General features: G+C 65.9%; 208 protein-coding genes, 2 pseudogenes and 2 riboswitches (2 of these 212 cut by a window edge). Of the genes and pseudogenes, 94 read left to right on the top strand and 116 right to left on the bottom strand.

Going from position 1 to position 224,124, the window contains the following annotated elements; all coding sequences use genetic code 11:
* Window positions 1-181, top strand: the 3' portion of a protein-coding gene (gene maiA, locus J5837_RS01850) for a maleylacetoacetate isomerase (RefSeq protein ID WP_210535016.1). Its footprint begins 488 nt before the window's first position; the window shows 181 of its 669 coding nt (coding positions 489-669); its start codon lies beyond the left edge, outside the window; it ends in the stop codon at window positions 179-181.
* Window positions 182-276: 95 nt separating this feature from the next.
* On the opposite strand, the gene J5837_RS01845 is transcribed toward maiA, so the two are convergent.
* Entirely contained in the window at window positions 277-1,401 is a 1,125-nt protein-coding gene (locus tag J5837_RS01845; RefSeq protein ID WP_210535015.1) for a PilT/PilU family type 4a pilus ATPase, read from the bottom strand.
* Between the two features lie 96 nt (window positions 1,402-1,497).
* Here J5837_RS01845 and J5837_RS01840 point away from each other — a divergent pair.
* From J5837_RS01840 to J5837_RS01790, 11 genes and pseudogenes are all read left to right on the top strand, one after another.
* Window positions 1,498-1,872: pseudogene (locus tag J5837_RS01840) on the top strand (DUF4398 domain-containing protein); the annotation flags it as partial.
* 98 nt (window positions 1,873-1,970) lie between these two features.
* Window positions 1,971-2,867 (top strand): OmpA family protein, encoded by an 897-nt coding sequence (locus J5837_RS01835; RefSeq protein WP_210535013.1) that lies wholly within the window; start codon window positions 1,971-1,973, stop codon window positions 2,865-2,867.
* A 360-nt stretch (window positions 2,868-3,227) separates the two neighbouring features.
* Window positions 3,228-3,446, top strand: coding sequence for an HP1242/YdcH family protein (locus tag J5837_RS01830; protein ID WP_210535012.1), 219 nt, complete (start codon window positions 3,228-3,230; stop codon window positions 3,444-3,446).
* 146 nt (window positions 3,447-3,592) lie between these two features.
* Window positions 3,593-4,963: a pyridoxal-phosphate dependent enzyme gene (locus J5837_RS01825; protein ID WP_210535011.1), complete on the top strand. Its 1,371-nt coding sequence runs from the start codon at window positions 3,593-3,595 to the stop codon at window positions 4,961-4,963.
* A gap of 59 nt (window positions 4,964-5,022) precedes the next feature.
* The gene (locus J5837_RS01820) at window positions 5,023-6,228 is read left to right on the top strand and encodes a cystathionine gamma-synthase (protein ID WP_425504810.1); all 1,206 of its coding nucleotides are present in this window, start codon (window positions 5,023-5,025) and stop codon (window positions 6,226-6,228) included.
* 13 nt (window positions 6,229-6,241) lie between these two features.
* Entirely contained in the window at window positions 6,242-7,066 is an 825-nt protein-coding gene (locus tag J5837_RS01815; protein WP_244755519.1) for an ABC transporter permease, read from the top strand.
* Window positions 7,056-8,402, top strand: a complete 1,347-nt coding sequence (locus J5837_RS01810) for an ABC transporter ATP-binding protein (RefSeq protein ID WP_244755517.1) — start codon at window positions 7,056-7,058, stop codon at window positions 8,400-8,402. Before J5837_RS01815 ends, J5837_RS01810 begins: the two co-directional genes overlap by 11 nt.
* Window positions 8,390-10,126 (top strand): hypothetical protein, encoded by a 1,737-nt coding sequence (locus J5837_RS01805; RefSeq protein WP_210535010.1) that lies wholly within the window; start codon window positions 8,390-8,392, stop codon window positions 10,124-10,126. Before J5837_RS01810 ends, J5837_RS01805 begins: the two co-directional genes overlap by 13 nt.
* Window positions 10,123-11,283 (top strand): glycosyltransferase family protein, encoded by a 1,161-nt coding sequence (locus J5837_RS01800; RefSeq protein ID WP_210535009.1) that lies wholly within the window; start codon window positions 10,123-10,125, stop codon window positions 11,281-11,283. Before J5837_RS01805 ends, J5837_RS01800 begins: the two co-directional genes overlap by 4 nt.
* Window positions 11,284-11,294: 11 nt before the next feature.
* Window positions 11,295-12,143, top strand: coding sequence for a glycosyltransferase family 2 protein (locus J5837_RS01795; protein ID WP_210535008.1), 849 nt, complete (start codon window positions 11,295-11,297; stop codon window positions 12,141-12,143).
* Window positions 12,089-12,757 carry a hypothetical protein gene (locus J5837_RS01790; RefSeq protein WP_210535007.1) on the top strand — a complete coding sequence of 223 codons (669 nt, stop codon included), beginning with the start codon at window positions 12,089-12,091 and terminating at the stop codon, window positions 12,755-12,757. The genes J5837_RS01795 and J5837_RS01790 overlap by 55 nt, the downstream gene beginning before the upstream one ends.
* A 59-nt stretch (window positions 12,758-12,816) precedes the next feature.
* Here the strand turns inward: J5837_RS01790 and J5837_RS01785 are convergent, their stop codons facing one another.
* Window positions 12,817-14,262 (bottom strand): DUF6056 family protein, encoded by a 1,446-nt coding sequence (locus J5837_RS01785; protein ID WP_210535006.1) that lies wholly within the window; start codon window positions 14,260-14,262, stop codon window positions 12,817-12,819.
* Between the two features lie 219 nt (window positions 14,263-14,481).
* On the opposite strand from J5837_RS01785, the gene J5837_RS01780 reads away from it, so the two are divergent.
* A complete protein-coding gene (locus J5837_RS01780) occupies window positions 14,482-15,444 on the top strand; it encodes a glycosyltransferase family 2 protein (RefSeq protein WP_210535005.1) in 963 nt (320 codons plus the stop codon).
* Complete coding sequence (locus J5837_RS16590; protein WP_210535004.1) at window positions 15,441-15,800, top strand: GtrA family protein; 360 nt, start codon at window positions 15,441-15,443, stop codon at window positions 15,798-15,800. Before J5837_RS01780 ends, J5837_RS16590 begins: the two co-directional genes overlap by 4 nt.
* On the opposite strand, the gene J5837_RS01770 is transcribed toward J5837_RS16590, so the two are convergent.
* From J5837_RS01770 to J5837_RS01760, 3 genes are all read right to left on the bottom strand, one after another.
* The gene (locus J5837_RS01770; protein WP_210535003.1) at window positions 15,769-16,476 is read right to left on the bottom strand and encodes an NAD-dependent epimerase/dehydratase family protein; all 708 of its coding nucleotides are present in this window, start codon (window positions 16,474-16,476) and stop codon (window positions 15,769-15,771) included. The two genes, J5837_RS16590 and J5837_RS01770, sit on opposite strands and share 32 nt — an antisense overlap.
* A gap of 214 nt (window positions 16,477-16,690) precedes the next feature.
* A complete protein-coding gene (locus J5837_RS01765; RefSeq protein WP_210535002.1) occupies window positions 16,691-17,629 on the bottom strand; it encodes an electron transfer flavoprotein subunit alpha/FixB family protein in 939 nt (312 codons plus the stop codon).
* Window positions 17,629-18,375 (bottom strand): electron transfer flavoprotein subunit beta/FixA family protein, encoded by a 747-nt coding sequence (locus J5837_RS01760; RefSeq protein WP_210535001.1) that lies wholly within the window; start codon window positions 18,373-18,375, stop codon window positions 17,629-17,631. Before J5837_RS01760 ends, J5837_RS01765 begins: the two co-directional genes overlap by 1 nt.
* A 196-nt stretch (window positions 18,376-18,571) precedes the next feature.
* Between J5837_RS01760 and J5837_RS01755 the strand changes: the two genes are divergently transcribed.
* The 3 genes from J5837_RS01755 to J5837_RS01745 all read left to right on the top strand — a co-directional run bounded on the left by J5837_RS01755 (window position 18,572) and on the right by J5837_RS01745 (window position 21,394).
* On the top strand, window positions 18,572-19,282 hold the full coding sequence (locus J5837_RS01755) for a CoA transferase subunit A (protein WP_210535000.1): 711 nt from the start codon (window positions 18,572-18,574) through the stop codon (window positions 19,280-19,282).
* A complete protein-coding gene (locus J5837_RS01750) occupies window positions 19,282-19,917 on the top strand; it encodes a CoA transferase subunit B (RefSeq protein WP_210534999.1) in 636 nt (211 codons plus the stop codon). Before J5837_RS01755 ends, J5837_RS01750 begins: the two co-directional genes overlap by 1 nt.
* A 64-nt stretch (window positions 19,918-19,981) precedes the next feature.
* Entirely contained in the window at window positions 19,982-21,394 is a 1,413-nt protein-coding gene (locus J5837_RS01745; protein WP_210534998.1) for a mannose-1-phosphate guanylyltransferase/mannose-6-phosphate isomerase, read from the top strand.
* Window positions 21,395-21,491: 97 nt separating this feature from the next.
* Here the strand turns inward: J5837_RS01745 and J5837_RS01740 are convergent, their stop codons facing one another.
* The 6 genes from J5837_RS01740 to J5837_RS01715 form a co-directional block, all read right to left on the bottom strand.
* Window positions 21,492-23,162: an electron transfer flavoprotein-ubiquinone oxidoreductase gene (locus J5837_RS01740; protein WP_210534997.1), complete on the bottom strand. Its 1,671-nt coding sequence runs from the start codon at window positions 23,160-23,162 to the stop codon at window positions 21,492-21,494.
* A 164-nt stretch (window positions 23,163-23,326) separates the two neighbouring features.
* Window positions 23,327-24,865: a hypothetical protein gene (locus J5837_RS01735; RefSeq protein ID WP_210534996.1), complete on the bottom strand. Its 1,539-nt coding sequence runs from the start codon at window positions 24,863-24,865 to the stop codon at window positions 23,327-23,329.
* 154 nt (window positions 24,866-25,019) lie between these two features.
* Window positions 25,020-25,670 carry an ABC-type transport auxiliary lipoprotein family protein gene (locus tag J5837_RS01730; RefSeq protein WP_210534995.1) on the bottom strand — a complete coding sequence of 217 codons (651 nt, stop codon included), beginning with the start codon at window positions 25,668-25,670 and terminating at the stop codon, window positions 25,020-25,022.
* Entirely contained in the window at window positions 25,667-26,593 is a 927-nt protein-coding gene (locus J5837_RS01725) for an MlaD family protein (protein WP_210534994.1), read from the bottom strand. Before J5837_RS01725 ends, J5837_RS01730 begins: the two co-directional genes overlap by 4 nt.
* Window positions 26,594-27,406, bottom strand: coding sequence for an ABC transporter ATP-binding protein (locus tag J5837_RS01720; RefSeq protein WP_210534993.1), 813 nt, complete (start codon window positions 27,404-27,406; stop codon window positions 26,594-26,596).
* A gap of 5 nt (window positions 27,407-27,411) precedes the next feature.
* Window positions 27,412-28,536 carry an ABC transporter permease gene (locus J5837_RS01715; RefSeq protein ID WP_210534992.1) on the bottom strand — a complete coding sequence of 375 codons (1,125 nt, stop codon included), beginning with the start codon at window positions 28,534-28,536 and terminating at the stop codon, window positions 27,412-27,414.
* Window positions 28,537-28,649: 113 nt separating this feature from the next.
* On the opposite strand from J5837_RS01715, the gene J5837_RS01710 reads away from it, so the two are divergent.
* Window positions 28,650-29,894 carry a threonine/serine exporter family protein gene (locus J5837_RS01710; protein ID WP_210534991.1) on the top strand — a complete coding sequence of 415 codons (1,245 nt, stop codon included), beginning with the start codon at window positions 28,650-28,652 and terminating at the stop codon, window positions 29,892-29,894.
* Between the two features lie 109 nt (window positions 29,895-30,003).
* Here the strand turns inward: J5837_RS01710 and J5837_RS16585 are convergent.
* From J5837_RS16585 to J5837_RS01690, 4 genes and pseudogenes are all read right to left on the bottom strand, one after another.
* Window positions 30,004-30,138, bottom strand: a pseudogene (locus tag J5837_RS16585) (H-NS histone family protein); the annotation flags it as partial.
* Between the two features lie 323 nt (window positions 30,139-30,461).
* A complete protein-coding gene (locus J5837_RS01700; RefSeq protein WP_210534989.1) occupies window positions 30,462-32,156 on the bottom strand; it encodes a proline--tRNA ligase in 1,695 nt (564 codons plus the stop codon).
* A gap of 76 nt (window positions 32,157-32,232) precedes the next feature.
* The gene (locus J5837_RS01695) at window positions 32,233-32,505 is read right to left on the bottom strand and encodes a DUF4124 domain-containing protein (protein ID WP_210534988.1); all 273 of its coding nucleotides are present in this window, start codon (window positions 32,503-32,505) and stop codon (window positions 32,233-32,235) included.
* A gap of 3 nt (window positions 32,506-32,508) precedes the next feature.
* Window positions 32,509-32,901, bottom strand: coding sequence for a DUF4124 domain-containing protein (locus J5837_RS01690; protein WP_210534987.1), 393 nt, complete (start codon window positions 32,899-32,901; stop codon window positions 32,509-32,511).
* Between the two features lie 130 nt (window positions 32,902-33,031).
* Here J5837_RS01690 and pssA point away from each other — a divergent pair, with 130 nt between their 5' ends.
* Genes pssA through rimI form a run of 3 tightly spaced genes read left to right on the top strand, consistent with a single transcriptional unit; the run spans window position 33,032 to window position 34,715 of the window.
* Window positions 33,032-33,811, top strand: a complete 780-nt coding sequence (pssA, locus tag J5837_RS01685) for a CDP-diacylglycerol--serine O-phosphatidyltransferase (protein WP_210534986.1) — start codon at window positions 33,032-33,034, stop codon at window positions 33,809-33,811.
* Window positions 33,808-34,221: an alanine acetyltransferase gene (locus J5837_RS01680; protein WP_210534985.1), complete on the top strand. Its 414-nt coding sequence runs from the start codon at window positions 33,808-33,810 to the stop codon at window positions 34,219-34,221. Before pssA ends, J5837_RS01680 begins: the two co-directional genes overlap by 4 nt.
* Entirely contained in the window at window positions 34,218-34,715 is a 498-nt protein-coding gene (rimI, locus tag J5837_RS01675) for a ribosomal protein S18-alanine N-acetyltransferase (RefSeq protein ID WP_210534984.1), read from the top strand. Before J5837_RS01680 ends, rimI begins: the two co-directional genes overlap by 4 nt.
* Window positions 34,716-34,823: 108 nt before the next feature.
* Here the strand turns inward: rimI and J5837_RS01670 are convergent, their stop codons facing one another.
* The 3 genes from J5837_RS01670 to J5837_RS01660 all read right to left on the bottom strand — a co-directional run bounded on the left by J5837_RS01670 (window position 34,824) and on the right by J5837_RS01660 (window position 39,699).
* Window positions 34,824-37,670 (bottom strand): valine--tRNA ligase, encoded by a 2,847-nt coding sequence (locus J5837_RS01670; protein WP_210534983.1) that lies wholly within the window; start codon window positions 37,668-37,670, stop codon window positions 34,824-34,826.
* A 114-nt stretch (window positions 37,671-37,784) separates the two neighbouring features.
* Window positions 37,785-38,210: a DNA polymerase III subunit chi gene (locus J5837_RS01665; RefSeq protein WP_210534982.1), complete on the bottom strand. Its 426-nt coding sequence runs from the start codon at window positions 38,208-38,210 to the stop codon at window positions 37,785-37,787.
* A gap of 13 nt (window positions 38,211-38,223) precedes the next feature.
* The gene (locus J5837_RS01660) at window positions 38,224-39,699 is read right to left on the bottom strand and encodes a leucyl aminopeptidase (RefSeq protein ID WP_210534981.1); all 1,476 of its coding nucleotides are present in this window, start codon (window positions 39,697-39,699) and stop codon (window positions 38,224-38,226) included.
* A 107-nt stretch (window positions 39,700-39,806) separates the two neighbouring features.
* On the opposite strand from J5837_RS01660, the gene lptF reads away from it, so the two are divergent.
* The 5 genes from lptF to J5837_RS01635 all read left to right on the top strand — a co-directional run bounded on the left by lptF (window position 39,807) and on the right by J5837_RS01635 (window position 45,691).
* On the top strand, window positions 39,807-40,889 hold the full coding sequence (gene lptF, locus J5837_RS01655; protein ID WP_210534980.1) for an LPS export ABC transporter permease LptF: 1,083 nt from the start codon (window positions 39,807-39,809) through the stop codon (window positions 40,887-40,889).
* Window positions 40,835-41,992, top strand: a complete 1,158-nt coding sequence (lptG, locus tag J5837_RS01650; RefSeq protein WP_425504825.1) for an LPS export ABC transporter permease LptG — start codon at window positions 40,835-40,837, stop codon at window positions 41,990-41,992. Before lptF ends, lptG begins: the two co-directional genes overlap by 55 nt.
* 394 nt (window positions 41,993-42,386) lie before the next feature.
* A complete protein-coding gene (rimK, locus tag J5837_RS01645; RefSeq protein ID WP_210534978.1) occupies window positions 42,387-43,271 on the top strand; it encodes a 30S ribosomal protein S6--L-glutamate ligase in 885 nt (294 codons plus the stop codon).
* Window positions 43,272-43,689: 418 nt separating this feature from the next.
* On the top strand, window positions 43,690-44,373 hold the full coding sequence (locus J5837_RS01640; RefSeq protein ID WP_210534977.1) for a response regulator transcription factor: 684 nt from the start codon (window positions 43,690-43,692) through the stop codon (window positions 44,371-44,373).
* Window positions 44,360-45,691, top strand: coding sequence for a sensor histidine kinase (locus J5837_RS01635; RefSeq protein ID WP_210534976.1), 1,332 nt, complete (start codon window positions 44,360-44,362; stop codon window positions 45,689-45,691). Before J5837_RS01640 ends, J5837_RS01635 begins: the two co-directional genes overlap by 14 nt.
* A 90-nt stretch (window positions 45,692-45,781) precedes the next feature.
* Here J5837_RS01635 and J5837_RS01630 read toward each other — a convergent pair whose 3' ends face one another.
* From J5837_RS01630 to ahcY, 3 genes are all read right to left on the bottom strand, one after another.
* On the bottom strand, window positions 45,782-46,378 hold the full coding sequence (locus J5837_RS01630; RefSeq protein ID WP_210534975.1) for a hypothetical protein: 597 nt from the start codon (window positions 46,376-46,378) through the stop codon (window positions 45,782-45,784).
* Window positions 46,379-46,410: 32 nt separating this feature from the next.
* Window positions 46,411-47,238 (bottom strand): methylenetetrahydrofolate reductase [NAD(P)H], encoded by an 828-nt coding sequence (metF, locus tag J5837_RS01625; protein WP_210534974.1) that lies wholly within the window; start codon window positions 47,236-47,238, stop codon window positions 46,411-46,413.
* A 170-nt stretch (window positions 47,239-47,408) separates the two neighbouring features.
* Entirely contained in the window at window positions 47,409-48,839 is a 1,431-nt protein-coding gene (gene ahcY / locus J5837_RS01620) for an adenosylhomocysteinase (RefSeq protein ID WP_210534973.1), read from the bottom strand.
* Between the two features lie 38 nt (window positions 48,840-48,877).
* Window positions 48,878-48,996: riboswitch (S-adenosyl-L-homocysteine riboswitch) on the bottom strand.
* A gap of 146 nt (window positions 48,997-49,142) precedes the next feature.
* Between ahcY and ppc the strand changes: the two genes are divergently transcribed.
* Window positions 49,143-51,851 (top strand): phosphoenolpyruvate carboxylase, encoded by a 2,709-nt coding sequence (ppc, locus tag J5837_RS01615; RefSeq protein ID WP_210534972.1) that lies wholly within the window; start codon window positions 49,143-49,145, stop codon window positions 51,849-51,851.
* A gap of 102 nt (window positions 51,852-51,953) precedes the next feature.
* Here the strand turns inward: ppc and J5837_RS01610 are convergent, their stop codons facing one another.
* Both J5837_RS01610 and metK read right to left on the bottom strand, forming a co-directional pair.
* Complete coding sequence (locus J5837_RS01610; RefSeq protein WP_210534971.1) at window positions 51,954-53,864, bottom strand: ATP-binding cassette domain-containing protein; 1,911 nt, start codon at window positions 53,862-53,864, stop codon at window positions 51,954-51,956.
* 76 nt (window positions 53,865-53,940) lie between these two features.
* On the bottom strand, window positions 53,941-55,152 hold the full coding sequence (gene metK / locus J5837_RS01605) for a methionine adenosyltransferase (RefSeq protein WP_210534970.1): 1,212 nt from the start codon (window positions 55,150-55,152) through the stop codon (window positions 53,941-53,943).
* Between the two features lie 226 nt (window positions 55,153-55,378).
* Between metK and olsF the strand changes: the two genes are divergently transcribed.
* Window positions 55,379-57,091, top strand: coding sequence for a bifunctional ornithine lipid synthase OlsF (gene olsF / locus J5837_RS01600; RefSeq protein ID WP_210534969.1), 1,713 nt, complete (start codon window positions 55,379-55,381; stop codon window positions 57,089-57,091).
* A complete protein-coding gene (locus J5837_RS01595; protein ID WP_210534968.1) occupies window positions 57,088-57,912 on the top strand; it encodes a UDP-2,3-diacylglucosamine diphosphatase in 825 nt (274 codons plus the stop codon). Before olsF ends, J5837_RS01595 begins: the two co-directional genes overlap by 4 nt.
* Window positions 57,913-57,922: 10 nt before the next feature.
* Here J5837_RS01595 and J5837_RS01590 read toward each other — a convergent pair whose 3' ends face one another.
* From J5837_RS01590 to J5837_RS01580, 3 genes are all read right to left on the bottom strand, one after another.
* Window positions 57,923-62,158: a WD40 repeat domain-containing serine/threonine protein kinase gene (locus J5837_RS01590; protein ID WP_280518209.1), complete on the bottom strand. Its 4,236-nt coding sequence runs from the start codon at window positions 62,156-62,158 to the stop codon at window positions 57,923-57,925.
* Window positions 62,155-62,976, bottom strand: coding sequence for an RNA polymerase sigma factor (locus tag J5837_RS01585; RefSeq protein WP_210534967.1), 822 nt, complete (start codon window positions 62,974-62,976; stop codon window positions 62,155-62,157). Before J5837_RS01585 ends, J5837_RS01590 begins: the two co-directional genes overlap by 4 nt.
* Window positions 62,977-63,050: 74 nt before the next feature.
* Entirely contained in the window at window positions 63,051-64,397 is a 1,347-nt protein-coding gene (locus tag J5837_RS01580) for a vanadium-dependent haloperoxidase (protein WP_210534966.1), read from the bottom strand.
* A 117-nt stretch (window positions 64,398-64,514) separates the two neighbouring features.
* Here J5837_RS01580 and J5837_RS01575 point away from each other — a divergent pair, with 117 nt between their 5' ends.
* Window positions 64,515-65,576: a metal-dependent hydrolase gene (locus J5837_RS01575; protein ID WP_210534965.1), complete on the top strand. Its 1,062-nt coding sequence runs from the start codon at window positions 64,515-64,517 to the stop codon at window positions 65,574-65,576.
* 68 nt (window positions 65,577-65,644) lie between these two features.
* Here the strand turns inward: J5837_RS01575 and J5837_RS01570 are convergent, their stop codons facing one another.
* From J5837_RS01570 to J5837_RS01550, 5 genes are all read right to left on the bottom strand, one after another.
* On the bottom strand, window positions 65,645-66,088 hold the full coding sequence (locus tag J5837_RS01570) for a hypothetical protein (RefSeq protein ID WP_210534964.1): 444 nt from the start codon (window positions 66,086-66,088) through the stop codon (window positions 65,645-65,647).
* Between the two features lie 179 nt (window positions 66,089-66,267).
* Entirely contained in the window at window positions 66,268-67,266 is a 999-nt protein-coding gene (gene dusB, locus J5837_RS01565; protein ID WP_210534963.1) for a tRNA dihydrouridine synthase DusB, read from the bottom strand.
* Window positions 67,267-67,419: 153 nt separating this feature from the next.
* On the bottom strand, window positions 67,420-68,673 hold the full coding sequence (locus J5837_RS01560) for a nucleoside permease (protein ID WP_210534962.1): 1,254 nt from the start codon (window positions 68,671-68,673) through the stop codon (window positions 67,420-67,422).
* Between the two features lie 87 nt (window positions 68,674-68,760).
* A complete protein-coding gene (locus tag J5837_RS01555) occupies window positions 68,761-69,888 on the bottom strand; it encodes a GGDEF domain-containing protein (RefSeq protein ID WP_210534961.1) in 1,128 nt (375 codons plus the stop codon).
* Window positions 69,889-69,951: 63 nt separating this feature from the next.
* On the bottom strand, window positions 69,952-70,524 hold the full coding sequence (locus tag J5837_RS01550; RefSeq protein WP_210534960.1) for a TMEM165/GDT1 family protein: 573 nt from the start codon (window positions 70,522-70,524) through the stop codon (window positions 69,952-69,954).
* 336 nt (window positions 70,525-70,860) lie between these two features.
* Here J5837_RS01550 and hemP point away from each other — a divergent pair, with 336 nt between their 5' ends.
* The gene (hemP, locus tag J5837_RS01545) at window positions 70,861-71,055 is read left to right on the top strand and encodes a hemin uptake protein HemP (RefSeq protein ID WP_210534959.1); all 195 of its coding nucleotides are present in this window, start codon (window positions 70,861-70,863) and stop codon (window positions 71,053-71,055) included.
* Window positions 71,056-71,181: 126 nt separating this feature from the next.
* On the opposite strand, the gene J5837_RS01540 is transcribed toward hemP, so the two are convergent.
* The 3 genes from J5837_RS01540 to J5837_RS01530 are packed head-to-tail and all read right to left on the bottom strand — an operon-like array spanning window position 71,182 to window position 73,902.
* A complete protein-coding gene (locus J5837_RS01540; protein WP_210534958.1) occupies window positions 71,182-72,516 on the bottom strand; it encodes a PDZ domain-containing protein in 1,335 nt (444 codons plus the stop codon).
* Between the two features lie 44 nt (window positions 72,517-72,560).
* Complete coding sequence (locus J5837_RS01535; protein ID WP_210534957.1) at window positions 72,561-73,319, bottom strand: hypothetical protein; 759 nt, start codon at window positions 73,317-73,319, stop codon at window positions 72,561-72,563.
* On the bottom strand, window positions 73,312-73,902 hold the full coding sequence (locus tag J5837_RS01530) for an RNA polymerase sigma factor (RefSeq protein WP_210534956.1): 591 nt from the start codon (window positions 73,900-73,902) through the stop codon (window positions 73,312-73,314). The genes J5837_RS01535 and J5837_RS01530 overlap by 8 nt, the downstream gene beginning before the upstream one ends.
* Window positions 73,903-74,002: 100 nt before the next feature.
* Here J5837_RS01530 and J5837_RS01525 point away from each other — a divergent pair, with 100 nt between their 5' ends.
* The gene (locus tag J5837_RS01525) at window positions 74,003-74,968 is read left to right on the top strand and encodes an SPFH domain-containing protein (protein WP_210534955.1); all 966 of its coding nucleotides are present in this window, start codon (window positions 74,003-74,005) and stop codon (window positions 74,966-74,968) included.
* A 161-nt stretch (window positions 74,969-75,129) separates the two neighbouring features.
* On the top strand, window positions 75,130-75,561 hold the full coding sequence (locus J5837_RS01520) for an NfeD family protein (RefSeq protein WP_210534954.1): 432 nt from the start codon (window positions 75,130-75,132) through the stop codon (window positions 75,559-75,561).
* A gap of 46 nt (window positions 75,562-75,607) precedes the next feature.
* On the opposite strand, the gene J5837_RS01515 is transcribed toward J5837_RS01520, so the two are convergent.
* Window positions 75,608-75,814 (bottom strand): hypothetical protein, encoded by a 207-nt coding sequence (locus tag J5837_RS01515; protein WP_210534953.1) that lies wholly within the window; start codon window positions 75,812-75,814, stop codon window positions 75,608-75,610.
* Window positions 75,815-76,001: 187 nt separating this feature from the next.
* On the opposite strand from J5837_RS01515, the gene gcvT reads away from it, so the two are divergent.
* The 4 genes from gcvT to J5837_RS01495 all read left to right on the top strand — a co-directional run bounded on the left by gcvT (window position 76,002) and on the right by J5837_RS01495 (window position 79,506).
* A complete protein-coding gene (gene gcvT / locus J5837_RS01510) occupies window positions 76,002-77,108 on the top strand; it encodes a glycine cleavage system aminomethyltransferase GcvT (RefSeq protein ID WP_210534952.1) in 1,107 nt (368 codons plus the stop codon).
* A gap of 69 nt (window positions 77,109-77,177) precedes the next feature.
* Window positions 77,178-77,573 (top strand): glycine cleavage system protein GcvH, encoded by a 396-nt coding sequence (gene gcvH, locus J5837_RS01505; RefSeq protein WP_210534951.1) that lies wholly within the window; start codon window positions 77,178-77,180, stop codon window positions 77,571-77,573.
* An 892-nt stretch (window positions 77,574-78,465) separates the two neighbouring features.
* On the top strand, window positions 78,466-78,828 hold the full coding sequence (locus J5837_RS01500) for a hypothetical protein (RefSeq protein WP_210534950.1): 363 nt from the start codon (window positions 78,466-78,468) through the stop codon (window positions 78,826-78,828).
* 126 nt (window positions 78,829-78,954) lie between these two features.
* Window positions 78,955-79,506, top strand: a complete 552-nt coding sequence (locus J5837_RS01495) for an SRPBCC family protein (protein WP_210534949.1) — start codon at window positions 78,955-78,957, stop codon at window positions 79,504-79,506.
* A 17-nt stretch (window positions 79,507-79,523) separates the two neighbouring features.
* Here the strand turns inward: J5837_RS01495 and J5837_RS01490 are convergent, their stop codons facing one another.
* On the bottom strand, window positions 79,524-80,924 hold the full coding sequence (locus J5837_RS01490; protein WP_210534948.1) for a serine hydrolase domain-containing protein: 1,401 nt from the start codon (window positions 80,922-80,924) through the stop codon (window positions 79,524-79,526).
* Window positions 80,925-81,080: 156 nt separating this feature from the next.
* A complete protein-coding gene (locus J5837_RS01485; RefSeq protein ID WP_210534947.1) occupies window positions 81,081-82,667 on the bottom strand; it encodes a GMC family oxidoreductase in 1,587 nt (528 codons plus the stop codon).
* A gap of 197 nt (window positions 82,668-82,864) precedes the next feature.
* Here J5837_RS01485 and J5837_RS01480 point away from each other — a divergent pair, with 197 nt between their 5' ends.
* Both J5837_RS01480 and J5837_RS01475 read left to right on the top strand, forming a co-directional pair.
* On the top strand, window positions 82,865-84,181 hold the full coding sequence (locus J5837_RS01480) for an NTP/NDP exchange transporter (protein ID WP_244755515.1): 1,317 nt from the start codon (window positions 82,865-82,867) through the stop codon (window positions 84,179-84,181).
* A gap of 19 nt (window positions 84,182-84,200) precedes the next feature.
* The gene (locus J5837_RS01475) at window positions 84,201-84,563 is read left to right on the top strand and encodes a DUF1304 domain-containing protein (protein WP_210534946.1); all 363 of its coding nucleotides are present in this window, start codon (window positions 84,201-84,203) and stop codon (window positions 84,561-84,563) included.
* An 84-nt stretch (window positions 84,564-84,647) separates the two neighbouring features.
* On the opposite strand, the gene J5837_RS01470 is transcribed toward J5837_RS01475, so the two are convergent.
* From J5837_RS01470 to J5837_RS01460, 3 genes are read right to left on the bottom strand one after another with little or no spacing between them, the layout of a single operon-like run.
* Window positions 84,648-85,127 (bottom strand): hotdog fold domain-containing protein, encoded by a 480-nt coding sequence (locus tag J5837_RS01470; RefSeq protein WP_210534945.1) that lies wholly within the window; start codon window positions 85,125-85,127, stop codon window positions 84,648-84,650.
* A 58-nt stretch (window positions 85,128-85,185) separates the two neighbouring features.
* On the bottom strand, window positions 85,186-87,663 hold the full coding sequence (locus J5837_RS01465) for an acyl-CoA dehydrogenase (protein WP_210534944.1): 2,478 nt from the start codon (window positions 87,661-87,663) through the stop codon (window positions 85,186-85,188).
* Entirely contained in the window at window positions 87,660-88,589 is a 930-nt protein-coding gene (locus J5837_RS01460; RefSeq protein ID WP_210534943.1) for an alpha/beta fold hydrolase, read from the bottom strand. The genes J5837_RS01465 and J5837_RS01460 overlap by 4 nt, the downstream gene beginning before the upstream one ends.
* Window positions 88,590-88,735: 146 nt before the next feature.
* On the opposite strand from J5837_RS01460, the gene J5837_RS01455 reads away from it, so the two are divergent.
* The 9 genes from J5837_RS01455 (at window position 88,736) to J5837_RS01415 (ending at window position 103,150) form a co-directional block, all read left to right on the top strand.
* Window positions 88,736-89,335 carry a TetR/AcrR family transcriptional regulator gene (locus J5837_RS01455; protein WP_425504809.1) on the top strand — a complete coding sequence of 200 codons (600 nt, stop codon included), beginning with the start codon at window positions 88,736-88,738 and terminating at the stop codon, window positions 89,333-89,335.
* 76 nt (window positions 89,336-89,411) lie between these two features.
* On the top strand, window positions 89,412-90,002 hold the full coding sequence (locus J5837_RS01450; protein ID WP_210534941.1) for an RNA polymerase sigma factor: 591 nt from the start codon (window positions 89,412-89,414) through the stop codon (window positions 90,000-90,002).
* Window positions 89,999-90,487 (top strand): hypothetical protein, encoded by a 489-nt coding sequence (locus J5837_RS01445; RefSeq protein ID WP_210534940.1) that lies wholly within the window; start codon window positions 89,999-90,001, stop codon window positions 90,485-90,487. Before J5837_RS01450 ends, J5837_RS01445 begins: the two co-directional genes overlap by 4 nt.
* A gap of 11 nt (window positions 90,488-90,498) precedes the next feature.
* Window positions 90,499-91,413, top strand: a complete 915-nt coding sequence (locus tag J5837_RS01440) for a DUF4097 family beta strand repeat-containing protein (protein ID WP_210534939.1) — start codon at window positions 90,499-90,501, stop codon at window positions 91,411-91,413.
* A 403-nt stretch (window positions 91,414-91,816) separates the two neighbouring features.
* A complete protein-coding gene (locus J5837_RS01435; protein WP_210534938.1) occupies window positions 91,817-94,939 on the top strand; it encodes a TonB-dependent receptor in 3,123 nt (1,040 codons plus the stop codon).
* An 89-nt stretch (window positions 94,940-95,028) separates the two neighbouring features.
* Entirely contained in the window at window positions 95,029-96,615 is a 1,587-nt protein-coding gene (locus tag J5837_RS01430) for a tetratricopeptide repeat-containing sulfotransferase family protein (RefSeq protein ID WP_210534937.1), read from the top strand.
* Window positions 96,612-98,180: a tetratricopeptide repeat-containing sulfotransferase family protein gene (locus J5837_RS01425; protein ID WP_210534936.1), complete on the top strand. Its 1,569-nt coding sequence runs from the start codon at window positions 96,612-96,614 to the stop codon at window positions 98,178-98,180. The genes J5837_RS01430 and J5837_RS01425 overlap by 4 nt, the downstream gene beginning before the upstream one ends.
* 324 nt (window positions 98,181-98,504) lie before the next feature.
* A complete protein-coding gene (locus J5837_RS01420) occupies window positions 98,505-101,477 on the top strand; it encodes a TonB-dependent receptor (protein WP_244755513.1) in 2,973 nt (990 codons plus the stop codon).
* 92 nt (window positions 101,478-101,569) lie between these two features.
* A complete protein-coding gene (locus J5837_RS01415; RefSeq protein WP_210534935.1) occupies window positions 101,570-103,150 on the top strand; it encodes a tetratricopeptide repeat-containing sulfotransferase family protein in 1,581 nt (526 codons plus the stop codon).
* 73 nt (window positions 103,151-103,223) lie between these two features.
* On the opposite strand, the gene J5837_RS01410 is transcribed toward J5837_RS01415, so the two are convergent.
* Window positions 103,224-104,033: an XOO1806 family protein gene (locus J5837_RS01410; RefSeq protein WP_210536102.1), complete on the bottom strand. Its 810-nt coding sequence runs from the start codon at window positions 104,031-104,033 to the stop codon at window positions 103,224-103,226.
* A gap of 141 nt (window positions 104,034-104,174) precedes the next feature.
* Window positions 104,175-105,068 carry an Hsp33 family molecular chaperone HslO gene (hslO, locus tag J5837_RS01405; protein WP_210534934.1) on the bottom strand — a complete coding sequence of 298 codons (894 nt, stop codon included), beginning with the start codon at window positions 105,066-105,068 and terminating at the stop codon, window positions 104,175-104,177.
* Between the two features lie 54 nt (window positions 105,069-105,122).
* Here hslO and mtgA point away from each other — a divergent pair, with 54 nt between their 5' ends.
* Genes mtgA through J5837_RS01390 form a run of 3 tightly spaced genes read left to right on the top strand, consistent with a single transcriptional unit; the run spans window position 105,123 to window position 107,382 of the window.
* Window positions 105,123-105,935, top strand: a complete 813-nt coding sequence (mtgA, locus tag J5837_RS01400; protein WP_210534933.1) for a monofunctional biosynthetic peptidoglycan transglycosylase — start codon at window positions 105,123-105,125, stop codon at window positions 105,933-105,935.
* Between the two features lie 39 nt (window positions 105,936-105,974).
* Window positions 105,975-106,994: a glycosyltransferase family 2 protein gene (locus J5837_RS01395; protein ID WP_210534932.1), complete on the top strand. Its 1,020-nt coding sequence runs from the start codon at window positions 105,975-105,977 to the stop codon at window positions 106,992-106,994.
* Window positions 106,954-107,382, top strand: a complete 429-nt coding sequence (locus J5837_RS01390; RefSeq protein WP_210534931.1) for a CBS domain-containing protein — start codon at window positions 106,954-106,956, stop codon at window positions 107,380-107,382. Before J5837_RS01395 ends, J5837_RS01390 begins: the two co-directional genes overlap by 41 nt.
* Before the next feature lie 56 nt (window positions 107,383-107,438).
* Here J5837_RS01390 and J5837_RS01385 read toward each other — a convergent pair whose 3' ends face one another.
* The 5 genes from J5837_RS01385 to J5837_RS01365 form a co-directional block, all read right to left on the bottom strand.
* Entirely contained in the window at window positions 107,439-109,388 is a 1,950-nt protein-coding gene (locus tag J5837_RS01385; protein WP_210534930.1) for an AsmA family protein, read from the bottom strand.
* A gap of 93 nt (window positions 109,389-109,481) precedes the next feature.
* Complete coding sequence (trhA, locus tag J5837_RS01380; RefSeq protein WP_210534929.1) at window positions 109,482-110,138, bottom strand: PAQR family membrane homeostasis protein TrhA; 657 nt, start codon at window positions 110,136-110,138, stop codon at window positions 109,482-109,484.
* 242 nt (window positions 110,139-110,380) lie between these two features.
* A complete protein-coding gene (locus J5837_RS01375; RefSeq protein WP_210534928.1) occupies window positions 110,381-111,997 on the bottom strand; it encodes a peptide chain release factor 3 in 1,617 nt (538 codons plus the stop codon).
* 204 nt (window positions 111,998-112,201) lie between these two features.
* On the bottom strand, window positions 112,202-113,137 hold the full coding sequence (locus J5837_RS01370; RefSeq protein ID WP_210534927.1) for a peptidoglycan DD-metalloendopeptidase family protein: 936 nt from the start codon (window positions 113,135-113,137) through the stop codon (window positions 112,202-112,204).
* Window positions 113,134-114,237: a phytase gene (locus J5837_RS01365; protein WP_425504808.1), complete on the bottom strand. Its 1,104-nt coding sequence runs from the start codon at window positions 114,235-114,237 to the stop codon at window positions 113,134-113,136. Before J5837_RS01365 ends, J5837_RS01370 begins: the two co-directional genes overlap by 4 nt.
* Before the next feature lie 125 nt (window positions 114,238-114,362).
* Window positions 114,363-114,491, top strand: a riboswitch (SAM riboswitch).
* Window positions 114,492-114,565: 74 nt separating this feature from the next.
* Between J5837_RS01365 and metX the strand changes: the two genes are divergently transcribed.
* The 4 genes from metX (at window position 114,566) to J5837_RS01345 (ending at window position 118,546) form a co-directional block, all read left to right on the top strand.
* A complete protein-coding gene (gene metX / locus J5837_RS01360; protein WP_210534925.1) occupies window positions 114,566-115,645 on the top strand; it encodes a homoserine O-succinyltransferase MetX in 1,080 nt (359 codons plus the stop codon).
* Between the two features lie 19 nt (window positions 115,646-115,664).
* On the top strand, window positions 115,665-116,879 hold the full coding sequence (locus J5837_RS01355; protein ID WP_210534924.1) for an O-succinylhomoserine (thiol)-lyase: 1,215 nt from the start codon (window positions 115,665-115,667) through the stop codon (window positions 116,877-116,879).
* On the top strand, window positions 116,876-118,021 hold the full coding sequence (locus J5837_RS01350; RefSeq protein WP_210534923.1) for a homoserine dehydrogenase family protein: 1,146 nt from the start codon (window positions 116,876-116,878) through the stop codon (window positions 118,019-118,021). Before J5837_RS01355 ends, J5837_RS01350 begins: the two co-directional genes overlap by 4 nt.
* A 108-nt stretch (window positions 118,022-118,129) precedes the next feature.
* Window positions 118,130-118,546: a helix-turn-helix domain-containing protein gene (locus tag J5837_RS01345; protein WP_210534922.1), complete on the top strand. Its 417-nt coding sequence runs from the start codon at window positions 118,130-118,132 to the stop codon at window positions 118,544-118,546.
* 58 nt (window positions 118,547-118,604) lie between these two features.
* Here J5837_RS01345 and J5837_RS01340 read toward each other — a convergent pair whose 3' ends face one another.
* Complete coding sequence (locus J5837_RS01340; RefSeq protein ID WP_210534921.1) at window positions 118,605-120,074, bottom strand: sulfatase family protein; 1,470 nt, start codon at window positions 120,072-120,074, stop codon at window positions 118,605-118,607.
* Between the two features lie 174 nt (window positions 120,075-120,248).
* Window positions 120,249-121,631 carry an L-serine ammonia-lyase gene (locus tag J5837_RS01335; protein ID WP_210534920.1) on the bottom strand — a complete coding sequence of 461 codons (1,383 nt, stop codon included), beginning with the start codon at window positions 121,629-121,631 and terminating at the stop codon, window positions 120,249-120,251.
* 63 nt (window positions 121,632-121,694) lie between these two features.
* Here J5837_RS01335 and J5837_RS01330 point away from each other — a divergent pair, with 63 nt between their 5' ends.
* On the top strand, window positions 121,695-121,928 hold the full coding sequence (locus J5837_RS01330; RefSeq protein ID WP_210534919.1) for a glutaredoxin family protein: 234 nt from the start codon (window positions 121,695-121,697) through the stop codon (window positions 121,926-121,928).
* On the opposite strand, the gene J5837_RS01325 is transcribed toward J5837_RS01330, so the two are convergent.
* From J5837_RS01325 to J5837_RS01310, 4 genes are all read right to left on the bottom strand, one after another.
* Window positions 121,912-122,379, bottom strand: a complete 468-nt coding sequence (locus J5837_RS01325) for a nuclear transport factor 2 family protein (protein ID WP_210534918.1) — start codon at window positions 122,377-122,379, stop codon at window positions 121,912-121,914. The two genes, J5837_RS01330 and J5837_RS01325, sit on opposite strands and share 17 nt — an antisense overlap.
* Before the next feature lie 112 nt (window positions 122,380-122,491).
* Window positions 122,492-123,055, bottom strand: a complete 564-nt coding sequence (locus tag J5837_RS01320) for a YceI family protein (RefSeq protein WP_210534917.1) — start codon at window positions 123,053-123,055, stop codon at window positions 122,492-122,494.
* On the bottom strand, window positions 123,045-123,650 hold the full coding sequence (locus J5837_RS01315; protein ID WP_210534916.1) for a cytochrome b: 606 nt from the start codon (window positions 123,648-123,650) through the stop codon (window positions 123,045-123,047). Before J5837_RS01315 ends, J5837_RS01320 begins: the two co-directional genes overlap by 11 nt.
* Window positions 123,647-124,294: a YceI family protein gene (locus tag J5837_RS01310; RefSeq protein WP_210534915.1), complete on the bottom strand. Its 648-nt coding sequence runs from the start codon at window positions 124,292-124,294 to the stop codon at window positions 123,647-123,649. Before J5837_RS01310 ends, J5837_RS01315 begins: the two co-directional genes overlap by 4 nt.
* Window positions 124,295-124,415: 121 nt before the next feature.
* On the opposite strand from J5837_RS01310, the gene J5837_RS01305 reads away from it, so the two are divergent.
* Entirely contained in the window at window positions 124,416-127,946 is a 3,531-nt protein-coding gene (locus J5837_RS01305; protein WP_342345488.1) for a ligand-binding sensor domain-containing protein, read from the top strand.
* A gap of 136 nt (window positions 127,947-128,082) precedes the next feature.
* Here the strand turns inward: J5837_RS01305 and hemE are convergent, their stop codons facing one another.
* From hemE to J5837_RS01285, 4 genes are all read right to left on the bottom strand, one after another.
* Complete coding sequence (hemE, locus tag J5837_RS01300) at window positions 128,083-129,159, bottom strand: uroporphyrinogen decarboxylase (protein ID WP_210534914.1); 1,077 nt, start codon at window positions 129,157-129,159, stop codon at window positions 128,083-128,085.
* Between the two features lie 114 nt (window positions 129,160-129,273).
* Window positions 129,274-129,531: a WGR domain-containing protein gene (locus J5837_RS01295; protein ID WP_210534913.1), complete on the bottom strand. Its 258-nt coding sequence runs from the start codon at window positions 129,529-129,531 to the stop codon at window positions 129,274-129,276.
* A gap of 200 nt (window positions 129,532-129,731) precedes the next feature.
* Window positions 129,732-130,859, bottom strand: coding sequence for a 3-dehydroquinate synthase (gene aroB, locus J5837_RS01290; protein ID WP_210534912.1), 1,128 nt, complete (start codon window positions 130,857-130,859; stop codon window positions 129,732-129,734).
* On the bottom strand, window positions 130,856-131,410 hold the full coding sequence (locus J5837_RS01285; RefSeq protein WP_210534911.1) for a shikimate kinase: 555 nt from the start codon (window positions 131,408-131,410) through the stop codon (window positions 130,856-130,858). The genes aroB and J5837_RS01285 overlap by 4 nt, the downstream gene beginning before the upstream one ends.
* A gap of 99 nt (window positions 131,411-131,509) precedes the next feature.
* Here J5837_RS01285 and J5837_RS01280 point away from each other — a divergent pair, with 99 nt between their 5' ends.
* Window positions 131,510-131,713, top strand: coding sequence for a dodecin family protein (locus tag J5837_RS01280; RefSeq protein ID WP_210534910.1), 204 nt, complete (start codon window positions 131,510-131,512; stop codon window positions 131,711-131,713).
* 90 nt (window positions 131,714-131,803) lie between these two features.
* Here J5837_RS01280 and J5837_RS01275 read toward each other — a convergent pair whose 3' ends face one another.
* A complete protein-coding gene (locus J5837_RS01275; RefSeq protein WP_244755499.1) occupies window positions 131,804-132,631 on the bottom strand; it encodes a kinase in 828 nt (275 codons plus the stop codon).
* 20 nt (window positions 132,632-132,651) lie between these two features.
* Between J5837_RS01275 and pdxH the strand changes: the two genes are divergently transcribed.
* Genes pdxH through J5837_RS01260 form a run of 3 tightly spaced genes read left to right on the top strand, consistent with a single transcriptional unit; the run spans window position 132,652 to window position 134,398 of the window.
* On the top strand, window positions 132,652-133,251 hold the full coding sequence (pdxH, locus tag J5837_RS01270) for a pyridoxamine 5'-phosphate oxidase (RefSeq protein WP_244755496.1): 600 nt from the start codon (window positions 132,652-132,654) through the stop codon (window positions 133,249-133,251).
* Between the two features lie 8 nt (window positions 133,252-133,259).
* Window positions 133,260-133,604 (top strand): YqfO family protein, encoded by a 345-nt coding sequence (locus tag J5837_RS01265; RefSeq protein WP_210534908.1) that lies wholly within the window; start codon window positions 133,260-133,262, stop codon window positions 133,602-133,604.
* Window positions 133,601-134,398 (top strand): cobalamin-binding protein, encoded by a 798-nt coding sequence (locus J5837_RS01260; protein ID WP_210534907.1) that lies wholly within the window; start codon window positions 133,601-133,603, stop codon window positions 134,396-134,398. Before J5837_RS01265 ends, J5837_RS01260 begins: the two co-directional genes overlap by 4 nt.
* A 12-nt stretch (window positions 134,399-134,410) precedes the next feature.
* Here the strand turns inward: J5837_RS01260 and J5837_RS01255 are convergent, their stop codons facing one another.
* The 3 genes from J5837_RS01255 to J5837_RS01245 are packed head-to-tail and all read right to left on the bottom strand — an operon-like array spanning window position 134,411 to window position 136,396.
* Complete coding sequence (locus J5837_RS01255; RefSeq protein WP_210534906.1) at window positions 134,411-134,866, bottom strand: DUF4426 domain-containing protein; 456 nt, start codon at window positions 134,864-134,866, stop codon at window positions 134,411-134,413.
* 8 nt (window positions 134,867-134,874) lie between these two features.
* The gene (gene proC / locus J5837_RS01250; RefSeq protein WP_210534905.1) at window positions 134,875-135,696 is read right to left on the bottom strand and encodes a pyrroline-5-carboxylate reductase; all 822 of its coding nucleotides are present in this window, start codon (window positions 135,694-135,696) and stop codon (window positions 134,875-134,877) included.
* 10 nt (window positions 135,697-135,706) lie between these two features.
* A complete protein-coding gene (locus J5837_RS01245; protein ID WP_210534904.1) occupies window positions 135,707-136,396 on the bottom strand; it encodes a YggS family pyridoxal phosphate-dependent enzyme in 690 nt (229 codons plus the stop codon).
* A gap of 78 nt (window positions 136,397-136,474) precedes the next feature.
* Here J5837_RS01245 and J5837_RS01240 point away from each other — a divergent pair, with 78 nt between their 5' ends.
* The 5 genes from J5837_RS01240 (at window position 136,475) to J5837_RS01220 (ending at window position 140,872) form a co-directional block, all read left to right on the top strand.
* Complete coding sequence (locus tag J5837_RS01240; RefSeq protein WP_210534903.1) at window positions 136,475-137,512, top strand: type IV pilus twitching motility protein PilT; 1,038 nt, start codon at window positions 136,475-136,477, stop codon at window positions 137,510-137,512.
* A 71-nt stretch (window positions 137,513-137,583) separates the two neighbouring features.
* Window positions 137,584-138,714 carry a PilT/PilU family type 4a pilus ATPase gene (locus tag J5837_RS01235; RefSeq protein ID WP_210534902.1) on the top strand — a complete coding sequence of 377 codons (1,131 nt, stop codon included), beginning with the start codon at window positions 137,584-137,586 and terminating at the stop codon, window positions 138,712-138,714.
* A gap of 144 nt (window positions 138,715-138,858) precedes the next feature.
* Window positions 138,859-139,416, top strand: coding sequence for a YqgE/AlgH family protein (locus J5837_RS01230; protein ID WP_210534901.1), 558 nt, complete (start codon window positions 138,859-138,861; stop codon window positions 139,414-139,416).
* Entirely contained in the window at window positions 139,409-139,873 is a 465-nt protein-coding gene (ruvX, locus tag J5837_RS01225) for a Holliday junction resolvase RuvX (RefSeq protein ID WP_210534900.1), read from the top strand. The genes J5837_RS01230 and ruvX overlap by 8 nt, the downstream gene beginning before the upstream one ends.
* A 54-nt stretch (window positions 139,874-139,927) precedes the next feature.
* Window positions 139,928-140,872, top strand: a complete 945-nt coding sequence (locus J5837_RS01220; RefSeq protein ID WP_210534899.1) for an aspartate carbamoyltransferase catalytic subunit — start codon at window positions 139,928-139,930, stop codon at window positions 140,870-140,872.
* A 119-nt stretch (window positions 140,873-140,991) separates the two neighbouring features.
* Here J5837_RS01220 and J5837_RS01215 read toward each other — a convergent pair whose 3' ends face one another.
* The 16 genes from J5837_RS01215 to J5837_RS01140 all read right to left on the bottom strand — a co-directional run bounded on the left by J5837_RS01215 (window position 140,992) and on the right by J5837_RS01140 (window position 154,483).
* Entirely contained in the window at window positions 140,992-141,714 is a 723-nt protein-coding gene (locus tag J5837_RS01215; RefSeq protein ID WP_210534898.1) for a tetratricopeptide repeat protein, read from the bottom strand.
* A gap of 35 nt (window positions 141,715-141,749) precedes the next feature.
* Window positions 141,750-142,538, bottom strand: a complete 789-nt coding sequence (locus J5837_RS01210; protein ID WP_210534897.1) for a carboxylesterase family protein — start codon at window positions 142,536-142,538, stop codon at window positions 141,750-141,752.
* A 69-nt stretch (window positions 142,539-142,607) separates the two neighbouring features.
* A complete protein-coding gene (locus J5837_RS01205; protein ID WP_210534896.1) occupies window positions 142,608-142,847 on the bottom strand; it encodes a hypothetical protein in 240 nt (79 codons plus the stop codon).
* A gap of 104 nt (window positions 142,848-142,951) precedes the next feature.
* A complete protein-coding gene (gene mgtE / locus J5837_RS01200; protein WP_210534895.1) occupies window positions 142,952-144,313 on the bottom strand; it encodes a magnesium transporter in 1,362 nt (453 codons plus the stop codon).
* A 183-nt stretch (window positions 144,314-144,496) separates the two neighbouring features.
* The gene (gene ptsP / locus J5837_RS01195; RefSeq protein ID WP_210534894.1) at window positions 144,497-146,209 is read right to left on the bottom strand and encodes a phosphoenolpyruvate--protein phosphotransferase; all 1,713 of its coding nucleotides are present in this window, start codon (window positions 146,207-146,209) and stop codon (window positions 144,497-144,499) included.
* Window positions 146,209-146,478, bottom strand: a complete 270-nt coding sequence (locus tag J5837_RS01190; RefSeq protein WP_210534893.1) for an HPr family phosphocarrier protein — start codon at window positions 146,476-146,478, stop codon at window positions 146,209-146,211. The genes ptsP and J5837_RS01190 overlap by 1 nt, the downstream gene beginning before the upstream one ends.
* Complete coding sequence (locus J5837_RS01185; RefSeq protein WP_210534892.1) at window positions 146,471-146,863, bottom strand: PTS sugar transporter subunit IIA; 393 nt, start codon at window positions 146,861-146,863, stop codon at window positions 146,471-146,473. Before J5837_RS01185 ends, J5837_RS01190 begins: the two co-directional genes overlap by 8 nt.
* Window positions 146,864-146,919: 56 nt before the next feature.
* Complete coding sequence (gene rapZ / locus J5837_RS01180; protein WP_210534891.1) at window positions 146,920-147,810, bottom strand: RNase adapter RapZ; 891 nt, start codon at window positions 147,808-147,810, stop codon at window positions 146,920-146,922.
* The gene (gene hprK / locus J5837_RS01175) at window positions 147,807-148,757 is read right to left on the bottom strand and encodes an HPr(Ser) kinase/phosphatase (protein ID WP_210534890.1); all 951 of its coding nucleotides are present in this window, start codon (window positions 148,755-148,757) and stop codon (window positions 147,807-147,809) included. Before hprK ends, rapZ begins: the two co-directional genes overlap by 4 nt.
* Before the next feature lie 131 nt (window positions 148,758-148,888).
* Window positions 148,889-149,206: a ribosome hibernation-promoting factor, HPF/YfiA family gene (gene hpf, locus J5837_RS01170; RefSeq protein ID WP_210534889.1), complete on the bottom strand. Its 318-nt coding sequence runs from the start codon at window positions 149,204-149,206 to the stop codon at window positions 148,889-148,891.
* A 405-nt stretch (window positions 149,207-149,611) separates the two neighbouring features.
* Window positions 149,612-151,048 (bottom strand): RNA polymerase factor sigma-54, encoded by a 1,437-nt coding sequence (locus tag J5837_RS01165; protein ID WP_210534888.1) that lies wholly within the window; start codon window positions 151,046-151,048, stop codon window positions 149,612-149,614.
* A gap of 51 nt (window positions 151,049-151,099) precedes the next feature.
* On the bottom strand, window positions 151,100-151,819 hold the full coding sequence (lptB, locus tag J5837_RS01160; RefSeq protein WP_210534887.1) for an LPS export ABC transporter ATP-binding protein: 720 nt from the start codon (window positions 151,817-151,819) through the stop codon (window positions 151,100-151,102).
* On the bottom strand, window positions 151,819-152,334 hold the full coding sequence (gene lptA, locus J5837_RS01155; RefSeq protein WP_210534886.1) for a lipopolysaccharide transport periplasmic protein LptA: 516 nt from the start codon (window positions 152,332-152,334) through the stop codon (window positions 151,819-151,821). The genes lptB and lptA overlap by 1 nt, the downstream gene beginning before the upstream one ends.
* Window positions 152,312-152,875 carry an LPS export ABC transporter periplasmic protein LptC gene (gene lptC, locus J5837_RS01150; RefSeq protein ID WP_210534885.1) on the bottom strand — a complete coding sequence of 188 codons (564 nt, stop codon included), beginning with the start codon at window positions 152,873-152,875 and terminating at the stop codon, window positions 152,312-152,314. The genes lptA and lptC overlap by 23 nt, the downstream gene beginning before the upstream one ends.
* On the bottom strand, window positions 152,872-153,420 hold the full coding sequence (locus J5837_RS01145; protein ID WP_210534884.1) for a KdsC family phosphatase: 549 nt from the start codon (window positions 153,418-153,420) through the stop codon (window positions 152,872-152,874). The genes lptC and J5837_RS01145 overlap by 4 nt, the downstream gene beginning before the upstream one ends.
* A gap of 58 nt (window positions 153,421-153,478) precedes the next feature.
* Complete coding sequence (locus J5837_RS01140) at window positions 153,479-154,483, bottom strand: KpsF/GutQ family sugar-phosphate isomerase (protein ID WP_210534883.1); 1,005 nt, start codon at window positions 154,481-154,483, stop codon at window positions 153,479-153,481.
* Between the two features lie 52 nt (window positions 154,484-154,535).
* Here J5837_RS01140 and J5837_RS01135 point away from each other — a divergent pair, with 52 nt between their 5' ends.
* Genes J5837_RS01135 through J5837_RS01120 form a run of 4 tightly spaced genes read left to right on the top strand, consistent with a single transcriptional unit; the run spans window position 154,536 to window position 156,772 of the window.
* Entirely contained in the window at window positions 154,536-154,760 is a 225-nt protein-coding gene (locus J5837_RS01135) for a BolA family protein (RefSeq protein WP_210534882.1), read from the top strand.
* Window positions 154,757-155,158, top strand: a complete 402-nt coding sequence (locus tag J5837_RS01130; protein WP_210534881.1) for a GFA family protein — start codon at window positions 154,757-154,759, stop codon at window positions 155,156-155,158. The genes J5837_RS01135 and J5837_RS01130 overlap by 4 nt, the downstream gene beginning before the upstream one ends.
* 40 nt (window positions 155,159-155,198) lie before the next feature.
* Window positions 155,199-156,455, top strand: coding sequence for a UDP-N-acetylglucosamine 1-carboxyvinyltransferase (gene murA, locus J5837_RS01125; RefSeq protein ID WP_210534880.1), 1,257 nt, complete (start codon window positions 155,199-155,201; stop codon window positions 156,453-156,455).
* On the top strand, window positions 156,455-156,772 hold the full coding sequence (locus J5837_RS01120; RefSeq protein ID WP_210536099.1) for a hypothetical protein: 318 nt from the start codon (window positions 156,455-156,457) through the stop codon (window positions 156,770-156,772). The genes murA and J5837_RS01120 overlap by 1 nt, the downstream gene beginning before the upstream one ends.
* Before the next feature lie 77 nt (window positions 156,773-156,849).
* Here J5837_RS01120 and J5837_RS01115 read toward each other — a convergent pair whose 3' ends face one another.
* Genes J5837_RS01115 through purM form a run of 5 tightly spaced genes read right to left on the bottom strand, consistent with a single transcriptional unit; the run spans window position 156,850 to window position 160,674 of the window.
* Window positions 156,850-157,530: a DUF3108 domain-containing protein gene (locus J5837_RS01115; RefSeq protein WP_210534879.1), complete on the bottom strand. Its 681-nt coding sequence runs from the start codon at window positions 157,528-157,530 to the stop codon at window positions 156,850-156,852.
* Window positions 157,531-157,538: 8 nt separating this feature from the next.
* A complete protein-coding gene (locus J5837_RS01110) occupies window positions 157,539-158,324 on the bottom strand; it encodes a DUF3108 domain-containing protein (protein WP_210534878.1) in 786 nt (261 codons plus the stop codon).
* Between the two features lie 35 nt (window positions 158,325-158,359).
* Window positions 158,360-159,016, bottom strand: a complete 657-nt coding sequence (gene purN, locus J5837_RS01105) for a phosphoribosylglycinamide formyltransferase (protein WP_342345487.1) — start codon at window positions 159,014-159,016, stop codon at window positions 158,360-158,362.
* Window positions 159,013-159,633, bottom strand: a complete 621-nt coding sequence (locus tag J5837_RS01100) for a DUF2238 domain-containing protein (RefSeq protein WP_244755491.1) — start codon at window positions 159,631-159,633, stop codon at window positions 159,013-159,015. Before J5837_RS01100 ends, purN begins: the two co-directional genes overlap by 4 nt.
* 6 nt (window positions 159,634-159,639) lie before the next feature.
* Window positions 159,640-160,674 carry a phosphoribosylformylglycinamidine cyclo-ligase gene (gene purM, locus J5837_RS01095; RefSeq protein WP_210534876.1) on the bottom strand — a complete coding sequence of 345 codons (1,035 nt, stop codon included), beginning with the start codon at window positions 160,672-160,674 and terminating at the stop codon, window positions 159,640-159,642.
* Between the two features lie 249 nt (window positions 160,675-160,923).
* On the opposite strand from purM, the gene J5837_RS01090 reads away from it, so the two are divergent.
* The 3 genes from J5837_RS01090 to hda are packed head-to-tail and all read left to right on the top strand — an operon-like array spanning window position 160,924 to window position 163,875.
* Entirely contained in the window at window positions 160,924-161,994 is a 1,071-nt protein-coding gene (locus tag J5837_RS01090) for a DUF2066 domain-containing protein (RefSeq protein WP_210534875.1), read from the top strand.
* A 16-nt stretch (window positions 161,995-162,010) separates the two neighbouring features.
* Complete coding sequence (locus J5837_RS01085) at window positions 162,011-163,177, top strand: AI-2E family transporter (RefSeq protein WP_210534874.1); 1,167 nt, start codon at window positions 162,011-162,013, stop codon at window positions 163,175-163,177.
* A 14-nt stretch (window positions 163,178-163,191) separates the two neighbouring features.
* A complete protein-coding gene (gene hda, locus J5837_RS01080; protein WP_210536098.1) occupies window positions 163,192-163,875 on the top strand; it encodes a DnaA regulatory inactivator Hda in 684 nt (227 codons plus the stop codon).
* Between the two features lie 78 nt (window positions 163,876-163,953).
* On the opposite strand, the gene murU is transcribed toward hda, so the two are convergent.
* The 4 genes from murU to J5837_RS01060 form a co-directional block, all read right to left on the bottom strand.
* On the bottom strand, window positions 163,954-164,667 hold the full coding sequence (gene murU, locus J5837_RS01075; protein ID WP_210534873.1) for an N-acetylmuramate alpha-1-phosphate uridylyltransferase MurU: 714 nt from the start codon (window positions 164,665-164,667) through the stop codon (window positions 163,954-163,956).
* On the bottom strand, window positions 164,664-165,662 hold the full coding sequence (locus J5837_RS01070; RefSeq protein ID WP_210534872.1) for an aminoglycoside phosphotransferase family protein: 999 nt from the start codon (window positions 165,660-165,662) through the stop codon (window positions 164,664-164,666). The genes murU and J5837_RS01070 overlap by 4 nt, the downstream gene beginning before the upstream one ends.
* A gap of 75 nt (window positions 165,663-165,737) precedes the next feature.
* Complete coding sequence (locus tag J5837_RS01065) at window positions 165,738-165,998, bottom strand: GlsB/YeaQ/YmgE family stress response membrane protein (RefSeq protein ID WP_210534871.1); 261 nt, start codon at window positions 165,996-165,998, stop codon at window positions 165,738-165,740.
* A gap of 39 nt (window positions 165,999-166,037) precedes the next feature.
* Entirely contained in the window at window positions 166,038-167,528 is a 1,491-nt protein-coding gene (locus J5837_RS01060) for a M20 family metallopeptidase (RefSeq protein WP_210534870.1), read from the bottom strand.
* A gap of 207 nt (window positions 167,529-167,735) precedes the next feature.
* Between J5837_RS01060 and J5837_RS01055 the strand changes: the two genes are divergently transcribed.
* Window positions 167,736-168,086, top strand: a complete 351-nt coding sequence (locus tag J5837_RS01055) for a ComEA family DNA-binding protein (protein ID WP_210534869.1) — start codon at window positions 167,736-167,738, stop codon at window positions 168,084-168,086.
* A 235-nt stretch (window positions 168,087-168,321) separates the two neighbouring features.
* Complete coding sequence (locus J5837_RS01050; RefSeq protein ID WP_210534868.1) at window positions 168,322-168,909, top strand: HutD/Ves family protein; 588 nt, start codon at window positions 168,322-168,324, stop codon at window positions 168,907-168,909.
* Between the two features lie 100 nt (window positions 168,910-169,009).
* Here the strand turns inward: J5837_RS01050 and J5837_RS01045 are convergent, their stop codons facing one another.
* The 11 genes from J5837_RS01045 to J5837_RS00995 all read right to left on the bottom strand — a co-directional run bounded on the left by J5837_RS01045 (window position 169,010) and on the right by J5837_RS00995 (window position 179,958).
* Window positions 169,010-169,726, bottom strand: coding sequence for a PepSY-associated TM helix domain-containing protein (locus J5837_RS01045; protein ID WP_210534867.1), 717 nt, complete (start codon window positions 169,724-169,726; stop codon window positions 169,010-169,012).
* Between the two features lie 67 nt (window positions 169,727-169,793).
* A complete protein-coding gene (locus J5837_RS01040) occupies window positions 169,794-170,471 on the bottom strand; it encodes a Fe2+-dependent dioxygenase (RefSeq protein ID WP_210534866.1) in 678 nt (225 codons plus the stop codon).
* Window positions 170,472-170,520: 49 nt separating this feature from the next.
* On the bottom strand, window positions 170,521-172,833 hold the full coding sequence (locus J5837_RS01035; RefSeq protein WP_210534865.1) for a catecholate siderophore receptor Fiu: 2,313 nt from the start codon (window positions 172,831-172,833) through the stop codon (window positions 170,521-170,523).
* 206 nt (window positions 172,834-173,039) lie between these two features.
* Window positions 173,040-173,375 carry a non-heme iron oxygenase ferredoxin subunit gene (locus tag J5837_RS01030; RefSeq protein ID WP_210534864.1) on the bottom strand — a complete coding sequence of 112 codons (336 nt, stop codon included), beginning with the start codon at window positions 173,373-173,375 and terminating at the stop codon, window positions 173,040-173,042.
* Window positions 173,372-173,896, bottom strand: a complete 525-nt coding sequence (locus J5837_RS01025) for a GNAT family N-acetyltransferase (protein WP_210534863.1) — start codon at window positions 173,894-173,896, stop codon at window positions 173,372-173,374. Before J5837_RS01025 ends, J5837_RS01030 begins: the two co-directional genes overlap by 4 nt.
* A gap of 128 nt (window positions 173,897-174,024) precedes the next feature.
* Window positions 174,025-175,275 carry a cysteine desulfurase gene (locus J5837_RS01020; RefSeq protein WP_210534862.1) on the bottom strand — a complete coding sequence of 417 codons (1,251 nt, stop codon included), beginning with the start codon at window positions 175,273-175,275 and terminating at the stop codon, window positions 174,025-174,027.
* Window positions 175,272-176,534 (bottom strand): Fe-S cluster assembly protein SufD, encoded by a 1,263-nt coding sequence (gene sufD, locus J5837_RS01015; protein ID WP_210534861.1) that lies wholly within the window; start codon window positions 176,532-176,534, stop codon window positions 175,272-175,274. The genes J5837_RS01020 and sufD overlap by 4 nt, the downstream gene beginning before the upstream one ends.
* Window positions 176,534-177,298, bottom strand: coding sequence for a Fe-S cluster assembly ATPase SufC (sufC, locus tag J5837_RS01010; RefSeq protein WP_210534860.1), 765 nt, complete (start codon window positions 177,296-177,298; stop codon window positions 176,534-176,536). The genes sufD and sufC overlap by 1 nt, the downstream gene beginning before the upstream one ends.
* 76 nt (window positions 177,299-177,374) lie before the next feature.
* A complete protein-coding gene (sufB, locus tag J5837_RS01005) occupies window positions 177,375-178,862 on the bottom strand; it encodes a Fe-S cluster assembly protein SufB (protein ID WP_210534859.1) in 1,488 nt (495 codons plus the stop codon).
* 16 nt (window positions 178,863-178,878) lie between these two features.
* Complete coding sequence (locus J5837_RS01000; RefSeq protein WP_210534858.1) at window positions 178,879-179,334, bottom strand: SUF system Fe-S cluster assembly regulator; 456 nt, start codon at window positions 179,332-179,334, stop codon at window positions 178,879-178,881.
* 69 nt (window positions 179,335-179,403) lie between these two features.
* Window positions 179,404-179,958, bottom strand: coding sequence for a cytochrome C (locus tag J5837_RS00995; protein ID WP_210534857.1), 555 nt, complete (start codon window positions 179,956-179,958; stop codon window positions 179,404-179,406).
* Window positions 179,959-180,112: 154 nt separating this feature from the next.
* On the opposite strand from J5837_RS00995, the gene J5837_RS00990 reads away from it, so the two are divergent.
* The 4 genes from J5837_RS00990 to J5837_RS00975 all read left to right on the top strand — a co-directional run bounded on the left by J5837_RS00990 (window position 180,113) and on the right by J5837_RS00975 (window position 185,425).
* On the top strand, window positions 180,113-180,583 hold the full coding sequence (locus J5837_RS00990; protein WP_210534856.1) for an SET domain-containing protein: 471 nt from the start codon (window positions 180,113-180,115) through the stop codon (window positions 180,581-180,583).
* Window positions 180,584-180,803: 220 nt separating this feature from the next.
* A complete protein-coding gene (locus tag J5837_RS00985; RefSeq protein WP_210534855.1) occupies window positions 180,804-181,592 on the top strand; it encodes a 3-hydroxybutyrate dehydrogenase in 789 nt (262 codons plus the stop codon).
* 293 nt (window positions 181,593-181,885) lie between these two features.
* Window positions 181,886-183,067 (top strand): DUF3734 domain-containing protein, encoded by a 1,182-nt coding sequence (locus J5837_RS00980; protein ID WP_210534854.1) that lies wholly within the window; start codon window positions 181,886-181,888, stop codon window positions 183,065-183,067.
* A 117-nt stretch (window positions 183,068-183,184) separates the two neighbouring features.
* On the top strand, window positions 183,185-185,425 hold the full coding sequence (locus tag J5837_RS00975; protein ID WP_210534853.1) for a DUF5916 domain-containing protein: 2,241 nt from the start codon (window positions 183,185-183,187) through the stop codon (window positions 185,423-185,425).
* A 7-nt stretch (window positions 185,426-185,432) separates the two neighbouring features.
* Here the strand turns inward: J5837_RS00975 and J5837_RS00970 are convergent, their stop codons facing one another.
* From J5837_RS00970 to fusA, 5 genes are all read right to left on the bottom strand, one after another.
* A complete protein-coding gene (locus J5837_RS00970; RefSeq protein WP_210534852.1) occupies window positions 185,433-185,996 on the bottom strand; it encodes a hypothetical protein in 564 nt (187 codons plus the stop codon).
* 25 nt (window positions 185,997-186,021) lie between these two features.
* On the bottom strand, window positions 186,022-186,591 hold the full coding sequence (locus J5837_RS00965; protein WP_210534851.1) for a DUF1439 domain-containing protein: 570 nt from the start codon (window positions 186,589-186,591) through the stop codon (window positions 186,022-186,024).
* A gap of 303 nt (window positions 186,592-186,894) precedes the next feature.
* Window positions 186,895-187,191, bottom strand: coding sequence for a DUF3861 family protein (locus tag J5837_RS00960; protein ID WP_244755489.1), 297 nt, complete (start codon window positions 187,189-187,191; stop codon window positions 186,895-186,897).
* Between the two features lie 215 nt (window positions 187,192-187,406).
* Window positions 187,407-187,784 carry an HU family DNA-binding protein gene (locus tag J5837_RS00955; protein ID WP_210534850.1) on the bottom strand — a complete coding sequence of 126 codons (378 nt, stop codon included), beginning with the start codon at window positions 187,782-187,784 and terminating at the stop codon, window positions 187,407-187,409.
* A 190-nt stretch (window positions 187,785-187,974) separates the two neighbouring features.
* Complete coding sequence (fusA, locus tag J5837_RS00950; protein ID WP_210534849.1) at window positions 187,975-190,008, bottom strand: elongation factor G; 2,034 nt, start codon at window positions 190,006-190,008, stop codon at window positions 187,975-187,977.
* Window positions 190,009-190,341: 333 nt separating this feature from the next.
* On the opposite strand from fusA, the gene J5837_RS00945 reads away from it, so the two are divergent.
* Both J5837_RS00945 and J5837_RS00940 read left to right on the top strand, forming a co-directional pair.
* Window positions 190,342-190,779 (top strand): OsmC family protein, encoded by a 438-nt coding sequence (locus J5837_RS00945; protein WP_210534848.1) that lies wholly within the window; start codon window positions 190,342-190,344, stop codon window positions 190,777-190,779.
* Window positions 190,772-191,464, top strand: coding sequence for an alpha/beta fold hydrolase (locus J5837_RS00940; protein WP_210534847.1), 693 nt, complete (start codon window positions 190,772-190,774; stop codon window positions 191,462-191,464). The genes J5837_RS00945 and J5837_RS00940 overlap by 8 nt, the downstream gene beginning before the upstream one ends.
* Here the strand turns inward: J5837_RS00940 and J5837_RS00935 are convergent.
* A complete protein-coding gene (locus J5837_RS00935) occupies window positions 191,461-192,780 on the bottom strand; it encodes an aminotransferase class V-fold PLP-dependent enzyme (protein ID WP_210534846.1) in 1,320 nt (439 codons plus the stop codon). The genes J5837_RS00940 and J5837_RS00935 overlap by 4 nt on opposite strands.
* Window positions 192,781-192,970: 190 nt before the next feature.
* Between J5837_RS00935 and J5837_RS00930 the strand changes: the two genes are divergently transcribed.
* The gene (locus J5837_RS00930; RefSeq protein WP_210534845.1) at window positions 192,971-193,657 is read left to right on the top strand and encodes a glycine zipper 2TM domain-containing protein; all 687 of its coding nucleotides are present in this window, start codon (window positions 192,971-192,973) and stop codon (window positions 193,655-193,657) included.
* 79 nt (window positions 193,658-193,736) lie between these two features.
* Here J5837_RS00930 and J5837_RS00925 read toward each other — a convergent pair whose 3' ends face one another.
* Both J5837_RS00925 and J5837_RS00920 read right to left on the bottom strand, forming a co-directional pair.
* On the bottom strand, window positions 193,737-194,615 hold the full coding sequence (locus J5837_RS00925; RefSeq protein WP_210534844.1) for a PhzF family phenazine biosynthesis protein: 879 nt from the start codon (window positions 194,613-194,615) through the stop codon (window positions 193,737-193,739).
* Window positions 194,616-194,638: 23 nt separating this feature from the next.
* On the bottom strand, window positions 194,639-195,499 hold the full coding sequence (locus tag J5837_RS00920) for a PhzF family phenazine biosynthesis protein (protein WP_210534843.1): 861 nt from the start codon (window positions 195,497-195,499) through the stop codon (window positions 194,639-194,641).
* Window positions 195,500-195,681: 182 nt separating this feature from the next.
* On the opposite strand from J5837_RS00920, the gene J5837_RS00915 reads away from it, so the two are divergent.
* The 4 genes from J5837_RS00915 to J5837_RS00900 all read left to right on the top strand — a co-directional run bounded on the left by J5837_RS00915 (window position 195,682) and on the right by J5837_RS00900 (window position 202,018).
* On the top strand, window positions 195,682-198,297 hold the full coding sequence (locus tag J5837_RS00915) for a bifunctional aspartate kinase/diaminopimelate decarboxylase (protein ID WP_210534842.1): 2,616 nt from the start codon (window positions 195,682-195,684) through the stop codon (window positions 198,295-198,297).
* A complete protein-coding gene (gene murL, locus J5837_RS00910; protein WP_210534841.1) occupies window positions 198,290-199,654 on the top strand; it encodes a UDP-N-acetyl-alpha-D-muramoyl-L-alanyl-L-glutamate epimerase in 1,365 nt (454 codons plus the stop codon). Before J5837_RS00915 ends, murL begins: the two co-directional genes overlap by 8 nt.
* The gene (gene murD, locus J5837_RS00905) at window positions 199,635-201,068 is read left to right on the top strand and encodes a UDP-N-acetylmuramoyl-L-alanine--D-glutamate ligase (RefSeq protein WP_425504807.1); all 1,434 of its coding nucleotides are present in this window, start codon (window positions 199,635-199,637) and stop codon (window positions 201,066-201,068) included. Before murL ends, murD begins: the two co-directional genes overlap by 20 nt.
* Before the next feature lie 161 nt (window positions 201,069-201,229).
* Window positions 201,230-202,018 carry a dienelactone hydrolase family protein gene (locus J5837_RS00900; RefSeq protein ID WP_210534840.1) on the top strand — a complete coding sequence of 263 codons (789 nt, stop codon included), beginning with the start codon at window positions 201,230-201,232 and terminating at the stop codon, window positions 202,016-202,018.
* Between the two features lie 54 nt (window positions 202,019-202,072).
* Here J5837_RS00900 and J5837_RS00895 read toward each other — a convergent pair whose 3' ends face one another.
* Window positions 202,073-202,669, bottom strand: a complete 597-nt coding sequence (locus tag J5837_RS00895; RefSeq protein WP_210534839.1) for a uracil-DNA glycosylase family protein — start codon at window positions 202,667-202,669, stop codon at window positions 202,073-202,075.
* A 20-nt stretch (window positions 202,670-202,689) separates the two neighbouring features.
* On the bottom strand, window positions 202,690-203,688 hold the full coding sequence (locus J5837_RS00890; RefSeq protein WP_210534838.1) for a polyprenyl synthetase family protein: 999 nt from the start codon (window positions 203,686-203,688) through the stop codon (window positions 202,690-202,692).
* 154 nt (window positions 203,689-203,842) lie between these two features.
* Between J5837_RS00890 and ssb the strand changes: the two genes are divergently transcribed.
* The 5 genes from ssb to rfbD all read left to right on the top strand — a co-directional run bounded on the left by ssb (window position 203,843) and on the right by rfbD (window position 207,801).
* Window positions 203,843-204,313 (top strand): single-stranded DNA-binding protein, encoded by a 471-nt coding sequence (gene ssb / locus J5837_RS00885; protein WP_210534837.1) that lies wholly within the window; start codon window positions 203,843-203,845, stop codon window positions 204,311-204,313.
* Window positions 204,314-204,392: 79 nt separating this feature from the next.
* Window positions 204,393-205,448, top strand: a complete 1,056-nt coding sequence (rfbB, locus tag J5837_RS00880) for a dTDP-glucose 4,6-dehydratase (protein WP_210534836.1) — start codon at window positions 204,393-204,395, stop codon at window positions 205,446-205,448.
* Between the two features lie 18 nt (window positions 205,449-205,466).
* Window positions 205,467-206,354: a glucose-1-phosphate thymidylyltransferase RfbA gene (rfbA, locus tag J5837_RS00875; protein WP_210534835.1), complete on the top strand. Its 888-nt coding sequence runs from the start codon at window positions 205,467-205,469 to the stop codon at window positions 206,352-206,354.
* The gene (gene rfbC / locus J5837_RS00870) at window positions 206,351-206,908 is read left to right on the top strand and encodes a dTDP-4-dehydrorhamnose 3,5-epimerase (protein WP_210534834.1); all 558 of its coding nucleotides are present in this window, start codon (window positions 206,351-206,353) and stop codon (window positions 206,906-206,908) included. Before rfbA ends, rfbC begins: the two co-directional genes overlap by 4 nt.
* Window positions 206,905-207,801, top strand: coding sequence for a dTDP-4-dehydrorhamnose reductase (rfbD, locus tag J5837_RS00865; protein ID WP_210534833.1), 897 nt, complete (start codon window positions 206,905-206,907; stop codon window positions 207,799-207,801). The genes rfbC and rfbD overlap by 4 nt, the downstream gene beginning before the upstream one ends.
* 4 nt (window positions 207,802-207,805) lie before the next feature.
* Here the strand turns inward: rfbD and J5837_RS00860 are convergent, their stop codons facing one another.
* Complete coding sequence (locus J5837_RS00860) at window positions 207,806-209,515, bottom strand: peptide MFS transporter (protein WP_244755487.1); 1,710 nt, start codon at window positions 209,513-209,515, stop codon at window positions 207,806-207,808.
* Between the two features lie 140 nt (window positions 209,516-209,655).
* On the opposite strand from J5837_RS00860, the gene J5837_RS00855 reads away from it, so the two are divergent.
* From J5837_RS00855 to J5837_RS00845, 3 genes are all read left to right on the top strand, one after another.
* Window positions 209,656-211,596 (top strand): OPT family oligopeptide transporter, encoded by a 1,941-nt coding sequence (locus J5837_RS00855; protein WP_210534831.1) that lies wholly within the window; start codon window positions 209,656-209,658, stop codon window positions 211,594-211,596.
* A 238-nt stretch (window positions 211,597-211,834) separates the two neighbouring features.
* Window positions 211,835-213,913 carry a S9 family peptidase gene (locus J5837_RS00850; protein ID WP_210534830.1) on the top strand — a complete coding sequence of 693 codons (2,079 nt, stop codon included), beginning with the start codon at window positions 211,835-211,837 and terminating at the stop codon, window positions 213,911-213,913.
* A 57-nt stretch (window positions 213,914-213,970) separates the two neighbouring features.
* Window positions 213,971-215,233 carry a DUF819 family protein gene (locus tag J5837_RS00845; protein ID WP_210534829.1) on the top strand — a complete coding sequence of 421 codons (1,263 nt, stop codon included), beginning with the start codon at window positions 213,971-213,973 and terminating at the stop codon, window positions 215,231-215,233.
* 262 nt (window positions 215,234-215,495) lie between these two features.
* Here the strand turns inward: J5837_RS00845 and J5837_RS00840 are convergent, their stop codons facing one another.
* The 8 genes from J5837_RS00840 to corA form a co-directional block, all read right to left on the bottom strand.
* Window positions 215,496-216,362 (bottom strand): hypothetical protein, encoded by an 867-nt coding sequence (locus tag J5837_RS00840; RefSeq protein ID WP_210534828.1) that lies wholly within the window; start codon window positions 216,360-216,362, stop codon window positions 215,496-215,498.
* Window positions 216,363-216,532: 170 nt separating this feature from the next.
* Complete coding sequence (locus tag J5837_RS00835) at window positions 216,533-218,317, bottom strand: phosphoenolpyruvate carboxykinase (GTP) (RefSeq protein WP_210534827.1); 1,785 nt, start codon at window positions 218,315-218,317, stop codon at window positions 216,533-216,535.
* 165 nt (window positions 218,318-218,482) lie between these two features.
* Window positions 218,483-219,127, bottom strand: a complete 645-nt coding sequence (locus J5837_RS00830) for a glutathione S-transferase family protein (protein ID WP_210534826.1) — start codon at window positions 219,125-219,127, stop codon at window positions 218,483-218,485.
* Between the two features lie 88 nt (window positions 219,128-219,215).
* Complete coding sequence (locus tag J5837_RS00825; protein ID WP_210534825.1) at window positions 219,216-219,440, bottom strand: YbdD/YjiX family protein; 225 nt, start codon at window positions 219,438-219,440, stop codon at window positions 219,216-219,218.
* Window positions 219,440-221,512, bottom strand: a complete 2,073-nt coding sequence (locus J5837_RS00820) for a carbon starvation CstA family protein (RefSeq protein WP_210534824.1) — start codon at window positions 221,510-221,512, stop codon at window positions 219,440-219,442. Before J5837_RS00820 ends, J5837_RS00825 begins: the two co-directional genes overlap by 1 nt.
* Before the next feature lie 93 nt (window positions 221,513-221,605).
* Window positions 221,606-222,760, bottom strand: a complete 1,155-nt coding sequence (locus tag J5837_RS00815; protein WP_210534823.1) for a serine hydrolase domain-containing protein — start codon at window positions 222,758-222,760, stop codon at window positions 221,606-221,608.
* A 95-nt stretch (window positions 222,761-222,855) separates the two neighbouring features.
* Window positions 222,856-223,296 (bottom strand): GNAT family N-acetyltransferase, encoded by a 441-nt coding sequence (locus J5837_RS00810; protein WP_244755484.1) that lies wholly within the window; start codon window positions 223,294-223,296, stop codon window positions 222,856-222,858.
* A gap of 80 nt (window positions 223,297-223,376) precedes the next feature.
* On the bottom strand, window positions 223,377-224,124 hold the 3' portion of the coding sequence (corA, locus tag J5837_RS00805; RefSeq protein ID WP_210534822.1) for a magnesium/cobalt transporter CorA. Its footprint extends 257 nt past the window's final position; only the last 748 of its 1,005 coding nucleotides appear in the window; the start codon falls outside the window, past its right edge; the stop codon is at window positions 223,377-223,379.

Genomic DNA, 224,124 nt, shown 5'->3' with positions numbered 1-224,124 from the left:
CGACGTGCCGAGCATCGCCGATTGCTGCCTGGTGCCGCAGGTCTACAACGCGCGCCGCTTCGGCGTGGACGTCGCGGCATTCCCGCACATCGCCCGCATCGAAGCGACGTGCCTGGCGCTGCCGGCATTCGCCGATGCGCGTCCCGAACTGCAGCCGGACGCACCGCAAGGACAGGCATGACCTGCGTTGGCGCAGGCTTGGTGGAAGCGGCTATAGCCGCAATGGGTTTTTCGGGAAAGGCATCGTGGCTATAGCCGCTCCCGCAAGCCTCTCTCTCAGCCCAGGCCCTGGGTGATCCGCGGCGGGGTCGGCAGCGCGTACGGGTCGTGTTCGCCGCTGTGGCCTTCGGACAGGCGGAACTTCAGCGCCAGGCCGTCGCGCGAGTCGGCGGCGCGCAGCGCTTCCTCCATCTCGATCTTGCCCTGCTTGACCATGCGGAACAGGCACTGGTCGAAGCTTTCCATGCCTTCCTCCAGCGATTCTTCCATCGCCCGCTTGATCTCGTGCACCTGGCCGCGGCGCAACAGGTCGCGGATCATCGGCGTATTGATCAGCACCTCGGCGGCGGGGATGCGGCTGCCGTCGACGCTGCTCACCAGGCGCTGCGATACCACCGCGCGCAGGTTAAGGGCCACGTTCATCAGGATGTTCTTGTGCGCCGCCTCGGGGAAGAAATTGAGGATGCGCTCGATGGCCTGGTCGGCGTTGTTGGAGTGCAGGGTGGCCAGGCACAGATGGCCGGTTTCGGCGAAGGCGATCGCCGCTTCCATGGTCGTCGCGTCGAGGATCTCGCCGATCAGGATCACGTCGGGCGCTTCGCGCATGGCGTTGCGCAGCGCGGTGTGGAAGGCGTGGGTGTCCAGCCCGACCTCGCGCTGGTTGACCAGCGACATGCGGTGCTGGTGCATGTATTCGATCGGGTCCTCGATGGTGAGGATGTGGCCGCTGGCATTGCGGTTGCGGTGGTCGATCATCGACGCCAGCGTGGTCGACTTGCCCGAGCCGGTGGAGCCGACCAGCAGCACCAACCCGCGCGGGGTCATGATGATGTCCTTCAGCACCTGCGGCAGGTGCAGTTCCTCGATGCTGGGGATCACGTGGCGGATGGCACGGATCACCATCGCCACTTCGCCGCGCTGCCTGAACACGTTGACGCGGAAGCGGCCGACGTTGGGCAGCGCCACCGCCATGTTCAGCTCCAGTTCGCGCTCGAACGTCTCGACCTGGCCCGCGTCCATCAGCGAATACGCGATCTTCTGCACGGTGCCGGGCGGCAACGGGGTGTTGCCGAGCGGGAAATGCTTGCCTTCGATCTTGATGTAGACGGGCGCGCCCGTGCTCAGGAACAGGTCGGAAGCGGATTTTTCCGCCATCAGCTTCAGGAAATAGCCGATATCCATGCGCAATGATCCCCTTCGTGGCCGGCGACGTTGCAAGCGCGCCGGCGGCTTCGGACAATAACCGCGCGCCCACCCCTACGGACACGGGTTTCGATAATGCATTTCAGCTTCGCACAAAACGCCGGTTCGCGGTATGCAGCGGCCATGGCAATCCTGCTCGGCGTCACATTCGCCGGCTCCGCCGTGGCCCAGGTCGTGCCGGAAGTGCAGGCCGCGCAGCAGGCGGTGGATCGCGCCGACCAGGCCGATGCCGACCAGTACGCACCCGACCTGCTCGCCTCCGCGCGGCAAGGCTTGGCCGCGGCGCAGACGGCCAGCCAGGGTGGACGCAGCGAACGCCGCCAGGCCGCCGTGTTGGCGCAGCGCGCCGCCGCCGATGCCGACCTGGCCCGCGCGCGCAGCCAGGAAGCGGTCGCTCGGGCCCAGCTCGAACAGCGTCGCGCCGAGATTGCGGAACTGCAGCAACGGCTCGAGCAGCCGCCATCGCCGCCGCCTGCGCTGCCTTCGACCACGTTGCCGGATACGCCCCTGTCCGAACCGCTTCCGGCAGCGCCGGCCGGAGACGGAACATGAGGAACACAAAACGCTTCCGATTCCCCACCCTGGCTTTGCTTGGTCTTGCGCTGGCTGCCGCCTCGGCGTCGGCCGCCGAGAATCCGGACGTATCGCGCCTAGGCCAGCGCCTGCAGGCATTGCAGGTCGATCCGCGTTATGCCGATGTCGCTGCGTTCGAGCGCCTGCAGGCACAGCAGGCCATCGCCGCACTGGCGCAGGCCAAGCGCAAGCAGCAGCCCGATGCGCTGTACGTGGCCGAACGCCGCGTGGAAATCGCCGAAACCACCGCGCGCACCGCGCTGGCGCGACGCGAGCTGGACCAGGCCGAACGCAACCTGGGCGAACTGCGCATCGAAGTCAGCCGCCGCGACGCGGAAGCCGCGCGCGCCGAGGCCGAGCGCCTGCGCATGCAGATGCAGATCCAGGCCGAGGAAGCCGAGCGGCTGCGCGCCGCTGCCGACGCCGAAGCCCAGGCCCGCGTGCAGGCCGAGGATTCGTTGAACCTGCTGGCCGGAGAACAGACCGCCAAGCTCAGCGCCGCCCAGCGCAAGGAGGCGCAACTGGCGCGGCAGGAGGCCGAACTGGTCTCGGGCCTGAAGCTGCCGGCATCGAAGTTCGACAACCGTGGCGAGGTGTTCACCCTCGGCGGCGCCAGTTTCGAATCGGGGCTGGCCAAGCTGTCGAAGGCCGGCCAGGACAGCGTCGCCGCCCTGGCCGCCTACCTGCAGGCCGTGCCCAAGGCCAAGGCCCGCATCGGTGGCTACGGCGACGCGCAGACCTCCGGCCAGCGCCGCGCCGAGGCCGTGCGCAGCGCCTTGGCCGCGGCAGGGATTCCCAAGTCCCGCCTGCAGGCAGCGGATCAGGGCAAGGGCAGCAAGGCGCGTGCCGTGGAGATCGTGGTCTCTCCTTAAAAAACCTTTGTATTCAATGATTTGAACGGAAATTTAGCGCTTCCCGGCGACGCCGGTCACGTTCCGGAGATCGCGCAATGCCGGGCCGACGAGGTACTTGAGACAGCGCTTGCCGGGGGCGGATTGGAGGAGTAGGGTCATATCCCCAAGCGGGTCTTTTCCGCTTGGTGAACGGAGAGTCGAGACGATGACGCCGACGCCAGTTCCGCAGGAGCCCCGCCCCGGTCCCCGGGTCCGCGCGGGCGCATGCGGGCAACCCGTCCATCGCGCCTTGGTTCTTCCCCCCGACCAACGCCCCGTGCCGTAGAGGCCGGGGCGTTCGTATTCGCGCCTGAATAAATCCTGCGGAAGGAGGTCAACATGTTCGAAGGGCAACCCCAGACCGAAATCGACGCCTTGATCAAGGCCGACCCCGAATTCAAGCAGCTTTACCAGCGACACCGGGAGCTCGACAAGAAGGTCATGGACGCCGAATTGGGCGTACTGCCCATCGACGACAACCTGCTGGGACAGATGAAGCGCGAGAAGCTGGTCGCCAAGCAGCGCCTGCTGCGCATCTACGAATCCAAGCCGCACTGAGTCCCATCGTCGCGGGCGGCGGGGCTTCCTCGTTGGCCCTGCCGTCCGCGTCATCCCTGCCAGCCCGCGCCATGTGCGCGGGCTTTTTTTACCGGCGTTCCGGCGCAATGCGATAATCGCGCACCCCGCCACCGAACATGAACTGCATGGCCATCCACGCTTCCGTACTCGAACTGATCGGCGATACGCCCATCGTGCAGGCCCAGCGCCTGGACGCGGGCCCGTGCAAGGTGTTCCTGAAGCTGGAGAACACCAATCCCGGCGGCTCGATCAAGGACCGCATCGGCCTGAACATGATCGAGGCGGCGGAAAAGCGCGGCGACCTGAAGCCGGGCGCCACCCTGGTGGAGGGCACTGCCGGCAACACCGGCCTGGGCCTGGCCCTGGTTGCGCAGCAGAAGGGCTACCGGCTGATCCTCGTCGTACCGGACAAGATGAGCCGCGAGAAGATCTTCAACCTGAAGGCTATGGGCGCCGAAGTCGTGCTGACCCGTTCCGACGTGGCCAAGGGCCATCCCGAGTACTACCAGGACCTCGCCGCGAAGATCGCCGCCGAAACCCCCGGCGCGTACTTCATCAACCAGTTCGGCAATCCCGACAATCCGGCCACGCACGAATTCGGCACCGGCCCGGAAATCCTGCGGCAGATGGACGGCAAGGTCGACGCCATCGTGTTCGGTTGCGGCAGCTCCGGCACGATGACCGGCCTGTCGCGCTGCTTCGCCGAAAAATCGCCGCATACCGAACTGGTGCTGGCCGACCCGGTCGGTTCGATCCTCGCCCAGTACATCAACGAAGGCACGCTCAGCGAGAAGTCCGGCACCTGGCTGGTCGAAGGCATCGGCGAGGATTTCCTGCCATCGATCTCGGACTTCTCGCGGGTCAGGAGGGCCTACGCCATCGGCGATGCGGAAAGCTTCCACACCGCGCGAGAACTGCTGGCGAAAGAGGGCATCCTCGGCGGTTCATCCACCGGAACGCTGCTGGCCGCGGCGTTGAAGTATTGCCGCGAGCAGACCGAAGCGAAGAACGTGGTCGTGCTGGTGCCCGACACCGGCAACAAGTACCTGTCGAAGCAATACAACGACTACTGGATGCTCGACAACGGCTTCCTCGAACGCACGCAATACGGCGACCTGCGCGACCTGATCCTGCGCCCTTACAGCCAGCGCGACACCGTGGTCGTGGGGCCGAACGACCTGCTGACCACCGCCTACCAGCGTATGAAGCTTTACGACGTGTCGCAGCTGCCGGTGATGGAAGGGCAGAAGCTTGTCGGCATCGTCGACGAAAGCGACGTGCTGCTGCACGTGTACGGCGACGAGGCGCGTTTCCGCGACCCGGTGTCCACCGCGATGGTCAGCAAGCTGGACCGGCTGGACGTGAAATCGCCGATCGAGGCGCTGCTGCCGGTGTTCGACCGCGGCCAGGTGGCTATCGTCACCGACGGCGACGCCTTCCTCGGCCTGATCACCCGCATCGACCTGTTGAATTACCTGCGCCGCCGGGTGCAATGACGGCCCGCCGGGCCTGCGAAAACCCGTTCAGCCCGGATCGGTAGAATCCACCAGTTTTCATGGAAACCCTTATGTCGGATCCGAATTCGAGCGCCAAGGCAGGCGAACTCGCGCTGGGCACCCTCGCCATCCACGGCGGGCAGTCGCCCGACCCCAGCACCGGCGCGGTGATGCCGCCGATCTACGCGACATCGACCTACGCGCAAAGCAGTCCCGGCGTGCATCAGGGCTTCGAGTACTCGCGCACCCACAACCCCACGCGCTTCGCCTACGAGCGTTGCGTCGCCGCGCTGGAAGGCGGCACGCGCGGCTTCGCCTTCGCCTCGGGCATGGCCGCCACTTCGACCGTGCTGGAACTGCTGGACAGCGGCAGCCACGTCGTCGCGATGGACGACATCTACGGCGGCAGCTACCGTCTGTTCGAACGCGTACGCAAGCGCAGCGCCGCACTGGACTTCAGCTTCGTCGACCTGACCGACCTGGCCGCATTCGAAGCCGCGATCACCCCGAAGACGAAACTGGTCTGGATCGAAACCCCGACCAACCCGATGCTGAAGATCGTCGACATCGCCGCGGTCGCCGAAATCGCGCACAGGCACGGCCTGATCGTCGTCGTCGACAACACCTTCGCCTCGCCGATCCTGCAGCGCCCGCTGCAACTCGGCGCCGACGTCGTCGTGCACTCCGCGACCAAGTACCTCAACGGACACTCCGACATGGTGGGTGGCATCGCCGTGGTCGGCGATAACGCGGAATTGGCTGAGCAGATGGTGTTCCTGCAGAACTCGATTGGTGCCGTGCAAGGGCCGTTCGATAGTTTCCTCGCCCTTCGCGGGCTGAAGACCCTGCACTTGCGTATGAAAGCCCACTGCGAGAATGCGCTGGCGCTGGCGCAGTGGCTGGAGACCCATCCGGCTATCGAGAAGGTCATCTACCCCGGCCTGAAATCGCACTCGCAGCACGAACTCGCCAGCCGCCAGATGCAAGGCTACGGCGGCATCGTCTCGATCGTGCTGAAGGGCGGCTTCGGCGCGGCCAAGAAACTGTGCGAGAACATCAAGTTGTTCACTTTGGCCGAATCGCTCGGTGGCGTAGAGAGCCTGATCAACCACCCGGCGGTGATGACGCATGCGTCGATTCCGTCCGAACGACGAGCGCGGCTTGGTATCGGTGATTCGTTGGTGCGATTGAGTGTGGGTGTCGAGGATGAATCGGATTTGCGTGGGGATTTGCAACACGGATTGAGTGTTGCCAAGAGCGCATGATATGGCGGGTTCTATGGGTTTCGACAATCGTATGCTTTTTCCACTAGCGCCTTTGCGTGAGTTATGGAGTCATCGCGCATTGGTGGCTGAATTGACAAAGCGCGAGATCAGTGGGCGTTATCGTGGCGCCAGCCTGGGTATTTTCTGGTCACTGGCGAATCCGCTCTTGTTGTCGTGGATATACACCTTCGCATTCGGTACTGTCATGAATGGACGATGGCCCGAGCCACAGGCAGCGAACAGTCATTTTGCGGTGGTATTGTTCTCAGGACTGGTGGTGTATTTCCTTTTGTCCGAGTGCATGATGCGCGCGCCCGACTTGATCGTGGGAAATCCAGCCTTCGTCAAGCGGGTGGTGTTTCCATTGGGCATCCTGCCATGGCCCATGCTGCTGTCTGCACTGTTTCATTGTTTGATGAATGTGCTCGTATTCATTGGTCTTCGCTTGCTGTTAGATCACGCGTTCGATTGGACCATCGTGCTGTTGCCGTTGGTTCTTCTGCCGTTGGCAATAGTGGCGCTTGGCTTGTCTTGGTTGTTGGCGGCACTCGCCGTCTATCTGCGAGATATACAGCAGGTGATAGGCATGATTAGCATGGCGCTGCTGTTCCTGTCCTCCGCAATGGTTCCCGCTGCTTCGGTGCCCGAGAAGTATCGCTTGGTATTTCTGCTCAATCCGTTGTCATTCATTGTGGATCAGGCGCGTGCAGTCATGGTTTGGGGAGCGCTGCCCGACTGGCGAGGGCTGGCCCTGTACGCGCTGGTCGCAGCATGCTTTGCATGGCTTTCTTACGCGTGGTTCGCATATGTTCGCAAAGGGTTCGCCGATGTCCTCTAATCCGGCGATCCGTATTTCGGGTGTACACAAGATGTTCCCGATTTACGATAAGCCGCACCATCGGCTACTTGAGTTGTTCGATCCCCGTCAAGGCTTGCACTGGCGGCGTGAGTTTCACGCGCTTCGAGGTATTGACCTTGAAATCGGTCGAGGTCAGTGCGTCGGCATTGTGGGGCGCAATGGCTCGGGTAAGTCCACGTTATTGCAGATCATCTGCGGGACTTTGGCGCCGAGCAGCGGGGCGGTACAGGTGAATGGGCGCATTGCCGCGCTGCTGGAGCTGGGCGCTGGCTTCAATCCGGAATTCACGGGGCGCGAGAATGTGTATCTCAATGCCTCCATTTTAGGTCTGGGGCGCGACGAGATCGACGTGCGATTGGGGGACATCCTCGCTTTTGCAGATATCGGCGAATTCATCGATCAGCCAGTAAAGAGCTACTCCAGTGGCATGTACGTGCGTCTGGCTTTTGCGGTTGCGATCAATGTCACTCCGGAAATTTTGGTGGTAGACGAGGCGCTGTCGGTAGGCGACGAGGCCTTTCAACGCAAATGTTTTTCCCGTATCGAGCAAATACGCGAATCCGGGGCGACAGTGCTGTTCGTATCCCATTCTGCCGGGACCGTCGTGGATCTTTGCGACGAAGCGATTCTTATCGATCATGGCGAGGTGCTTTTTCGGGGGGCGCCGCGCAGGGTAGTGGCCCAGTACCAGAAAATGATCTACGCACCCCCAGGTCGTCAGCCTGCAATTCGCGAAGCCATTCGCAATGATCGCGAGGGCGATGTCGACGTGAATCAGATGCGTTCCGTGATTCAGGAACATGCGAAGCCGCAACAGGATGCGCAACTGGCCTGGTTCGATCCTGAAATGCGGCCTGTCAGCACCGTTTCCTATGCCGATCGTGGCGCCAAGATCGACGATCCGCGATTGCTGGATGTCAGCGGTCAGCGCGTGAATGTGCTGGTGCATGGCGAGGAATACATCTACACCTATCGCGTAATGGTTGGGCGCAGTTTGGCCCGGGTGCGTTGTGGAATGATGATTCGCACCATCACGGGAGTGGAGATCGGTGGCCACGCCACCGATCGCGATGATCAGCACATGTCACTCGTGCCAGCAGGCGCAACAATCGAAGTGTCTTTCCGTTTCCGTTGTCTACTTAATCCGGGGATGTACTTTCTCAATGCTGGCTGTTTGGCCAGTGATGGAGATATGGAGGACTATATCGATCGCCACATCGATGTGGCGATGTTTCGCGTACAACCGACTGGCGTGTTGCGCTCCACCGCGCTGGTGGACCTAGTGGTTGAGGATAGCGCGGAGTGGCGCAGCTGATGGACGGCGTGCGCGACCGGAGAGTCGGCCTTCTGGTTGCGGGTATGCACCGCAGCGGGACTTCGGCAGTAACCGGCAGCCTCGAGAGGCTGGGCATTCCGTTGGGGAGCTCGTTGCTGGAGCCCGGCGAAGACAATCCGAAAGGATATTTCGAACATGCGCGTGCGGTCGCTATCGACGATAAGCTGCTCGATGCGCTTGACAGGCGCTGGGATGATATTCGTGCCTTGCCGCAGGGGTGGCAGCAGACGGAGGCCGCGAAGGTAGCCGGTATGGCCATCGCCGAAATGGTGCGGGAGGAGTTCGCGACTACGCCTGTATTCGCAATCAAGGATCCACGATTGTGTAGATTGCTGCCGGCGTGGCGGAATGGCTTGGCGAAAGCAGGAGCCGAGCCGCGCGTGTTGCTGGTTGCCAGGCATCCACGGGAAGTCGCGGCATCGATCCATCGGCGCAATGATTGGCCAGCACTGGTGTCCGAAGTGCTGTGGTTGAGATACATGCTGGCCGCAGAGCGTGATTCACGTCGTCTGCGCCGTTTCGTTCTGACCTACGATCAACTGATGCGTGCACCCTTGGCCGCCATGCGGACGGCACTGCAATCGCTGGGCGTGAGTATCGATGGAGGGGCAGGGCAAGCGGCGTTGGATAGCTTTGTCGCCTGCGAAGATCGGCATTTCGGCGCAAGCGAGGGCCTGGAATCGGCGACGCCGGTGGCGAAGATCGCCGGAGAGGCCTACGCACGATTCATTGACTTGGCCGAAGGCAGGTCGGTAAGACCAAGCGTATTTGACGAGTTGGCCCAGCGGTTGGAACAGTCGCTGGAGGGTTCAAGGGTACTGATCGAATCGCTATCGCATATGTGCCTGCATTTTCGTCGTGACGCGGAAGCGGCACGTAATGAAGTTTACGCAGTGCGCTCGGAGTTTCATGCGCAGCTGGCTTGGACCGAATCGGCGGTGGCCGAGCGTGAGCGGCTGCAGGCGGAACTGGCGGAGACGCATTCGAAGCTGGCCGCACAACTGGCCTGGTCGGATGCGGCGGTGGCGAAGCAGGAGGAGTTGCAGGCCGAACTGGCGGAGACGCATTCGAAGCTGGCCGCACAATTGGCTTGGTCGGATGCGGCGGTGGCGAAGCAGGAGGAGCTGCAGGCGGAATTGGCGGAAACGCATTCGAAGCTGGCCGCACAATTGGCCTGGTCGGATGCAGCGGTGGCGAAGCAGGAGGGGTTGCAGGCCGAGCTGGCGGAGACGCATTCGAAGCTGGCCGCACAATTGGCCTGGTCGGATGCGGCAGTGGCGAAGCAGGAGGAGCTGCAGGCGGCATCGGCGCAGGCGCACTCGGAACTGACCGAACAGCTGGTCCGGGCCGAATTGGAGGCAGCTCAGCTCGACCGCCTGCAGGCGGAACTGGCGGAGACTAATTTGAAGCTGGTCGCACAGTTGACTTGGTCGGATGCGGCGGTGGCGAAGCAAGAGGAGCTGCAGGCGGCATTGGCGCAGGTGCGCTTGGAGCTGGCAGAGACCGAACTGGGGCTGGCTAGGCAGATCGCGTGGTCCGAGGAGGCCATGCGCATCCGTGAGGGTCTGCTCGATCAGTTGCAGGCTGCTTCGAGCAGGGGCGATGCCCTACAATCACGACTTGACCAGTACGAAGCGACCTTGGTTGGCCGCCAGCTTCGGAAATGGATGGACAGGAAGGCCGCCAAAGGAAGCGCACCATGATTTATTTCACCTCGATTTGCTCCAACTATCTGCCAAAGGCCATGGCGTTGGCCGAATCGGTCAAACGCAACTGCCGCGACGCTGTATTTGTCCTGTGCCTGGTCGAACGCGAGGCGCCGCAGGTGGCTCTCGATTTTCCGCATTTCGATCACGTGGTTCTGGCCAAGGACGCCGATTGGGGCAATTTCGACCAGTTTATGTTCCGGCATTCGATTGTCGAAGCATCGACTGCGGTGAAGGGGCAATTCATGCGCAACTTGCTCGACCGATTCCCGGAAGCCGACAAATTTGTCTACCTTGATCCGGATGTTCTGGTCTACAGCGATTTTATCGAATTGGAAAACAAACTGGATGAAGCCACGGTCGTGGTGTGCCCGCATTTGCTGCGACCCGGAAATATCGACATGGAAATCAGTTCGCTGGCACACGGCACCTTCAACCTCGGCTTCCTTGCGGTAAGCCGCAGCGATAACGCCATCCAGTTCCTCGAATGGTGGGCAGAGCGGCTTTTCTGGTTCTGTTACGACGATATCCCGCGCGGGATATTCACTGATCAGAAGTGGATCGACCTGGCGCCGAGCTTTTTCGACGTTCATATCCTCAAGCATCATGGCTATGACTTCGCCACATGGTCGTTGCTGGGCAGCGATCTGAGGGAAGAGGGCGGACGCTACGTGGTGAATGGGGATCCGCTGCGCTTCATCCATTTTTCCGGCTTCGATTCGGGGATGATCGAACGCGCAATGGGATGGTGGCTAACTCCCGAGAATCGGCCAACGTTTGAAAAGCTGTACCGGCAGTACGTTTCGCTGCTCGAGGCCAATGGGCAGGTCGAACTTGGCAAACTGCCGTGGAGTTACGCTGCTTACGCGGATGGCAGGAAGATATCCAACGAGGCCAGAGCGGCGTACCGGGAGCCAGGCCTGTCTGAGCAGATTCCCGATCCATTCGGAGCGAGTGATGCGCAAATCTTAGCGGTCAAGCCCAAGAAGGGTTCCGGCGACGCTACGGACGCGTTGACGGCTCAGCAGTGGCCGACTCTGCGCATGTCTGCGAATCCTGGTCTACTCGACAAGCTGATGTGGTCTAGTCTTGAAATTGGAGTAGTGCCGACATTAGCGAAGGCGTTCAGGAAGCTGGCTGGCACAAAAAACTGACAGGGAACGTCATGTCCAATTTGGTTTCGGTGGTCATTCCGTGTTTTAACGCCGGGATGACGTTGGGAGAGGCAATAGAGTCTGTATTGAGGCAGACTTACGCCGATATTGAAATAATCGTGGTCGACGATGGTTCGACCGACCTCGGTACGCGGGAAATTATCGCTAGTGCCCATTGGCCGAAGACTCGAGTCATTCATCAGGAAAATGCAGGCCCCGCGGCAGCAAGGAACAGGGCGATCGAAGCAAGCTCGGGAGAATTCATACTCCCCCTTGATGCGGATGACACGATCGAGCCCACTTATGTCGAAAAGGCCGTCGCAGCGATGCGAGCCGATGCAAATGTGGGAATCGTATACTGCAAAGCCCTCAAGTTTGGCGCAGAAAGCGGACCTTGGGGTCTACCCGCCTATAGCCTACGCGAGCTTGTCATCGACAACGTAATTTTTGTCACGAGCTTGTTTCGGCGGGCTGATTGGGAATTGGTGAACGGCTTCAACCAATCTTTGCGGCGAGGAGTCGAAGATTACGAATTTTGGGTCAAAATTGTCGCCCTTGGGCGAGATGTAATCCAATTGGACGAGTATTTGTTCAACTATCGAATTCAGCAAACGTCGCGTACGACCAATTTCTCCTCGGACCGCGCCGCGGTAGTGGCAACTTACGCACATATCTTCCGTGATAATGTCCAGTTTTTTGCAAAGAATGCAGAGTATTTGTTTGAGCATCGATTTGGTCTGTACGATGAATTACTTGCTTACAGAGCTAGGTATGGTTGGATTAACGGTTTGATCGAACGTCATCCATGGCTGAAATCTTTTGCGCGAGCCTGCCATCGTCTTTTGTTCCGGCTGCAATGAACGAATCGCCAAGCATTTATTTAGCGGATCATACGGAGAAGAATATGAAAGTTCGAAATGCACTGATGGTAATTGCGGTCGCTTTGACGGGCTGCAGTCAATCGGCTAGTGAACAGGTGGAAGGCCAATCGGCGGAAACTTTACCTGCAGTCACTACGAACCCGGCAGACGTGCAGAAGCCGGCAACTTCTCCTCTGTTGATTGATGGTGCTCAGGTTAAACTCCAGGAGCCATCTGTTTTGGCCGGCGCAACGTGGACTACGAAGCAGTGTTCGCTGACGACACCGGATGACGGTAAAGATCTGTCGGCTCAGGCGAATAGTCCGACGCGTCTTGAGGGTTTCTTTATCGATCCGCAGGACGCTCCGGCGGGGGAGTTCGAGATCGTCCTCAAGGGCGATGGGGCGAATTATGGAATACCGGCAAAGACCGGCTGGGAGCGCGCAGATGTAGCTACCTTTTTTAAGGTCCCTGCATTGGCGACGGCAGGTTATGACGTCCTCGTCACGCTCGACAGCTCTGTCCCGAAGGGTGAATATGATGTCGATTTGATGCTGGAGCGCGGTGGGGTCAAGTATTTCTGCGAGAGCGGAAAGCGGTTGCTAGTCAAGTAGGGCCCAAGCAGGGCATTGAAGAAAGGCGCCAAAGGGGGCGCCTTTCTTTCTTGTGCTGGCTAGTACTGGGTCCGTCGCATCAGTATCACCGAATTTGCCTCGTAGTAGTCCGCCACGCAGCGATTAATCCAATTCTCTGGCGAAGAAGTTACGTCCGCGCCGGCGAAGACAGGAGGGCTGGAATCTCCCAAAGAATAAGGTCGTACGTACGCAGGCTGAGAGATGGGCCTGGGCAGTGAGCCGAACCCTCGGTGACGTTCCAACTGTTGCGCGTGCCATCGGGGCGCAAATTCATGAGCGACCCTAGCAAAGCTGCGGAAACTTGGGCTGGCTATCAAGAATATCCCCGCAAGTCCGAGCAAAGCCGCCGCCCAAGAAGTCGGGTTGTGTTCGGAAAGAGCGGACAACCGCGAGCCAATGGCTGCAGCCACCAAACAGCCCGCCGCCGTCACATGCATAAATGCTTGGTTAAGGACACGACCGGGCGCAGCTTCGCCAGTCAGAAATGAATATACCCAGAGATGCATCGGAAGAGAGCACAGCAGGATAAGGGCGACTGGCGCCCAATCGCGAATCTTTGATCTGCCTCGTGCAACCATTGCGCCGACCGCCGCAGACCCGACTAGCGCGGCGAATATAGGTAATGTCTGCTGTTCCGACATTCCATGCGCGAATTGCCACAGGCTCTTGATTGCCAGCGCAGTTGCATTACCGATCTCGTGTCGTGCGGTGACGCTTGTGGAGTCGCGAGCGAAGTTGCCGGGCGCGAGGATGGTTGTAGCGAACGCTGCAGCGAATATTGTCAGACGCAGTATCGCTTGGTGCCAGTTCTTCTTTTCTGCTCGAATGTCGCGGAATCCAAACCAGAGCACGCATGCTCCGGTGACGATAGCGAGGAATTCGTTGAAACCTGTTATCAAAGCTATCAAAGCTCCGATCAGAACCTCTCTCGGTATCGCTCTAGTTCGGTCAGCACGAGGCGCCGACATGACAAGGATTAATACAAATAGCAGAGATGTGCCGATGAAGTAGACGGCGGCGCCGGTCAGCCAGAGATATTGCTCCAGCTTGGATGGCATTGCTATCAAAGTAGAAGCGAACAGGATGGCTGCAAAAGGGACGCTGACGCGACGATTCGTATCTATCAGCGGTGAGATCGCCAGGCACGCCAAGGCGAAGAGGATAAGGAAGCAAGCAAGAGACAAGCTGTAGGCTAATCCGACTGGCACGAATAAGCTGATCGTGGCAACGAGTGATACCGTAAACATAGCGGAGTAGCGCCCCGACCAGTTCTGATACATGTATGCAGCGTCGGCGAAGGGGTTTCCGTGTTCGCGATGAATTACCCTGGCGAAAGTACAAAAATCGTCGGTCTGAAGGAATGTGTAGAAGGGCGCCACAAGGGCCAAGATTGCCGCGATCAGGAAAGGGAACAGTGCCAGCGAGAGTTGCCAGGATGGTCGACGGAAGAAGGGGGAAGTATGCATGCCAAGCAGACCGTTCATATAGTCATATAGGGTATTCAATCATATAGCGTCCGAAGGCATGATATGGCGGACCGAAGGAGCGCGCCCTCGCCTTCGCGCGGGGAGGTAGAGCGCTGGTTTGCGGTTGTACGCATAGATGCCGTGTCTTGTGAGAAACTTTGGAAAGCTTTTTTGGGCTTGGGGAGCGGCTTGGCCTTCCCGAGGGAGCGAAATGACGTGGCGGAAAGGATGACGGACTTGGATAACCCTCTTGATGTTTCGGTCGTCGTACCGGTGTATGCGGGCGCGGCAATGTTGCCTGAGTTGCATGCGCGAATAACAAACGTGCTGGAATCTACGGGCTATTCATTTGAGTTGATACTGGTTGACGATCGTGGGCATGAAAACAATTGGCTCGCAATTACATCGCTGTCCGAAAGCGACGGCAGGATCGTGGGAATCAGGCTGACCAGAAACTACGGGCAGCATGCGGCCACATTGTGCGGATTGGCGCATGCAACCGGTCGGTGGGTGATAACCATGGATGAGGATCTAGAGCACCCTCCCGAAGCGATGCCCGCGATGCTTCTTGCGTGTAAGGAGCGAGCGCCGCTCGTTTATGGGGTTTTCCCTAAGCGCAAGCACGCCTGGTATAGGAATCTGACATCAGAACTGATGCGGCTAACGTTAAAGCGTGCATTCCCGGATCTGAATGAGGACTACACGTCCTTTCGGGCCATGCATGCGACCTTGGCTCATCGGCTGGCTCAGTTCGACTTGAGTCGCCCGTACATTGACGGGATGCTTTCATGGATAACCAACAGCGTCGCGACCGTGCAAGTCCAGCACGGCGAAAGATTGTCTGGTGAGAGCGCCTACACCTTGCGTAAGTTGATATCACATGCGCTAAACATATTCATCACCTTCTCCCAGCTGCCGCTGCGTTTGGCTAGTTATGCTGGAGTTGTTATCGCTTGCTCCAGCTTCATCTATATGATCTATGTTCTTGTGGCTAGACTGATGGGATGGGTGACGAGTCCGGGGTACGCTTCGATCATGTCAGTTGTCTTGTTTGCGTGCGGAATCCAGTTAACCATTCTCGGCGTCGTCGGCGAATATATCGGCCGTTTGATGGCGGCTGCATATCGTAAGCCTGTATATGTCGTTGAAGCCACGGCCCGCATTCTGTCGCGCCGTGGAGGTGGCGGGTTCGAAATATGAAAGTGCTTGCGGGCTTTACGTTGATGCGCATCTTGTGCACGGGCGCGACATATGTGATCTATCTATTGCTTCTACAGCGGATGTCTTACGAGCTGGCCTATGTCATCTCGTATGCGGCAGGCATCATCATGGCCTATGTGACAAGCTCGTTGTTGGTCTTTAATAGGCCGATGAACAGAAAGTCGGCTGCACTTTTCCCGCTGACCTATTTGGTCCAGTTTGTACTCAGTTGGATAATCCTAAAGATATGCGTTGAGGTTGTCGGAGTACCTCAATGGCTTGCGTGGGGAGTGAGTGTAGTGGCGCTGCTTCCACTTGCATTTGTCATGTCGAAATGGGCATTATTCCGGGAGTAACCGAATATTGTGAATAGTATTTTCGAATAACTCGTTCGGCGTAATTTCCGCCCAGATCCATGCCAAGCGCATGGGCAACGCGCAGTGCTTCGGACGCGTCTATCTGTAATGGGTCGCCTTTTGGCAGAGACTCAAACCGGGCCGAGACACCAAGGGTGCGTTCAAATATGCGGACGATTTCGATCATGCGGAGGGATTTCTCCGAGGCGATCGAATAGGTGCGGTCTCCCGGGATATCGTCTTTTTCGAGAAATGCGCGAGCGATTGCGGCAACGTCCTCGATATCAATGAGGTTGCGCTCTGCTTCGCTCCATACCTGAAATGGTTCTTTCTTGAGAATTCTGTCGCGAAGAAAGTTGGTGAGCGTATGGGAGTTTCGAGTATTTCCTACGACCTGTGGCAGTCGGAAGACAATGCCCTCGGGTCTCGAAATTACGATCCTTTCCATTTCCAGCTTGTGAAGCAAATAGAGAGACAGTGCAGCTGGGTCATTTGCAACGCCGCAGCTTCCGAAATATACGAAGCGATTACCATGAAAGCTTTCGAAGCAAGACAACAATAGGTCTCGCTCTCGTTGGAATTCCTCTGGGCGAGTTTCCTGTGAGTTGGACACGCCGGCGGCGAAGACGGTTATCCCGGGGTCGGCCCTGAACGCGCCGAAAGCCTGGGCCAACATTCCATTTCCTACGATCATGATCCCGTGCCTATTGCAGCTATGCGTAAAGAGAGAAGAAGGTGCGACCGCATAGGAGTATTCGACTCTGCATATGCGCGAGTAACATGTTGAGCCCCACGCGGTAATTGGCCGAGGAGCTATTCTGGTGGGTTAGCGAGGAGGCGAAGTCCCAAAGAATCACAACGCTTCGCACGGGTGCGTCGAACCTTCCAGGCTACAGCGCGTTTTCCAGTTCCGACAACAGGTGGAACAGATCGCCCACCAACCCGATATCCGCAATCTCGAAAATCGGCGCTTCCCCATCCTTGTTGATCGCCACGATAGTGCCGGCGTCCTTGATGCCGGTCAAATGCTGGATTGCGCCGGAGATGCCGACGGCGATGTACAGCTCGGGCGCGATGATCTTGCCGGTCTGGCCGACCTGCAGGTCACTGGGCACGTAGCCGGCGTCGACCGCGGCGCGCGAGGCGCCGACGGCGGCGCCGAGCTTGTCGGCGAGGGCGTAGATGACCTTGAAGTTCTCGGCCGAGCCGACGCCGCGGCCGCCGGAGACGACGCGCTTGGCGCTTTGCAGGTCGGGGCGATCCGACTTGCCGGCGGCGAGGCCGACGTAGCGGGTATGGCCGGGCAGGGCGGCGTTGGTCGAAACCGTTTCGACCGCGGCGTTGCCGCCCTTGGCCGCTTCCGGCCACGAGGCGGTGCGCACGGTGGCGACGACGGTGCGGTCGGCTGGGGCTTCGACGCTGATGATCGCGTTGCCGGCGTAGATCGGGCGCTTGAACGTATGCGGACCGTCCACGGCCATCAGGTCGGACACCTGGGCCACGCCCAGCAGGGCAGCGACGACCGGCATCAGGTCCTTGCCGAAGGTGGTGCTGGGGCCGAACACGTGGCTGTAGCCCTTGGCCAGTTCCGCGATCTGCGGGCCCAACACCTGTGCCAGCGCATGTTCGTTGGCCGGGTTGGCCACGGCCAGCACCTTGGCCACGCCGGCGATCTGCGCGGCTTCGGCGGCGATGGCGGCCGGATCGGCGGCCAGCACGACGATGTCGATGGCCTCAGGATTCAGCGCGGCCGCGGCGCTGACGGTCTTGGCGGTGGAGGCGTTGAGTTTGCCGTCCAGGTGTTCGGCGACAACGAGGACCTTGGTCATTACAGCAACCCCTTCTGCTTGAGTGCGGCGACCAGTTCGGCCGCGTCCTTGACCATCACGCCCTTGCTGCGCTTGGCCGGCGGGGCGTAGTGGGTGGTGTTGAGGAAATCGGCGGATTCGACGCCCAAGTCGGCGAAGGGCAGGGTTTCCAGCGGCTTGCTCTTGGCCTTCATGATGTCCGGCAGCTTGATGAAGCGCGGTTCGTTCAGGCGCAGGTCGGTGGTGACCACGGCCGGCAGATCGACTTCCAGCGTTTCCAGGCCGGCATCGACTTCGCGGGTCACGGTGGCCTTGCCGTCCGCGATGTCCAGCTTCGAAGCGAAGGTCGCCTGCGGGCGGCCCCACAGCGTGGCCAGCATCTGGCCGGTCTGGTTGGCGTCGTCGTCGATGGCCTGCTTGCCGAGGATGACCAGGTCCGGCTGTTCCTTCTCGACCAGCTTCAGCAGGGCGCGCGCGGCGGTCAGCGGCTGGATGGCCTGGTCGGAAACCACGTGGATGGCGCGGTTGGCGCCCATGGCCAGGCCGTTGCGCAGGTGGGCCTGGGCATCGGCCGGGGCGATCGTGGCGACCACGACCTCGGTGGCGATGCCCTTGTCGCGCAGGCGCAGGGCCTCTTCCAGCGCGATTTCGTCGAACGGGTTCGGCGACAGCTTCACGCCGTCGGTGACCACGCCGGAACCGTCCGGCTTGACCTGGATGCGGACGTTGAAGTCCACCACCCGCTTGTAGGCGACGAGGATTTTCATCGGGTTTGGGGATCCTTGGATTTGCGCGGGCCCGGCGAGCGGCGGCTGGCGGGCGGAAGGCCGATTTTACCGGCGTGGGGACGACCGTGCGAGCGCGTAGGGTCGGCTGGCGTTCACGGCCATTGCCCGAAAGGGCATGCCGGCGTACCGGGGCGGCGTACTAAACTAGCGCATACACCCCACACGGAACGGGCCCATGGCCAAAAACAAGCTTTATTCCAGCGCCGACGAGGCCCTGAAGGGCATAGTCGCCGACGGCCAGACCATCGCGGTCGGCGGATTCGGCCTGTGCGGCATCCCCGAGGCGCTGATCGCCGCGTTACGCGACAGCGGTGCGACCGGGCTGACGGCGATTTCCAACAACGCTGGCGTGGACGGCTTCGGCCTGGGCCAACTGCTCTCGACGCGGCAGATCAAGAAGATGATTTCGTCGTACGTGGGCGAGAACAAGGAATTCGAGCGCCAGTACCTGTCCGGCGAACTGGAGCTGGAATTCAACCCGCAGGGCACGCTGGCCGAGCGCCTACGTGCCGGCGGCGCGGGCATTCCGGCCTTCTACACGCGCACCGGCTACGGCACGGTGGTGGCGGAGGGCAAGGAAACCCGCCAGTTCGGCGAACACCACTACGTGATGGAGACCGCGCTGGTCGCCGACGTGTCGCTGGTCAAGGCGTGGAAGGCCGACAAGGCCGGCAACCTGGTGTTCCGCAAGACCGCGCGCAATTTCAATCCCGCCGCCGCGATGGCCGGCAAGGTCTGCGTAGCCGAAGTCGAGGAACTGGTCGAGATAGGCGCGCTGGATCCCGACCACGTGCACCTGCCCGGCATCTACGTGGATCGCATCGTGGTCAACCCGAATCCCGAGAAGCGCATCGAGAACCGCACGGTTCGCCAAGGAGACAAGTGATGGCCTGGACCCGCGATGAAATGGCGCAGCGCGCCGCCCGTGAATTGACCGACGGCGCCTACGTGAACCTCGGCATCGGCCTGCCGACGCTGGTGGCGAATTACATTCCCGAAGGCGTCGATGTCTGGCTGCAGTCGGAAAACGGATTGCTCGGCATCGGTCCCTTCCCGACCGAGGACGAAGTCGACGCCGACCTGATCAACGCCGGGAAGCAGACCGTGACCGCGCGCGCCGGGGCCAGCTATTTCGGCAGCCACGACTCGTTCGCGATGATCCGAGGCGGCCACATCGACCTGGCCGTGCTCGGCGCGATGCAGGTCACCGACAAGGGCGACCTGGCCAACTGGATGGTGCCCGGCAAGATGGTCAAGGGCATGGGCGGCGCGATGGACTTGGTCGCCGGCGTCAAGCGCATCGTCGTGCTGATGGAGCACACCGCGAAGAACGGCGAACACAAGATCCTGCCCGAGTGCAATCTGCCGCTGACCGGCGTCGGCGTGGTCGACCGCATCATCACCGACCTGGCGATCTTCGACGTGACGGCCGAAGGCTTGGTGCTGGTCGAAACCGCGCCGGGCGTCAGCGACGAGGAACTGCAGCAGAAAACCGGCGTCGCCTACCGCAAGGCGGCCTGAACCTCACGCCCGGACCCCGGTGCGCGATTGCTATGATGCGTGCAACCCATTGCAGGCACGCACCATGCTTCATCCGGTCATCCTCAGCGGCGGTAGCGGCTCGCGCCTGTGGCCGCTGTCGCGGCAGAACCTGCCCAAGCAATTCCTCGCCCTGGTTGGCGAGCATTCGCTGTACCAGGAAACCGTACTGCGGGCCAGCCGCCTGCCCGGCGCGCAGGCGCCGGTGACGGTATGCAGCGACGACCATCGCTTCATGGTCGGCGAGCAGTTGCAGGGCATCGGCATTCCCAGCGGCGGCATCCTGTTGGAACCGCTCGCGCGCAACACCGCACCGGCGATCGCGCTGGCCGCCTTGCACCTGATCGCCGCATCGCCCGAAGCGATGATGCTGGTATTGCCGGCGGACCACCTGATCGAAGACGAGGCCGCGTTCCGCGATGCGGTAGAACGCGCGTTGGCGCTGGCCGAAGCGGGTTGGCTGGTGACCTTCGGCATCCAGCCCGATTATCCGGAAACCGGCTACGGCTACATCGCCCGCGGCGAAGCACTGGGCGAAGATGGCTTCAAGGTTGCGCGCTTCGTCGAGAAACCGGATTTGGCCACCGCCGAGGCCTATCTGGCCGATGGCGGCTACGCCTGGAATTCGGGCATGTTCCTGTTCAAGGCGCAGCGCTACCTCGATGAGCTGGCTGCGCATGCGCCGGCGATGCTCGACGCCGTGCGCAAGGCCCATGTCGCCGCACGTGGGGATCTCGACTTCATTCGCGTCGATGCCGATGCTTTCGCGGCCAGCCCCAACGATTCCATCGACTATGCGGTGATGGAGAAGACCGCGCGTGCCGCGGTCGTTCCGGTCAGTTGCGGCTGGAGCGACATCGGCTCGTGGTCGTCGCTGTGGTCGGTCGCCGAGCGCGACGGCGACGGCAACCGTACCGAGGGCGACGTGATCGCGGTGGATACGCGCGACAGCCTGGTGCGCGCGTCGGAGCGACGCCTGATCGCGACGCTCGGCGTCGAAGACCTGGTCATCGTCGATACGCCCGATGCGACCCTGGTAGCGCGCAAGGACCGCGTGCAGGACGTCAAGATCATCGTCGATAAGCTGAAACAGGCCGGCCGGCAGGAACACCTCTTCCACCGCAAGGTCTACCGGCCGTGGGGCAGCTACGATTCCATCGACATGGGCGAGCGCTTCCAGGTCAAGCGCATCGTGGTCAATCCGGGCGCGGCGTTGAGCTTGCAGAAGCACCACAAGCGCGCCGAGCATTGGATCGTGGTTTCGGGTACCGCGGAAGTGACCTGCGACGACAAGGTGTTCGATCTGCACGAGAACCAGAGCACCTACATCCCGCTGGGCAGCGTGCACCGCTTGCGCAACACCGGCGACGCGCCGGTGGAATTGATCGAAGTGCAGTCCGGTAGCTATCTGGGCGAAGACGATATCGTTCGCTTGGACGACGTCTACGGGCGTAGGTAAGGCTTCGTAGGAGCGGGCCCTGCCCGCGATGCTTTTATCGACGGGTTATCCGGCGAAAATCATCGCGGGCAGGGCCCGCTCCCGCGGATTTACGCGGTTACAGGTTCTGGTAATTCGGCCCGCCGCCGCCCTGCGGGGCTACCCAGACGATGTTCTGGGTCGGGTCCTTGATGTCGCAGGTCTTGCAGTGCACGCAGTTGGCAGCGTTGATCTGCAGGCGTTCGTTTCCTGCTTCGCCGACGAATTCGTACACGGCCGCGGGGCAGTAGCGTGCTTCGGGACCCGCATATTCGCGCAGGTTCACTTCGACCGGGACCGACTGATCCTTCAGCGTCAGGTGCGCCGGCTGGTTCTCGTCGTGGTAGGTACTGGATAGGAACACCGAGCTGAGGCGGTCGAAGGTCAGCACGCCGTCGGGCTTCGGGTACTCGATCTTCGGTTGCGTCGCCGCCGGTTCCAGGCAAGCGTAGTCGGGTTTCTGCCGATGGATCGTCCATGGCGGGTTGCGGATACCCAGCTTCGGCAGCAGCCATTGCTCGATGCCGGTCATCAACGTGGCGAAGGTGCGGCCCTTCTTGAACCACTGCTTGAAGTTCTTGGACTGCAGCAGTTCGGCATGCAACCAGCTCTTCTCGAACGCGGCGGGATAGGCCGACAGTTCGTCGCGCTGGCGGCCTTCGCCCAGCGCCGCGAATGCCGCCTCGGCGGCGAGCATGCCGGTCTTGATCGCGGCATGGCTGCCCTTGATCCGGCTGGCGTTGAGGTAGCCGGCTTCGCAGCCGACCAGCGCGCCGCCGGGGAATACGGTCTTCGGCAGGCTCAGCAGGCCGCCGGCGGTGATCGCGCGCGCGCCGTAGCCGATGCGCTTGCCGCCTTCCAGATGCTTGCGGATCGCCGGATGCGTCTTGAAGCGCTGGAATTCGTTGAACGGGCTCAGCCACGGGTTCTTATAGTCGAGGCCGACCACGAAGCCGATCGAAATCTTGCCGTCGTCGGCGTGGTACAGGAACGAGCCGCCATAGGTGTCGCCGTCCAGCGGCCAGCCGGCGGTGTGTACGACCAGGCCAGGCTGGTGCTTCGCGGGATCCGCCTGCCACAGCTCCTTGATGCCGATGCCGTAGCTCTGCGGATCCTTGCCCTCCTCCAGTTTGTATTTCGCGATCAACTGGCGCCCCAACTGGCCGCGCGAGCCCTCGGCGAAGATCGTATATTTCGCATGCAGTTCCATGCCGCGCTGGTACTGGTCGGTCGGCTGGCCATCCTTGCCGATGCCCATGTCGCCGGTGGCCACGCCCTTGACCGCGCCCGCCTCGTCGTACAGCACCTCCGCCGCGGCGAAGCCAGGGAAGATTTCCACGCCGAGAGCTTCCGCCTGTTGCGCCAGCCAGCGGGTAACTGCGCCCAGGCTGACGATGTAGTTGCCTTCGTTGTGGAAGCACTCGGGCAGCAGCCAGTTTGGGGTGGCCTTCGCGCCGGTTTCATCGAGGAACAGGAACTCGTCCTTCGTCACCGCCTGTTTCAGCGGCGCACCACGTTCCTTCCAATCGGGGAACAGCTCGTTCAGCGCCTTCGGGTCCATGATCGCGCCCGACAGGATGTGCGCGCCCGGCTCGGAGCCTTTTTCCAGCACGCAGATCGAGACTTCGCGGCCCGCTTCCGCCGCCAGTTGCTTGAGCCGGATCGCGAACGCCAGACCGGCCGGCCCCGCGCCGACGGTGACGACGTCGTACTCCATCACGTCGCGTTCGATGGCTGGATCCTGGTTCATTGGTGGGCTCCGTCTGCGCTTACCTGGTTGCGAAGGATCATTGTCGTGGCTTTGGCGTGGGGACGGCAAATGCGGTTCTGGCGAAATCGACGAGGCGGCTTGGCCGGATGGTCCGAGTTCTTGCCGTTGCCCTGTCGCAATTGGGGAGGCACTTGCCAGCGGGATTAGTCCGCTGTTTGGGTGGCAGGCGGGATGAGGATGCGTACCGAAGGCAAGGAGGGGTCTGCGGGAAGGCTGGCGTATTCAGTGACTAGGTACTGATAGAGAAGCGGCTGATTCGCGGCCAATCGCCGCTGCGGCATTCCGTCGATCTCATAATCTTGCAGCAGGATCAGGGCTGGATGAGCGGAGCGGATGCGCTGGATTTCGGCTAACTGAAACGTAGGACCATGGGGTACAAGTGAGTAGATTTCCCACATTGGCGACTTCCGGCGCATCAGGGCATACGCCCCCGGCCAGTAGGGTGTCGCCACGAAAGGGTTGCTCGAGCCGGCGTAATGCTCGACTGTTTTTTGGAGGGCGCCGATCTCCATCGCGGTGCTGGGGGGCAGCACCAATTGCTCTCCGCCGACGATGCGGATTTCCTTCCACGACTCTTTGCGTGCTTGCCAGCCCGGATGCATCGGAAGCATTACGACCAATGCATTGAGTAGCAGGACGGCTCCCACTGCCCACGTCGACTTTCTCGATGGCCAGTTCCATGTTGCGGCTGCGATTATGGCAGGGATGGCCCCTTGTGCCAGATGCGACACATCCGCCCTGGAGATTGCGAAATGTGCATAGGGCAATGCGACTAGGACGGCAGCAATCGTGATTGACGCATGTGGGCGCAGGCCTTGGCGGCTCTTCCACAGATACACCAGTGCCAATAGCGGAAACGCCAGCAAGAAGACGAAGTTCAGGCCGATAGCGACATCACGAAGCAGCACGCCCGGGCCGCTGTCGATCCTGACTAGCCATGGCCACGGCACGGAAATGGGAAGATTGGTCGCCCCAATCTCGAAGAGCATGCGGATGCTTTCGAAAAACGATGAAGCAAAGCCGGGGGAAAATGCCATGGCAAGCAGCATAGGCGAATATCCAAGCGTGCCGCCAACAGCCAGTACGGCGAAAGATTTCCATTTCTGGGAGATGGGCGCTTGCGGTACGACCAGTAATGCGAGGGCGGCCGCAACAGCGGCATACAGTCCGTGGTTGCGGCCCATGCATGCAGCCAAGCCGACCATTGCGCCAAGCAGCAGGGTCCTTCGTGAGTCAGGTTGCCGAATCCAGGCCGCCAGCGCGGCGACTACCATGATGGTGGTCGATACATCGAAAAGCTTGTGGCGAGGGAACATCCACAGCAGTACCAGGATCAGTACGAGAAGGGTGTTCCATTGTGAAATGTGCGTGTGGTCGCGTTTGAGGGCGATCAGAAGGGTCCAGATGCCAAGGGCCTGGAATGCGTAGGAGGCTATTCGAACTGCAATGATCCCGTCGCTATGCAAGCCGCGCATGACTGCGGCGGTTATGTAATAGCGAGCCGGGTCATAGGCGTAGAAATCGCGCATGGGCATTTCGCCGAGCACCACTCGCTGCGATCCGTACCAAAGGTATCCCTCGTCCCAAAGGTTGAGCCCTGCGTGCCCTTCAAAAAAGTAGATTGCGAGCGCGGCGAGGCTCGCCAAAGCAAACGTCCATGCATGCGTCTTCAGAAAATGCATCGATTGTCTCGGCTCGACATGTTTGCATTCTAGCAAATGGTCGCACCGCAACCTGCCGCTCGATGAGAGACAAATGTTGGGTCAGCTGGCCGAATCCGTTGGCGACTCGATGTGTAGTATTGGCTGCAACGCACCTGTGTTCGCTTATGCTTGTTCATCGGGCAGACGCATCGGCCTGGCCGCTTTGCAACGACCAGCCGGCGAGATCGCGGGTGATCGCGGACAGCGCCTGCTCGAACGCGGTGGCGACCTGCGGCACCTCGACGTCGGCGGCAGGCTGGGCCTGCAGGAAGGTGCGGGTGGCGACGATGCGCTGGTCGCGCATGCGCATCAGCTTGGCGTTGACCTCGATGGTCGCGCTGGGCACGGCTCGCCCCGCGTAGTCGGCCTCGAAGCGGCGCAGGTCCATCAGCAAGCGGTAGTCCGCGCGGGCGCCGGCGCCGATGCGCGCGACCGAGGCGATGCGCCCGGAATCCTCCAGCGTGCGCAGCAGCGCGTCTTCGAGCAGGCCGGTGGCCGGCTGTGCCCACACCGCGCCCTTGTACACCTGCAGTTCGTCGGGAGTGGGGCGTACCGCTATGCGGGCGCCATCGACGATGCGCGCGGCGCTGGGCGGAGCGAGCGCCAGCGACCAGTCGACCGTGGGCCACGACGCGTCGGCGGCGACGCGCACGTTCGGCGCATAGATCGTCGCCGGACCGCTTTTCGGGCCGCTACCGAGGATCGAGCAACCGGCCAGCAGCGACAGGCTCGCGGCGGCGAAGGCGATGTGCAGGGTTTTCCGCGTCAGGGATGCCGGCTTCATTTCGGTTCGAACTCCTTCGGTGCGTCGCGGCCGAGCAGGTAACGTGCGGGATTGCCTTCCAGGCGGTCGCTGATCCGGCGCAGGTCGCGCACCAGCGAACGCAATTCGGTCAGGGTCGGACCCAACTGGCCCAGCCCGTCGTTGGCGAAACTGTTGATCGCGGTGCGGTTCTCGCCGAGGATCGCGTCGGCGTTATCCGCGGCGGAATCGAGTTTCGCCAGCGTGCCGTCCAGCTTGTTCACCAGTTGCGGCAGCTGCTGGACCAGGTTGCGGTCCAGCCGTTCCATCGTGCCGTTGGTGGTGGCCAGCGTGGTGTCGAGCTTGGCCGCGGCTTCGCGCGCGTTGACGATCAATGCGCGCAGGTCGTCCTTCTGCGCAGCCAGCGAACTGCTGATGTCGTCGAGATTCTGCAAGGTATTGCCGATGCTGGCGACGTTCTTGTCGCTGAACACCGTGTCCAGCCTCTCGACGATGCGGTTGGCCGTATCGGAGATGTTCTGCAGCGCCGAAGGCGTGGTCTGGATCAGCGGCGCTTCGCTGCGGTCCACTGCGGTCAGCGCGGGCGACTGCGGCGTGCCGCCGGTCAGCTGGATGATGGTCGGGCCGGTCAGGCTGGTGATCGCCAGCTTGGCGCGGGTGTCGGCCTTGATCGGCGTGGATGCGTCGACCCGCAGGCGGGCGACGACCTGGCCGGGGTCGTTCGGCGACAGCGACAGCTTGGTGATCGAACCGACCGCGATGCCGTTGTACTGCACGGGGCTGCCGACGCTTAGGCCGGTGACCGCTTCGCGGAACACCACGTGGTAGTCCTGCCAGGTGCGGTCGCTCGAATACTTCGCCGCCCAAAGCCCGAACAGCAGCATGCCGATCCCGGTCAGCAGGGTAAAGGCGCCGATCAGCACGTAATTGGCCTTGGTTTCCATTCAAGCTCCTCGCAAAGCGGACAACTGCCGCTCGGTCTGCGCGCGCGCGGCGCGCGCCCGCGGCCCGTGGAAATACTCGCGTACCCACGGATGGTCCAGCCGTTCGATCTCGGGCAGCGTGCCGACCGCGATCACCTTCTTCTCGGCCAGCACCGCGACCCGGTCGCAGATAGCGTACAGGGTGTCTAGGTCGTGGGTGATCAGGAACACGGTCAGGCCCAGCGCGCGCTGTAGGGTACGGATCAGTTCGTCGAAAGCCGATGCGCCGATCGGATCCAGCCCCGCGGTGGGCTCGTCGAGGAACAGCAGGCCCGGGTCCAGCGCCAGCGCGCGGGCCAGGCCGGCGCGCTTGCGCATGCCGCCGGACAATTGCGAAGGCAGCTTGTCGATGGCGTCGGCCGGCAACCCGGCCAGCTTCACCTTCAGCAGCGCCAGTTCGTAGCGCCAGCTGTCCGGCAGTTCGGGGTGGTGTTCCTTCAGCGGTACTTCCACGTTCTCGCCGACGGTCAGCGATGAAAACAGCGCGCCGTCCTGGAACAGCACGCCGGTGTTGCGCTCGATGCGCTGGCGGTCGCGGGGGTCGGACGACAGCGCATCGATGCCGAACACGCGGATCTGCCCGGCTTCGGGCCGGCGCAGGCCGAGGATCGAGCGCATCAGCACCGATTTGCCGGTGCCCGAGCCGCCGACCACGCCGAGGATCTCGCCGCGGCGCACGTCCAGGTCGAGCGCGTCGTGCACCACCTGCGCGCCGAACTGGTTGCGCAGGCCGCGCACGGAAACGATCGGGGACGGGTCGCTCGCAGGTTCCATCGCGCTCACCAGTCCATCTGCATGAACCACAACGCCGCGATGGCGTCGATCACGATCACCAGCGAAATCGATTGCACCACGCTGGAGGTGGTGCGCTCGCCGACCGACTGCGCGGTGCCCTGTACCTGCAGTCCCTGCAGGCAGCCGATCAGGCCGATCACCATCGCGAAGACCGGCGCCTTCGACATGCCGACGAGGAAATGCCGCAGCTCCATGGTTTCGTGCATGCGCGCCAGGTATTGCTGCGGCGGAATATGCAGGTTGAACGCGCCGACCGTCACGCCGCCGGCCAAGCCGGCGAGCATCGCGACGAAGGTCAGCAGCGGCAGGCTGACCAGCAGGGCCAGCAGGCGCGGGATCACCAGCAAATCGATGGGGTCCAGGCCGAGAGTGCGGATGGCATCGATTTCCTCGCCGGACTGCATCGCGCCGATCTGCGCGGTGAACGCGCTGGCGGTGCGGCCGGCCAGCACGATGGCGGTCATCAGCACGGCGAATTCGCGCAGGAAGGCGAAGCTGACCAGTTCCACCACGAAGATTTCCGCGCCGAAATCGCGCAGCACGGTGGCGCCGAGGAAGGCGATCACCGCACCGACCAGGTAGGAAAGCAGCGCGACCAGCGGCAGCGCATCCAGGCCGACCTGTTCGATATGGCTGACCGTCGCGGTCAGGCGCAGCCGGCGCGGCTGGCGCAGCACGCGCAGCAGCTTGACCAGGTTCTCGCCGGTGAAGCCGAGCAGGGCGACGACCTCGCCGGCATTGACGTGCACGCGCTGGCCGAGCCGGGCCAGCGCGGCGAGGAAGCCATAGTCGCGTGCGCGCCTGGGGCGCTCGTCGACCACATCCTCGATGGTGCAGACCAGGGCCTGGTGTTCGTCGCGGAACTGCAGGCTCTCCAGCGGCAGCTCGCGGCGCTTGGCGAAGCGCAGCAGTTGCAGGACGCCGGCCGAGTCGATGCGGTCGATGCCGCTGGCATCGACGATGCGGGTGCCGTCGGGAATCTGCCGCAGCCGTTCGCCCAGCGACAGCGCCGTGGCCAGGCTCCAGTCGCCCAGCAGCAGCGCGCGCGCCGGGTCGTCCGGGTCGGTGCGCCATTGCGGCGGGGCGGGGGTCGGCGAGGATTCGGTCATGCGTGCCGAGGATAGCGTGTAGACGCGGGCCTTGCCCGCGACGTGGCGTTCACGGGAAATCCGGCCGCCGATCCATGCCTGTCCGCAGCGTGTCGCCCGCTTACACTATGAACATGACGCAGACGCCGATGTCCGCCACCTACGCCCAGCGCATCGCCTTCGTTTGCGAAATCGCCGCGCGCCTGCACACCTACGGCACCACCGCGCAGCGGCTCGAGGCAGCGGTGGAGGCGCTGTCGCGGCGGCTGGGGCTGGAATGCGAGCCGTGGTCGAACCCGACCGGCGTGATCCTCAGTTTCAGCGATCCGAGCAAGCCGCTCGGCGCCACCGACACCACGCGGGTGATCCGCCTGGCCCCGGGCGAGAACGACCTGCACAAGCTCAGCGAGGCCGACCGCATCGCCGAGGCGGTGGCCGGCGGACGCATGAGCATCGCCCAGGGCCACGCGGCGTTGCGCGGGCTGGACCATGCGCGCAGCCGGCGCTGGCGCATCGCGCAGGTGCTGGTGTTCGGCCTGTCGTCCGCCGGCGTGGCCGGGCTGTGGCGGCTGCCATGGCCGGACATCGCCACGGCAGGCCTGATCGGCCTGCTGATCGGCGGCTTGTCGCGGCTGACCGAAAAGCGGCCGCGCCTGAAGGAAGCCAGCGATGCGGTTTCGGCGCTGCTCGCCGGCATGGTCGCGATCCTCGTCGCCAGCTTCGTGGTGCCGCTGAACCTCAACACGGTGATCATCGCCTCGCTGGTGGTGTTGCTGCCGGGCCTGACCCTGACCAATGCGGTCAACGAGCTGACCAGCCAGCACCTAGTTTCCGGCACCGCACGTTTCGCCGGCGCGGTAACCACGGTGCTGAAGTTGACCGTCGGCGCGATGATCGCGGTGACCCTGGCGCAACTGATCGGGCTGGTACCGGAAGTACGCGCGTGGCGGCCGCAGCCCGACTGGGTGGAATGGGGCGCGCTGGTGCTGACCGCTTTCGCATTCACCGCCCTGTTCAAGGCGCATCGCCGCGATTATCCGTGGGTGATGTCGGCGGCGATCGCCGGCTACCTGATCTCGCGCATCGCCGGCGACGCCTGGGGCAGTCAGGTCGGCATTTTCCTGTCCGCCTTGGTGCTGACCGCGGCGGGCAATCTGTACGCGCGCAAGATGAACCGCCCCGGCGCGCTGATCCGCGTGCCCGGCATCATCATGCTGGTACCCGGCAGCACCAGCCTGCGCGGGGTGATGAACCTGGTGCAGCAGACCGGCGACGACGGCGGCGGTTCGGCGTTGCTGCTGGTGGTCAACGTGGTGATGGCGCTGATCGCGGGCCTGCTGTTCGGCAACCTGCTGGTACCGACGCGGAAGAACCTGTAGCGGTGCTGGCCGGACCTGCTCGGCCCCCGCAGGAAGAATCGGGCCTTGCGGACGCCGAAAGAAAAACGCCGGCGATGCCGGCGTTTTCGATTCCGTGGCGCACCGGGCGTCACTTCTTCCCGATCAGGAAATTCTCCGGCTTCTTGCCCTTGGCCACCAATGCGGCCAACCAGCGCGGCTGACGGCCGCGGCCGGTCCAGGTCTCCTTCGGATTGGCCGGATTGCGGTATTTCGGCGCGATCTTGCGGCCCGTGCGAGAGACGCTCTTGGCGGGCCTGCGCCGTGGCCTGACCTTGTCGGGGACGCCGAACAATTCCTCGATGGTGTAGCCCTCCGCCTTCGCGAAACGGGTGATCTTGCTGCGGATGGTGGCGATGGGTGTGCGCTTGGCCAGCCGGGTCTGCTGCTCCTTGGCTTTCGCGATCAGGACGCCCAGTTGTCTGGCGGAAAGGCCGCGCAAGTCGATCGGCATCGAATGCTCCAGTGACGGAAAGGAATGTGGCCTGGAGGATCGTGCCGGACGGGACATTAACGCGATGTCTGTCCGCATCCGGCAACGGCTTTCCGTCAGCCGGCGAGGCGCTTCAGCAAGCCGTCCCTGTCGAGGTTTTCCGCTTCGGCCGCGTTGCGCGCCCGGTATTCGAAAGTGCCGGCGGCCAGGCCGCGTTCGGATACGACCACGCGATGCGGGATGCCGATCAGTTCGATGTCGGCGAACATCGGGCCCGGACGCAGGCCGCGATCGTCGATCACCGCTTCGATGCCGGCGGCGGCGAGTTCGTCGTACAGCGACTGCACCGCGTCGTTCACCGCGGCATCGTTCTTCGGGTTGATCGGGCAGATCGCCACTTGCCACGGTGCCATTGGTTCTGGCCAAAGGATGCCGGCCGCATCGTGGTTCTGTTCGATCGCCGCGGCGACGATGCGGGTCACGCCGATGCCGTAGCAGCCCATCGCCGGCACCACCGCCTTGCCGTTCTCGTCCAGCACGGTGAACTGCATCGCCTCGCTGTACTTGCGGCCCAACTGGAACACGTGGCCGACCTCAATGCCGCGCGCGATACGCAGCTCGCCGCCGTCCACCGCGCGATCGCCGGCCACCACGTTGCGGATGTCGGCGACGACGTCCGGCTCGGGCAGGTCGCGGCCCCAGTTGACCCCGGCGATGTGGAAGCCGGCTTCGTTGGCGCCGATCACGAAATCGGCCATGGCTGCGACTTCGCGGTCGGCGACGACGCGGATCGGTTTCTTCGGGCCCAGCGGGCCGAGGAAGCCCGGTTCGCTGCAGAGGTGTTCGAGGATCTCGGCTTCGCTGGCCATGCGGTAATCGGCCAGCCCCGGCACCTTGGCCAGCTTGATTTCGTTGACGCCATGGTCGCCGCGCACCAGCGCCAGCACGAAGCCATCATCGGTCATCACCGCGACGGACTTGACCGTGCGCGCCAGTGGGATGCCCAACAGCGCGGCGACGTCTTCGCAGGTTTTCTGCGTCGGCGTCGAGACCTTCTGCAGCGCATCGGCGGCGGCCGGACGCGGGCCCGGCGCGGCGGCTGTCGCGGTTTCCATGTTCGCCGCGTAATCGCTGGCGGTGGAGAACACGATGGCGTCCTCGCCGGAATCGGCGAGCACCTGGAATTCCTGCGAGGCGTCGCCGCCGATGGCGCCGCTGTCGGCCTGCACGGCGCGGAACTGCAGGCCCAGGCGGGTGAAGATGCGGGTGTACGCGGCGTGCATGTTCTTGTACTCGCGCGCCAGGTCTTCATCGGTCAGGTGGAACGAGTACGCGTCCTTCATCAGGAACTCGCGTGCGCGCATCACCCCGAAGCGCGGGCGGATCTCGTCGCGGAACTTGGTCTGGATCTGGTAGAAGTTCACCGGCAGCTGCTTGTAGCTGCTCAGTTCCTGGCGGGCGAAATCGGTGACCGCTTCCTCGGCGGTGGGGCTGTAGCAAAACTCCTGCTCCTTGCGGTCCTTGATCTTCAGCAGTTGACCGCCGAATTTCTGCCAGCGCCCGGTTTCGTCCCACAGCTCGCGCGGCTGGATGGTCGGCATCAGCAGTTCGATGGCGCCGGCGTGGTTCATTTCCTCGCGCACGATGTTCTCGACCTTGCGCATCACCCGCAGGCCCAGCGGCGACCAGGTGTAGAGGCCGGCGGCCAGCTTGCGCAGCATGCCGGCGCGCAGCATCAGCTGGTGACTGACCAGTTCGGCGTCGGCCGGGGTTTCCTTGGTGGTGCGGAGATGGAATTGCGACAGGCGCATCGTGGGGAGGTTCTGCGGGGGAAAGCGGTCATTTTGCCAGCTTTTCCTTCTCCCTCCGGGAGAAGGGGAGCAAAAGCTACTCTCCGCGCACCTCGATGCCGGCCTTCGCCTCGCGCGGAACGCGCTGGTAAGGCCGGCCTTTCGGCGGCTTTTCCGTCACCTGCAGCACGCCGGTGGCATCGCGCCAGCGATACAGCACGGGTTCGGCATCGCGGGCCTGCGCGGCCGCGGCGCGTTCGGCGCGCTGGTGCCTGTCGCGAAGCTGCTCGGGCGTGTCCCGCGATTGCCACCAGGCGATGCCGGCACCGACCAGCAGCCCGACCAGCAGCGCCAGCCACGCGGAGCGCATGCTTCAGCTGCCCGCCGCGGTCGGCGTGCACTGGCGCTGGATCCATTGCTGGGCCAGACCGCGCTGGCGGGTGCGTTCGGCCTCGTCCAGCGGCTTGTCGGGCTTGCCGTCCTTGTCCGAATCCATCAGCAGGGACGGGTTGTTGCCGTCCAGCAGCTTCAGGTTGGCGCGGGCCTGGGCGCAGTCCGCGCTTTCGGCCGCGGCCGCCGGCTTCGCAGGCACCGCCGGGTCGCTGCCGTCGATCCGGCGTTCCTGGTAGGCGCGGCCGGCGGGCGGGTTCTGCGAATAGTGGGTAACGCCATTGGCGTCCTTCCACTGGTAGACACGTTCCTGCGCGGCACCGGGAAGGGCGGCGAGGGCCAAGGCCAGCGAACAGCACAGGGGCAGGTGGCGCATGGCGGCTCCGAGGGGCTGGACCCCGGCATTGCAGCACTGCGGGGGCGGTCGGGCAAGCGCGCGTTTAGAGCGTGCCATGCACTTTGAAGCACTCCAAAGCACATGACACGCTCTAGGCTAAACTGCCGGCATGGACGAAAACCGACCCGCCCCGCGCTCGCGCGGCATCTACCTGCTGCCGAACCTGTTCACCACGGCCGGCCTGTTCGGCGGTTTCTACGCGATCATCGCCGCCGCCAACGGCCAGTTCGTGCATGCCGCGGTGGCGGTGTTCATCGCCGCGATCGCCGACGGCCTCGATGGCCGCGTAGCGCGCCTGACCGGCACCAGCAGCGAATTCGGGGTGCAGTACGACTCGCTGGCCGATCTGGTCAGCTTCGGCATGGCCCCGGCGCTGGTGATGTACCACTGGTCGCTGTCGGCGCTGAAGTACGACGGCAGCACCCTGGGCCGGGTCGGCTGGGCGGTGGCGTTCCTGTACGCGGCCTGCGCGGCGCTGCGCCTGGCCCGTTTCAACACCCAGGTCGGGGTGGTCGACAAGCGCTGGTTCATCGGCCTGGCCAGCCCGGCTTCCGCGGGGCTGATGATGTCCTTCGTCTGGGCCTTCGCCGATGGCGACCTGGGCTGGAACGGCGAGGAACTGCGCTACGTCGCGCTTGCGGTCACCCTGTGCTGCGCGTTGCTGATGGTCAGCCGGGTACGTTTCTGGAGCTTCAAGGGCGGCGGCAACGGGCCGAAGTCCGATCGCGTGCCGTTCGTGGTGCTGCTGCTGATCCCAGTGGTGATCGCCGTGCTGGTCGTCGACCTGCCGCGCGTACTGCTGGCGGTCGGCGTGCTGTACGCATTGTCCGGCCCGGGCTACTGGCTGTGGCAGCGTGCCCGCCGCCACAAGCCGGACGCCGCCGCGTGAGCGAAACCGCTTCGCCGCTGTGGACCGCCGAGCAGCATGGTTGGCTGGCCGCATTGGGTCATGCGGTGTACGTGCGCGGCGCGTTGCCGGAGGTAACGGCGGAAGCCGCACCTGCGCCCGCCACGATTTCCGAACGCACGCCTGCACCGCCGCAGCGCACGCGCGCCCTGCCTCCGCAGGCACCGGCTACCCCGCGCGAAGCCGCGCCGACCACGCGCCGCCCGGCCGCGCGACTGCCCGACCGCCTGCACATCGCCCTGATCCGCGCCGCGGCGATCAACCCGAACGCGCCGGGCATGGCCGAGCTCATCGCGCAATGGCCGCCTTCGTCCGAGCTGCGCGGCAACCCGGCGGCCAAGCGCGCGCTGTGGCCGCGCCTGCGCGCGCTGCGCAAGGGCATGCCGGGGTGAGCGCGGTGCGCGCCGACGCCGCACCCGCCTTGCGGCCGCTGCGCGAGTCCGACCTGGATGCGGTGATGGCGATCGAAAACCGCGCCTATCCGTTCCCGTGGACGCGCGGCATCTTCCGCGACTGCCTGCAGGCCGGCTATCCGGCGTGGCTGCTGCTGGAAGGCGACGCGGTCAGCGGCTACGCGATCATCAGCCTCGCCGTCGGCGAAGTGCACGTCCTCAACATCTGCGTCGCGCCCGAACGCCAGGGCCGTGGCCTGGGCCGGTTCCTGTTGCGCGCGTTGCTGAAGCACGCCCGCGACCGCAAGGCCGAGCGCGTGTTCCTCGAAGTTCGGCCGTCCAACCCGGGCGCGAAGGCGCTGTACGAAAGCGAAGGCTTCAACGAGATCGGCCGGCGCCCGCGCTACTACCCGGCGCGCGACGGGCGCGAGGACGCCATCGTGATGGCGATGGAACTGGTGGACGGCGAAGTGGAGCGCATGCCGCCGTTGTAACCTTTTTGTAGGAGCGCACTTCAGTGCGCGACCGTAGACGTTTCGGCCCACGGAATTGTCCGCAAGTCCTATATCCAGGTCGCGCACTGAAGTGCGCTCCTACACGGGTCAGCCCAGCTTCGCGCGCTGCCCCTGCAGCGCTTCCAGCTTGGTGCTCCAGTCGGCCAGGCGCAGGCGCTCCTGTTCGATCACCGCCGGCGGCACCTTGTCGCTGAACTTCGCCAGCTTGGCTTCGCTCTTTTCCTTCTCGCCGGCGACGCGGGCGATTTCCTTGTCCAGTCGCACGCGCTCGGCATCCAGATCGACCAGGCCTTGCAGCGGCACCAGCAGTTTCAATTCGCCGACCACCGCGGCGGCGGAAGCGGGCGCTTCGGCGGAAGCGTCGAGCGACTCGATGCCTTCCAGCTTCAGCAGGAACTTCAGCGACGCGGCGAACTTGTCGGCGCGCGCGCGATCCTGGGCGTCTCCGCCCTGCAACAGCAGGCGAACCGTCTTGCCCGGCGCGACGTTCAGTTCGCTGCGGATGCGGCGCAGCGAGGAAACCATGGCCTTCAGCCATTCCACGTCGGCTTCGGCGCCGGCGAAATCCTGCCCGGCGGAATCGGCGGTGGCCGGGTAGGGCCGCAGCGAAATCGTCCGGCCCTCGATGCCCAGTTTGGGCGCGACCTGCAGCCACAGTTCCTCGGTGACGAACGGGATCAGCGGGTGCAGCAGTCGCAGCAGCGATTCCAGCACGTACAGCAGGGTGTGGCGGGTCGAAGCCGCGGCTTCGGCGTCATCGCCGTTCAGCGCGGGCTTGGCCAGTTCGACGAACCAGTCGCAGAACTCGTTCCAGGCGAATTCGTACAGCGCCTGCGCGAGCAGGTCGAAGCGGTATTCGGCGAAGTGGGCCGCGGCCTTGTCGGTCGCCTGCGCGAGGCGGGCGAGGATCCAGCGCTCGGCGTCGGTCTTCGGCTGCGGCTTGCCGTGGAAGCTGACGCCATCGGTGTTCATCAACACGAAGCGCGTCGCGTTCCACAGCTTGTTGCAGAAATTCTTGTAGCCCTCGGCGCGGCCTAGGTCGAACTTGATGTCGCGGCCGTGGGTGGCCAGCGCGGCGATGGTGAAGCGCAGCGCATCGGCACCGTGCGCAGCGATGCCGTCGGGGAATTCCTTGCGCGTGGCCTTCTCAATCTTTGGCGCGTCTTGAGGCTTCATCAGGCCGGTGGTGCGCTTGGCCAGCAGGTCCTCCAGCGAGATGCCGTCGATGATGTCCAGCGGGTCGAGCACGTTGCCCTTCGACTTCGACATCTTCTGGCCCTGCGCGTCGCGGATCAGGCCGGTGATGTAGACGTCCTTGAACGGAACCTTGCCGGTGAAGCTGTCGGTGGCCATGACCATGCGCGCCACCCAGAAGAAGATGATGTCGAAGCCGGTGACCAGCACGTTCGAGGGCAGATAGCGGTCGAACCCGCGTTCCTTCATCGCGGCTTCGTCCGGCCAGCCTAGGGTCGAGAACGGCCACAGCTGCGAGCTGAACCAGGTTTCCAGCACGTCGCTGTCCTGGGTCAATTTCACGTCGGCGGATAGACCTGCCTTGGCGCGCGCTTCGGCTTCATCGCGGCCGACGTGGCAGTTGCCCGCTTCGTCGAACCACGCCGGGATGCGATGACCCCACCACAGCTGGCGGCTGATGCACCAGTCCTGGATGTTCTCCATCCAGTGGCGGTAGGTGTTGATCCAGTTCGGCGGGACGAACTTGATTTCACCCGGCTTTCCATTGGCACTTTCGAACAGTTCCAGGCCGCGCTTGGCCAGCGCGTCCATCTTCACGAACCACTGGTCGGTCAGGTACGGCTCGATCACCTGGCCGGTGCGGTCGCCGCGCGGCACCTGCAGCTTGTGCGGCCGGGTTTCGACCAGCAGGCTGAGGTCCTCGAGATCGGCGAGCACGGCCTTGCGCGCGTCGTAGCGGTCGAGGCCGCGGTATTTCTCCGGCGCGTTGTCGTTGATCGCCGCAACCGGGGTGAACAGGTTGATCATCGGCAGCGCATGGCGCACGCCGACCTGGTAGTCGTTGAAATCGTGCGCGGGCGTGACCTTGACCACGCCGGTGCCGAACTCGCGGTCGACGTAGTCGTCGCCGATCACCGGGATGCGGCGACCGGTCAGCGGCAGCACCACTTCCTTGCCGATCAGCGACGCATAGCGCGGATCTTGCGGATGCACCATCGCCGCGGTATCGCCGAGCATGGTTTCCGGGCGGGTGGTCGCGACGACCAGGTAATCGCGGGTCTCGCGCAGGGTTTCTTTGCCGTCGGCATCGGTTTCGACGTGCTCGTAGCTGGCGCCGTCGGCGAGCGGATAGCGGATCGACCACAGGAAGCCGTCTTCCTCGACGCTTTCCACTTCCAGGTCGGAGATCGCGGTCTTCAGTACGGGGTCCCAGTTGACCAGGCGCTGGCCGCGGTAGATCAGGCCCTGTTCGTACCAGCGCACGAAGGCTTCGATCACCGCCTGCGACGGGCCGGCGTCCATGGTGAAGCTGCTGCGCGACCAGTCGCCCGAGGTGCCGAGCCGGCGCATCTGCCGTTCGATGGTGTCGCCGGACTGCGCCTTCCATTCCCAGACCTTGGCGATGAAGCCGTCGCGGCCCAGCGAGTCGCGGGTTTCGCCCTTGCCTTCGAGGGCGAGGTTGCGCGAGACGACCATCTCGGTGGCGATGCCGGCGTGGTCGGTGCCGACCTGCCACAGCGTGTCGTAGCCGCGCATGCGGTGGTAGCGGATCAACGCATCCATCAGGGTCTGCTGGAACGCGTGGCCCATGTGCAGCGTGCCGGTGACGTTCGGCGGCGGCAGCAGGATGGTGTACGGCGTGCCCTGGCCGGATGGCTTGAAGTAGCCGGCGCTCTCCCATTCGGAATACAGGCGGGCTTCGAAGGTCTTGGGGTCGTAGCTGGAGGCGAGGGTGGTCATCTGGGCTGTCTGTCGGCCGTCATCCCAGCGCAAGCTGGGATCCATTTTGCTTTTGCTTCGTGCTGAAAGAGCAACGGCAAATTGGATTCCGGCTTGCGCCGGAATGACGATTGATTACATATCGTGTTTGTTCAATTCGAAACCAAGCGCCTTGTACTGCTTCCAGCGCTCGCGCAGCGGTTCGCGGGCGGCCGGATCGGCGGGGACGACTTCGAGGATGCGGTCGCAGGGCTTCAGCCAGACGTCGTCGCGCAGGTTGATCACCAGCGGCCGCGACGAGGCGTCGGTTTCCGGCGCGGCGATCAGCACCGGCGTTTCGTCTTCGTCTTCGTCGGCACCGACGATCTGGTGCGGCAAGTATTCGTCCGGATCGAACGCCCACAGCAGGTCGTCCAGTTCCTCGGCCTGGGCCATGTCGCGCGCCAGGATCAGCGTCGGCTGGTTGGCCGCGTACGCCTTTTTCGCCAGTTCGCACACCAGCAGCAACGGCTGCCCGAGGAAGCGCGGCTTGGCGATCAGGTAGAAGTCGGCGCGTGACATGCGGCCTGCGGGCTTACGCGGCCCGGTCCAGCAGCCACTGGCTCAGCAGCCCGACCGGACGGCCGGTGGCCATGCCGCGCTTGCCCTCGTCGTTGGCCACGCCGGCGATGTCGAGGTGCGCCCAGCGCTGGCCTTCGGCGAAGCGGGCGAGGAAGCAGCCCGCGGTGATCGCGCCGGCCCAGCGGCCGCCGATGTTGTAGACGTCGGCGAAGGTCGAATCCAGCAGGGTCTGGTATTCGTCCCACAGCGGCAGGCGCCAGGCGCGGTCGAACACGTTCTCGCCCGCGGCCAGCAGCTCGTTCGACAGGTCGTCGTGCTTGCTCATCAGGCCGGTGGCGTAGCGGCCCAGGGCGACGACGCACGCGCCGGTCAGGGTGGCCACGTCGACCAGCGCCTCGGGCTTGAAGTGCTCGGCATAGGTCAGTGCGTCGCACAGGATCAATCGGCCCTCGGCGTCGGTGTTGCCGACTTCGATGGTCTTGCCGGACATGCTGGTGATGACGTCGGACGGGCGATAGGCGTTGCCGTCGATGGCGTTTTCCACCGCCGGCACGACGACCACCAGGTTGAGCGGCAGCTTCATCTTCACCGCGGCGACGAAGGCGCCGATGACGGTGGCGCCGCCGCACATGTCGTACTTCATCTCCTCGATGCCGCCCTGCGTCTTCAGGTTGACGCCGCCGGTGTCGAAGGTGATGCCCTTGCCGACCAGCACGTAGGGCTTGGCTTCGGTGTCCTTGGCGCCGTTCCATTTCAGCACGACCAGCCTCGGCCGGTTGGCCGAGCCGCGCGCGACCGACAGCAGCGAACCCATGCCGAGCGCTTCCATCTGCGATTCGTCGAGGATTTCCGATTCGGCACCGTTGGCGGCTGCGAACTGCTGCGCCTGTTCGGCGATGTAGGCCGGGTTGCAGATGTTCGGCGGCAGGTTGCCCAGCTCGCGGGCGAACTGCACGCCTTCGGCGATCGCCACGCCCTGCGCCAGTGCGTTGGCGTCGGTGCCGGTGATGGCGAACTTCGACAGGCCGGCTTCGTCGTTCTTCTTCTTGCCCAGCGTGGCGGTGTAGCGATAGCCGGCGTGGTCGGCGGCGATCACGGCCTGGCGGATGTTCCAGGCGGCATCGCGGCCCTTCACCTCGACTTCGCTCAAGGTGAACAGCGCGCTGGCGCTGGGACCGATCTTCAGCGTGCGGGCCGCATCGCCGACCGCCTTGAGATATTGCGGCACCGCGAACTTGGCCGCATCGCCCAGGCCGATCACCAGCACTCGCGGCGCGGCTACGCCCGACAGGTCGGGCAACAGGGCGGTCTTGCCGGTCTTGCCGCTGATGTCGCCGCGCTCCAGCAAGGCGGTCAGGCGGCCGCCGCTGGCGGCGTCGATGGCCTGGCCGGCGGGTGTCAGCGACTTGTCGGCGAAGGCGCCTACCACGATGCAGTCGAAGGCGGCGCCGGTCGGCGCGTCGTGGTTCAGGGTGAATTCCAAGGCCATTGAGCAGATTTCCCAAGCAGAAGTAGGGCGATTCCGTACAATCGCCGGTCGAGTCGAAGCGGTCCGGCCGCCCGGCGCAATGAATCCCGAATTGTAAATCAAGCCCGATGCCGAAGCTGGACCGCTACCTTTTCCGCGAATTCGCCCAGAGCTTCGTCGCGACCCTGATCGTGCTGCTGACGGTCAGCCTGAGCGGCGTGCTGGCCGATCTGCTGGGAAAAATCGCCGAAGGCAAGGTCCCGGCGGGCCTGATGCTGTCGCAACTGGGCTTGCGCCTGCTGAACTACCTGCCGCTGGTGCTGCCGCTGGCCCTGATGCTGGGCCTGCTGCTGGCCTTCGCGCGGATGTATCGCGACTCGGAAATGCCGGTGCTGACCTCGATAGGCGTGGGCCCGCGCCGCCTGCTGCGGCCATTGCTGATGCTGGTCGCGCCGGTGGTGGCGGTGATCGGCCTGTTGTCGCTGTGGCTGGGCCCCTGGGCTGACCGCACGCGCGTGCAGATGATCGAGCAGGCCAATCGCAGCCTGGTCGTGGCCGGGCTGGACGCCGGCAAGTTCACCACGTTGCCCAACGGCAGCGTGGTCTATGTCGGCGGGCTGTCCGGTGACGGCACGCAGATGAGCCGGGTGTTCGTGCAGCGCCAGCGCGACGACCGCGTCGACGTGGTCACCGCCAGCGGCGGGCAGCTGTTCTTCGACGGCGACAAGGACCGCTACCTGCGCCTGCAGCAGGGTTTCCGCGTCGAAGGGCCGTTGAACGAAGGCCGCGACTATCGCCTGATCCGCTTCGCCAGCAACGAATTCGCGCTGCCGGTCAGCGAAGAAGCCCGCGATGAGCGGGATCCGGAAATGCTGCCCACGACCGAGCTGCTCCGCGACTCGCGGCCGCAGGCCAATGCGCAGCTACACGCGCGGGTCACCCCGCCGCTGCTGGCGCTGGCTTTCGCCCTGCTGACCCTGCCGCTGGCACGCAGTTCGCCGCGGCAGGCGCGTTATGGCCGGATCATCCTCGGCTTCCTCGCCTATCTGGTCGGGGTCAGCCTGATGTTCAACGGCACGAACATGCTGGCCGAAGGCAAGCTGCCGCCTGCGCTGGGCCTGTGGTGGCTGAGTTTGCCGTTGCTGGCGCTCGCGGTCTGGTTCTATCTGCGCGACGGCCATCTGGGCAAGCCCAAGACGGTGAAAGCATGATCCGTTGGCGTCCGAACCTGCACGACCTTTACGTCGGCCGGGTGGTGGCGGGTACCGTGCTGCTGGTCTGGGCGGTGCTGCTGGGCATGGACGTGATGATCGCGCTCAGCAACGAAGTCAGGGATTTCGGCAAGGGCACCTACAGCTTCACCCATGCATTGGTCTACGTCGCGTATACCGTGCCGGGCCGTCTTTACAATCTGTTCCCCTATGCGGCGGTGATCGGTTCGCTGATGGGCCTCGGCCAGTTGGCCGCGACCTCGGAGCTGACCGCGCTGCGCGCGCTGGGCCTGTCGCGTCGGCGCCTGAGCATCTCGGTCGCGGTCGCGCTGGCGCTGCTGACCGCGCTGATGGTCACGAACATGGAAACCCTCGGCTCCTGGTCGGACAGCCAGGGCACCGCGTTCCGCGCCGCGGCGCGGTCGGACCGCGTCGCGGTGGCGCGCTATTCGGGCCTGTGGGCGCGCGAGGGCGACGTATTCCTCAATGCGCAGAACGGCGAAGAGGAAATGGATGCCGAAGGCAAGCCGACCCTGCTGCTGCGCGACGTGCGCCTGTACCAGGTCGCCGACGATGGTCGGCTGGCCTCGATCTCCCACGCCGCCAGCGCGCGCCACGTGGATGGCGGATGGATGCTGTCGGATGTCCTGCGCACCACCTTCGGCGCGCGTTCGGTCAGCCAGGCCAGGTCGCCGAGCGAACGCTGGGAGTCGAAGCTGGATCCGGCCGCGCTGGCGATCGGTATCGCCAATCCGCGCTACATGGCCGCGCGCGACCTGGCCCAGAGCATCGATTACCGCGAACGCAATGGCCTGGATGCGCGCGAGTACGAGGACAGCTACTGGAGCCGCTGGTTCTATCCGGTGAACGTGCTGGCCCTGTGCCTGGCGGCGATCCCGTTCGCGTTCGGCAGCCTGCGCAGCGGCGGCCTGGGCAAGCGGTTGTTCCTCGGCATCCTGTTCTCGCTGGGGTTCCTGTTGCTGCAGATGCTGTTCAGCCGCTTCGCCGCGGCGTTCAAGCTGGACTTCCGCCTCGCCTACGCGCTGCCGCCGGTGATCATGCTGGGAGTGTCGGCGTGGTTGTTCAAGCGGCGCAGCAGCTAGGGAATCTTCTTGGCTCGTCATCCCCGCGAAGGCGGGGATCCAGCGGCTCTGCTGTTGCTTTTGCCATTTGGTAGCTGAAACGCATTTCGCCTTTCGGCGACTTACTTTTCTTTGCTTGTGCAAAGAAAATTAAGCAAGGGAAACACACCCTTCCTCGCGCCCTCCGAGCCTGCGGCACTGCGGGTACGCGGAGCCGGCGGGAATTTTCGGACGGCATATCCATGTGCCTTCCGAAAATGGTGCGCATCGTGCGCGCCGCCCCCTGCTGGGTTTGCTCACCGGCTCCGCCGCCGCGGGCGGGACTGGGAGGCAAAAGCAGAAACAGCAATTGCAACAACAACGGCAAGCTCCGGGGTTACGCTTGGTTGATGCCGAACCTTCTTGGGCCTCTTGAATGAAATTCGCCATCCTCTCCCGCAACAGCCAGCTGTATTCGACCCGCCGCCTGGTCGAGGCGGCGCGCGGGCGCGGCCACAGCGTGCGCGTGCTGGATCCGCTGCGCTGCTACATGCGCATCGCCTGCGACGGTTTCGGCATGCATTACAAGGGCCGGCCCGTATCCGGATACGACGCGGTGCTGCCGCGGATCGGCGCTTCGGTCACCCGCTACGGCACTGCGGTGCTGCGCCAGTTCGAGCTGATGGGCAGCTTCAGCCCCAATCCGTCGGACGCGATCCTGCGCGCGCGCGACAAGCTGCGCGCGCACCAGTTGCTGGCCGCGCAGGGCATCGGCCTGCCGGCGACGGTGTTCGGCGACAACCCCGACGACACCGCCGACCTGCTGTCGATGCTCGGCCCACCACCCCATGTGATCAAGCTGACCGAAGGTACGCAGGGCGCCGGCGTGATGCTCACCGAGAAGCTTTCGGCCTCGCGCAGCGTGGTCGAGGCCTTGCGTGGCTTGTACGCCAATTTCGTCGTGCAGGAATTCATCGGCGAAGCGCAGGGCGCCGACCTGCGCTGCTTCGTGGTCGGCGACCGCGTGGTGGCCTGCATGCGCCGGCAGGCGCCCGAAGGGGATTTCCGTTCCAACCTTCATCGCGGCGGTAGCGCCGAGGTCGCCGAGGCCAGTGCCGAGGAAGCCGCCACCGCGGTGCGCGCGGCGCAGGGGCTGGGGCTGGAGATCGCCGGCGTCGACCTGATCGCCTCGCAGCGCGGACCATTGGTGCTGGAGGTCAATTCGACCCCGGGGCTGGAAGGTATCGAGCAGGCGACCGGGCGGGGCATTGCCGAGGCGATCATCGATCACATCGCCGGTCGGGTCATCTCTCGTCAATAAAATCAAAGTGTTACGTTTCGGCGCCAGATTGCCCACCAATCCTTAACGAAATTTTTAACATTGGTTTAATCGCCCGGCCGCTAGGCTGTCCGAACCGCGATTCCTGCACGCCCCGTCAGTGCGACTGGATGCACAGGATTACGGTAAATCGGGGTTGTTCTTGGCCCGGGCAGGACCACTGCCCGGGCTTTTTTTTGGCTTCCCGTAGGAGCGCCCTTGGGTGCGATTGGGAGCCTTCGAATCCGCGGAACCTCGGTGCGCTGCCGTTTTATGGTCGCGCCCAGAGGGGCGCTCCTGTGAGGCACGCGGCGGCTTCATGCGAAAGCCGGGTGGAATTTGTTAAGTTGCGATTGTTAAACCGAGGGAACCCGCAACGCTGGCCGCGGTCGATACGTGCCACGCCTACAGGAGCTGCCCCATGCGCATCCTCGTCATCGAAGACAACAGCGACATCGCCGCCAACCTGGGCGATTACCTGGAAGACCACGGCCATACGGTCGATTTCGCCGCCGACGGCGTCACCGGACTGCATCTTGCGGTGGTCCACGAGTTCGACGCCATCGTGCTGGACCTGAACCTGCCGGGCATGGACGGTCTGGAGGTCTCGCGCAAGCTGCGCAATGAAGCGCGCAAGCAGACCCCGATCCTGATGCTGACCGCGCGCGACACTCTGGACAACAAGCTGGCGGGTTTCGATTCGGGCGCCGACGACTACCTGGTCAAGCCGTTTGCATTGCAGGAAGTCGAGGTGCGGCTCAACGCGCTGTCGCGCCGCGGCAAGGCGCCACAGACCCGCGTGCTGGAAGTCGGCGAGCTGGAATACAACCTGGACACGCTGGAAGTGCGCCGTCAGGGCAAGCTGCTGCAGCTCAACCCGACCGCGCTGAAGATCCTGCAGGCGCTGATGGAGGCCTCGCCGGCGGTGGTGACGCGACAGGAGCTGGAAACCCGCGTGTGGGGCGAGGAACTGCCCGATTCGGATTCGCTGCGCGTGCACATCCACGGCCTGCGCAGCGTGGTCGACAAGCCGTTCGACAGCGCCTACATCCAGACGCGCCACGGCATCGGCTACCGGATCGCCGCGCCCGATGGCAGCAACTGACCCCGCCCCTGCGCGACGGCGCCCGGTGCTGCGGCGCCGGCTGCGCACCCGCATCGTCATGTCTTTCTTCCTGTTGGGCCTGGGCCTGACCCTGCTGCTCGCGTTCGCGACCAATTGGGTCCGCAACCGCGTCGAGGAAGACATGATCACCGACTTGATGGATCGCAATATCGATGCCTACGCGCAGCGCTACTTCTCCAGCGGCGGCCGCGACATCGGGTTGCCCGTGCAGCAGATGTATGGACGGGTGGTCTCCAAGGAGAAATACGCGGATTTGAAGAACGAGTACCCGGAGTGGTACAGCCTCGGCGAGGGCATCCACAATCTCAGCGGGACCAACGAAGACGGCACGCCCTTCAGTTACAAGCTCGCGGTGCGGAAGACTCCCGATCATTGGTTCTTCCTGGCCTACGATACGGGCGAGAGCGTACGTCGCAGCCAGAAGTTCGAGCGCGCGCTGTACATCGTGGTGCCGGTATTTACCGTAATTTCGTTGCTGATCGGCTGGTGGTCCGCATCGCGGGTGATGAGCCCGGTATCGGAACTCGCTTTGCGCCTGCGCGCTTATCGTGGCAGCAGCAACCCCCGGCCGCTGGCGCCCCATTTCCCCGAGGACGAGGTCGGTGAGCTGGCCAAGGCGCTGGACGATTATTCGCAGCGCCTGACCGAAGTGGTGCAGCGCGACCGCGAGTTCAATGCCGACGTCAGCCACGAACTGCGCACGCCGCTGGCGGTGATCCGCGGCGCTACCGAACTGCTGCTGGCGAGGCCCGATCTGGACGAGAAACTGGTCCAGCGCCTGCTGCGCATCCAGCGCGCCGAACAGCAATGCACCGACCTGATCGGCTCGCTGCTGCTGCTGTCGCGCAACGAACGCGGGCAGGGCAGTACGCTGGTGGCCAAGGTGGTGGAGCAGCAACTCGACGCGCATCGCGCGCAACTGGGCAACAAACCTATTGAACTTCGCATGGAAGGCGAGAGCGGCCTGACCGTCGACGCGCCCGAGTCGGCGCTGGCGGTGGCGCTGGGCAACCTGATCGGCAACGCGGTCAAGTACACGCAGGAAGGGTCGGTCACGGTGAAGCTGCATGCGGATGCGGTCGAAGTGATCGACACCGGTCCGGGCCTGAGCGAAGAGGACGCCGCGCGGCTGTTCGAACGCGGCTATCGAGGCACCCATGCCGGTCATTCGCAGGGCGGGGGTATCGGCTTGTCCATTGTCCGCCGGCTATGCGATCTGTACGACTGGCAGGTCGGCGTGCGGCCGGGTGCGGAACGCGGCGTGATCGCGACCCTGAAGTTCTCGCGTGCATCGTAGGAGCGCACTTCAGTGCGCGACCGGGAGCCTTCGGGTTTTACGGAAAATTCCGCGCAGCGCCGTTCTACGGTCGCGCACTGAAGTGCGCTCCTACAAAGAGATCCAGAAACAGCCGTAGCTGCGGCGCAGGCCGAAGGTCGTGCTGGCCGTGGCGCTGCCGTTCTTCAGCGATTGCATCACCCGCAGACCGGTCGGGCGCGATAGCGTGGCGGTCTGCGGGTAGTAACCATCCTCGTTCGTGTCGACGATGTTGCCGGCGTCGTCGGTGATCGGCGGCGGAGCCGGGCGGATCGGCTCGATGTCGAGCAAGGGGCGATCGACGATGACCTGGAGCCGGTCGAGGATCCGGTTCGCCGCTTCGTCGGACGCGCCGGCCCACTGGTACACGCTGGCCAGCCGGTTGACGTCGCGGTTGTCGATCGCGGCGGTGATCTGGTGGACCAGGTCGCTGAGCGTGCGCGAACAGCCGCCGCGCAACGGCGAGCCGCCGACGTTGCCGGCCGTGGGCGTGGCGGCACGCGGCAGCGCATCCATCGCGCCGACGTCTTCGCAGCGCTTGTCGGTGAACACCGGTTTGCCATCCATCCCTTCGCAGCGATGCACGCCTCGTTGCGCACGGGCGTCGTGCGGCCAGAACGCGGCCGCGCAGATCAGCGCGAGGATCGCCAGCAGGGAACAGGAACGCATCGACGCAGCCTAGCGCGGCGCCCGCGCGCCTGTCATCCCAGCCGCGACAACACTGCCTGGGTCGGCTTGGCCAGGTTCAGCGTGTAGAAATGCAGCGAAGGCGCGCCGCCGGCGACCAGTCGTTCGCACAGGCGCGCGACCACGTCGGCGCCGAACTCGCGGATCCCCTCCGCGTCGTCGCCGAAGGCCTGCATGCGCTTGCCCAGCCAGCGCGGGATTTCGGCGCCGCAGGCTTCGGAGAAGCGGCGCAACTGGCTGAAGTTGGAGATCGGCATGATCCCCGGCACGATCGGCACCTGCACGCCGAGGCGGCGAACGGCGTCGATGAAGTGGAAATACGCGTCGGGATTGTAGAAATACTGGGTGATCGCGCCGTCGGCGCCGGCGTCGATCTTGGCCTTGAAATGCTTGAGGTCGACCATCGCGTCTTCGGCCTGCGGATGCATTTCCGGATACGCGCCGACTTCGATGTGGAAGTGACTGCCGTGTTCGGCACGGATGAACTCGATCAGCTCCGACGCGTAGCGCAGGTCGCCCGGGTGGCCCATGCCCGAGGGCAGGTCGCCGCGCAGCGCGACGAGGCGCTTGCAGCCGATCGCCCGGTACAGCTTCAGCAGTTCGCGGATTTCCTCGCGGCTGCCGCCGACGCAGGAGATATGCGGCACGGCTTCGAAGCCGTGTTCCTGCTTGAGGTGACGCACCGTTTCCGAAGTGAAGCTCAGGGTCGAGCCGCCCGCGCCGAAGGTGCAGGAGACGTATTCGGGCGAATACGTCTTCAGCTTCTCCGCGGTGCGGTCGAGTTGCGAGCGCTGCTCGTCGGTTTTCGGCGGATAGAACTCAAATGAAACGGGAGTCTGCATGGGGCATCCAAGTCGAAGCCGGGCTGCTTGAGGTTGCATGAAAATCCGCGCCGTCATCCCGGCGCAAGCCGGGATCCATATTGCCTTTGCCGTGCGCCGGAGGGGGAGGGCAACGGCAAACTGGATTCCTGCTTGCGCTGGAATGACGAGCATAAAGCGACGGGCAGGACTCAGTAGCGGTAGTGCTCCGGCTTGTACGGGCCTTCGACTGGCACGCCGAGGTAGTCGGCCTGGGCCTGGGTCAGCTTGGTCAGCTTCACGCCGATCTTCTCCAGGTGCAGGCGGGCGACTTCCTCGTCGAGCTGCTTCGGCAGGCGGTACACGGTCTTCTCGTACACGTCCTTGTTCGCCCACAGGTCGATCTGCGCCAGGGTCTGGTTGGAGAACGAGTTCGACATCACGAAGCTCGGATGGCCGGTCGCGCAACCCAGGTTGACCAGGCGGCCTTCGGCCAGCAGGAAGATGCTGTTGCCGTTGGCGAAGGTGAACTTGTCGACCTGCGGCTTGATGTTGGTCTTGGTCGCGCCCGAGGCGTACAGCGCATCGACCTGGATCTCGTTGTCGAAGTGGCCGATGTTGCAGACGATGGCTTGGTCCTTCATCGCCTTCATGTGTTCGAGGGTGATGATGTCCTTGTTGCCGGTCGTGGTGACGTAGATGTCGGCCTGGCCCAGGGTGTCTTCCACCGTGTTGACCTCGAAGCCTTCCATCGCCGCCTGCAGCGCGCAGATCGGGTCGATCTCGGTGACGACGACGCGGGCGCCGTAGGCGCGCAGCGAATGCGCCGAACCCTTGCCGACGTCGCCGTAGCCGCAGACCACCGCGACCTTGCCGGCCAGCATCACGTCCATCGCGCGCTTCAGGCCGTCGGCCAGCGATTCGCGGCAGCCGTACAGGTTGTCGAACTTGGACTTGGTCACCGAGTCGTTGACGTTGATCGCCGGCACCAGCAACTTGCCCTGTTCGGCGATCTGGTACAGACGGTGCACGCCGGTGGTGGTTTCCTCGGACACGCCCTTCCAGTCCTTGACCACGTTGGTCCAGAAGCCGGGGCGTTCCTTGGCGACGCGCTTCAGCAGGTTCTTGATGATCTGCTCTTCGTGCGAGGAAGCCGGTTCGTCGACCCACTTCGAACCCTGTTCCAGCTCATAGCCCTTGTGGATCAGCAGGGTCACGTCGCCGCCGTCGTCGACGACCAGTTCCGGGCCCTTGCCGCCGGGGAAGGTCACCGCGTCCAGCGTGCAGTCCCAATATTCTTCCAGCGATTCGCCCTTCCACGCGAACACCGGAGTGCCGGTCGCGGCGATCGCGGCGGCGGCGTGGTCCTGGGTCGAGAAGATGTTGCACGAAGCCCAGCGCACGTCGGCGCCGACGTCCTTCAGCGTCTCGATCAGCACCGCGGTCTGGATGGTCATGTGCAGCGAGCCGGTGACGCGCACGCCCTTGAGCGGCTTGCCGGCGGCGTATTTCTTGCGGATCGACATCAGGCCCGGCATCTCGTGCTCGGCGATGTCGATTTCCTTGCGGCCCCAGTCGGCCAGCGAGATGTCGGCGACCTTGTAGTCGCCTTCGGTTGAGAAGGTCTTGACCTGTGCGTTCATGGTGTACGGCTCCGGATAGGGCGAGGCGGACTCGCATTCTGTTCCGGGCGCCGTTACCGATGAATGCCGCCGAGCCTGGCTGTATTGAAAAGTCCGCACATGGATGTGCGGGCTCTTGCGGAGGGATCCGCATACAGTCGCAGCGCCCCTCGACGGCAACAGGATTATATCGCTTGTTCCGGATGAAACGATAAATGCCGAAATCACGGCCATGGGGTAGGCTTGCAGTGGTCTGCTGCAATGCCGCAATTGGTATGTGATTGGCTTGTTCCCGCGTCGCCCCTCTCCCCATCGAAGCACCCGATGAACAACCCCCAGAGCCTCGAATTCGCCGCTCCCGATATTCCCCTGCGCGAGGACGTGCGCAAGCTCGGCGCCCTGGTCGGCGACATGCTGGCCGAACAGGTTTCGCCGGAATTCCTCGCCGAAGTCGAACGCGTGCGCACCGCCGCCATCGCGCGGCGCCAAGGCAACGAACCCCCGCAATCGCTGGCGGGCCTGCTCGCCGACCTGCCGCCGCATCGCGCCGAAGCGTTGATCCGGGCGTTCAGCGCCTACTTCCAGGTGGTCAACATCGCCGAGCGCGTGCACCGCATCCGCCGCCGCCGCGATTATCAGCGCCAGGGTGGCGCGCCGCAGCCGGAAGGCGTGCACGCCAGCCTGCTGCAGCTGCAAGCCGAGGGTGCGGATTTCGATGAGGTCGCCGCTTGGCTGCCGCGCATCGACATCGAGCCGGTATTCACTGCGCATCCGACCGAAGCGGTGCGCCGCGCCTTGCTGGAAAAGGAACAACTGATGGTCGCCAGCCTGGTCAACGGGCTGGATGGCGGGCGCACGCCCGGCGAGCGTGCCACCGACATCGAACGGTTCCGCATGGCCCTGACTTCGGCCTGGCAGACCGCCGATTCCTCACCGGTGCGGCCCGGCGTCGAGGACGAACGCGAGCACGTCGGCTTCTACGTCACCGAAGTGCTGTACCGGGTGATGCCGGTGTTCTACGAGACCCTGGAAACTGCATTCCGCGAAACCTGGGGCAAGGCGCCGGAAATCCCGCGCCTGTTGCGCTTCGGCACCTGGGTCGGCGGCGACATGGACGGCAATCCCAACGTCGATGCCACGACCATCGCCGAAACCCTGCGCGCGCAGCGCCGGTCGATCCTGAAGAAGTACCTGAAGGAACTCGGCCAGCTCGCCACCTTGCTGAGCCAGTCGCTGGGTGTGGCGACGGTTTCGCCGCAGGTGCTGCAGCGGATCGAGGAATACCGCGCGCGGCTGCCGGAAGCGGCGGCCCGCTCGCGCCCGCGCCATGGCGACCAGCCCTATCGCCTGCTCAACGACCTGATGCGCGCGCGCCTGAAGGCGACGCTGGAAGGAACTGCGGGCGGCTACGCCGGGCCGGAGGAACTGGCCGCCGACATCGAATTGATCCTGCACAGCCTGGAGGCGAACAAGGGCATCCACGCCGGCTGGTTCGCGGTGCGCCGGCTGTTGTGGCGCGTGCGCAGTTTCGGCTTCCATCTTGCGCGGCTGGACGTGCGCCAGGAGTCCAGCGTGCATGCGCGCGCGGTCGCCGCGGCGCTTGGCGATGCGCAATGGGAAGGCCGCAATGCGGTGGAGCGCGCCGCGCTGCTCGGCCCCTACGCGGGCGGGGAAAAGCCGTTGCCGGCCTCGCAGGACGAGGGCAATCCGCGCCTCGATGCGGTGTTCGCCGCGCTGGCCGAAGCGCGCCACCTGCACGGCGCCGACGCGCTGGGCGCGTACATCATCAGCATGGCCCATGACCGCGCCGACGTGCTGACCGTGCTGGCGCTGGCGCGGCGTGGCGGACTGGTCGATGGCGACGGGCACGTGCCACTGGACATCGCACCGCTGTTCGAGACCGTCGACGACCTGCGCCACGGTCCCGGCACGCTGCGCGACCTGTTGGCCGACCCGGTGTATCGCGAACACCTGGCGGCGCGCGGCAACGTGCAGATGGTGATGCTGGGGTATTCCGACAGCGGCAAGGACGGGGGCATCGCGGCCTCGCGCTGGGGCCTGCAGCGCGGACAGGTCGAATTGCTCGAAGCCGCGGACGAACTGGGCATCAAGCTGACCTTCTTCCATGGCCGCGGCGGTTCGATCAGCCGCGGCGGCGGCAAGACCACGCGCGCGGTCGACGCGTCGCCGCGCGGCAGCGTCGACGGGCGCCTGCGCGTGACCGAACAGGGTGAGGTGATCCACCGCAAGTACGGCATCCGCGCGCTGGCGCTGCGTTCGCTGGAACAGGCCGCGGGTGCCGTGCTCGTATCGAGCATCCGCCCGCGTCCGCCGGAGCCGCGCGAGGCGAAGTGGCGCGAGGTGATGGACCTCGTCGCCGAGGCCAGCAGCCGCGCCTATCGCGATTTCGTCGGCGCGCCGGGGTTCATGGACTATTTCCGCAGCGCCACGCCGATCGACGTGATCGAGCGCATGACCCTGGGTTCGCGGCCGTCGCGCCGGCTGGGCCAGGATGCGGCGCTGTCCAACCTGCGCGCGATCCCCTGGGTGTTCGCCTGGAGCCAGGCGCGCGCGGTGATTCCCGGCTGGTTCGGCGTCGGCAGCGGCCTGCAGGCGGCGGTCGATGCCGGCCATGAAGCCACGTTGCGCGAGATGGCCCGCGAGTGGCCGTTCTTCCGCACCTTCCTCGACGACATCTCGATGGTGCTGGCCAAGGGCGACATCAGCATCGCCGAGATGTTCTCGCGCCTGTCGGGCCCATTGCACGACACGTTCTTCCCGCGCGTGCAGGGCGAGTACGCGACGACCCGCGACTGGGTGCTGTCGCTGGGCGGCAACGAGTGGCTGCTGCAAAACGACCAGCGCCTGGCATTGTCGATCCGCCTGCGCAATCCCTATGTCGATCCGATCAGCGTGATGCAGGCCGACCTGCTGAAGCGCTGGCGCGAAAGCGGACGCGAGGACGATGAACTGCTGCGCGTGCTGGTCGCCACCGTCAACGGCGTTTCGCAGGGCGTGCAGAACACGGGCTGATCGTCGCTTTCGTAGGAGCGCCCCTGGGCGCGACCGGAACTTCCATGGCCGATTCCACCTGTTGTCGTTTTCTCGGTCGCGCCCAGGGGCGCTCCTACGAAATCAGGTGTCCAGCTCGCTCCATCGCGTATAGGCCGCGTCCAGCTCGGCTTGCAATGCGGCCAAGGCTTCGTTCGCACGCATGATCGCCGCGCTGTCCTGCTGGAAGAATCCCGGGTCGTTCATCGCCTCGCTGCGTGCGGCGATCTCGGCTTCCAGCGATTCGATCCTGGCGGGCAACTGTTCCAGTTCGCGCGCGTCCTTGTAGCTGAGCTTCTTCTTCGTTGAAAGCAAATCCCCCGTGGCCCCCTTCGACAAAGGGGGCGAAGCGACGGCAGAAGCAGGAGTCGGTGTTTTTGCTTCCCCCTTTGAAAAAGGGGGATTGAGGGGGATTTGCCTTTCCGGCCGCTGCCGCAACCAGTCGGAATAGCCGCCGACGTATTCGCCGAGCCGGCCGCCGCCTTCCAGCACCAGGGTGCTGGTGACGACGTTGTCGAGGAAGTCGCGGTCGTGGCTGACCAGCAGCAGCGTGCCCTTGTAGTCCAGCAGCAGCTCTTCGAGCAGTTCCAGCGTTTCCACGTCCAGGTCGTTGGTCGGTTCGTCCATCACCAGCAGGTTGGACGGCTGCGCGAACAGCCGCGCCAGCAGCAGGCGGTTGCGTTCCCCGCCGGACAGCCGGGTGATCGGCGCGCGGGCGCGTTCGGGCGAGAACAGGAAATCCTGCAGGTAGCCGATCACGTGTTTGCGGCTGCCGTTGATCTCGACGAAATCGCGGCCGCCGGCGACGTTCTCCAGCGCGTTGCGCGATTCGTCCAGCTGGCTGCGATGCTGGTCGAAATAGGCGATCTGCAGCCCGGTGCCCAGCTTGACCTCGCCCGCATCGGGCTTCAGTTCGCCGAGCAGGATCTTCAGCAGGGTGGACTTGCCGGAACCGTTCGGGCCGATGATGCCGATGCGGTCGCTGCGCATGACGGTGGCGGAGACATCGTCCAGCAGCACGCGCTCGCCGAAGCGTTGCGACACGTGCGTCCCTTCGATTACCTTGCGTCCGGAAGCCTGCGCGGCGGCGGCTTCCATCTTCACGTTGCCGGCCAGGTCGCGGCGTTGCGCGCGTTCGCGGCGCATTGCCTTCAGTGCGGTCACCCGGCCTTCGTTGCGGGTTCGCCGCGCCTTGATGCCCTGGCGGATCCAGACTTCTTCCTGCGCCAGCAGCTTGTCGAAGCGTTCGTTCTCCATCGCCTCGGCGTGCAGGCGCTCCTCGCGGCGGCGCAGGTAGTTGTCGTAATCGCCGGGCCAGGACGTCAGCCGGCCGCGGTCGATCTCGACGATGCGCGTGGCCAATGCGCGCAGGAAGCTGCGGTCGTGGGTGACGAAGACCAGGCTGCCGGCGAACGATTTGAGGAAGCCTTCCAGCCAGCCGATCGCTTCGATGTCGAGGTGGTTGGTCGGTTCGTCCAGCAGCAGGATGTCGGGTTCGCGTACCAGTGCCTGGGCCAGCAGCACGCGCCGCTTCATGCCGCCGGAAAGCGCGGCGAAGTCGCCATCGCCGTCCAGTTCCAGCCGGTCCAGCGTGGCCTGCACGCGGCGGTCGAGGTCCCAGCCGTTTTCCGCATCGATGCGGGTTTGCGCCGCGGCCATCGCCGCCATGTCGCCGTCGTGTACGGCATGGTGGAAACGGGCCAGCAGTTCGCCCAGCTCACCCAGCCCTTGCGCGACCACGTCGAATACGCTGCCGTCGGTGTCGTTCGGCACTTCCTGGGCCATGCGCGCGACCACGACGCCGTTCTGCACGCGGATTTCGCCGTCGTCCGGCTTCAGTTCGCCTGCGATCAGCCGCATCAGCGTGGACTTGCCCGCGCCGTTGCGGCCGACGATGCAGATGCGCTCGCCGGCTTCGATGGACAGGTCGACGTGTTCGAGCAGCAGCGGGCCGCCGACGCTGAAGTCGACGCGCTGGAGTTGCAGTAGGGACATGCGGCCATTTTACCGGGCGCGAAAAGAAAACGGGCCGCTTGCGCGGCCCGTCCGGGGTGCTTCCCGAAGCGAAGGTTTACTTCAGCTTCGCGGCCTTGCGCAGCTCGTCGGCCTTGTCGGTCTTTTCCCACGAGAAGGCGGTGGCGGTGTGCTTCTTGCCGGCGCCGTCGACGTAGGAGATTTCCTTCGGCTTGCGGCCGAAGTGGCCGTAGCTGGCGGTGGCTTGGTAGATCGGGTGCTCCAGGTCCAGCATCTTGGTGATGCCGTACGGGCGCAGGTCGAAGTGCTTGCGGATCAGCTTCTCGATGGTGTCGTCGCCGACCTTGCCGGTGCCGAAGGTGGTCACCGAGATCGAGGTCGGCTCGGCCACGCCGATGGCGTAGGAGACCTGCACTTCGCACTTGTCGGCCAGGCCCGCGGCGACGATGTTCTTGGCCACGTAGCGCGCGGCGTAGGCGGCCGAACGGTCGACCTTCGACGGATCCTTGCCCGAGAACGCGCCGCCGCCGTGGCGGGCCATGCCGCCGTAGCTGTCGACGATGATCTTGCGGCCGGTCAGGCCGCAGTCGCCCACCGGGCCGCCGATCACGAACTTGCCGGTCGGGTTGATGTGCACCTTGTTCTTGGGCAGCGCTTCCAGCCACTTCTTCGGCAGCACCGGCACGAGGATCTCCGAGCGCACGGCTTCGATCAGGTCCTTCTGCTTGATGTCCGGATCGTGCTGGGTCGACAGCACCACGGCGTCGAGGCCGACGATGTCGTGGCCGTCGTAGCGCAGGGTGACCTGCGACTTCGCATCGGGGCGCAGCCACTTCAGCTTGCCGTTCTTGCGCACCTTGGCCTGCTGTTCGACCAGGCGGTGGCTGTAGTACAGCGGCGCGGGCATGTATTCCGGCGCTTCGTTGCAGGCGTAGCCGAACATCAGGCCCTGGTCGCCCGCGCCTTGCTCTTCCGGCTTCTTGCGGTCGACGCCCTGGTTGATGTCCGGCGACTGCTTGCCGAGCATGTTGATGATGGCGCAGGTATGGCCGTCGAAGCCGACGTTGGAATTGTCGTAGCCGATGCCGTTGATCACCTTGCGCGCCAGCGCCTCGATGTCGACCCACGCGGTGGTGGTGACTTCGCCCGCGACGATGGCGGCGCCGGTCTTGACCAGCGTTTCGCAGGCCACGCGCGCACGCTTGTCCTGCGCGAGGATCGCGTCGAGGACGGCGTCCGAAATCTGGTCGGCGATCTTGTCCGGATGGCCTTCGGAGACCGATTCGGAGGTGAACAGGTAGCTGGACATCGGGCTTATATCCCTTTATGCGGATGAAAAGATGGGCGCGCATCATACACGGATGCGCACGGGGGTGCATTGTGCATCGTTCAGGATTGCACGGGAATTAAGTTTCCGTCGCTCGGCTGGGGGCTGGGCCGGGTGCCGACGTGTCACGCCGCTGCCGCAAAACCGCAACCGGGCTGTCGCCGGCCGGGTTCAGGCTGCGCGGCGACACAGCCGCTCCCGTCCGCCGATGCAGCCGCTCGAACAACAGATCGCCGAACGCTACCCGCACTGGTTCCGCGGCCGCCGCGCCGCGCTGGCCCGGCCGTTGCTGCGCGGGCTGGGGCGGTGGTCGAAGCTGGACGCTGCCTACGGCTTCCTGGCCACGCACGGGCACCTGCGCGGCTTCGCCTTCCTCGAAGCCACCCTGGACTTCCTCAACCTGCGCTACGTGGTCGACCAGGTCGAAAGCCGGCGGGTGCCGGCCAGCGGGCGGCTGCTGATCGTCGCCAACCATCCATCCGGTGCGCTGGATGCCCTCGCCCTGCTGCATTTCGTCGGCAGCGTGCGCCGCGACGTGAAGATCGTCGCCAACGATTTCCTGGCGTCGATCGAGCCGCTGCGCGAACTGCTGCTGCCGGTGCGCATCCTCGGCGGCAAGCCCGGCGCGGACAGCTTGCGCGCGGTGGAGCAGGCGCTGGAGGCGGAACAGTGCGTGATCGTGTTCCCGGCCGGCGAAGTGTCGCGGCTGGGTCCGCGCGGCGTGCGCGACACGCGCTGGCGCCGGGGTTTCCTGCGTTTCGCCCGCAATACCGGCGCCCCGGTGCTGCCGGTGCGGATACAGGCGCGCAATTCGGCGTTGTTCTACGGGGCTTCCGCGCTGTTCAAGCCGGCCGGCACCGCGCTGCTGGCGCGGGAGATGTTCAAGCGTGCGCAGCGCCGCATCACCCTGCGTGTCGGGCGCCCCATGCAAGTGGAAGCCGAAGGCGACGCCGATGCGCAGATCGCCCGCGTGCGCGAGGCGCTGTACGCCATCGGGCGGAGTCCGGAAGACGTCGCCGATGCGCCGGAGCCGCTGGTCGCCGCCGTCGACCGCAAGGTGCTGGAACGCGAAATCGCCGGGTTGTCGATGCTGGGCCGCACCAGCGACGGCAAGGAGATCCGCGTCGGCCAGGTCGCCCCCGAATCTCCGCTGCTGCGCGAAATCGGCCGCCTGCGCGAATACACCTTCCGCCAGGTCGGCGAAGGCACCGGCAAGCGCCTCGACGTGGACGCCTACGATGCGCATTACGAACACATCGTGCTGTGGGACGCGCCTGCGCGACAGATCGCCGGCGCCTACCGCATCGCCCGCGGCGCACCGGTCCTGGCCCAGCACGGCCTCAAGGGCCTGTATACCGCCGGGCTGTTCCGTTACCGCGACGAGGCCCTGCCGCGCATCGCCGAGGGCATGGAACTGGGGCGCAGCTTCGTCGCCCCGGAATACTGGGGCAGCCGCAGCATCGACTACCTGTGGCAGGGCATCGGCGCCTACCTGCGCGCGCATCCGCGCGTGCGCTACCTGTTCGGTGCGGTGTCGATCAGCGCCGTGTTGCCGGTGGCGGCACGCGAACAGATCGTCGCCTACTACTCGCGCTACTACGGCGCACAGGCCGGCGACGCGGTGTCGATGCGTCCGTTCGAATACCTGGCCGCGATGCCCGACTTCGGCGAGCTCGACGGCGAGACCGCGTTCCGCGTGCTGAAGCAGAACCTCGACGCACTCGGCGCGACCGTGCCGATGCTGTACAAGCAGTACACCGACCTGTGCGAACCCGGCGGCGCGCGTTTCCTCGCCTTCGGCGTCGATCCTGCGTTCAGCGATTCGATCGATGGCCTGATCGAAGTCGACCTGCAGCGGATCCGCCCGAAGAAACGCGCCCGCTACCTGGAATCCCGTAGCGAAGACGAGGTGGCCGCATGAGTCCGCAGCAGAGCCAGGCGCCTATGCGCCGCGCGGTGTTCGTCTCCGACGTTCACCTGGGTTCCAAGCATTGCCATGCCGCCGAGTTCGCCGATTTCCTCGGCGGATTGCGTTGCCGGCAGCTGTATCTGGTCGGCGACATCGTCGACCTGTGGTGGATGGCGCAACGCCGCGCCGCCTGGGGCGCCGCGCACAACCGCGTGGTCGAAGCGCTGCACGCGCTGCGCCGCGCGGGCACGGAAATCGTCTACATCCCCGGCAACCACGACCGGCCGATCCGCAGGTTCTGCGGCCTGGCCCTGCCGGCGATGCAGGTGCGACGCCGCGCGATCCACGTCACCGCCGATGGCCGCCGCCTGCTGGTGACCCACGGCGACGAGTTCGACAACATCACCCATTTCGGCACGCTGCAGGAAAAATTCGGCGACTGGCTGTACTACCGCATCCTCACCGGCAACAAGCTGCTGAACTTCGTGCGCGCCCGGTTCGGCCTGCGCTACTGGTCGCTGTCGGAATTCCTCAAGCGCCAGAGCGGCGCGGCGGAGCGCTACATCGGTCGCTTCGTCCAGGCCGGCATCGACGATGCGAAGCGGCGGGGCCTGCACGGCATCGTCTGCGGCCACATCCACCGCGCCTCGCTGGTCCAGCGCGACGGACTGGTCTACGCCAACGACGGCGACTGGGTCGAAAGCCTTACCGCACTGGCGGAAGATGCGGACGGCACGCTGCGCCTGCTGGCCCATACCGGCGAAACGCTTTCGCTGGTGCCGCCGCGCTTGCGCCTGGTCATGGACGGCGAACCGCTGCCGCAGGCGGCCTGAGTACTGGCAGTCAGTTGGCCTGGCCGGATTTCTCCGCATCGCCGGTTTCTAGTGTCGTGGCGAGGATCATCGGCCCGCTCCACGCCGCATTGGTGGCTGCGAAGGAAAGGCTCGCGACTTCACGTGTCGGGTACGGGTTGCCGAGGCGCACTGCGTAGATCCGATAGCCGGAACCGTGGAAGACCGTCGCTCGCGGCCCAGGTTCCACCCAGGCAATGCGCGCCGCAAGCGAGTCCCCGGTGTCTGTCCACGCCTCCATGAGATCGCGTCCGTACACGATGGGCACGCGTGCATGGCTGCCGTCGGCATAGGCGATATCTAAGAAGGCATAGGGAACTCGGAGCAGGCCGGGCATGTCCTGCAACATGCAGCACGCGCCCATCAACAGATGGGCTACATCGAAGCGCGGCACCGGCACGGGTACCGACGTCGAGACGGTCGGTTTGATGTTTTCCCTTACCGGCATCGCCAGCGCGACCATGCCGCGGATGTCGTAATCGATACCGAGGAAGCGCTGCACGCCACTGGGGAGCGTCGAGAGGATGCCGGTATCGTCGCTATGAACGACATTGGCGGCGTCCAGATCCCTATTGATCGCCGCCGACAGGTCGACGAACGCGAAGCCGGGCTGCGTCACCACGGGGGTAGCTGGCTTTGGGGTGTGTACCCGCAGCGTGGACACGCGGGGTGGACCGGGATCGTCGGCACGCAGCGCCGCCCGTAGCGATGGATCCCCTCGGCTATCGTCCTCAAGCCACGATTGAAGTGTTTGCAGGGTTGTCACGGAGCGCGATTCACGCGGCAGTGGCCACCACACCCAGCGTCCATGGTGCGAACGCGCCAGCAGACTTCCGGCGTCGGGGGCGAACGCCAACTGCACAATCGTGTCATCCGAAGGCAGCGGTGCCGTCATCGGTGCCGCGGCCCATTCGCCGCTGTCCAGGTCGGTGACCACAACGCCTTGGCGGGACGCGCTGGCCAGCAGATGGCCGTCGTTGCTGATGGCCTGAGGCTTCAACAGGCCGCCAGGTAGATGCTGCATCGGGTGTTCCTTGCCGGCACCGTCGAGCCTTTGCGGCCCGAGTGTCGACCAGACGACGGAAACATGTCCGCCGCGGCGTGCCAGCAGCCCCAGCGGCTGGCGCTTGCCGAAAGTCCGAGCCGACAGTAGGTGGCCATCGCTCGGGTCGAATTGCAGCAGCTTCGCATCGGCGAATTCCGAAAGGCCTGTCAGCACGCTCAGCCGCGTGCCGCCAGCGTTGATCGATGCATCGACCACCGGTGTGCCGGCCAACTCGTCTTGGCGGGCGGCCTCCGGATGCCAGCCATCTGCGAAGACGCGACGCAGTGCGCTGGCGACATCGGGACCGACATGAAGGTCGCGGCCGATCTTGTGCAGCGTCGAAGCTTCGCGTACCGACAGTTCGCCGTAACGCCAATGCACGACCAGACGGCCGTCTGGCGAAAAGCGCAGGCCGTGCAGCGGGCCGGGCGCGGCGACATCGGTGGCCAGGCGCACGCCCTTGCGCAGGTCGTAGCTGGACAGAATCTCGTGGAACCGGCCATCGCGATAGGCTCCCGTACTGACCAACAGTTTTTCGGCACCGGGGCTGGCCGCTACGCGCAATGGCGAATCGACCAGCACGACGGGCGGGTGACGCAGGCGCCCGGAGCGCCAGTCGAACACGCGGATCTCGCGGCCACTGACGGTAACCAGACTACGGTCGTCCGAAGCCAGGAACGCCTGCGACACGGGTTGCGGATGGACGAATTCGGGCGAGACCGGGCGTTCGCCATCCACGGCGATCACGCGAGCCACGCGGCCATCGGCTGTGGCCACGTGGCTGCCGTCGAAATGCAGTACCGCGGCGATCTGCGGCGCCGCGCGGGTTTGCAATATGGGGTCGTCACGCCAGCGCCACAGACGCAGTTCGCCTTCGACATCGATGCTGGCGGCCAGATGCGTGGCAGGGGCCGCCGTGGCGGCATGGTTCTCGGCCGCGCTGCCGATCGGCAATTGCGGGACGAGCGGTTCCGCGGCCGCGATGCGCTGGTTCAAGCTGGTCGAGCCATTGGCATCGACAGGCAGTTGCCACAACGTCGCTTCCGGTGGATGCACCACGAAGACCGTACCGCGTTTCGCATCGACGTCGATTTGGCTGGCATCGAAGCGTCCGGCGGGCAATGCTCCGCCCTGGCCGCTGGTCACGTCCCAGACGAAGCCGCGGTCGCCAGCCGCGGCGGCCAGCCAGCGGCCGTCGGGGCTGAAAGACAGCCATTCCACCGATGTGTAGGGCCCCGGCTTGAGCTCGCGCGACGATCCGCGTCGGGTATCGAGCAGACGCACGGCGCCGTCGGCAGCGCCAAGCGCGAGCAGATCGCCACCCGGCTGCACGGCCCAGGCCGGCAACAAGGCGGATTTCGAAGCGCCGTGCACGATATGGCGAACGGCCAAAGTCCGCGGATCCAGTACTTCTATGCGCCCGGGCACCGACAACGCGACGAAACGGGCGCCGTCGCCGATCCGCCACATGGGGTTAACCCCGTCAATCGCGCGGCGTTCCGACAGTGCGCGCCAGCCGTCGATCTGGAACAGCTGCGTTTCGTTGCGATGGTTTCGCAACAACGCGAACCGACCATCTTCGCTGTAGGTGGCGTCGCGGAAATCGGCGAATCGTTCCGGTGGAGGCAGGGCGGTACGGCCGTCTGCGGCGTCGACGAGAATACTGTCTTGGCCCGACGGGCGGGTGACAACCCTTGGTCCGGCGCGTTCGGCAAGCAAATGGCGCCCATCGCGAGTAAAGCCGATCCGATAGACGACCTTGGTCGGCCAAAAGTGACTGGCGTTGCGCGTGTCGGCGCGCCACAGCTGGCGGCGCGTGCGCACATCGAACAAGCGCAGTACTCCTTCCCCGGACGAAGCTGCGAGCAGCGTCCCTTCGCGGTTCAGGGCAACGGCGAATCCCGGTCCTCCGATGTCGATGGCGTCGATCCCCTGTATGTTGTTCCGATGCAACGTGCCTAGGCGCAAACGTTCGAGGAGGACGCCGGCGGAATCGCCATGCGCTTCGCGTTCGCGGAGGTTGGCAAGCAACGGGGACGTGGCTTCGAACGTCAGGCCATTGCGGATCGCGTCCCATGCGCTATTTCCGCGAACTCTCCAGGTCTGCTCCCGCGCGACCTTGGCGCTGGCCTCTGCGCGGCGCCATTGCAATGCGGTCGCGACCGTACCGACCAGCAGGATGAGGACGGCGAGCCCGAGCGCGGAAGCCAGTTTCGGTTCGCGCCGGGCCCAGCGCAGCAGGCGTTGCGCGGCATTGAGCGGGCGCGCCTGCACGGCGCGTCCGTCGAGGAAGCGGCCGATATCGTCGGCCAGCGCGCGTGCGCTGGCATAACGCTGCCCCGGTGCTTCCGCGGTGCATTTGTGGCAGATCGCGCGCAAGTCGGACGGAGTTGCGTCAAGCGCGCCGCCATCGTCGCCGCCCGGCGGCCGGCCGCCCAGCAATTCGTGCAGGATCGCGCCCAGTCCCCAGACATCGGTGGCTTCGTCCAGCGGATGACCGGCGATCGCCTGCTCGGGTGCCATGTAGCCGGGCGTGCCCGCCACGAATTCGTCGTCGCTTGCGACGCCGATGCGGCGGGCCAGGCCGAAGTCGGCGATCAGCGGATGCCCGTGTTCGTCGATCAGTACGTTGCCCGGCTTCAGGTCCAGGTGCAGTACGCCGAGGCTGTGCGCGTAGGCCACCGCTTCGGCGATATGCCGCAACAGCACGGCGGCTTCGCGCGGCGTCCAGCGGTCGCCTTCGTGCAGCCGCTGCGCCAGGCTTTCGCCACGCACCAGTTGCATGGCGTAGTAGACCCCGTCGATCGATTCGCCCAGTTCGTGGATGGCGACGATGCCCGGGTGCTGCAGTTGCGCGGCATGGCGTGCCTCCTGCTCGAAGCGGGCGACGAATTCCGGCGAGGCCCAGGGCCCGCCCGACAGCAGCTTGATCGCCACTTCGCGCGCCAGCCCGCACTGGCGCGCACGGTAGACCAGGCCCATGCCGCCGCGGCCGATCAGTTCGAGCAATTCGTATTCGCCGAATTCGCGTTGCGCGGGGTCGGTCAGATCGGGTTCCGTCGCGACGCTCGCGTCGTGTTCGGCGGAGGTCGGTGCGCCGAATGCCGCGCGCGCCAGCGCCGGATTGCGCCACCAGCGGGTGACCCCGCGCGGCGGCGGCTCGTCGGCGCGCGCATCGTTCATTGCGAGGGCAGGGCAACGCCGCGCAGTTCGGCCAGTTCCTGCTCGAGCGCTTCGTGGCTGCCCACGGTCTGCAGCAACTCCAGGCGCACCAGTTCGCGCAAGCGCTGGCGCATGCGGTGTACCTGCACCGCCAAGGTGTTGCTGCGCATGCCGGTCGCAACCGCCAGGGCCTGCAATTCGTGCGGATCGGCGTGCTCCAGCAGCGGCGCCAGTTGCTCGAACTGTTCGCGCTTGCCCGTACCGATCCATTCGTCCTGCAAGCGGTTCATCGCGTGGCCGATCACCGTGCCCAGCCAGGCGCGGGTGAAGGCGGCATCGGGGGTCTCGTCTTCGTCGGCAATGCGGTCCAGCGCGTCGTCGCCCACGAGCGGCGCGCTGCGCTTGCGCGCGCTTTCGTGCAGGCGCTGGTCGACGACGAAACGGCGCAGCGCGGTCAACAGCAGCGAACGGAAGCGCCCGCGCTGCGGGTCGGCATCCGCATACCAGCCGCGTTCGAGGAAGTGCACGAAGAACGCCTGGGTCAGGTCTTCGGCATCGTTGCCGGCCATCCCGCTGCGACGCAGGTAGGCCAGCACCGGCGGGCGATAGGCGCGGCACAATTGCTCCAGCGCCTGGCGCGCGCGCTGCGGTTGTTCGCGCGCGGCCGCGATCAGGCTCCAGCGCGTGTCTTGGAAGCCGCTCATCCGTCGCCGACCGCCGTGCTGCGAAGCATCTCGCGCCCCCGGTTCCTCCTGCGCGAAATAACGTAGCGCGGGACCGGGCGCGGTCAGGTAGAGATCGAAGATGCGGCGACGGAACAGGTTGTCGGTCACGGTCACGGTCGCGGTCGCGGATGCGGCCGCGGACGGAGCGGCGAGAGAGGTCCGCACCGTCCGCGTAGCCGCGGTTACGGCTATGGCAGCGGCTTCAGATAGTGCTGGATGACGAAACGTCCGACCTGTTCTCCCTTGGTGACGGCCAGTGTGCAGCCGCTGCGGAAGTGGATGCCGGCATACACGCGCGCGCTGGCCGATTCGGCGGCCGCCTGCGACAGGCTGGCGTAGCTGCGGGTGACGGTTCTCGCCGGCAGCGACCAGGGCAGCGAAGGCGATGCCAGCGCCGGCAAGGTGATCGTCAGCGAATAGCCGACGTTGTCGGTGCCGAAATAGCGGCGCAGCACTTCGGTGTTCGCACCGCTGGCGGTGGGCAGGCCGCAGGTGTAGTCGGGGTAGGGCGGCGTGGACCATGGACCGGGGAACGAGAACAGCGGCAACCAGTTCGGGTCCGGCGCGGTGGCGGGGTTGCCGTAGTCGCCGGTCCAGCGGATCGCGGTGACCGGACGCCAGAAGGTATAGGCGTACTTGGTGTCGAACACCTGGATCGCGCCATCGGTTTCGGCCATGCGGGTCAACGCGAACAGGCGGGCTTCGTCCCACAGGTCGTGCATGCCGCGGTCGGCGATGATCGTGCGGGCCACCAGGTTCCAGTTGGCGCCACCGGCCGGCCAGAAGCGGGCGATGTCCGTCTCGGCGGAATTCGGCGCCGCGGCGCGCACGCTCAGCGCACCCACGTTCTTCACTTCGTTGTAGTCGCGGGTGTAGACCGCGCCGGTCAGGTCGAAGATCGCGCCGGGGTCGGAACGGAACTGCGACGAGTCGCGCATCGCGAACGGCAACCACTTGCCCACGGACGCTTCGGCAGGCACCGGGAAGTTCGGCGCGGTGGGTTGGTACACGCCCGCGGCCGGTGCGAGGGTGTACGGCGGATCGGGGTTTTCCGAACCGTCGCCCTGGCGCAAGGCCAGGATCGCGTGCGCAGCCTGCTGGCCCGCGGCGATGCCCGCGTTCTTCGCGATGCCATCGGGAATGGCGGCCAGCGCGTTCGTGTAGGCGGTGGCAACGTTGGCGCAAGCGGCTTGCTTCGCCGGCGTGGGCGCCGGGCCCGGAATGCAACCGAGACGGTCGACCAGCACGTCGCGTGCGGCTGCGGCGACGGCCGCTTCCGGCGAAGCGTACGCGGGCGCCGGCGATGCGACCGTATAGGTCTGGTAGCGCGGATCGATGTTGTTCAACGCGTCGTGGATGGCGATGTGCACCAGCGCGCCCAGGTAGGCGCGATGCGGCGGCGGACCGGCGGCAGGGGAAGCCTGGTCGTAGACCAGGTTCCAGTCGGTGACCGCATCGGCGCAAGCGGGTGCGGCGATGGCGAGGCCCACGGCGATCCCGAGCAACCCCAGGCATGGTTTCGAAGCGATGTTCATGGCGGATCCCTGCAATGATGGAAAGAAGTCGCCGCGCGCACGGGTGCGGGCGGCTTGCAGGAGTACGGGAATCCGCGCCGCCGATTACGGAACGCCGGCGCCGGTTAACATCCGCGCATGGATTCGATCACCCACCTGTTCTATGGCGGCGCCATCGCGGCCGCGATCGCGCCGAAGGGCCACCGCCGCGCGGCGCTGCTGGCCGGTGCCGCCCTCAACACCTTGCCCGACCTGGACGTGATCCCGTTGGCGCTGTTCGGCGATCCGGTGGCGCAGATGACCTGCCATCGCGGGCTGACCCATTCGTGGCTGGTACTGCCGTTCGTGGCCTGGGCGATCTGGGCATTGTTCAAACGGCGCGGCGGCCGGGTGGCGGCCGAGCCGGTGCGCTGGTGGTGGGCGATCTTCGCCTGCCTGATGGCGCATCCGTTCATCGACAGCTTCACCGTCTACGGCACGCAACTGTTCTGGCCGCTGCCGATGCGGCCGATCATGTGGTCCAGCCTGTTCATCATCGATCCGCTGTTCACCCTGCCGTGGCTCGCGGCTTGCGTCGTCGCCTGGTTTGCGCGCGAACGGCTCGCGGCGAAGGCGCTGGCCGTCGGCGTCGCGCTGGGTTTCGCCTATCTCGGCTGGTCGCTGCTCGCCAAGACCCTGGTCGAACGCGAGGCGTCCCGTGCGTTGCTCGCGATGGGCCTGCCGGACGCGCCGCGCTTCTCGGTACCGACGCCGTTGAACACCTTGCTGTGGCGCGTAGTCGCCATGACGCCGGACGGCTACGTGGAAGGCTTCCGCTCGATCGTCGCGGACTCGGCGCCGATGCGTTTCCATGCGTATCGTTCCGATGTCGCGGCGCTGGACGAGGCGCGCGGCGTGCCGGCGGTGGCGCGGCTGCTGTGGTTCAACCATCACTTCGCGAAGGCCGAAGTGCGCGATGGCGTGCTGAGCCTCAGCGACCTGCGCATGGGCAACGAACCGGATTACTTTTTCCGTTTCGACGTCGCGCAACGCACGGGCGCCGGTTGGCAGGCCCTGCGGCCGCGGCAGGAATCGCCGCCGCGCGATTTCGCGACGGCTTGGGATGCGACGTGGCAACGCATCTGGCGCGAACCGGCATCACCGCCACGCACGGCGGTCGATGATCCGGGCGCGCTGCCGGCGAGCCGCGCAACGGAGTAATGCGTCGCCGCTGACGCCGGTCGTTTTTTGCGAACGGCGTCAGGCGGAGTGGTGGGGCCGCAGGCGGCTCACGGATTCGAAGCCATCACCACGGCGACGCGCCCGTACGACTGCAAGGCGCGATCTCCCGCATCGGAAGCGGACGCGGTCATGTTCCGGGCCGCTTCCAGCACGGCCGGCGAATGCAGTTCGACCGGAAGGCCGGCGACCAGGTCCGAATAACGCTCCGGTCCCAGCGATTGCTCGAACCGGCGTGCCATGTCGCGATCGGAGCGGAAGTGGTAACGCTCGTCGCGGGCGACGGTGGTCAGCACCAGATGCACGTCTTTCGCGGTCAGGTTGGTTTCCAGCGCAAGCAATTGCCAGGCACGAAAACCGCTGATCGGCGCAGGCGCAGCCATTTCGGCACGGACCGCTTGCAAGTCGATTTCCTGCGCGTCCGGGTCGGGAGCGGCGAAGGCGGGAGAGGCCGCTGCGGCAAGCAGCGCAAGCATGGATAGCGAGGCTTTCATCTGCGTGTTCCTCCGAGGGTAGGGGTCGGATGGCCTTCGCGGTGCCTCCTGCATGCGGAGTGCCTCCGATAAGAAGGATTGCGAAAACGCACGGTGCGTTGCATGTGGACGAAGGCATACCGACGAATGGCATGGGTTGCGCATTCAGTTGCGCGATGCCACCCGCGCCGGCGTTTCGGTCAGGCCGCCGCCGGCAATTCCGGGGTCACGCCGGCGATCAGCGCATCGAAATAATCGCGGGTCAGCCGCAACTGTGCTTCGGCGGTTTCCGCCCGGTTGACCACGGCGCGGAAAGCGATGTTCTCGGGACGGTCCTTCGCATACCAGCCCAGGTGCTTGCGCGCGATGCGCACCCCGGAAGGTTCGCCGTAGAACGCGTGCAGGTGTTCCAGGTGGCCGATCAGGATGTCGCGCACTTCGCGCAGCGAGGGTTCCGGCAGGGTTTCGCCGGTGGCCAGGTAATGGGCGATTTCGCGGAAGATCCACGGCCGGCCCTGTGCCGCACGGCCGACCAGCACGGCGTCACAGCCGGTGTGCTTCAGCACGAAGGCGGCCTTCTGCGGTGAGTCGATGTCGCCGTTGGCGCAGACCGGGATGCGCAGCGCCGCCTTGATCTCGGCGATGGTGTCGTACTCGGCCACCCCGGTGTATTGCTGGTCGCGGGTTCGCCCGTGCACGGCCAATGCGGCGATGCCGGCCGCTTCGGCGACGCGGGCGATGACCAGGCCGTTGCGGTTGTCCGCGTTCCAGCCGGTGCGGATCTTCAGCGTGACCGGCACGTCGACCGCGTTCACGACCGCGTCCAGGATGCGCCCGACGAGGGCCTGGTCGCGCATCAGCGCCGAGCCGGCCCAGGCGTTGCAGACCTTCTTCGCCGGGCAGCCCATGTTGATGTCGATGATCTGCGCGCCGTGGTCGACGTTATAGCGCGCCGCTTCGGCCAATGCCTGCGGCTCGGTACCGGCGATCTGCACGCTGATCGGCGCCGGCTCGCCATCGTGGTCCATGCGCGTGCGCGATTTGGCCGTATTCCAGAAGCGCGGATCGCTGATGGTCATCTCGGACACGGCCAGCCCCGCGCCCAGCCGCTTGCACAACTGCCGGAACGGCTTGTCGGTGACCCCGGCCATCGGGGCCAGGATCACGTTCGGGGCGATGGCGTAGGGACCGATCCGCATGGGCGGATTGTAAGGGCGCAGGAGCGGTGATGGCCGGTGTGGGAGTGGTCACGACATTGTCGTGACCGATAAATCGTGAAGGACGGAGCGAAAAGCTTCGCGACTTACGTCGCTCCCACAAAGAGGAGTATGGCTAGGAACCCTTGTCGGCGTTCAGTGCGTCGCCACCACGCGCTGCGGATCGTGCTTGTGCTTGAACAGCGGCACGAACAGGATCGCCATGACCAGCGCATAGACCGCGAAGGTGATCCAGATGCCGTGCCAGTCCTTGGCTCCGTCGGCGGCGGTGAAGAAGCGGTCGATCATCCAGCCGCTGATGGAACTGCCGAGCACCGCGCCGACGCCGTTGGTCATCAGCATGAACAGGCCCTGCGCCGAGGCGCGGATGCGCGGATCGCTCTGCTGTTCGACGAACAGCGAGCCGGAGATGTTGAAGAAGTCGAAGGCCATGCCGTAGACGATGCAGCTCATCACGATCATCCACAGCCCCGGGCCCGGGTTGCCGTAGGCGAACAGGCCGAAGCGCAGGAACCAGGCGACCATGCTGATGGTCATCACCGTCTTGATGCCGAAGCGCTTCAGGAAGAACGGGATGGTCAGGATGAACAGCGTTTCGCTGATCTGCGAGATCGACATGATGATCGCCGGGTACTTCACCGCGATCGCGTCCTTGTACGCATCGACATTGGCGAAATCGTGCAGGAAGGTATCGCCGTAGGCGTTGGTCAGCTGCAGCGCCGCGCCCAACAGCATCGCGAATATGAAGAACACCGCCATGTTCCGGTCCTTGAACAGGCGGAACGAGGTCAGCCCCAGCACGTCGACCAGCGAGCGGCTTTCGCTGCGACCCATCTTCGGCGGGCAGGGCGGCAGGGTGAACGCATACAGGCCCAGCAGCAGCGACGCGGCGGCGGCGACGTAGAACTGCCCTGGCGAGGTTTCCAGCTTCAGCAGGCTGGTGGTCCACAGCGCCGCGATGAAACCGACCGTGCCCCACACGCGGATCGGCGGGTAGTCGCGGACCACGTCCATGCCTTCGCGCTTCAACGCGTTGTAGGCCACGGTGATGGCCAGCGCGATGGTGGGCATGTAGCACACCATGGTGAGCAGCATCACCCAGAACATGGTGTGCGGGTCGTTCACTTGCGGGACGTAGGCCAGCATCGCCGCGCCGGCGAGATGCAGCGCGCCATAGAGTTTTTCGGCGTTGATCCACTTGTCCGCGACCACGCCCATCAGCGCGGGCATGAACAGCGCCGAGATGCCCATGGTCGAGAAGATCGCGCCGAAGCTGGTGCCCGACCATTGCTTGGTCTGGAACCAGTAGGCGCCGATGGTCAGCAGCCACGCCCCCCAGATGAAGAACTGGAGGAAATTCATCACCGTCAGGCGCAGTTTCAGGCTCACTAGGCTTCCCCGTTGCGCGGCCGCCGGGTGGCGCACCTGCGCCGGCAGGGTAGCCAGCGCGCCGGTGGCTGGCAACCGGCGCGGCGTTCAGTGGTCGCGCGCGATCACCCGGTTGCGGCCTTCGCGCTTGGCCCTTTGCAGGCGCAGGTCCGCGCGGCGCAACAGGGTCGACAGGTCCTGGCCCTCATGCGGGAACACCGACAGGCCCGCGCTGAAGGTCAACGGCCACGGCGGCAGGTGCCGGTCGGGAACGAACGGCCGTTGCGCGACTTCGCGGCGCAGGGCATCGAGGCGTTCCCAGGAACTGCCCAGCGGCTGGCGCAGCAGCATGACGAATTCCTCGCCGCCCAGCCGGATCAGCCATTCGCCTGCGCCGAGCCGCGGTTTCAGCACGTCGACCACGTGGCGCAGCGCGCGGTCGCCGGCGAGATGGTCGATGTCGTCGTTGATCCGCTTGAAGTGGTCCAGGTCGATCAGCGCCAGGCTCAGCGTGCCGCCATCGTTGCGGGCGCGTTCGAACAGGCGCGGCATGCGGTGCAGCAGCCAGGTGCGGTTCGGCAGGCCGGTCAGGCCGTCGGTACCGGACATTTCGACCAGTCTCTGCATCCGATACACCACCGCCGCGGTGATGATCGTCGCCATCGCCAGCAGTAACAGGCGTTGCAGCTGAGTCGACAGGCTGACCGTGCCGTAATCGAGCGAGACCAGGTCTTCCGGGTTGGCGAAGCGCATCACGCCCCAGACCAGCCCGGCGTATTCGAGCACCGCCAGCAGGCCGACGAACAGCGTCACCCGGCCGTCGTTGCGCAACGCGGTCATCAGGATGGCCAGCGGATACACGCACCACGCGACCATGCTGTTCAAGCCGGCCGGCGGATGGTTCAGGGCCAGCATCAGCAGGGTCAGCGAGATCAGGGTGACGTCGTAGGCGCCGGTGGTGAATGACAACCACGGGTAGCGCATGGCATTGCGGGCCAGCACCAGCCAGACCAGGGCGAAGATCACCGCGACCGAAGTCGCGCCCAGGCCGATCATCGATTCGACCAGGCCGCCGCCGCTGGCGACGTTGATCAGCGGCGACAGCATCAGCAACGCGGACAGCATCGCGCGCAGCTTGGCCACCTGCAGCTCGCCGCCGGCGCCGACTTCCAGCATCACCGCGTCGGGACGCTGCAATAGGCTGGCGAACACTTGGCGAAACGGGAACCCGGGCATGCCGCCCCCAGACGGAATGACCCGGCCAGCATAGCCGCTCGGCGTGACGCCGGCGATTCGCCTTCAGTCGATCCCGCGCAACGCTACCCAAAGGGCCAGTGCCGCGAACACCGTCGCCGCGGTCCAGCGCGCCGCCTTCAGCGGCAGGCGGTCGGCGAAGCGATGGCCCAGCCACACCACCGGCAGGTTGGCGACGAGCATGCCCAGCGTGGTGCCGGCGACGACTTCCCACAGCGGCGAATACCGGGTCGCCAGCAGTACCGTCGCGACCTGGGTCTTGTCGCCTATCTCGGCGAGGAAGAACGCGATGCAGGTGGCGATGAACGCGCCATGCGCCGGCAGCTTCTCCTTGTCGGCGTCCAACTGGTCGGGCTTCAACGTCCACAACGCTACCGCCAGGAAACTGGCCGCGACCAGCCAGCGCAGCAGCTCCGGCGAGAGCAGGACGGAAAGCTCCGCGCCCAGCCATGCCGAGACGGCGTGGTTGAGCACGGTCGCGGCGAGGATGCCGAAGGCGATCGGCCACGGCTTGCGGAAACGCGCGGCCAGCAACAAGGCCAGCAACTGGGTCTTGTCGCCAATCTCGGCCAGGGCCACGGTGCCGGTGGACACCCACAGGGCGTGCAGGGAAAGCATGGGGAACTCCAGGGGCCGGGCATTTCGCATGGACGCGAAGGCGGACGTGCGCCGCCCGGCCCGGGTGACGCAACGCCTGCCTTCGGTCTTGCCCGACGAAGCGCGGAACCCTGGGGTTTCCGATTTCGCCCCGCACACCATGGCGGCTGCCAAGTGTGTTGATGTGCGGACCCGCGCGAGGCGGTGGGCTACTCCCCGGAGGAAAGTGGCGCGAATTGTAGCCGGCGAGTTCCTGCAGCGCCGGAGCCATTCTCATTAATGGCGGACATGGAGGAATCGGTTGACTTGCAAATGAGAATCATTACTATTTGATTCGCCCACCAAGGAGGCCATCCCATGAGTGCCCAGAGCCTTGAGTTCCCGCGTTACCCGACCCTGAGCCTGCGCGAACGCCCGCGCGCGGTACCGGCCGAAGAAACCTTCAGCAGCGAAGCCTTGCTGAAAGGTCGCCGGGAGATCCTGATCCGCCACGGCGACCGCATCTATCGCCTGCGCCACACCAGCAACGACAAGCTGATCCTGACCAAGTAAGTCCGCAGAGAACGGCCCGGTTCCGGTTGTCGTCCCGAGTGCAGCGAAGGATCCGCTGCATTGCCGCGGGAGCAAGCTCCCGCGGCACGCTCGGGATGACAACCCGAACCGGGCCGTCCGGTTCGCTCAGATATCGGCGGGCGGAACCGGCGGGGCAGGAGGCGCCGGCGGAGTGGGCGGTGGCGGCGGTTCTTCCGGCACCCAGGAAGGCGGCGTGTCGTCCGGGCCGCCTTCCCAACTGCGCGTCTTGCCGTCCTTGTCCACGATCACCACCTTGCGCGCCGTCAGCGCTTGCGGCGGGACGGGCGCGGCCGGAGGCGGCGGTGGCGTCATGCCTGCGTGCGGCGCGGGCGGCGCGGGTGGAGCAGGCGGAGCCGGGGGAACCGGCGGCACCGGCACCTTGAACGGCAGCGCCTTCGGCACGCTGACCTGCGCGCTGCCCGGCTTGCGGTCGCGCAGGTACTCCACGCCGACCTTGCCGTCCGCCGGTTGCGCACGCAGCACATCCATCGCCTCGCGCGGATTGTTCACCGGCTTGCCGGCGATCTTCAGGATCACGTCGCCCGCTTCCAGACCGGCCAGGTCCTTGCCCGTGCTGAGCACCAGCACGCCATGGTCGCTGCCGAAATAGCGTCCCAGTCCGTTGTCCACCGCGGCCAGATTCAGGCCGTTCCAGCGGAAGGCCTCGGCCAGCGCCGGCAGCCTGCAGTCGTCGCCCCTGCAGTCGCTGCGCAGGCTGACGATCTCGCGCTGCAACGCCGGCGCGATAGCGGCGGCCCATTCGGCCTGGCGCTTGGCGTCGATCGCGGCCACGCGCGCATGCGCTTCGGCGAGGCGTGCCCGCGTTTCCGGCGAGTCCAATTGACCGCGAACCTCGTCGGCCAGGATTTCGATATCGCCATCGTCGCCAGCGAACATCCGGACATTGCCGTCGAACTTCATGCTGTCGGGAATCACCATCAGGCGATCTCCGACCTTCGGCGTCAGCGACACGACGCGGGCCTTGCCGTCGCGTTCGAAGCCCACCTTCACCGGCGTCTTCGCGTCGACCGCGCCCAGCAGTTCGCGCGCTTCCTCGACGCGCGCGGGACCATCGGCGGCCTTGAGCGCCTTGCCGTCGATGCTGACGATGCGATCGCCGCTCTTCAGCCCGCCTGCCGCGGCGGCGCTGTCGGGCGTCACGCCGGCGATGCGCACACCGGCGGCTTCGTCGGGCGCCAGCAGCACGCCGATCACCGGCTTGCGCAGCATGCGCTTCTCGATGCGGAACGGCGCGTCGGCACCGCCGTACTTGCGATGCAGTTCGGCGAAGCGTTGCGCAGCCTTGTCGAGGTCGGCGCGGGCGGCGTCGAGCTCCTTCTGCTGCGCCGGCGTCGGTGCGTCCTGGGCGATGGCGATGCCGGCGAGGGCGAGGCCCACGGCGAGCGCCAGCGCGGCGGTTCTGGTCTTCGGGATGTTCATGTCGTCCTCGTGTCGCTGATGCGTGGGAAGGGAAAGGGATGGGATCAGTCGATGCTGGCCAGCGCCACGTCGTAGCTCTGGCCGCGGGCGGCGTACAGGCGTTGCGTGGTTTCGATGCCGACCAGTTGCTGCAGCGTGTCCACGCGCAGGTTCCATAGCTCGGCACGGCGTTGCGCATCGAGGCCCGGCTGGATCAGGGCGGCATCGATGCCGGCGACCTTCGCATCGAGTTCATCGCTCAACGCCGCGCTGGTGCCGCTGGCCACGCGCTCGTCGCGCGCCATCGCCAGCAGGCTTTCCAGTTGGGCCGATTGCGCATACAACGCGGCCAGCGAGGTTTCGTCAGGCAGGTTCGTCGACGCGGCAGGACGAGCGGCCTTGTTGCCGCTCCGTTTCGCCGGTCGCTGGGCTACGCGGGTATCCGGCGGCGCGGCCTTGGCATTGGCTGCCTTGGGCTCGCCTGGAGATGCGATACGCGGCGAAGACTCGGATGGAACCACGGGAGGCGATGCCGCCGCGTTCCGCGGGGCCGGATCCGGATTCGATGCGACGACGGCGGGCGCCACCGTATCGGGCGCCGGCCGCCAGAACAGCGGCAAGGAGATCGCCAGCACGGCGGCGGCCGCGACCGCCAGCCACAGCGGGCGGCGATACCGGCGAGTCGGCCGCGCGGTTTCGACGGCACGGATCTCCGCCGCGATCTTCGCCCAGGCATCGCCTTGGGGAGTTTCCAGCGGCATTGCGGCAAAGACATCGCTCCAGCCATGCGGGATGCGATCGGGCATGCGGGTGTCGTCAGGCATGGGCCGGTTCCTCTATTTGCAGCATCGTGCGCAGGCGGCGGGTGCCGCGCGCCAGTTGCGATTTGGAAAAGCTAGGCGTGCGTTGCATCAGCACGGCGATCTCGTCGTGGGTGTAGCCCTCGGCGTGGTACAGCCAAAGCACGCTGCGGGTCAGGGCGGGCAGTTCCAGCAGGGCGCGCTGCAGCAGCGCGGCATCGGCGGCGGCCGGGGGCGGCGGGGCGAAGTCTTCGCCGGCGTGCTGCCACTCGTCGGAGTCTTCGGTCGACTCCATGACCTGCTGCCGGCCGCGGCGCAGGCGCATCAGCGCCTCGTTGACCGCGATCTGGCGCAGCCAGCCCCAGAACGGGCTGCCGCCGTCGCCTCTATAGGTATGTATCTGGCGGAACAGCTTGAGCATGGTGTCCTGCAGCACCTCCTGCGCCTCGTCGCGGTCGCCGCACAGGCGCAGGGCCAGGGTGAACACCGGCCGCTCGAACCAGCGGTACAACTGCTCGAACGCCTGCGCCTGGCCAGCGCGCGCGTGGGCGAGCAGGCCGGCGGGGACGTCGATGGCGAAGCTGGAGCGCATTCGGGCGGTGGCCATATGTCCGGTTGGATGCGGCAGGCGGCAAAACCGTCGCAGCCAGGTCGTCGGAGGGTCCTATAATCGGACTTACACCATCACCAAGGGAAAGGGGAGAGTCATGGGCCTGGGGCTGACCGGAATCGTCGTCGCTGCGTTGATCCTGTTCATCGTGGTGACCTTCTTCAAGGGCGTGCGGGTGGTACCGCAGGGTTACGAGTACACGGTCGAGCACTTCGGCAAGTACACCCACACCATGTCGCCGGGCCTGCACTTCCTGATCCCGTACATGCAGGGCATCGGCCGCAAGGTCAACATGATGGAGCAGGTGTTCGAGGTGCCCAGCCAGGACGTCATCACCAAGGACAACGCGGTGGTGAAGGTCGACGGCGTGGTGTTCTTCCAGGTGCTGGACGCGGCCAAGGCGGCCTACGAGGTGTCCAGCCTCGACCAGGCGATGATCGCCCTGGTGCAGACCAACATCCGTACCGTGATCGGCTCGATGGACCTGGACGAATCGCTGAGCCAGCGCGAAACCATCAACGCCAAGCTGCTGGGCGTGGTCGACCATGCGACCAGCCCGTGGGGCGTCAAGGTCAACCGCATCGAGATCAAGGACATCCAGCCGCCGCGCGACCTGGTCGATGCGATGGCCCGGCAGATGAAGGCCGAGCGCGACAAGCGCGCGTCGATCCTCGAAGCCGAAGGTTCGCGCCAGTCCGAAATCCTGCGCGCCGAGGGCGAGAAGCAGAGCGCGATCCTCGCCGCCGAAGGCAAGCGCGAAGCCGCGTATCGCGAAGCCGAGGCCCGCGAGCGCCTGGCCGAAGCGGAAGCGAAGGCGACCGAACTGGTGTCGAACGCCATTGCCCAGGGCGACGTGCAGGCCATCAACTACTTCATTGCGCAGAAGTACGTCGAGGCGTTCAAGGAACTGGCGACCGCGCCGAACCAGAAATTCGTGCTGATGCCGATGGAGGCCAGTGGCGTGATCGGTTCTATCGCCGGCATCGCCGAGCTGGCCAAGGAATCGCTGGGCAGGCAGCAGGCGGCCATCGCCGCCAAGCCGCCGCGCGTGCCGGGAGCCTGACCCTCAGCAGCCTAATGTCGTCGTTCCGGCGGCTCTCAACAGCCGAATGGCTGATCAAGCCGGAATCCATTTTGCTTTTGTACCGGGAAGTGCAAAAGCAAAAGCAGAATGGATCCCAGCTTGCGCTGGGATGACGGTCCGAGAGATTTCGGAGGAAGAAGATGAGCTTGAAATTCGCGTTGTGGGGCGCGCTGGCGCTGGTCCTGTTCGCCGCCGAAGCGATGGCGCCGGGCGCCTTCATGCTGTGGTTCGGGTTCGCCGCCGCGGCAATGGCGCTGGTGGTGCTGGCATTGCCTGGTTTGGGCTGGCTGGTGCAGGCGGTGCTGTTCTCGTTGTTCTCGCTGGTGTCGGTCGGCGTGTACCTGAAGTGGTTCCGCGGCAAGGGCCGGGGCAGCGACAGGCCACTGTTGAACCAGCGCGCCAACAGCCTGGTCGGTCAGGTGGTGAAGCTGGAACAGGGCATCGAGCGCGGTCGCGGGCGCGTGCAGATCGCCGACGCGTTCTGGACGGTCGAAGGCCCGGACCTGCCCGCCGGCACCGCGGTGCGCATCGTGGCGACCGACGGGATGACGTTGAAGGTGCAGGAAGCCTGAGCGCGCAGTGCGGGCGGCCATCCGCGAGAAAGCCGCCCGCATTCGATCAGCCGATGGCGCGGGCCGTTTTCGCGATGGCGGAATCGAGTGTGGACTGAATGCCGGTACGGACCTTGTCGTCGGCGATCATTCCCGCCAGGTCGTGCAGGGCGAGCTGGATGCCGATCTGGTCGGCCGGGCGACGGCCCCATTCCGGATCTTCCCAGCCGTGCTTGAAAAGCCACAGCCAGATCGGGTTGGTGACGACGGACATCGGCAATCTTTTCTTGGTTGCCATTGGAACTCCTCCTTCCTTGTAGGCGAATCGTGATATCGGACGCGGAGCCTCGGCGTCCGGATCGCCGTGCTCCAACCCAGAAAACGCCACCGCCGGCACGGGGCGGACAGCGACATGGGCCGGTCTGCGATAATCGGGTTTTCTCCAGCCCACTCCGGACGCCATGACCCAGAAGACCATCCTCAACGACACCCACCGCGCGCTCGGCGCCAAGATGGTCGACTTCGGCGGCTGGGACATGCCGATCCACTACGGCTCGCAGATCGACGAACACCACCAGGTGCGACGCGACGCGGGCATGTTCGACGTCAGCCACATGACCGTGGTCGACCTGCACGGCGCCAATACGCGCGACTTCCTGCGCAAGCTGGTCGCCAACTCGGTGGACAAGCTGCAGAAGCCGGGCAAGGCGTTGTACACCGCCATGTTGAACCCGCAGGGCGGGGTGATCGACGACCTGATCGTCTATTTCATGTCCGAGGACTGGTTCCGCCTGGTGGTCAATGCGGCCACCCGCGACAAGGACCTGGCGTGGATCGCGGAGCAGGCCAAGCCGTTCGCCGTCGAAGTCCGCGAGCGTCCCGAGTTCGGCATGGTCGCGGTACAGGGGCCCAACGCCCGCGACAAGGTGATCGGCCTGCTGCGCGAGGAAGACCGCGCCCCGGTCTCCAAGCTGGTCCGCTTCAGCGCGCGCGAAGCGCTGACCGCCGACGGCATCACCGTGTTCGTCGCCCGTACCGGCTACACCGGCGAGGACGGTTTCGAGGTGATCGTTCCCGAGGCGCAGACCGTGGCGTTCTGGAATGCGTTGCTGGCCGCGGGGGTGAAGCCGGCCGGCCTGGGCGCGCGCGACACGCTGCGGCTGGAAGCCGGCATGAACCTGTATGGCCAGGACATGGACGACTCCGTTTCCCCGTTCGAGGCGGCGCTGGCCTGGACCGTCGCGCTGGATGAAGGACGCGACTTCACCGGCCGCGCGGCGCTGGAGCAGCAGAAGGCGGCCGGCACCGCGCGGCAGATGATCGGCCTGGTGATGGACGAGAAGGGCGTGCTGCGCCACGGCCAGAAAGTGCTGACCGCGAACGGCGAAGGCGAGATCCTCAGCGGCACCTTCTCGCCGACCCTGGGCAAGGCCATCGCCTTCGCCCGCGTGCCGGCGGGCGACCCCGGTGAAGTGCGCGTCGACATCCGCGGCAAGGAAATCCCGGTGCGCGTGGTCAAGTTCCCGTTCGTCCGCGACGGCCAGCCGCAACCCGGCATGCTCGGCTGACTTTGCCGACGCATCCGCTCTAAACTAGCGCCCACTCACACCCCCAACGTAACGATATCCGGAGCACCCATGAGCGAGATTCCTGGCGACCTCAAGTTCCTCAAGTCCCACGAATGGGCACGCGTCGAAGGCAACGGCCGCGTCACCGTCGGCATCTCCGACCACGCGCAAGGCCTGCTGGGCGACCTGGTCTACGTCGAGCTGCCGAACGTCGGCGACAAGGTCGAAGCCGGCGCCGCCAGCGCGGTGGTCGAATCGGTGAAGGCCGCTTCGGACGTCTACGCGCCGGTCGGCGGCACCGTGGTCGAAGTCAATTCGGCCCTGTCCGACAAGCCGGAAACGATCAACGAGGACGCCTACGGCGAAGGCTGGCTGTACGTCATCGAAGCGAGCGAGCCGGACCAGCTCAACGACCTGCTGTCGCCGGACGACTACGCCGAGCTGCTGGAAGAAGAGGATCACTGATTCCTTCCGGGCGCATCGGCTGATCGAAACCCGCGTCGGCGACGACGCGGGTTTTTTCATGCCCGCCGTCCATCGCGGTCGTCCCCGGAGGCGGCAATCGCGACGTCGATCGGAAGCGTTCGCAACCATCGTCGACAGGACGAAGCGGCATCGACGACGCCTCCGGGATGGCGTCGCCAAGCCGAAAAGTTTGCGCAGTTCGCGCGCATCGGGGCTTGTGCGACGCGAAATCGGGACTTCCCGAGCAAGAAATTTTCAGCCGCGATTTATTCCTTTCCGGACGCGCGCGGCACGTACCGGCGATGCCCGCGCGTGCGATGCATCGAACGACTTCCCGATATGCGTGCGCGAAAAAACAACTTGAAAAGCGCGCTTTTTCTTTTGCGCGCGTTCTTGCGCCAAGCATGGCGCGCGTTCCGCCGGCGACGGCGAAGCGGTCGCAGCGGGGATGCGCGCGGTCGGCCGGCGGCGGCGGCGGCGCAAATTTTTTTCGCCGGACTGTTGACACCCGAAAAAACCGTGATTAGGTTTCGCCCCAACAGAAAGCGCATGCCTGCGCAAGAGGGATGGACCATCGCGACGAAACGGACAACGAAACGGCCTTCCGCCCGTACCTTGGTCAAACAGTACGCAGGTTTCGTGTCCCCCGCGGAAAGCGCGAGCAAACGTCCGGCCACCCCGAAAGAATCCTATGACGACACCCGTGCCGGTTCCGGCGCGGGTGTTTTCGTATGTGTAGGAGGCACCGCTTTTGGCGCCTCCGTCCAATCCGCTCCAACGCGCCTGGCGCGTCGGCGGCTGCCTGCGGGTCCGATCCCCGTGGCGTTTTGTTGAAACTGGGCTTTTAGCTACGCGTAGTACCCATCACAGTTAACTGACGAGGAGCCATAACATGGCAACGAAGAAAGCTGCTAAGAAGGCCGCCAAGAAGCCGGCCAAGAAGGCCGCCAAGAAGGCGACCAAGAAGACCGTGAAGAAGGCCGCCAAGAAGGTCGCCAAGAAGGCTGCGAAGAAGCCGGCGAAGAAGGCTGCCAAGAAGACCACCAAGAAGGCCGTCCGCAAGGTCGCCAAGAAGGCCGCGAAGAAGGCCACCAAGAAGGTAGCCAAGAAGCCGGCGAAGAAGGCCGCGAAGAAGGCCACCAAGAAGAAGGCCGCGAAGAAGGCCGCCAAGAAGCCGGCCAAAAAGGCCGCCAAAAAGGCTAAGAAGAAAGCTGCTCCGGTAGCGCTGCCGGCCACCCCGGCTCCGTTGATCTGAGCGACCCCGATAAGACCGTAAGACTGTAAGCGACACCTGAAACTCTCCTCCCCGGTGCCCAGCGGGGGGAGAGTTTTTTTATGCGCGGGTGTAACCTGCCGCCGTTCCCAACGGGGAGAGGGCGCGATGAGATTCCTGAAGTGGGCCTTGGGCCTGGTGCTGCTGCTGGGCGTGGCATTCGTCGTGGGCGGCCTGGTGCTGCCGGCCAGTACGCATGTGGAGCGGTCGGTCGCCATCGCGCGCCCACCGGCGGAAGTGTTCGCCGTGCTGAATTCGTTCCAGCGCTTCAACGAGTGGTCGCCGTGGGCCGGACTGGATCCGCAGGCGCAGTACAGCTATGAAGGGCCTGCTTCCGGCGCCGGCGCGAAGATGCGCTGGACCAGCCAGAAGCCGGAAGTCGGCAGCGGCGCGCAAACCATCCTGGAGAGCGTTCCCGACAGCAAGGTGGTCGTCGACCTGGATTTCGGCAGCCAGGGCAAGGCGATCGCCACCTACACCATCGTCGCCGGCGGCGCGGGAAGCAGGGTGACCTGGGGTTTCGACAGCAAGCCGAGCGACAACCTGCTCGAGCGCTGGCTCGGCGCGTGGTTCGGGTTGCTGATGGACAAGCTGATCGGTCCGGACTTCGAGCGCGGACTGGCCAAGTTGAAGCAGGTGCTGGAGAGTCCGCCGGCCTGAGCCGGTGCGACTCGGGATTACTTCGGCGAGGCCGTCGCCTGGCCGCTGACCACGCCGGCCGGCTTGTCGTTGCCCGGCGTTGCGGGCGTCGCCGCTGGCGCTTCGGCCAGCAGCAATTCGTCGTCGGGCATGTCCAGCCAACGTTGCGCCGGCAAGCCGATCGCGCGGTCGAGGATCGTCGGCAGCAGGCCGGACGGCATGGGGCTCTCGCTATTCCACAGGATGGCGATGCCGAGGTCGCGTTCCGGCACCAGCGCGACCAGGCCGCGGTAGCCTTGCACCGCGCCGGCATGGAACACCACCGGATGGCCGGCATAGTCGAACACCCGCCAGCCCAGCGCGTAACCCGCCGACCAGATGCGGTCGCGGCGCCAGCCGGCGCGCATCTCGCCCGGGGTGGAAACCAGCGGCGCATGCAAGGTGGCCAGCAATGGCGCCGACAGCACGTCGGGGCGATGCCCGGTCTGGGCGATCAGCCATTGCGCCATGTCGCTGACGCTGGCGTTGACGCCGGCGGCGGGCGGCAGGCGGTAATAGGTCGGCTTCGGCACCTGCGATACCCAGCCGTTGCGGCCGCGCGTGTGCGGACGCGCCCAGCGCGCGCTCGACGAAATTCCGCCGAGGCCGACGCTGGCGTCGCTCATGCCCAGCGGCTTGAAGATGCGCTGGTTCACCAGCTGTGCGTAGTCGTTGCCGGTCGCCGCCTGGATCACGTCGCCCACCAGGCTGAAGGCGACGTTCTGGTAGGCGTAGCACTGGCCCGGTGCGCACTCCATCGGCGCGTAGGCCAGCTTGTGCGCGACGGTCATGTAGTCGGCGTCGGCTTCGATGTCCCGGTCGAAGGCGTTGTGCACTTTCAGGCCGGTGCGATGGCTGAGCAGGTCGGCTACGGTCAGCTGGCGCGTCGCGTAGGGGTCGCTGAGCTGGAAGTCGCGCACGTAATCGGCGACTTTGGTGTCCCAGCGCAGGGTGCCGTCGTCGACCAGCAGGCCGGTCAGGGTGCCGGCGAAGCTCTTCGACAGCGAAGCCAGGCGGAACACGGTGTGCGCGTCGATCGGCTGGGGCGCGGCGACGTCGGTGACGCCATAACCGCGCGCGCTGAGCACGCGGCCGTTCTGCACGATGGCCATTGCCATGCCGGGCACGCGCTGGCCGGCGGTCATGCTGGCGGCCAGGCTTTCGAATTCGGAGACGTTGAAGCCTTGGGCCAGCGGCATCGCCTTCGACGCGGACGACGAGGTGCGATAGGCCAAGGGCTGGGTCGCCGGCTCGTAACGCGAGGCGGAGGCACCAGGCGCGGCGCTTGCGCTCCAGCGGAATGGCGTCTGCGCGGTGGAGGCGAGGGTCAGCGGCAGCAAGGCACCCAGCAAACCGATCCGCAGGGTACGAGGGGGTTGCCACCTACCATTCGCTTTCATCGTGCTGCGGGCCTGCCATTACCGGATTTTCGGATGATAGCGGCGGTTTCCGGTTACGCACAAACGAAAAGAAGTTAAACGCGCATCCTGTTCATCCCGCTGACAATTTTGTCGATGCGACAGCGGTCACGATTGGCCGTATTCATCTTCGTCGGACTATGCCGCGCGTCCGCGAATCAGGTCGGAAGCACGCTCGGCGATCATGATCGTGGGCGCGTTGGTATTGCCGCCGATCAGCGTCGGCATCACCGATGCGTCGATCACGCGCAGCCCGTCCACGCCGCGCACGCGCAACTGCGGATCGACCACGGCGTAAGCGTCGCTGCCCATGCGGCAGGTGCCGACCGGATGGTAGACGGTCTCGGCCTTGGCACGGATGAAGGCGACCAGGCCGGCGTCGTCCAGGTCGCTGCGCTCGGGGAAGATCGGCGCACCGCGATAGGCGTCGAACGGCGCCTGCGCCAGCAGGTCGCGCGAGATCTTCGCGCATTCGACCATTGCCTTCAGGTCGTGGCCTTCAGCGTCGCCGAGATAGTTCGCCTCGATCCGCGCCTGCGCGCGCGGGTCGGCGCTGGCCAGTGCGATCCGCCCGCGGCTGCGCGGACGCAGGTAGCAGGCGTGCACGGTATAGCCGTCGCCAGGCAGGCGATGGCGACCATGATCGTCGAGCATCGCCGGGATGAAGTGGAACTGGATGTCGGCGCGCGCGTCGGCGGCCAGCGACGAACGTGCGAAGCCGCCGGCTTCGGCGATGTTGCTGCTACCCGGTCCGCGATGGCCGCGCAGGAAGTAGTCGAACGCGGTCTTCGCCTCGCTGGCGCGGTCGTAGGTAATGCGCTGGGTGCAATGCTGCAGCGTGCAGATGTCGAGGTGGTCCTGCAGGTTGCGCCCGACCTGCGGCGCGTCGGCGAGCACATCGATGCCGTGGCGGCGCAGCTCGTCGGCCGGGCCGATGCCGGACAGCATCAGCAGTTGCGGCGAATTGATCGCACCGCCGCTGAGCAGCACCTCGCGTTGCGCACGAGCTTGCGCGGCGTGCCCGCCGTGCGCGTAGTCGACCCCGACCGCGCGTCCGTTCTCGATCACGATGCGCCGCACCAGCGCACCGGTGACGATGTCGAGGTTCGGCCGGTCCTTGATCGGGTGCAAGTAGGCCACGGCGGCGGAACAGCGCGCGCCGTCCTTCTGGGTGACCTGGTAATAGCCGACGCCCATCTGCTCCGCGCCGTTGAAATCGCGGTTATGGGCCAGGCCGATGCGCTGCCCGGCCTCGATGAAAGCGGCCGACAGCGGATTGGTGTAGCGCAGGTCGGACACGTACAGCGGGCCGTCGGCGCCGTGCAGCGCGTCGGCGCCGCGGCCGTTGCGTTCGGCGCGCTTGAAGTAGGGCAGTACTTCGTTCCAGCTCCAGCCGTCCGCACCTTGCGCGGCCCAGTCGTCGTAGTCGCCGGGCGCGCCGCGGATGTAGCACATCGCGTTGATCGAACTGGAGCCGCCCAGCACCTTGCCGCGCGGCCACCACAGGCGGCGGTTGTCGAGCTGCGGTTCCGGCGCGGTGTCGTAGTTCCAGTTGATGCCCTTGCGGCCGACCAGCTTGGCCAGGCCGGCGGGCATGTGGATGAAGGGATGCCAGTCGCGCGGGCCGGCTTCCAGCAGCAGTACCTTGGTGCCTGGGTCTTCGCTGAGCCGGTAGGCCAGCACGCAACCGGCCGAGCCGGCGCCGATGATGATGTAGTCGTACACGCATGGATCCGGGGCGAAGACGGGCCGAAGCTATCGGGGGCGCCTAGAGCAAATGCTCTCAGCCGGATCGGGGCCGGCAACGGACGGCAACCGCCTGAGCCGGAACGCGCCGCAGGCGAAATTCCGCTGGCGATGTTGCAGTGCATCGGATACCGTGCGCGCAATCGAGGCCGGACCAAGTGGACGAGAGCGGGGCCATGCAGCCGAACCAGGGACGCATCCACACGGGAGAATGGCGCGGGGTCGCCATTTCCTTCGTCTATTTCTTCTGCGTGCTGGCCGCCTATTACGTGATCCGCCCGGTGCGGGAGCAGTTGTCGGCCGCGGTCGGTTCGACCCAGTTGCCGTGGTTCTACGCCGCGACCTTCGTCGCCACGCTGGTGCTGACGCCGGTATTCGCCGCCATGGCTTCGCGCTGGCCGCGCCGGGTGCTGGTACCGGTGGTGTACGTGTTCTTCATCGCCTGCCTGCTGGCCTTCATCCCGGCGTTCACCAACGTGGGCCTGCTCAGCCCGCGCATGCTGGGCATGGTGTTCTTCGTCTGGGTCAGCGTGTTCAACCTGATCGTGGTATCGGTGTTCTGGATATTCATGTCCGACATCTGGAGCCTGGAACAGTCGAAAAGGCTGTTTCCGATCATCGCCGTCGCCGGCACCCTGGGTGCGCTCGCTGGACCTACGCTGACTCGCTCGCTGGTCAACGTGATCGGCGTGGCGCCATTGCTGCTGGTGTCGGCCAGCCTGCTCGGCATCGCCACCGTTTGCGTGGTGCTGCTCGGCCGCTGGGCGCGCGTGCATGGCGCGCGCCGGCACGAAGCCGGCCACGAGGACGCGGTCGGCGGCGGCATGTGGGACGGCCTGAAGCAGATCTTCGCGGATCCCTTCATCCGCGGCATGGCCGTGCTGCTGCTGCTGGCCGATGGCATCGGCACGGTCAACTACGCGCTGATGATCGATTACTCCGGTGCGACCTTCGCCGACGCGGCGGCGCGCACGCGCTTCCACGCCGACGTCGACCTGGTCGCGAACCTGCTGACCGTGGTCGTGCAGATCGCCGTGACCCGCTGGCTGCTGCCGCGCAAGGGCCCGGGGCTGGTGATCATGCTCTGGGCGCTGGTCAGCATCGCCGTGCTGCTGGTGGTGGTGTTCTCGGCCGATCCACATGCGCCGATGTTCAATCTGCCGCTGCTGCTGGGGCCGGTGGCGCCGACGGTGCTGGCGCTGATCGTCAGCCGCGGCCTGGCCTACGGCATGGCCGAGCCGGCGCGGCACAGCCTGTACACCCGCGTGCCGCGCAACGTGCGCTACAAGGGCCAGGACGCGGTGGACACTGCGGTATGGCGTTTCGGCGACGTGGCCATCGCGACCGGGATGAACGGTCTCAAGGCTGTCGGCATGAGCATCGGCGGTTTCGCCGGCTTGAGTGCGCTGGCTGCCTTCGCCGCGGCTGGCATCGGCTGGCGGCTGTGGAAACGGGTGGAGACGGTAGGGGAAGCGACTGCGTCGCGTCGTTGACGGAATCGAGGGGACAGCCATGCTCTTGCTTGCACAAATCCTGACGGTCCTGGTCGCCGCGCTGCACGGCTACTTTCTCGTGCTGGAAATGTTCCTGTGGACCAGGCCGCTGGGGTTGAAGACCTTCCGCAACACCCCGGAGAAGGCGGAAACAACGCGCGTGCTGGCGGCGAACCAGGGGCTGTACAACGGCTTCCTCGCCGCGGGCCTGCTGTGGGGCCTGGGTAGCGGGCAGTGGAACGTGGTGCTGTTCTTCCTCGGCTGCGTCGTCGTGGCTGCGCTGTACGGTGCGTACAGCGTCAGCCGGCGCATCTTCTTCGTGCAGGGCGTGCCGGCAATCCTCGCGATCCTCGCGATACTGGTTGGTGTGGGAGCGACGTAAGTCGCGAACCGACTTTTTCATCGCTCCGGCAAAAGCGTTCGCGACTAACCCGGTCACGATGGCGTCGTGTCCCTGGACATGGCGTCAGCCTCCGCGCGCCGGCTTCGGCGATACCCACATCGAGATCGTTGCCTTGAACACCGTCTCGCCCTGCGGGTCGACGACGACGACTTCGAACGGCAACTCGTAGCCTTCGGCGGCTTCAGGCGGCAGGAATGCCGGCTTGGCGACCGCGTGCATCGTGCCGACGGCCTTCTTCAGGTACTCCACGCGCATGCCCTTCGGGATCCAGCGCATCGACTTCGGAATGCTGACGTCGCAAGTCAGGCCGCCGATGAATTCGGCCAGGTTGCACAGGGCGATGGCATGGACTGTGCCGAGATGGTTGGTGACGCGACGGCGGTGACGGATCGTCGCCTCGCCGTGGTTCGGCCGCAGTTCGACGATACGCGGGCCGATGCTGCCGAAGTAGGGGGCCTTGAAGCAGATCAGCCGCGAGAACAACCATTTTCCCAGCGGCTTGCGTTCGAGCTTGCGGTAGATTTCGAGGACGTCGGCGCTCATCGGGTTCTCATGCGAGGACGGCGAGCCGAAGCCCGCCGTCGTGAGGGGAGGTTGCCGATCACGCTGCCTCGCGCGGATGCCGCTGGTGCTGCGGCAGGTCGTAGTAACCCGCGGCACGCAGTTCGTGCGGATCGAAGTCGTCCACGCTGATCGTGTCCAGGGTCATCGCGCGCAGTTCCTCCAGTTGCTTGCGCTCCTCGGCGGTGATCCAGCCTTCGCGCACGCCTTCGTCCAGCTGCGCGGGGAAATCCAGCGCCTCGATATCGCTGGTCTTCAGCGCCTTGAGGAACTTGCGCTCGACCGGTTCGGCCAGCACCACGCGGGCCAGGTAGCTGTCGATGCGGCCGGCCGGGTTGTTCGCGCACGGCGTGGTGAACACGCCCTGGGCCAGGCGGTCGCGCGCTTCGTTCGGCGTCATCAACAAGGCCGCGGCGCGACGGCCGAGACGGTCGCTTGGTGCCTCCGCGCGGCGACCCCACGGGAAGATCAGCGCCCACAGCAACCACACCACCGGGCGGATCGGGAAGTTGCGCAGCGCCGCCGACAGCGCCAGTTCGATCTCGTGCACGCTGTTATGGAAGGCCCAGGCCAGCAACGGCTGGTCTGCGACCGGCGCGCCTTCGTCGTGGTAGCGCTTGAGCATCGCGCTGGTCATGTACAGGTGGCTGAGTACGTCGCCCAGGCGCCCGGACAGCGACTCCTTGAACTTCAGCTTGCCGCCGAGGAGCAGCATCGACACGTCCGCCATCAACGCGAGGTTGGCCGAATAGCGATCCAGCTTGCGGAAATAGCGGCGCGTGTAGTCGTCACCCGGCGCCTTGCCGATCTTCGCCGCGGTCAGGCCGAACCAGAACGAACGCACCGCGTTGGAGAACGCATAACCGATGTGGCCGAACAGGTTGCGGTCGAACGCTTCCAGGCCGGCCTTCGCATCCGGGTCCTGCGCTGCCTTCATTTCCTTCAGCACCCATGGATGGCAGAGGATCGCACCCTGGCCGAAGATCAGCAGGCTGCGGGTCATGATGTTGGCGCCTTCCACGGTGATCGCGATCGGCGAGGCCTGCCATGCGCGGCCGGCGAAGTTGCGCGGACCGAGGATGATGCCCTTGCCGCCGAGCACGTCCATCACATCCTTGGCGACTTCGCGGCCCATCGTCGTGCAGTGATACTTGGCGATGGCCGAGGGCACCGCCGGCTTCTCGCCGCGGTCGACGGCCGCGGCGGTAGCCTGCGACAGCGCGCTGGTCGCATAGGCCTTGCCGGCGATGCGCGCCAATGCTTCTTCCACGCCTTCGAAGCGCCCGACCGATAGTCCGAACTGCTTGCGGATGCGCGCGTAGGCACCGGTGACGATCGCGCCGAACTTGGCGCCGCCGCTGGCGGTGGAGGGCAGGGTGATCGAACGGCCGATCGACAGGCACTCGCTGAGCATGCGCCAGCCTTCGCCGATGCCGTTCTCCTCGCCGATGATCTGCGACAGCGGCAGGAACACTTCATGCCCGCGCACCGGGCCGTTCTGGAACGGCGAGTTCAGCGGGAAATGGCGGCGGCCGACTTCCACGCCGGCGGTGTCGCGCGGCATCAACGCCAGGGTGATGCCCAGGTCGCGCTTGTCGCCGAGCAGGCCGTCCGGGTCGTACATGCGGAAGGCCAGGCCGATGATCGACGCGACCGGCGCCAGGGTGATGTAGCGCTTGTCGAAGGTCAGCTTGATGCCGACCACCTTGGCGCCGTTCCATTCGCCTTCGCAGACGATGCCGTAGTCGGGAATCGAAGTCGCATCGGAACCGGCGAACGGACCGGTCAGTCCGAAGCACGGTACTTCACGTCCGTCGGCCAGGCGCGGCAGGTAATGGTCCTTCTGCGCTTGCGTACCGTAATGCATCAACAGTTCGCCCGGGCCCAGCGAATTGGGTACGCCGACCGTGCTGCTGAGCACCGTGGAAACCGAAGCCAGCTTCTGGATCACCTTGTGGTGGGCCAGCGCGGAGAAACCGAGGCCGCCGTATTCCTTCGGGATGATCATGCCGAAGAACTTGTTGCGCTTGATGAAGTCCCACAGCTCCGGCGGCAGGTCGGCGTGAACGTGAGTGATTTCCCAGTCGTTGGTCATCCGGGCCAATTCTTCGACCGGACCGTCGAGGAACGCCTGCTCTTCCGCGGTCAGTTGCGGCTTGGGCTGGTCGAGCAACTGCTTCCAGTCGGGGTCGCCGGAGAACAGCTCGCCTTCGAAGCCGACGGAACCGGACTCCAGCGCGATGCGTTCGGTCTGCGAAAGCGGCGGCAGGATCTTCTTGTAGAAGCCGAGCAGCGGCGCGGTGACCAGCGGCTTGCGCAGGCCCGGGACCAGCAGCGGCACCGCGATCAGCGCCACGATCGCCGCGGCGATCAGCGTCGCCGTGTGGTTGGCGCCGAACAGCCAACACGCCACCAGCAAGGTCGCGGTGATCGCGGCCCAGTAAGCCAGCCGCAGGCGATGGTAGGCGGCGACGGCACCCGCCAGCAGGAAGGCGAGGAACGGGGCGAGGATGCTCATGGGGAAACTCCGGAAATCGCTTCGGCAGCGGCAGCGTGGGAAAGAGGGGAGGATGTGGTGGACAGTTCGGCCAGATAATCGCGAACGACGCCGGTGAAGCCGTCGTTGTCGTCGCCGGCCAGCATGTGCGTCGCCTGCGGCAGGTGCGCGTGGCGCGCGTGCGGCACCAACGCCTGGAACTCGGCGATGGTGCGCGCGGAAACCAGGTCGCTGCGCCCGCCGCTGACCAGCAATACCGGGCAACGGATCGCGCGCGCGGCCTCGGCGATCGCATCCTGGTGCTGCGCGCAATCGCGCACCAAGTCGTCGACCAGGCGCGCATCCCAATGCCAGCGCCAGCGTCCGTCCTGGCCTTCGCGCAACAATTCGCGCAGTTCTTCCGGCGTCTTGCGGCTGCGCCGGTGCGGCAGGTAGGCGGCAACGACGTCCGCCGCGTGTTCGAGCGAATCGAAGCCCTGCGGGAACGCGGTGATGAAGCCGAGGATGCGTTGCAAGCCGGCTTCCTCCCAGCGCGGGGTGATGTCGACCAGCACCATCGCGCTGAACAACCCGGGCCAGCGCGCTTCGGCGATCAGGCCGAACAAGCCGCCCATCGATGCACCGATCAGTACCGGCGCTTCGGTCTGTTCCCCGGCGACGATGATCAGGTCGTCGGCGAACTGGTCGCCGGTGTAGGGCAGTTCGACCGGATTGCGTTCCGATTCGCCGTGACCGCGGGCGTCGTAGCTGATACCGGTGTGGCCTTCGGCGGCCAAGGCCTGCGCCGTCCTGGCCCACGCGCCGCGGGTCTGGCCGAAGCCATGGGCGAACAGCAGTGACGGCCCCTCGGTTCGACCGGACGGAAAGCGGCTGACGGCCAACGCCAGCCCGCCAGCACCCGAGAGCGTGCGGACGGAATCGCCGTCGAGGTAACTTGAATTGACCATACGCTTTAGTATGGACCTCGCGGTTTAGAGTAGTCAATCGGTTTCTGGAGGGAAATTCGCGCCTAACTTGTTGATTTGGTTGAACTTGCTGTTGCGGCGCAACAAACGTACCAACACAAACCATTGCGTATGGTTAAATGCGTCACATGACCACCGAAGCCACACCGCCTCCGGCCACACCGCCCCGCAGTACGCGTCTCAGTGCCGACGATTGGGCGCAGGCCGCACTGGATCTGATTGCCGAAGCCGGCGTCGCCGCGGTCGCGGTCGAACCGCTCGCGCGCCGGTTGGGCGTCACCAAAGGCAGCTTCTACTGGCATTTCCCTTCCCGCGATGCCCTGTTGCAGGCCGCGTTGGAGCGCTGGGAGGTGGTCGAACAGCAAACCCTGTTCGGCAGCAGCCTGGAGGGCCTGTCCGATCCGCGCGCGCGCCTGCGCGAGCTGTTCATGGTGGTGGCGCGCGAAATGCAGCCGCACATTATCTATAGCGAGCTGCTGAAGGCGCTGGACCATCCGGTGGTACAGCCGGTGATCAACCGGATCTCGCAGCGGCGCATGGAATACCTGGTGGCGATGTTCCGCCAGGCCGGGCTCAACCGCGCCGAAGCCCAGCATCGTGCCCGTCTGGCCTACTCGGCCTACCTCGGCTTCCTGCAACTGTCGTTGCAGCTGCAACAGCCGCGCATGCACCACGACGAATTCGACGCCTACATGGAACACGTGATCGGTACGCTGATCCCGCAGTAACCCGGAGGGGCGTCGGGTTCTCCACCCGGCATTCACGGAGTTAAACCTTCCGCGCCCCCCTGGCATCCGAAGGATTATGTTGAATGCAGCCGTGATCGAACTGAGCCTGGACACCACCGCCGAAGCCGCCGCGGAAGCGGACGCCGCGCTGGTGCGTTCGGCGGCCGGCGGCGACGGCGATGCCTTCGCCTCGATCTACCGCCGCCACGCCGGCCGCGTGCATGGCGTGATCTCGCGACTGGTCGGCGGGCAGGGCGTGCGCGCCGAGGATCTGACCCAGGAAGCGTTCGTCCGTGCCTGGCAGGCGCTGCCGAAGTTCCGTTTCGAAAGCGCCTTCTCCACCTGGCTGCATCGGCTCGCGGTCAATACCGCGCTGATGGAATTGCGCAGCCGCCGCGGCGGCCCGCGTTTCGACGACGACGAAGACGCACTGGACGATGTCGGCATGGCCGATTCGGCGGGACAGGCCACGGCGTTGTCACTGGACCTGGAGCGCGCGGTGGCCACCTTGCCGCCACGCGCGCGCGCCGTGCTGGTGCTGCACGACGTGGAAGGCTGGAAGCACGAGGAAATCGCCGCCGAACTCGGCATGGCGGTGGGCAGTTCGAAAGCGCAGTTGCACCGCGCACGGCAGTTGTTGCGCGGACGGTTGGGAGACGAAGCATGAACGAAACGAACATCAACGACGATACCCTGCGCTGGCAGCTCCGCGCCTTGCGCAAGGATGTGCCGCCGCAGCGCGACCTGTGGCCCGACATCGCCGCGCGCATCGCGGCGACGCCTCAGGACGCGCCGATGCGGACGACAAGGCGCGGCAAGCGCTGGTTCGCGCCTGCCGCGATGGCAGCTTCCTTGCTGCTTGCAGTCGGCGTCGTCTGGCAAGGCGGCTTGGTGCCAGGTTCCGTTTCCACCGATCCGCTGTTGCGCCAGGAAGCCGGCGCGCTTACCCGCGAATACCAGGGCGCGCTGCAATCCATGCCGCAGACGCGTTCAAGTTCCGCATACGCCCCGGCGCTGCGAGACCTCGATAGCAGCGCCGCCAAGATCCTGGTCGCGCTGGAACACGACCCCAACGCGCGCTTCCTGCTCGAGCAGCTGCGCCGCACCTATGCCCGTCGTCTGGAACTGACCCAGCGCGCCGCCCTGACCTGAGGAATACCGCCATGACCGCCATCACACGCACCGCATTCGCCACGGCTTTCGCTGCCGCACTGTCCCTGTCCGTCCCGGCCTTCGCCGGCACGCCGATCGACCAGACCCGCCCCTTGTCGCCGACCGGCCGCGTGGACATCTCCAACGTCAAGGGCAGCATCGTGGTACGCGCCTGGGATCGTCCCGAAGTGAAGATCGGCGGCACGCTCGGCGATGGCGTCGAGAAGCTGATCATCGAAGGCGACGACGACCACCTCGAAGTGAAAGTGAAGACGCCGCAGAGCGAAGGGTGGGCGGGCGGCCGCAAGTTCGGCCCGACCGACCTGCAGCTGATGGTTCCGCTGCGTGCCGATCTGGAGATCGATTCGGTTTCCGCCAATGTCCACGTGACCGGCGTGGCGCCGTCGAGTTTGTCGATCGACAACGTCAGCGGCGATGTCGTGGTGGCCGCCGCGCCGAAAGAAGTCAGCGTCGACAGCGTCAGCGGTTCGGTCAACCTGACCGTCAACAGCCCCAGCGTGACCGTCGACAGCGTGAGCGGCGACATCACCTTGCGCGGACGCATGAATGGCGAAGTTTCCACTGAAACCGTCAGCGGCAACATCGACGTTGCCGTCAAGGACGAAAGATTGCGCGAACTGTCGGCTACCACCGTCAGCGGCGACGCCACCTTGCGCACTGGGCTGTACACCAATGGCCGCATCCACCTGGAAACGGTCAGCGGCGACCTGACCCTGACGCTACCCAAGAACCTTTCCGCCCGCGTCACCGCCGAAACCTTCAGCGGCGACCTCAAGGCCCCCGGCGCCACCATCGAGCGCCCCAAGTACGGCCCCGGCGCCAGCTTCAACACCCGTTACGGCAACGGCGACGGCGAAATCAGCATCGAGACTTTTTCTGGCAGTGCAACATTGAGCTTGGAATAAAGGCGACTCCCCGGCGTGGGCAAAAGCCGAATCCATACGGTCATGTACGGGCGCTGTGTTCGAGCATGGCGCCCCTTTGCTTTCGCGTGGTGCAAGATCATTCCATCCGAAACCGTAGCAATTGCAACAACTTAGCTTGAGCCGACATCGGATCACCGCCCCAGGACCGCAGGCCTCTCGCATCGTCAAGGCGTAACCGAAATTCTGTTGCTTAACTTGTTGATATTGCAGGAGTCGTGATTCGCAAGAATTGGCATGGAAGTCTTTTCCCCTGCCGTAAAATTTGCGTTATGCTCAAGTCGAACAGGCGTACGTGGCGAACCGCCTGTCGTTGCCTTGGCTTGGATTTAGCACGCAACCATTGGCCGTATCCAGATCCTTATTCCACCGAGAGAGAGCATCAATGACTACCCATAAGGGTTCCAAATACTTTTCGAAAGGTGCCAAACGCACTGCGTTGAGCGTTGCGCTTGGTATGTGCGTCGCGGGTGGCGTGCAGGCTCAGTCCAATACGACCGGTTCGGTTTTCGGTCAGGCGTCGTCGGGAGAGACCGTGGTGGTCGAAAACCCGGCCACCGGTTTCCGCCGTGAAGTCGTGGTGGGTGCCGATGGCGCATATCGCATTTCCGCGCTGCAGCCCGGCAGGTACAACGTGACTTTGCGTCGCGCCGATGGCAGTACCGTCGTTCGTGAGGCGGTCGGCGTGAGTGTGGGTACCGGTACGCCGGTGAGCTTCGCGGCCGCGGCCGGTGGTGACGCCAAGACGCTCGACAGCGTCGTCGTCACCGCCAGCCAACTGGTCAACCCGATCGACGTGTCGTCGGTCGAATCGACCACCGTGCTGACGTCCGAGCAGATCGCCCGCATTCCGGTACCGCGCGACACCACGTCGGTGGCGCTGCTGGCCCCGGGCACCGTGCGTGGCGACGCCGCGTTCGGCAACCTGGCGTCGTTCGGCGGTTCGTCGGTGGCCGAGAACCAGTACTACATCAACGGTTTCAACGTCACCAACTCGTTCCGCAGCCTGAACTTCTCCAAGGTGCCCTTCGAGGCCATTGCCGAGCAGCAGGTCAAGACCGGCGGCTATGGCGCGGAATTCGGCCGTTCGCTCGGCGGCGTGGTCAACCAGATCACCAAGCGCGGTACCAATGAATTCAAGGCCGGTGCGAACGTGTTCTGGGCACCCGACTCGCTGCGCGAGAAGGTCAAGAACGTCAAGTATTCCAATCCGTTGTCGCCGAGCGATTTCGGAAAGATCGAGGAAGACAACAGCAAGGACGCCGAAGATCAGCTCATCACGAGCGTCTGGGCCAGCGGCGCATTGATCAAGGATCGCCTGTTCGCCTATGCGTTGCTGTCCTACGGCAATACCGAGCAAGATACCTGGGGCAACAAGGATGCGCTGCAAAACATCAACAACAAGGTCAAGAATCCGACCTGGCTGGCCAAGTTCGACTGGAACATCAACGACAACAACAAGCTGGAACTGACCGCGTTTTCCGATGAGCAGAAGACGGATACCAAGGTCTATGCCAACACGCCGGGCCAGCTGGATCGCAAGGCCTACGCGGGCACGTTGTTCGATACCCAGGGCGGCCAAAACTTCGTGTTGAAGTACACCGGTTATCTGACCGACAACTTCACTCTGACCGCATTGGCGGGCCATGGCGAGTTCAAGCGCCAGCAGCACCTTCGCAACCCGGATGGTTCGGAAGTGCGCTACAACGGCGATATCAACACCGCGTATACCCGAAGCATCACCGGCACTACTTCGCTGGGCGGATGCCCGGTTATTATCGATGTGCGCCCCGGCTACCGTAAGGCAATGACCGGGCCATATGGCAGCTTCTGCAACCTGACCAACGGTGCCCTGCTGCAGGCTGACAACAATAAGGACACCCGCGACCAGTACCGTATCGACGCGGAGTGGATCCTGGGCTCTCACCAGCTGCGCTTTGGCGTCGACATCGACAATTACGAATCGGTGGCAGGCGAAGCCAACGCCGGCGGCTGGTTGTGGCGTTATTCGACCAACAATGGCCCAGACGGCAAGGCTAACACGGGCGATGAGTTCGACGTCGTGCGCCGTCAGACCACGGCACGAGGGACGACCATCGAAGTCAAGCAGCGCGCCTTCTATATCGAGGACAGTTGGAAGGTTACCGACAATTTCCTGGCTTATCTGGGCTTGCGCTGGGATACCTTCGAGAACCTGGGCGCCGACGGCCGCGCCTTCGTCAAGATCGATAATCAGTTCGGCCCCCGCCTCGGCTTCTCCTGGGACGTGAATGGCGATTCGACCTTCAAGGTCTACGGCAATGCCGGTCGTTATGCCTTGCCGTTAACCCCCAGCGTGGCCGTGCGCGGTTCCAGCGCATCGATCTTCCAGCGTAGCAACAACAATCGCTTCTCGGGTGTGGATCCGGTGACTGGCGCGCCGATACTGACCGGTCCGCTGAACCCGTTGAACCTGATCAACGGCGAAGATGGGAAGGCGCACGACCCGCTGACCATCGCTTCCAAGAATCTTGAGCCGATGTACCAGGATGAATATATCCTTGGTTTCCAGAGTGCAATTACAGATCATGTGAACCTGGGCGCTCGCGCAATTTACCGCAAGCTTAAGGCAGCCATCGACGACAACTGCGACTACACCGCGATTACCGAACTCGCTGATGCCGACGGTCTGTCGTACACAGTGCCCAACCCGGGCTTCCCGTACTGCCGCCTGTTCAACCCGGGTAAGGATGCGGTTTTGGTCACCGACCTTAATGGCGATGGGCATTACACGACGTACACAGTCAAGGGAGATCGTCTAAGCCCCGACGCCAAGCGCAGCTACAAGGCACTGGAGTTGTTCCTGGACGGCAATTGGGACAAGTTCTTCTTCCAGGCGTCGTATACCTGGTCGGCGAACAAGGGTAATACCGAAGGCGGCGTGAAGTCGGATATCGGCCAGTCTGATACCAATACCACCCAGGACTTCGACTACAAGGAGCTGACGGTCGATACCTTCGGCTACCTGCCCAACGACCGTCGCCACGCGCTGAAGGTATTTGGCAGCTACCAGTTCAACGACCAGTGGTCGTTGGGTGCCAACTTGCTGGTGCAGTCCGGGCGTCCCTACAACTGTCTCGGCGTACTGGATCTGGACCCGGCCCTGCCCGATCCGGTGACCGGCAATAACCATTACAGTCCGCATCCCTACGGTTCTGGCTTCATGCGTTGCAGCAACTCGCCGGATGGCGCTTCGAACGATGCGACCGTACATGCCGTGCCGCGTGGCACGGCAGGTCGCCTGCCTTGGACCACCACGGTCGACTTGAACGCGGCATATCGCCCTTCGTTTGCGCCGGGCCTGCAGTTCAAGGTGGACGTGTTCAACGTGTTCAATTCGCAGAAGGTCATCGCGGTTAGCGATGTGGCTGAGGATTCCGCTACCGGCAATCCATTGAGCACGTACCTGTTGCCGCGCGCCTACCAGGCTCCGCGTTCGGTGCGTTTCATGGTGCAGTACGACTTCTGATCGATACGTCGCTTTGGAAGTCCCCGAACGGCCGCCGCAGGGCGGCCGTTCCCGTTTCGCGATGGCCTTCCAGGCCTTATGCTTGAGCTATGAATCTGATAACCCCAACGCATCAAGAACTCGATTTGCGGTGGGAACGCGCGCAGCAATTCGAATCCAATCGCGATATCGCGTCCGCGCGCTCGGAATACAGGGCAATCCTGGTGTTAGATGCGCATCACGTGCCTGCGTTGTTGCGGCTTTCACGTCATGCGCAACGCGACGGAGATTTCCACATGGCGCGTTCTTATGTCATGCGTGCATCGGACTCCGTGCGGTTCGCCAACCGTTACAGGCAGATCAGTTTCGTGAGCTTGCGCTTGCTCGATTTCGCTGAGGATGCCGAGGTCGCGTCGGTAATCCTAACCGCAGACTGGAACAACCCCCACGTACTCAACCAGTCGCCGATGCTGGCCCAACACCTATGGCTTGCCGGTCGCTATGAAGATGCGCTCAGGTTCATCGGCCACGCATTGCCGCGCGTGCCGCCAAACGCTTTGCTGCACTACGCTCGCGCCAATGTCTTTCGCTTCCTGGGGAGGTTGGACGATGCGCGGGAAGCGTATGAGGCGACGTTGGAAATAAATCCGGAACTGGCAGACGCGCATTGGTCGCTGGCGACCCTTGGCAGGGCGAGATCGCCCTTGGAAAGGGTGGATCGCATCCGCCGAGCCCAAAGTGCGCATGGGGCAACGAGTGAGGAACAGGCGCATCTCTACTATGCATTGTTCCATGAACTGGATGCGGCTGGGGACGTCGAGCACGCCTGGGCGGCGCTGGGTGAAGGCGCCGCAATCATGGCGCAGAAATTCCGCTACGATCCGGAGGCGGAGCGGCGTCAAATCGAGGGACTGATGGATGGCGATCCACTCCCGCCCGCGGAGGGCAAGTCGGTTCCGGGCATGCCGATTCCGGTTTTCGTGGTGGGGATGCCGCGAACTGGAACGACCTTGCTAGACCGGATGCTGGGCAATATTCCGGGCGTGTCGTCGGCTGGTGAGCGGAACGACCTGTCGATGGCAGTCAGCGAAGTTTCTAACAGTTTCTTCGGCACCTTGCTAGAAGAACGGGAAACACGTCCGCTTTCACGTATCGACATGCAGAGAGCAGGCCTGCGCTACTTGCAGCGGCTTCGTCAAGTGGAACCTCAGGCGGTGTTCGTTATCGACAAGAATCCGCGCAACCTGTTCAGCATCCCGCTGATCGCCCGCGCGCTGCCGCAAGCCCGAATCCTGTGCCTCTCCCGCAACGGCAGGGATGCTTGCTTCTCGGGTTTCAAGGAATTGTTCCACGGCGCGAGCTATCCATACAGTTATAGGCTCGATCATCTGGCCGCGCACTGGAAGTTGGCGCAGAGCTGGATGCGTCATTGGCATGCGCGCCTTCCGGGCATGGTGAAGATCGTTGAATACGAAGCGCTGGCCGTCGATCCGGGCGCTACGCTCGAATGCGTGCAGGATTTCATCGGCCTGCCGCGCAATGCGGCTTTCGCGGACATCACGACCAATGTCGCGCCGGTTTCCACGGCGAGCAGCGCTCAAGTTCGGGAGCCCGTGCATCAAAGAGGGGTAGGGGCATGGCGGCGGTATGCGCCGTGGCTTTCGCCGATCTTCGACAGCCTAGGCCTACCAGAATGATCTCCGCGGTGTGGCCGCTGTTACAGCAGGCCGAAGGGTTCGCGGCCGCCAAGAACTGGGCTCGCGCGATCGACTGCTACGAACGTGCATTGCAAGCGGCACCGGGTGACGCAGGAACCCTCGTGCAGTTGTCGTATGTCCATTCGCTGGCCGGTCATTACCGATTGGCACGGGAATACGCCTTGCGTGCGCATGCGACAGGCGTGCGGGCGCCGAAAGTCCTGTCCGAGTTGATTCCGCGGCTGCGCACTTTCAATGCCATCGAGGAGATGCAGGACTGCATTGCGCGACTCCTGCCTATGTCCGGCATTCCGATTCCGATGCTGATCAAGCTGGGCGCGCAACTGAGCTATGCCAACTTGCCGGGCCAGGCGATCGAGTTTCTCGACGAAGCCAAGCGAGCCGACCCGGACTTCCCAACCACGTTGCTGGCGCGAGCGCACGTGCTCATGTACTTGGGCAGATTCGAGGAAGCTAGGGTCGATGTGCTGCGCGCGCTGAAGCGCGCACCCGAGATCGCGCAGGGTTACTGGCTACTCACGGCGCTCGGTAAGCAGACCGCAGCCGACAACCATGTCGAGCAGATCCGCCGGCAACTCCTGCGCCCTGGGCGTTCTCCGGCGGATTTGGCGCTGCTCGGCTTCGCCCTGCACAAAGCGCTCGACGATCTGGGCGAGCATGCGGATGCGTGGGAAGCGCTGATGATCGGTTGCAGGGCCAAGCGTGCTCAATTGGCCTATGATCGATCCGAAACGCAGGCGATCTTCCGGGCGCTGCATGCGTTTCCCGTGGACGCACCTTCGCGCGTTCTGGAAGAGAGTGCTGATGAGTTGACTCCGATCTTCATAGTTGGCATGCACCGCTCAGGGACCACCCTGCTTGAGCAGATGCTGAGTGGCGCGAAGCAATTGAGGGCAATGGGGGAGTTGTACGACTTCACGGCGGCAATGCGAATGGCAACTGATCGCCACTGCTCTGGTGTCATCGATCGGGAGTTAATCCGGCGGGCGCAAGGCTCGGATTTCTCCGAGGTGGGTAGGACTTACCTGTTGGGCATGGGGTGGCGCCTGCAAGGAGAGCGCTTCTTTACCGACAAGCTGCCATCCAATTTCCTGAATATCGGATTCATTTGCCAGGCCTTGCCGCACGCAAAGATATTGCACATGGTTCGCGATCCAATGGAGGTGTGCTTCTCTAACCTGCGCGAGCTATTCTCGGATGCGAATCCGTACAGCTACGACCAAGCGGATCTGGCTAACTTTTACCGCCACTATCAGGAACTGATGCGGCATTGGCACGCGACATTCCCGGAGCGTGTGCTGGACGTGGACTATTCAGAGTTGACCCGGCATCCCGAAAGGGAACTCCGCCGGGTTTGCGATTTCTGCGGGCTTCCATTCGACATGGCGATGCTGGACATTTCACCACGGCAGCGAGGCGTTGTGACGGCCAGTGCCGTGCAAGTTCGCGAGGGTATCGTTACGCAACCACGCCCGAAATGGGTGCCCTATGCGCAACAACTGGAACCGTTGTCGCGAATTTTAGCTGCGGTGCAGCATTCCTAGCCGAGTTGTACTCGCGAGCGTGGATCGTCGGAGACTCCGGTGAGATTGTTGCTGCCTGAAACTGTAGCAATTGCAACTACTTAGCCGACGTAACAAAATTTTTTTCGGTCGATCAGCCCCTCAAGGGGCTTGCAATTTGGTTAACCCATTGAAATTGCAGTGATCAGACGGGCCGAGACTGGCCGAGAACCCTTCCCATGACCGTAAAATTTACGTTATCCTTCGGAGAAGCAGGTGTTATGGCGTCGCGCCTGTTCAGTTGACTAGGTTCTGCACCCGGTCGTTCTTGGTTGTATCCAGACCTATATGAGAGAGAGAGCATCAATGACTACCCACAAGGGTTCCAAATACTTTTCGAAAGGTGTGCGTCGCACTGCATTGAGCGTTGCGCTCGGTATGTGCTTCGCGGGCAGCATCCATGCGCAAAGTGCAGTCGGTTCGCTGTTCGGCAAGACTGGAGCTGGTGCTACGGTCACCATTGAAAATACCGATACGGGCACCTCGCGCGAGATTTCCGCTGGCTCGGACGGCCGCTTCACGGCATCCCAGCTCCCCCCTGGACATTACAAGGTAACGTCGGGCGGCGTTACTCGTGAGGTTACGGTTGCCGTGGGCACTGGTACCCAAGTGGCCTTCGAGGCTACGGGTTCTGGCGGTGCGACCACACTCGACGCCATTACGGTGAGCGGTAGTCGTATTAATCCGATTGACGTGTCCTCGGTTGAATCGACGACGGTTTTCAGCCAGGAGCAAATCCAGGCGCTGCCCGTCGCCCGTGACATCACCAACGTGGCTCTGCTGGCTCCGGGCACTGTGCAGGGTGACACCGGCTTTGGCAATCTTGCCTCGTTCGGCGGTTCCTCGGTGGCGGAAAACGGCTACTACATCAATGGATTCGATGTCACCAACATTTACAACTTCCTGTCGTTCGCCGATCTGCCATTCGATGCGATTGGTTCGCAGCAGATCAAGACGGGCGGTTACGGAGCCGAATATGGTCGCTCTCTGGGCGGCGTGATCAACCTAGTGACCAAGCGCGGCACCAATGAATGGAAGGGCGGCGCCAGTGTGTACTGGGAACCCTCGGGCCTGCGCGAACATGGTCGTGATGTGAAGTCACGAGTGCCGGGCGAGATTTCGGTTTTCCGTTCCGGCAATGAAAGCGAAACGCTGGAATACAACGTGTACGGCGGCGGCCCAATCATCAAGGATCGGCTGTTCTTCTTCGGTTTGGTGCAGGGTCAGGACAGTTCCACCGATCTGTACGGTCGCAATACCAGCGAGCGTGACACCGATACGACACCAACGGGCCTGGTCAAGCTCGACTGGAACATCACGGATAATCATCTGCTCGAATTCACCGGCATCCGTAACAAAACTAAGACGCGCGAGAAGCACTATTTCAGCAACACGGATTACGCGAAGACTCACGATGAGTTGTCCGATGATGCCGAATACGAAAACGGCGGTGATGTCTATATCGGCAAATACACGGGCTACTTGACGGACAACTTCACGCTGTCGCTGCTTGCGGGACAGCTGAAGAATGTTCGCGATTGGCGTACGACGGCGCCTGAGGGTACCGATTGCCCAGCGGCCTACGACAACACCGATGGTCTCAATCTGAATTACATCGGTTGCTGGAATCCGAACGAGTTCACCCCGGCGGATCGCAAGTTTGGTCCGAATACCGACAAGCGCAAGGCCTATCGCGCTGACGCTGAGTGGCTGATTGGCGATCACACGCTGCGGTTCGGCTACGATACCGAGAAGTTCACTTCGACGAACGCCGGTCTCGAGTACTCCGGTGGTGTTTACTATCGTTACTACCCCGGTAACCGCGTCCGCGTCCGCACGTACCAGACGGCCAGCGGCAAGTATGAAGTGCAGAATACGGCTTACTATCTGGAAGATACTTGGCGCGCAACTGATAACTGGCTCTTCTATCTGGGCTTGCGTTCGGAATCGTTCGATAACAAGAATGGCTTGGGTGAGAGCTTTGTCAAGGCAGACAATTTGATTGCTCCTCGCCTTGGCTTCTCATGGGACGTCAATGGCGATTCGACCTTTAAGGTCTATGGTAACGCCGGTCGTTATTACATCCCCGTGGCCTCGAACACGAATATTCGCGGTTCAGGATTCGAAGCGCTGACGACTTCGTTCTACTCGTATAGCGGTGGTTGGAACGCGGATGGCTCGCCGGTCACGTTGGGGCCGCTGCTGTCGGGCCCGTCCGTCAATGGCAGCTTGACCCCGCCCAACCCCAAGACGGTTGCTGATACCGAACTGAAGCCGATGTACCAAGATGAGTTCATCCTGGGCGCGCAATGGGCGATGGATTCTTGGACCGTCGGTGTCAAGGGGATCTACCGTAAGCTCAAGAACGGCATGGAAGACTATTGCACCCACGCCGCGTTCGCTCGCTGGGCAGCGGATAATGGCTACGACGACTTCGATCCGAGCACGATGGCCGGTTGCATGGTCATCAATCCGGGCAAGGACGTCCATATCGCCATGGACCTGAACAACGATGGCAATCTGACCGTGGTTAAGGTACCTAACGAAGGCTATCTGAACCTGCCGAAGGAGCGCCGTTCGTACAATGCGCTCGAATTCACAGTGGAGCGCCCGAAGCAGGACAAACTGTACCTGCAGGGCTCCTATACCTTTGCGCATAGCAAGGGCAATTCGGAGGGTTATGTCAACTCCAGCCTGGAGCAGACCGACGCTGGCCTGACCCAGGACTTCGACCACGCGATGTTCGAAGATGGCGCTTTCGGCTATCTGCCGAACGATCGTCGGCATACGTTCAAGCTTTTCGGTACGTACGATATCACCAGCGAGCTGATGGTCAGCGGCAATTTGCTGGTGCAATCGGGTCGTCCCGTCAGCTGCCAAGGCTATATCCCGCTCGAAGCGCTCGATCCGGATGATGCATCCGAACTCGAGGCATACTCGGCTTCCAGTTTCTATTGCCTCACCAAGGATGGTATCTATGCTGATGGTGTTCGGGAGCTGAAGGCCCGTGGCAGCTTCGGGCGTACCCCGTGGCAGTACCGGGTCGACATGGGCTTGAGCTATGTGCCTAATTGGGCGAACAAGCACCTAGAGTTCAACGCTTCCGTCTTTAATGTGTTCAATTCGCACAAGGTGACGGAACGGAACGAGGCCGGTGAGCTGTCCCGTACCGTCGATGACGACGGCAACTACTTCTATCGGGTCAATCCGGATTTCCTGAACGATGTCAACTACCAGGCCCCGCGTTATGTCCGCTTCACCGTGCGTTACACCTGGTAAGCCACGGGTGTAGCCACTTTAGCTCGGCTGAAAAGGCCGCCTTTGGGCGGCCTTTTCTTTTCTCGATCGAGGAGTCGGTTGATAATTCGGACATGACCCAATCGGACGTCGATCTGCAAGGTGCCTGGAGACAAGCGGAGTCCGGTTATCGGGCAGGCCGACTGGGCGATGCTGAGATTGCTTGCAGGAAAATATTGTCCGTGGCGCCTGAACATCCAGCGGCGCATTGGTTGCTTGGCAGGGTATTCCAGGCGCAGCGGAGATTCCGTCTTGCGGTTCATCACGCGCGAGTTTCTGCTACCTATTTGCGGCATTTGCCGTTGGCGCAGAGATTGGCAGTAATTCATGGATTGATTTCAATAGGAGATTACCGGGCCGCGATCGAAGAATTGAGTACTGTCCCTAAGGACGAGGGGCTGCGGCCGTCGTTGGTAGCGGAAATTGCTTCGCAATTGGCCCAGTTGGACGAGCATAGGGAAGTCCGTGAATGGCTGGACTATTTCCTTGAGCGCATGCCCCACGAGAGCAGGCTTTGGTATTTCAGCGGAAATAACTGGAAATACAGAGGCGATTTCGAAAAGGCGGTCAACGCCTATGGACATTCAATAAGGCTGCAGCCAGACAATCCATATCCGTATTTAGCCTTGGCTTCCATTGGTGTGCGACAGGGAGCGGAAGCAAGAATCGATGCGCTGGAGCGCCGGATACGCGCGACGACGGAACAGGGTTCCAAGGGGGTACTTGGTTATGCCCTATTTAAGGAGTTTGATGGCATCGGGGATGTCGACCGGGCTTGGGCAGCTCTGCGCGAGGCTATGCAAATCAAGAAGCAGATGGCACGCCATGAGGCGAGAAGCGATGAGCTAATTTTCGAACATCTCGGGCATGGCGCGAGAGCGATTTCGGAACGGAAGATGCAGGAACGCCAGACAGACTGCTTGCCGATCTTCGTGGTCGGCATGCCACGAACGGGAACTACTTTGCTTGAGCGGATACTTGGGAATCACCCCTTGGTGGCGGCTTGTGGCGAACTCAGTGAATTGCGCATGCAGTTCAAATGGGAGACCGATTATTACTGTCCGGGGTTTCTGGACGTCGAAGCCGCAAGGAAGGCAGCCAGCGTGGACTTGGACAGCCTTGGGAGAGGATATATCGATCGTGTCCGTTGGCGTGCGGGCGGCAAACGCTGGCTAGTGGACAAGCAGCCAGCAAACTACCTGTACGCGCATTTGATTCTGAAGGCCTTGCCGGAGGCGAAGATGATCTGCCTGCGTCGCGATGCCATGGACAGCTGTTTCGGCAACTTGAAAGAGTACTTTTCCCCAGGGTATTACGAATATAGCTATGACATTTCGGATGTTGCGGTTCACTACCGATGCTTTTCCAGATGGGCGGACATGTTATCTGCGGAATTCCCGCAGCAGTTTTTGAGCGTCAGCTATGAAAATCTGGTGTGTGAGCCGCATAGCCAGAGTTTACGGATCCAAGAGTTTTGCGGTTTGCCAGTCGGCACAGGGATGGCGAACATAGAAAGGAATATGTCCGCTGTGTCAACCGCCAGTAGCGTTCAAGTGCGAGAGCCGATCCATACCAGAAGGATTTCGGGTTGGAAAAAATATGCAACGCATCTGGGTCCGCTACGTACCAAGCTCAATGAGATGGGCTGCATCTAGCGCGGTTCCGAGACTCAGGTCGTCCCCTACATTTCCGGAGTTAGCGGTGCCCGTCGGCTCGCCGTTAGTAGATTTACAAATCCTGCTCGTACCGCACATACGGCACGGTGCCTTCGTCGCTGGCGTCGTTGTTGGGGGCGAAGGGGTTCTTGCCGCGGGTGATGACGTTTTCGGCGCCGACGGTGAGTTGGCCGCTCCACGGGGTGCGCCAGGTGATGCCCAGGCCGAGGCCTTCGAAGGGCGGCTTGCCCGGGGTGTCGACGACGCGGCCGATGATGTTGGCGCTGAAGGCGCCGTAACCGCCGCCGACGGTGAGGCTCTTGCTGTTCCAGCGGTCGGCGATCGCGGGCAGGTCGGCCGCCGGAACCAGGCGGGCGCGGGCCACGGCGCCGCCGATGCGGACGAAGCCTTCACGGCCGATGTTCTTTTCGCCGAATACCGTCAGGTCGTTCTGTTCGACTCGTGCAGCGGGCTTGCCGGGATTCAACCAGGCGGGCAGGGTGTCGCGGCCGGTGCCGGCGGATACGCCCAGGCGGCTGCCCGGGCGGGTCAGGTTGGCGGTGGCGGAAACCCGCTTGTTGGCCTGCGGGTCGTCGTCGAGAGCAGCAACGTGGCAATAGCTGACCAAGCTGCTGATGCTGTTGGCGAAGCCGGTTTGGCGGTCGCAGGCCAGACCAAGCGAATCGCCTGATTCCAGCCCGAAGGCGGCATCGAGCGTGTTGCTGCCGAGACGCCAGCGGGCGCCGGCCGTGGCTTCGCCGGTGGGTTCCAGCACGAGTACGGCCTGGACCTTGCCATCGCTACCGATGATCGGCAGCTGGGTGGACAGGCGTTTGCTCGCGGTCTGCGCATGCGCGCCCATCGCCAGCCCAAGGGCCAGCAACAAGGCAGTCGGCAGTCGCAGGTAACGCGGTTTCATGGCTTGTTTGGATCCCCGCCAACGGCGCTGGTTCCCCTTTGGGGAGGGGCCCGATGCTAGCCGTTTTATGTTTGTTTAACAAGTCGAGACGCCCGTCACTTTTGCCTATTGCAGCCGCTCCGGAGCGGTCACTTCGACCGGCTGGGGGACGAAAAGTTCCTCGATTTCGGCCGGACTGAACCGGTATTGCTGCCCACAAAACTCACAACGTACCTCGGCCACGCCGTCGGCCGTCGCGGCTCGGGCTTCGTCGACCCCGAGCGACCGCAGCATGGCTTCGACCCGGGCCCGCGAGCACGAGCAGGCGAACGCCAGCGGCTTGCTGCCCAACAACTCGACGCCGTCCTCGTGGAACAGGCGGTGCAGCAGGGTCGCCGCCGGCGTGGCCAGCAATTCCGCCTCGGCCAGGGTGTCGAACAGGGCGCCTACCCGGTTCCAGCCGTCCGCATCGCCCTCGTCGCCCGGGAGTTTCTGCAGCATCAATCCAGTCGCGTTTTCGCCGCCAGTGGCCAGCAGCAGGCGGGTCGGCAACTGCTCCGATTGACGGAAATAGTCCTCGAAGGCCTCGGCTAGGGTCGGCGATTGCAGAGCGACCAGGCTCTGGTAGCGCTGTGGTTCGCGCGGATCAAGGCCGGGGTTTTCGATGGTGATCGCCAGCAGGGCGTCGTCACCCTGCCGGGTCAGGTCGCGGGGAATTTCCGCGTCTTCATCGCACTGGACGATGCCGCGCACGGTTCCGGCCGCCGTGCATTCGGCGAACAGGGTGCGCAGCGGGCCGCCGGCGCGCAACTGCACCGACAGGCGACCGCCCACCTTGGTATGCCCGGTGAACAGCGCGGCTGCCGCGGTCGCTTGGCCGAGCAGTTCGCGGGCCGTGGCCGGGTAGTCGCCATGCGCGAGGATTTCCCGCCAGCTTTGCCCCAGCTGCACATGGACGCCACGCACGCCTGCGCGGGGCAGCAGGAAGCGGGTCTGGAGGTCGGCGGCTTCTTGGGACATGGGGCTATCCGTGCCGGCCGGGCCGGCATAATGTCGTGTGGGGAAGCCCAGACAATGCGGGCGCCTGCCGCGATACACAAGTTGAAGGGGAATCGATTGACCGCCACCGCCTCCGAACCGGTCCGCCGCAAGCGCCGCTGGCTGCGCTGGTTGCTGGCCCTGCCGCTGTTGTTCGCCGCGGGCAGCGCCTTGCAGGTGCTGGTGTTGCGCTTCGTCGATCCGCCCTTCACGGCGTTCATCGCCCTGCGCCAGTTCGAAGCCTGGGGCGAAGGCGATTTCGGCTTCCGCCCGGCCTACGACTGGCGCGACCTGGGGCAGATGTCGCCGAACCTGCCCGTGGCGCTGGTCGCGGCGGAGGACCAGAATTTCGCCAGCCACCATGGCTTCGATTTCAAGGCCATCGAGAAGGCTCAGGCCCACAACGAGCGCATGATCGAGCGTGCCGAACGGCGCGGCCAGCCGGTCAAGCGCTTGCGTGGCGCCAGCACGATCAGCCAGCAGACCGCGAAGAACCTGTTCCTGTGGCAGGGACGCGGGCCGACGCGCTGGCTGCGCAAGGGACTGGAAGTCTGGTACACCGCGTTGATCGAGGCGTTATGGCCGAAGCGGCGCATCCTGGAGGTCTACGCCAACGTGGCCGAATTCGGCGACGGTATCTATGGCGCGCAGGCCGCGGCACGCAGTTACTGGCGCAAGGATGCCAGCCGCCTGACACCGGCCGAATGCGCGCGTCTGGCCGCCGTCCTGCCCGCGCCAAGGCGCTACAGTGCGGCGCGGCCGGGGCCGTACGTGTCCGGTCGTGCGAACCGGATCCAGCGGCAGATGCAGCAGATCGGCGGCACGGCCTACCTGGCCACGCTGGACTAGGCCGGAACCGCCGCGACGCGCAGCGGTTACCATGGCTGCATGAGTGCCGAACGCCTGACCGTCATCGTTGCCGCGCGCAACGAAGCCGAAACCCTGCCGCGCCTGCACCCGCGCATCGCCGCGACGTTGCGGCGGCTGGAGGGCATCGATGGCCGCGTGTTGTATGTCGACGACGGCAGCACCGACGGTACCTGGGCGGCGATGAAACAACTGGCGGCGCAGGACGCGCGCGTATCGCTGCTGAAGCTATCGCGCAATTTCGGCAAGGAAGCGGCGCTGACCGCGGGGCTGGACCAGGTCGACGAGGGCGCCGTGGTCATCCTCGACGCGGACGGCCAGGATCCGCCGGAGCTGATCCCGCAGTTCGTCGCGCACTGGCGCGAGGGCTACGACGACGTCTACGGCACGCGCGTCCAGCGCGATGGCGAAGGCTGGCTGAAACGCGCCACCGCGCACGCGTTCTACCGAGTGATAGGCCGGCTGTCGAAGACGCCGGTGCCCGCCGATACCGGCGATTTCCGCTTGCTGTCGCCACGCGCGCTGGCTGCGCTGAAGCAGTTGCGTGAGCGCCACCGTTTCATGAAGGGCCTGTTCGGCTGGGTCGGTTTCAACCGTGTTTCCGTGCCCTACAAGCGTGAAGCGCGCGTGGCCGGGCGCAGCAATTTCGGTTTGTGGAAGCTGTGGAACTTCGCCCTGGAAGGCATCACCAGTTTCAGCACCGCGCCGTTGCGCGTGGCCACTTACCTGGGCGTGGTCACGGCGCTGCTCGCCTTCGTCTATGCATTGTGGATCGTGGTCAAGGCCCTGCTGTGGGGCGATCCGGTCGCGGGCTGGCCGACGATGATGGTGGTGATCCTGTTCCTCGGCGGCGTTCAGCTGATGGCGTTGGGCCTGATCGGCGAGTACCTGGGCCGGCTGTACGAAGAGGCCAAACAGCGACCGCTGTACCTGGTCGACGTGTGGCAACCGGCCGCGCCGGGAGTATCCTTGGCACAACCTCTAGTCGAAGGAGCGGGCCATGCGCACGGTACGACAGTTGCTGGGGGCGAAGACGCCTGAGGTGTACGCGGTATCGCCGGACGACGCGGTGATCGACGCGATCCGGCTGATGGCGGAGAAAGGGGTCGGCGCGGTATTGGCGATGCACGGCGGCAGGCTGGTCGGCATCGTTTCCGAACGCGATTACGCACGCAAGATCGTGTTGCACGGGCGTTCCTCGTCGAACACGCCGGTGCGCGACATCATGTCCGCCAACGTGATCACCGTGGGCCTGAACCACACGGTGGAGCGCTGCATGCAGATGGTCACCGAGCACCGCATCCGCCACCTGCCGGTGGTGGACGGAGACAACGTGGTCGGGGTGATTTCGATCGGCGACCTGGTCAAGGCGGTGATCGAGGACCAGCAGGTGCAGTTGGACCAGTTGCAGCGGTATATCGCGAGTTAGGCAAAAAGCGCGAGCCGAAATCTGCCGCGTCGCCCTCGGCTTGCTAGGGCGGGGATTCAACGCGCATAACGTCCACCGCAATTCGAATCCTTGCCCGGCCCCAGTTCCAGCGTCGCCAGCAGTGCGGCCGGCGGGGCGATGTTGCCCAGCGCGACGGCCAGCGCACCGCGCAGTCCAAGGCGCTTGAAGTCGGGGCGGAACGAAGGATCGGCGAAGGTGCCGCCGATCACCAGCGGCGAACGGAACGTCAGGATGCTGCGGTCCTTCGGACGCGGACGCAGTTCCAGGTCCAGGGTTTCGTTCTTCAGGCTGATGTCGCCCTTGCCGACGATGATCGTGTCGGTGGAGTCGAAGGCCAGCGCGCGCGTCCGCATCGTTCCGTCCTGCACCGCGAAGTCGCCGAAGGCGCAGCGGACCGGGATTATCTTGTCCCTGGTGAGCAGGAATTTCAGCGATTCGGCGACGTCCAGCCCGGCCAGTTCCATCAGCAGGTTGCTGATCTGGCCCTTGCCCATGCCCACGGCGACATCGCCGTCCGCACTGCCGAGGATCTGGGCGACCGAATTGCCGCTGCCGCTGATCGCGATGTTGCCGCCAATCCGGCCGACCGCGGTGCGCGCAATTTCGGCGGTCGGGAACAGCTTGCCCAGATCCAGTCCGCGCACCGCGATGTCGGCCCGGGTGCGGATGATTTTTTCGCGCGCATCCATGCGGATGGTCGAGCGGATGTCGCCGCTGGCCACACCGAAATTCAGCGGCTCCATGCGCAGCAGGCCATCGTCGAGCAGCAGGTGCGCGTCCATGTCGTCGATCGGCAGTTTCGGCGCATTGATCCGGTGCGCCTTCCAGCGCACGTCCGCATCCATCGATCGCAGCTTGGCCAGGTTGTAGGGTTCGTCCGGCAGCACGCGTCCGTCGCCACGCTCCCGCGCTGCCTTGGCTTTTTGTTCGGCATTGCTGGTTTCGCTGGCGCCGGTCTGCGGTTGCGCGCCGATGAACCCGGCGAGATCGTCGAAATCCAGCCGCTTCGACACCAGGTTCGCTTTCAGGAACGGCCGCGCGCCGCCGGTGGTCACTGCGGCCGAACCGCCGAGGTCGCTGTCGCCGACCTGGCCGGTGAACCTGTCGTAATGCCAGGTATCGCGGTCGCGGGTGAATCGGCCATTCAACCGGTACGGCGGCGTCGGCGGGATGGCCAGGCCCAGCAGCGGGTACAAGTCCTGCATGTCGCGCCCGATCAGCGTCAGCTGCAGATCGAAATCGCGCAGGCGCAGCGGGTCGAGCAGGGTGCCGCGCGCATGCGCGCGGGTTGGGCCGGCCTGCGCGTGCGCATCGATGCGGTACGGCTGCTCCCGTTCGCGCAGGGCCAGCGGCGATGCGGCGTTGCCTTGCAGCGCGAAACGTTCTCCGCTCCAGTGGCCTTCGCCCTGCACATCGATCGAGGACGCCCGTTCGCCCGGTTTGGGCGCAGCGCTCTGCAGGCGCACGTCGATGTCGGTTTTTTTCCTCGGGTCGAGGAATACCAGGTTGCCTTCATCGACCCACAATCGGCGGAACTCCACCCGGCCCTTCTCTCCGTCGGAGCGCAGGAAATTCCAGTTGCCCTTGCCGTCCGGGCCGGTTTCCAGCCGCAGCCGTGGCCTGGTCAGGCGGATTTCCGGAATGCGCACGGCCAAACGCAACAGGGGCCAGAAATCGACGTCGATCTCGGCGCGCTGGGCCGTAGCCATGGTCGGCTCCTTCGACCACTTTGCATTGCCGAAGCGCAATGCATCTCCACTGATCGTGATCACCCGGCCCAGGTCGACATCGAGGTCGCCGTCGATGCGGAATTCGCGGCCGGTGCGCGCGCTGACCTGGCGTTCGACCAGGGGCTTGAACCAGTTCCAGTCCCACAGGATCGCCAGGAGCACGATCGCGGCGGCCAGCGCCGCAAGGATGATCGTGGTCCGGCGCGACGGCCGGCGCCAGCGGAACGGCGTCTTGCGAGCAGGGACGCTCTCCATGTGGCCACTTGACCAGCAGCGGTGTCCACAGCGCGCGAAAAAGCCGCCTTGCGGCGGCTTCGGTTCAGTTGGCGGTATCGATCGAACCGCCGGTCAGGGCAGCACCTGCCGCGTCACCGCGACGAAGTGGCAGACGCTGCCGCCGATGACGAACAGGTGCCAGATCGCATGCGAGTAGGGGATCGATTCGCGATGGTAGAAGAACGTGCCCAGCGTGTAGAACGCACCGCCCGCGAGCAACCAGCCCAGCGTCCAGCCGTCCAGCGCGGACAGCATTGGTTTGATCGCGACGATCACCAGCCAGCCCATCGCGATGTACACGATCGTCGACAGCAGCTTGAAGCGTCCGGTGTAGAACAGCTTGAACGCCACGCCGGCGACCGCCAATGTCCAGATCGCCGCGAACAGCCCCCAGCCCCACGGCCCGCGCAGGCCGATCAGGGTGAACGGGGTATAGGTGCCGGCGATCAGCAGGTAGATCGCGCAATGGTCGAAGACCTTGAGCCGGCCCTTGGCGACGGGATGCTGGATCGCGTGGTACAGCGTGGAGGCGGTGTAGAGCAGCAACAGACTGATGCCGAACACGATCGACGCGCCCAGTTGCCAGCCATCGCCGTAGATCGCCGCCAAGGTGATCAGCACTGCGCTGCCGGCAAGCGCGGCGACCGCGCCCAGGCCGTGGGTCAGGGCGTTGGCGATTTCATCGCGGATGTCGACGATTTCGTGGCGCGGGGCGGTGCCGGCGTTCATGCGCGCAAATTACCGCAACGCAGCATGGCGTGCATCTGTACGCGGAACGGCCGTTCCGAATGGTGAATAAACCCTTCTCCCACCGGGAGAAGGTGGCGCGAAGCGCCGGATGAGGGCGTAAGCATCCGGTCGCGATGAAAGTTTCCGAGAGTCGGAATTCTCCCGCCCTCATCCGCCCCCGTATCAAGTACGGGGCAGGCTCTGCGGGCACCTTCTTCTCCCGAAGGGAGAAGGGAACGACATCAGTCCACCGCCACGCTGTGCGCGTGCTCGCGGGTGGCGGAGAAGCGCACGTCGGGCGCGCGTTCCTCGGCCAGCTGCAGGTTGACCCGGGTCGGGGCGAGGTAGACCAGCTCGCCGGCGGCGTCGACGGCTAGGTTCACCGCGTTCTTCTCGCGGAATTCCTCCAGCTTCTTCGCGTCGGCGCAATGCACCCAGCGGGCGGTGGCCACGCCAACGGGCTCGAAGCTGGCGTCCACGCCGTATTCGTCCTTCAGCCGGTACGCGACCACGTCGAACTGCAGCATGCCGACCGCGCCGAGGATCAGGTCGTTGCTCATCAGCGGGCGGAAGAACTGGGTCGCGCCTTCTTCGCTGAGCTGGGCCAAGCCCTTCTGCAGCTGCTTCAGCTTCAGGGGGTCGCGCAGGCGCGCGCGGCGGAACAGTTCCGGGGCGAAGTTGGGGATGCCGGTGAAGCTGATCGCCTCGCCTTCGCTGAAGGTGTCGCCGATGGAAATGGTGCCGTGGTTGTGGATGCCGATCACGTCGCCGGGAAACGCCTCGGCCGCGATCTCGCGGTCGCTGGCCATGAAGGTCAGCGCGTTGGCCAGCTTCACTTCCTTGCCGCTGCGGACGTGGAAAGCCTTCATCCCGGCCTCGAAGCGGCCCGAGCACACGCGCATGAACGCCACGCGGTCGCGGTGCTGCGGATCCATGTTGGCCTGGATCTTGAACACGAAGCCGGTTAGCTTGTTTTCGCCGGGTTCGACCTCACGCGTGGTGGTCGCACGGTGTTGCGGCGACGGCGCGTGTTCGACGAAGAAATCGAGCAGCGGCTGCACGCCGAAATTGTTGACCGCCGAACCGAAGAACACCGGGGTCTGCTCGCCGCGCAGGTATTTCGCCGCGTCGAACGGATGCGAGGCGCCCTGCACCAACTCCAGCTCGTCGCGCAGTTCGGACAGCATCTGCGCACCGATCTTCTCCTCCAGCGCCGGGTCGTCGATGGAGGCGAAGATGGTCGAATCCTGGCGGGTGAAGTTCTTGCCGGCCTCGTACAGGTGCACTTCGCCGGAAATCAGGTGGACCACGCCCTTCAGCCGCGATCCCATGCCGATCGGCCAGGTCACCGGCGCGCACTGGATGCCCAGCACCCGTTCTACTTCGTCCAGCAGCTCGATCGGTTCGCGGCCTTCGCGGTCGAGCTTGTTGATGAAGGTCATGATCGGCGTGTCGCGCAGGCGGCACACTTCCATCAGCTTGATCGTGCGTTCCTCGACGCCCTTGGCCACGTCGATGACCATCAACGCGCTGTCCACCGCAGTCAGCACGCGGTAGGTGTCCTCGCCGAAGTCGGCGTGGCCGGGGGTGTCGAGCAGGTTGACTATCTTGCCTTCGTAAGGGAACTGCATCACCGACGAGGTCACCGAGATGCCGCGCTCCTTTTCCAGCGCCATCCAGTCGGATGTCGCGTGGCGCGCGGCCTTGCGTCCCTTGACCGAGCCGGCCATCTGGATCGCGCCGCCGAACAGCAGCAGCTTTTCGGTCAGCGTGGTCTTGCCGGCGTCGGGGTGGGAGATGATGGCGAAGGTGCGGCGGCGCGCGGCTTCGGCGGCCACGCCGCTGTTCGGGTCGGACATGGGGACGGCGCCCGCAAGGGCGTTTCGGGGATTCGGGGAGGCGCGGATTATACGCCGTAGGCCCCCATCACGTCCCCGCGCCCGGTATCTTCATCGTGGGAGCGACGTAAGTCGCGATGCTTTTTCCGCCCTTGTTGTCGGAGCCAGAAGCAAAGCATTCGCGACTTACGTCGCTCCCACACCGGATGGCAGTTCGGGCGGCGGTTACCGTCCGCCAGGGAATTTCAGCTCACCCAGCGGCCCGAACATGCGGAACGGGATCGCCGCCAGCTGCATGCCGCGGTTGGCCTGCACGACGAAATGCAGGTGCGGCCCGGTGCTGAAACCGGTGTTGCCGGACAGGCCGATGCGCTGGCCCTGCTGCACGCGCTGGCCGACCCGCACCTGCACCCCGTCCCATTGCAGGTGCGCGTACACGGCCATGCTGCCGTCGTCGTGCAGGACGCGGATGAAGTTGGCGCGGCCGCCGAACTTCTCGCGGTTCAGGCTGGCTTTCTCGAAATCGGATTCGACCTGCATCACGGTGCCGGCGCGCGCGGCCAGGATCGGCGTGCCCACCGGCAGGGCGAAGTCGACCGCGTAGTAGTTCTGCGCGTCGTCGTGGCTGAAGCCGCCGCCCGGGCCCTGGTCGACGCGCACGCGGGCGTATTCGAACGGCACGCGGTACTGGAAACCCAGGTCGGGCCGTGCGGCCGGGTTGCCGGGCAGGGCGTCGAGCTCCAGCTCGTAGTCGCCGGCGGCGAATTCGTCTTCCAGCACGATCTCGGCGACGCGGCTGCTGGCGCGCGCGGCAATGGTCGCGCGCAAGGGCAGGGTCGGGGTGGCGCGCACGTTGCGGCTGCGCTTGAAGCGCAGTTCGACCTCGGCCGGGCCGTACAGGCTGTTGTCGGCCCAGACCTGGTACGAGGGGCCGCGGCTTTCCACGCGCAGGCGCACCATCGCGCCGGGCGGATTGCGGAACGGAATGATGCTGACATCACGCGCGGAAGCGACCGAGGCGTCAGGCGGGCGGTCGCCGTAGTGGGTGACGCCGTTCTTGTCCTTCCAGCGATACAGGCGCGAGGCTTCGCCCGGCATGGACCCGGCCAGCAACAACGCCGCCAGGCCGAACAACAGCCACGGGCGACACGCGCGGTTCATGGCTGGCAGGTTTTCGACAGGTTCAACGCGCGCGCGACCTCGCCCAGGTCGAACGCGGACAGCGACAGATCGTCGTCGACCGCGTACAGCACGCCGGCGGGAAAACGCGGCGTGCCGGCGGCATACAGGGCAATGCCGTCGGTGTTGGCGGTGGCGTCGCCGGTGAAAGTGCCCATCGGGCGCAGGTTGTCACGGTCGAACACGCGGAACAAGGTCGGCTTCAGCTGGTCCACCGCGACCCAATAGCCGCGCTGGTCGGCATCGCAGTTCCACAGGGCGACGCCCTCCGGATCGGCGACGAACGCGGGCAGGTCGTCGCCGCGATAGCGGCCCTGCAGGGTGTAATCGCGCAAGGTGCGCGTGCTGCGCGGGTCTTCCTCGGCGATCAGCAGGCGATCGTTGGCCACGTCGCCGGCGATCGACTCGACCATGCGCAACGCGCCCGACCGGCCGGTGTCGCCGAATGCGCCGAGATAGGTCGCCTTCACCGTGCCGTCGTCGTCCTGGTCCACGCGGAAGCGCTTGATCCGTTCGCCCAGCTCGGCCAGCGGCGGTGGCACCCAGTCGTTTTCCTTGTCGTGGGAACGCGTGCCGTTTCCGCTGCGGACCATGTAACTGTCGGTGACGAACACTTCCAGTTGGCCGGGACCGGCCTCGTGCAACCACAGCCCGTAGGGCGCCCGCAGCACGTCGTCGCCGAAGCTCAGCAACGGTCGGAACTCCGGCAGCCCGAACACTTGCACGCGATGGTTGTCGCGTTCGGCCACCAGCAGCAGGTCGCCGAACACGGCCACGCCGTTGGGCCGGTTGAACTGGCCGGGCTGCTGGCCGCGCTCGCCCACCGTGCGCAAGCGTTGGCCGCTGTCGCCGTCGAACACCACCAGGCGGTGGCTGGACTTGGCGGTGGCGATCACCCAGGGCGTGCCGGTCTCGCTGGGCCATACGGCCAGGGAGTCCAGTTCGTCGCCGGGGGAAGGCGCGGAACGCCAGGCCTCCGGAACCATTGCATCGGCCTTCACTGGCGCTGTGGTGCGCGGGGTACTGGCGCAACCGGCCAGCAGGAGGACCAGGACCCCAATCCATGGCTGAAAACGTTTCATATGCAAAGTATGCGTTAAGTCCTTGCCGACATTGCTGAATTGGCGATGGTTTCCACTGCAAATAATTTATCGCTTTATCGGCATGAAGCGATTGACAGGCGGGGCGATGGGCTGGCAAAGTGCCCGCACCATCGAGACCGGCTGAGGGACAGGCCCTTTGAAGCCGGGGCAACCGACGGACGCGCAAGCTTCCGTGGACGGTGCCAAATCCTGCGGGGACCCGCGCAAGCGAAGCGTCCGCCGAAAGATGGTTCGAACGCGCCTTCCCGGCGCGGCGAACGCGGGCTCCGCGAAGCTCGATGGCCGTTTCAGTTTCCTTGGAACCGCCATGAGTGTCGTGAACGCAAAGCCGCAGACTTCCTTCCCCCAGACCACCGCGCGCGTCGATCGTGGCGTGCGTGCCGTCCGCGGTGAGTTCCCTGTCGTTCTGGCCCTGCGCCACGCCGGCCCCCGCTCGGTGATCTTGCGTTACGAAGTGCAGGGCCCGGCGGACGCGCCGGTGGTGTTCGTCGCCGGCGGCATTTCCGCGCATCGCCATATCGCCGCCAGCGTCGAGTTCCCGGAAAAAGGCTGGGCCAACGAACTGGTCGGCGCAGGCCGTGCGCTGGATCCGGCGCAGCGCCGCATCCTCGCCTTCGACTTCGTCGGCGCCGATGGCAAGCTCGATGCGCCGATCGATCCCGCCGACCAGGCCGACGCGATCGCCGCGCTGCTGGATGCGCTGGAAATCGAACGGCTGCAAGCCTTCGTCGGTTATTCCTACGGCGCGCTGGTCGGCCAGCACCTGGCCGTCCGCCATCCACACCGGCTGGGCAAGCTGATCGCGGTCAGCGGCGCGCACAAGCCGCATCCGTTCGCCGCCGCGTGGCGCGCGCTGCAGCGCAAGTCCGTGGCCCTGGGCCAGTTGCAGTGCGCCGACCAGCAGGGGCTGTCGCTGGCGCGCCAGTTCGCCATGCTCAGCTACCGCACGCCGGAGGAATTCGGCGAACGTTTCGACGCGCTGCCGGAAATCGTCAACGGCCGCGTGCGCGTGGCCGCCGAAGACTATCTCGACGCGGCCGGCGCGCAGTACGTCGCGCGCACGCCGGTCACCGCGTTCCTGCGCCTGTCCGAATCCATCGACCTGCACCGCGCCGATCCGCAGCAGATCGGCGTGCCGACCACCGTGGTCGCGGTCGAAGGCGACCGCCTGGTGCCGCTCGCCGACCATGTCGCCCTGGTCGAAGGCCTGGGCACGCTCGGCCACCTGCGCATCGTGCGCTCGCCCTACGGCCACGACGCTTTCCTGAAGGAAACCGATCGCATCGACGCCATCCTCAAGGCCGTGATCGACGAACCGGCACGGCGCGCAGGTGCAGCCAACGATGGCACCGCTTTCGACCACGCCTCCCGCATTCCCAATCTCTGACTTCCGCAAGGCCGCCCCCATGAGCATCCAGCCAGAATCGCCCGCCTGTACCGCCGCCACCGCCGCCGTGCGCGCCGGCATCGACCGCGACACCGCCTACGGCGCGGTGACCCCGCCGATCGTGCTGTCGTCGAACTTCAGCTTCGATGGCTTCGGCAACAAGCGCCAGTACGACTACACCCGCAGCGGCAACCCGACACGCGACCTGCTGGCCGAAGCGCTCGCCGAACTGGAAGGCGGCGCCGGCGCGGTGGTCACCGCCACCGGCATGGGCGCGATCACCCTGGTGCTGCATGCGTTGCTGCAGCCGGGCGACAAGCTGGTCGTGCCGCACGACGCGTACGGCGGCAGCTGGCGTTTGTTCAACGCGCTGGCGAAGAAGGGCCACTTCGAACTGATCACCGCCGACCTGACCGATCCGCGTTCGCTGGCCGACGCGCTGGCGCAGTCGCCGGCCGTCGTGCTGGTCGAAACCCCGTCGAACCCGCTGCTGCGCGTCACCGACCTGCGCTTCGTCATCGACGCCGCGCACAAGGCCGGCGCGCTGGCCGTGGTCGACAACACCTTCCTGTCGCCGGCGCTGCAGCGTCCGTTCGAATTCGACGCCGACATCGTGCTGCATTCGACCACCAAGTACATCAACGGCCACAGCGACGTGGTCGGCGGTGCAGTGATCGCGAAGACTCGGGAACACCATGAGCTGCTGACCTGGTGGGGCAACGCGCTGGGCCTGACCGGTTCGCCGTTCGACAGCTTCCTGACCCTGCGCGGCCTGCGCACGCTGGATGCGCGCCTGCGCGTGCACCAGGAGAATGCCACTGCCATCGCAACGCTGCTCGATGGGCACGCGGCGGTGGCGAAGGTGTATTTCCCGGGGCTGGAATCGCATCCGGGTCATGCGCTGGCCGCGCGCCAGCAGAAGGGTTTCGGCGCGATGATCTCGTTCGAACTGGAAGGCGGCGAAGCCGAAGTACGCGCCTTCATCGATGGCCTGCGTTACTTCACCCTGGCCGAATCGCTGGGCGGCGTCGAAAGCCTGGTTGCGCATCCGGCTTCGATGACCCACGCGGCGATGACGGCGGAGGCGCGCGCCAAGGCCGGCATTTCCGACGGCCTGCTGCGCCTGTCGGTGGGCATCGAAGCTGCCGAAGACCTGGTGGCCGACCTGTCTGCCGCGCTGGAACGCGCGCAGGCGGTGGCCGAAGCGTCGAAACGCAAGTTCGCCGACGCATGAGCGCTGTCGTCCGACTCGCGCCGGCGCAGGAGCCCGCGCCGGCGCGCATCGCGTTGTTCGGCACCGGCGTGGTCGGCAGCGCCTTCGTCGCGCGCTACCTGCACCTGCGCGAGCGTGGCGTGCATCTGCCGGATATCGCATGGTTGGCGAATTCGCGCATTGTGCTGGAATGTCGTGATGATCTTGCCGTCATGATTGAACAGGCGCGTGCTTTTTCTCCCCCTTTGCAAAAGGGGGATACAGGGGGATTTGCTTCTCCCGCGGAAATCCCCCCCAGCCCCCCTTTTGCAAAAGGGGGAGTCGAAAAGTGCTTACGTCGTGGCGACATCGTCGTCGACGCCACCGCCAGCGAAACGGTCGCCGGGAAGCATGCGCAATGGCTGGCACGCGGCATCCACGTGGTCACCGCCAACAAGCTGGGCAACGGCGCCGACTGGTCGCGCGCGCAGGCCATCCGCCAGGCTGGCGAAAGCGGCGCGCGCTATGGAGACAGCGCCACGGTCGGCGCGGGGTTGCCGCTGATCCGTTCGATCCGCGAACTGGTCCGCGGCGGCGACCGCATCCATCGGGTCGAAGGCGTGCTGTCGGGCTCGCTGGCGTGGTTGTTCAACCACTACGACGGCATGCGCCCGTTCTCCGGCTTCGTGCGCAAGGCGAAGGAAGCCGGCTACACCGAGCCGGACCCGCGCATCGACCTGTCCGGCGAAGACGTGCGCCGCAAGCTGCTGATCCTGGCCCGCGCCGCCGGCTTGCCGCTGCAGGCGGCGGATATCCGCGTCGATTCGCTGGTGCCGGCGGCGCTGGCGGCGTTGCCGGCCGGGGAAGTCGATGCCCAACTCGATCAACTCGACCTGCCGTTGGGCGAGCGTTTCCGCGAGGCTTATCGCAACGGCGAGAAACTGCGCTTCCTCGGCCGCTTCGACAGCGAGGGCAATGCCAGCGTCGGCCTCGCCACGCTGCCCGCCGACCATCCACTGTGCGGCGGCAGCGGCACCGACAACAAGGTTGCGATCTTTAGCGACCGCTACGACACGAATCCGCTGGTAATCCAGGGGCCGGGTGCAGGCGCAGAGGTCACCGCTGCGGCATTGCTCGATGACGTGCTCGGCATCAATGCGCCACCGTTTCCGTTCGCTATGTAATTGATTCGCTTGAATGTCGGGTATCTGTCGTGTTGCTGTCGTGGTCATGTCACCGTCGCATCGACAAAGATTCCATGGGTATCGACAATATCCAAAGGAATCCAGCAAATGGCATCGGACGTGAAGCTAGACACACGCCTCATTAGGAAATTGCGTGAGGACAAGGGCTGGTCCCAGGAGCATCTTGCCGCGGTCTCTGGGTTGAGCGTTCGTACCATCCAGCGCCTTGAAGCCGAGGGTAATGCGTCCTTGGAGTCCAGGTCCGCCATCACGCTCGCACTCGGCGTCGAACCTTTGGCATTGGATGAAGCCATGAAGTCTCCTGTCGTTGAGTTGCCTCCGACATTGACCGTCGATGTCATCAAGGCGCGGCCTGCTATCGACCTCTTCAAGGTCGCTCAGCTGATTGCGCTCGTGGTCGGGCTCATGATCGCGATGGGCTATGTCGTTGGGAGGGACTTGGCAAAGCGGGATAACCAGATAAACGCTTCGTGCAAGGCCAACCCAGCCGACTGCCGTCGATAGGATCCGGAGATCGCTTAGTGCGGTAGGGCAGGTCAAGACCCGCCCGATGCATGGCTGCTCAACCGTAATGGCATTCCTGCGGCACCTGCTGATCGGGCAGGTAGTCGTCCGGGTCGCGGTCGTCGTACTGCCTGCGCAATTCGGCCAGGCGCTGGCGCAGCTGCGCGAAAGTCGCCGCATGCGCGGGGTCGGTCGCCAGGTTGCGACGCTCGTCGGGATCGTTGGCGAGGTCGTACATCTCGTACTCGCGCGGTTCGCGCCAGAACTCGATCAGCTTCCATCGCGCATTGCGCACGCCCCGGTGCGGGCGTACGCAGTGCACGCCGGGGTATTCGTAATACTCGTACAGGAAGTCCTTGCGCCATTCCGTGGGTTGCCCCTCGACCAGAGGCTTCCAACTGTCGCCTTGCATGGTCGCGGGCACCGGTGCTCCGCCGAGCTCCAGCAGGGTCGGGGCCAGATCGATGTTCAGCGCGAAGTGCGCGTCGTCGAAGCGTCCCTGTTCGATGCCGCCGGGCCAGCGCAGCAGCAGCGGGATGCGGATCGACGGCTCGTACATCAGGCGCTTGTCGAACAGGCCGTGCTCGCCGAGGAAGAAGCCGTTGTCGGTGGTGTAGACCACCAGCGTGTCCTCGGCCAGGCCGGCCTGTTGCAGGTAATCGAGCACGCGGCCGACGTTCTCGTCCACGCCCAGCAGCACGCGGTAGTAGTTGCGCATGAACTGCTGGAAGTTGGTCCGCGCCAGCGCTTCGCCCTGCGGGCCGCCGGGTTTTGCGCCCCGACGGAAGTCGGGCATATCGGCGATCCGCATCATCGTGCCGCGTACCGCTTGCGAACGCGCTTCCAGCGGTTCGTCGAAGCTGGCCGGCAGCGGGATTTCCACGTCCTCGAAACGCTTGCGAAAACGTGGGGCCGGGTTCCAGTCGCGGTGCGGCGCCTTGAACTGGTAGAGCAGGGCGAACGGCCTGTCGCGCGGCGCGTTGCGCAGGAAGTGCAGGGCGTGGTCGCCGATCACGTCGTCGGTATGGCCTTGCTGCGGGCGCCACTGCCCATCGATCCACATCGGCGGGTCGAAGTAGGTGCCCTGGCCCCTGATCATCGCGGTGTAGTCGTAACCCTGCGGCAAAGTGTTGATGTGCCACTTGCCGACCATGCCGGTGTGGTAGCCCTGTGCGCCCAGCAGGATCGGCCAGGTTTGCGCATTGCGCAGCGGCGGTTCGGCAGTGAAGCCGGAATCCTCGCCATTGGTGCGCATGCCGTGGACGTGCGAGTACTGCCCCGTCAGGAAGGTCGCACGGCTGGGCAGGCACAGCGAATTGGTGACGAAGGCCTGGTCGAAGCGCAGGCCTTCGTTGCCGATGCGGTCGAGGTTCGGCGTCTGCAGGATCCGGTTGCCGTACAGGCTCATCGCCGAGCGCGCATGGTCGTCGGTCATGATGAAGACGATGTTCGGGCGGCGCATGGTGCGGTTGCGCACCGCGGCAGGAGCGCAGCCGCCGAACAGCGCGGTCGCCGCGCCTGCGCCCAATCCTTTCAGTAGCGTGCGGCGGTCCGATCTTCGCGGACATGTGGCGTGCTCCACTCGACGAACCCGATCGTTCGCCGGGATCATAGCCGCGCAAGCGTCGCCGTCGTTCGGCGAGGGCCACAGCGAAAGCTCGCCGCGCCCGATCTTTCGATCATCGGTGCGACCGCATGCGGATCAGCACTCGATGACGTTCACCGCCAAGCCGCCGCGGCTGGTTTCCTTGTACTTGTCCTGCATGTCGCGGCCGGTGTCGCGCATGGTCTTGATGACCTTGTCCAGCGAGACCTTGTGCTTGCCGTCGCCGCGCATGGCCATGCGGCTGGCGTTGATCGCCTTGACCGCGCCCATCGCGTTGCGCTCGATGCACGGGATCTGCACCAGTCCGCCGATCGGATCGCAGGTCAGGCCAAGGTTGTGTTCCATGCCGATCTCGGCGGCGTTCTCGATCTGCGAAGGCGTGCCGCCCAGCGCGGCGGTCAGGCCGGCGGCGGCCATCGAGCAGGCCACGCCGACTTCGCCCTGGCAGCCGACTTCCGCGCCGGAAATCGACGCGTTTTCCTTGTACAGGATGCCCACCGCCGCGGCGGTCAGCAGGAAATCGAACACGCGCGCCTCATCGGCGCCGGCGCAGAAGCGGTCGAAGTAATGCATCACCGAAGGAATGATGCCGGCCGCGCCGTTGGTCGGTGCGGTGACCACGCGGCCGCCGGCGGCGTTTTCCTCGTTCACCGCCAACGCGTACAGGTTGACCCAATCCAGGGTGGTCAGCGGGTCGCGCATCGCCGCTTCCGGCTTGCTCGACAGTTCGGCGAAAAGCGCCGGCGCGCGCCGCGCCACGTGCAGGCCGCCGGGCAGGGTGCCTTCCTCGCGGATGCCGCGGGCGACGCAGCTCTGCATCGCCGCCCAGATTTCGCGCAGGCCGGCGCGGATGTCGTCTTCGCTGCGCCAGGACTTTTCGTTCTCGAACATCAGCGCGGCGATGCTCAGGCCGCTGCGCTGGCACTGCGCCAGCAATTCGTCGCCGGTCTTGAACGGATACGGCAGCGGCGTGGTGTCGGCGACGATGCGGTCTTCGGCCGCATCGTCCTGGTTGACCACGAAGCCGCCGCCGACCGAGTAGTAGTCGCGCGTGGCGATGACTTCGTCGTTGGCGTCGTAGGCGGTGAAGCGCATGCCGTTGGTGTGATAGGGCAGCTTCTGCCGCTTGTTCATCAGCAGGTCGCGCTTCTCGTCGAAGGCGACGGCGTGGGTGCCGCCCAGCGTGATGCGCTTCTCGCCGCGGATGCGTTCCAGCGCCGGCGGGATGATGTCGGGATCGATCAGGTTGGGCAGGTGCCCTTCCAGGCCCATCAGCACGGCCTTGTCGGTGCCATGGCCGCGCCCGGTCAGGGCCAGCGAGCCGAATACCTCGGCGCGGATGCGGGCGACGTCGCCGAGGCGGCCGGGTTCTTCCAGCCAGCGCGAAACGAAGCGCGCCGCGGCGCGCATCGGGCCGACGGTGTGGGAGGAGCTCGGACCGATGCCGATCTTGAACAGGTCGAAGGTGCTGACTGACATTCGCGTATTCTACGGCCCCTCGTTGCCGGCACGTCCCGCAACGCAACGATACGGCTGCGAACCTTGGCCCTGATCCTTTACCAGCGCGACGATTGCCACCTCTGCGACCAGGCCCTGGCCATGCTGGCCGCGGCGCGCGCGCCCGACTTCGACAGCGTGTTCATCGACGATGACAACGTGCTGGAAGCGCGCTACGGCGTCCGCGTGCCGGTGTTGCGGGAGACGGTCAGCGGCGCGGAGCTGGACTGGCCGTTCGACGCGGCGAAGCTGGCGGACTTCCTCAGCCGCCGGGTTTAGCACCGGCGGGCGGGGCGGTTTTGGGCCGGAACACCGTGTATTGCGCCGAAAGCAGTTTCCAGCCGTCCGCGTCGCGCCGCGCGGTCAAGCCGACGGTCATCGAACGCGATTGCTCCTTCATGGTCATCGTGGCGCGCGTGCTGATCACCGCGAAATCGCCGTGCAGGCGCACCGCGTAAGGTTCGAACTGCATCGGCGGCGCGTCGACCTTCTGGTCGGGCCTGTAGAACGACAGCACCTTGTCGTGCTCGTCGACTTCGCCGAGCGGGCTGATCTCGACGAATTGCGGATCCACCACGGCTTTCAGCGCATCCAGGTCGAACTGCGCCTCGGCACGGAAGTAGCGTTGTGCGGCTTCCTCGGGACTGCTTGCGCCGTCGCCGGCGAACGCGACGCATGGCAGGCCCGCAACCAGCGCGGCGAGGAAGAACGGCAGGAAGCGGAGCGGCATGGCGGATTTCCCGGAACGGAACGATGCACGCAGTGTCCGCGTCCGCTCCGGGCCCGCATGGGCTGGAAGTCACGCGGCGCGCATTCCCGCCGGTCCGGCACAACGCGGGCGCTTATTTCGCCTTGAACACGACCTTGGTGCTGATCGCCACTTCGTTCGGAAGGCTGCTGGTATCGGTCCAGTCGCCGCCGCCGACGCCGAAGTCGAGGCGCTTGACCGTCGCCTTGCCGGCCAGCACCGGCTGTGCGCCGGGCGTCCAGGTGAAGGTCAAGGTGACCGGCTTGGTCACGCCGCGCAGGGTCAGGTTGCCATCGGCGGCGTACTGGTTGCCGCCGAGCGAACGGAACTTGGTCGCGGTGTAGCGGGCCTGGGCGAACTTGGCCACGTCGAAGAAGTCGGCCGACTGCAGGGTGGAATCGCGGTCTTCGTTGCCGGTCTTGGTGCCGGCCAGGCCGATGGTCACGTCCAGCTTGGACGCGGCCAGCTTGGCCGGATCGAAGCTCAGCGTGGTGCTGAAGCTGCCGAAGCGACCGCTGAACACCTCGCCGTCGTACTTGCTGGCGAAGGCGAGGGTGGAGCCGGGCGCCTGCACGTAATCGGCGGCGCGGGCGGACGATGCCATCATCGCGACCAGGGCGGCGGCGGTCAGGGCGGGGCTGGTGAATTTAGACGACATGGCTGCGGTCCTCGGGGGCAAGGGTTTCGTCGGTGGGGGATTTCAGCCAGCTGCGCGGCAACATGCGCGCCAGCGTGGCGTCGTGCTGGAACAGGTGGTGGTAGAGCGCTGCGCCGGCATGCGCCGCGACCAGCGCGATCAACAGCCAGAAACCCCATTCGTGCAATTCGTGGGTCAAGGCCTTCAGCGCATCGTCCGGCGCCACCAGCTTGGGCATGGCGAACAGGCCGAAGAACTTGAACGGGCGCAGGCCGCTGGCCGAGTCGTACAGCCAGCCGCTCAACGGGATGCCCAGGGCCAATGCATACAGCAGGAAATGGGTCAGCGAGGCGGCGGCATGCTGCCAGCCCGGCGTGCCGGCGACCGGCTTCGGTGCGCCCGCGTACACGCGCCAGCCCAGCCGCACCAGCATCAACGCCAGCACGGTGATGCCGAACGACTTGTGCATCGTGTAGACCCAGAAATATTTCGGGGTCTTGGGCAATTCGTCCATGATCAGGCCGACCACGCCCAGGCCGAGGATCAGCACCACGATCAACCAGTGCAGGCTCTGGCTGACGGTACCCCAGCGGTCGTCGGTGTTCTTCAGGGTCATTGGGCGGGCTCTTGGGTGGAAGTGGAAGAAGGCGGGACGATGGGCGGCGCGTCGTCGTCGGGTTCGGCGTCGCCGCGCTTGCGCACGGCTTCGGCCTCGATGCGCAGTTCGACGCTGTCGCCGATCACCGACTTCCACGCGTCGATGCCGAATTCCGCGCGGCTGATCGTCGCCGTGGCGGAAAAGCCGGCGGTGCGGCGGAACGGCGGCAGCGGATGGCGCTTCAGCGCGTTGAGGGTCACGTCGAGTTTCACCGGTTTGGCCACGCCGTGCAGGGTCAGGGTTCCATACACAGAGGCGCGATCCGGGCCGTTGGGTTCGACCCGGGTCGAAACGAAGGTCGCGGTGGGGTAGCGCTTCGCATCCAGCAGGTTGCCGGCGAGCGCGGCGCGGTTCCAGTCGGCATCGCCCAGGTCGGCGCGCTCCAGCGGCACGCTGACCTCGAGCCGGGCCGTGGTCCAGTCGTCCGGGTCGAAGCGCAGGGTGCCGGTGCTGCCGGATACGGTGCCGATGGCCTGCGAGAAACCGGCATGGCTGACCGCGAAGGCCACCCGGGTGTGCACCGGGTCGAGCGCGTAGGTGGCCGTCGCCGCGAAAACGGCCGGCGACGCGAACAGCAGCAAGGCGGAGGCAAGGATGCGCATGTCCGGGATTCTAGGCGGACTGGCTGAAGCCCCGCTGCTTGCACGCGCAACAGTCCATTGCGAGGATGCCCGGCACGGCGGGACAGGGAGGACCGGCAATGGCGGACGCGGGAGGTAACAGGTGCGGCTGAACTGGCGGGCCTGGTTGGCGCTGGCATGCATGGCATGGCTGGCGGCCCCGGCGCGCGCCGGCCTGCCGGAAACCCCGCGCGTACGCCAACTGACCGTCGCCGACGGCCTGCCTTCCAATGCGGTTTGGGACGTCGCCGAAGACGCCGACGGCTACCTGTGGTTGGCCACGGGCGACGGACTGGCCCGCTACGACGGAATCGATTTCAAGGTCTGGCGCATCGGCCAGGGCCTAAGCGCGAACGTGGTGCAGAGCATCGCCATCGACCGCGGCAACCGGGTGCTGGCCGGCACGCTCGGCCAGGGTCTGGCGATCTTCGACGCCGAACGCAAAGGCTTCCGCTATCTGAACCGTCGCACCCAGCCGGCGCTGGACGGCGACAGCGTGTGGACGGTGACCAGCACCGCCAATGGCGACATCTGGTTCGGCGTGGAAAAGGCGGGCCTGTACCGGCTGGCGGCGAACGGCCGCCTCGACCATTACCTGCCGCGCGCCGGCGATCCGCGCAGCCTGCCCAGCACGATGGTGACTTCGCTGCACGTGGCGCCGGACGGCACGTTGTGGATCGGCACCGACCGCGGCGTGGCGCGCTGGACCGGGCGCGATTTCGCGCGCGTGCCCGATGCGGCGCTGGTCCACCCCTACGTGACCCGCCTGTATGCCGACCGCAGCAATGCGTTGTGGATCGGCACGATCATGGGCGGAAGCCTGTATCGCGCCGATGGCGGCTACCTGCGCGAACCCTGGGTGGTCGAAGGCGGCATGGTGATCTACGGCACCCTGCTGCAGGACCGGCAGGGCACTTATTGGCTGGATGCGTTCGAAGGCCTGTATCGCGCCGAAGAAGACGTGGTCTGGCACGTGCCGCTGTACAGCGCGGTGATCCAGGGAACGACCAAGCCGCAGTTCACCGACGCGATGGAGGACGCCGAGGGCGGACTGTGGTTTTCCAGCTCGGATTCCGGCCTGTGGTACCTGACGCCTGACTGGCGCCAGTTCTCGGTGCTGACCAAGCGCGCGGACAAGCCCGACTCGCTGGGCAATCCGCAGGTCTACCAGTTGGCGCCGTCGCGCAGCGGCGCGATCTGGGCGGTCGGCACCAGCGGCACGCTCGACGAGATCGATCCGGAAACCGGTGCGGTCGTGCACCGCGTCGAGAACATCGGTCCCGGCACCATCGCCAGCTCGGTGTTCGAGGATCGCGACGGCTTGGTCTGGGTCGGCACGCCGGGCGGCGTGACCCGCTACGACCCGGCCACGCGCGCACAACGGCGCTGGCGCGCCGGCGACGCGCGCGACGCGGCGCTGAGCGACGACGTGACCTACATCGCCCAGGACGCCGCCGGACTGATCTGGACGGCCAACCTGCGCGGCGACCTGCAGGCACGTCGGCCCGACGATAGCGGCGTGGTCGAACAGCTCCCGCTCGGCGACGCCCGCGGCGTGGGCCCGGGCGAACAGTTGCATTTCCTCGGCGCCGGTCCCGGCTCGGCGGTGTGGTTGGCCGACAGCCGCGGGGTGCGTGCCTGGAATGCGCGCGAACGACGCTTCACCGGCGTGCCCGGGTTGCCGGAAGAGGCGGTGACCGCGTTCGCCTTCGACGAAAACGGCGATGTCTGGCTCGCCGGCCTGGGCTACGTCGAACAATACCGGCGCGCCGGCGCGCAATGGCGGTTGCAGCGCCGCCTCGATGCGAAGCAGGGAATGCCGCAGATCGAATTCAGTGGCGTGGTGGTCGACCGCCGCGGGGTCCTGTGGCTGTCGTCGGCGCGCGGACTGCTGCGGTTGGATCCGGCCAGCCGTTCGCTGCGCCTGTACGGCGTTCGCGATGGCCTGCCGGGCCAGGAAATCATCGCACCCCCGATCCTGCGCCCGCAGGACGGCCGGATCATCGCCAGCGCCGCGCATGGCCTGGTGATCTTCGATCCGCTGGCCTTGCGCCCGTCGCGCGAACCGCCGCGGCTCAACGTGGAATCGATCGGCGTACAGTCCGCCGACGGTCCGCGCCTGCTGCCGGTCCGCGGCGGCTTCCACTTGGCGCCCGGCGATCGCGACCTGCGCGTGGTCGCCCACCTCGAGTCGTTCAAGAACGCCGCCAGCCATCGCTATCGCTTCCGCCTGTCCGGCGTCGATGCGGATTGGGCCGAAGTCGGCGCGAGCGGCGAACGCATATACACCCAGTTGCCGCCCGGCAATTACCGCCTGGAAATCGTCGGCGCCACCGCCGACAACGTGTGGTCGAAGCCGCAGGTGCTGCAGTTCGTCGTCGATCCCGCGTGGTGGCAGACCTGGTGGGCGCGCGGCGCGGCGATCGCGCTGGTCGTGCTCAGCCTGTTCCTCGCCGCCGCCAGTTACCGTCGACGCCTGCGCAGGCGCAACGCATGGCAGTTGACCGTGCACAAGCGCGAGCTGGCCGAACAGGCTTCGCTGGCCAAGACCCGCTTCCTCGCCACTCTCGGCCATGAAGTGCGCACGCCGATGACCGGCGTGCTGGGCATGAGCGAACTCCTGCTGGCGACGCCGCTGGACGAACGCCAGCGCGGCTACACCACCGCGATCCAGAGCGCCGGCAAGCACCTGCTGCGCCTGGTCAACGACGCGCTGGACCTGGCCAGGATCGAGGCGGGGAAACTCGACCTGGACGAACAGGCGTTCGACCCGCGCGCGCTGTTCGCCGAGCTGACCGCGCTGTGCGAACCGATCGCGCGACAACGCGGGCTGTCCTTCGCCGCGACCGTGGATGCGGGCGTGCCTGCCGCCCTGCGCGGCGATCCGCTGCGGGTGCGGCAGATCCTGCTCAACCTGCTCAACAACGCATTGAAGTTCACCGAGCAGGGCGGCGTGAGCCTGCACGCCAGGCCGCGCGACGGCGGCGTGCGCTTCAGCGTCGACGACACCGGGCCGGGCATCAGCGTGGCGCAGCAGGAGCGCTTGTTCCAGCGCTTCGAACAAGCCGAAGGCGCCCGCACCCGGGCGCGTTACGGCGGCAGTGGCCTGGGCCTGGCCATCTGCCAGGAACTGGCGCTGGCGATGGGCGGCCGCATTGCCGTGGAAAGCGCGCCGGGCGCGGGCACGCGCTTCCATGTCGACCTGCCATTGCCGCCCGCGGCGCCGGTCTTGGCGGATGCGCCCGTGGTGTCGCCCGTGCCGCATCGCGAGCTCGACCTGTTGTTGGTCGAAGACGATCCGACCGTGGCCGAGGTCATCGCTGGCCTGCTGCGCGCACGCGGCCATCGCGTGCAGCACGTGGCCCACGGCCTGGCCGCGCTGGCCGAAGTCGCGGTTCAGCGCTTCGACCTGGCCGTGCTCGATCTGGATCTGCCGGGGCTTGATGGCCTCGCCTTGGCCCGGCAACTGCGCGCGCAGGGATTTGCCGCGCCATTGCTCGCGGTCACCGCGCGCGCCGACGGCGAGGCCGAGCCGCTGGCCAGGGAGGCGGGTTTCGATGGTTTCCTGCGCAAGCCGGTGACCGGCGACATGTTGGCCGAGGCGATCGGAGCATTGCTCGATCCGCAGTCGTAGCCGCCTTTCGTAGAGTCGAGCTTGCTCGACTGCTTTGCCTTTCGGCGGCGGAGAGCAGAACAGTCGAGCAAGCCCGACTCTACGAAAGCGGATTGATGAATGTGGGAGCGGCCAAGGCCGTTCCCACAAGGAATCGTCAGCGCTGGCTCAGTTCGTGCACCGCATCGACCAGCACTGCGACGTGGTCGGGATTCATGTCGGGCGACATGCCATGGCCCAGGTTGAACACGTGGCCATCGCGCGAGCCGCCGTTGCCGGCGGCATAGCTGTCCAGCGCCTGCTTCGCCTGCGCACGGATCGCGTCGGGCGAGCCGTACAGCGTCGCCGGATCCAGGTTGCCCTGCAGCGCGACCTTGCCGCCGGTGCGGCGCGCGGCTTCGCCCAGCTCGACCAGCCAGTCCACGCCGATGCCTTCGGCGCCGCTGTCGGCGAGTTCTTCCAGGTACGGCGCATTGCCCTTGCCGAACAGGATCAACGGCGCGCGTTCATCGCCTTCTCCACGTTGCAGTTCGCGCGCGATGCGCTGCAGGTAGGGCAGGGAGAATTCGCGGTACATCGCCGGCGACAAGACGCCACCCCAGGTGTCGAATACCTGCAGCGCCTGCGCGCCGGCCGCGCGCTGCGCCGACAGGTAGGCGACCACCGCATCGGTGTTGACCGACAGCAGCCTGTGCAGCGTGGCCGGGTCGTTCAGCGCCATCGCCTTGATCTTCGAATAGTTGTCGCTGCCGCCGCCTTCGACCATGTAGCAGGCCAGCGTCCACGGACTGCCGGAGAAACCGATCAGTGGAACCTTGCCGTCCAGCTCGCGGCGGATCAGCCGCACCGCGTCCATCACGTAGCGCAGCCCGGTTTCCATGTCCGGCACGGCGAGTTTTTCCGCGTCGGCCATCGTGCGCACGGTGCGTTCGAACTTGGGGCCTTCGCCTTCGACGAAGTACAGGCCCAGGCCCATCGCGTCGGGCACGGTGAGGATGTCGGAGAACAGGATCGCGGCGTCCAGGTCGAAGCGGCGCAGGGGCTGCAGGGTGATCTCGCAGGCGATCTCGGGGTTCTTGGCCATGCCGAGGAAACTGCCGGCCTTGGCGCGGGTTTCGCGGTATTCCGGCAGGTAGCGCCCGGCCTGGCGCATCAGCCACACGGGCGTGCAGTCGGTGGGCTGGCGGCGGAGGGCGCGGAGGAAGCGGTCGTTCTTCAGTGCGGTGGGAGACATTTTGTTCCGGAAAGTTGGTCTGTCGTTCCGAGCCGAAGGCGAGGAATCTGTTTTGCTTTGCCGCGGGCAAAAAGCAGATCCCTCACTGCGTTCGGGATGACATTCGGGTAAGGATCAGCCTTTCGGCGCTTCCGCGCCCTGCACGAACATCTGCTGGAAGCCGCGCTTGATGTGCCCGTCGCGCGCCTTTTCGAATGCCGCCGTGGCCTCGTCCTGCAGCAGGTACTGCTCGCGCTTGAGTTGGGCACGGCCGCCGAGCTGGCCGGTTTCGCGCAGCAACTCCCAGCCGCCGAACAGGTCGGGCTGCAGGGTTAGCTGGACGTAGCGGGGGGCTTCGCCCGCGTTGGGACGTTGCTGCAGGAAGACGCGCATGGGGCGAATTGTAGCGGTTCAAGCCCCTCTCCCGGCGGGAGGGGTTGGGGGTGAGGGTACGGCGGAGCGGGACTGCCGAAGCTTGCAAGGAACGCATTGGAGCCCGTTGGCGGCTCCCTGAAAGTCGATTTCCGCCGCTTGGCCGCACCCTCATCCGGCGCTTCGCGTCACCTTCTCCCGAGGCGAGAAGGGAGGAGCGCTCAGTCGGCCAACACCTTCAACACCGCGGCTTCGTCCACGTCCGGCACCACCTCGGCCAGCCCCGCGCCGCGCCACAGCACCAGGCGCAGGCGGCCGGCGACGTTCTTCTTGTCCAGGCGCATCCGCGCCAACAGGGCTTCCGGCGCGAGGCCGGCGGGAATGCGGGTCGGCAGGCCGTAGGCGTCCAGCAGGGCGGCAAGGCGCTCCGCGTCTCCGGCCGGGGCCAAGCCCAGGTCGGTCGACAGCCGCGCCGCCAGCACCATGCCGACCGCCACCGCCTCGCCGTGGTTGAGGTTGTCGTTGCCCATGCCGCCGTAACCCTGTTCGGCCTCGATGGCGTGGCCGAAGGTGTGGCCGAGGTTGAGCAGGGCGCGCTCGCCTTTCTCCAGCGGATCGCGGGCGACGATCTCGGCCTTGTGCTCGCAACTGGCGGCGATGGCCAGCGCCAGCGCTTCGTCGTCGCCGGCCAGCAGCGCTTCGCGTTCCTGTTCCAGCCATTGCAGGAAACGCGGGTCGCGGATCGCGCCGTACTTGATCACCTCGGCCAATCCCGCGCGCAACTCGCGCGGTGGCAGGCTGCGCAGGGCAGAAGTGTCGGCGAACACCGCTCGCGGCGGATGGAACGCGCCGACCAGGTTCTTGCCCAGCGGGATGTCCACCGCGGTCTTGCCGCCGACCGACGAGTCGACCATCGACAGCAGGGTGGTCGGCAGTTGCACGCAATCGACCCCGCGCATCCAGCACGCGGCGGCGAAACCGGCCAGGTCGCCAACCACGCCGCCGCCGAGCGCGAACACGCAGGCGTCGCGGGTCGCGCCGAGCTCGGCCAGTGCGTCGATGGCCTTGCCGAAGTGGGCCAGGGTCTTCGATTCCTCGCCGGCCGGCAGGATGCAGGTGCCGATCAGCAGTTCCGGCCGCGCCGCATGCAGCGCCTCGCGCACGCGTCCCGCGTACAGCGGGGCGACGTTGGAATCGCTGACCAGCAACACGTGGCGGCCGCGCACGTGCGCGGCCAGAGCGGCGCCATCGGTCAGCAGATCGGGGCCGATGGCGATGCGGTACGGCGTGTCGCCACCCACTTCCACAAAGCGGGTCACGACTATTTCGGGGGAAGCAGAAGGATTCATGGCGTATTCGCGGTGGGAATGGCGCCGCGCTGCCAGTGCACGGCCAGTCGTTCGATCAGTTCGGTGGTGGCGCGGCCCGGGCTGAGGCCTTCGGTGTCGTGGTGCAGGTCGGCGACCTCGGCGTACAGCGGTTCGCGCACCGCGGCCAATTCGCGCAGCGTGCGCTCGCGGTCGGGACGTTGCAGCAGCGGACGGTTGCGGTCGTGGCCGACGCGGCGCAACTGGCCTTCGACGCTGACGTGCAGGTGCACGACGAAGCCGCGTTCGCGCATCAGCCTGCGGTTTTCCGCGCCCAACACCGCACCGCCGCCGGTCGACACCACTTGCCCGTCGCCGGTCAACGCACTGGCCAGGGCGGCGTGCTCGCGTTCGCGGAAGCCGGCTTCGCCGACGTGTTCGAACAGGGTCGGGATGTCCGCGCCCGCACGTTCCACCACCAACTGGTCCACGTCGACGAAGTGCAGGCCCAGCCGATCGGCCAGGCGACGGCCGATGGAGGTCTTGCCGGCGCCCATCGGGCCGACCAGGATCAGGTTGGGAGCGGACTGCATGGGCGAATGATGCCAGCACTCCATGGCGGGCGCTTAACGGCCGCCGGACTAGGCTGCCGGTTCCCGCGGCCCAGCTGCCTTCAACGGAAGGAAAACGACATGTCCGTCGCCAAGATCATCGAAGTCAATGCATCGTCCAAGACCAGCATGGAAGACGCGGTCAAGGCCGGCCTGAAGAAGACCGCCGAGACGGTGAAGAACATCCAGGGCGCATGGGTCAACGAGATCAAGGTCGTCACCGACGCCAACGGCGCGGTCCAGGAATGGCGGGTGAACCTGAAGATCACCTTCATCGTCGATTGATGGCGTAGGAGCGCTCTTGGGCGCGACCGTCGCTCGGACGCCGGTGAAATTCGAGGATCCCGAATCTTTCGGTCGCGCCCAGGGGCGCTCCTACGAAAGCGGTCGGCGTTCGGCGTCCAGCGGAATCGTTTCATCGGCAATCGCCGGCAGGGTGCGCAGCGCCTGCCGGCTGACCCGTTCGAAATGCTGGATGAAGCGTTCGACCTGCGTGCGATCCATCGCCGGCCTTGATGGATCGCTGGCCTGGAGGGCCTGTTCCTGCTGCCAGCGCCATTCCGATACCACTTCGAAACCGGGAGGCTGCAGGAACCACAGCGCGTCGATCCGTGCCCACAACGCCGGATAGTCGCGGGCGAGTGCGGTATTGCACCAGCGCCGCCAGGTGCCTTCGCTGTCTTCGACGCGCTCCAGCGCATTGACCGGCTCGCCCAGCGCGGCTTCTTCCTCCGCTGGCGTCGCCAAAAACCAGCCTTCGAAGATCGTCAGGTCGACCGGCTCGTCGACCCGTTGCCATTGCGATTCCGGCAACCGGTCGTCAGCCAGCTTGTCGAAGCGCGGCAAGCCGACGGACGCGCCGGCGCGCAGCTTATCCAGCACATGCAAGGCCAGCGCCACGTCATGCGTACCGGGCGGGCCACGCGTGGCCAGCAATGGGTGCACATCTCGGGCGAGTTGCCGGCGCTGCGCATGGGTCAGGTAGAAGTCGTCGATCGATAGGGCCGCGATGCGCAACCCCTGCGCCTGCGCCAGCGCGGCGATCTGCGCGGCCAGGGTCGACTTGCCGGTGCCTTGCAGGCCGCAGATCGCGAATACCGGTGGCCGGCCCGACGCCGCGGCCAACGCGGCCTCCAATGCGCCGGCGACGAAGGGAGCGGAAAACCCGGAAGTCCCGGCGGACGATGGCGGCGAAGGCGGCATCGCGCGACAATAGCACTGCCATGACCGACCTCTACACCGAAGCACTCGCCACCTTCGCCCAACTGTTCGAGGAAGCGAAGCACAGCCGCGAACCCGAAGCCAACGCGATGACCGTCGCCACCGCGACCCGCGATGGCCATCCATCCGCGCGCACCGTGCTTCTGAAGGCGTTCGACGAGCGCGGCTTCGTGTTCTACACCCACGTCGGCAGCCAGAAAGGCCATGAACTGGCGGAAAACCCGCGCGCCGCGCTGCTGTTCCTGTGGCGCACGCTGCGCGAGGCCGGCATCCAGGTGCGCATCGAAGGCGCGGTAGAAGCGGTCGAGGCGGCCGAGGCCGATGCCTATTTCGCCTCGCGTCCGCGCCCGAGCCAGATCGGCGCCTGGGCCTCGCACCAGTCCGAGACGCTGGCCTCGCGGGAAGAATTCGAACAGCGCATCGCCGAAACCGAGGCGCGCTTCGACGGCCAGCCGGTGCCGCGCCCGCCGGGCTGGAATGGCTATCGCGTGGTGCCGCAGGCGTTCGAGTTCTGGTACGGCGTGCAATTCCGCCTGCACGAGCGCTGGCGTTACGAACGCGGTGCCGATGGCGCGTGGTCGAAGCGCATGCTGTTCCCCTGACCGTCCGCATGCGTCTGGTTCCGGTCTATCGCATCACGGTGTTCGTACCGCCCGCGCATCTCGAAGGCCTGCAACGCGGCATCTGCGCGATCGATTCGTTGCGGCAGGGCGATTACGAACAAGGCATGTGGATTTCGGCGCCGGGCCTTGAGCAGTTCCGTCCCTTGCCGGGCGCACAACCGTCGCAAGGCCGGGTCGGCGAGCTGGAGCAGGTGGAAACCGTGCGCCTCGAACTGTGCATCCCGCGCGATCCGGCACGGCTGCAGCGGCTGATCGAGCAGGGCATCCGCCCGCACCATCCCTGGGACGTGCCGGCGATCTTCGTCGACGAATCTTCGTTTGCATTGCCATGAAGGGTCCGCGGCGCATCGTCTGCCTGACTGAAGAACCGACCGAGACGCTGTACGCGCTGGGCGAAGCGGATCGCATCGTCGGCATCAGCGGTTTCACCGTGCGGCCGCCGCAGGCGCGCAAGGAGAAGCCGAAGGTCAGCGCGTTCACCAGCGCCAAGATCGACGAGATCCTGAAGCTGAAGCCGGATTTCGCCATCGGCTTCTCCGACATCCAGGCCGACATCGCCGCCGAACTGGTGCGGCGGGGCGTCGAAGTGTGGATCGCCAACCACCGCAGCGTCGATGGCATCCTCGATTACATCCGCCGCCTCGGCGCACTGGTCGGCGCGGCGGAGAAGGCGAAGGCCTATGCCGACGGATTGCGCCGTGGCCTGGAACGCATCGAGCGCGATGCGGCGGCACTGGCGCGGCGTCCGCGCGTGTATTTCGAGGAATGGGACGAGCCGGCGATCAGCGGCATCCAGTGGGTCGCCGAACTGGTGCGCATCGCGGGTGGCGACGACATCTTCCCCGAACTGGCCTGCGAGCCCTTGGCGAAGCAGCGCATTCTTGCCGACAACGCCGAAGTGGTGCGGCGCGCGCCGGAGCTCATCCTGGGTTCGTGGTGCGGCAAGAAGTTCCGTCCCGACAAGGTCGCCGCGCGTCCGGGCTGGGACGCGATCCCGGCGGTCCGCGACGGCGAGCTGCACGAGATCAAGTCGCCGTTGATCCTGCAGCCGGGGCCGGCGGCATTGGGTGATGGTGTCCAAGAAATCGCACGGATCGTGCGCGAGTGGAATCAGCGCCATTCGTAAGCTGGGTTGGCGTCAGAACTCGCGCTGGAAGCCGACCGTCTCGCGCCGACCCTGCGCTTCGATGGAAACCTCGATGCGGTAATGGTTGCGCGGACTGATCGCGAAAGTGCCGATGTGGTCGACGTAGCTGTCGCCGATCTTCACCGGCTTCAGCGCGATGGGGGTGCGTTCGCCCTGCAGGTCGACGGCCGTGGCCCGTGCCTGTCCTTCGATGCCCGTCTCTTCGCCGTCGTGCAACTGGCGCAGGCCGACCGTGACCAGGGCCAGACCGGCGTCGCGCGGCACGCCATAGCGTTTGGCCATCTGCTCGTTCAAGCTTTGCGTCGGCAACGCGTTGTAGCGCACGCGCAGCGTGCCGAAATCGGTATAGGCCGGTTCCGTCGCGACCGGGGCGACGACGCGAGGCGCTTCGCCGGCGGAGCAGGCGGCCAGCAGCAACGTCGCGGGGAACAGCAGTCTGCGGATCATGGCGGGCCTCAATCGTTCGCGGCGGACAACTGGCGGCCGCGCTTGGTGGCCGCGGCGATGGCCGCATCGACCAGCGCCTCGAATCCGCCGGCCTGGAAGGTTTCAACTGCCGCTTGCGTGGTGCCGTTGGGCGAGGTGACGCGACGACGCAGTTCGGCAGGCGCCTCGCCGGCTTCGGTCAGCATGCGAGCGGCACCCAGTATCGTCTGCAACACCAGGGCGCGCGCGGTGTCGGCAGGAAGGCCCTGTTTTTGTGCAGAGGCTTCCATCGCCTCGGCCAGCAGGAATATGTAGGCCGGGCCGCTGCCGGACACGGCGGTGACCGCGTCCATCAGTCCCTCGTCGTCGATCCATACGGTCTTGCCGGCGGCGGCGAGCAGGCGTTCGGAAGCATCACGACCGGCGGCATCGACGCGCGCGTTGGCGAACAACGCGGTGATGCCGGCGCCGAGCAGGGCCGGTGTATTGGGCATCGTGCGCACGACGGCGACGTCGCCGCCCAGCCAGCGGTCCAGTTGCGCGGCGGTGATGCCGGCGGCGATGGACACGACCAGCGGTTGTCGCGATTGGGCAGCCGCGGCCAGCGATTCGCACACGCCGCGCATCACCTGCGGTTTAACCGCGAACACCCAGGTACCGGCTTCGGCAACTTGCGCAGCTTCGGTGTGGACCTGCACGCCGAAGTCGCGCGCCAACGCATCGCGCAATTCGGCGACCGGCTCGGCGACGAGAATATCGCCAGGCCGCATGCCGGTGGCGACGAGGCCGCCGATCAGGCTGCGGGCCATGTTGCCGCCGCCGATGAAGGCGATGGAGGGGCTTGTCGTCATGTACGCTCTCTCAAGGTCTGGAAGGTCTGGCGCCGAACAGCGCGGTGCCGATGCGAACCATGGTCGCGCCTTCGGCGATGGCCAGTTCGAAATCGTCGCTCATGCCCATCGACAGGGTGTCGGCCCGCGGATGGCGGGCGGCCAAGGCATCGAACAGCGCCTTCATTCGCCTGAATGCGGGGCGTCGCAGTTCGACGTCGGCATGCGGGGTCGGAATCGCCATCAGCCCGCGCAGCACCAGCGACGACTCGGCGGCGATGGCGTCGGCGAGCGCATCGACTTCGTCCGGATGGCAACCGGCCTTGCTGGCTTCGTCGTCCACGTTCACCTGGATCAGCACGTTCAACGGCGGTCGCGCGGCATCGCGGTGTTTTGCCAACGCGGTCACAAGTTTGGTGCGGTCGACGGTCTGTATCCAGTCGAACAGGCGCGCGGCCACGTCGGCCTTGTTCGATTGCAGGTGTCCGATCAGGTGCCACTCGAGCCCCAGCGAGGCGGTTTCGGCGGTTTTCGCCGCGGCTTCCTGCACGTAGTTCTCGCCGAAAGCGAGCTGTCCCTGCGCCGCCAGCGCGGCCACGGCGGCCGCCGGCTGCAGTTTGGAGACGGCCAGCAGGCGCGGCATTGGCCGATCGCATGCGCGGGCGGCGTTTTCGATACGTCGCAGCGTCGAAGCCAGGGCGGAGGGCAAGATCGGGTCCATTGCGCGGGGGAAGACGGGGTTTATACTGCCGTGCAAGGGGTTTTCGTTCCAGTTGCGGCTTTCAAGGGGGAACACCGCGTGGATATCGCCGAACTACTGGCCTTCTCGGTCAAGAACAAGGCATCGGACCTGCACCTGTCGGCGGGTCTGCCGCCGCTGATTCGCGTCGATGGCGACGTGCGCCGGGTCAACGTGCCCGCGTTGGACCACAAGCAGGTCCACGCGATGGTCTACGACATCATGTCGGACAAGCAGCGCCGCGACTACGAGGAATTCCTCGAGGTCGACTTCTCGTTCGAGATCCCGTCGCTGGCCCGCTTCCGCGTCAACGCGTTCAACCAGAACCGCGGCGCCGGCGCGGTGTTCCGCACCATTCCCTCGGACGTACTGAGCCTGGACGACCTGGGCTGCCCGCCGGTCTTCCGCGACCTGATCGCGCAGCCGCAGGGGCTGATCCTGGTGACCGGCCCGACCGGTTCGGGCAAGTCGACCACGCTGGCGGCGATGATCGACCACATCAACAAGAACGAATACGCGCACATCCTCAGCATCGAGGACCCGATCGAATTCGTACACACCTCGCAGAAGTGCCTGATCAACCAGCGCGAGGTGCACCGCGATACCCATGGCTTCAACGAAGCGCTGCGTTCGGCGCTGCGCGAGGACCCCGACTACATCCTGGTCGGCGAATTGCGCGACCTGGAAACCATCCGCCTGGCGCTGACCGCGGCCGAAACCGGCCACCTGGTGTTCGCCACCGTGCATACCTCGTCGGCGGCGAAGACCATCGACCGCGTGATCGACGTGTTCCCGGCCGGCGAGAAGCCGATGGTCCGTTCGATGCTGTCCGAATCGCTGCGCGCGGTGATTTCGCAGTCGCTGCTGAAGAAGGTCGGCGGCGGTCGCACCGCGGCGTGGGAGATCATGGTCGGCATCCCGGCCATCCGCAACCTGATCCGCGAAGACAAGGTCGCGCAGATGTATTCGGCGATCCAGACCGGCCAGCAGTACGGCATGATGACCCTGGACCAGCACCTGCAGGAACTGGTCAAGCGCGGGCTGATCACCCGTCCGAGCGCCAGGGAATACGCCAAGGACAAGCGGCTGTTCGAATAAGGCCGGCCCGCCAGCCGCCGGCCCATTGATTCGCCCGCGTCCGCCACGGCCGCGGGCACCGGAGCAAAGCCATGAGCGAACACGACTTCACTTCCTACCTCAAGCTGATGGCGCACCAGAAGGCCTCGGACCTGTTCATCACGTCCGGCATGCCGCCGTCGATGAAGGTCCACGGGCGCCTGTCGCCGATCACCCAGGAGCCGCTGACGCCGCAGCAGAGCCGCGACATGGTGCTGAACGTGATGACCCCGTCGCAGCGCGAGGAATTCGAGAAGACCCACGAGTGCAACTTCGCCATCGGCCTGGCCGGGGTGGGGCGGTTCCGCGTCAGCTGCTTCTACCAGCGCAACCAGGTCGGCATGGTGCTGCGCCGGATCGAGACCCACATCCCGACGGTCGAAGAGCTGAACCTGCCGCCGATCATCAATACGCTCGCGATGACCAAGCGCGGCATCATCATCTTCGTCGGCGCCACCGGCACCGGCAAGTCGACTTCGCTGGCCGCGATGATCGGCTACCGCAACCGCAATTCGACCGGGCACATCATCACCATCGAGGACCCGATCGAATTCGTGCACCAGCACGCCGGCTGCATCATCACCCAGCGCGAGGTCGGCATCGACACCGACAGCTGGGAGAACGCGCTGAAGAACACCCTGCGCCAGGCGCCAGACGTGATCATGATCGGCGAGGTGCGTACCCGCGAGGGCATGGACCACGCCATCGCCTTCGCCGAAACCGGCCATCTGGTGCTGTGCACCCTGCACGCCAACAACGCCAACCAGGCGATGGACCGCATCATCAACTTCTTCCCGGAAGACCGCCGCACCCAGTTGCTGATGGACCTGTCGCTCAACATCAAGGGCGTGGTCGCGCAGCAGCTGGTGCCCACGCCGGACGGCAAGGGCCGGCGCGTGGCGATGGAGATCCTGCTGGGCACCCCGCTGGTGCAGGACTACATCCGCGACGGCGAGATCCACAAGCTCAAGGAAGTGATGAAGGAATCGACGCAGCTGGGCATGCGCACCTTCGACCAGAGCCTGTTCGAGCTGTACCAGGCCGGCGAGATCAGCTACGAAGACGCGCTGCGCTACGCCGACTCGCAGAACGAGGTGCGGCTGAAGATCAAACTGTCGCAGGGCGGCGACGCCAAGACCCTGGCCAAGGGCCTGGATGGGGTGGAAGTGGCCGAAGTGCGCTGAACAGGCGCCATCCTCTTCGTCGCATAGGAGAAACCCCGCGCAGCGTCGCGGGGTTTTTCGTTTCATGGACGATGCTCGCGGACCAGGGGGATGCGAGTACGGCGCAATGCCGCCGGCCGGCTCCGGCCCGGCTAGAATGACCGCATGGACGAGCACCTGACCAGCCAGTTGCTGATCGCGCTGCCCGCGCTGGACGATCCCAATTTCGCCCGCAGCGTGGCGCTGATCTGCCAGCACGACGAACAGGGCGCGATGGGCATCGTGGTCAATCGCGCGTCCGACTTCACCCTGGGCGAGGTGATGGAGCAGATGCGGCTCACCCCGCGCGACGGGCGCCTGCGCGGCCGCGCGGTGCTTTATGGCGGGCCGGTCCACCCGGAGCGGGGCTTCGTCCTGCACGATGGCGCGCGCGAATGGGAGTCCAGCCTGGCCGTCGGCCGAAACCTGTACCTGACCACTTCCCGCGACGTGCTCGAGGCGATGGCCGAAGGCGAGGGACCGCAACGCGCGATCGTCGTGCTGGGTTGCGCCGGCTGGGGCGCAGGCCAGCTGGAATACGAACTGGGCGAGAACAGCTGGCTGACCGCGCCGGCCGACAACGAACTGTTGTTCGCGATGCCGCTGGAACAGCGCTGGCAGGCCGCCGGCGGACGCATCGGCGTGGACATGAGCCGGCTCACCGATTACAGCGGGCATGCCTGAGGCCGCGCCGATGAAGCTGGACGGCACCGTGCTTGGCTTCGACGTCGGTTCGCGCCGCATCGGCGTGGCCGTCGGCAGTGCGTTCTCCAGCCAGGCGCGTGCGCTGGCGGTGGTCGACGTGCACGGCAACCAGCCGGACTGGCCGGAAATCGATCGACTGCGCGAGGAATGGCGACCGGACGGCCTGGTGGTCGGCGACCCGATGACGCTGGAAGGCGACGACCAGCCGATCCGCCAGCGTGCGCAGGCGTTCGCCAAGCAATTGCAGGTGCGTTACGGCCTGCCGGTGGTGATGGTCGACGAGCGTTCCAGTTCGGTCGAGGCCGCGCAGCGTTTCGCGCTGGATCGCGCCGAAGGACGCAAGCGGCGTCGCGACGCGGCCGCACTGGACGCGGTGGCGGCGGCGGTAATCATCGAACGCTGGCTGGCCGCGCCGCAGGATGCGCGGCAGGTTTGATTTTCCCTTCTCCCGCCGGGAGAAGGAGAGAATTCTTTTTTTCAGGAGCATTGCATGACCCTGCAACTCGATTCGGACGGACACCTGCGACACCTGTTGACCCTCGATGGCCTGCCGCGCGAAATACTGGTGCGCCTGCTGGACCGCGCCGGGCAGATCCGCGACACGGCCTTGGGCCGCACCTGCAAGCGCAATTCCCTGGTCGGCACCACGATCTGCACGCTCTTCTTCGAGCCATCCACGCGCACGCGCAGCTCGTTCCAGATCGCCGCGCAGCGGCTGGGCGCGGACATCATCAATTTCGAGGCCTCCACCTCGTCGGCGCGCAAGGGCGAAACCGCACTGGACACGTTGCGCAACCTCGAGGCGATGGGCGTGCGCGGCTTCGTGGTCCGGCATGCCGAGGATGGCGCCGCGGAGATGCTGGCCACCCATGCCGGGGAAGGCACCACGGTGATCAACGCCGGCGACGGCCGCAGCGCGCACCCCACCCAGGGCTTGCTGGACGCGCTGACCATCCGCCAGGCCAAGGGGCCGGATTTCTCGAAGCTGAAGGTCTTGATCGTCGGCGACGTGAAGCATTCGCGCGTGGCGCGTTCCGACCTGCACGCGCTGCACACGTTGGGGACGGGGGAAATCCGCGTGTGCGGTCCGCAATCCCTCTTGCCGGACGACGGCGTCCTGAAAGGCTGCGTGGTCGGCGACGATTTCGACGCGATGCTGGAAGACGCCGATGTGGTGATGATGCTGCGCCTGCAACGCGAGCGCATGGAAGAGGGCCTGGTGTCGTCGCTGGACGACTACCACCGCGACTATGGCCTGACCGTGCAGCGGCTGCGCCGCGCTGCGGCCGATGCGGTCGTGCTGCACCCGGGTCCGATCAACCGCGGCATCGAGATCACCGACGAAGTCGCCGATGGCCCGCAATCGCTGGTGTTGCGCCAGGTCAGCAATGGCGTGGCGATCAGGATGGCGGTGCTGGAGACGTTGCTGGCCTGAGGCCGAAGCGCTGCTTTTTCGTAGAGTCGAGCTTGCTCGACTGCCTTTGCTCCCCGACGTCCGAAGAAGAGCAGTCGAGCAAGCTCGACTCTACGAAGCGATTGCCGGGTGGGGATCGGTTATGGCTGCTTTTCGCGCAGCTTTGCGATGTATTCCAGTTCGTTCTTCGCCAACGGGTTGTCCGGTTCGATCTCGAGCGAAGCTTCGTAGGCGCGCTGCGCGCCGTCCAGGTCGCCCATTTCCGTCAGTACCCAGCCTTGGCCACGCAGCGCCAAGGGCTTGATGTGGGCGGCGCTCGGGACCGCTTCGGCGAGCTCCAGGGCGTGGCGATAGGATTCCAGCGCTTCCGGTAAACGTCCCGACTGCCCGAGGACGAAGCCCTTCTCGGTATGGGCTTCCGGGTAATACGGCGCCAGTGCTATCGCACGGTCCAGCCATTCGATGGCTTCGGGAGCCTGCCTTGCGCCCGCATGGAGATAGCCCTTCAACTTGTAGGCCGCAGGACAGGCGATGTCGATCCATTCGGTCGGCTCGCCATTGGCGTTCTCGGTCATGTAGCGCTCGTATTCCTGCGTCGTCGCGACGCTGACGAGGCGACGCCCCGCTCGCCGCTGGGCGTCGCAATAGGCCAGGATCGGCTCCAGCTTGCGATGGGTGGCTTCGGCACCATCGTTGGGAAGATTCGCCCACAAGGCATTCACGTCGTCGCGGAATTCGTAGCCGATCTTGCGTTCCGCGGACGAATAGAGGCGCGTCTCCACCACGACGTTGGTCTGGGCCAGCGCCGGCACGGCGATCGCAAAGGCCCCGGCGATGAGGAAAAACAGGCTTTTCCGGTCCATGCGATTCCTTTCAGTGATTCATGGAATGCGCCAGCTCACCGCTGTCTTTGCGCGAACAGCCACGTCCACAGTTCCGGCGTGTTGTAGGCCGGATCCCAGCTGTTGTGGTCGGCGTCGGGGAACTCTGTGTAGCGCACGTCGGCGCCGGCGGCTTTCAGCGCGGCATAGGTCTTGCGGTCGTCCGCAGGCGGCACGACATCGTCCTTCGCGCCGTGGAAGATCCAGATGGGCAGGTGGTGCAGGCGGCTGGCCAGGGCCGAGTAGGGGTCTGCCTCGTTGGCGACCGGGGTGACGAACAGCGAGAGTTCGTCGCTGGGCGCCTTCAGCGCGCCGCAGATCGGCACCAGCGCGGCGAAACGCTGCGGTTCGGCCAGTGCGATTTCCCAGGTGCCGTAACCGCCCATCGACAGACCGGTCAGGTAAGTGTGGTGCGGATCGCCGCCGAATTCGCGGGTCGCCGAATCCAGCGCCGCCAGTGCATAGCGGTTGGTGTCCCCCAGCCACGCGCCATCGGCCGGCATCTGCGGCAGCACGACGATCGCGGGGAAATCGTCCATGTGCTTGCGCAGGTACGGGCCGATGCCTGCTTTCAACTGCGCCTGGTTGTCGCTGCCGCGTTCTCCGGAGCCGTGCAGGAACAGGATCACCGGCCGTTTGCCCACGTGTTTCGCCGCCGGCACGAACACCTGGTAGCCGCGGCGCTGGCCGCCGGTTTCGACTTCGCGCGCCTCGAAGCGACCGTGTTCCATCGCGGTTTTCGGGGCATGGGCGCAACCGGCCAAAGCAAGGAGGGTCAGCAACACGAACGCGATCCTATGGAACATGCGGGTCGACCTGTGGGGCAGGGAGGGAAGAAGACGCGGCCCGCGCCGCGTGACGCGGGCCGCCCTGGATCATGCGGTGGCAGGTGCCGGCATGCCGGCTGCCCAACCGCCGCTGACGAAGAACAGCACCACGCCGATGACGTAAAGCAGCAACGGAATCTTGTTCTCGGCGAAATTCAGCAGGCCGAAGATCAGGGCCACGAACGGAATCAGCAGGTTGCCCAAGCCCCACCAGATGCTTTTGCGGAAGCCGTTGACGATCAGCCAGATGCCGCCGACGAACATCAGGATCAGTGCAAGCCAGTACATGTATCCCCCTTCCCTTGAGCCTCCCGAGCGGAGGCGGGCCGATCATATCGTCCCGTCCGGGAATGGCTTGCTTCGCTGCAGCAAAGCCCGCGCGGGCGCGTCGCTCAACGCAACAGGATCAGCGTGGCCAGGCCGAGGAAGCTGAGGAAGCCCATCACGTCGGTGACCGTGGTCAGGAAGATGCCGCTGGCCAGCGCCGGATCGAAGCCCATCCGCTTCAGCGTGACCGGCACCAGCACGCCGGCCAGCGCGGCGAACAGCAGGTTCAGGGTCAATGCCGCGGCGATCACCAGCGACAGGCCGACGTTGTGGAACCACAACAGCACGATCAGGCCCAGCACCAGGCCCAGCGCCAGTCCGTTGATCAGCGCCACGCGCAGTTCCTTCCACAGCAGCGTGCGCACGTTGGACGCACCGACCTGGCCCAAGGCCAGGCCGCGCACCATCAGCGCCAGCACCTGGGTGCCGGCGTTGCCGCCCATGCCGGCGACGATCGGCATCAGCACCGCCAGCGCGACCAGCTTGTCGATGGTGCCTTCGAACTGGCCGACCACGCTGGCGGCGAGGAAGGCGGTGGCCAGGTTGACCGACAGCCACAGCAGGCGGCGGCGGAACGCGCGGCGCACCGGCGAGAACAGGTCCTCGTCCTCGTCGAGGCCGGCGGCGCTCATCGCCTGGTGCTCGGCCTGATCGCGGATGATGTCGACCACGTCGTCGATGGTGATGCGGCCGAGCAGGATGTTGTTGTCGTCGACCACCGGCGCGGAGATCCAGTCGTGGTCGGAGAACTGGCGGGCGACTTCGTCGGCGCTCTCGCCGACGTCGATGGCCGGTTGCTCGTCGTCGATTAGCCGATTGATCGGGGTGGAATCCTCGTGCGTCACCAGCGCGGCCAGCGACACCCGGCCGAGGTACTGGTGGCGGCGGCTGACCACGAACAGGTGGTCGGTGTGGTCGGGCAGTTCGCCGCGCAGGCGCAGGTAGCGCAGCACCACGTCGACGTTGACGTCGGCGCGCACCGTGACCACGTCGGGATTCATCAGGCGGCCGGCGCTGTCCTCCGGGTACGACAGCACCTGCTCGAGCCGCTCGCGGTTCTCCCGGTCCATCGACTTGAGCACTTCGTCGATGACGGTGTCCGGCAGGTCCTCGACCAGGTCGGCGAGGTCGTCGATGTCGAGGTCTTCGACCGCGGCGACGATTTCGTCCGGGTCCATTTCCGCCAGCAGGCTTTCACGGACCTCGTCGCCGACATGGACCAGCACCTCGCCGTCGTCCTCGGCATCGACCAGGCCCCACACGACTTCGCGCTTGCCGGGCGGCAGCGATTCGAGCAGGTTGCCGATTTCCGCGGGCGACAGGGTGTTGACCAGCCGCCGCACCGGACCGAGCCGGCCGCTGTCCAGCGCGCTGGACAACAGTCGCAGCTGGCGCGCGGTCTTGTCGTGGCGGACGGCTTCTGCCATGCGCGGCTCCCGGGAGTGGCGTTGGAACCGCGTCCGAGGGCGTGGTGCCCGTGGGAGTCGCGGCAGGTCAGGCGTTCATCCGCACATTATCCCCCGCGCGGCGGAATATGGACACCCCGCGCGGCATCCGATGTGGGAGTGGCTATGGCATGCCATAGCCACTCCCACACCCGTTTCGTGCGGTTATACCGCGGCGAGCCAGCGTTCGATACCAGCGCGGTCGCGCGCCTGCAGCAGCTTGTCGACACGCGCCTGCAACGCGGCGCGGTCGCTGTTGCGGATCGCGCGACGCACTTCCAGCAGCAGGTCGGGATGCAGGCTGAACTCGGTCAACCCCAAGGCCAGCAGCAGCGGCGCGAAACGCGCGTCGCCGGCCACCTCGCCGCATACCGCCACCGGCACGTTGCTCTCTTCGCCGATGCGGATCACGTGGCGCAGCAGGCGCAGCACGCCCGGATGCAGCGGCGAATACAGTTCGCCCAGCGCTTCGTTGTTGCGGTCGGCGGCCAGCAGGTACTGCACCAAGTCGTTGGTGCCGATGGAGAAGAAATCGACCACATCGACCAGGCCGTGCGCGGCGATCGCCGCGGCGGGCACTTCGATCATCGCGCCCAGCGCGATTTCCTCGGCGACCGCATGGCCTTCCTTGCGCAACCGGGCCCGCGCGCGGCGGATGCGCTGGCGCACGGCGAGGATTTCCTCGCGACCGCTGACCATCGGTACGAGGATGCGCACCGGACCGTAGCCCGACGCGCGCAGGATCGCCCGCAACTGGGTGTCGAACACCCCGTCGTGGCTCAGCGACAGGCGCACGCCGCGCACGCCGAGGGCGGGATTGTCCTCGCCCTGCAAGGCCAGGCCGGTGCGGTCGGCCTTGTCCGCGCCGAGGTCGAGGGTGCGGATCGTTACCGGCCGCCCGCTCATGCCCAGCACGATGTCGCGGTAATGGTGGAACTGTTCCTCTTCGTCCGGCAGTTCGTTGCGTTGCAGGAACAGGAATTCGGTGCGGTAGAGGCCCAGCCCGGCCGCGCCCAGCGCATGCGCATTGGCCACGTCGTCGCGCGATTCGGCGTTGGCCAGCAACACGATGTCCACCCCGTCGCGGGTACGGGTCGGCTTGCCGCGCAGGCGGTCCAGCTCGCGCTGCTCTCGGGCCAGTTCGCGCAGGCGTTCGCGGTGTTCGCGCAGGTCGTCGGCGCCGGGTTCGACGACCACGCGGCCGTTGCCGCCATCGACGATCAGCGCATCGCCATCGTTGATCTTCTGCAATGCCTTGGCCGCGCCGACGACCAGCGGCAGGTGCAGGCTGCGGGCGAGGATGGCGCTGTGCGAGAGCGGGCTGCCGGCCGCGGTGACGATGGCGACCACGCCCTGCGCCTGCAACTGCGCCAATTCCGAAGGGGCGACGTTGTCGCTGACCAGAATGTCGCCGGCCACGCCGGCCAGGTCCACGGCGCGCGCGTGCAGGTGCGCATGGATGCGGCCGATGACGTGGTCCAGGTCGTCCATGCGGCTTTTCAGGTAGGCGTCGTCCATTTCCGCGAACACCGCCGCCAGCTTGTCGCGCTGCAGGCGCAGCGCGTAGTCGGCGCTGTAGCGCCCGGCGCGGATCAGGTCGTCCAGGCCGCGCAGCAGTTCGGGATCGTCCAGCAGCAGCGCGTGCAGGTCGAGGAATTCGCCGACCTCCTTGGCCAGCGCGCCGCGCAGCTTCTGCCGCAGCGCCTGCATCTCGTCGCGGGTCGCGGCGATGGCCGTGTGCAACTGCGCCAGCTCGCCTTCGACCCGGTTCGCGCCGATGCGCTGCTCGACCACCTCCAGGGCATGCGGCTGGCGCACGCGCGCGCGGCCGAGTGCGTTGCCGCGCGATGCGCCGTGCCCTGAAAGCAGCAAACGCATCAGGAATCCTCGTCGAATCGTCGTTCGAACAGCGAAGCGACCGCGTCCATCGCCGCGGCTTCGTCCTCGCCGTCGATGCGCACGATGACCGGCGTGCCCTGGCCGGCGGCCAGCAACATCACGCCCATGATGCTCTTCGCGTTGACCTCGCGACCCTTCGCCGCCAGCGTCGCGTTGCAGCGGAACGGCGCCAGCACCTGCACCAGCTTGGCGGTGGCGCGGGCGTGCAGGCCGAGGCGGTTGGAAATGGTCAGTTCGCGCTCAAGCATCGTCGATGATCGCTCCGTTGCGGGCGCCGGCCGCGGCGGTGGCCGGCAATTCGTCCAGGGTCTGTTCGGAATAATTCATCACCCGCAGCAGCATCGGCAAGCTCAGCGCGGCGACCCGCCGCACCGGCGTGCCCAGCCGCGCCAAGCGGGCGGCGAGATTGCTGGGGCTGGCGCCGTACAGGTCGGTCAGCACCAGCACCCCGTCGCCGCCGTCGACCCGGCGCAACGCGGCCGAAGCCTGCGGCAACAGCGCGTCGAGGTCGGCGTCGAACGGGACTTCGAAGGCCTCCGTCTTCAGCGGCAACGTGCGCAACAACCCGCCGGCGACCGTCAGGATCGACGCGCCGACGCCCGGATGGGTGACGAGGAGAATGCCGCAAGCCATGCCGGCACGTTAACAGACCGGAGCGACACGCCGGAAGCGGCGCGAATGGAACGGACTCAGTCCAGTTCCCGGTGGTAGGTGGCCACTTCCTCCCAGCCTTGCGCGCGGGCGTGGCGGGCGAGGGTCTCGGCCAGATAGACCGAGCGGTGCTTGCCGCCGGTGCAGCCGAAGGCGATGGTCACGTAGCTGCGGGTTTCGCCGCGCAGGCGCGGCAGCCAGGTGTCGAGGAAGGCGCTGACCTGGGCCACGTACTCGGCGACATCGGCCTGGGCGTCGAGGAATTCGCGCACCGCCGGATCGCGGCCGGAAAACGGACGCAGTTCCGGTTTCCAGTGCGGATTGGGCAGCACCCGCGCATCGAACACGAAATCGGCGTCGGCGGGGACGCCGCGCTTGTAGGCGAACGATTCGAACAGCAGCGATAGCGCCGCGCCGCGCTCGGCGGCGAACTCGCTGATGATGCGCCGGCGCAGCTGGTGCACGTTGAGCGCGCTGGTGTCGATGATCGTGTCGGCTTCCGCGCGCAGCGGCTCGATCATCTGGCGCTCGCGCACGATCGCTTCGGACAGCGACAGCCCCTGTCCCTGCTGGCTCAGCGGGTGGCGGCGGCGGGTGTCCGCGTAGCGGCGCAACAGGGCCTCGTCGCTGGCGTCGAAGAACAGCAGGCGCGCTTCCAGCCCCAGTTCGGCCAGTGCCGCGCGCCATTGCGCCAACCGGCCCAGGTCGCTGTGGCGGCTGCGCACGTCGATGCCCACCGCGACCTTCTGCGACAGCACGTCGTCGCGGATCAGGCTGCGCACGAACGCCGGCAGCAGCTCTACCGGCAGGTTGTCGATGCAGTAGTAATCCAGGTCCTCGAAGGTCTTCAGCGCCACCGACTTGCCCGAGCCGGACAGGCCGCTGACGATGATCACCGGCGAAGCGGGATGGGCATTCGGCGTGCTCATGGCGTGCTGCGTTCCAGCAGATTGCTGTGGCGGGCGATGAACATCGCCGCCGGGTCGATGCCCTTGGTGCGCAGGATGTGCAGGCGCGTCGCCGCCTCGGTCAGCACCGCCAGGTTGCGGCCAGGCATCACCGGCAGGGTGATCAGCGGCACGTCGAGGTCCAGCACGTGGCGGCTGCCGGAATCGCCGGTCAGGCGTTCGTAGCCGTGCGCGCTGGGTTCGGTCATCGGCCGGGTCAGGTGCACGATCAGGCGCAGGTACTTGTTCTTCTTCACCGCGGTGTCGCCGAACATGTCGCGGATGTTCAGCACGCCCAGGCCGCGCACCTCCAGCAGGTCCTGCAGCAGTTCCGGGCAGGTGCCGTCGAGCACGTCGGGCGCGATCTGGGTGAATTCGGGCGCGTCGTCGGCGACCAGGCGGTGGCCGCGGCTGAGCAGTTCCAGCGCCAGCTCGCTCTTGCCCGAACCCGCTTCGCCGGTGATCAGCACACCGATGGAGTAGATCTCCATGAACACGCCGTGCAGGGTGACCCGCGGCGCCAGCGTGCGGGCCAGGTGGTAGGACAGGTGGTTCAGCAGTTCGTGGCCGCGCTTGGGAGACACCCACAGCGGCGTGTCGGTTTCGTTGGCGGCCTCACGCAGGTCTTCCGGGCAGGCCTGGTTCTTGCTCAGCACCAGCGCCAGCGGGCGGAACGAGAAGATCTTCTCGATGGTCTCCCAGCGCTGGCGGGAATCCAGCGAATCGAGCCAGGACAGTTCCTCGGTACCGAGGATCTGCACCTTGTTCGGATAGATCGCATTGAGGTAACCGGCCAGCGATGGACGCCGCGACACCGCGTCGCCGGATTCGAGTTCGCGCTTCTCGCCCTTCTGCCCGGCCAGCCAGCGCAGGCCGAGCTTTTCCTTCTGCTGGTCGAAGAGTTCGCGGGCGGTGATGCTGGCGTTCATGCGGCGGCTGTCTCCTTCCCCCGCAAGGGGGAAGGCCGGGAAAGGACGGGTAAGCGGTCAGTTTGCATGATGCGGATGGCAAAGCAACACCATCCGCCCCCGCATCCCGTTCGATGCCCCGCCGGCGGGGTTCAGTCCGCGTGTTCGCCGCGCGGGCCGCGTTCCTGGTCGATCTTCTTCTGCTTGTGCTTCAGCAGCAGGCGGTCGAGCTTGTCGGCCAGCACGTCGATGGCGGCATACATGGTCTGGTCGGTGGCGTCGGCGTGCAGGGTGCGGCCGGCGAAACTGAGGGTGGCTTCGGCCAGGTAGTCGGGCTTCTGGAAGCCGAGTTGGGTGCGCACGTCCAGGGGTTGATCGAAGTGGCGTTCCAGGCGCTTGAACTTGCTTTCGACGTACTCGCGCAGGGCGGGAGTGACTTCGAACTGCTGGCCATAGGTTTCGATACGCATCGCTTGCCTCCTGGTTGTGGTTGCCCCGCATCGCTGCGGGTGAAGACTGGGACAGCGGGAATGTTTTGGGGTTCCGTGGGCTCCTTTGGTTATCGGCAGGAAAACGATCGATTAAGGAATCATGTTGATATGGTGGAGAACATCATCGTGCGGCAGGCGTAAGTTTTCATAATCCATCGAATGCGTGGGCCGCCAGCGGGGAACGGGGCCCAGCCCGATGATGCCGATTGGCGCGCGAAAGAACCAGCCGATGGTGTCGTCGGAAACGATCCGGAAAACGAGCCGGCAAATCGCGCAAGCGAGGGCGAGTCCGGCATGCAGGCGCCGGGAAGCAGGGGTCCGCCGAATTCGAGGATGTCTGGCAGCGCCATTGCATCTCCCTTGCCGCTTGAGGCCGTTCCGGCCTCACCCCATGCGCACCCTTTCGTGCGAGGAAAGGATGTCCATGGCCTCACGATACTTCGCCACGGTGCGCCGCGCCACCGGGATGCCGGAATCCTTCAGCATGTCGGCCAGCTTGGCGTCGGACAGCGGTTTGCGCGGGTTTTCCGCTTCGATCAGCTTGCGGATCATCGACTGGATAGCGGTACTGGACGCCTCGCCGCCGCCCTCGGTGCCAACGCCCGAGGCGAAGAACGCGCGCAACGGCAGGGTTCCACGCGGCGTGCGCACGTACTTGCGCGCCACTGCGCGCGAAACCGTGGATTCGTGCAGGCCGATCTGCTCGGCGACTTCGCGCAGGGTCAGCGGGCGCAGGGCCTGTTCGCCGAACTCCAGGAAGCCAGCCTGCTGGCGCAACAGGCAGCGCACCACCTTCAGCAGGGTCTCGCCGCGCGCCTCCAGGTTCTTCAACAGCCAGCGCGCTTCCTGCAGGTGGCTGCGCAGGTAGCTGGCGTCGGCGTCGCCGCACTGGCGGATCATCTGCTCGTAGCCCTTGTGGATGGTCACCCGCGGCGCGGCATGGCCGGACAGGGCCGCTTGCCAGACGCCGCGCTGGCGCCAGACCACGCAATCGGGCACCACGTAGGTGTCGTGGCTCAGCTCGCCGATGCGCGCGCCGGGTTTGGGGTCGAGCGAGCGCAGCAACTGCACCGCTTGTTCGACCTCATCGGGCGGACGCTTCAATTCCGCGGCGAGGCCGGTGACGCCGCTTCTCGGCAGGCGTTCCAGCACGGCGTCGTCGGCCAATTGCAGCGCCAGCGCGCGGTGCGGCGTGGCCGGGTCCAGCAGCGACAACTGCAGGCGCAGGCATTCGCCCAAGGTACGGGCGGCGACGCCGAGCGGGTCGAAGCGTTGCACCTGGTGCAGCACGGCGAGGATTTCGTCGTCCTCCGCGACGATGGCCGGGAGCAGGGTTTCGGCGATTTCGCGCAACGGCGTGCGCAGGTAGCCGTCGTCTTCCAGCGCGTCGATCAGCGCCGCGCCGATCTCGCGGTCGCGCGGCGACAGGTGCGATAGGTACAGCTGCCATTGCAAGTGGCCGTGCAGGGTGGTGGCTTCGACGATGCGATCCGCGGCGCTGCCATGCTCGTCGTCGTTGCCGTCGGCGCGTCCCGGGGTGGTCGCGTCCCATGGACCGTCCTCGGGAACCCGGTCGTCTTCGTAATCGCGCTCGTTGTCCTCGTCGCGCTCGTTCGCGGGGGCTTCGCTTTCGGAGGAGGCGTTGTCGCCGGTGTCGGCGGGCGCGTCGTCGGCCCAGTCGAGCAACGGGTTGGATTCGACGGCCTGGGCGATTTCCAGGTCCAGTTCGGCGGCCGACAGCTGCAACAGATGGATGGCCTGACGCAGCTGCGGCGTCATGACCAGTTGTTGTCCCAGCGATGTCTGCAGGCGTGGCTTCATTCCGCAATATCGTGAACGTGGCGAGGCACGGCCGGCGGCCGTGCCGCCGCGTCACAGGCGGAAGGTTTCGCCCAGGTAGACGCGACGCACGTCGGGATCGGCCAGCAGCGCCTCCGGCGATCCCTGTGCCAGTACGCTGCCTTCGTTCAGGATATACGCGCGGTCGCAGATTCCCAAGGTTTCGCGCACGTTGTGGTCGGTGATCAGCACGCCGATCCCGCGATCCTTGAGGTGCTTCACGATCCGCTGGATTTCGCCGACGGAAATCGGGTCGACGCCGGCGAAGGGTTCGTCCAGCAGCATCAGCCGCGGCTTCGCCGCCAGCGCACGCGCGATTTCGACGCGGCGGCGCTCGCCGCCGGACAGGCTGGCGCCGAGCTGGTTGGCGACGTGGCCGATCTGCAGCTCGTCGAGCAGGGATTCCAGTTCCCGTTCGGCCTGGTCCGCGCCCAGGTCGTCGCGCAGTTCCAGAACCAGGCGGATGTTGTCGGCCACGCTCAGCTTGCGGAATACCGACGGTTCCTGCGGCAGGTAGCCCACGCCGAGCTTGGCGCGGCGGTACATCGGTTCGGCGGTGATGTCGCGGCCGTCCAGTTCGATCTTGCCGGCATCGGCGTCGACCAGGCCGACGATCATGTAGAAGCAGGTGGTCTTGCCGGCGCCGTTGGGGCCGAGCAGGCCGACCACTTCGCCCGGCTGCAGGGTCAGGCCGAAGTCCTTCACCACCTCGCGCTGCTTGTAGCGCTTGCGCAATCCCTGGGCGGCCAGCATCAGGGCTTTGCCTTGGTTTGTTGCGCGGACTTGGGCTTGATCACCGTGCGCACGCGGCTGCCGTCGCCGCCCGCCTGGATGCCGCTGGTCTTGGTGTTGTAGACCATCTTCTGCCCGCAGTTCGAGCCCTTGTCCGACTTGACGCAATAGTTGCCGATGAAGGTGATGACTTCGCCGCTCAGGTCGTATTCCATGCGGTCGGCGGTCGCGTCCATCCAGCTGCCGTCGTCGAGCTGCTGGCGCAGCTTGACCTGCTTGCCGGTGAGCACGGCGTACGACGGGTCGCCGTTGCGCTGGCGCAGCTCGGCGCGGCTGGCATTGATGCTCAGCGTGCCCTGCTTCAGCAGCACGTTGCCGGTCCAGACGTTGGTGCCGTTATCGTTGAGGTCGCCGTTCTGTCCATCCGATTCGATGGTCATGTCCTGGTTGCGGTCGGACGTTTTCGCCCATGCCAGGCCCGGGGCCAGCAGCAACAAGGACAACAGGAGGGCGCTAGCGCGCGGATTGGGGGACATAGCGGGAGCGGACCTGGGACTTGAAGGAGTACTGCTTGGTCTTGGTATCGGCTTCGAAACCTGTACCGCTCAGTATAGAACCGGGCTGGACGATCGTGACGGCGGCATCGGTGGCGATCCGGTTCCGGCTGGGGAAAGCGTTCAGATGCGTGGTCTTGAACTCGGTAGGCGTCTGCGACCCCGCCGGGCTGTTGCCGACCACGCCGCCGCGCAGGCGCAATTCCTCGCCCTTGGCGCTGACCCAGCCGGTCTGCGCCCGCAATTCCCATGGCTGGCCCTTGGGGTCCGGCAGCAGGAACAGCGGCGTGGTGATCGTATAGGTCTGGTCGGTCGGGCTGCGTTGCATCAGCGGCGCCTTCAGCGTCATCGCTTCCTGGCCCCGGTCGTCGAGGCTGATCATCTCGAAGTCGCGCATCACGTAGTCGGGGCGCAAGCGCGGCGTTTCGGCGGCGGCGTTGCCGGAGCGGTGCTTCCATGCCGACCAGCCGGAAAAGAGCGCGGCGACCAGCAAGGCGACGCCCAGCCACAGCCGCCAGTTCATGCGGTCAGCTCCCGCAGCACGGCATCGACGTGGCCTTGGGCCGCGAGCAGCAGGTCGCACAGTTCGCGCGCCGCGCCTTCGCCGCCGCGCGCACGGGTCAGCCAGCGCGCATGCGGTCGCGTCCACGGATGCGTGTTGGCCGGCGCCACGCCCAGGCCGACCGCGCGCAGCGGCGGGATGTCGGGCAGGTCGTCGCCCATGAAGGACACCTCGTCCAGCGCCAGTCCGTGCCTGTCGCACAGTTCGCGCACGCAGGCCAGCTTGTCCTTGGCATGGATGTAGGTGTCGGCGCCCAGTTCGGCGCCGCGCTTCAGCGCAACCTGGCTGTTGCGCGCGGTGATCAGGGCGATGCGGATGCCGAAGCGGCGCAGCTGGATCATGCCTTGGCCGTCGGCCACGTCGAAGGCCTTGGATTCGACGCCGCTGGCATCGAGGAAGATGCGCCCGTCGGTCAGCGTGCCGTCCACGTCGAAGCAGGCCAGGCGGATCTTCGCCGCGCGGGCCAGCAGGTCGGGGGTGACGTCGGAGAGATGGGAGTGGGGCATCGGCTGGATCGGTCGGAGTGGGAGGACGGCCGGTCGGGGCGGAACGCCGCCCCTTCCTTTAGACAACGCGTGCCCGCAACAAGTCGTGAATGTTCAAGGCGCCCACCGCGCGGCCCTGGCCGTCGACCACGATCAGGCCGCCGATCTGGTGCGTTTCCATCAACCTTGCGGCTTCCACGGCCAGCTGGTCCGCGGCGATGGTCTTGGGGTTGCGGGTCATCACTTCGGCGATCTTCGCGGCGCGGACGTCGAGTCCCGGATTGTCCAGCGCACGGCGCAGGTCGCCGTCGGTGAAGATGCCCTGCAGGCGGCCATCGGCATCGACGATCGCGGTCAGGCCCAGGCGCTTGCGGCTCATTTCGACCAGCGCTTCGCCCAGGGTGGCCTCGAGGCCGACCCGCGGCACGTCGTCGCCGGCGTGCATCACGTCGGTGATGTGCAGCAGCAGGCGGCGGCCGAGGCTGCCGGCCGGATGCGAGCGGGCGAAGTCGTCGGCGGTGAAGCCGCGCGCCTCCAGCAAGGCCACGGCGAGCGCATCGCCCATCGCCAGGCTGGCGGTAGTGCTGCTGGTCGGGGCCAGGTCCAATGGGCAGGCTTCCGCGGGCACGCTGACGTCGAGGTGTACGTCGGCTTCGCGGGCCAGCGAGGACTCCGGTCGTCCGGTCATCGCCACGACCAGGTTGCCCTGCCGCTTCAGCGCTGGCAGCAGGGCCAGCACCTCGTCGGATTCGCCCGAATACGACAGCGCCAGCACCACGTCGGCATCGGTGATCATGCCCAGGTCGCCATGCCCGGCTTCGCCTGGATGCACGAAGAACGCCGGCGTGCCGGTCGAGGCGAGCGTCGCCGCGATCTTGCGCGCGATGTGCCCGGACTTGCCCATGCCGGTGGCGACCACGCGGCCTTTCGACGCCAGGATCAGCCGGCAGGCCTCGCTGAAGGCGCCGTCGATGCGTCCGCCCAGCGCCTGCAACGCTTCGGCCTCGATTTCGACCACCCGCCGCCCGCTGGCCGCCAGATTGGCGTCGTCGCTTGCAACGATGTGGGGCAGGGACGAGGACATGCAGGCGATGGCCCGGGGTTAGAATGACCGTTCATTTTATTCGGAAAGCCCGGTGGACGCCGAAACCATCCGTGAACTGATCGAAAAGGGGCTCCCAGGCTCCCGCGCCGAGGTCCAGGGCGCCGACGGCGTGCATTTCGAGGCCACCGTGGTCAGCGAAGCCTTCCGCGGCAAGCTGCCGCTGGCCCGCCATCGCCTGGTCTACGCCACCCTGGGCGAGTTGATGGGCGGTGCGATCCACGCATTGCAGTTGAAAACCCTGACGCCGGACGAATGAGCATGCTCGCCGGCAGTTGCCTGTGCGGCGGCGTCCGCTACCAAATCGACGGTGCGCTGGACAGCGTCGTGTTCTGTCATTGTTCGCGTTGCCGCAAGGTCACCGGTTCGGCATTCGCCGCGGTGGCGCCAGTCCCCACCGATGCCTTCCGCTTGTTGCACGGCGACGAGCTGTTGGCCGAATACGAATCGTCGCCGGGCGTGTTCCGCGTCTTCTGCCGGACATGCGCTTCGCCGCTGTACAGCCGCAGGCCGGCGCAACCGGACCTGCTGCGCATGCGGATCGGCACGCTGGATACCGACATCGGCGCGCCGCGCTTCATGCACATCTTCACCGGCTCGAAGGCCGACTGGTACGCGATCCACGACGACTCGCCGCAACACGACACCCGGCCCTGAGCGGTCCGGCTTCCCACTCCCTACGAGCATCCGCGACCCCATGCAGAAAATCATCGTCACCGGCGGCCAGGTCCTCAACGGCGAGGTCGCCATCTCCGGCGCCAAGAACGCGGTGCTGCCGATCCTGTGCGCGACCCTGCTGGCCGATGCGCCGGTGCGCATCACCAACGTGCCGCGCCTGCACGACGTGTTGACCACGGCCAAGCTGCTGGCCGGCCTCGGCGCCGGCGTGGTCCACGAGGGCGACGCGATGACCGTCGATCCGAGCAGCGTGAACAGTCACGTCGCGCCGTACGAACTGGTCAAGACCATGCGCGCTTCGGTGCTGGTGCTGGGGCCGTTGCTGGCGAAGTTCGGCGATGCCGAAGTCTCGCTGCCGGGCGGCTGCGCGATCGGCTCGCGCCCGGTGGACCTGCACATCAAGGGCCTGCAGGCGCTGGGCGCGGAAATCACCGTCGACCACGGCTTCATCAAGGCCCGCAGCAGCGGCCGGCTGAAGGGCGCGAAGCACGTGTTCCAGATGGTCAGCGTCGGCGCCACCGAGAACGTGATGATGGCCGCCGCGCTGGCCGACGGCACCACCGTGCTGGAAAACGCGGCGATGGAACCGGAGATCGTCGACCTCGCCGATTGCCTCAACGCGATGGGCGCGAAGGTCAGCGGCGCCGGCACCCACACCATCACCATCGAAGGCGTGGACAGGCTCGGTGCCTGCGAACACGCCGTGGTGGCCGACCGCATCGAAACCGGCACCTTCCTGGTCGCCGCGGCGATGACCGGCGGGCGCATCGTTGCAACCCGCGCGCGTCCGCGCACGCTGGACGCGGTGCTGGACAAGCTGCGCGAGGCTGGCGCCGAGATCGAGACCGAAGCCGACCGTATCACCCTGGACATGCACGGCCGCCGGCCGAAGGCGGTGGACATCACCACCGCGCCGCACCCCGCGTTCCCCACCGACATGCAGGCCCAATTCATGGCGCTGGACTGCATCGCCGAAGGCGTCGGCGTGATCAACGAAACGATCTTCGAAAACCGCTTCATGCACGTCAACGAACTGCTGCGTCTCGGCGCGGACATCCGCGTGGACGGGCACACGGCGGTGGTGCGCGGGGTGGGCCAGCTGAGCGGTGCGCCGGTGATGGCCACCGACCTGCGCGCCTCGGCTTCGCTGATCCTGGCCGGCCTCGTCGCGCAAGGCGATACCGTCATCGACCGCATCTACCACCTCGATCGCGGCTACGAGAACATCGAGCAGAAGCTCGGTGCGCTCGGCGCGAAGATCCGGAGGGTGGCGTGATCGCCCCCGCGCCCGGCGGGCGCCCGCGTTTCAGCGCGCGCCGGCGCGCGCTGCTGGTCCTGGTGGTGTTGTTGCTGGCCGCGGTGGCGTGGCTGCATTTCACCGGCGCGGCCGGGATCAGCGGCATGGCGACCAAGGACATGGACTGGAACAACGACGGCCAAGTGACCGAGTCGGAAATCCTGCAGTCGTTCTACGCGGTGACGGTGAAGAAGACCGAGGAAGGCCCGCGCCAATGCAGCGCCTACGCATGGCGCGGCAGCGGCGAAGCCATCCGGGTCGATTGCCGGACGGTGATCAAGCCGGAAACCAAGTAGTTCCGCGGCCTTGCGTCGCGCCCATGAAAAAGCCCGGCCTGGCCGGGCTCTTCGCTATCCGGCGAAACGCTTCGCCGTCATTTCCACGAGCTCAGGCGCAGGTCGATGGAATCCTGCCCGTCCTCGCGCTGCAGGATGCGTGCGGGCACCGGGATGCCGCTGACCACCCAGACCACGATCTGCTTGTCGTCGTTGCTGTAGGTGGCCTTGGTCGCATCGCGCTGCTGGCCGGCGACCTGGATCTTCTCCTTGCCGTTGACCACGAACTTCATCGCCTTGGCGCGTCCGCCATCGACGGAGCGGTAGTTCAGCGGCTTGCCGGCGTTGATGTCCTGCACCAGTTGCAGGTCGACCAGCAGCGCATTGGTGTCGCCGGGCTGCAGCGGTACCGGGCCGGCGCGGTCCGGCTTGACGTCGCCGGTCCACGTGGCCTGGCGCGCGTTCCAGTCGTAGGTGGCCTGCGACGACTTGCGCTTGATCAGCACGCTGGTCTTTTCGCTGTGGTCGAGCGGGCGCAGGCGGCCGCCGTTTTCGTCGAACGTGGTGCTGCGCAGGTACTCGCCGACGTTGGAACGGATGTTCAGGCTGTAGGACCAGCGATTGCCGCCGGCCGGCGCGAGCTGCATCTGCGCGCTCGCCGACATGCCCATGTAGCTGGCCTGGTACTGCGCGCTGAAAGGCTGCAGCGCCAGCGCCGGGAAGCTGGCGGCGGCCAGTGCGGCGACGGCGGCGAAGCGGATCGGGAAACGGATGTTCATCGTTGCGTTCATTGCGACGTGGCTCCCTGGTATTGCACGAGGCGCAGGTCGAGTTTGTCCTGGCCGTCTTCGCGTTGCAGGATGCGCACCGGCGTCGGTACGCCGGCGGCCACCCACAGCACGGTTTCGCTGTTGCCGCCGTTGACGCGGTTGATCCGCAGGGCGTCGTAGCTCAGCTCGCCAACGGCGACGATCTCGGTTTGCGCGGAAACCGCGAAAGCCTGTTCGCGGGCACGGCCGTCGTCGACCAAACGGTAGTTCAGGCTTTTGCCCGGCTGTGCGTCGCGGATCACCGCAAGGTTCAACAGCAGCGTGCTGAGGTCGCCATCCTGCAACGACACCGGTGCCTTGCGCGAATCCTTGACGTCGCCGCTCCAGCGCGCGACATGGTTTTTCCAGTCGTACACGCCGGTGGACAGCTTCTTCGAGAACACCGCGCTCTTCATCGTGCTCTGCCCCAGCGGGACAAAACTCAGCCCATCGCTGCTGCGGAAAGCGGTGCTCTGCTGCAGGGAAATGCCGGCCAGGCCGGCCAGGCCGGCATCGGCTTTCACGTCCATGTCCACGCGCCACAGGTCGCCGCCGCGCTTGACCAGGCGCATTACCGCGGTGCCGGCCAGGTCGCCTGCGTTGTAGGCCTGGTAGCTGGCGACGAAGGGCGAAAGGGCCACGGGTGCGGCCACGGTCGTAGCGACCGGCGGCGTGGTGTCGTCGGTTGCGGCGAAGGCGGTGCCGGCCAGCAAGGCCAGCGCGGCCAAGGCCAACGTCGTTCGGGAAGTGGCAAAACGGGTCATTGGGGGAATTCGGGGAGTTGGGGGGTGTGCGGCGATCAGCGGGCCGCCAACGTGCCGGTGCAATCTAGCTGCAGGGGATTTAATAGGGGGTGACCGTCGAGCCATACGGTGCCCTCCTGTTCAGTTATGCGGCCAGCCGCGGCGAGCCGGAGAACGGCGATTAGCAAGGCATGCTCGCGCGACAACAGGCGGCTGGCGAGGGTTTCCGGCGTGTCGCCCGGCAGCACCGGGATGGGAACCTGGGCGACCACCGTGCCGGCATCCAGTTCCGGCACGACGAAGTGCACGCTGGCGCCATGTTCGGCGTCGCCGGCTTCCAGGGCGCGGGCATGGGTGCGCAGGCCCTTGTACTTCGGCAGCAGCGAGGGATGGATGTTGAGCAGGCGGCCGGCAAAGCGGGCGATGAAGCCGTCGCCGAGGATGCGCATGTAGCCGGCGCAGACCACCCAGTCGGGTTTGGAAGCGGCGACGGCCTCGGCCAGTTCGGCATCGAACGCTTCGCGCGACGCGAATGTCTTCGCGTCCGCACTCCAGCGCAACGCGGCATCGACCCGCTGCAGGGCCGCCGCCCCCGGCTTGTCGGAGAACACGCCGACGACCCGTGCGTCGAGCGCGCCCGCGGCGATCGCGTCGAGGATCGCTTGCAGGTTGCTGCCGCGGCCGGAGGCGAGGATGGCCAGGCGCGCGGTCACGCGGATGCTTCCTTGCGCTCGGCACGTGCAAACGGCCACACCAGCAGCGCGCCCAAGGTCGCCAGCAGCATGTCGGCATGCGCATCCCAGGGATCGCCCTGCTGGCCGTTGTAGGACTCGGCGGCTTCCGGCGACATGGCCAGCGCGATGCCCCATTCCAGCCATTCGTAAACCAGGCTGGTGCACATGATCAGCATCGTCGCGATCGCGAACGCATGGCCCGGCGCGAGCCGGGGCCAGCGTTGGCGCAGCCAGTGCCATGCGGCCGGGGTCAGGCAGATTCCGTACATCAGGTGGATGAGCCGGTCGTAGTGGTTGCGTTGCCAGCCGAAAGTGGCGGTCGGCGACCAGCCGAAGGCGGCCTGCAGCCACGCGTCGTAAGGGACCTGGGAATAGAGCCAGCGCGCACCGACGCAGTGCGCGACGATGAAGGCGCAGACGAGCACGAAGTGGACCGGGCGCAGCGGCCACCGCCGCTCGTGCCGCCACAGCCACAGCAGGCCGACCACGGTCAGGCTGCTGTGCATCGCCTGTTCGAGCGGCCAGCGGGGTGCGATCCAGCTGGCTGCGAAGACGGCCAGCGTCAACCCGAAGGCGACCCTTTTTGCGCGCGTCATGCCGGCTCAGCCGATCTTCAGTCGCTCGTCGCCGGAAGCCTTCACCACCTGGCCGATGCGCCAATGCGCCAGTTGCAGGCGATCCAGGTCGGCTTCCACCGCCGCGACGTCGCCCGGCGCCAGCATCAGCACGAAACCGACGCCGCAGTTGAAGGTGCGCCACATTTCCTCGCGCGGCACGTTGCCTTCGCGCTGCAGCCAGTCGAACACCGCCGGCAGCGGCCACGAGGAGGTGTCGATCTCCAGTCCGAATTCCTTGGGCACGACGCGAATGATCTTCTCGACCAGCGCGCCGCCGGTGACGTGGGCCATCGCGTGGATGTCGTGCTTCGCCAGCAGTTCCAGCACCGGCTTCACGTAGATGCGCGTGGGCTCCATCAGCGCGTCGGCCAGCTTCACGCCGCCGAGGTCGAGGTCCAGCGGGTTGCCCGCGCGCTGCAGGATCTTGCGGATCAGCGAATAACCGTTGGAATGCGGGCCGCTGGAAGCGATGCCGACCAGCACGTCGCCTTCGCGCACCTTGCTGGAATCGACCAGTTTCGATTTCTCCACCGCGCCGACGGTGAAGCCGGCCAGGTCGTATTCGCCCGGCGGGTACATGTCGGGCATCTCGGCGGTCTCGCCGCCGATCAGCGCGCAGCCGGCGATCTCGCAGCCCTTGGCGATGCCGGCGACCACGTTCACGGTCGTCTCGACGTCGAGCTTGCCGGTGGCGAAGTAGTCGAGGAAGAACAGCGGCTCGGCGCCCTGCACCAGCACGTCGTTGACGCACATCGCGACCAGGTCGATGCCGATGCCGTCGTGGCGGTTCAGCTGCTTGGCCAGGATCAGCTTGGTGCCGACGCCATCGGTGCCGGAAACCAGCACGGGTTCCTTGTACTTGTTCGACACGTCGAACAGGCCGCCGAACAGGCCGACGCCGCCCAGCACTTCGGGGCGCATCGTGCGCCGGACCAGCGGTTTGATGCGTTCGACGACTTCGTTGCCGGCGTCGATGTCGACGCCCGCGTCACGGTAGGTGAGGGCGGTGGGTTGGGTCACGGGGCGGGCCGGAGCGGCGGAGGGATTCGAGCAATTTTAAGGCGCGGCGACGAATTTTGCGGATTTGGCGAATTGGAGCGTGCTGCGGCAAGCCGGGCAGGCGAGTAGCCGAGGGTTTCTCATTGGCCGAACCTCCTCGCCTGCAGGGCACGTCTTCGCACCTGAATGGCCCGGATTGGCGCTCCGGGGCCATTCGGGCAACAATTCCCCGTCGTCCCGGCGCCAAACCGGGGCTCAAAAGGAAGCTGGATGCGCCGGATCTTCGCTGCTGCCATCGCCACCCTCATCGCACTGTCCGCGGCCACGGCCTCGGCGCAAACCGGCCTGCGCACCGAAGGCGACGTCGCCGGTGCGCAAGGCATCTACCAGACCGAAGTGCCGGTCAACGGCCAGGGCGAATCCGACCGCAACAGCGGCCTGGCCCGCGCGCTGGGCAAGGTGCTGGCCAAGCTCACCGGCGACCGCAACGTGACCGCCAGGCCCGGGGTGGGCGCGGAATTGCGCAACGCCAAGGACTACGTGGACAGCTACGACTTCCGCCAGGACCAGGGCGTGTCGCCGAGCGGTGCGCCGACCTTCGGCACCGTGCTGGTGGCGCGGTTCAAGCCGGATGCGGTCAACGAACTGGCCGGCGTGCTGGGCCTGGGCATCTGGCCGGAACCGCGGCCCAAGCCGGTCCTGTGGCTGGCGATCGACGACGGCAGCGGCCCGCGCCTGGTTGGACTGGGGCAGGCCAATGCGGCCCGCTCGGCCTTGAACCAGGCCAAGACGCGCGGCTATGCGCTCGGCCTGCCGGCCGGCAACGCCGCTGAACAGGCCGTGGTCGGCGCGATCTGGCGCCAGGACGTGGCCGCGGTCGCGCGGGCCTCCTCGCGCTACAGCCCGCCGATGCAACTGGTCGGCAAGCTGTACCGCGCCGGCAGCGGTTGGAAGGCCGACTGGGTGTTCGTCGATGGCGGCAAGGTGCTGTCGAAGTGGTCGTCCAGCGATCCGGATGCACGCCGGGCCATGGCCGCCGGCGCGGACGGCGCCGCCGACGCCCTGATCAAGCGCTACGCCAAACGCGGCAGCGCCGGGCCTGCGGGCAGCTATCGGGTGGTATTCACCGGCCTGGACAGCGCCGACGACTACATCCGCCTAAGCGCCGCGCTGCAGCGCATGGCGGTGGTGCGCAAGATCACCCCCGTCGCCGCGCACGGCGACACTTACGAAGTGAACCTCGACCTGGTCAGCGGACTGCCCGGCTTCAAGCGCATGGTCGGCGACGACGCGCCGTTCGTGGGCGGCGAAGGCGACCCGCCCGTGTACCGGATGAAATAAGGCTCGGCCGCCCGCCATGACCACGGACGAATCGCAACAGGAAATCGCGCTTTTCCTGCGTCGCCTGCAATGGGCGGCGCTGGGCCTGGGCGTGCTGTGGGTGGTGTGGCTGCTGTCGCCGATCCTGACGCCGTTCGCGGTCGCCGCGTTGTTGGCGTGGATGGGCGACCCGGTGGTCGACTGGCTGGAAGCCAAGGGCCGTTCGCGCAATACCGCCGTGGTGCTGGTGTTCTCGGCGATGGCGCTGGTGCTGGCCGTGGCCTTGCTGATCCTGGTGCCGATCATCGAGGGCCAGATCGCCACGCTGGTCGAGTCCCTGCCGCGCTACCAGGCCTGGCTGACGGGCACCGCGCTGCCGTGGCTGGAACAGCGCGTGGGCATGAAGCTGTCGGTGTGGCTGGACTTCGACCACATCATCGAACTGGTGCGCGGCAACTGGGAGAAGGCCGGCGGCGTCGCCACCACGGTGCTCGGCTACGTGTCGCGTTCGGGCATGGCGGTATTCGGCTGGGTCGCCAACCTGCTGCTGATCCCGGTGATCACCTTCTTCTTCCTGCGCGACTGGGACCTCTTGGTCGGGCGCATCGCGGCGATGGTGCCGCGCGACCACATCGACACGGTCAGCCGGCTGGCGCGCGAATCCAGCGAGGTGCTCGGCGGATTCCTGCGCGGGCAGTTCCTGGTGATGATCATCCTCGGCGTGATGTATGGACTGGGCCTGTGGGTGGTGGGCCTGGACCTCGGCATCCTGATCGGCCTGATCGCCGGCCTGCTGACCTTCGTACCGTACCTGGGCCCGACCAGTGGCGTGGTCCTCGGCGTGCTCGCCGCGCTGATGCAGTACGGCGACTGGAAACACATCGCCGGAGTGCTGGCGGTGTTCGGCGTCGGCCAGGTGATCGAAAGCTACCTGCTGACGCCGAAGCTGGTCGGCGATCGCATCGGCCTGCATCCGGTCGCGGTGATCTTCGCGGTGCTCGCTGGCGGCCAGCTGTTCGGTTTCCTCGGCATGCTGCTGGGCCTGCCGCTGGCGGCGGTGGTCAACGTGCTGCTGCGCTACGCGCACGAGCGCTACACGCAAAGCCACTTGTACGCCGGCGAACATCCGCGGATCGTGCTGGACACCTTCATCGACGACGGCGCGCTGCCGCCTGCGCCGGGCAACCAAGACTCCACGAAGTGACCGCCACGCCGCAAATGCCGCTGGCCCTGCGCTACCCGCCGGACCAGCGCTTCGATTCGTTCGTCGCCGCACCCGCCGGGGCGCTGGCGCAGTTGCAGGCGCTGGCCGAGCGTCCCGGTGCGGACTGGCTGTTCCTGGCCGGTGCCGCCAAGACCGGGAAGACCCACCTGGCATTGGCGCTGTGTGCGGCGGCGGAACAGGCCGGACACCGCGCCGCATTCCTGCCGCTGGCCGCCGCCGCGGGTCGCGCCGGCGAGGCGTTGCAGACCCTGGACGACCACGACGTGGTCGCGCTGGACGGGCTGGAGAAGATCGTCGGCAATCGCGACGACGAGGTTGCCCTGTTCGATTTCCACAATCGCGCCCGCAGCCGTGGCGCCAGCGTGCTGTACACCGCGCAGGCGCTGCCGGACGAACTCGCGCTGGCCTTGCCCGATCTGCGTTCGCGCCTGCAGCAGTGCGTGCGCATCGCGCTGGCGCCGCTGGACGATGACGGTCGCCGCGCCGTGCTCCGCGATCGCGCGCAGCGCCGCGGTCTGGTGCTGGAAGAAGCCGCGATCGACTGGCTGTTGACCCGTACCGACCGCGACCTCGGCGCACTCGTCGGCCTGCTCGACAGGCTCGACCGCGCCTCCCTGGCGGCGCAGCGCCGGGTCACCGTGCCGTTCCTGCGGCAGGTGATCGAAACGAGATCGTAGGGCGCGCCCAGGTCCGCCGCGCCGGTGCAGAAAGGTGGGCCAAGGCCCACCCTACGCCGAATCGCGGGGCAAATGTCTCTACAAAACGCCGCTCGACACCAGCACGGCATCCAGTTCCGCCAGCCGCTGCGGCGTGCCCACGTCGGTCCAGCGGCCATCGTGGCGCTCGCCGGTGATCGCGCCGGATGGCATGTGCGCGCGCAGGATCGGGGCGAGCGGGAAACGCGGCGGGGTTTCATCGGCCGACGCGACCGTCGTGTGTTCGCGCCAGCCCTGCAGGATGGCGGGGCGATAGACGCCGATGCCGGCGTAGGTCAGGCGTGGTTCGCCATCGCTGGTGACAAGGCCCGCGGACGACAGGTGGAAATCGCCGCGCGGCGCGAATTCCGGCGGATCGACCATCACCAGGTGTGCGAGGCCAGCGGGTTCGGCAGGCAGTCTCGCGAAGTCGTAATCGGTCCACACGTCGCCGTTGACCAGCAGGAAGGGTGCGTCGTCGCCCAGCGACGGCAGCGCATTCAACATGCCGCCGCCGGTTTCCAGCGGATGCGGACCTTCGTAGGAATAGGCGATGCGCAAGCCCCACGCGGCGCCATCGCCGAGCGTCTGCGGGAACTGTTCGGCCAGCCACGACGTGTTGACCACCACCTCGCGCACGCCAATGGCCGCGAGTTTTTCCAGGTGCCACGCGATCAGCGGCTTGCCGCCGGCAGGCAGCAGTGGCTTCGGCGTGGTGTTGGTCAGCGGACGCATGCGCTCGCCGAGACCCGCGGCGAAGATCAGGGCCTTCACGCGTCGCCTTCCTTTGCGCGCAGCGCCGGCTTGATGGTGTTCTCCAGCAAATCGGCGAGCGGATCGAGCTCGCGGTAACGCGGCAGCACTTCCTCGAGGTAGACGATGAAGCGCGGCAGGTCGGCGATGTATTTCGACTTGCCGTCGCGATAGTGCAGGCGACAGAAGATGCCGAGGATCTTCAGGTGCCGTTGCACGCCCAGCCAGTCGGCGTCGCGCAGGAACCGCGGCCACGGCGGCACCGGCAACCCCGCCGCCTGCGCACGGCCGTGGTATTGCGCCAGCCAGCCGTCGACGCGATGCAGCGGCCAGCTGAGGAAGGCGTCCTTGAACAGGCTGATCGGATCGTAGGCGACCGGTCCGCGCACGCAGTCCTGGAAATCGAGCACCGCCGGCTGCGGCAGGGTCGGCATCAGGTTGCGCGGCATGAAGTCGCGATGGGTCAGCACCCGCGCTTGCGACAAGGCGTTGTCCATCAGTCGGCGCTGCACCAATTCGAGCTTGTCGCTGCCGTCGCAATCCAGGGCGATGCCCAGGTGCCTGCCGAGGAACCATTCCTCGAACAACCCCGCATCGCGCTGCAGCAGCGCTTCGCCGAATTCGCCCATGCCTTCGGGCGGGGCGATCGCCTGCAGTTTCAGCAATTCGTCGATGGCGCGCGCAAACCACGCGTCGGCGCTGTCGGCGTCGATGGTCTGCGCCAGGGTCGGTCCGCCCAGGTCTTCCAGCAGCAGGAAACCGGTTTCGACGTCGCGCGCCAGCACCTGTGGCACGCGCACGCCGCCGTTTTCCAGCAGGTCGCGCATGCGCAGCCACGGGCGCACGTCTTCCTGGCCGGGCGGCGAATCCATCACGATGCGGCTGGGGCCGGTGCCGTGCGTGCGCCAGTAGCTGCGGAAACCGGCATCCACCGAAGCGCGCTGCAATTGCGCGCCGGGATCGGCAAGGGCGTGGCGGGCCCAGTCGAGGCGGGCGGTTTCGCGGTCTTCGGTCATCGTGCAAGGGTAAGCCAGCGGATGGAAACAAAAAACGCCCCGCGATGCGGGGCGTCGATGCGGCATGGGGAAGAATTACTTCTTCGCCGATTTGCTGCGAATGGCTTCGTACAGGAACAGCAACACGATGGCGGTGACGATCGCAACGACCCAGATCAACAGCGAGCTGGTCAAGCCAAGTGCGGTAGCGATGATTCCGCCGCCCAGCCAGGCGCCGGCGACGCCCAGCAAGATGGTCAGAATCCAGCCCATTGGATCGGCGCCGGGCTTGATCAAGCGAGCCAGGATGCCGATGACGGCGCCGCCGATCAGATAGCCGAGAAAGCTGTCGAACATGTTGTTCTCCTGTGGCTGGTGAGGTGGGGCCAGCGAATCCTAGCAGCAGCCGTGGTCGCCGTGCGCGCTGCCCCCGGCCACCGCGCCGACCCCGGTGGTCTCGCCGCGCAGGCTGGCGGCATGGTGCGCCGCGACGACATGGGCGACGCAGGCGGTGACCCGCTTGCCCATCGGGATGTGCAGGAATTCGTTGGGACCGTGCGCGTTGGAATGCGGGCCGAGCACGCCGGTGATCATGAACTGCGCACCGGGGAATTTTTCGCCCAGCATGCCCATGAAGGGAATGGTGCCGCCTTCGCCCATGTACATCGCCGGCTTGCCGAACGCGGCCTGCGAAGCGTCCTCGATGGCCTGCGACAGCCATGGCGACAGCGCCGGGGCGTTCCAGCCGCTGGAAGCCTTCTCCAGCTTCAGTTCGACTTGCGCGCCGTACGGCGGATCGCGCAGCAACACGTCCTTCAGCAGCTCGCCGGCCTTGGCGCCGTCCAGTGTCGGCGGCAGGCGCAGCGACAGTTTGACCGCGGTGAACGGGCGCAGCACGTTGCCGGCCGACGACAGCGGCGGGATGCCGTCCACGCCGGTCACCGAAAGCGCCGGGCGCCAGGTGCGGTTGAGCACCAGCTCGCCCAGGTCGTCGTTCATCGGCTTCATGCCGGGCAGGAACGGGAACTTGTCGAAGACCTCGTCGCCCAGCACTTCGGCGACCTTCTTCGCCTGCTCGACGCGTTCGGCCGGAACCTCGACATGCAGCCCTTCGACCTTGATCCGGCCGGTGGTCTCGTCCTCGAGGCGCGACAGCAATTCGCGCAGCACGCGGAAGCTGGACGGCACGATGCCGGAAGCGTCGCCGCTGTGCACGCCTTCGCTGAGCACCTTGACGCTGAAGTTGCCGCCGGCCAGGCCGCGCAGCGAAGTGGTGCACCACAGTTGTTCGTAATTGCCGCAACCCGAGTCCAGGCACACGACCAGCGACGGCTTGCCGATGCGCGGGGCGAGATGGTCGACATAGGCCGGCAGGTCGTAGCTGCCGGATTCCTCGCAGGCTTCGATCAGCACCACGCAGCGCGCGTGCGGCAAGCCCTGCTCACGCAGCGCGCGGATCGCAGTCAGCGAGCCGAAGATCGCATAGCCGTCGTCGGCGCCACCGCGGCCGAACAGCTTGTCGCCCTTCAGCACCGGCTGCCATGGGCCCAGCCCTTCGTCCCAGCCGGTCATTTCCGGCTGCTTGTCCAGGTGGCCGTACAGCAGCACCGTGTCGTCCCCGCTCTCGGCGCCGGAAGCGGGGATCTCGATGAAGATCAACGGGGTGCGGCCTTCCAGCCGGATCACTTCCAGGGCCATGCCGTCGATCGGCTGGCTGCGCGCCCAGTTGGCCATCAGCTCGACCGCCGCATCCATGTGGCCGTTCGCGACCCAGTCGGGATCGAACATCGGCGACTTGTTGGGAATGCGGATGTATTCGACCAGTTGCGGGACGATTTCATCGTCCCATTGCTTGCCGACGAAGGCGTCGAGCCGGGTGTTGTCCATGCGGGTTCCAGCATAACGGGAGTCCGCCGATTTTACCCCTGCGGGAGGGGGTAGGAATTTTCCTACACGGAGTCGCGGAATTTCCCGGCAGAAAACGCGGCATTCACGCGATACCTTGGCCCTGCCTTGGCAAGGAGACTGTCCACACCGGCAGCGAAACGGAATCGCACCGGGTGGATCGAATCCCCAAACCAAAGGAATGCACATATGAACCTCTTTTCCAACCTCATCAAAGCCGCCGCCCTGTCCCTGCTGATGGCCACCAGCGCCTTCGCCGCCGACAAGGTCAACATCAACAGCGCCGATGCCGCCACGCTGGACGAAGTGCTGCTCAACATCGGCGCGGCCAAGGCGCAGGCCATCGTCGACTATCGCAAGGCCAATGGCCCGTTCAAGAGCGCCGAGGAACTGGCGATGGTCAAGGGCATCGGCCTGAAGACGGTGGAAAAGAACCGCGACCGCATCGAAGTGGGCCGCGGCCAGCCGGCGGCGAAGCCGTCGACGGCGCCCTCCACCACCGCCGCGCCGCTGCGGCCGCGCCACCTCGTGCGGCGCTGAAGGTTTCCACGGCGCGGAACAGCAGGAGGCTGGCCGGGCCGCAGGGGCAGGAAGCCGAGGAAAGCAGGCAGGACGCCGACAAGGATGTACCCATGCGCCGGGCCGTGGCCCGGCCGGTAGCGGGCAGGACGCCGGCAGGATCGGCATGAAGCCCACAGGGAAGTACCATCGCCCGGTTGCCGCAAGGCGCCGGGCGATGTTTTTTGCCTGAACTCCCGAAACCCGGAAGGAACGCATGACTGACACAGGCCCGCGCGTCGTGCCGGCCAACGAATACCGGCGCGTGCGCTGGAAGAACGGCCTGGGCTGGACTCGCGAAATCATCCGCGAGCCCGAAGCCGACGACTGGAACTGGCGCGTGTCGATCGCCGAGATCGAAAAGGACGCGGCGTTCTCCGCATTCCCCGGCATCGAGCGCGAGCTGGTGCTGTTGCGCGGCAACGGCCTGCGCCTGCGCTTCGCCGACGGCGAGGTGCGCGAATTGCATCCGCCGCACGACCGCCTGCGTTTCGCGGGGGAGCGCGCGCTGGTCGGCGAATTGCTCGACGGCCCGACCCACGACTTCAATTTGATGTGGCGGCGCGATGCGGTGGCCGCCGAATTGCAGCATCGCCCGCTGGTCGGGCCGATGCTGTTCTTCACCGAGCCGGACACGACCTGGGCGATCCACTTGCTGGCCGGGCAGGCCCGCTTCGACGCAGCCAGCGCCCTGCCGCCGCTCGAGGCCGGCGACACGGCGATATTGCAGGGCGAAAACGAACGCCGCCGCTTCCTGCTGGAAGGCGGCGGCGAGCTATTGGCGATCAAATTGACCCGATTGTAGGAGCGCTCTTCAGGGCGCGACCGTAAGACGCGTTAAGCGAAATCTTTTCGGTGCCGGGAAACTCCTGGTCGCGCCCTGAAGGGCGCTCCTACGAAGCGGGTTACAGCATCGCGGGGACGAACACCGCCAGCCATACCACCAGGCCGACGAACAGCACGCTGACGAAGACCTGCTTCACCCCGCGCCCACGCGCCCACATCCACAGGCCGGACAGGCCCAGCAGCAGCATGCCGATGGCGAAGCTGTCGGCCAGCACGATCCACGCCCAGCCGCCACCCACGCCCTTGTGCAGGCGGTTCAATCCCGCCAGCGGGGTTTGCCGGTTCTGCTTCAGTTCGGCCGTTTCGCCGCCGGGGGTGTATTCCAGCGACCATGAGCTGCGCGCGGTGCCGCCGGACAGATTCCATTTCGGCGGCTGACCGCCGGCCCTGTCGTTGCCGCCGCGCTTGCCGGCCTCGGCGCCATTGGCGCGTTCGCCGTTCCTGGCGCGTTGTTCGCCGCCGCGGTTGCCGCCGCCCGGCGAGCCCTTGCGGATGACCTGTGCATCCAGGCCCTGGGTGTCGCGCAGCCACAGCGACAGCGCCTCGGCCGAAGTGCGTGCGGTCGCCGGCACCACCAGCGCGGTCTTGGCGATTTCGTCGCTGTCGCCCTGCGGCCAGGCGTTGTCGCCGAAGCGATGGTTCAACACCAGACCGGTGAAACCGTAGACGACGGTGGCCAGCGCGCCCCACGCGCCGACCCACAGGTGGATCTGGCGCATCCAGCGGAAGCTGACGTTGCGGAAGCGGTGCGGACGATGGTGGGTGGTCGTGCTCATGCGAGGGAAGGGCTTCGGGAAAGAGGGAGGAAGGAACGCATGCTCGGAGCGCAGATTGACCGGGCGATCAGACTTCGGTCCATTGCCGCAGCAGGTTGTGGTAGACGCCGGTCAACTGCAGCACCGCGCCCTGGTCGGCATCGCCGCGGCGCAGGGTTTCGATGGCCGTATCCATTTCGAACAGCATGCGTCGCCGCGCATCGTCGCGGACCATGCTCTGCACCCAGAAGAACGCGGCAAGGCGTGCGCCACGCGTGACCGGCGCGACCTTGTGCAGGCTGCTGGATGGATACACGATCAGGTCGCCCGCCGGCAGCTTGACCTCGTGCTCGCCGTAGGTATCGCTGACGATCAGTTCGCCGCCGTCGTATTCGTCGGGTTCGGCGAGGAACAGGGTGCATGACACGTCCGAGCGCAGCTGTTGGCCGTCGCCGATCCGCATCACGGCGCCATCGACATGGAAGCCGTATTCGCCGCCGCCGGCGTAACGGTTGAAGCGCGGCGGCAGCGTCTTCAGCGGCAACGCCGCGGCGAAGAACAAGGGATTGCGTTCCAGCGCTGCAGAGACCATCCGGCCGAGCTCGGCCTTCAGCGGCGAAGCGTCGGGCAGTTGCTCGTTGCGCTTGACCTTCGCGCCCTGCACGCCGACGGTTTCGCGACCGTCGGTCCATTCGGCCGTTTCCAGCGCCTGGCGGATGTGCGCCAGTTCGTCGCGGGTCAGCACTTCGGGAATGTGCAGCAGCATGGCGTTCCTCGACCAGGGCGGCGGGGAAATCCCCGCCGCCCAGTGTGCCTCAGAAGCGGAAGTCCGCGCTCAGCAGGAAGGTGCGCGGCGTGCCCGGGGTGTAGCGGTAACCGCTTTTGTTGATCGCGGCGACGTACTGCTTGTCGAACAGGTTGTAGCCGTTGAAGCGCAGGGTCAGCTTGTCGTTGATCGGGTACGACAGTACGGCGTCGTAGACCGTGTAGGACTTAATGTTTGCTGGGGTGGCGCCACCATTGGCGGTATCCGCGCCGTCGCTGCCTTTGGTCAATCCACCGACGTAACGCAAGCCGCCGCCGACGCTCAGGCCAAATGGCATCCGATAGGTCGTCCAAGCGGTGAAGGCGTTGTCCGGCGTATAGGCCAAAGCACGGCTACCATCGGCCGAGACGAGCGCGCCGGCCTCGACCTGGGAGCTCAGGTGGCTGAGCCCAGCCGATACCGACCAGCTTTCGGTGATGTTGCCCACCACCGACGCCTCAATGCCTTTCACCGACTTGCGGCCGGTCTGTACGTAGGTGCCGGGCAGGGTAGGATCCGGCGTGACTTCGTTGGCGACTTCGGTGTCGAACAGCGCCAGGTTGAATGCCAGCGCGTTCTCGATCAGATTCCACTTGGTACCGACTTCCAGGGTTCGCGCTTTTTGCGGTTCGAACTTCGGGTTATTGGCGTTGTTGGCTGCACCGCTGAGTTCCATGGTGCCGCCGCCTGGCGGTTGCTGCGAGATCGCCCAGTTGGCGTACAAGCTGACCGTATCGCCGAGCTTGTATACCGCGCCAAGCTTGCCGCTCACCAAGGTTTTCTCGAGGATCGCGTCGAGGTGGGGCAATACCGTGCCAGCCGGGTTGCCGGCGCAGGCGGGAGCGTTCGGCGGCGTGCCGCATACGGCTGCGCTGCGGAAATCAATCCTGTAGCGGTCGGCGCGCAGGCCGGCGGTTAGCAGGAAGCTGTCGCCGAACTTCAGGGTATCGAAAACGTAGGCAGATACGGTGGTGGTCTTGCCGTGGCGGTCGGCGCCGTTGTGCGCCCAGGTGAGCCCGGTGGCGTTCCAGTCTGGATCGTACAGTTTCGCCGGCGTCCACGCGCTGCCGCCCGTGGCGGCCTGGCCGAAGAAGTCGTAATCCTCGCGCGCGAATTCAACGCCGGTGCTGACGAAGTGCTGTACGGCCCCAGTGGCGAAATCTGCGCGGAGGTTCAACTGATCGGTCAGGATCTCGTTGCGCTGGTCTTTGAAAGTCGGTAGGCCGCGCTTGATCGTGTAGGTGGAAAGATCGGACGGATCGGTCCACGCGATATCGCTGGACATGGCCCGGAAGGAAGTCAGCAGGTAGTCCTGCTGGGTCTTGCCCCAGCGCAGCGTATTGCTCAGCTTCAGCGTGTCGGAGAAATCGTGCTCGACGCGCAATGTGGCCATCTGGGCGGTCACGTCGTCATGGTCCGCACGGGTGCCGTAGAAGTTCTCCGGATCGACGGGATGGCCGACCAGCGCCGCCAGACCGTTTTGCGGCTTCCAACCAGCCATGCCGATGGTCGGCACGAAGCCGTCCGGCACGTTGTCCTGCTTCACGTACAGCAGGTTGAGGTAGACCCGGGTCGCGCCTTCCAGATTGAAGCCCAGCGACGGGGCGATGCCCCAGCGGCTGTTGTTGACATGATCGCGGCCGGGCACGTCGCTGACCTGCCACATCGCGTTGAGGCGCAGGGCATTGCCGGATTCGCCGAAGGCATGGTTCCAGTCGGCGTTGGCGCGCTGCTGGCCGTCGTTGCCCGCGGAAACCGTGCCCGATGCCGCATTGCGCAGGTTGGCCTGCTTGGTCACCAGGTTGATCGCGCCGGTCGGCGCACTGCGGCCGGTATCCGTGCTTGCCGGGCCTTTCACCACTTCGACCTGTTCGATGTTGAACAGGTCGCGCGAGACGCTGCCGAGGTCGCGGATGCCGTCGACGAAGATACTGCTGGAGCTGTCGAAGCCGCGCATGTACAGCGTGTCGCCGGTGCTGGTGTTGCCGTTTTCGCCGGCATAGAACGTGCCGACGCCGGCGCTGTTGCGCAGCGCTTCGGTCAGCGTGGTCGCGCCCTGCTGGTTGAACAGTTCCTTGTCGATGACCTGGATGGTCTGCGGCGTGTCCTGCAGGGTCTGGGTGAACTTCGGCGAGACGATGAAACTATGCAGGCCGCGCACCTGCACCTTGTCCAGCGTGGTGGCCTGGTCCGCGGCATCGGCCGGGGCGACCTCGGCGGCGACCGCCGGCAGGGCCATGGCCAGTCCGGCGGCCAGGGTAGCGGTGGACAGGGCGGGGAAGGGGCATTTCGGGGCGTGCTTGCGCGATTTGATGTAGCTCATGGAGGTTCCGTGCAAAGGTCGGACACCCTGGCGACTGCGGGGGTGGGGAAGGTGTCGGTCTGGCGCCAGGCAGGGCCGGCGCCGGCGGGCGACATAATAATGAGAATGATTTGCAATTACAACGAAAAATGAATGCGGCCCGCGGCTGGCCCTTAGCGTGCCGGATGGTTCGGGTCGTCAGGTGGACCGGCGAATCCGCCGCCGAGTCACTCGCGGTCGTCGCGGGTCCAGATCCCGCCGTGTTCCAGCTTGACCGGGAACTTGGGCACCGGCGAGTAGGCCGGCGCGCACAGCGCGCGACCGTCGCGCACGTCGAAGCGCGCGCCGTGCAGCACGCATTCGATGCTGGCCTCGTCGGCATCGAAGTTGCCCGAGGACAGCTCGAATTCCTCGTGGCTGCACTGGTCTTCCAGCGCGTACAGATCGCCGTCGTAATTGAACACGACGATCGGCGCGCCGGTGACTTCGTCGAACACGCTCTTCATTTCACCCGGCAGCAGTTCGCCGGTCGCGCAGACGAAGGTCCAGGCCGGCTCGCTCACAGAGCCTTCTCCAGGATCTCGAAGCGCAGGTCGTCGCGCTTCGGGATGCCGAAGCGCTCGTCGCCATACGGAAACGGCTTCTTGATGCCGGTGCGCGCATAGCCGCGGCGTTCGTAGAAGGCGATCAGCTCGTCGCGGATGTCGATCACGGTCATGCGCATCGCCGGTAGCGTCCATTCTTCGCGCGCGACGCGCTCGGCTTCGGCCAGCAACGTCTTGCCCATGCCGCTGCCCTGCAGGTCGGGGCGCACCGAGAACATGCCGAAATAACCCGCGCCGTCCTCCTCGGCCACGTGCGCGCAGGCCAGCAGCTCGCCTCCACGCTCGGCGACGACGATGCGGCTGCGCGGGCGTTCGATGTCCCTGCGCAACACTTCGGGATCGATGCGCTGGCCGTCCAGCATGTCCGCTTCGGTGGTCCAGCCTTGCTTGCTGGCCTCGCCGCGATAGGCGGAAGTCACCAGGGCGACGAGGGCGGGGATGTCGGCCGGCGTGGCGGCGCGGAAGAAGAGTTCGGTCATCCGCCAATTTTAGCTTTTCCTTCTCCCTCCGGAAGAAGGTGCCGAAAGGCGGATGAGGGCGGGAGCCGACATCGGCGATGAAGCTTCTTTGGGCGGAAGGCTCTTCTCCCCTGGAGAGGAGAACAGAATCAGCCCAGCAGCTTGCGCGCCTTGTTCAGCGCCGCGACGAACGCCTCGATTTCCTCGTGCGTGTTGTAGAACGCGAACGATGCGCGCAGGGTCGCGGCAACACCGAAGTACTGCAGCAGCGGATGCGCGCAGTGCTGGCCGGAGCGCACCGCCACGCCCTCCAGGTCGAGCAGGGTCGCCAGGTCATGCGCGTGCGCGCCCTCGACCAGGAACGAAATCACCGCGGCCTTCTCCGGCGCTTCGCCGAAGATGCGCAAGCCGTCGATCTTCTTCAGTTCCTCGGTCGCGTGCGCTAGCAGTTCGGTTTCGCGCGCCTCGACGTTGGCCAGGCCGACGCCTTCGAGGTAATCGACCGCGGCGCCGAGACCGACGAAACCGGCGATGTTCGGCGTGCCGGCTTCGAATTTGTGCGGCGGATCATTGAACACGGTGCCGTCGAAGCTGACTTCCTTGATCATCTCGCCACCGCCGATGAACGGCGGCATCGCGGCGAGGTGTTCCCTGCGCGCCCACAGCGCACCGGTGCCGGTCGGGCCGCACATCTTGTGGCCGGTGACCGCGTAGAAGTCGCAGCCGATCGCGGCCACGTCGACCGGGCGATGCGGCGCGGCCTGCGAGCCGTCGACCACCGTGGCGATGCCGCGCTTGCGCGCCTCGCGGCAGATCTCGCGCACCGGGTTGACCGTGCCCAGCACGTTGGACACGTGGGTCACGGCCAGCAGCTTCACCTCGGAAGTCATCGCCGCGTACAGCGCGGCCAGGTCGAGCGTGCCGTCGGGCAGGATCTCGGCGACGCGGATCTCGGCGCCGGTGCGCTGCACGACGAGCTGCCAAGGCACGATGTTGGCGTGGTGTTCCATCCGCGACACCAGGATCACGTCGCCGCTGCGCAGGCGCGGCAAGGCCCACGAATAGGCGACCAGATTGATTGCGAAAGTGGTGCCGCTGCACAGCACCAGCTCGTCGGCGCGGACGTTGAGGAAGCGCGCGAGCTTCTTGCGCGCGCCTTCGTAGACCTCGGTCGCTTCGCTGCCCAGCGTGTGCACGGCACGGCTGACATTGGCGTTGTGGCGACGGTAGAAGTCGTCCACCGCTTCGATCACGGCGGCCGGCTTCTGTCCGGTGTTGGCGCTGTCCAGGTAGACCAGCGGCTTGCCGTTGACCGTGCGTTCCAGCAGCGGGAAATCGGCGCGGATGCGCGCCCAGTCGACGTGGACGGCGTCGATTCCGTGGGTCGATGGCAGGTTCATGCGGTCTCCAGCGCCGCGAGGGCGGCATCGACGCGGGCGGTCAGAGTGGCGCGCAGATCGGTATCTTCGATCATCGCCAACGGTTCGCGGCAGAACGCGGCGGTCAGTAGCTTGCGCGCTTGCGCCTGCGGCAGGCCGCGCGAGCGCAGGTAGAACAGCGCGTTGGCGTCGAGCCGGCCGACCGTGGCGCCGTGCGCGGCCTTCACTTCGTCGGCGTGGATTTCCAGCACCGGCTGGGTATCGATTTCGGCGTTCTCGGACAGCAGCAGGTTCTTGTTCGACAAGCTGGCATCGGCACCGTCCGCGCCTTCGCGGATCAGGATGCCGCCGTGGAAGACCGCGCGTCCGCGCCCCGCGCCGAGTCCGCGCCAGGTCAGTTCGCAGGCGGTGTCGCGGGCGATGTGGTCGATGCCCAGTCGGGTGTCGACGTGGCGGCGTCCCGTGGCCAGCAGCACCCCGTTGGCGAGCAGGCGGGCGTTGTCGCCTTCCAGGCGTACGTTGAGTTCGTGGCGCGACAGGGCACCGCCGAGTTCCAGGTCGACGCGGCGGTATTCGGCGTCACGGGCCAGCACGGCGTCGGTACGCAGCAGCGAAGTCGCGCGTTCGCCTTCGGCTTGCACGTGCGCATGCACGAGGCGTGCGCCGCGCGCGAGATGGACGTGGCTCAGGGCGTTCGCCAGGTTGGCGTGGGGAGCGGCTTCCAGGTGGTGTTCGACGACGGTCAGCGCTGCGCCGGCGCGCAGCTCGATGAAGTTGCGCAGGTGCCAGGCACGGTCGATGCGATCGGCGGTGCCGAGGAAGACGAGATGCAGCGGTTCGGCGATCCGGACGTTTTCCCCGACCCGCAGCAATGCGCCTTCATTGGCCAGCGCTGCATTGAGCCGTGCGAAGACTTCGTCGCCGCGCTCGAAGCGGCGACCCAGGAAGCGCGCCGCTTCGCTGCCTTCGGCCGATGCCGCGGACAGCGAGCGCAGCTCGATGCCGTCCGGCAACCCGTCGGTCAGCGACAGCGACGGCGCATGCACGCCGTTGACGAACACCAGGCGTGGCGCCGGGATGTCGACGAGCGATTCCGGATCGATGGCTGGCGCAGCCGAAACGGGCGCAAAGCTGCGCCGTTCCAACTGGCGCAGCGAAGTGTATTTCCAGGCTTCGCTGCGCGGTCCGGGCAGGCCGTCGCGCAGCGCGTCGTCGAGCATTGCGCGGCGCGCCGCGTCGCCGGAGAAGGCGGAGGCCAGCGATTCGAGCAGGGCGCTCATCACGCGGCCTCGGTCGGGGCGATGCGGTCCTTCAGCCAGGCGTAGCCGTGGGCTTCCAGTTCCAGCGCCAGTTCCGGGCCGCCGCTTTCGACGATGCGGCCATTGGCCAGCACGTGCACCACGTCCGGCTTGATGTAGTCGAGCAGACGCTGGTAATGGGTGACGACGAGGAAGGCGCGGTCCGGCGAACGCAGGGCGTTGACGCCGTCGGCGACGCTCTTCAGCGCATCGATGTCGAGACCGCTGTCGGTTTCGTCGAGGATCGCCAGCTTCGGTTCCAGCAGCGCGAGCTGGAAGATTTCGTTGCGCTTCTTCTCGCCGCCGCTGAAACCTTCGTTGACGCCGCGGTGCAGCAACTCATCCTTCAGGTGCAGCACCGCGAGCTTCTCGCGGACCAGCTTGAGGAACTGCATCGAATCCAGTTCCGCCTCGCCACGTGCCTTGCGCTGGGCGTTGAGCGCGGCGCGCAGGAAATAGGTGTTGTTGACGCCGGGGATTTCCACCGGGTACTGGAAGGCGAGGAACACTCCGGCGGCGGCGCGTTCCTCTGGCTCCAATTCCAGCAGGTTGCTGCCTTCGAACTCGACCGAACCGGCCGTGACCTCGTAGCCTTCGCGCCCGGCCAGGATGTTGCCCAGCGTCGACTTGCCGGCGCCGTTGGGGCCCATGATGGCGTGCACTTCGCCGGCCTTCACTTCCAGGCTGAGGCCCTTGAGGATTTCCTTGCCGGCGACGCTGGCGTGGAGGTTTTCGATCTTCAACATTTCGATGTTCCGGTAGGGCGGGTCATGACCCGCCATGCTTTTGTTTTCGACTTCGGGTGGCGGGTCACGACCCGCCTTACCCGACACTGCCTTCCAGCGACACTTCCAGCAACTTCTTCGCCTCCACCGCGAATTCCATCGGCAGTTCGCGGAACACCTGCTTGCAGAAGCCGTCGACGATCATGCTGACCGCGTCTTCCTCGCCGATGCCGCGCGAACGGCAGTAGAACAGCTGGTCGTCGGAGATCTTCGAGGTGGTCGCCTCGTGCTCGACCGTGGCGCTGGGGTTCTTCACCTCGATGTAGGGGAAGGTGTGCGCGCCGCACTTCTTGCCGATCAGCAGGCTGTCGCACTGGGTGTAGTTGCGCGCGCCCTCGGCGCCGCGCTCGACCTTGACCAGGCCGCGATAGGAATTCTGCCCGCGCCCGGCGCTGATGCCCTTGCTGACGATCTTCGACTTGGTGCGCTTGCCGACATGGATCATCTTGGTGCCGGTGTCGGCCTGCTGGCGATGGTGGGTCAGCGCCACGGAATGGAATTCGCCGGTCGAGTCGTCGCCCAGCAGCACGCAACTCGGGTATTTCCAGGTGATCGCCGAACCGGTTTCCACCTGCGTCCACGTCACCTTGCTGCGCGCGCCGCGGCATTCGGCGCGCTTGGTGACGAAGTTGTAGATGCCGCCGACGCCGTTCTCGTCGCCGGGGTACCAGTTCTGCACGGTGCTGTACTTGATCTCGGCGTCGTCCAGCGCGACCAGTTCGACCACCGCGGCGTGCAGCTGGTTCTCGTCGCGCATCGGCGCGGTGCAGCCTTCCAGGTAGGAGACGTAGCTGCCTTCCTCGGCGACGATCAGGGTGCGCTCGAACTGGCCGGTGCCCATCGCGTTGATGCGGAAATAGGTGCTCAGTTCCATCGGGCAGCGCACGCCCTTCGGGATGAACACGAAGCTGCCGTCGGAGAACACCGCCGAGTTCAGCGCGGCGAAATAGTTGTCGCCGGTCGGCACCACGCTGCCGAGGTAGCGCTTCACCAGTTCAGGATGGTCGTGGACGGCCTCGGATAGCGAGCAGAACACGATGCCCTTGTCCGCCAGTTCCTTGCGGAAGGTGGTGCCGACGCTGACCGAGTCGAACACCGCGTCGACGGCGACGCCGGCCAGCTTGGCGCGCTCGTGCAGCGGCACGCCGAGCTTGTCGTAGGTGTCGAGCAGCTCCTGCGGCACTTCGTCCAGCGACTTGTACTTCGGGCCCTTCGGCGCGGAGTAGTAGCTGATCGCCTGGAAGTCGATCGGCGCGATGTCCAGCTTGGCCCAGTGCGGTTGCGGCATGGTCAGCCAGTGCCGGTACGCGGCCAGGCGCCATTCGGTCATCCATTCCGGCTCGCCTTTCTTCGCCGACAGGGCGCGGACGATGTCCTCGCTCAGGCCGGGCGGCAGCGATTCGGATTCGATGTCGGTGACGAAGCCGGCGTCGTAGCGGCGGCCTAGCTGGGCCAGGATTTCCGCGTTCTGTTGGGTCTGGGCTTCGGGGATTGCGGCTTTCAATGTGGATGTTTCGGTGGCCATCGGGCTGCCTACGGAATCATTGGGCGACGACCTGCGCCGCGATCGGGCGTCGTCGGGGGTCGTCGGAAGGGGAAGGGCGCAGCATCTGCGCCAGGGTCACGCCGCGCAGGGCGTCGGCGACCACGTCGTTGATCAGGCGCCAGTTGGCGCGGGCGCCGCATTGGTGGGCGATGCCGCAGTGGCTTTCGGCCTGGCTGCATTCGGTCATCGCCAACGGGCCTTCCATCGCCTCGACGATCTCGATCAGGCTGATGTCGGCGGCGTCGCGGCTGAGGCGGTAGCCGCCGTGCACGCCGCGCAGGCCTTCGACCAGGCCGGCTTGTGCCAACGGTTTCAACACCTTGCTGACGGTGGGCGGTTCCAGGCCGGAATGCTCGGCCAGCTCGGTGGCGCTGTGCACTTCGCCCGGCCGTGCGGCGAGCACGGTCAGGACGACAGTGGCGTAATCGGTGAGTTTGGTGACGCGAAGCATGACAACGGGCCGCTAAAACGTACTGAAATTGTACGCTTTGCGGCCCATTGCTCCAAGTGGGCTTTCAAATCAATGGCTTGCGCCGGCCTCGCCCGCGGCCGCAGCGGCCGGCATGGCCGGCAGCACCAGTTGGAAGAGCGGCGGTTTCGGAGTCTGGCCGGGCGGCAGCGCCTGCTGCGCGGCCTGGCCCGCGGCGCCCAGCGAATGGACGAAGCGGTAGATCGCACGGCGATCTTCTTCGGCCATCGCGCGGACGGTGAAGTCGGGCATCGGCGGACGCGTACGCAAGTTGGCGCTGTATTCCATCCATTGCGCCTCGGTCATTTCCTGCATGCGCAGGCGCAGGTTGGTCGGATAGGTAGTTCCCCACGGGCCGTTGTAGCCCAGCGGGGAACCGGTCAGCCATTGCGCCTTGTCGAGCTGGCCGGCGCGTTCGACATAGCCGGGGGTGTGGCAATCGTTGCAGCCGCCGATCCTCACCAGGTATTCGCCGCGCGCGACCAGGTCGGGTTCGGGCGCGTGGGCCGCGACGGCGGGCTTGGCGGCGGGCTGGCAGGCGGCCAGCGAGAGCAGCAGCGGCATCAGTGCCGACAGCGGGAGGAGGGAGTTGCGTTTGAGGGACATCGGGTTTTCCGGAGGGGGACTGACCGGATGAATACGCAGGTCGGCACGGCGACAGGACAGGTCCGGCCGCCGCCGTGCCATCGGTCATGCCGGCCTGCGGCAGGTTTCGCGCGGGCCGTGCGAGAATTGCCCGTCCCCCTTCCACGCATTAGCAATGGCCAACAAGAAGATCGAAGCGCGCAAGTCCGACATCCACGGTAACGGCGTGTTCGCCATCGCCCCGATCAAGAAGGGCGAGTTCGTCATCGAATACAAGGGCAAGCGCCGTACCCACGAGGAAGTCGACCAGGAAGACTCGGGCGACGTGGAATCCGGCCACACCTTCCTGTTCACGCTCAACGACGAGTACGTGATCGACGCCAACCACAAGGGCAACCGCGCACGCTGGATCAACCACAGCTGCAATCCGAACTGCGAGGCGGTCTTCGACGAGCATGAAGGCAAGAACCGCAAGAAGGACCGGGTCTACATCGAGGCGATCCGCAACATCAAGCCGGGCGAGGAGCTGACCTACAACTACGGCATCACCCTGGACGAACCGCATACCGCGCGGTTGAAGAAGATCTGGGCGTGCAAGTGCGGCTCGAAGAACTGCACCGGGACGATGCTGCAGCCGAAGAAGTAATCGCAGGAATTTTCCCTGTAGGAGTGGCTACGGCATGCCGTAGCCGGTCAGTCGCGAACGCTTGTCGTTCGGCCAATCTTAGGACAAGGATCAAAAGCATTCGCGACTGACGTCGCTCCCACACCAGAGATTCAGAGGGGCATTGGCCGTTGGAACGATGTTCTAACCCATAGCCCGGGATAATGATGGCGGTATTCCCCCACCTTCGTAAGGAACGCTCATGGCTCTCCCCCTGCAAGGCAAGGTCGCCGTCGTCACCGGCGCGGCCAGCGGCATCGGCAAGGAAATCGCGCATACCCTGGCCCGTTCCGGCGCGGCCATCGCCATCGCCGACCTCAACCTGGACGGCGCCAACACCGTCGCCGCCGAGATCGTCGCGGCCGGCGGCAAGGCGCTGGGCGTGGCGATGAACGTCACCGACGAAGCCGAGGTCGATGCCGGCATCGCCAAGGTCGTCGAGCAGCTCGGCCCGGTCGACATCCTGGTTTCCAACGCCGGCGTGCAGATCGTCAACCCGATCGAGAATTACGCCTTCGCCGACTGGAAGAAGATGCTGGCCATCCATCTGGACGGCGCGTTCCTGACCACCAAGGCGGTGTTGCCGCACATGTACGAAGGCGATCGCGGTGGCGTGGTGATCTACATGGGCTCGGTGCATTCGCACGAGGCCTCGCCGCTGAAGTCGGCCTACGTCACCGCCAAGCACGGCCTGCTGGGCCTGGCCCGGGTGCTTGCCAAGGAAGGCGGCAAGCGCAACGTGCGTTCGCACGTGGTCTGCCCCGGTTTCGTGCGCACGCCGCTGGTGGAGAAGCAGATCCCCGAGCAGGCCAGGGAACTGGGCATCAGCGAGGAGGAAGTGGTGAAGAAGGTGATGCTGGGCCAGACCGTGGACGGCATCTTCACCACCGTGCAGGATGTGGCCGAGACGGTGCGGTTCCTGTGCGAGTTCCCCAGCGCGGCGCTGACCGGGCAGAGCGTCGTGGTCAGCCATGGCTGGTACATGCAGTAGTCGTTCCCGACGCGACCCGTCGAGGTCGGTGCGGGATCGAAAGGAATCCATCGAAAGAAGTCCATCGGAATTGTCGTCCCGAGCGTGGCGAGGGATCCTGCTTTTGTTTTTCCGCTCGTCATTCCCGCGCAGGCGGGAATCGCTCCGGCTTTTGCTCTTTGTTCAAACAGCAAAAGCGACGGCGAAGGGCGATTCCCGCCTGCGCGGGAATGACGAGCGAAGGCGAAAGAGCAACTCAGGTCCCTCGCTACGTTCGGGATGACAGTCATCCCCGGTAACAGATAGAGGTGTCCATGGCCGCCAAACGAGCCGCGACGAAGCCCACGCCCGTTCGCAAGTCGAAAGCCAGGCCGCGCGTTCCGGAGAACATCGCCCTCGTCCTGCAAGGCGGCGGCGCGCTCGGCGCCTACCAGGCCGGCGTCTACCAGGGCCTGCACGAAGCCGGCATCGCGCCGAACTGGCTGGCCGGTATTTCCATTGGTGCTTTCAACACCGCGTTGATCGCGGGCAACCCACCGGAGAAGCGGCTCGACGTGCTGCGCGAATTCTGGGACACGGTGTCGCAGCCATTCTTCTTCCCGGCCACGGCGCAGGGGCAGGAGGCGAGCCTGGGGCAATTGCACGGCGATTCGCGCAGTTGGCTGGATGCGTGGGAAGCCTGGCGCGCGCTGGTCGAAGGCCAGCGCGGGTTCTATGCCCCGCGCGCATGGTTCGACCCGTTCGCGGTACCCGGTCCCGACACCGCCAGCTGGTACGACACCCGGCCCATGCTCGACACCTTGAACCGGCTGGTCGACTTCGACCGGCTCAACGACGGCGGCATGCGCGTCAGCGTCGGCGCGGTGGACGTGGCCAGCGGCAACCTGGAGTACTTCGACAACGCGAAGATGCGCCTCGACGCGCGCCACATCCTCGCCTCGGGCGCGTTGCCGCCGGCATTCCCGGCAGTGGAGATCGACGGACGCTGGTTCTGGGATGGCGGCCTGGTGTCGAATACGCCGCTGTCGCAATTGTTCGAAACCGAACCGCGCCGCGATGCGCTGGTGTTCCAGGTCGACCTGTGGAGCGCGCGCGGCGACCTGCCGCACAACCTGTTCGACGTGGCCGAACGCGAGAAGGAAATCCAGTACTCCAGCCGCACCCGCGCGATCACCGACATGCATCGCGTCGGCCAGCACTACCGGCGCCTGCTGCGCGAACTGCTGGAGGAAATCCCCGCCGACGTGCGCGCGCGCAATCCGTGGTGCCAGCATGCGGAAAAACTGGCCTGCGACCGTCGCTACAGCGTGATCCACCTTATTTACCGGGATCGCGCCCGCATCGGCCATTTCAAGGATTACCAGTTCGGCCGCGTCGCCATCCACGAGCACTGGCAGGCGGGTCGCGTCGATATCGGCCGTGCGCTGGCCCGTCCGGAATGGCTGGAACTGCCGCAGGGCGAAAACGCCTTCGCGACCCACGACGCGACGGCCTGAACGGCGTCGTCCCAGTGGGGATGCCGGGTTCGCGCCAAAGGTTTACATGACCGACGGCAGGCGCACGGATGGGGGCGCCTGCGTAGCCTGCGCGCATCCAAACAGGGGTGTGCGTCGATGCGACAGTTGCTTGCGATGGTCTTGTCCGGGTTGGCCGTGCCGGCCATGGCGGCGGAATCCGGTCCGACCGTGGTCATCGACGGGCGCATCGATCCGGCCGAGTGGGCCGGCGCGCAACACGTCACCGATTTCCGCCGGGTGCAGCCGCTGACCCGCACGCCGGGGACGCAGCCGACCGAAGCGTGGATCCTGGCCACGCCCGAGGGCCTGGCCATCGGCTTCCGCAACGTGCAACCGGCCAGCGTGCCGCGTACCCGCCAGCGCGTGCAGCGCGACTTCGAGGAGCAGGTCGACCGGGTCAACGTCAACATCGACTTCGATGGCGACGGCCGTACCGGCTACAACTTCTGCGTGTCGTCGACCGACGGCATCGGCGATGCGGTGATCAGCAACGAGAGCAACTTCAACCCCGACTGGGACGGCAACTGGAAGCACGCGGTCGGCGAAGACGCCGACGGCTGGTCGGCGGAGATACTGATCCCCTGGTACATCGCGCCGATGCGCAAGGGCGCGGACGGCAAGCGCACGCTGAAGATCTACCTGGACCGGGTCATCGGTTCCACCGGCGAGCGTTCGGCGTGGCCCGCGGCCAGCTTCGAACTGCCGCGCTTCCTGTCCGACTTCACCCCGATCGAAGTGGCGCAATACAGCCAGTCGCTGCTGGCGGTCACGCCGTACATGTCCGGCCTGTACGACAACGTGCGGGGACGCAGCGATTTCGACGCCGGCGCCGACCTGTTCTGGAAGCCGAACGGCCAGTTCCAGTTGTCGGCCACGCTGAACCCGGATTTCGGCCAGGTGGAAAGCGACGACCTGGTGGTCAATTTCGGCGCCACCGAGACCTTCATCAGCGACAAGCGCCCGTTCTTCACCGAGAACCAGGGCATCTTCGAATACACCACGCCGTCGGACTTCAGCCAGTTGCTGTACACGCGCCGGGTCGGCGGCCCGGCCGACGACGGCAATGGCGCCGGCGACATCACCGCGGCGGTCAAATTGAATGGCAACGTCGGCAACGCGAAGTACGGCCTGTTCGTCGCCGACGAAGCGGACGAAGTGGGCCGCACCTTCTACGCGGGCCGGGTGACCGGCGATTTCGGCAAGCAGAACCTCGGCCTGATGATGACCCGCGTTGATCGTCCGTACCTGGACCGGGAGGCGACCACGCTGGGCGTGGACCACAACTGGCGGCCGAACGCGCGCTGGAACGTGCAGACGCGGGTATTCGGCAGCCAGATCGACCAGGGCGGCGAGACCGTGCGCGACATGGGCGCCACCCTGTGGGCCGATTACCAGATGGACCACGGCTGGCGCCAGCAATGGATCGCGATGCACTTCGGCAACGACCTGCAGATCAACGACGCCGGCTACCTGTCGCGCAATAGCATGAACTACCTGCATTGGGAGTTCCGCAAGCGCTTCGCCGACCTGCCGCAGGAATCGCGCTATTCGTCGAAGGAATGGCGCTGGCGGGTCACCGGCGTGTACAACGACCACGGCCAGGACCTGGGCGAACAGTTCCGGGTCAGCCGCCAGAGCCAGTTGCGCAACGGCAGCCAGGAATATGCGCAGATCAACCTCAACGCCAGCGGGCGCGACGACACGATCACCCGCGGCCACGGCGCGATGAAGGAGCCGGCCAACTTCAACGCGCATTACGAATACACGCGTCCGCGCAAGGGCGACTGGGCGTGGGAGACCGAGATCAACGCGTTCAGCCGCGGCGTCGAGAAGGCCGAGGCGATCGGATTCGACGCGCGGTTCCAGCCGACCTATTTCATCAGCGATGCGTTCAGCGTGTTCGCCGGCCTGTACTACGAGCGCGTGCCGCATTGGCTGGTTTGGCAGGGCGACAACCTGATCGGCAGCTTCGACGAGCAAGCGTTCCAGCTGGATGCCGGCCTCAACCTGGCCATGGGCAGCAAGCAGGAACTGCGGGTCAAGCTGCAGGCGATCGGCATGGATGCGGCGGTCGAGGACGCGTGGCGGGTGCAGGCGAACGGCGACATGCTGAAGACCGCCGACCCCGTCGATTCCTTCAGCCTGCGCAACCTGGGTTTCCAGATCCGCTACCGCTACGAACTGGCGCCGCTGTCCTACCTGTATGTGGTCTATGGCCGTGGCGGTTATCGGCAGAACGAGTTCTCGGAAGATTCCAGCCAGTTGCTGCTGGACAGCTTCAACCTGCGCGACGACGAGCAGTTGCTGGTGAAGTTCAGCTACCGCTTCGAGCTGTAAGCGCGGCTCATTCGGGCAGGCGCTGGATATCCGCCGAATACAGGTGCCAGCGCCGCTGTTCCGCGCTGGCGCCGTCGGCCATCACCGCGCGCAGGACGAAGCCGCCGCGGTAATGGCGCACGCTGCCATCGTGCTGGGTGGCGCGCAGTTCGATCGGCACGCGGATGTAGCGCGAACCGGCGGCACCTTCTTCGCCGGTCGCCGCGCCGACCTCGGCCTCGACCGACGCGGTGTTGGCGTAGCCGTTGCGGAAATGCTCGAAGCTCTGCCCGCTGGCCGCGCCGCCGTCGCTCCATTGCGCGTAGGCGGTGGCGAAATCGCGGGCATCGATCGCGGCGTAGTACGCGCGGACCACGGCTTCGGCGGCGGCAGGCGTGGCTTCGTCCACTGTCGGTGTCGCGTCGCCGGTCGCGCCAGGTGTTCCTGCGGGCGCTTTCGTCGCCGGCGCGGCGGCAGGCGAAGCCGCTGGCGTGCTTTGGGCTGGAGCTACCGGCGGCGCAGGCGATGGCGTGCAGGCGCACAAGCCGGCCAGGCAAGCGGCGATGATGGCGGGGGGAAGTCCCTTCTTCATGGCGGCCCGCTCCTTGCCGGGCGTGTCACTGGGTCAGGTGCACGACCACGCGGCCGTTCTCGATGTTGGTCGAACCGATGCGCTTGCCGGAGGGCAGCTTGCGCAGCAGGTCGTCGTCGAGGCGGTAGACCGGCTCCGACGCGGCGTAATCCGCCAGTAGCGTGTTGATCAGCCCGCGCGTGCCGCCCTTGAGCAGGCTGCCCGCGCCGGGGATGTCGACGCTGAGCAGTTCCGGGTTGTCCAGGTGCAGGCCTTGCGTCGCCGGGTTGTAGCGCAAGCCGCTGAGCAGGGCGAAGTGGCCCGAATCCACCGGCGTTTCGCCCAGCGCGCTGACCGCGATGTCGAAGTCGAGGCGCAGGCGGCTGTCGCCTTGCGGGATGCTCAGGCGCGGGTTGGTCAGCCGTGCGGAAACCAGGCCGCCGAGTTTGTCGAAATCGCGCGGGAAGCTGTTGTCCAGCTTGCGCTGCAGCTGCGGCGCGGTGAACGCGACTTCGTTGCCGAGCCAGGCGGAAACCGCGTTGAGCGTGGTGCAGGCAGCCAGGCTGGCGGCGAGCGCCAGCAGGCAGGCGAGGCGGCGGAGCGGGGCGGTGGACATGCGGCTTCCCGGGGCAGGGGCGGATGCCGGCTACCTTAGCGGAAAGCGGTGAACGCCCGGTTAGCCGCCCAAGCGGCGCTTGCGTTCGGCGGTGCGGCTTTCATGCCGAGGCACGCGGGAAGGCAATGGCGTGGGAGCGAGCTTGCTCGCGAATGCGCTTCAGTGAGGAAGCGGGGAGAAGCATTCGCGACTGAAGTCGCTCCCACGGGGCTGTACGGGAGTGGGCTTGCTTGCGGATGCTCTTGGGGAAAGTGAGGGAAGGCATTCGCGGCTATGGCCGCTCCCACGAGAGCCGTCCGCGCATCAATGCTGGGCGTGCAGGCCCCGTACGAACGCATCCAGGTGCGGGCGCAGCGCGGCGAACAATTCGTCGCCTTCGCGATGGCTGAGGGTGTCCAGCAGGCGCAGCGCCACGGCCAGCGCCGAGCGCTCGTCGCCGCTGAGGCCCGGACGGCGCTGGATCGACTCCAGCAGGCGCATCCAGTCGGTGCGGTCGCGGTGTTCGAATTCGATCGCGCAGCGCCGCTGGCAGGGCAGGCCATCGGCCTCGATCGGCGTGACGGTGATGCGGTAGCGGTGCTGGGGGGTGTTCATGGTCATGGCGGGAACGGGGCTTGCGGTATCGCGAGGCCACGATAGGCCGATGCCGGCGCAGCGGCGACGCCGCGGCTGTGATTGAGCGTTCCACCGGTCAGCGCCGGGGCAGCCGTTGTGGGAGCGGCCATGGCCGCTCCCACAAAAACATCTGGCCCGAAGCGACTCGAGACGGCCTGGGCCGTCTCGAGCGGTGTTGCTTTGCGAAGCGTGCGCCAGGATCAGGCGGCAGCGTCCTTCAGCTTCTTCAGCGGGCGAACCTTGACCTTCACCGAAGCCGGCTTGGCGGCGAACCAGACCTCTTCCTTGGTGAACGGGTTGATGCCCTTGCGCTTCGGCTTGGCCGGCACGTTGACCGCGGTGATCTTCAGCAGGCCCGGCAGGGTGAACGAACCGGCGCCCTTCTTGCTGACCGAAGCGTGCACCGCACCTTCCAGCGCGGCCAGCACGGCGCGCACGTCCTTGGCGGCGACCGAGGCGGCGTCGGCGATGTGGGCGACCAGGCCCGACTTGCTCAGGGCTTCCTTGATCGGCTTGGCGGCGGCGGGCTTGGCGGCCTTCGCGGCCTTCTTCGGAGCGGCTTTCTTCTTCGTTGCCATAGTTGTCCTGTATACCTTCGTTAGGTGGGTTGTTCGGGCCGAAATCTTCGGTCGAAACCGTCGGCAGGCGAAATGTAGGGCAATCGCGCGCCGTCGCCAAGTCCGGAACGGCATTTTCCAGCGGTTTTTTCTTCATGAGCGATGCGCGGCGCCGGAATGACGGTGATCCGCCTCGGCGCCGCGCCGCGTTTCACTCGTCCTCGTGCCTGGGTTTCCACGTCTCGACCAGTTTTTGCTGCACCTGCACCGGCACCGGTTCGTAGTGGCTGAAGTCGAGCGCGTAGCGCCCGCGGCCGGCGGTGACCGATTTCAGTTCGGCCGCATAGCCTTCCAGTTCGGACAGCGGCACTTGCGCCTTCACCGTGACTTCGCCACGCGCCGAATCGGTGCCGTTGATGCGCGCGCGCTTCGACGACAGGCCACCGGTGATGTCGCCGACCTGCGCTTCCGGCGCGCTGACTTCCAGGTCCACGACCGGTTCCAGCACTTGCGGTTTCGCTTTCAAGATCGCGTCCAGAAAGGCTTTTTTGCCGGCGGCGACGAACGCCACTTCCTTGCTGTCGACCGCATGGTGCTTGCCGTCGTAGACGATGACGCGCAGGTCCTGCAGCGGATAGCCGGCGATGGCGCCGCCGGACAGCACTTGGCGCACGCCTTTCTCGACCGCCGGCAGGAACTGCCCCGGAATGGTGCCGCCCTTGACCTCGTCGACGAACTCGAACCCGCCGCCGCGCGGCAGCGGTTCGATGCGCAGGAACACTTCGCCGAACTGGCCGGCGCCGCCGGTCTGCTTCTTGTGCCGGTGGTGGCCTTCGGCCTTCGCCCCGATGGTTTCGCGGTAGGCGATGCGCGGGGGCCGGGTCTTCACCTCGACGCCGTGGCGCTCCTTCAGCCGTTCCAGCATCACCCGCAGGTGCAGGTCGGACAGGCCGCGCACCACCGTTTCGTTGAGCTCGGCGTTGGTTTCCACGGCGAAGGCCGGGTCCTCCTCGGCCAGCTTGTGCAGTGCGCCGGCCAGCTTCTGTTCCTGGCCCTTGCTGGCCGCTTCGATGGCCAGTCCGAACATCGGCCGCGGGAAATCGACCGGCGCCAGGTGGATCTGGTCCTCGTCGTGGCTGTCGTGCAGCACCGCGTCGAAATGCAGTTCGTCGACCTTGGTCACCGCGGCGATGTCCCCGGGGATGGCCTGTTCTATCTCGGTGTGGTCCTTGCCGCGCAGCTTGAACAGGTGGCCGACCTTGAACGGCTTGCGCCCGTCGTCGACGAACAACTGCGAATCCTTCTTCACTGTGCCCTGGTAGACGCGGAACACGCCGAGTTTGCCGACGAAGGGGTCGTTGACGATCTTGAACACATCGGCGACGACGTGCGCGTCCGGGTCGGGCCGGGCGACAATCGGCTCGTCGCCCTTCACGAAAGGCGGCGGATTGGCTTCGCCGGGATTCGGGAACAGCCGTTCCATCGCATCGAGCAGTTCCTTCACCCCGACGCCGGTGCGCGCCGAGGCGAAGCACACCGGCACCAGGTGGCCTTCGCGCAGGCATTGCTCGAAGGCGTCGTGCAGTTCGGCGCCGGACAGGCCGCCTTCGCCCAGGTCCAGGTAATGCTCCATCACCGTCTCGTTGATCTCGACGACCTGGTCGATGATCTTCTGGTGCCATTCGGCGACCGGGCCGAGATCGCTCTCGCCGCCGTTGCCGCCGAAACAGTCGACCACGCGCGCGCCGCCGTCGGCGGGCAGGTTCAGCGGCAATGTCTCGGGGCCGAATTCCTCGCGTAGTTGCTCCAGTACCGCGGCGCAATCGGCGCCTTCGTGGTCGATCTTGTTGACCACCACGACCCGGCACAGGCCGCGCTGCTTCGCGCGTTCCATCAGCCGGCGGGTGCCGTGGGCGACGCCGTTGTCGGCATCGACCACGATCAGCGCGGTTTCCACCGCCGACAGCGCCGACAGCGCCTGGCCGCGGAATTCCGGATAGCCGGGCGTGTCGATCAGGTTGACGTGGATGCCCGAATGGTCGGTGCTGGCGATGGCGGTGTCGATGGAGTGGCCGCGCGCCTTTTCCATCGGGTCGAAATCGGACACGGTGTTGCCGCGTTCTATCGTGCCTGCCGTCTGCAGGGCGCCGCCGGCATGCAGCAGGGCTTCGAACAAGGTGGTTTTGCCGGCGCCGGGGTGGCCTGCCAGGGCCACGTTGCGGATTTGTTCTGTCGAATAAGCCATGGGCCGAATCTCCTCTGGATAGCCGGGCACGTGCGGGGAATCCGCATACGCCGTCATGGCTGTCCGCAGGGAAGGAGCGCAACCGTGCGAGCGTGCGCTCGACGGGCGGTCATGGCGGGGCGGCCAGCATCGTGGCATGCGGCGGGCGGGTCAAGTCGCGGCGCGAAATGAAGGGCCATGCATTTGTAGGAGCGCCCCTGGGCGCGACCGGAAGCTTCCCGGCTCGACGGACATCCATGCAACGCCATTCTTCCGGTCGCGCCCAGGAGGCGCTCCTACAGCGGCGTCACGTTGCGGGTGTAAGCTGCGCTTCCCCCAATCCGGAGCACCAACATGGCTTTCAAGCGTTATGCCGATGCGCAGTGGAATGGCGACCTGCAAGCGGGCAAGGGCAGCATCAGCACGCCGCAGAGCGGCCTGTTCGAGGCGCAGAACTATTCGTTCAAGACGCGGTTCGGCGACGAGAAGGGCACCAACCCGGAAGAGTTGCTGGCCGCGGCGCACGCCGGCTGCTTCAGCATGGCCCTGTCGGCGGTGCTGGGGAAGGAAGGCTTCACCCCGGACAGCATCAACACCCGCGCCGAGGCGACGATGGAACCGGGCATGGATCCGGGCCCGACCATCACCGGCGTCAAGCTGGTCGTCTCGGCCAAGGTGCCGGGCATCGATGCGGCGAAGTTCCAGCAGATCGCCGAAGCGGCCAAGGCCGGCTGCGTGATCTCGCGCGCGCTGTCGGTGCCGGTGTCGCTGGAAGCGACCCTGGTTGAATAAACCGCACCACGCGCTGCTGGTCCACGGCGCCGGCGGCGGCGCCTGGGAATGGAACCTGTGGCGCGGCGCGTGGCAGGCGCAGGGCATCGAAACCGATGCCTTCGAACTGCAGCCCGCGCCTGCCGGCCTGGCGGCGACCACGCTGTACGACTATCTCGTCCAGGTACGGGCGGCGTTGCACGCGCTGCCGCGTCCGCGCGCGCTGGTCGGCGCCAGTCTTGGTGGGCTGCTCGCACTGCTGGCGGCCGACGATGCGGACGCGCTGGTACTGGTGAATCCGCTGCCGCCCGCGCCCTGGCATGCGCAACTGCCGGTGCGGGAGTGGCCGGAGGTAGTGCGCTGGCAAGGCGATGCGCGGTTGGCGACGACGCGGCGCGCGATGCCCGACGCCGACGATGCGAGCGCGCTGTTCGCGTTCCGCCATTGGCGCGACGAAGCCGGCGCGGTGTTGCGCGAAGCCCACGCGGGGCTCGCCGCGCGGAAGCCGGATTGCCCGCTGCTGCTGATCGCATCCGCACAAGACGAGGACGTGCCGCCCGCTGTCGCAAGGGCGATGGCGGATGCGTGGGGTGCCAGTCTGCTGCAGACGTCGTCCACCAGCCATGTCGGTCCATTGCTCGGACGGCACGCGGCCGCCATCGCCCGACAGGCCGCGGCGTGGCTGGATGAACTTTCGCCCGGCTAGGCCGCGATCTCCCGCACGGCGGCTATCGCGCGATCCACTTCCTCCGGCGTGTTGATCAGGCTGGGCGCCAGGCGTGGATAGCTGACCGCGTAAGGGCTGCTGCTGGCGATGATGCGCCGCTCGAGCAGGCGCTTGACCACGTCGTCGGTCTTCACGCCGTCGATCTCGAACGCCACCAGGCCGGCCGACAGGTCGCCCGACATCGGGGTGTGGATGCGCACCTTGCCGATCCCGGACAGGCCGGCCTTGAGCTGGTCGTTGAGCGCGCGGATGCGCGCGGCGACGCGGCTGCGGCCCATGCGTTCGTGCATGCCGAACGCAGCGCCCATCGCCCATTGGTGTTCGAACGCGTGGAAGCCGCCCGGACTCATGCGCGCGGCGTTGTTGGGCGTGGCCGGGGCGCGGTCGTGGGACCAGGCGTCGTAGCTTTCGAAGTCGCTGAAGTCGGGAATGGTCGGCGTCAGCCGCGCCCAGTTCTGCGCGCTGGCCCATACCAGCCCGGTACCGCGCGGGGCGAACATCCACTTGTGGCAACCGGCGCAGAAGTAATCCGCGCCCATCGTGGCGACGGTTTCGTCGGTCGAACCCAGGCCGTGCACGCCGTCCACCACCAGCAGCACGTCGGGGTGGCGCTGTTTCAGGGCGGCGGCGATCTCGCGGATCGGCAGGCGCATGCCGCTGCTGGAATGCACCCAGGTCAGGCCGACCACGCGCGTGGCCGGCTTCACCGCGGCCAGCAGGCGTTCGATCATCGACCCGGTGCTGGCCTGCGCGGCTTCGTCGAACAACGGCACGCGGCGCATCGTCGCCCCGGCGCGCCGGGTGGCGAGGCGGATCGATTCGTGGTGCGAATAATGATCGTGGGTGGTCGCCAGCACTTCGTCGCCGGCCTTCAGCGGCAGCCCGTGGTAAACCAGCGCCAAGCCTTCGGTGGTGCTGCGGGTCAGCGCGATGTCCTCGGCGCCACCGCCCAGGTAGCGGGCGATCGCGGCCCGCACCTGCAGCGGGATGTTGTGGGCTTCGTCTTCGAACATGCCCTGTTCGATGACCTGGAACGGATTGCGGTCCATCGCGCGCCGCCATCCGTCGATCGCATCGCGCACCGGGGCCGGGTGGCTGGCGATGAAGAAACTGGCGAAATGCATCCAATCGGGATCGAGCTGGAATTGCCCGCGCACCTTCGACCAGTCGGAGAGATCCGGCATCCGCGGCGTCTCCTCGGCGAGCGCGACTGCGAAATCGCCCGGTAGCAAGGCGGCGGCGCCCAGGGCGGCGGGAACGGCGAGGAACCGGCGGCGGCTGAGGGTTGCGTTCATGGCGGATTTCCCGGGGTGGTTGTGCGAGACAACGGCTGGCCATCGGCCGTGCGGCCACGGATTGCGCCGCTCGCCTTCCGGCAAGCTGTCGCAGGGGTAAACGGTGCGGAAAGCGCCGGTCGAATTCAGATTCGTTTCACCCGTGCGACCCGACGATGCGCCTGCGCCATTCCGGCGCGGGGAGCCCTCCATGAAACGCCTTTCCGCCAGCCTGCTCGCCGCCAGCCTCGCCTTCGCCGGAGTCGCGTCCGCGCAGAGCTACGGTTCCTCGCGGGACGTCTACGACAGCCGCGGCTACGACAACACCAACGATTACGACTATGCGCGGGTGGTCCGGGTGGATCCGATCATCGGTCGCGGCGGGTCGCGCACCACTTCGCAGAACTGCACCTATCGCCGCAGCGACGAGGTCTACGCCGGTGGCAACGACGGTTACTACGACCGCGACGGCTATTACCGGCGCGACGACGGCTACAGCCGCGACGGTTATTACGACCGCGATGGTGCGTACCGCCGCGATGGCGGCAGCGAAACTGGCCGCACCATGGCCACCGTGCTCGGCGGCATCGCCGGCGCGGTGCTGGGCAGCAAGGTCGGCAACGGCAGCGGGCGCTACGTCGGCACCGCGGTCGGCTCGATGGTCGGCGGCATGGCCGGGCGTTCGATCTACGACAACACGCAGCGCAATCGCCAGGCGCAGACCGGCACCGTGCGCGTCTGCGATCCCGAACCGGTCAACGGCCGTTATTACGGCAGCGACGAGCGTGTGGACGGTTACGACGTGACTTACGAATACGCGGGTCGCACCTACCACACCCGCACCAGCTACAACCCCGGCGACCGCTTGCGCGTGCGGGTGTCGGTGACGCCAGAATAAAGGCGAGTACCCATCCGCGAACACGACGAAGGGGCCGCAAGGCCCCTTCGTTTTTCCTTCTCCGGGCGGGAGAAGAAAATCAGCGCCAGTCGATTTCGCCGCTGACCACGGTCTGCACCTGTCCGCCCGACCACACGTCGCCGTCGGCATCCACCTGCAGCTCGAGCAGCGCGTCGTGGCCGACCTCGCGCCCCTGGCTGACCCGGTAACGGCCCTCGTGGCCTGGCAAGGCGTCGCGCGACTTCAGCCACGCGGCCAGCGTCGCGTTGGCCGCGCCGGACGCGGCGTCTTCGAACGCCGCCGGTGCCCCGACGAACGCACGCACCGCCAGGTCGTAGGGTTGGCCGGGCGTACGTGCGTAGGCGCACAGGCCCATGCTGTCGGTGGCCTTGGCCAGCGCCGAAATCGCGACCCAGTCCGGCTGCGCTTCGCGCAGGCTGGCTTCGTCCTTCAGCTCCGCCAGCCACCAGCGGCGACCGCCGTCGACCAGCGCCGGCGGCAATGTGCCGGCGGGAAGATTCCGCAAGGCATCGCGTAACGGTCCTTGCGGCGCCTCGGCGGTTTCGACCACCTTCGCCCGCGGCGTACGCACGGCGATGCGTCGCGTGCGGCCTTTGCCGTCGACGCGCAGCGGCAGCAGCCCGGCGATGCCCTCCTGCACCAGTACGCCATCGCGTGGCGCGGCGAGCCCGGCTTCAAGCGCCGCATGCGCGGTGCCGACGCTGGGGTGGCCGGCGAACGGCACTTCGCGGCGCGGGCTGAAGATGCGAATGGCGTAGCTGACGTCGGCACGTGTGGCCGGAAACACGAAGGTGGTCTCCGGCAGCCGCGTCCAACGGGCGATGGCCTGCATCGCATCGTCGTCGAGGCCGACGGCATCCAGCACCACGGCCAGCGGATTGCCGGCGCCGGGGCGGTCGGCGAACACATCGAGTTGCAGGTAGCGGCGCAAGGTCATGGGCGTGGGATATGGGGGAGGGATTACCAGTCGATGCGGCCGTCGATGATCTGCTGCACCTGGCCGCCGATCCAGACTTCGCCGTCGGCGTCCACGCGCAGCGCGACCCGGCCGTCGCGGCCCAGTTCGCGGCCCTGGCTGGCGACGTATTCGCCGTTGCGGCCCGGCAGACGGCCGTCGCGGTGGAGGAAGGCGGCGACCAAGGCATTCGCGCTGCCGGTGACCGGATCTTCGGGCACGCCGACCGCGTCGCCGGGGCAGAACGCGCGCACGACGAGGTCGTGGGCCGGCGAGGGTTCGCGCGCGAACACCGCCACGCCGGTCGCCGCGGTGGCGTTCGTCCATGCGGTGATCGCGGCGAAATCCGGCTGCAGTTGCCGCACCTGTTCGGCCGATGCGGCTTCGACCAGCCACCACGAAGGGCCGTTGTTCCACAACACGGCGGTCCTATCGATCGCGCCCAGTCCGGCGGGCGCCATTGGCGGCGCGTTCTCAACGGGCCGGCCGCGAGGGCTGCGCAATTCGATCCGCACCGGTGCCTCGCCGCGCACGCGCACCGGCAGCAATCCCGCCTGGCATTGCTGGACCAGCCTGCCGTCGCGCGGCGCGGCCAGGCCATGGGTCGCCACGGTCCAGGCGGCGCCTACGCTCGGGTGGCCGGCGAAGGGCAATTCGCTGCCGGGGGTGAAGATGCGGATGCGGTAGTCGGCACCGGCTTCGGAGACCGGCAGGAAGAAGATGGTCTCGGACAGGTTCAGCCATGCGGCGAGCGCCTGCATCGACGACGTATCCATGTCGGTGGCATCGAGGACGACGCCCAATGGATTGCCGGCGCCAGGACGTTCGGCGAACACGTCGAGCTGCAGATAACGGCGGGTGGCCATGGGGGAAGCCGGGGCAGGGCGGTGCAGCGTAGGAAGCGCCGGCGCAGGCGTCAATCGAAAGTGGCGGATGAAACCGTCCGCTGGCCCGCGTTCCTTTGGGGCGTTCCTGTAGTGCGTTCCTATAGAATCGGCGGTTCCGCCCGCCGGTCGGGCTTCCGCCCCCAACATCGACCAACGCCAAAATGTCAGCTTCCCCCGCCGTCTCCTCGCCCGATCGCTGGATCGTCCTCAAGTTCGGTGGCACTTCGGTGTCGCGTCGTCATCGCTGGGACACGATTGGCAAACTGGCGAAGAAACGTGGCGACGACAACGACGCGCGGGTACTGGTGGTGGTGTCGGCGCTGTCCGGGGTGACCAACGAGCTGACCGCCATCGCCGACGGCGCCGTCGACAGCGCACGGCGGGTCGAAGCGCTGGCGCAGCGCCACCGCGAATTCGCCGCGGAGCTGGACCTGGACGTCGAAGCGGTGCTGGGCGCACGCCTGTCCGCGCTGCAAGGCCTGCTGGCCGACCCGCGTGCACGATCGCGCACGCTCGACTGGCAGGCCGAAGTGCTGGCCCAGGGCGAACTGCTTTCGTCCACGCTCGGCGCCGCCTACCTGCGCGCGCAGGGCCTGGACATGGGCTGGATGGATGCGCGCGAATGGCTGCACGCGGTGCCGCCCGCGCCGAACCAGAGCGAGTGGTCGAAGCGCCTGTCGGTGAACTGCACCACCGCGCCCTCGGCCGAATGGCGCCAGCGTTTCGCCACGCAGCCGAGCCGGTTGCTGATCACCCAGGGCTTCATTTCCCGGCACCAGGACGGCGGCACCGCGATCCTCGGCCGAGGTGGTTCCGACACGTCGGCCGCGTACTTCGGTGCGTTGCTCGGCGCGAAGCGCGTGGAAATCTGGACCGACGTGCCCGGCATGTTCAGTGCCAATCCGAAGGAAGTACCGGATGCGCGGCTGCTGACCCGCCTCGACTATTACGAAGCGCAGGAAATCGCCACCACCGGCGCCAAGGTGCTGCATCCGCGTTCGATCAAGCCCTGCCGCGATGCCGGCGTGCCGATGGCGATCCTCGACACCGAGCGTCCGGAACTGCCGGGCACCAGCATCGACGGCAATGCCGAACCGGTGCCGGGGGTAAAGGCGATCAGCCGCCGCAACGGCATCGTGCTGGTATCGATGGAAAGCATGGCGATGTGGCAACAGGCCGGCTTCCTCTCCGACGTGTTCGAAGTGTTCAAGCGCCATGGCCTGTCGGTCGACCTGATCGGTACCGCCGAAACCAACGTCACCGTGTCGCTGGATCCGTCCGAGAACCTGGTCAACACCGACGCGCTGGCCGCGCTGTCGGAAGACCTGGCCAGGCTGTGCCGGGTCAAGATCATCGTGCCGTGCGCGGCCATCACCCTGGTCGGCCGCGGCATGCGTTCGCTGCTGCACAAGCTGTCCGAGGTGTGGGCCACGTTCGGGCAGGAACGCGTGCACATGATCTCGCAGTCGTCCAACGACCTGAACCTGACCTTCGTCATCGACGAAGCCGACGCCGACGGCCTGCTGCCGGTGCTGCACGAGGCGCTGATCGACAGCGGCGCGATGCCGGTGTACGAAGGCGGCGTGTTCGGCGTGCGCTGGCGCGAGCTGAACGGCCAGTTCCGGCCGCGGCCGCTGCCGTGGTGGCACGATGCCGGCAAGCGCGACGCATTGTTGCGGCTGGCTGCGAAGTCCACGCCGACTTATGTCTACGATCTGGCCACGGTGCGCGAACGCGCGCGCCAGCTGAAGGCCATCGCCGCCATCGACCAGCGTTACTACGCGATCAAGGCCAACTCGCATCCGGCGATCCTGCGCGCGCTGGCCGAAGAGGGGTTCGGCCTGGAGTGCGTGTCGCTGGGCGAGATCCGCCACGTGCTGGCCAGCGTGCCCGGCTTCGCGCCATCGCGGATCCTGTTCACCCCCAGCTTCGCCCCGCCCGACGAGTATCGGCAGGCGTTCGAACTGGGCGTCAACACCACCATCGACAGCGTCGAGATCCTGCAGCGCTGGCCGGAGGTCTTCCGCGGACGCCGGGTCTGGCTGCGCATCGACCTGGGCCACGGCGGCGGACACCACGCCAAGGTCAATACCGGCGGCAAGCATTCCAAGTTCGGTCTGTCGGTGCAGCGCGTGGACGAGTTCATCGACACCGCGCGCGCGCTGGGCCTGACCGTGACCGGCCTGCATGCGCACATGGGCAGCGGCATCGACAACCGCGAGCACTGGCGGATGATGTTCGACGAACTGGCCGGCTTCGCCCGCCGCATCGGCAGCGTCGAGACCATCGACATCGGCGGCGGCCTGCCGATTCCGTACAGCGAGGACGACGAACCGTTCGACCTGGAGGGCTATGCCGCCGGCCTGGCCGAGATGAAGCAGGTGCATCCCGCGTTCCGCATCGCCATCGAGCCGGGCCGTTTCCTGGTCGCCGAGTCCGGCGTGCTGCTGGCGGACGCGACCCAGGTGATCGAGAAGGACGGCGTGCGCCGGGTCGGGCTGGATGCGGGCATGAACGCGCTGATCCGGCCTGCGCTGTACGACGCCTGGCACGACATCGCCAACCTGTCGCGGCTGGACGAGGTCCGCGAGCTTGATTTCGGCGTGGTCGGACCGATCTGCGAGTCGAGCGATGTGTTCGCGCAGCGGGTCAAGCTGCCGGCCACGACCGCGCCGGGCGATGTGATGCTGATCGCGGACGCCGGTGCCTATGGTTTCAGCATGGCCAGTACATACAACCTGCGCGCATTGCCGGGTGAAGAGGTGATCGATGTCTGATTGGTTGTTCAAACGCGACGAGGTGAAGGCATTCCGCTTCGTCCGTTGCGGCTTCGACGCGCAGAGCGGTGTCGCGACGCTGGTGTATGCGTTCGACGACGGTTCGGAAATGACGGAGACGGTCACGGTGCCGGGTGCGCCGTTCGCGTTGGACGCTGCGCGCGCGAAGGCGGTCGAAGCCGCGCTGCGCCTGCTGCACCTGATCGCCGGCGTCAGCTATTACAAGGCGGCGGTGCCGGCGGAGATCCGCATCGATGCCTATTCCATCGACAAGGACACCGCAGCGTTCCTCGAGACCGTGTACGTCAACGGCCTGGGCGAATTCGCCTACCGCAACGGCCTGAACCTGCACGGGAAGATCGCATTCCCGCACGTCGACACGCCGGATTCGGCAGGCGCGCCGACGCTCGGCCTGCGCGAACATGCGCTGGTCGCGATCGGCGGCGGCAAGGATTCGCTGGTCAGCATCGAAGCCTTGCGTTCGGCCGGGGTCGAGCAGACGGTGACCTGGATCGGCGGTTCGCAGTTGATCGCCGCGTGCGCCGCGCGCACCGGCTTGCCGACGCTGAACCTGGGCCGCGCGCTGGCGCCGGAGCTGTTCGAACTGAACCGGCAGGGCGCCTGGAACGGCCACATCCCGGTGACCGCGATCAACTCGGCGATCATGGTGCTGGCCGCGGTGCTGCACGGTGCCGACCAGGTGGTGTTTTCCAACGAGCGCTCGGCCAGCTACGGCAGCGTGATCCCGGGTACGGGTGAGGTGAACCACCAGTGGTCGAAGGGCTGGGCCTTCGAGAAGGCGTTCGGCGAGTACGTGCAGTCGCGCGTCGCCGCCGACCTGCATTACTACTCGCTGCTGCGCCCGCTCAGCGAGCTCGCGGTGGCGCGCCAGTTCGCGAAGAATTCGCATTACGACGCGCATTTCTCCAGCTGCAACCGCAATTTCCACATCCTCGGCGAGCGCCCGGCCAATCGCTGGTGCGGCGTGTGCCCGAAGTGCCATTTCGTGTTCCTCGCGCTGGCGCCGTTCATGCCCAAGCCGCGCCTGGTCGGCATCTTCGGCCGCAACCTGCTCGACGACGCATCGCAGGCCGGCGGCTTCGATGCGTTGCTGGAGTTCCAGGACCACAAGCCGTTCGAATGCGTCGGCGAGGGCAAGGAGTCGCGCGCGGCGATGGCGCTGCTGGGCGAACGCCCGGAATGGCGCGAGGACGCGCTGGTGGCGCGCTTCAATCGCGAGATCCGCCCGCAGCTGGATCCGCGGGAGCTGGCCTTGCCGCCACTGCTCGAGATCGGCGATGAGCATCGCGTCCCCGCCGCGCTGTGGGAAAAGCTGCGTGCGCAGTTCGCCGCCTGACGGCAAGCCGATCCGCCTCGCCGCGCTCGCAGGCCGCAAGGTCGCGTTGTGGGGCTGGGGCCGCGAAGGCCGTGCGGCCTACCATGCCTTGCGCGCGCGCGAAGCGGACTGGCCGCTGACGCTGTTCTGCTCGCCGAACGAGATCGACGACGCGCGCGCGCTGGGCGATGGAGCGTTGCAGGTCGAAACCGAAGCGACGGCGGAAAAACTCGCTGCCTTCGATGCCGTCATCAAGTCGCCGGGCATCAGTCCCTACAAGCCGGAAGCACGGGCCGCGACGGAACATGGCACGCGCTTCATCGGCGGTACCGCGCTGTGGTTCGGCGAGCATGCCGATGCGCAGGGTTTCGTCCCGAATGCGGTGTGCGTGACCGGCACCAAGGGCAAGAGCACCACGACTTCGCTGCTGGCCCACCTGCTGCGCGCTGGCAGCCATCGCACGGTGTTGGCCGGCAACATCGGCCTGCCCTTGCTGGAAGTGCTGGATCCCCGGCCGGCGCCTGAATTCTGGGCGATCGAGTTGTCCAGCTACCAGACCCGCGACGTGGCCGACAGCGGCGCACGGCCGCAGGTCGCGGTGGTGTTGAACATCTTCCCGGAACACCTCGATTGGCATGGCGGCGAAGCCCGCTACATCGAGGACAAGCTGGCGCTGGTGACCGGCGCGAGGCCGCGCGTCGCCGTGCTGAACGCCGCCGATCCGATCCTCGGCAAGCTCGCGTTGCCGGACAGCGAGATCCGCTGGTTCAACCGCGAGGACGGCTGGCACCTGCGTGGCGACGCCTTGCATCGCGGCGACGCCTTCGTGCTCGACACCACGCGCGTGCCGGTGCCAGGGCGGCACAATCGCAGCAATCTGTGCGCGGTGCTCACCGCCATCGAAGCGATGGGCCTGGACGCAGTGCCGCTGGCCGCCGCCGCGGAATCGTTCCGCCCGCTGCCGAACCGCCTGCAGACGCTGGGCGAACGCGACGGCATCGTCTACGTCAACGATTCGATCAGCACCACGCCGCACGCCAGCCTGGCCGCACTGGACGTGTTCCGCGATCGTCGCGTGGCCTTGCTGGTCGGCGGTCACGACCGTGGCCTGGACTGGCACGATTTCGCCGAACGCATGCGTACGCAGGCGCCGGCCGTGATCGTGACGATGGGCGCGAATGGTCCGCGCATCCACGACCTGCTCGCGCCGCTGGCAGGCGAGGGTGGCTTCCAGCTCGCTGCCGCCGACGATCTGCTTTCGGCGATGAGGAAGGCGGAATCGCTGCTCGGCGGCCCCGGCGTGGTCCTGCTATCGCCCGGGGCGCCCAGCTTCGGCCAATATCGCGATTACGTTGCCCGCGGCCGCCATTTTGCCGAACTGGCTGGTTTCGATCCCGAGCTGATCTCTGCGATTCCGGGCATCGGCATCGCCTGATCCGACAGAGCATCGTGGGGAAGTTTGTGGGAGCGGGCTTGCCCGCGATTGCTTTTTCGGAATACGGGGAGAAGCGTCCGTAGTGTCGGGGAAAGTGAGCACCTAAGTCCGCTGCCACGGGGAGTACACTCGTTGTCATCCCGACGAAGAGGACCGACGCCATGCGCAAACGTTCAGCCTTCCTGTTCCTGTTGACCCTGCTGTTCGCATCCGCCGCCATGGCCGCGCCGCAAGCGAAGCCGGTGGAGTGGCGGATCGGCAAGCAGGCGTTTTCCGGCTACCTGGTCTACGACGACGCGGTGGCGACGAAGCGTCCCGGCCTGCTGATGGTGCCGGACTGGCTGGGCGTCACCGACAACGCGATCGCCAAGGCCAAGCAGGTCGCGGGCAGCGAATACGTGGTGCTGGTCGTCGACATGTACGGCAAGGGCGTCCGGCCGAAGAACGCGGACGAGGCCCTGGCCCAGGTCAAGCCCCTGTACGCCGCGCCGATGGTGATGCGCGCGCGGATGCTGGTCGCGCTGGACACGCTGAAGGCGCAGGCCGGCAAGAAGGCCCCGCTGGATGCGGCGAAGATCGGCGCATTCGGCTATTGCTTCGGCGGTTCCTCGGTACTGGAGCTGGTGCGCGGCGGGGCTGAAATCGCCGGCGCGGTGACCTTCCACGGCGGACTGGGCACCTCGATGCCGGCGAAGGCGGGCGCGGTGAAGACGCCGGTGCTGGTGCTCAACGGCGCCGACGACAGGGGCACGGCGGGCGATATTGCCGGTTTCGAGAAGGAAATGAACGCCGCCGGCGCCGACTGGCAGTTCGTCAACTTCAGCGGCGCGGTGCATTGCTTCGCGCTGGAAACCGCCAACAGCCCGCCGGGCTGCATGTACAACGAACGCGCGGCGAAGCGGGCGTACCGGATGATGGAAGACTTCTGGAAGGAACGCTTCGGCCGGTAGAGCGGGGCTTGCCTCGTTAGCCTCATCGATCACGCGAGCGGGGCAAGCCCCGCTCTACGGTGGATCGTCGCGCTGCGCCAACACCTCGGCTACACGCTGTCGAAGTGCTGGCAGCATTTCTTCGGCGAACCACGGGTTGCGTCGCAACCATAGTCCGTTGCGTGGGCTCGGGTGCGGCAAGGGCACCACGGAAGGCCAGTATTCGCGCCAGCATCGCACCGTCGCGGTCAGCGAGGCGCCGGCATCGGGCAGGTGCCAGGCAATCGCGTAGCGGCCGATGACCAGGGTCAGTTCGATGTTCGGCAGGCTGGCCAACAGTTGCGCACGCCAAGCGGGGACGCATTCGGGACGCGGAGGCAGGTCGCCGCCGGATCCCGTGCCCGGGTAGCAGAATCCCATCGGTACGATGGCGACCCGGTTGGGATCGTAGAAAACCTCGGGCGACATGCCGAGCCAATCGCGCAGGCGGTCGCCGCTGGCATCGGTGAATGGCTTGCCGGAAGCGTGCACCTTGCGACCGGGCGCTTGCGAGGCGATCAGGATGCGGGCTTCGGCGCCCGCCTGCAGCACCGGTCGCGGTCCCAGCGGCAGGTGCGGCGAACACAAGGTGCAGCCACGGATCTCGCGGAGCAGTGCGGGCAGCGGTGGCATGCGCCGGAAAGCTTGCGTTTTCAGTGCCCGCGTTCCACCGCGTAACGCGCCAGTCCGTGCAGCGCGGCGACCGCTTCGTTGTCGGCAAGGCCGTCCAGTGCATGCATCGCCGCATCGGCATATTCGAAGGCGCGCTGGCGGCTGTATTCCAGTCCGCCGGTGGCGCGGATCGCGGCCAGCACTTCGGGCATCGCCGAGGCATCGCCTTCGCGCACGATTTCCTTCAGCCGCGCGGCGACGGTTTCGTCGGAATGGCGGATCGCGTGGATCAGCGGCAACGTGGCCTTGCCTTCGGCCAGGTCGTCGCCGAGGTTCTTGCCCAGCGCTTCCGCATCGGCGGTGTAGTCGAGTACGTCGTCGGCGATCTGGAATGCGTAGCCGAGGGCCATGCCGTAGTCGTACAGCTTGCGCTGGATCGCTTCGCCGGCCTCGGACGCCAACGCGCCGAGCTGGCACCCGGCGGCGAACAGCACCGCGGTCTTGCGTTCGATCACCCGCAGGTACGCCGCTTCGTCGGTGTCGGGGTTGTGCACGTGCAGCAGCTGAAGCACTTCGCCTTCGGCGATGCGGTTGGTGGTGTCGGCGAGGATGCGCATCACCGGCATCCGGTCCAGTTCCACCATCAACTGGAAACTGCGCGAATACAGGAAGTCGCCGACCAGCACGCTGGGCGCGTTGCCCCACAGCGCGTTGGCGGTGCTGCGGCCGCGGCGCAGGTCGGATTCGTCGACCACGTCGTCGTGCAGCAGGGTCGAGGTATGGATGAATTCGACGATCGCGGCCAACTGGTGGTGCGCGGCGGCGACCGGGCCGGTCGCCCGGCCCGCCAGCGCCACCAGCATCGGCCGAAGGCGCTTGCCGCCGGCCGAGACGATGTGGTCGGCGATCTGGTTGATCAACACCACGTCGGAGGCAAGGCGCGCGCGGATCAATGCATCGATGGCGGCCATGTCCGCGGCGGCCAGGGCCTGGATCTGGGGCAGGGAAGGCACGGACCGGGGGGCTGCGACGGCGGACATGGGCGAAGGCGCGGGGAAGTCGCTGAATTATAAGGCCCAGGCCGGGGAGTTTTCCTACGCGACAAGCGGAGGAACGCCGATGGCGGGAGCGCCTGAGGGTATACTTCAATGGCATTTGCCCGTGAATGGCGGGCGTTCATAACGGAATCACGACATGGCACGCGGCGTAAACAAAGTCATTCTGATCGGCAACCTCGGCAACGATCCGGACGTCAAGTACACCCAGGGCGGCATGGCCATCACCACGCTCAGCCTGGCGACCACCTCGGTACGCAAGGACCGCGACGGCAACCAGCAGGAAAAGACCGAGTGGCACCGGGTCAAGCTGTTCGGCAAGCTGGGCGAGATCGCCGGCGAATACCTGCGCAAGGGCCGCAGCGTGTACATCGAAGGCCGGCTCGAATACGGCAGCTACGAAAAGGATGGCGTCAAGCACTACACCACCGACATCGTCGCCGACGAGATGCAGATGCTGGGCGGCGGCGAAGGCGGTAGTGGCGGCGATCGTCCCGCGCGTCCGGCGCGACAGGATTACGGTTCGCAGGGCGGCGCGCCGCGACGCCAGGCACCGGCACCGCAGCAGGCGCCGGTGGATGATTTTGCGGATGACGACATTCCGTTCTGACGGGGTGAAGTCATCGTTCATCGCGCGCCAGTAACCTGCCGGCGGCGGTTTCTCGAAACAGTTTTTTACGAGGGTGCGAATGCCAACCTGGATGGTAACGGGCGGCGCCGGCTTCATCGGCGGCAATTTCGTGTTGGAAGCGGTTGCGCAAGGCGTCAAGGTCGTGAATCTCGACGCGCTGACCTATGCCGGCAACCGCGATACGCTGGCATCGCTCGATGGCGACCCGAACCATGTGTTCGTGCACGGCGATATCGGCGATGGTGCGCTGGTCTCCAGGCTGCTGGATGAGCATCATCCGGACGCGGTGATCAATTTCGCAGCGGAAAGCCATGTCGATCGATCGATCGACGGCCCGGGCGCCTTCGTCCAGACCAACGTGGTCGGCACGCTGCACCTGCTGGAAGCGGTGCGCGATCACTGGAAGGGCCTGCAGGGCGAAGCCAGGGACAAGTTCCGCTTCCTCCATGTATCCACCGACGAGGTCTACGGCACGCTTGGCGACAGCGGCAAGTTCACCGAAACCACGCCCTATGCGCCGAATTCGCCGTACTCGGCCTCGAAGGCCGCGTCCGATCACCTGGTGCGCGCGTTCCACCACACGTACGGCCTGCCGGTGCTGACCACCAACTGCAGCAACAATTACGGGCCGTACCACTTCCCGGAAAAACTTATTCCGCTGGTGATCGCCAAGGCGCTGGCCGGCGAAGCGTTGCCGGTGTATGGCGATGGCAAGCAGGTGCGCGATTGGCTGTTCGTGCGCGACCACTGCTCGGCGATCCGCACGGTGCTCGAAAAGGGCCGCGTCGGCGAGACCTACAACGTCGGCGGCAATTCGGAGAAGCAGAACATCGAAGTGGTCAAGACCATTTGTGCGCTGCTCGACCAGCGTCGCCCGCGCGCCGACGGTCAACCGCGCGAAAGCCAAATCGCTTTCGTGGCCGATCGCCCTGGCCATGATCGCCGTTATGCGATCGACGCCAGCAAGCTGAAGAACGAGTTGGGCTGGGAGCCCGCCTATACCTTCGAGCGTGGCATCGCCGAGACGGTCGACTGGTACTTGGATAACCAGGGGTGGGTGAATCGTGTGCTCGATGGCAGCTATCGCCTGGAGCGGATCGGAACGGCCGCGTAAGCCGACAGGGAATTCGACATGACGAAACGCAAGGGCATCATCCTCGCCGGCGGTTCCGGCACCCGGCTGTATCCGATCACCCAGGCGATCAGCAAGCAACTGCTGCCGGTCTACGACAAGCCGATGATCTATTACCCGCTCAGCGTGTTGATGCTGGCGGGCATCCGCGAAGTGCTGGTGATCAACACGCCGCACGAACAGGCCCTGTTCAAGGCGCTGCTGGGCGATGGCTCGCAGTGGGGCATGCGACTGGAGTATGCCGCGCAGCCGAGTCCGGATGGATTGGCGCAGGCGTTCACCATCGGTCGCGACTTCCTCGGTGGCGCACCCAGTTGCCTGGTGTTGGGCGACAACATCTTCCATGGCCCGGGCCTGACGGCGATGCTGAAACGCGCCGATGCGCGCGAGCAAGGCGCCACCGTATTCGGCTATTGGGTCCGCGACCCGGAGCGCTACGGCGTGGCCGAATTCGACGCCGACGGCAAGGTGGTGGGCCTTGAAGAAAAGCCGGCGCAGCCGCGTTCTCACTACGCCGTGACCGGGCTGTATTTCTACGATGGCCGCGCCCCGGAATTCGCCGCGTCGTTGCAGCCTTCGCCTCGCGGCGAACTGGAAATCACCGATCTCAACAAGTGCTACCTGGCCGAGAATTCGCTGCATCTGGAACGCCTGGGACGCGGTTATGCGTGGCTGGATACGGGTACCCACCAGTCGCTGCTGGAAGCGGCCAACTACATCGAGACCATCGAAGCGCGCCAGGGTTTGCGCGTGGCTTGCCCGGAAGAGATCGCTTACAACAATGGCTGGATCGATCGCGAACAGTTGTTCGTATTGGCCAAGCCGTTGATCAAGAACGGCTATGGCCAGTACCTGATGGCTTTGCCGGAACAAGGTTACGTGCCGTGAAGGTCGTCGAAACCGATCTGCCCGGCTGCCTCGTGCTCGAGCCGCAAGTGTTCGGCGACGATCGCGGATTCTTCTACGAGTCCTTCAACAGCGACAAGCTGGCGCAGCACGGACTGCAGCCGGCATTCGTACAGGGCAACGTGTCTTCTTCGGCCCGTGGCGTGTTGCGTGGCTTGCATTACCAGTGGCCGAAGCCGCAGGGCAAGTACGTGTCGGTGCTGGAGGGCGAGGTCTGGGACGTTGCCGTCGATATCCGCCGCGGGTCGCCGCATTACGGCAAGTGGACGGCGGTGTTGCTGAGCGCGGAAAACAAGCGGCATTTCTGGATCCCCGAAGGTTTCGCCCACGGCTTCGTCGTGCTCAGCGAGCGCGCGTTGTTCACCTACCTGTGCACCGCCACCTACGATCCGTCGGCGGATGCGAACATCCGCTGGGACGATGCTGACCTCGCCATCGATTGGCCGGTGTCCGAACCGTTGCTGTCCGGCAAGGATGCGAAGGCCCCGTTCCTTGCCGATGTTCCGCAAGAACGACTGCCCATCTACGCCGCATGAAGATCCTGCTGCTGGGCGCCAACGGTCAGGTCGGCCGCGAGCTGCGCCGTAGCCTGGCACAATTGGGCGACATCGTGTGCGCCACGCGCAATGGACAACTGTCCGGAGCCGTTGCATGCGAGGTCGGCGACTTCGACCAACCGGGGTCGCTGGCCGCACTGGTCGAGCGCGTTGCGCCGGATATCGTGGTCAACGCCGCGGCTTACACGGCAGTGGATCGCGCGGAAAGCGACCGCGACGCGGCGTTCCGCGCCAATGCCGAAGCGCCGGGCGTACTCTCTCGCGCCTGCGCTCAACGCGATGCGTTGCTGGTGCATTATTCGACCGACTATGTGTTCGACGGCAGCGGCACGCGCCCGTATCGCGTGGACGATCCGACCGCGCCACTCGGCGTCTATGGAGAAAGCAAGCTGGCGGGAGAGCAGGCGATCCGTGAGTCCGGGTGCCGGCACATGATCTTTCGCACGGCCTGGGTCTACGCGGCGCACGGCAAGAACTTCATGTTGACGATGCTGCGCCTGGCCAAGGAGCGCGACGAGTTGCGCGTGGTCGCCGACCAGGTTGGCACGCCGACACCGGCGGCGCTGATCGCCGACGTCACGGCGACCGTTCTCACCCGGCCATTCCGCGCATCGGGCACGTGGCATCTCACTGCGACGGGAGAGACCAGCTGGCACGGCTTTGCCGCAACCATCGTCGACGAGGCGTTCATGCGCGGGCTGATCGAACGCAAGTCCGTGGTGACTCCGATCGCAACCGCCGATTATCCGACGCCTGCGCGCCGGCCAGCCTATTCGTGCCTCGATACATCGAAGCTGGCGCACGACTTCGCCATCGACCTGCCGGAGTGGCGACAGGGATTGTCGCGAGTAATGGATTCCTTCGGCGTCTGACCGGCTATCTCACCCCATGCATCATCCGCCGCAGCAACGGCGCGACGACGAGGGCGAGCAGGGCGCAACCGAGGCCGATCCACAGCAGTAGCTGGAACAGGTTGGCGTACTTCGTCGCAGCACTGGCGAAATCGATCGTGGCGCCTTCGGGGATGTCGATCGAAGCCAGCTTGCCGAACTGTGCGGCCAGGGTTTCCGAATAGGCGGTGGCCAGCCAGAAGCCGCCCATCATCAGTCCGACCACGCGCGCGACCGACAACTGGGTCACCGCGGACAGCCCGATCGGCGACAGGCACATTTCGCCGATTTCCAGCAGCAGGTAGGCCAGCACCAGCCACCACACGCTGGCCTGCGCGCCGCCGCCCGCGAACTTCGCCGCGGCCAGCAGCGGCAGGAAGGCCAAGCCCGCGAACAGCAGGCCGATGGCGCTCTTCAGCGGCTTACCCGGATTGCGCCCGCGCCGTTCCAGCCACGGCCACAGCCAGGCGAACAGCGGCGACAGCACGACGATGAAGAACGAGCCGAGGAAGGTCAGTGAACCCGCGGTCTGCGGCACCAGCACCACGTCGCGGAAGCACGCCGCGGTCATCGCCAGGACCAGCAGCCAGACCATGGCGCGGGCCAGGCGCGCGTTGCCCCGGTCGCTGGCGCGCAGCGCGACCACCATCAGCGCCGGCGTCGCCGCCATCATGAAAAGCGACCACGGCAGGGTGCCGCTGGCATCGCTGACCAGCGATGGGAACATGTCCTTGGTCATCAGGCGATCGCTGAAGGTCACCCACGAACCGTAGCTCTGCTCGTACAGGGTGAAGAACACCAGCACGAACAGGATCGTCACCAGCAGCGCGATCATCTGCTGGCGCTGCACACGATTGCAGTGCTTGGCCAGGAACCAGACGAACCATGCGCCGAAAGCCGCCGCGACCAGGTGCATCGCACCCTGCACCGTCCAGGTGCGCTGGATCAACTGCCACACCACGGCGACCCCGGCGAGCGACAGCAGGTAGATCCATGCCTCGCGCGGCAGCAGGGCGACGCGTTCGCGCAGCTTCGCCGGGGCGGGCGGTTCGGCGTGGCCTTGCAGGTATTTCTGCCCCCACAGGAACATCGCCAGCCCGGCCAGCATGCCGACGCCGGCGGCGCCGAAGCCGTATTTCCAGCCATAGGTTTCGCCAAGGAAAGCGCAGACCAGTCCCGCGAACAGGCCGCCGACGTTGATGCCGGCATAGAACAGGGTGAAGCCGGAATCGCGGCGCGGATCGTCAGCGGCGTAAAGGCGTCCGACGATGGTCGAGATGTTCGGTTTGAGGAAACCCACGCCCATCACGATCAGCGCCAGCGACAGGTAGAACACCTGCAGCGCGCCTTCGTCGCGCACCACCACGCCGTTGACCAATCGTGCCTGTTCGCCTTCCACCGCCATGCCCAGGTGGCCCAGCACCAGCAGCACGCCGCCGAACAGCACCGACTTGCGCATGCCCAGCCAACGATCCGCGACCAGGCCGCCGATCACCGGCACCGCGTAGACCAGTCCGCCGTAGGCGCCGATCAGGTCGTAGCCGCCGTCGTCGTTGAAGCGATGGTGCTTCAGCAAGTACAGCAGCAACAGCGCCTTCATTCCGTAGAAGGAGAAGCGCTCCCACATCTCGGTGAAGAAGCAGACGAAGACGCCCTTGGGGTGGCCGAGGAAATCGGTGCGGGCGGGCGGGGGCATGGAACGGTCGGCGACGCTGGACATGGACCCGCGGATGGCTGGAAAAACCGGCCGGAGTATAGCCGCACGCCGCACCGCGGCTGGACTTGCGGCCACTCAGCCGATAGCGTGTCGGCCTTCTGGAACCGCGGAAACCGCCCATGAACCAGCCTGCTCCGGCGCAACTGACCCTTCGCGCCGTCGTCCTCGCGGTCGTCCTCGCCGTGATCCTGTCCGCGGCCAACGCCTACCTGGGGCTGTTCGCCGGCCTGACCATCGCCACGGCGATCCCGGCGGCGGTGGTGTCGATGGGCGTGCTGCGCCTGCTCGGCGGTGGCTCCATCCTCGAGAACAACATCGTGCAGACCGGCGCCTCGGCCGGTTCGTCGATCGCGGCCGGCGTGATCTTCACCATCCCGGCGCTGATCATCATGGGCTACTGGCCCGACTTCAAATACTGGTGGGTGCTGGCCATCGCCGGACTCGGCGGCCTGCTCGGCGTGCTGTTCTCGGTGCCGTTGCGCCGTTCGATGATCGTCGAGGAACCGCTGCCGTTCCCCGAAGGCAAGGCCGCCGCCGAAGTGCTGAAGGCCGGCGAGAACCCCGGCCCCGGCCTGAAGATCCTCGGCATCTCCGCGGGCATCGGGGCGCTGGTCAAGCTGATGGCGGAAAGCGGCCTGCGCCTGATCCCGGACAACGCCGCGGGCGCGGGCTTCTTCGGCAAGTACCTCGGCTACATGGGCACCGGCCTGTCGCCGGCGCTGCTGGGCGTGGGCTACATCGTCGGTTTGAACATCGGCATCGTCGTGCTGTCCGGCAGCGTGCTGGCCTACAACATCGCGATCCCGTTCTACCACGCGTTCCTGCTGAACTCCGACCCGGAGATGATGGCGAAGGTCGCCGGAAAGACCGCGGCGGAGGCGGCGGGCATCATCCGCGGCGACAAGATCCGCTACCTCGGCGTCGGCACCATGCTGATCGGCGGCGTGTGGACCCTGTTCTCGCTGCGCAAGTCGCTGCTGTCGGGCGTGAAGAGCGGCATCGCCGCCGCGCGCAAGGGTTCGGGCGAGGGTTTCGTGCCGCATACCGAGCGCGACCTGCCGATGAAGTGGATGCTGGTGGCGCTGGTGCTGTTCGTGCTGCCGCTGCTGGGCCTGTACCAGGCCATCGTGCAGAACTGGGGCGTCAGCGTGCCGATGACCATCATCATGATCGTCGCCGGCTTCCTGTTCGTGTCGGTATCGGCCTATCTCGCCGGCCTGGTCGGCTCGTCGAACAACCCGGTGTCGGGCATCACCATCGCCACGATCCTGTTCGCCTCGGTGGTGCTGATGCTGCTGCTGGGCAGCGATTCGAAGATCGGCGCGGTCGCCGCGATCATGATCGGCGCGGTGGTGTGCTGCGCGGCGGCGGTCGGCGGCGACAACCTGCAGGATTTGAAGGCCGGCTATCTGGTCGGCGCCACGCCCTGGAAGCAGCAGCTGATGCTGGGCATCGGCGCGTTCTCCTGCGCACTGATCATGGCGCCGGTGCTGAACCTGCTGTCGCAGGCCTACGGCATCGGCGACCCGACCCGTCCGGGTTCGTTGCAGGCGCCGCAGGCCACGCTGATGGCTTCGGTGGCGCAGGGCCTGTTCGGTGGCAAGCTGCCGTGGGACATGATCATCGCCGGCGCGGTGATCGGTGCGATCGTCATCGCGTTCGACAGCTGGCTGAAATCGCGCAACTCGTCGTTCCGCGTGCCGGTGCTGGCCGCGGCCATCGGCATCTACCTGCCGCTGGAATTGATGGTGCCGATCTTCCTCGGTGGCCTGCTGGCCTATTTCGTCGAGAAGCGCCACGGCATCGTCGGCACCCATGACGAAAGCCTGCGCGACCGCGTGCATCGCCCCGGCGTGCTGTTCTCCGCCGGCCTGATCACCGGCGAAGCGCTGATGGGCATCCTGATCGCGATCCCGATCGTGGTGTCCGAACGCGCCGACGTGCTGGCCCTGCCGGAGAAATTCCATTTCAGCCAGTACGTCGGCCTCGTCGTGCTGGCGCTGGTCGGCTGGCTGATCTACCGCACCGGCGTGAAGGGCGAAGGCTCGGCGAAGGCGTAAGCGAAGCGCGTCGCTTGTCTTCCCCTTCGCAGAAAGGGGGGTCGAGGGGGATTTGCTTTTCGCTCTGCCGTCGCGAAAAGCAAATCCCCCGTCATCCGCTGCGCGGATGCCTGCCCTTTTGAGCTTTCAACAGCCGAACGGCTGGTCAAGGGGGCGGAAACTATATGACTTCGTTCCTTTGCACTGGGGCACCCCCGCGGCCTACCATCGACGACTTTCCTGCCACCGGGAGCCCGGAATGAAACTGCGCCTGACCCTGCTTGCCCTTGCCACGTTGGCCGCGTTTCCGGCGTTCGCCGCGGAGCGCGGCTTCGATGTGCGCGACCTCGCCTCGCTCGATCGCGTGTCGTCGCCGACCCTTTCGCCGGATGGCGGCACCGTGGTATTCGCCAAGCGCCAGGTCAACAAGGAGGTCACCAAGGCATCGACCAGCCTGTGGGTGCGCAACCTGCGCACGCGCGACATGGCGCCGCCGAAGCGACTGACCCCGGACGGCTGGAACGTCAATTCGCCGGCGTTCTCCAGCGACGGCAAGACGATCTATTTCCTCAGCGCGAAGTCCGGTTCGATGCAGTTGTATTCGATGCCGCTGGCCGGCGGCGAGCCGAAGCGTCTGACCGATTTCCCGCTGGATGTCGACGCGTACAAGCTGTCGCCCGATGGCCGGCAGGTCGCGCTGGCGTTCGCGGTGTTCCCCGATTGCAAGGCCGACCTGGCCTGCACCAAGAAGAAAGTCGAAGAAGCGGAGGGCGCGAAGGCCAGCGGCAAGGTGTTCGACCGCGTGTTCATCCGTCACTGGGATACCTGGGCCGACGGTCGCCTGAACCGCGTGTTCGCGGCGAAGCTCGGCGGCGAAGGCATGCTGACCTCGGCGACGCTGCTCAGCGGCGACATCCATGGCGACATCCCCTCGAAGCCGTTCGGCGACCTCGGCGATTTCGCCTGGTCGACCGATGGCAAGCAGGTCGCGATGAGCGTGCGCCAGAGCAACCGCGAAGAGCCGTGGAGCACCAATTTCGACATCTGGCTGGTCAACGCCGACGGCAGCGGCGCGCGCAACCTGACCGCCGCGAACAAGGCCTGGGACGCGGGTCCGGTGTTCAGCGCCGACGGCAAGACCCTGTACTACCGTGCGATGGCGCGCCCGGGTTTCGAAGCGGACCGCTTCGCCCTGATAGCGATGGACCTGGGTTCGGGCAAGGCGCGCGAAATCGCGCCGCGCTGGGACGCGTCCGCCGACGGCATCACCCTGTCGGCCGACGGCAAGACCCTCTACACCACCGCCGGCGAACTGGGCCAGCATCCGCTGTTCGCCGTGGATGTCGCCAATGGCGAGGTGAGCAACGTGGTCGGCGCGCAGGGTTCGGTCTCCGCGTTCGACATCGCCGGTGACACGTTGGCCTTCACCCGCAACACGCTGCAGAGCGGCGACCAGCTATTCGTCACCGATGCCGCGGGCAAGGCACCGCAGCGCGCGATCACCCAGAGTGCCGGCGAAATGCTGCCCGAAGTGAAGTTCGGCGACGCCGAGCAGTTCACCTTCGTCGGCTGGAACAACGAGACCGTGCACGGCTACGTGGTCAAGCCGTGGAATTACCAGGAAGGCAGGAAGTATCCGGTCGCGTTCTTGATCCACGGCGGCCCGCAGGGCAGCTTCGGCAACGGCTGGAGCTATCGCTGGAACCCGCAGACCTACGCGGGGCAGGGCTACGCGGTGGTGATGATCGATTTCCACGGGTCCACCGGCTACGGGCAGAAGTTCACTGATTCGATCAGCGGCGACTGGGGCGGCAAGCCGCTGGAAGACCTGCAGAAGGGCTGGGCGGCGGCGCAGAAGAAGTACGCCTTCCTCGACGGCGGCAAGGCCTGCGCGCTGGGCGCCAGCTATGGCGGTTTTATGGTCAACTGGATCGAAGGCAACTGGTACGACAAGAACGGCGTGTCGCCGTGGAAGTGCCTGGTCAGCCACGATGGCGTGTTCGAGAACCAGGCCATGGGCTACGCCACCGAAGAGCTGTGGTTCAGCGAATGGGAAAACGGCGGCACGCCGTACGACAACCCGAAGGGCTACCAGAAGTTCAACCCGGCCAACCACGTCGCCAACTTCAAGGTGCCGATGCTGGTGATCCACGGCCAGCAGGATTTCCGCATCCCGGTGGAGCAGGGCATCGGCCTGTTCACCGCGTTGCAGCGCAAGGGCGTCGAGTCGAAGTTCCTGTACTTCCCCGACGAGAACCACTGGGTGCTGAAGCCGCAGAACAGCATCCTGTGGCACGACACGGTCAACGGCTGGCTGAAACAGCACATCGGGCAGTGACGCGGTGGGCCGTGGCGCGCATCGCCACGGCCGTTTCCTTGATGACGGAGCCCATGCATGGCGGTTGAACAGGTCCAAGCCCCGACGGCGCTGATCCAGAATGACATCGTGGTCCTCGGCGTGCTGGCCGCCGTGCTCGGCATGGTGTTCTGGGCGTCATCGCGGCAATCGGGCTTCCTGCGCCGGTTCTTCGACCTGGTTCCGCCCTTGCTGCTCTGCTATTTCATCCCCGGCATCCTCAACAGCCTGGGCGTGATCGACGGGGTCAACAGCAAGCTGTACAACCCGGTCGCGAGCCGGGTGTTGTTGCCGGCGTCATTGGTGCTCTTGACGCTGACCGTCGACATCCCGGCGATCCTCAAACTGGGCCCGAAGCTGCTGCTGATGTACGTGGCGACGTCGGTCAGCATCATGCTGGGCGGCGTGTTCGCGTTCCTGGTCATGAAGGCGGCGTTCCCGGCGACGATGGCCGGCGATACCTGGGGCGGAATGGCGGCGCTGGCGGGCAGCTGGATCGGCGGCGGCGCCAACATGGTGGCGATGAAGGAAATCTTCGGCGTCGACGCTACCACCTTCGGCCAGTTCGCGGTGGTCGATGCCGCGGTCGCCTACGTGTGGATGGCGGTGCTGCTGTTGCTGGCGCAGCGCGCGGCGTCCATCGATGCGCGGCAGAAGGCCGACACCACCGCCCTGGACGACCTGAAGCAACGTCTCGTCGCCTATCGCAGCCAGCACGAACGGCCGGCCACGCTGACCGACCTGGCGATGATCTTCGGCCTCGCGTTCGGCACCGTCGGCGTGGCGCACTTGTTGGCGGGCGGCTTCGCGCCGTGGATCGGGGAGCAGTTGCCGTGGGCCAAGCGCGCCGGCCTCGGCGAACCGCTGGTGTGGATCATCGCCGTCTGCACCGTGACCGGTTTGTCGCTGAGCTTCACCCGCATGCGTCGGCTGGATGGCGTCGGCGCATCGAACATCGGCACCTTGCTGCTGTACATCCTGATTGCCTGCATCGGCATGCAGATGGATATCGGCGCGGTGTTCGACAAGCCCGCGCTGTTGCTGCTGGGCGTGGTCTGGCTGGGCTTCCATATCGCGATCCTGTGGCTGGTCGGGCGCCTGATCCGCGCACCGCTGTTCTACTTCGCGGTGGGTTCGCAGAGTCACATCGGCGGGCCGGCGTCGGCGCCGGTCGTCGCTTCGGCCTTCCATCCGGCGCTGGCGCCGGTGGGGGCGCTGCTGGGCACGCTCGGCTATGCGACCGGCACCGTGCTGGCGTGGTTGCTGGGCCTCGCGCTGCAGGCACTCGCAGGGCAGGGCTAAGCGGAACCGCTTTGTAGCGCCGAGTGAACTCGGCCGCTTTTGCTGTTGCCATTGTAGAAGCGGGGCTTGTCCCGGCTTGCTTTTTGCCACCGCACGAAGATCAAGAGCGTGCCGGGACTAGCCCGGCACCTACAAGGCAAAAGCAGATGCGCGAACCCGGCGCTACAAAGCGAAAGGCGAAGCCTTGCGGCTTCGCCTTTCGTCCATCCGTGGTGCGCGCGCTAGCGGAAGCTACGCGCGATCTCCGTCCGAGGTACCGTCATCAGTTCAGCGGGCATCCCTGGTTGTTGTACGCATCCAGCGTCGTGGCCAGGGACAGCATCACTTCGCGGTCGCCCGTGGCCAGGGCGGCGGCCGTCTGGCTGGTCACCTGCGCGGTGGTCAGCGGGTAGTCGACGGCGCCAGGAGCCGAGTTCAGCAGCGCTGCCACCGCCTGCTTCAGCAGGATGCGCTTGGCGCCGTCGACGCCCGGGCCGCCCTTGTAATTGAGCGCGGCGAGCAGGGTGTCGTTGAATGCATCCAGGCCGAAGTAGGTCTGCAGGTTGCTGGAGGTGGCGTACGGCGCCGGCCACGAATCGTGGTGCTGCTTCACCTTCCAGTAGCCCAGCGTGCAACCTTCGAAGCCCGTTTCACCCGGCGTGCTGTAGCAGAACGAAGCCCGTTCGATCGGCGAACTGGTGGTGGTGTTGGTGGTGATCGTGGTCAGCGGGGTGATCGCCGGCAATTGCAGGCCCGCGTCTTCGGTCACCGGCGGATCGTACAGGTACAGCATGGCGCTGCCGCCACCGCTGATCGAGACACTGTGGATGGCCGGGGTCGTGCCGATCTGCTGCCAGTAGAGCAGCCAGCCGTTCGTCGATTCGAAATGGATCGTGGCCACGCTCAGCGTGCTGTCCGAATGCGTGGTGACATCCGGCGGCAGCGGATTGATCACCAGTTCGCTGAGGATGTTGGCGGAATCGAAATCCTTGCAGCTCAGGCTGGCGTCGACCGGGATGGGCGTGCCGATGGTGCCGTTGGCCGAAGCTCCCGAGCTCAGGCCCAGGCAAAGCACGAAAGTGGCAGCGGCGCTGGCCAGCAGGTTGCGCGAACGCGCGTGCCGCACGCGGGCACGTTGACGATTCTTCATGGGGTTCCCTTGCAGGATGGTGGAGTGCAGGCGCGAAGGCCGGCAGTAACAAGGGGAACGCCGGTTGAACGCGATACAGGACAGCCTGCGGATCCGCCTGTACGGACGCCAAAAAAAAGGGCGAAGCCACGAGGCTTCGCCCTTCCTGCATCCGTGTCGAGCGTCGGCGATCAGCCCAGGCTGCGCGCGATCTCCGCCCGCGTCTGCTCCAGCTTCTCCGGCAATCGATCGCCCAGGGTCTGCAAGTATTCGCCGATGCGGCCGAATTCCTCGGCCCATTGCGTTCGGTCGATGGCGAACAAGGCCTGCTTCGCTTCGGCCGACAGCGACAGGCCATCCAGGTTCAACGCACCGGCGGAAGGCAACGCGCCGATTTCGGTCTGCGTCGCCGCCGCGGTGCCTTGCACTCGCGCCAGGATCCATTCCAGCACGCGCATGTTCTCGCCGTAGCCGGGCCACAGGAACTTGCCGTCGTCGCCCTTGCGGAACCAGTTCACGTGGAAAACCTTCGGCAACTTTGCACCGGGCTGGTCGAACGACAGCCAGTGCGCGAAGTAGTCGCCGTAGTGGTAGCCGCAAAACGGCTTCATCGCCATCGGGTCGGGGCGCATCACGCCCACCGCGCCGGTCGCGGCGGCGGTGGTTTCCGAGCCCATCACCGCGCCGACCAGCACGCCGTGCGTCCAGTCGCGCGCTTCGAACACCAGCGGCACCAGCGAGGCGCGGCGGCCGCCGAACACGATCGCCGAGATCGGCACGCCCGCGGGGTTTTCCGCTTCCGGCGAGTACGAGGGGCATTGCTTCGCGCTGACGGTGAAGCGCGAATTCGGATGCGCAGCCGGGCCGTTCGCCGGGTCGTAGGGACGGCCCTGCCAATCGGTCGCCGGCTCGCCTTCGCCCAGGCCTTCCCACCACGGCCGGTTGTCGGCGGTGACCGCGACGTTGGTGAAAATGGTGTCGTGGCGGATGCTGGCCAATGCGTTGGGGTTGGATTGCGCGCTGGTGCCCGGGGCCACGCCGAAGAAACCGGCTTCCGGATTGATCGCATACAGGCGGCCATCGGCGCCGGGACGCATCCAGCAGATGTCGTCGCCGACCGTCCACACCTTCCAGCCCGCTTCGCGATAACCCTGCGGCGGGATCAGCATGGCCAGGTTGGTCTTGCCGCAGGCGCTGGGGAACGCGGCGGCGATGTAGTGCGTCTCGCCCTGCGGGCTTTCGATGCCGACGATCAGCATGTGCTCGGCCAGCCAGCCTTCCTGGCGCGCCTGCCACGATGCGATGCGCAAGGCGTGGCATTTCTTGCCAAGCAACGCGTTGCCGCCATAGCCGGAGCCGTACGACTGGATGCTCAGCTCCTCCGGGAAATGCATGATGAAGCGGCGGTCGGGGTCGAGCTCGCCGGTGGAATGCAGGCCCCTGACGAACGTTCCCTCGCGCTCGATCCGCGCCAGCGCCGCCGCGCCCATCCGGGTCATGATGCGCATGTTGGCCACGACGTAGGGCGAATCGGTGATCTCCACGCCGCACCGTGCCAGCGGCGAGTCGATCGGGCCCATGCAGTACGGCACCACGTACATCGTGCGTCCGCGCATGCAGCCGTCGAACAGCGCGTCCATCTTCGCGTGCGCGTCGCCAGGGGCCATCCAGTGGTTGTTGGGGCCGGCATCGTCGCGCTCGCGGGTGCAGACGAAGGTCAGGTGCTCGACCCGGGCCACGTCGCTGGGGTCGGAGCGGTGCAGCCAGCAGTTGGGGTAGGCCTCGCCGTCCAGCGGCAGCAGGGTGCCGTCGGCCTGCATCCGGGCCAGCAGGGCGGCGTTCTCGGCGTCGCTGCCGTCGCACCAATGGATACGGTCCGGGCGGGTCAGCGCCGCGGTGCGGGCGACCCAGTCGTTCAGGGCTTCAAGGCGGGTGGGGGTGTCGAAATTCGGCTGCAACGGGGTTACGGCATTCATTCACGGTCCTTGGCGGGCTGGCCGGAGGAACAAGGCCAATTTGAAACCACTAGTCTAACCGCTGGAACGCGAAAGCGTCCGTCATCGCGGCCGCGATGACGGCTGGAATCGTTTACTTATCGGGCACTTGGCCGGATATCGTGCCGTTTGGAGGGCGGCCGGGGCTCAGTCGCGGTCGGGCGCGCCGGGTGGGAAGTAGCTGCGGTACGGCCGGCCTTCGTCCACGGCGCGGGCGATGGAAGGCCGGGCCAGCAGGCGCTGGCGATAGGCGCGGGCCTGGGCGAACGAGTCGCCGATGGGATGCACCCAGTCCGCGTAGAACAGCGCCGGCGCCGCGGCGCAGTCGGCCATGCCGAATCCGCCATCGACCGCCCATTCCTGCCCGGCCATGCGCTGGTCCAGCCAGGCGTAGGCCCGGTCGAGCATCTCCCGCGCTTCCCCCACGCCGTAGGCGTCGCGCTGGCCTTCCGGACGCAGGTGGTCGAGGACGATCTTCTGCATCGGGTGGTGCACGTAGTTGTCGAAGAAGCGGTCGAGCATGCGCGTTTCAACGCCGTCGCCGGCAATCATCCGCACGGGACCGGGATGTCGCGCGTCCAGGTACTCGATGATCGCGGTCGCCTCGAACACCGTGCGTTCGCCGTCCACCAGCACCGGGAAGCGCTTGATCGGCCACAGCTCGGTCCATTCGCGCGCGGCGTCGGCGTCTTCCAGCATGCGGTATTCGAACGGAATGGCGTTTTCGTACAGCGCGATCAGCGCCTTCTGCGAGTAGGAAGAAAATGGGTGCGCGTAGAGCTTCAGGGACATGGCTGGCCTTCACGGAAGCGGCCCGGGGATCGGACCGTCGCAGCATCGACGAACGAGGGCGGCCGGAATCGACAATCCCGGCCGTCGCTCAGCAGCAGCGGAATCCCTTGCCGCCGCCGAACCTCGCTTCCTGGCGTTCGCGGAAGAAGGTCTTGTAGTCCATCGGCTCGCGGTCCGGATGCTTCTCCAGCATGTGCCGCACGTAGTTGTCGTAATCCGGGATGCCGCAGCACAGCCGCGCGGTCTGCACCAGGCGCCGCCACACCCGGCGCGGCGTCTGGTACTGGCTGGCGGGGACCAGGGCAGTGCCCATCACAGGTCCGCCATCTGCGCCGGGGTCAGGGCGACGTACGGAGTCTCGTGGTCGCTGCGCTGCGGGTTGCGGCGTGCGGCCACGATCGACTTGATCGAATACACCAGCACCGCCGCGACCACGAACAGGAACAGCGCGGTCAGCGTGGTGTTGACGTAGGCATTGGTCACCACCTGGTGCATCTGGTGCATGTCCTTGGCCGGCGCCAGCACTTCGCCGTTGGCGATCGCGGCCTGGAACTTGTGCGCCTGGGCCAGGAAGCCCTGCTTGGGATCGCCGTCGAAGATCTTGATCAGGCCTGCGGCGCTGGTGCACAGCAGCAGCCACGTGGCCGGCAGCGCGGTGACCCACGCGTAGCGGTCGCGCTTCATCTTGAACAGCACTACGGTGCCCAGCATCAGCGCGATGCCCGCGAGCATCTGGTTGGAGATGCCGAACAGCGGCCACAGCGTCTTGATGCCGCCGAATGGATCGGTGACGCCGGTGTACAGCAGGTAGCCCCACAGCGCCACGCAGCCTCCGGTGGCGAGGATGTTCGCGCCCCACGATTCGGTCTTCTTCAGCGCCGGCACGAAATTACCCAGTAGGTCCTGCAGCATGAAGCGGCCCGCGCGGGTGCCGGCATCGACCGCGGTGAGGATGAACAAGGCTTCGAACAGGATGGCGAAGTGGTACCAGAACGCCATCGTGTCCTCGCCCGGCAGCACCTGGTGCAGGATTTGCGCGATGCCGACGGCCAGCGTCGGCGCGCCGCCGGCGCGGTTGAGGATGGTCTTCTCGCCGATGTCGGCGGCGGTGGCGGTGAGCACGTCGGGCGTGACCACGAAGCCCCATTCGCTGACCTTGGCCGCGACCGCGACCACGTCGCCGCCGACCGCGGCCGGCGGTGCATTCATCGCGAAGTACACGCCCGGCTCGATGATCGCCGCGGCGACCAGGGCCATGATCGCGACGAACGATTCCATCAGCATGCCGCCGTAGCCGATGTACGGCATGTGTTTCTCGTTGGCCAGCAGCTTGGGCGAGGTGCCCGAGGAGATCAGCGCGTGGAAGCCCGATACCGCGCCGCAGGCGATGGTGATGAACAGGAACGGGAACAGGCCGCCGGTCCACACCGGACCCATGCCGTTGCTGGCGTATTGGGTCAACGCCGGCATCTTCAGCTGCGGCATCACGATGACGATGCCGATGGCCAGGGCGATGATGGTGCCGATCTTGAGGAAGGTGGACAGGTAATCGCGCGGCGCCAGCAGCAGCCACACCGGCAGCACCGAGGCGACGAAGCCGTAGCCGACCATCATCCAGGTGATCTGTTCCTTGGTGAAGGTGAAGGCCGGGCCCCAGGTCGGCGATGCGGCGACCTGGCCGCCCAGCCAGATCGCGCCCAGCAGCAGCAACAGGCCGACGACGGAGATTTCGCCGATCCTGCCGGGGCGGATGAAGCGCATGTACACGCCCATCAGGATCGCGATGGGCATGGTCGCGACCACGGTGAACATGCCCCACGGGCTTTCCGCCAGCGCGTTGACCACCACCATCGCCAAGACGGCGAGGATGATGATCATGATCAGGAACGCGCCGAACAGCGCGATGGTGCCGGGCACCTGGCCCATTTCCTCGCGCACCAGATCGCCGAGCGAACGCGCGTCGCGACGGCTGGAGATGAACAACACCATGAAGTCCTGCACCGCGCCGGCCAGCACCACGCCGGCGACCAGCCACAGCAGGCCGGGCAGATAGCCCATCTGCGCGGCCAGCACCGGGCCGACCAGCGGGCCGGCACCGGCGATCGCGGCGAAGTGGTGGCCGAACAGCACGTGCTTGTTGGTCGGGACGTAATCGAGACCGTCGTTGCGCAACACCGCGGGCGTGGCCCGGGTCGGGTCGAGCTGCATCACCTTGTTGGCGATGAACAGGCCGTAGTAGCGATAGGCGACCAGGTAGATGCTCACCGCGGCCGCCACGATCCACAAGGCGTTGATCTGTTCGCCACGCCGCAACGCGATGGTGCCCAGGCAGAACGCGCCCAGCAGCGCCAGCGCGGCCCAGGCGATCTTCGAGAAACCCTTCATGCGCAACCCCTCGGGGAAAGACTCCGGCCAAGGTTCCTCTCCGACCGGGGCGGAATCAATCCGCAGCGCGGCATCGGCGACTTCGACTTTGGTCTAAGGAGTCTTGATGGAGGTCGGAACAGGATCGGGCCGGTCATGCGGCGACGGCCCGTCGTAACTGGCATCCAGCAGCGCAGCCGCCAGGTCGCCGATGCGCATATGGTCGAAGCTGCTGTTGTTGGCCAGCACCACGCTGTGTCCATCCTCCAGCACCCGCCAGGCGAGCATGCGGAACGCGCCGTTGGAGCCGTACTCCCACGCCACCTTGCGTGGCTTCCCTGCCACCTGCAGCGTTTTGACACGCCCGCCCAGCGCGTAGCTTTGCGTTGGCCGGATCACTTCGGTCAACGTGGCGACCGTGGCCGGGGAAAGGATGCGATTGTCGAAAAGCGCGTCCATCAGCCGTTGCAGGTCGCCGACGCTGGTGTAGTAGCCACCGGCCGACATCATGAAATCGGGAACCGGGTTGTGCCGCGGCGTCGCGGTCGGCAGCAGCGACTGGTAACCCTTGGCCATGCCGGGAGCGTCTGCCGAATCGCCGACGAAAACGCCGCTGTCGTGCAGTTGCAGTGGCTCGGTCAGCAGGGTCCGCACCAGCTCCGGGTAGGGCCGGCCGCCAACGCGTTCGACGATCGCCTTGACGATCAGCCAGTTCGAGTGCGAATAGTCCCAGTCGGTCCCGGGTTCGAATGCCAGGTCGCCGCTGGCGTATGCGCGTACTGCGGTGGCGTTGTCCAGCGACTTCAGCTTGAGCGACGGGTCGGCCTTGACCGCCGCGTCCACCTGGTTGGGAACGCCGCTGGAATGGCTCATCAGCCAGCGCAAGGTGAGCTTGTGGCCGGTGTCCGGCCGGTAATCGGGAAGGTAGGTCGAGATTGGTTCGTCCAGCGCCAGGCGGCCCTGTTCCACCAATCGCATCGTCACGATGGCGGTGATCCACTTGGAAATCGAGCCGGCTTCGAAGCGTGTCCGTGGCGCCATCGGCGTTTTGGCTTCGGCGTCCGCGATGCCGAAGGCGCCGGTATAGATTGCATGACCTTCCTGCGCGACCAGGACGGTGCCGTTGAAACCTTCTTCGCGGGCGAATTTTTCCGCGATCTCCTTGCAACGCCCACAATCGGCGCTGGCCGCGCTGGGCAAGAGAACGGCAAGGAGGATCGCGACGCCACTCAGCAATCGGCGCAGGCAAGTAGAAGCGGAGAGGCTCATGGGCGGCGATCGGTTGGGGAGAATCGCCTTTGGATGCCGCTACCGTGCTTTGCGTTTAAGGCCGCGGTCTCCCGCCGGCAAACCGGCGATCGTCGTCAGTGCGAGGACAGGTTCCGCCAGAGGTGAAGCTGGCCGACGTCGCCGCCCGGTTTGCGGATGGCCCGGGGTTCTTCGCCGTAGACATCGAAACCGGCGGATTCGTACAAGCGGCGGGCGGACAGGTTGGTGGACAGCACCGACAGGATCAACGATTCGATCCCTGCCGCCCTGGCGTCTTCGACCAGTCGGTCGAGCAGCTGGCGGGCGATGCCGCCGCGGCGATGCGATTGCCTGACGTAAACGCTGCGCACCTCGGCGACGTGGCGCCGGCTCAGGCGGGAGAACCGCACGTAGCGCATGAACCCGACCAGCCGCTCACCGTCGAAGGCACCGAGGTAATGGATGTCGGGATCCGCGAGTTCCGCCTCGACCTGCGAGAGCGGCGTGTCCTTGACGTCCTCGTAGCTGGCGAGGAAGGCCTCGGGCGATTCCTGCAAGCCGGAAAGGCGGCATTCCTGCAGGATGACCGCATCGGCTTTCGAAAGACGGCGAATCCGTATCGGTCGCATCCGGCGGCTTACAACCAGCGCACCTTCTTCAGGTAGCGGTACAGGCCCAGGCAGACCGCGGCGACTACCGCAATCAGCACGAAATAGCTGTACCTGCCGTGCAGTTCCGGCATGTTGTGGAAGTTCATGCCGTACCAGCTGGCGATCAGGGTTGGCGCGGCCAGTAGCGCGGCCCAGCCGGCCAGGCGCTTGACCACTTCGCCCTGGGCCAGGGTGACCAGCGACTGGTTCACGCTCATCGCCGTGCCCAGCATGTCGCGCATCGCGTCGATGCTCTCGTTGACCCGCACCGCATGGTCGTAGACGTCGCGGAAGTACAGGCGCACTTCCTCCGGGATCAACGGGCTGGTAGTGCGCGACAGCTGCGCCAGCACGTCCTGCAACGGGGCCACCGCCACACGCATGTAGGTCAGTTCGCGCTTCAGGTCGTATAGATGCAGGATGGTGTCGCGCCGGTAGCTGTCGCTGAGCACGTCCTTTTCCAGCCGGCGCAACGTGTCCTTGAAGCCGCTGACGATCGGCAGGTAGTTGTCGACGATGAAATCGAGCACGGCATAGAGCCCGTACGAAGGTCCCAGCGCCAGCAGCTCCGGCTCGCGCTCGACCCGCGAGCGTGCCGACGCGTACGAACGCGACGCGCCGTGGCGCACGGTGATCAGGTAGCGCGGGCCGAGGAAGGCCAGGGTTTCGCCGTAGCCGAGGGTGTTGTCCTCCTCGGCCTGCGCGGTGTTCACCGCGATGAACAGCGAATTGCCG

It is taken from the genome of Pseudoxanthomonas helianthi (assembly GCF_017939625.1).
In the GTDB taxonomy this organism is placed as follows: Bacteria; Pseudomonadota; Gammaproteobacteria; order Xanthomonadales; family Xanthomonadaceae; genus Pseudoxanthomonas_A; species Pseudoxanthomonas_A helianthi.
Note: the sequence above shows the minus strand (reverse complement) of the source record. Positions and strands in the feature narration are given on the sequence as shown.

Excerpts from the sequence above, each read along its gene's own strand:
- J5837_RS01845 (WP_210535015.1), bottom strand. The coding sequence starts at position 1,401 with ATGGATATCGGCTATTTCCTGAAGCTGATGGCGGAAAAATCCGCTTCC.
- J5837_RS01835 (WP_210535013.1), top strand. The coding sequence starts at position 1,971 with ATGAGGAACACAAAACGCTTCCGATTCCCCACCCTGGCTTTGCTTGGT.
- J5837_RS01830 (WP_210535012.1), top strand. The coding sequence starts at position 3,228 with ATGTTCGAAGGGCAACCCCAGACCGAAATCGACGCCTTGATCAAGGCC.
- J5837_RS01825 (WP_210535011.1), top strand. The coding sequence starts at position 3,593 with ATGGCCATCCACGCTTCCGTACTCGAACTGATCGGCGATACGCCCATC.
- J5837_RS01820 (WP_425504810.1), top strand. The coding sequence starts at position 5,023 with ATGGAAACCCTTATGTCGGATCCGAATTCGAGCGCCAAGGCAGGCGAA.
- J5837_RS01815 (WP_244755519.1), top strand. The coding sequence starts at position 6,242 with ATGGGTTTCGACAATCGTATGCTTTTTCCACTAGCGCCTTTGCGTGAG.
- J5837_RS01810 (WP_244755517.1), top strand. The coding sequence starts at position 7,056 with ATGTCCTCTAATCCGGCGATCCGTATTTCGGGTGTACACAAGATGTTC.
- J5837_RS01800 (WP_210535009.1), top strand. The coding sequence starts at position 10,123 with ATGATTTATTTCACCTCGATTTGCTCCAACTATCTGCCAAAGGCCATG.
- J5837_RS01795 (WP_210535008.1), top strand. The coding sequence starts at position 11,295 with ATGTCCAATTTGGTTTCGGTGGTCATTCCGTGTTTTAACGCCGGGATG.
- J5837_RS01790 (WP_210535007.1), top strand. The coding sequence starts at position 12,089 with ATGGCTGAAATCTTTTGCGCGAGCCTGCCATCGTCTTTTGTTCCGGCT.
- J5837_RS01785 (WP_210535006.1), bottom strand. The coding sequence starts at position 14,262 with ATGAACGGTCTGCTTGGCATGCATACTTCCCCCTTCTTCCGTCGACCA.
- J5837_RS16590 (WP_210535004.1), top strand. The coding sequence starts at position 15,441 with ATGAAAGTGCTTGCGGGCTTTACGTTGATGCGCATCTTGTGCACGGGC.
- J5837_RS01770 (WP_210535003.1), bottom strand. The coding sequence starts at position 16,476 with ATGTTGGCCCAGGCTTTCGGCGCGTTCAGGGCCGACCCCGGGATAACC.
- J5837_RS01765 (WP_210535002.1), bottom strand. The coding sequence starts at position 17,629 with ATGACCAAGGTCCTCGTTGTCGCCGAACACCTGGACGGCAAACTCAAC.
- J5837_RS01760 (WP_210535001.1), bottom strand. The coding sequence starts at position 18,375 with ATGAAAATCCTCGTCGCCTACAAGCGGGTGGTGGACTTCAACGTCCGC.
- J5837_RS01755 (WP_210535000.1), top strand. The coding sequence starts at position 18,572 with ATGGCCAAAAACAAGCTTTATTCCAGCGCCGACGAGGCCCTGAAGGGC.
- J5837_RS01750 (WP_210534999.1), top strand. The coding sequence starts at position 19,282 with ATGGCCTGGACCCGCGATGAAATGGCGCAGCGCGCCGCCCGTGAATTG.
- J5837_RS01745 (WP_210534998.1), top strand. The coding sequence starts at position 19,982 with ATGCTTCATCCGGTCATCCTCAGCGGCGGTAGCGGCTCGCGCCTGTGG.
- J5837_RS01740 (WP_210534997.1), bottom strand. The coding sequence starts at position 23,162 with ATGAACCAGGATCCAGCCATCGAACGCGACGTGATGGAGTACGACGTC.
- J5837_RS01735 (WP_210534996.1), bottom strand. The coding sequence starts at position 24,865 with ATGCATTTTCTGAAGACGCATGCATGGACGTTTGCTTTGGCGAGCCTC.
- J5837_RS01730 (WP_210534995.1), bottom strand. The coding sequence starts at position 25,670 with ATGAAGCCGGCATCCCTGACGCGGAAAACCCTGCACATCGCCTTCGCC.
- J5837_RS01725 (WP_210534994.1), bottom strand. The coding sequence starts at position 26,593 with ATGGAAACCAAGGCCAATTACGTGCTGATCGGCGCCTTTACCCTGCTG.
- J5837_RS01720 (WP_210534993.1), bottom strand. The coding sequence starts at position 27,406 with ATGGAACCTGCGAGCGACCCGTCCCCGATCGTTTCCGTGCGCGGCCTG.
- J5837_RS01715 (WP_210534992.1), bottom strand. The coding sequence starts at position 28,536 with ATGACCGAATCCTCGCCGACCCCCGCCCCGCCGCAATGGCGCACCGAC.
- J5837_RS01710 (WP_210534991.1), top strand. The coding sequence starts at position 28,650 with ATGACGCAGACGCCGATGTCCGCCACCTACGCCCAGCGCATCGCCTTC.
- J5837_RS01700 (WP_210534989.1), bottom strand. The coding sequence starts at position 32,156 with ATGCGCCTGTCGCAATTCCATCTCCGCACCACCAAGGAAACCCCGGCC.
- J5837_RS01695 (WP_210534988.1), bottom strand. The coding sequence starts at position 32,505 with ATGCGCTCCGCGTGGCTGGCGCTGCTGGTCGGGCTGCTGGTCGGTGCC.
- J5837_RS01690 (WP_210534987.1), bottom strand. The coding sequence starts at position 32,901 with ATGCGCCACCTGCCCCTGTGCTGTTCGCTGGCCTTGGCCCTCGCCGCC.
- pssA (WP_210534986.1), top strand. The coding sequence starts at position 33,032 with ATGGACGAAAACCGACCCGCCCCGCGCTCGCGCGGCATCTACCTGCTG.
- J5837_RS01670 (WP_210534983.1), bottom strand. The coding sequence starts at position 37,670 with ATGACCACCCTCGCCTCCAGCTACGACCCCAAGACCTTCGAAGCCCGC.
- J5837_RS01665 (WP_210534982.1), bottom strand. The coding sequence starts at position 38,210 with ATGTCACGCGCCGACTTCTACCTGATCGCCAAGCCGCGCTTCCTCGGG.
- J5837_RS01660 (WP_210534981.1), bottom strand. The coding sequence starts at position 39,699 with ATGGCCTTGGAATTCACCCTGAACCACGACGCGCCGACCGGCGCCGCC.
- lptF (WP_210534980.1), top strand. The coding sequence starts at position 39,807 with ATGCCGAAGCTGGACCGCTACCTTTTCCGCGAATTCGCCCAGAGCTTC.
- rimK (WP_210534978.1), top strand. The coding sequence starts at position 42,387 with ATGAAATTCGCCATCCTCTCCCGCAACAGCCAGCTGTATTCGACCCGC.
- J5837_RS01640 (WP_210534977.1), top strand. The coding sequence starts at position 43,690 with ATGCGCATCCTCGTCATCGAAGACAACAGCGACATCGCCGCCAACCTG.
- J5837_RS01635 (WP_210534976.1), top strand. The coding sequence starts at position 44,360 with ATGGCAGCAACTGACCCCGCCCCTGCGCGACGGCGCCCGGTGCTGCGG.
- J5837_RS01630 (WP_210534975.1), bottom strand. The coding sequence starts at position 46,378 with ATGCGTTCCTGTTCCCTGCTGGCGATCCTCGCGCTGATCTGCGCGGCC.
- metF (WP_210534974.1), bottom strand. The coding sequence starts at position 47,238 with ATGCAGACTCCCGTTTCATTTGAGTTCTATCCGCCGAAAACCGACGAG.
- ahcY (WP_210534973.1), bottom strand. The coding sequence starts at position 48,839 with ATGAACGCACAGGTCAAGACCTTCTCAACCGAAGGCGACTACAAGGTC.
- ppc (WP_210534972.1), top strand. The coding sequence starts at position 49,143 with ATGAACAACCCCCAGAGCCTCGAATTCGCCGCTCCCGATATTCCCCTG.
- J5837_RS01610 (WP_210534971.1), bottom strand. The coding sequence starts at position 53,864 with ATGTCCCTACTGCAACTCCAGCGCGTCGACTTCAGCGTCGGCGGCCCG.
- metK (WP_210534970.1), bottom strand. The coding sequence starts at position 55,152 with ATGTCCAGCTACCTGTTCACCTCCGAATCGGTCTCCGAAGGCCATCCG.
- olsF (WP_210534969.1), top strand. The coding sequence starts at position 55,379 with ATGCAGCCGCTCGAACAACAGATCGCCGAACGCTACCCGCACTGGTTC.
- J5837_RS01595 (WP_210534968.1), top strand. The coding sequence starts at position 57,088 with ATGAGTCCGCAGCAGAGCCAGGCGCCTATGCGCCGCGCGGTGTTCGTC.
- J5837_RS01590 (WP_280518209.1), bottom strand. The coding sequence starts at position 62,158 with ATGAACGATGCGCGCGCCGACGAGCCGCCGCCGCGCGGGGTCACCCGC.
- J5837_RS01580 (WP_210534966.1), bottom strand. The coding sequence starts at position 64,397 with ATGAACATCGCTTCGAAACCATGCCTGGGGTTGCTCGGGATCGCCGTG.
- J5837_RS01575 (WP_210534965.1), top strand. The coding sequence starts at position 64,515 with ATGGATTCGATCACCCACCTGTTCTATGGCGGCGCCATCGCGGCCGCG.
- J5837_RS01570 (WP_210534964.1), bottom strand. The coding sequence starts at position 66,088 with ATGAAAGCCTCGCTATCCATGCTTGCGCTGCTTGCCGCAGCGGCCTCT.
- dusB (WP_210534963.1), bottom strand. The coding sequence starts at position 67,266 with ATGCGGATCGGTCCCTACGCCATCGCCCCGAACGTGATCCTGGCCCCG.
- J5837_RS01555 (WP_210534961.1), bottom strand. The coding sequence starts at position 69,888 with ATGCCCGGGTTCCCGTTTCGCCAAGTGTTCGCCAGCCTATTGCAGCGT.
- J5837_RS01550 (WP_210534960.1), bottom strand. The coding sequence starts at position 70,524 with ATGCTTTCCCTGCACGCCCTGTGGGTGTCCACCGGCACCGTGGCCCTG.
- hemP (WP_210534959.1), top strand. The coding sequence starts at position 70,861 with ATGAGTGCCCAGAGCCTTGAGTTCCCGCGTTACCCGACCCTGAGCCTG.
- J5837_RS01540 (WP_210534958.1), bottom strand. The coding sequence starts at position 72,516 with ATGAACATCCCGAAGACCAGAACCGCCGCGCTGGCGCTCGCCGTGGGC.
- J5837_RS01535 (WP_210534957.1), bottom strand. The coding sequence starts at position 73,319 with ATGCCTGACGACACCCGCATGCCCGATCGCATCCCGCATGGCTGGAGC.
- J5837_RS01530 (WP_210534956.1), bottom strand. The coding sequence starts at position 73,902 with ATGGCCACCGCCCGAATGCGCTCCAGCTTCGCCATCGACGTCCCCGCC.
- J5837_RS01525 (WP_210534955.1), top strand. The coding sequence starts at position 74,003 with ATGGGCCTGGGGCTGACCGGAATCGTCGTCGCTGCGTTGATCCTGTTC.
- J5837_RS01520 (WP_210534954.1), top strand. The coding sequence starts at position 75,130 with ATGAGCTTGAAATTCGCGTTGTGGGGCGCGCTGGCGCTGGTCCTGTTC.
- J5837_RS01515 (WP_210534953.1), bottom strand. The coding sequence starts at position 75,814 with ATGTCCGTCGTCACCAACCCGATCTGGCTGTGGCTTTTCAAGCACGGC.
- gcvT (WP_210534952.1), top strand. The coding sequence starts at position 76,002 with ATGACCCAGAAGACCATCCTCAACGACACCCACCGCGCGCTCGGCGCC.
- gcvH (WP_210534951.1), top strand. The coding sequence starts at position 77,178 with ATGAGCGAGATTCCTGGCGACCTCAAGTTCCTCAAGTCCCACGAATGG.
- J5837_RS01500 (WP_210534950.1), top strand. The coding sequence starts at position 78,466 with ATGGCAACGAAGAAAGCTGCTAAGAAGGCCGCCAAGAAGCCGGCCAAG.
- J5837_RS01495 (WP_210534949.1), top strand. The coding sequence starts at position 78,955 with ATGAGATTCCTGAAGTGGGCCTTGGGCCTGGTGCTGCTGCTGGGCGTG.
- J5837_RS01490 (WP_210534948.1), bottom strand. The coding sequence starts at position 80,924 with ATGAAAGCGAATGGTAGGTGGCAACCCCCTCGTACCCTGCGGATCGGT.
- J5837_RS01480 (WP_244755515.1), top strand. The coding sequence starts at position 82,865 with ATGCAGCCGAACCAGGGACGCATCCACACGGGAGAATGGCGCGGGGTC.
- J5837_RS01475 (WP_210534946.1), top strand. The coding sequence starts at position 84,201 with ATGCTCTTGCTTGCACAAATCCTGACGGTCCTGGTCGCCGCGCTGCAC.
- J5837_RS01470 (WP_210534945.1), bottom strand. The coding sequence starts at position 85,127 with ATGAGCGCCGACGTCCTCGAAATCTACCGCAAGCTCGAACGCAAGCCG.
- J5837_RS01465 (WP_210534944.1), bottom strand. The coding sequence starts at position 87,663 with ATGAGCATCCTCGCCCCGTTCCTCGCCTTCCTGCTGGCGGGTGCCGTC.
- J5837_RS01460 (WP_210534943.1), bottom strand. The coding sequence starts at position 88,589 with ATGGTCAATTCAAGTTACCTCGACGGCGATTCCGTCCGCACGCTCTCG.
- J5837_RS01455 (WP_425504809.1), top strand. The coding sequence starts at position 88,736 with ATGACCACCGAAGCCACACCGCCTCCGGCCACACCGCCCCGCAGTACG.
- J5837_RS01450 (WP_210534941.1), top strand. The coding sequence starts at position 89,412 with ATGTTGAATGCAGCCGTGATCGAACTGAGCCTGGACACCACCGCCGAA.
- J5837_RS01445 (WP_210534940.1), top strand. The coding sequence starts at position 89,999 with ATGAACGAAACGAACATCAACGACGATACCCTGCGCTGGCAGCTCCGC.
- J5837_RS01440 (WP_210534939.1), top strand. The coding sequence starts at position 90,499 with ATGACCGCCATCACACGCACCGCATTCGCCACGGCTTTCGCTGCCGCA.
- J5837_RS01435 (WP_210534938.1), top strand. The coding sequence starts at position 91,817 with ATGACTACCCATAAGGGTTCCAAATACTTTTCGAAAGGTGCCAAACGC.
- J5837_RS01430 (WP_210534937.1), top strand. The coding sequence starts at position 95,029 with ATGAATCTGATAACCCCAACGCATCAAGAACTCGATTTGCGGTGGGAA.
- J5837_RS01425 (WP_210534936.1), top strand. The coding sequence starts at position 96,612 with ATGATCTCCGCGGTGTGGCCGCTGTTACAGCAGGCCGAAGGGTTCGCG.
- J5837_RS01420 (WP_244755513.1), top strand. The coding sequence starts at position 98,505 with ATGACTACCCACAAGGGTTCCAAATACTTTTCGAAAGGTGTGCGTCGC.
- J5837_RS01415 (WP_210534935.1), top strand. The coding sequence starts at position 101,570 with ATGACCCAATCGGACGTCGATCTGCAAGGTGCCTGGAGACAAGCGGAG.
- hslO (WP_210534934.1), bottom strand. The coding sequence starts at position 105,068 with ATGTCCCAAGAAGCCGCCGACCTCCAGACCCGCTTCCTGCTGCCCCGC.
- mtgA (WP_210534933.1), top strand. The coding sequence starts at position 105,123 with ATGCGGGCGCCTGCCGCGATACACAAGTTGAAGGGGAATCGATTGACC.
- J5837_RS01395 (WP_210534932.1), top strand. The coding sequence starts at position 105,975 with ATGAGTGCCGAACGCCTGACCGTCATCGTTGCCGCGCGCAACGAAGCC.
- J5837_RS01390 (WP_210534931.1), top strand. The coding sequence starts at position 106,954 with ATGCGCACGGTACGACAGTTGCTGGGGGCGAAGACGCCTGAGGTGTAC.
- J5837_RS01385 (WP_210534930.1), bottom strand. The coding sequence starts at position 109,388 with ATGGAGAGCGTCCCTGCTCGCAAGACGCCGTTCCGCTGGCGCCGGCCG.
- trhA (WP_210534929.1), bottom strand. The coding sequence starts at position 110,138 with ATGAACGCCGGCACCGCCCCGCGCCACGAAATCGTCGACATCCGCGAT.
- J5837_RS01375 (WP_210534928.1), bottom strand. The coding sequence starts at position 111,997 with ATGTCCGACCCGAACAGCGGCGTGGCCGCCGAAGCCGCGCGCCGCCGC.
- J5837_RS01370 (WP_210534927.1), bottom strand. The coding sequence starts at position 113,137 with ATGAACCGCGCGTGTCGCCCGTGGCTGTTGTTCGGCCTGGCGGCGTTG.
- J5837_RS01365 (WP_425504808.1), bottom strand. The coding sequence starts at position 114,237 with ATGAAACGTTTTCAGCCATGGATTGGGGTCCTGGTCCTCCTGCTGGCC.
- metX (WP_210534925.1), top strand. The coding sequence starts at position 114,566 with ATGAGTGTCGTGAACGCAAAGCCGCAGACTTCCTTCCCCCAGACCACC.
- J5837_RS01355 (WP_210534924.1), top strand. The coding sequence starts at position 115,665 with ATGAGCATCCAGCCAGAATCGCCCGCCTGTACCGCCGCCACCGCCGCC.
- J5837_RS01350 (WP_210534923.1), top strand. The coding sequence starts at position 116,876 with ATGAGCGCTGTCGTCCGACTCGCGCCGGCGCAGGAGCCCGCGCCGGCG.
- J5837_RS01345 (WP_210534922.1), top strand. The coding sequence starts at position 118,130 with ATGGCATCGGACGTGAAGCTAGACACACGCCTCATTAGGAAATTGCGT.
- J5837_RS01335 (WP_210534920.1), bottom strand. The coding sequence starts at position 121,631 with ATGTCAGTCAGCACCTTCGACCTGTTCAAGATCGGCATCGGTCCGAGC.
- J5837_RS01325 (WP_210534918.1), bottom strand. The coding sequence starts at position 122,379 with ATGCCGCTCCGCTTCCTGCCGTTCTTCCTCGCCGCGCTGGTTGCGGGC.
- J5837_RS01320 (WP_210534917.1), bottom strand. The coding sequence starts at position 123,055 with ATGTCGTCTAAATTCACCAGCCCCGCCCTGACCGCCGCCGCCCTGGTC.
- J5837_RS01315 (WP_210534916.1), bottom strand. The coding sequence starts at position 123,650 with ATGACCCTGAAGAACACCGACGACCGCTGGGGTACCGTCAGCCAGAGC.
- J5837_RS01310 (WP_210534915.1), bottom strand. The coding sequence starts at position 124,294 with ATGCGCATCCTTGCCTCCGCCTTGCTGCTGTTCGCGTCGCCGGCCGTT.
- hemE (WP_210534914.1), bottom strand. The coding sequence starts at position 129,159 with ATGTCTCCCACCGCACTGAAGAACGACCGCTTCCTCCGCGCCCTCCGC.
- J5837_RS01295 (WP_210534913.1), bottom strand. The coding sequence starts at position 129,531 with ATGCGCGTCTTCCTGCAGCAACGTCCCAACGCGGGCGAAGCCCCCCGC.
- aroB (WP_210534912.1), bottom strand. The coding sequence starts at position 130,859 with ATGAATCCTTCTGCTTCCCCCGAAATAGTCGTGACCCGCTTTGTGGAA.
- J5837_RS01285 (WP_210534911.1), bottom strand. The coding sequence starts at position 131,410 with ATGCAGTCCGCTCCCAACCTGATCCTGGTCGGCCCGATGGGCGCCGGC.
- J5837_RS01280 (WP_210534910.1), top strand. The coding sequence starts at position 131,510 with ATGTCCGTCGCCAAGATCATCGAAGTCAATGCATCGTCCAAGACCAGC.
- J5837_RS01275 (WP_244755499.1), bottom strand. The coding sequence starts at position 132,631 with ATGCCGCCTTCGCCGCCATCGTCCGCCGGGACTTCCGGGTTTTCCGCT.
- pdxH (WP_244755496.1), top strand. The coding sequence starts at position 132,652 with ATGACCGACCTCTACACCGAAGCACTCGCCACCTTCGCCCAACTGTTC.
- J5837_RS01265 (WP_210534908.1), top strand. The coding sequence starts at position 133,260 with ATGCGTCTGGTTCCGGTCTATCGCATCACGGTGTTCGTACCGCCCGCG.
- J5837_RS01260 (WP_210534907.1), top strand. The coding sequence starts at position 133,601 with ATGAAGGGTCCGCGGCGCATCGTCTGCCTGACTGAAGAACCGACCGAG.
- J5837_RS01255 (WP_210534906.1), bottom strand. The coding sequence starts at position 134,866 with ATGATCCGCAGACTGCTGTTCCCCGCGACGTTGCTGCTGGCCGCCTGC.
- proC (WP_210534905.1), bottom strand. The coding sequence starts at position 135,696 with ATGACGACAAGCCCCTCCATCGCCTTCATCGGCGGCGGCAACATGGCC.
- J5837_RS01245 (WP_210534904.1), bottom strand. The coding sequence starts at position 136,396 with ATGGACCCGATCTTGCCCTCCGCCCTGGCTTCGACGCTGCGACGTATC.
- J5837_RS01235 (WP_210534902.1), top strand. The coding sequence starts at position 137,584 with ATGAGCGAACACGACTTCACTTCCTACCTCAAGCTGATGGCGCACCAG.
- J5837_RS01230 (WP_210534901.1), top strand. The coding sequence starts at position 138,859 with ATGGACGAGCACCTGACCAGCCAGTTGCTGATCGCGCTGCCCGCGCTG.
- ruvX (WP_210534900.1), top strand. The coding sequence starts at position 139,409 with ATGCCTGAGGCCGCGCCGATGAAGCTGGACGGCACCGTGCTTGGCTTC.
- J5837_RS01220 (WP_210534899.1), top strand. The coding sequence starts at position 139,928 with ATGACCCTGCAACTCGATTCGGACGGACACCTGCGACACCTGTTGACC.
- J5837_RS01215 (WP_210534898.1), bottom strand. The coding sequence starts at position 141,714 with ATGGACCGGAAAAGCCTGTTTTTCCTCATCGCCGGGGCCTTTGCGATC.
- J5837_RS01210 (WP_210534897.1), bottom strand. The coding sequence starts at position 142,538 with ATGTTCCATAGGATCGCGTTCGTGTTGCTGACCCTCCTTGCTTTGGCC.
- J5837_RS01205 (WP_210534896.1), bottom strand. The coding sequence starts at position 142,847 with ATGTACTGGCTTGCACTGATCCTGATGTTCGTCGGCGGCATCTGGCTG.
- mgtE (WP_210534895.1), bottom strand. The coding sequence starts at position 144,313 with ATGGCAGAAGCCGTCCGCCACGACAAGACCGCGCGCCAGCTGCGACTG.
- ptsP (WP_210534894.1), bottom strand. The coding sequence starts at position 146,209 with ATGCGTTTGCTGCTTTCAGGGCACGGCGCATCGCGCGGCAACGCACTC.
- J5837_RS01190 (WP_210534893.1), bottom strand. The coding sequence starts at position 146,478 with ATGCTTGAGCGCGAACTGACCATTTCCAACCGCCTCGGCCTGCACGCC.
- J5837_RS01185 (WP_210534892.1), bottom strand. The coding sequence starts at position 146,863 with ATGGCTTGCGGCATTCTCCTCGTCACCCATCCGGGCGTCGGCGCGTCG.
- rapZ (WP_210534891.1), bottom strand. The coding sequence starts at position 147,810 with ATGAGCACGCCGAATGCCCATCCCGCTTCGCCGGTGATCATCGTCAGC.
- hprK (WP_210534890.1), bottom strand. The coding sequence starts at position 148,757 with ATGAACGCCAGCATCACCGCCCGCGAACTCTTCGACCAGCAGAAGGAA.
- hpf (WP_210534889.1), bottom strand. The coding sequence starts at position 149,206 with ATGCGTATCGAAACCTATGGCCAGCAGTTCGAAGTCACTCCCGCCCTG.
- J5837_RS01165 (WP_210534888.1), bottom strand. The coding sequence starts at position 151,048 with ATGAAGCCACGCCTGCAGACATCGCTGGGACAACAACTGGTCATGACG.
- lptB (WP_210534887.1), bottom strand. The coding sequence starts at position 151,819 with ATGCTGGCCGCCCAGGGATTGCGCAAGCGCTACAAGCAGCGCGAGGTG.
- lptA (WP_210534886.1), bottom strand. The coding sequence starts at position 152,334 with ATGTCCCCCAATCCGCGCGCTAGCGCCCTCCTGTTGTCCTTGTTGCTG.
- lptC (WP_210534885.1), bottom strand. The coding sequence starts at position 152,875 with ATGAACTGGCGGCTGTGGCTGGGCGTCGCCTTGCTGGTCGCCGCGCTC.
- J5837_RS01145 (WP_210534884.1), bottom strand. The coding sequence starts at position 153,420 with ATGCCCCACTCCCATCTCTCCGACGTCACCCCCGACCTGCTGGCCCGC.
- J5837_RS01140 (WP_210534883.1), bottom strand. The coding sequence starts at position 154,483 with ATGTCCTCGTCCCTGCCCCACATCGTTGCAAGCGACGACGCCAATCTG.
- J5837_RS01130 (WP_210534881.1), top strand. The coding sequence starts at position 154,757 with ATGAGCATGCTCGCCGGCAGTTGCCTGTGCGGCGGCGTCCGCTACCAA.
- murA (WP_210534880.1), top strand. The coding sequence starts at position 155,199 with ATGCAGAAAATCATCGTCACCGGCGGCCAGGTCCTCAACGGCGAGGTC.
- J5837_RS01115 (WP_210534879.1), bottom strand. The coding sequence starts at position 157,530 with ATGAACATCCGTTTCCCGATCCGCTTCGCCGCCGTCGCCGCACTGGCC.
- J5837_RS01110 (WP_210534878.1), bottom strand. The coding sequence starts at position 158,324 with ATGACCCGTTTTGCCACTTCCCGAACGACGTTGGCCTTGGCCGCGCTG.
- J5837_RS01100 (WP_244755491.1), bottom strand. The coding sequence starts at position 159,633 with ATGACGCGCGCAAAAAGGGTCGCCTTCGGGTTGACGCTGGCCGTCTTC.
- J5837_RS01090 (WP_210534875.1), top strand. The coding sequence starts at position 160,924 with ATGCGCCGGATCTTCGCTGCTGCCATCGCCACCCTCATCGCACTGTCC.
- J5837_RS01085 (WP_210534874.1), top strand. The coding sequence starts at position 162,011 with ATGACCACGGACGAATCGCAACAGGAAATCGCGCTTTTCCTGCGTCGC.
- hda (WP_210536098.1), top strand. The coding sequence starts at position 163,192 with ATGCCGCTGGCCCTGCGCTACCCGCCGGACCAGCGCTTCGATTCGTTC.
- J5837_RS01070 (WP_210534872.1), bottom strand. The coding sequence starts at position 165,662 with ATGACCGAAGACCGCGAAACCGCCCGCCTCGACTGGGCCCGCCACGCC.
- J5837_RS01065 (WP_210534871.1), bottom strand. The coding sequence starts at position 165,998 with ATGTTCGACAGCTTTCTCGGCTATCTGATCGGCGGCGCCGTCATCGGC.
- J5837_RS01060 (WP_210534870.1), bottom strand. The coding sequence starts at position 167,528 with ATGGACAACACCCGGCTCGACGCCTTCGTCGGCAAGCAATGGGACGAT.
- J5837_RS01055 (WP_210534869.1), top strand. The coding sequence starts at position 167,736 with ATGAACCTCTTTTCCAACCTCATCAAAGCCGCCGCCCTGTCCCTGCTG.
- J5837_RS01050 (WP_210534868.1), top strand. The coding sequence starts at position 168,322 with ATGACTGACACAGGCCCGCGCGTCGTGCCGGCCAACGAATACCGGCGC.
- J5837_RS01045 (WP_210534867.1), bottom strand. The coding sequence starts at position 169,726 with ATGAGCACGACCACCCACCATCGTCCGCACCGCTTCCGCAACGTCAGC.
- J5837_RS01040 (WP_210534866.1), bottom strand. The coding sequence starts at position 170,471 with ATGCTGCTGCACATTCCCGAAGTGCTGACCCGCGACGAACTGGCGCAC.
- J5837_RS01035 (WP_210534865.1), bottom strand. The coding sequence starts at position 172,833 with ATGAGCTACATCAAATCGCGCAAGCACGCCCCGAAATGCCCCTTCCCC.
- J5837_RS01025 (WP_210534863.1), bottom strand. The coding sequence starts at position 173,896 with ATGACCGAACTCTTCTTCCGCGCCGCCACGCCGGCCGACATCCCCGCC.
- J5837_RS01020 (WP_210534862.1), bottom strand. The coding sequence starts at position 175,275 with ATGAACCTGCCATCGACCCACGGAATCGACGCCGTCCACGTCGACTGG.
- sufD (WP_210534861.1), bottom strand. The coding sequence starts at position 176,534 with ATGAGCGCCCTGCTCGAATCGCTGGCCTCCGCCTTCTCCGGCGACGCG.
- sufC (WP_210534860.1), bottom strand. The coding sequence starts at position 177,298 with ATGTTGAAGATCGAAAACCTCCACGCCAGCGTCGCCGGCAAGGAAATC.
- sufB (WP_210534859.1), bottom strand. The coding sequence starts at position 178,862 with ATGGCCACCGAAACATCCACATTGAAAGCCGCAATCCCCGAAGCCCAG.
- J5837_RS01000 (WP_210534858.1), bottom strand. The coding sequence starts at position 179,334 with ATGCTTCGCGTCACCAAACTCACCGATTACGCCACTGTCGTCCTGACC.
- J5837_RS00995 (WP_210534857.1), bottom strand. The coding sequence starts at position 179,958 with ATGTCCCTCAAACGCAACTCCCTCCTCCCGCTGTCGGCACTGATGCCG.
- J5837_RS00990 (WP_210534856.1), top strand. The coding sequence starts at position 180,113 with ATGGCCAACAAGAAGATCGAAGCGCGCAAGTCCGACATCCACGGTAAC.
- J5837_RS00985 (WP_210534855.1), top strand. The coding sequence starts at position 180,804 with ATGGCTCTCCCCCTGCAAGGCAAGGTCGCCGTCGTCACCGGCGCGGCC.
- J5837_RS00980 (WP_210534854.1), top strand. The coding sequence starts at position 181,886 with ATGGCCGCCAAACGAGCCGCGACGAAGCCCACGCCCGTTCGCAAGTCG.
- J5837_RS00975 (WP_210534853.1), top strand. The coding sequence starts at position 183,185 with ATGCGACAGTTGCTTGCGATGGTCTTGTCCGGGTTGGCCGTGCCGGCC.
- J5837_RS00970 (WP_210534852.1), bottom strand. The coding sequence starts at position 185,996 with ATGAAGAAGGGACTTCCCCCCGCCATCATCGCCGCTTGCCTGGCCGGC.
- J5837_RS00965 (WP_210534851.1), bottom strand. The coding sequence starts at position 186,591 with ATGTCCACCGCCCCGCTCCGCCGCCTCGCCTGCCTGCTGGCGCTCGCC.
- J5837_RS00960 (WP_244755489.1), bottom strand. The coding sequence starts at position 187,191 with ATGACCATGAACACCCCCCAGCACCGCTACCGCATCACCGTCACGCCG.
- J5837_RS00955 (WP_210534850.1), bottom strand. The coding sequence starts at position 187,784 with ATGGCAACGAAGAAGAAAGCCGCTCCGAAGAAGGCCGCGAAGGCCGCC.
- fusA (WP_210534849.1), bottom strand. The coding sequence starts at position 190,008 with ATGGCTTATTCGACAGAACAAATCCGCAACGTGGCCCTGGCAGGCCAC.
- J5837_RS00945 (WP_210534848.1), top strand. The coding sequence starts at position 190,342 with ATGGCTTTCAAGCGTTATGCCGATGCGCAGTGGAATGGCGACCTGCAA.
- J5837_RS00935 (WP_210534846.1), bottom strand. The coding sequence starts at position 192,780 with ATGAACGCAACCCTCAGCCGCCGCCGGTTCCTCGCCGTTCCCGCCGCC.
- J5837_RS00930 (WP_210534845.1), top strand. The coding sequence starts at position 192,971 with ATGAAACGCCTTTCCGCCAGCCTGCTCGCCGCCAGCCTCGCCTTCGCC.
- J5837_RS00925 (WP_210534844.1), bottom strand. The coding sequence starts at position 194,615 with ATGACCTTGCGCCGCTACCTGCAACTCGATGTGTTCGCCGACCGCCCC.
- J5837_RS00920 (WP_210534843.1), bottom strand. The coding sequence starts at position 195,499 with ATGGCCACCCGCCGTTATCTGCAGCTCGACGTGTTCGCCGAACGTCCT.
- J5837_RS00915 (WP_210534842.1), top strand. The coding sequence starts at position 195,682 with ATGTCAGCTTCCCCCGCCGTCTCCTCGCCCGATCGCTGGATCGTCCTC.
- murL (WP_210534841.1), top strand. The coding sequence starts at position 198,290 with ATGTCTGATTGGTTGTTCAAACGCGACGAGGTGAAGGCATTCCGCTTC.
- J5837_RS00900 (WP_210534840.1), top strand. The coding sequence starts at position 201,230 with ATGCGCAAACGTTCAGCCTTCCTGTTCCTGTTGACCCTGCTGTTCGCA.
- J5837_RS00895 (WP_210534839.1), bottom strand. The coding sequence starts at position 202,669 with ATGCCACCGCTGCCCGCACTGCTCCGCGAGATCCGTGGCTGCACCTTG.
- J5837_RS00890 (WP_210534838.1), bottom strand. The coding sequence starts at position 203,688 with ATGTCCGCCGTCGCAGCCCCCCGGTCCGTGCCTTCCCTGCCCCAGATC.
- ssb (WP_210534837.1), top strand. The coding sequence starts at position 203,843 with ATGGCACGCGGCGTAAACAAAGTCATTCTGATCGGCAACCTCGGCAAC.
- rfbB (WP_210534836.1), top strand. The coding sequence starts at position 204,393 with ATGCCAACCTGGATGGTAACGGGCGGCGCCGGCTTCATCGGCGGCAAT.
- rfbA (WP_210534835.1), top strand. The coding sequence starts at position 205,467 with ATGACGAAACGCAAGGGCATCATCCTCGCCGGCGGTTCCGGCACCCGG.
- rfbD (WP_210534833.1), top strand. The coding sequence starts at position 206,905 with ATGAAGATCCTGCTGCTGGGCGCCAACGGTCAGGTCGGCCGCGAGCTG.
- J5837_RS00860 (WP_244755487.1), bottom strand. The coding sequence starts at position 209,515 with ATGCCCCCGCCCGCCCGCACCGATTTCCTCGGCCACCCCAAGGGCGTC.
- J5837_RS00855 (WP_210534831.1), top strand. The coding sequence starts at position 209,656 with ATGAACCAGCCTGCTCCGGCGCAACTGACCCTTCGCGCCGTCGTCCTC.
- J5837_RS00850 (WP_210534830.1), top strand. The coding sequence starts at position 211,835 with ATGAAACTGCGCCTGACCCTGCTTGCCCTTGCCACGTTGGCCGCGTTT.
- J5837_RS00845 (WP_210534829.1), top strand. The coding sequence starts at position 213,971 with ATGGCGGTTGAACAGGTCCAAGCCCCGACGGCGCTGATCCAGAATGAC.
- J5837_RS00840 (WP_210534828.1), bottom strand. The coding sequence starts at position 216,362 with ATGAAGAATCGTCAACGTGCCCGCGTGCGGCACGCGCGTTCGCGCAAC.
- J5837_RS00835 (WP_210534827.1), bottom strand. The coding sequence starts at position 218,317 with ATGAATGCCGTAACCCCGTTGCAGCCGAATTTCGACACCCCCACCCGC.
- J5837_RS00830 (WP_210534826.1), bottom strand. The coding sequence starts at position 219,127 with ATGTCCCTGAAGCTCTACGCGCACCCATTTTCTTCCTACTCGCAGAAG.
- J5837_RS00825 (WP_210534825.1), bottom strand. The coding sequence starts at position 219,440 with ATGGGCACTGCCCTGGTCCCCGCCAGCCAGTACCAGACGCCGCGCCGG.
- J5837_RS00820 (WP_210534824.1), bottom strand. The coding sequence starts at position 221,512 with ATGAAGGGTTTCTCGAAGATCGCCTGGGCCGCGCTGGCGCTGCTGGGC.
- J5837_RS00815 (WP_210534823.1), bottom strand. The coding sequence starts at position 222,760 with ATGAGCCTCTCCGCTTCTACTTGCCTGCGCCGATTGCTGAGTGGCGTC.